The sequence below is a fragment of the Idiomarina seosinensis genome (assembly GCF_003987275.1).
Classification (GTDB): domain Bacteria; phylum Pseudomonadota; class Gammaproteobacteria; order Enterobacterales; family Alteromonadaceae; genus Idiomarina; species Idiomarina seosinensis.
This window is the reverse complement of record NZ_PIQF01000001.1, coordinates 1091851-1321728: the sequence shown is the minus strand read 5'-3', so window position 1 is coordinate 1321728 and position 229878 is coordinate 1091851. Positions and strand designations below refer to the sequence as shown.

General features: G+C 47.3%; 208 protein-coding genes, 14 tRNA genes, 2 rRNA genes, 1 other RNA gene and 3 pseudogenes (1 of these 228 only partly in view). 145 read left to right on the top strand and 83 right to left on the bottom strand.

The features are described from left to right. The 3 genes from CWI81_RS06365 to CWI81_RS06355 form a co-directional block, all read left to right on the top strand. Nucleotides 1–99, top strand: a 23S ribosomal RNA gene (locus tag CWI81_RS06365); the annotation flags it as partial. Between the two features lie 125 nt (nucleotides 100–224). Then, nucleotides 225–340: ribosomal RNA gene (gene rrf, locus CWI81_RS06360) — 5S ribosomal RNA — on the top strand. Nucleotides 341–675: 335 nt separating this feature from the next. After that, the gene (locus tag CWI81_RS06355; protein ID WP_126784418.1) at nucleotides 676–1080 is read left to right on the top strand and encodes a cytidine deaminase; all 405 of its coding nucleotides are present in this window, start codon (nucleotides 676–678) and stop codon (nucleotides 1078–1080) included. Nucleotides 1081–1087: 7 nt separating this feature from the next. Here the strand turns inward: CWI81_RS06355 and CWI81_RS06350 are convergent, their stop codons facing one another. Both CWI81_RS06350 and CWI81_RS06345 read right to left on the bottom strand, forming a co-directional pair. After that, on the bottom strand, nucleotides 1088–4657 hold the full coding sequence (locus CWI81_RS06350; protein ID WP_126784417.1) for a translocation/assembly module TamB domain-containing protein: 3570 nt from the start codon (nucleotides 4655–4657) through the stop codon (nucleotides 1088–1090). Beyond that, complete coding sequence (locus tag CWI81_RS06345; RefSeq protein ID WP_241970358.1) at nucleotides 4654–6417, bottom strand: autotransporter assembly complex protein TamA; 1764 nt, start codon at nucleotides 6415–6417, stop codon at nucleotides 4654–4656. Before CWI81_RS06345 ends, CWI81_RS06350 begins: the two co-directional genes overlap by 4 nt. An 84-nt stretch (nucleotides 6418–6501) precedes the next feature. Here CWI81_RS06345 and CWI81_RS06340 point away from each other — a divergent pair, with 84 nt between their 5' ends. The 9 genes from CWI81_RS06340 (at nucleotide 6502) to CWI81_RS06300 (ending at nucleotide 14178) form a co-directional block, all read left to right on the top strand. Next, a complete protein-coding gene (locus CWI81_RS06340; protein ID WP_126784416.1) occupies nucleotides 6502–7359 on the top strand; it encodes an HDOD domain-containing protein in 858 nt (285 codons plus the stop codon). A 92-nt stretch (nucleotides 7360–7451) separates the two neighbouring features. Then, nucleotides 7452–7527 (top strand) — tRNA-Trp (locus CWI81_RS06335). Between the two features lie 98 nt (nucleotides 7528–7625). Further along, on the top strand, nucleotides 7626–7970 hold the full coding sequence (locus tag CWI81_RS06330) for a hypothetical protein (RefSeq protein ID WP_126784415.1): 345 nt from the start codon (nucleotides 7626–7628) through the stop codon (nucleotides 7968–7970). Then, nucleotides 7934–8398, top strand: coding sequence for a ribosomal protein S18-alanine N-acetyltransferase (rimI, locus tag CWI81_RS06325; RefSeq protein WP_241970357.1), 465 nt, complete (start codon nucleotides 7934–7936; stop codon nucleotides 8396–8398). The genes CWI81_RS06330 and rimI overlap by 37 nt, the downstream gene beginning before the upstream one ends. A 17-nt stretch (nucleotides 8399–8415) precedes the next feature. After that, complete coding sequence (gene deoC, locus CWI81_RS06320; protein WP_126784413.1) at nucleotides 8416–9144, top strand: deoxyribose-phosphate aldolase; 729 nt, start codon at nucleotides 8416–8418, stop codon at nucleotides 9142–9144. A gap of 10 nt (nucleotides 9145–9154) precedes the next feature. Beyond that, the gene (gene deoA / locus CWI81_RS06315) at nucleotides 9155–10492 is read left to right on the top strand and encodes a thymidine phosphorylase (protein ID WP_126784412.1); all 1338 of its coding nucleotides are present in this window, start codon (nucleotides 9155–9157) and stop codon (nucleotides 10490–10492) included. Between the two features lie 7 nt (nucleotides 10493–10499). Continuing rightward, nucleotides 10500–11711, top strand: coding sequence for a phosphopentomutase (locus CWI81_RS06310; protein ID WP_126784411.1), 1212 nt, complete (start codon nucleotides 10500–10502; stop codon nucleotides 11709–11711). Between the two features lie 85 nt (nucleotides 11712–11796). Next, a complete protein-coding gene (prfC, locus tag CWI81_RS06305; RefSeq protein ID WP_126784410.1) occupies nucleotides 11797–13395 on the top strand; it encodes a peptide chain release factor 3 in 1599 nt (532 codons plus the stop codon). Between the two features lie 9 nt (nucleotides 13396–13404). After that, nucleotides 13405–14178, top strand: a complete 774-nt coding sequence (locus CWI81_RS06300; RefSeq protein ID WP_126784409.1) for a TatD family hydrolase — start codon at nucleotides 13405–13407, stop codon at nucleotides 14176–14178. Here the strand turns inward: CWI81_RS06300 and CWI81_RS06295 are convergent. After that, the gene (locus tag CWI81_RS06295; protein ID WP_126784408.1) at nucleotides 14168–14800 is read right to left on the bottom strand and encodes a hypothetical protein; all 633 of its coding nucleotides are present in this window, start codon (nucleotides 14798–14800) and stop codon (nucleotides 14168–14170) included. The genes CWI81_RS06300 and CWI81_RS06295 overlap by 11 nt on opposite strands. Before the next feature lie 24 nt (nucleotides 14801–14824). Between CWI81_RS06295 and serB the strand changes: the two genes are divergently transcribed. Next, nucleotides 14825–15502, top strand: a complete 678-nt coding sequence (serB, locus tag CWI81_RS06290) for a phosphoserine phosphatase SerB (protein WP_126784407.1) — start codon at nucleotides 14825–14827, stop codon at nucleotides 15500–15502. Here the strand turns inward: serB and CWI81_RS06285 are convergent. Continuing rightward, complete coding sequence (locus CWI81_RS06285; protein WP_126784406.1) at nucleotides 15481–17991, bottom strand: PilZ domain-containing protein; 2511 nt, start codon at nucleotides 17989–17991, stop codon at nucleotides 15481–15483. The two genes, serB and CWI81_RS06285, sit on opposite strands and share 22 nt — an antisense overlap. A 65-nt stretch (nucleotides 17992–18056) precedes the next feature. Here CWI81_RS06285 and radA point away from each other — a divergent pair, with 65 nt between their 5' ends. From radA to CWI81_RS12915, 4 genes and pseudogenes are all read left to right on the top strand, one after another. Beyond that, nucleotides 18057–19424, top strand: coding sequence for a DNA repair protein RadA (gene radA / locus CWI81_RS06280; protein ID WP_126784405.1), 1368 nt, complete (start codon nucleotides 18057–18059; stop codon nucleotides 19422–19424). Beyond that, nucleotides 19414–20181, top strand: coding sequence for an ABC transporter substrate-binding protein (locus CWI81_RS06275; RefSeq protein WP_126784404.1), 768 nt, complete (start codon nucleotides 19414–19416; stop codon nucleotides 20179–20181). The genes radA and CWI81_RS06275 overlap by 11 nt, the downstream gene beginning before the upstream one ends. Continuing rightward, the gene (locus tag CWI81_RS06270) at nucleotides 20178–21155 is read left to right on the top strand and encodes a FecCD family ABC transporter permease (RefSeq protein ID WP_126784403.1); all 978 of its coding nucleotides are present in this window, start codon (nucleotides 20178–20180) and stop codon (nucleotides 21153–21155) included. Before CWI81_RS06275 ends, CWI81_RS06270 begins: the two co-directional genes overlap by 4 nt. After that, nucleotides 21152–21650 (top strand): annotated as a pseudogene (locus tag CWI81_RS12915) (ABC transporter ATP-binding protein); the annotation flags it as partial. The gene CWI81_RS06270 and the pseudogene CWI81_RS12915, both read left to right, overlap by 4 nt. Nucleotides 21651–21915: 265 nt before the next feature. On the opposite strand, the gene ettA reads toward CWI81_RS12915, so the two are convergent. Beyond that, nucleotides 21916–23580: an energy-dependent translational throttle protein EttA gene (ettA, locus tag CWI81_RS06260; RefSeq protein ID WP_126784401.1), complete on the bottom strand. Its 1665-nt coding sequence runs from the start codon at nucleotides 23578–23580 to the stop codon at nucleotides 21916–21918. 185 nt (nucleotides 23581–23765) lie between these two features. On the opposite strand from ettA, the gene glyA reads away from it, so the two are divergent. The 4 genes from glyA to ribBA are packed head-to-tail and all read left to right on the top strand — an operon-like array spanning nucleotide 23766 to nucleotide 27756. Then, nucleotides 23766–25022: a serine hydroxymethyltransferase gene (gene glyA, locus CWI81_RS06255; protein ID WP_126784400.1), complete on the top strand. Its 1257-nt coding sequence runs from the start codon at nucleotides 23766–23768 to the stop codon at nucleotides 25020–25022. Nucleotides 25023–25062: 40 nt separating this feature from the next. Further along, on the top strand, nucleotides 25063–25512 hold the full coding sequence (gene nrdR, locus CWI81_RS06250) for a transcriptional regulator NrdR (protein ID WP_126784399.1): 450 nt from the start codon (nucleotides 25063–25065) through the stop codon (nucleotides 25510–25512). After that, entirely contained in the window at nucleotides 25505–26641 is a 1137-nt protein-coding gene (gene ribD, locus CWI81_RS06245; RefSeq protein WP_126784398.1) for a bifunctional diaminohydroxyphosphoribosylaminopyrimidine deaminase/5-amino-6-(5-phosphoribosylamino)uracil reductase RibD, read from the top strand. The genes nrdR and ribD overlap by 8 nt, the downstream gene beginning before the upstream one ends. Nucleotides 26642–26643: 2 nt before the next feature. Further along, nucleotides 26644–27756, top strand: a complete 1113-nt coding sequence (gene ribBA / locus CWI81_RS06240) for a bifunctional 3,4-dihydroxy-2-butanone-4-phosphate synthase/GTP cyclohydrolase II (RefSeq protein ID WP_126784397.1) — start codon at nucleotides 26644–26646, stop codon at nucleotides 27754–27756. A gap of 21 nt (nucleotides 27757–27777) precedes the next feature. Here ribBA and CWI81_RS06235 read toward each other — a convergent pair whose 3' ends face one another. The 4 genes from CWI81_RS06235 to CWI81_RS06220 are packed head-to-tail and all read right to left on the bottom strand — an operon-like array spanning nucleotide 27778 to nucleotide 31157. Beyond that, on the bottom strand, nucleotides 27778–28653 hold the full coding sequence (locus tag CWI81_RS06235) for a ketopantoate reductase family protein (protein WP_241970372.1): 876 nt from the start codon (nucleotides 28651–28653) through the stop codon (nucleotides 27778–27780). Then, the gene (locus tag CWI81_RS06230; protein WP_126784395.1) at nucleotides 28643–29986 is read right to left on the bottom strand and encodes an AmpG family muropeptide MFS transporter; all 1344 of its coding nucleotides are present in this window, start codon (nucleotides 29984–29986) and stop codon (nucleotides 28643–28645) included. Before CWI81_RS06230 ends, CWI81_RS06235 begins: the two co-directional genes overlap by 11 nt. Continuing rightward, nucleotides 29986–30597, bottom strand: coding sequence for a peptidylprolyl isomerase (locus CWI81_RS06225; RefSeq protein ID WP_126784394.1), 612 nt, complete (start codon nucleotides 30595–30597; stop codon nucleotides 29986–29988). The genes CWI81_RS06230 and CWI81_RS06225 overlap by 1 nt, the downstream gene beginning before the upstream one ends. Continuing rightward, nucleotides 30597–31157 (bottom strand): YajG family lipoprotein, encoded by a 561-nt coding sequence (locus CWI81_RS06220; RefSeq protein WP_126784393.1) that lies wholly within the window; start codon nucleotides 31155–31157, stop codon nucleotides 30597–30599. Before CWI81_RS06220 ends, CWI81_RS06225 begins: the two co-directional genes overlap by 1 nt. A gap of 146 nt (nucleotides 31158–31303) precedes the next feature. On the opposite strand from CWI81_RS06220, the gene CWI81_RS06215 reads away from it, so the two are divergent. The 3 genes from CWI81_RS06215 to ffs all read left to right on the top strand — a co-directional run bounded on the left by CWI81_RS06215 (nucleotide 31304) and on the right by ffs (nucleotide 33375). Continuing rightward, nucleotides 31304–32392 (top strand): ketoacyl-ACP synthase III, encoded by a 1089-nt coding sequence (locus CWI81_RS06215; RefSeq protein WP_126784392.1) that lies wholly within the window; start codon nucleotides 31304–31306, stop codon nucleotides 32390–32392. A gap of 58 nt (nucleotides 32393–32450) precedes the next feature. After that, the gene (locus CWI81_RS06210; RefSeq protein WP_126784391.1) at nucleotides 32451–33197 is read left to right on the top strand and encodes an enoyl-CoA hydratase; all 747 of its coding nucleotides are present in this window, start codon (nucleotides 32451–32453) and stop codon (nucleotides 33195–33197) included. 81 nt (nucleotides 33198–33278) lie between these two features. Then, nucleotides 33279–33375: signal recognition particle sRNA small type (gene ffs, locus CWI81_RS06205), an RNA gene on the top strand. 30 nt (nucleotides 33376–33405) lie between these two features. On the opposite strand, the gene CWI81_RS06200 is transcribed toward ffs, so the two are convergent. Together CWI81_RS06200 and priC are read right to left on the bottom strand one after the other, a co-directional pair. Continuing rightward, complete coding sequence (locus CWI81_RS06200) at nucleotides 33406–34311, bottom strand: histone deacetylase family protein (RefSeq protein ID WP_126784390.1); 906 nt, start codon at nucleotides 34309–34311, stop codon at nucleotides 33406–33408. Continuing rightward, entirely contained in the window at nucleotides 34311–34817 is a 507-nt protein-coding gene (gene priC, locus CWI81_RS06195) for a primosomal replication protein PriC (RefSeq protein ID WP_157983296.1), read from the bottom strand. Before priC ends, CWI81_RS06200 begins: the two co-directional genes overlap by 1 nt. A 495-nt stretch (nucleotides 34818–35312) precedes the next feature. Here priC and CWI81_RS06190 point away from each other — a divergent pair, with 495 nt between their 5' ends. The 17 genes from CWI81_RS06190 to CWI81_RS06115 all read left to right on the top strand — a co-directional run bounded on the left by CWI81_RS06190 (nucleotide 35313) and on the right by CWI81_RS06115 (nucleotide 49836). Further along, nucleotides 35313–36101, top strand: coding sequence for a DUF3450 domain-containing protein (locus CWI81_RS06190; RefSeq protein ID WP_126784388.1), 789 nt, complete (start codon nucleotides 35313–35315; stop codon nucleotides 36099–36101). After that, the gene (locus CWI81_RS06185) at nucleotides 36098–37471 is read left to right on the top strand and encodes a MotA/TolQ/ExbB proton channel family protein (RefSeq protein ID WP_126784387.1); all 1374 of its coding nucleotides are present in this window, start codon (nucleotides 36098–36100) and stop codon (nucleotides 37469–37471) included. The genes CWI81_RS06190 and CWI81_RS06185 overlap by 4 nt, the downstream gene beginning before the upstream one ends. A 4-nt stretch (nucleotides 37472–37475) precedes the next feature. Continuing rightward, the gene (locus CWI81_RS06180; RefSeq protein ID WP_126784386.1) at nucleotides 37476–38000 is read left to right on the top strand and encodes a MotA/TolQ/ExbB proton channel family protein; all 525 of its coding nucleotides are present in this window, start codon (nucleotides 37476–37478) and stop codon (nucleotides 37998–38000) included. A 12-nt stretch (nucleotides 38001–38012) separates the two neighbouring features. After that, the gene (locus tag CWI81_RS06175; RefSeq protein ID WP_126784385.1) at nucleotides 38013–38414 is read left to right on the top strand and encodes an ExbD/TolR family protein; all 402 of its coding nucleotides are present in this window, start codon (nucleotides 38013–38015) and stop codon (nucleotides 38412–38414) included. A 1-nt stretch (nucleotide 38415) separates the two neighbouring features. Then, the gene (locus tag CWI81_RS06170; protein ID WP_126784384.1) at nucleotides 38416–39030 is read left to right on the top strand and encodes an energy transducer TonB; all 615 of its coding nucleotides are present in this window, start codon (nucleotides 38416–38418) and stop codon (nucleotides 39028–39030) included. Between the two features lie 3 nt (nucleotides 39031–39033). After that, nucleotides 39034–40329: a tetratricopeptide repeat protein gene (locus tag CWI81_RS06165; RefSeq protein WP_126784383.1), complete on the top strand. Its 1296-nt coding sequence runs from the start codon at nucleotides 39034–39036 to the stop codon at nucleotides 40327–40329. Between the two features lie 136 nt (nucleotides 40330–40465). Beyond that, the gene (locus CWI81_RS12870; protein WP_276567838.1) at nucleotides 40466–40588 is read left to right on the top strand and encodes a hypothetical protein; all 123 of its coding nucleotides are present in this window, start codon (nucleotides 40466–40468) and stop codon (nucleotides 40586–40588) included. A 43-nt stretch (nucleotides 40589–40631) separates the two neighbouring features. Further along, the gene (locus CWI81_RS06160; protein ID WP_126784382.1) at nucleotides 40632–41006 is read left to right on the top strand and encodes a response regulator; all 375 of its coding nucleotides are present in this window, start codon (nucleotides 40632–40634) and stop codon (nucleotides 41004–41006) included. A gap of 29 nt (nucleotides 41007–41035) precedes the next feature. Further along, a complete protein-coding gene (locus tag CWI81_RS06155) occupies nucleotides 41036–41563 on the top strand; it encodes an adenine phosphoribosyltransferase (protein WP_126784381.1) in 528 nt (175 codons plus the stop codon). A 24-nt stretch (nucleotides 41564–41587) separates the two neighbouring features. Beyond that, nucleotides 41588–43432, top strand: a complete 1845-nt coding sequence (dnaX, locus tag CWI81_RS06150; protein WP_126784380.1) for a DNA polymerase III subunit gamma/tau — start codon at nucleotides 41588–41590, stop codon at nucleotides 43430–43432. 15 nt (nucleotides 43433–43447) lie between these two features. Next, nucleotides 43448–43774, top strand: coding sequence for a YbaB/EbfC family nucleoid-associated protein (locus CWI81_RS06145; protein ID WP_126784379.1), 327 nt, complete (start codon nucleotides 43448–43450; stop codon nucleotides 43772–43774). 14 nt (nucleotides 43775–43788) lie between these two features. Continuing rightward, complete coding sequence (gene recR, locus CWI81_RS06140; RefSeq protein ID WP_126784378.1) at nucleotides 43789–44400, top strand: recombination mediator RecR; 612 nt, start codon at nucleotides 43789–43791, stop codon at nucleotides 44398–44400. Nucleotides 44401–44468: 68 nt separating this feature from the next. After that, nucleotides 44469–46382, top strand: coding sequence for a molecular chaperone HtpG (gene htpG / locus CWI81_RS06135; RefSeq protein ID WP_126784377.1), 1914 nt, complete (start codon nucleotides 44469–44471; stop codon nucleotides 46380–46382). Nucleotides 46383–46497: 115 nt separating this feature from the next. Further along, nucleotides 46498–47142: an adenylate kinase gene (gene adk / locus CWI81_RS06130; protein ID WP_126784376.1), complete on the top strand. Its 645-nt coding sequence runs from the start codon at nucleotides 46498–46500 to the stop codon at nucleotides 47140–47142. Between the two features lie 88 nt (nucleotides 47143–47230). Then, nucleotides 47231–47647, top strand: coding sequence for an MAPEG family protein (locus CWI81_RS06125; RefSeq protein WP_126784375.1), 417 nt, complete (start codon nucleotides 47231–47233; stop codon nucleotides 47645–47647). A 10-nt stretch (nucleotides 47648–47657) separates the two neighbouring features. Beyond that, entirely contained in the window at nucleotides 47658–48452 is a 795-nt protein-coding gene (locus CWI81_RS06120; RefSeq protein WP_126784374.1) for an alpha/beta fold hydrolase, read from the top strand. Nucleotides 48453–48456: 4 nt separating this feature from the next. Next, a complete protein-coding gene (locus CWI81_RS06115) occupies nucleotides 48457–49836 on the top strand; it encodes an MATE family efflux transporter (RefSeq protein WP_126784373.1) in 1380 nt (459 codons plus the stop codon). Here the strand turns inward: CWI81_RS06115 and hisIE are convergent. Genes hisIE through hisG form a run of 8 tightly spaced genes read right to left on the bottom strand, consistent with a single transcriptional unit; the run spans nucleotide 49833 to nucleotide 56920 of the window. Then, complete coding sequence (hisIE, locus tag CWI81_RS06110; RefSeq protein ID WP_126784372.1) at nucleotides 49833–50441, bottom strand: bifunctional phosphoribosyl-AMP cyclohydrolase/phosphoribosyl-ATP diphosphatase HisIE; 609 nt, start codon at nucleotides 50439–50441, stop codon at nucleotides 49833–49835. The genes CWI81_RS06115 and hisIE overlap by 4 nt on opposite strands. Before the next feature lie 11 nt (nucleotides 50442–50452). Then, complete coding sequence (hisF, locus tag CWI81_RS06105; RefSeq protein WP_126784371.1) at nucleotides 50453–51244, bottom strand: imidazole glycerol phosphate synthase subunit HisF; 792 nt, start codon at nucleotides 51242–51244, stop codon at nucleotides 50453–50455. Continuing rightward, nucleotides 51226–51963: a 1-(5-phosphoribosyl)-5-[(5-phosphoribosylamino)methylideneamino]imidazole-4-carboxamide isomerase gene (gene hisA / locus CWI81_RS06100; protein WP_126784370.1), complete on the bottom strand. Its 738-nt coding sequence runs from the start codon at nucleotides 51961–51963 to the stop codon at nucleotides 51226–51228. Before hisA ends, hisF begins: the two co-directional genes overlap by 19 nt. Beyond that, complete coding sequence (gene hisH / locus CWI81_RS06095; RefSeq protein ID WP_126784369.1) at nucleotides 51960–52550, bottom strand: imidazole glycerol phosphate synthase subunit HisH; 591 nt, start codon at nucleotides 52548–52550, stop codon at nucleotides 51960–51962. Before hisH ends, hisA begins: the two co-directional genes overlap by 4 nt. Then, on the bottom strand, nucleotides 52547–53638 hold the full coding sequence (gene hisB / locus CWI81_RS06090; protein ID WP_126784368.1) for a bifunctional histidinol-phosphatase/imidazoleglycerol-phosphate dehydratase HisB: 1092 nt from the start codon (nucleotides 53636–53638) through the stop codon (nucleotides 52547–52549). Before hisB ends, hisH begins: the two co-directional genes overlap by 4 nt. Further along, nucleotides 53635–54705: a histidinol-phosphate transaminase gene (gene hisC / locus CWI81_RS06085; protein ID WP_126784367.1), complete on the bottom strand. Its 1071-nt coding sequence runs from the start codon at nucleotides 54703–54705 to the stop codon at nucleotides 53635–53637. The genes hisB and hisC overlap by 4 nt, the downstream gene beginning before the upstream one ends. Then, nucleotides 54702–56015: a histidinol dehydrogenase gene (gene hisD / locus CWI81_RS06080; protein ID WP_126784366.1), complete on the bottom strand. Its 1314-nt coding sequence runs from the start codon at nucleotides 56013–56015 to the stop codon at nucleotides 54702–54704. The genes hisC and hisD overlap by 4 nt, the downstream gene beginning before the upstream one ends. Nucleotides 56016–56026: 11 nt before the next feature. After that, complete coding sequence (hisG, locus tag CWI81_RS06075) at nucleotides 56027–56920, bottom strand: ATP phosphoribosyltransferase (protein ID WP_126784365.1); 894 nt, start codon at nucleotides 56918–56920, stop codon at nucleotides 56027–56029. A gap of 350 nt (nucleotides 56921–57270) precedes the next feature. Between hisG and CWI81_RS06070 the strand changes: the two genes are divergently transcribed. The 11 genes from CWI81_RS06070 to CWI81_RS06020 all read left to right on the top strand — a co-directional run bounded on the left by CWI81_RS06070 (nucleotide 57271) and on the right by CWI81_RS06020 (nucleotide 66769). Then, nucleotides 57271–57522, top strand: coding sequence for a hypothetical protein (locus CWI81_RS06070; protein WP_126784364.1), 252 nt, complete (start codon nucleotides 57271–57273; stop codon nucleotides 57520–57522). Nucleotides 57523–57617: 95 nt separating this feature from the next. Continuing rightward, nucleotides 57618–59537, top strand: coding sequence for a DNA repair helicase YoaA (locus CWI81_RS06065; protein WP_126784363.1), 1920 nt, complete (start codon nucleotides 57618–57620; stop codon nucleotides 59535–59537). Then, nucleotides 59527–60243 (top strand): tRNA (adenosine(37)-N6)-threonylcarbamoyltransferase complex dimerization subunit type 1 TsaB, encoded by a 717-nt coding sequence (gene tsaB, locus CWI81_RS06060; protein WP_241970356.1) that lies wholly within the window; start codon nucleotides 59527–59529, stop codon nucleotides 60241–60243. Before CWI81_RS06065 ends, tsaB begins: the two co-directional genes overlap by 11 nt. Nucleotides 60244–60319: 76 nt before the next feature. After that, the gene (locus CWI81_RS06055; protein WP_126784362.1) at nucleotides 60320–60619 is read left to right on the top strand and encodes a hypothetical protein; all 300 of its coding nucleotides are present in this window, start codon (nucleotides 60320–60322) and stop codon (nucleotides 60617–60619) included. A 20-nt stretch (nucleotides 60620–60639) separates the two neighbouring features. Continuing rightward, nucleotides 60640–61221, top strand: a complete 582-nt coding sequence (locus tag CWI81_RS06050) for a Slp family lipoprotein (protein WP_126784361.1) — start codon at nucleotides 60640–60642, stop codon at nucleotides 61219–61221. Continuing rightward, nucleotides 61221–62102 (top strand): alpha/beta fold hydrolase, encoded by an 882-nt coding sequence (locus CWI81_RS06045; RefSeq protein WP_126784360.1) that lies wholly within the window; start codon nucleotides 61221–61223, stop codon nucleotides 62100–62102. The genes CWI81_RS06050 and CWI81_RS06045 overlap by 1 nt, the downstream gene beginning before the upstream one ends. Nucleotides 62103–62186: 84 nt before the next feature. Next, on the top strand, nucleotides 62187–63857 hold the full coding sequence (gene fadD / locus CWI81_RS06040; RefSeq protein WP_126784359.1) for a long-chain-fatty-acid--CoA ligase FadD: 1671 nt from the start codon (nucleotides 62187–62189) through the stop codon (nucleotides 63855–63857). Beyond that, nucleotides 63854–65017 carry a ribonuclease D gene (gene rnd, locus CWI81_RS06035; protein WP_126784358.1) on the top strand — a complete coding sequence of 388 codons (1164 nt, stop codon included), beginning with the start codon at nucleotides 63854–63856 and terminating at the stop codon, nucleotides 65015–65017. Before fadD ends, rnd begins: the two co-directional genes overlap by 4 nt. Nucleotides 65018–65037: 20 nt before the next feature. Further along, on the top strand, nucleotides 65038–65283 hold the full coding sequence (locus CWI81_RS06030) for a YcgL domain-containing protein (protein ID WP_126784357.1): 246 nt from the start codon (nucleotides 65038–65040) through the stop codon (nucleotides 65281–65283). A 122-nt stretch (nucleotides 65284–65405) separates the two neighbouring features. Continuing rightward, nucleotides 65406–66317, top strand: coding sequence for a lytic murein transglycosylase (locus CWI81_RS06025; RefSeq protein ID WP_241970370.1), 912 nt, complete (start codon nucleotides 65406–65408; stop codon nucleotides 66315–66317). 8 nt (nucleotides 66318–66325) lie between these two features. Then, nucleotides 66326–66769, top strand: a complete 444-nt coding sequence (locus CWI81_RS06020; RefSeq protein ID WP_126784355.1) for a YcgN family cysteine cluster protein — start codon at nucleotides 66326–66328, stop codon at nucleotides 66767–66769. Here CWI81_RS06020 and dsbB read toward each other — a convergent pair. After that, on the bottom strand, nucleotides 66749–67264 hold the full coding sequence (gene dsbB / locus CWI81_RS06015) for a disulfide bond formation protein DsbB (RefSeq protein ID WP_126784483.1): 516 nt from the start codon (nucleotides 67262–67264) through the stop codon (nucleotides 66749–66751). The two genes, CWI81_RS06020 and dsbB, sit on opposite strands and share 21 nt — an antisense overlap. A 157-nt stretch (nucleotides 67265–67421) precedes the next feature. Here dsbB and fadR point away from each other — a divergent pair, with 157 nt between their 5' ends. Both fadR and CWI81_RS06005 read left to right on the top strand, forming a co-directional pair. Continuing rightward, the gene (gene fadR / locus CWI81_RS06010; RefSeq protein WP_126784354.1) at nucleotides 67422–68132 is read left to right on the top strand and encodes a fatty acid metabolism transcriptional regulator FadR; all 711 of its coding nucleotides are present in this window, start codon (nucleotides 67422–67424) and stop codon (nucleotides 68130–68132) included. 15 nt (nucleotides 68133–68147) lie between these two features. Further along, on the top strand, nucleotides 68148–68915 hold the full coding sequence (locus CWI81_RS06005) for a M90 family metallopeptidase (protein WP_126784353.1): 768 nt from the start codon (nucleotides 68148–68150) through the stop codon (nucleotides 68913–68915). Here CWI81_RS06005 and CWI81_RS06000 read toward each other — a convergent pair. Further along, nucleotides 68912–71257, bottom strand: coding sequence for a DUF748 domain-containing protein (locus tag CWI81_RS06000; protein WP_126784352.1), 2346 nt, complete (start codon nucleotides 71255–71257; stop codon nucleotides 68912–68914). The two genes, CWI81_RS06005 and CWI81_RS06000, sit on opposite strands and share 4 nt — an antisense overlap. 149 nt (nucleotides 71258–71406) lie before the next feature. On the opposite strand from CWI81_RS06000, the gene CWI81_RS05995 reads away from it, so the two are divergent. Beyond that, entirely contained in the window at nucleotides 71407–72402 is a 996-nt protein-coding gene (locus CWI81_RS05995) for an alpha/beta fold hydrolase (protein ID WP_126784351.1), read from the top strand. A gap of 50 nt (nucleotides 72403–72452) precedes the next feature. Here CWI81_RS05995 and CWI81_RS05990 read toward each other — a convergent pair whose 3' ends face one another. Continuing rightward, nucleotides 72453–73034, bottom strand: a complete 582-nt coding sequence (locus CWI81_RS05990; protein WP_126784350.1) for a superoxide dismutase — start codon at nucleotides 73032–73034, stop codon at nucleotides 72453–72455. 234 nt (nucleotides 73035–73268) lie between these two features. Here CWI81_RS05990 and grxD point away from each other — a divergent pair, with 234 nt between their 5' ends. Beyond that, a complete protein-coding gene (gene grxD / locus CWI81_RS05985; protein ID WP_126784349.1) occupies nucleotides 73269–73610 on the top strand; it encodes a Grx4 family monothiol glutaredoxin in 342 nt (113 codons plus the stop codon). Nucleotides 73611–73728: 118 nt separating this feature from the next. Continuing rightward, entirely contained in the window at nucleotides 73729–74334 is a 606-nt protein-coding gene (locus CWI81_RS05980) for a peroxiredoxin (protein ID WP_126784348.1), read from the top strand. Between the two features lie 63 nt (nucleotides 74335–74397). Here CWI81_RS05980 and rnt read toward each other — a convergent pair whose 3' ends face one another. Beyond that, on the bottom strand, nucleotides 74398–75027 hold the full coding sequence (rnt, locus tag CWI81_RS05975; RefSeq protein WP_126784347.1) for a ribonuclease T: 630 nt from the start codon (nucleotides 75025–75027) through the stop codon (nucleotides 74398–74400). A gap of 155 nt (nucleotides 75028–75182) precedes the next feature. On the opposite strand from rnt, the gene CWI81_RS05970 reads away from it, so the two are divergent. Beyond that, nucleotides 75183–76109, top strand: a complete 927-nt coding sequence (locus CWI81_RS05970; RefSeq protein WP_126784346.1) for a flagellar protein MotY — start codon at nucleotides 75183–75185, stop codon at nucleotides 76107–76109. On the opposite strand, the gene nth is transcribed toward CWI81_RS05970, so the two are convergent. From nth to rsxA, 7 genes are read right to left on the bottom strand one after another with little or no spacing between them, the layout of a single operon-like run. Further along, nucleotides 76106–76741 (bottom strand): endonuclease III, encoded by a 636-nt coding sequence (nth, locus tag CWI81_RS05965; RefSeq protein ID WP_126784345.1) that lies wholly within the window; start codon nucleotides 76739–76741, stop codon nucleotides 76106–76108. The two genes, CWI81_RS05970 and nth, sit on opposite strands and share 4 nt — an antisense overlap. A 10-nt stretch (nucleotides 76742–76751) precedes the next feature. After that, nucleotides 76752–77444: an electron transport complex subunit E gene (locus tag CWI81_RS05960; RefSeq protein WP_126784482.1), complete on the bottom strand. Its 693-nt coding sequence runs from the start codon at nucleotides 77442–77444 to the stop codon at nucleotides 76752–76754. Further along, a complete protein-coding gene (rsxG, locus tag CWI81_RS05955) occupies nucleotides 77437–78081 on the bottom strand; it encodes an electron transport complex subunit RsxG (protein WP_126784344.1) in 645 nt (214 codons plus the stop codon). The genes CWI81_RS05960 and rsxG overlap by 8 nt, the downstream gene beginning before the upstream one ends. Next, nucleotides 78074–79141: an electron transport complex subunit RsxD gene (gene rsxD, locus CWI81_RS05950; RefSeq protein ID WP_126784343.1), complete on the bottom strand. Its 1068-nt coding sequence runs from the start codon at nucleotides 79139–79141 to the stop codon at nucleotides 78074–78076. Before rsxD ends, rsxG begins: the two co-directional genes overlap by 8 nt. Beyond that, nucleotides 79138–80775 (bottom strand): electron transport complex subunit RsxC, encoded by a 1638-nt coding sequence (rsxC, locus tag CWI81_RS05945; protein ID WP_126784342.1) that lies wholly within the window; start codon nucleotides 80773–80775, stop codon nucleotides 79138–79140. The genes rsxD and rsxC overlap by 4 nt, the downstream gene beginning before the upstream one ends. Nucleotides 80776–80784: 9 nt before the next feature. Then, nucleotides 80785–81369, bottom strand: a complete 585-nt coding sequence (rsxB, locus tag CWI81_RS05940; RefSeq protein WP_126784341.1) for an electron transport complex subunit RsxB — start codon at nucleotides 81367–81369, stop codon at nucleotides 80785–80787. Beyond that, on the bottom strand, nucleotides 81369–81950 hold the full coding sequence (gene rsxA / locus CWI81_RS05935) for an electron transport complex subunit RsxA (RefSeq protein ID WP_126784340.1): 582 nt from the start codon (nucleotides 81948–81950) through the stop codon (nucleotides 81369–81371). Before rsxA ends, rsxB begins: the two co-directional genes overlap by 1 nt. A 196-nt stretch (nucleotides 81951–82146) precedes the next feature. Between rsxA and CWI81_RS12905 the strand changes: the two genes are divergently transcribed. Both CWI81_RS12905 and CWI81_RS05925 read left to right on the top strand, forming a co-directional pair. Next, the gene (locus CWI81_RS12905; protein ID WP_126784339.1) at nucleotides 82147–82671 is read left to right on the top strand and encodes a phosphatase PAP2 family protein; all 525 of its coding nucleotides are present in this window, start codon (nucleotides 82147–82149) and stop codon (nucleotides 82669–82671) included. 14 nt (nucleotides 82672–82685) lie between these two features. After that, a pseudogene (locus tag CWI81_RS05925) lies at nucleotides 82686–83579 on the top strand (glycosyltransferase family protein); the annotation flags it as partial. A 131-nt stretch (nucleotides 83580–83710) separates the two neighbouring features. Here the strand turns inward: CWI81_RS05925 and CWI81_RS05920 are convergent. From CWI81_RS05920 to CWI81_RS05910, 3 genes are all read right to left on the bottom strand, one after another. Then, nucleotides 83711–83787: transfer RNA gene (locus tag CWI81_RS05920), tRNA-Asn, on the bottom strand. Between the two features lie 30 nt (nucleotides 83788–83817). Next, nucleotides 83818–83894, bottom strand: a tRNA-Asn gene (locus tag CWI81_RS05915). A gap of 768 nt (nucleotides 83895–84662) precedes the next feature. Next, the gene (locus CWI81_RS05910; RefSeq protein ID WP_126784338.1) at nucleotides 84663–85856 is read right to left on the bottom strand and encodes a pyridoxal phosphate-dependent aminotransferase; all 1194 of its coding nucleotides are present in this window, start codon (nucleotides 85854–85856) and stop codon (nucleotides 84663–84665) included. Nucleotides 85857–85989: 133 nt separating this feature from the next. On the opposite strand from CWI81_RS05910, the gene CWI81_RS05905 reads away from it, so the two are divergent. The 4 genes from CWI81_RS05905 (at nucleotide 85990) to CWI81_RS05890 (ending at nucleotide 90129) form a co-directional block, all read left to right on the top strand. Then, a complete protein-coding gene (locus CWI81_RS05905) occupies nucleotides 85990–87348 on the top strand; it encodes an MATE family efflux transporter (protein ID WP_126784337.1) in 1359 nt (452 codons plus the stop codon). Beyond that, a complete protein-coding gene (gene uvrB, locus CWI81_RS05900) occupies nucleotides 87341–89374 on the top strand; it encodes an excinuclease ABC subunit UvrB (protein ID WP_126784336.1) in 2034 nt (677 codons plus the stop codon). The genes CWI81_RS05905 and uvrB overlap by 8 nt, the downstream gene beginning before the upstream one ends. Before the next feature lie 109 nt (nucleotides 89375–89483). Beyond that, a complete protein-coding gene (locus tag CWI81_RS05895) occupies nucleotides 89484–89678 on the top strand; it encodes a DUF2061 domain-containing protein (protein ID WP_126784335.1) in 195 nt (64 codons plus the stop codon). Beyond that, on the top strand, nucleotides 89623–90129 hold the full coding sequence (locus tag CWI81_RS05890; protein ID WP_126784334.1) for a DUF2919 family protein: 507 nt from the start codon (nucleotides 89623–89625) through the stop codon (nucleotides 90127–90129). Before CWI81_RS05895 ends, CWI81_RS05890 begins: the two co-directional genes overlap by 56 nt. Here CWI81_RS05890 and fghA read toward each other — a convergent pair. After that, complete coding sequence (fghA, locus tag CWI81_RS05885) at nucleotides 90126–90959, bottom strand: S-formylglutathione hydrolase (protein WP_126784333.1); 834 nt, start codon at nucleotides 90957–90959, stop codon at nucleotides 90126–90128. The genes CWI81_RS05890 and fghA overlap by 4 nt on opposite strands. 11 nt (nucleotides 90960–90970) lie before the next feature. Further along, nucleotides 90971–92089 carry an S-(hydroxymethyl)glutathione dehydrogenase/class III alcohol dehydrogenase gene (locus CWI81_RS05880; protein ID WP_126784332.1) on the bottom strand — a complete coding sequence of 373 codons (1119 nt, stop codon included), beginning with the start codon at nucleotides 92087–92089 and terminating at the stop codon, nucleotides 90971–90973. Between the two features lie 122 nt (nucleotides 92090–92211). Between CWI81_RS05880 and CWI81_RS05875 the strand changes: the two genes are divergently transcribed. Beyond that, entirely contained in the window at nucleotides 92212–93081 is an 870-nt protein-coding gene (locus CWI81_RS05875; protein ID WP_126784331.1) for a LysR family transcriptional regulator, read from the top strand. 5 nt (nucleotides 93082–93086) lie between these two features. Here the strand turns inward: CWI81_RS05875 and CWI81_RS05870 are convergent. Both CWI81_RS05870 and CWI81_RS05865 read right to left on the bottom strand, forming a co-directional pair. Next, nucleotides 93087–93162 (bottom strand) — tRNA-Val (locus tag CWI81_RS05870). A 36-nt stretch (nucleotides 93163–93198) separates the two neighbouring features. Further along, nucleotides 93199–93274 (bottom strand) — tRNA-Val (locus CWI81_RS05865). A 226-nt stretch (nucleotides 93275–93500) separates the two neighbouring features. Between CWI81_RS05865 and gltX the strand changes: the two genes are divergently transcribed. The 6 genes from gltX to CWI81_RS05835 all read left to right on the top strand — a co-directional run bounded on the left by gltX (nucleotide 93501) and on the right by CWI81_RS05835 (nucleotide 96130). Next, nucleotides 93501–94910, top strand: a complete 1410-nt coding sequence (gene gltX / locus CWI81_RS05860; RefSeq protein WP_126784330.1) for a glutamate--tRNA ligase — start codon at nucleotides 93501–93503, stop codon at nucleotides 94908–94910. Between the two features lie 16 nt (nucleotides 94911–94926). Next, entirely contained in the window at nucleotides 94927–95580 is a 654-nt protein-coding gene (gene can, locus CWI81_RS05855; protein WP_126784329.1) for a carbonate dehydratase, read from the top strand. A 138-nt stretch (nucleotides 95581–95718) separates the two neighbouring features. Continuing rightward, nucleotides 95719–95794, top strand: a tRNA-Ala gene (locus tag CWI81_RS05850). 45 nt (nucleotides 95795–95839) lie between these two features. Next, a tRNA-Glu gene (locus tag CWI81_RS05845) sits at nucleotides 95840–95915 on the top strand. A 33-nt stretch (nucleotides 95916–95948) separates the two neighbouring features. Then, nucleotides 95949–96024: transfer RNA gene (locus tag CWI81_RS05840), tRNA-Glu, on the top strand. Nucleotides 96025–96054: 30 nt separating this feature from the next. After that, nucleotides 96055–96130: transfer RNA gene (locus tag CWI81_RS05835), tRNA-Glu, on the top strand. A gap of 458 nt (nucleotides 96131–96588) precedes the next feature. Here the strand turns inward: CWI81_RS05835 and CWI81_RS05830 are convergent. Next, nucleotides 96589–97221 carry an arylesterase gene (locus tag CWI81_RS05830; RefSeq protein WP_241970354.1) on the bottom strand — a complete coding sequence of 211 codons (633 nt, stop codon included), beginning with the start codon at nucleotides 97219–97221 and terminating at the stop codon, nucleotides 96589–96591. Here CWI81_RS05830 and CWI81_RS05825 point away from each other — a divergent pair, their 5' ends adjacent. Genes CWI81_RS05825 through CWI81_RS05815 form a run of 3 tightly spaced genes read left to right on the top strand, consistent with a single transcriptional unit; the run spans nucleotide 97222 to nucleotide 101333 of the window. Beyond that, nucleotides 97222–97902, top strand: a complete 681-nt coding sequence (locus CWI81_RS05825; protein WP_126784328.1) for an ABC transporter ATP-binding protein — start codon at nucleotides 97222–97224, stop codon at nucleotides 97900–97902. Next, nucleotides 97892–100399: an ABC transporter permease gene (locus tag CWI81_RS05820; protein ID WP_126784327.1), complete on the top strand. Its 2508-nt coding sequence runs from the start codon at nucleotides 97892–97894 to the stop codon at nucleotides 100397–100399. The genes CWI81_RS05825 and CWI81_RS05820 overlap by 11 nt, the downstream gene beginning before the upstream one ends. A 43-nt stretch (nucleotides 100400–100442) precedes the next feature. Beyond that, a complete protein-coding gene (locus CWI81_RS05815) occupies nucleotides 100443–101333 on the top strand; it encodes a TIGR01777 family oxidoreductase (protein WP_126784326.1) in 891 nt (296 codons plus the stop codon). 8 nt (nucleotides 101334–101341) lie between these two features. On the opposite strand, the gene CWI81_RS05810 is transcribed toward CWI81_RS05815, so the two are convergent. Beyond that, nucleotides 101342–102469 carry a DSD1 family PLP-dependent enzyme gene (locus CWI81_RS05810; protein WP_126784325.1) on the bottom strand — a complete coding sequence of 376 codons (1128 nt, stop codon included), beginning with the start codon at nucleotides 102467–102469 and terminating at the stop codon, nucleotides 101342–101344. Nucleotides 102470–102474: 5 nt separating this feature from the next. Continuing rightward, a complete protein-coding gene (locus CWI81_RS05805) occupies nucleotides 102475–103455 on the bottom strand; it encodes a threo-3-hydroxy-L-aspartate ammonia-lyase (RefSeq protein ID WP_126784324.1) in 981 nt (326 codons plus the stop codon). A 45-nt stretch (nucleotides 103456–103500) separates the two neighbouring features. Between CWI81_RS05805 and CWI81_RS05800 the strand changes: the two genes are divergently transcribed. Further along, nucleotides 103501–104172 (top strand): class I SAM-dependent methyltransferase, encoded by a 672-nt coding sequence (locus CWI81_RS05800; RefSeq protein ID WP_241970353.1) that lies wholly within the window; start codon nucleotides 103501–103503, stop codon nucleotides 104170–104172. 24 nt (nucleotides 104173–104196) lie between these two features. Continuing rightward, complete coding sequence (locus tag CWI81_RS05795; protein WP_126784323.1) at nucleotides 104197–104706, top strand: macro domain-containing protein; 510 nt, start codon at nucleotides 104197–104199, stop codon at nucleotides 104704–104706. Here CWI81_RS05795 and CWI81_RS05790 read toward each other — a convergent pair. Then, entirely contained in the window at nucleotides 104699–105256 is a 558-nt protein-coding gene (locus CWI81_RS05790; RefSeq protein WP_126784322.1) for an isochorismatase family protein, read from the bottom strand. The genes CWI81_RS05795 and CWI81_RS05790 overlap by 8 nt on opposite strands. Continuing rightward, entirely contained in the window at nucleotides 105253–106605 is a 1353-nt protein-coding gene (locus CWI81_RS05785; protein WP_126784321.1) for a nicotinate phosphoribosyltransferase, read from the bottom strand. Before CWI81_RS05785 ends, CWI81_RS05790 begins: the two co-directional genes overlap by 4 nt. Nucleotides 106606–106678: 73 nt before the next feature. On the opposite strand from CWI81_RS05785, the pseudogene CWI81_RS12910 reads away from it, so the two are divergent. Beyond that, a pseudogene (locus CWI81_RS12910) lies at nucleotides 106679–106744 on the top strand (hypothetical protein); the annotation flags it as partial. Here the strand turns inward: CWI81_RS12910 and CWI81_RS05780 are convergent. The 3 genes from CWI81_RS05780 to CWI81_RS05770 are packed head-to-tail and all read right to left on the bottom strand — an operon-like array spanning nucleotide 106736 to nucleotide 109970. Then, nucleotides 106736–107590 carry a patatin-like phospholipase family protein gene (locus tag CWI81_RS05780; protein WP_276567837.1) on the bottom strand — a complete coding sequence of 285 codons (855 nt, stop codon included), beginning with the start codon at nucleotides 107588–107590 and terminating at the stop codon, nucleotides 106736–106738. The pseudogene CWI81_RS12910 and the gene CWI81_RS05780 overlap by 9 nt on opposite strands. A 10-nt stretch (nucleotides 107591–107600) precedes the next feature. Next, on the bottom strand, nucleotides 107601–108452 hold the full coding sequence (locus CWI81_RS05775) for a universal stress protein (RefSeq protein WP_126784320.1): 852 nt from the start codon (nucleotides 108450–108452) through the stop codon (nucleotides 107601–107603). A gap of 30 nt (nucleotides 108453–108482) precedes the next feature. Next, a complete protein-coding gene (locus tag CWI81_RS05770; protein WP_126784319.1) occupies nucleotides 108483–109970 on the bottom strand; it encodes a SulP family inorganic anion transporter in 1488 nt (495 codons plus the stop codon). Nucleotides 109971–110292: 322 nt separating this feature from the next. On the opposite strand from CWI81_RS05770, the gene CWI81_RS05765 reads away from it, so the two are divergent. The 6 genes from CWI81_RS05765 to arsJ are packed head-to-tail and all read left to right on the top strand — an operon-like array spanning nucleotide 110293 to nucleotide 116274. Beyond that, nucleotides 110293–111501, top strand: coding sequence for an MFS transporter (locus CWI81_RS05765; RefSeq protein WP_126784318.1), 1209 nt, complete (start codon nucleotides 110293–110295; stop codon nucleotides 111499–111501). Between the two features lie 2 nt (nucleotides 111502–111503). After that, nucleotides 111504–112181, top strand: a complete 678-nt coding sequence (locus CWI81_RS05760) for an NADPH-dependent FMN reductase (RefSeq protein ID WP_126784317.1) — start codon at nucleotides 111504–111506, stop codon at nucleotides 112179–112181. 54 nt (nucleotides 112182–112235) lie between these two features. Next, nucleotides 112236–113033, top strand: coding sequence for a metalloregulator ArsR/SmtB family transcription factor (locus tag CWI81_RS05755; RefSeq protein WP_241970352.1), 798 nt, complete (start codon nucleotides 112236–112238; stop codon nucleotides 113031–113033). Then, nucleotides 113020–114060, top strand: a complete 1041-nt coding sequence (gene arsB / locus CWI81_RS05750) for an ACR3 family arsenite efflux transporter (RefSeq protein WP_126784316.1) — start codon at nucleotides 113020–113022, stop codon at nucleotides 114058–114060. The genes CWI81_RS05755 and arsB overlap by 14 nt, the downstream gene beginning before the upstream one ends. A gap of 10 nt (nucleotides 114061–114070) precedes the next feature. Next, entirely contained in the window at nucleotides 114071–115066 is a 996-nt protein-coding gene (locus CWI81_RS05745) for an ArsJ-associated glyceraldehyde-3-phosphate dehydrogenase (protein WP_126784315.1), read from the top strand. Continuing rightward, the gene (arsJ, locus tag CWI81_RS05740; protein WP_126784314.1) at nucleotides 115066–116274 is read left to right on the top strand and encodes an organoarsenical effux MFS transporter ArsJ; all 1209 of its coding nucleotides are present in this window, start codon (nucleotides 115066–115068) and stop codon (nucleotides 116272–116274) included. Before CWI81_RS05745 ends, arsJ begins: the two co-directional genes overlap by 1 nt. A gap of 15 nt (nucleotides 116275–116289) precedes the next feature. Here the strand turns inward: arsJ and CWI81_RS05735 are convergent, their stop codons facing one another. Beyond that, nucleotides 116290–117861 (bottom strand): methyl-accepting chemotaxis protein, encoded by a 1572-nt coding sequence (locus tag CWI81_RS05735; RefSeq protein WP_126784313.1) that lies wholly within the window; start codon nucleotides 117859–117861, stop codon nucleotides 116290–116292. A 202-nt stretch (nucleotides 117862–118063) separates the two neighbouring features. Here CWI81_RS05735 and katG point away from each other — a divergent pair, with 202 nt between their 5' ends. Then, nucleotides 118064–120328 carry a catalase/peroxidase HPI gene (gene katG / locus CWI81_RS05730; protein ID WP_126784312.1) on the top strand — a complete coding sequence of 755 codons (2265 nt, stop codon included), beginning with the start codon at nucleotides 118064–118066 and terminating at the stop codon, nucleotides 120326–120328. A 138-nt stretch (nucleotides 120329–120466) separates the two neighbouring features. On the opposite strand, the gene CWI81_RS05725 is transcribed toward katG, so the two are convergent. From CWI81_RS05725 to CWI81_RS05675, 11 genes are all read right to left on the bottom strand, one after another. Beyond that, the gene (locus CWI81_RS05725; protein WP_126784311.1) at nucleotides 120467–121735 is read right to left on the bottom strand and encodes an MgtC/SapB family protein; all 1269 of its coding nucleotides are present in this window, start codon (nucleotides 121733–121735) and stop codon (nucleotides 120467–120469) included. Nucleotides 121736–121773: 38 nt separating this feature from the next. Further along, the gene (locus CWI81_RS05720; RefSeq protein ID WP_126784310.1) at nucleotides 121774–122622 is read right to left on the bottom strand and encodes an alpha/beta hydrolase family protein; all 849 of its coding nucleotides are present in this window, start codon (nucleotides 122620–122622) and stop codon (nucleotides 121774–121776) included. A 6-nt stretch (nucleotides 122623–122628) separates the two neighbouring features. Next, nucleotides 122629–122928 carry a YciI family protein gene (locus tag CWI81_RS05715; protein WP_126784309.1) on the bottom strand — a complete coding sequence of 100 codons (300 nt, stop codon included), beginning with the start codon at nucleotides 122926–122928 and terminating at the stop codon, nucleotides 122629–122631. Continuing rightward, nucleotides 122928–123470: an inner membrane-spanning protein YciB gene (locus tag CWI81_RS05710; RefSeq protein ID WP_126784308.1), complete on the bottom strand. Its 543-nt coding sequence runs from the start codon at nucleotides 123468–123470 to the stop codon at nucleotides 122928–122930. The genes CWI81_RS05715 and CWI81_RS05710 overlap by 1 nt, the downstream gene beginning before the upstream one ends. A 26-nt stretch (nucleotides 123471–123496) precedes the next feature. Continuing rightward, a complete protein-coding gene (gene trpA / locus CWI81_RS05705) occupies nucleotides 123497–124297 on the bottom strand; it encodes a tryptophan synthase subunit alpha (protein WP_126784307.1) in 801 nt (266 codons plus the stop codon). After that, nucleotides 124294–125499, bottom strand: coding sequence for a tryptophan synthase subunit beta (trpB, locus tag CWI81_RS05700; RefSeq protein WP_126784306.1), 1206 nt, complete (start codon nucleotides 125497–125499; stop codon nucleotides 124294–124296). The genes trpA and trpB overlap by 4 nt, the downstream gene beginning before the upstream one ends. Next, nucleotides 125496–126941 (bottom strand): bifunctional indole-3-glycerol-phosphate synthase TrpC/phosphoribosylanthranilate isomerase TrpF, encoded by a 1446-nt coding sequence (gene trpCF / locus CWI81_RS05695; RefSeq protein ID WP_126784305.1) that lies wholly within the window; start codon nucleotides 126939–126941, stop codon nucleotides 125496–125498. The genes trpB and trpCF overlap by 4 nt, the downstream gene beginning before the upstream one ends. After that, nucleotides 126934–127947 carry an anthranilate phosphoribosyltransferase gene (gene trpD / locus CWI81_RS05690; RefSeq protein ID WP_126784304.1) on the bottom strand — a complete coding sequence of 338 codons (1014 nt, stop codon included), beginning with the start codon at nucleotides 127945–127947 and terminating at the stop codon, nucleotides 126934–126936. The genes trpCF and trpD overlap by 8 nt, the downstream gene beginning before the upstream one ends. Further along, nucleotides 127944–128573, bottom strand: a complete 630-nt coding sequence (locus CWI81_RS05685) for an anthranilate synthase component II (protein WP_126784303.1) — start codon at nucleotides 128571–128573, stop codon at nucleotides 127944–127946. The genes trpD and CWI81_RS05685 overlap by 4 nt, the downstream gene beginning before the upstream one ends. Further along, nucleotides 128570–130219, bottom strand: coding sequence for an anthranilate synthase component 1 (locus CWI81_RS05680; RefSeq protein ID WP_126784302.1), 1650 nt, complete (start codon nucleotides 130217–130219; stop codon nucleotides 128570–128572). Before CWI81_RS05680 ends, CWI81_RS05685 begins: the two co-directional genes overlap by 4 nt. Before the next feature lie 244 nt (nucleotides 130220–130463). Beyond that, nucleotides 130464–131999: a S10 family peptidase gene (locus CWI81_RS05675; protein WP_126784301.1), complete on the bottom strand. Its 1536-nt coding sequence runs from the start codon at nucleotides 131997–131999 to the stop codon at nucleotides 130464–130466. Between the two features lie 172 nt (nucleotides 132000–132171). Between CWI81_RS05675 and CWI81_RS05670 the strand changes: the two genes are divergently transcribed. From CWI81_RS05670 to CWI81_RS05640, 7 genes are read left to right on the top strand one after another with little or no spacing between them, the layout of a single operon-like run. Next, the gene (locus tag CWI81_RS05670) at nucleotides 132172–134196 is read left to right on the top strand and encodes an NADPH-dependent 2,4-dienoyl-CoA reductase (RefSeq protein ID WP_126784300.1); all 2025 of its coding nucleotides are present in this window, start codon (nucleotides 132172–132174) and stop codon (nucleotides 134194–134196) included. Between the two features lies 1 nt (nucleotide 134197). Then, nucleotides 134198–135025, top strand: coding sequence for a PHP domain-containing protein (locus CWI81_RS05665; RefSeq protein WP_126784299.1), 828 nt, complete (start codon nucleotides 134198–134200; stop codon nucleotides 135023–135025). Nucleotides 135026–135039: 14 nt separating this feature from the next. Then, entirely contained in the window at nucleotides 135040–135663 is a 624-nt protein-coding gene (locus CWI81_RS05660) for an L-threonylcarbamoyladenylate synthase (RefSeq protein WP_126784298.1), read from the top strand. A 14-nt stretch (nucleotides 135664–135677) separates the two neighbouring features. Continuing rightward, a complete protein-coding gene (locus CWI81_RS05655) occupies nucleotides 135678–136490 on the top strand; it encodes a segregation and condensation protein A (protein ID WP_126784297.1) in 813 nt (270 codons plus the stop codon). Beyond that, nucleotides 136471–137046 carry an SMC-Scp complex subunit ScpB gene (gene scpB / locus CWI81_RS05650; protein ID WP_126784477.1) on the top strand — a complete coding sequence of 192 codons (576 nt, stop codon included), beginning with the start codon at nucleotides 136471–136473 and terminating at the stop codon, nucleotides 137044–137046. The genes CWI81_RS05655 and scpB overlap by 20 nt, the downstream gene beginning before the upstream one ends. After that, nucleotides 137039–137923, top strand: coding sequence for a 23S rRNA pseudouridine(2605) synthase RluB (gene rluB / locus CWI81_RS05645; protein ID WP_126784296.1), 885 nt, complete (start codon nucleotides 137039–137041; stop codon nucleotides 137921–137923). The genes scpB and rluB overlap by 8 nt, the downstream gene beginning before the upstream one ends. Nucleotide 137924: 1 nt before the next feature. Further along, entirely contained in the window at nucleotides 137925–138938 is a 1014-nt protein-coding gene (locus CWI81_RS05640; protein WP_126784295.1) for an agmatine deiminase family protein, read from the top strand. On the opposite strand, the gene CWI81_RS05635 is transcribed toward CWI81_RS05640, so the two are convergent. Both CWI81_RS05635 and CWI81_RS05630 read right to left on the bottom strand, forming a co-directional pair. After that, nucleotides 138877–140733 (bottom strand): tetratricopeptide repeat-containing diguanylate cyclase, encoded by a 1857-nt coding sequence (locus CWI81_RS05635; RefSeq protein ID WP_126784294.1) that lies wholly within the window; start codon nucleotides 140731–140733, stop codon nucleotides 138877–138879. The two genes, CWI81_RS05640 and CWI81_RS05635, sit on opposite strands and share 62 nt — an antisense overlap. A gap of 71 nt (nucleotides 140734–140804) precedes the next feature. Then, on the bottom strand, nucleotides 140805–141521 hold the full coding sequence (locus tag CWI81_RS05630) for an SIMPL domain-containing protein (protein WP_126784293.1): 717 nt from the start codon (nucleotides 141519–141521) through the stop codon (nucleotides 140805–140807). Nucleotides 141522–141562: 41 nt separating this feature from the next. On the opposite strand from CWI81_RS05630, the gene CWI81_RS05625 reads away from it, so the two are divergent. From CWI81_RS05625 to CWI81_RS05585, 9 genes are all read left to right on the top strand, one after another. Beyond that, on the top strand, nucleotides 141563–142054 hold the full coding sequence (locus CWI81_RS05625) for a regulatory protein RecX (RefSeq protein ID WP_126784292.1): 492 nt from the start codon (nucleotides 141563–141565) through the stop codon (nucleotides 142052–142054). Between the two features lie 72 nt (nucleotides 142055–142126). Further along, nucleotides 142127–144730 carry an alanine--tRNA ligase gene (gene alaS / locus CWI81_RS05620; RefSeq protein WP_126784291.1) on the top strand — a complete coding sequence of 868 codons (2604 nt, stop codon included), beginning with the start codon at nucleotides 142127–142129 and terminating at the stop codon, nucleotides 144728–144730. Nucleotides 144731–144849: 119 nt separating this feature from the next. Further along, complete coding sequence (gene csrA / locus CWI81_RS05615) at nucleotides 144850–145044, top strand: carbon storage regulator CsrA (RefSeq protein ID WP_126784290.1); 195 nt, start codon at nucleotides 144850–144852, stop codon at nucleotides 145042–145044. Nucleotides 145045–145229: 185 nt separating this feature from the next. Continuing rightward, nucleotides 145230–145322 (top strand) — tRNA-Ser (locus tag CWI81_RS05610). Between the two features lie 46 nt (nucleotides 145323–145368). Further along, nucleotides 145369–145445: transfer RNA gene (locus tag CWI81_RS05605), tRNA-Arg, on the top strand. Between the two features lie 24 nt (nucleotides 145446–145469). Further along, nucleotides 145470–145546 (top strand) — tRNA-Arg (locus CWI81_RS05600). 111 nt (nucleotides 145547–145657) lie between these two features. Continuing rightward, nucleotides 145658–145903, top strand: a complete 246-nt coding sequence (locus CWI81_RS05595; RefSeq protein WP_126784289.1) for an oxaloacetate decarboxylase subunit gamma — start codon at nucleotides 145658–145660, stop codon at nucleotides 145901–145903. A 59-nt stretch (nucleotides 145904–145962) separates the two neighbouring features. Next, nucleotides 145963–147774, top strand: a complete 1812-nt coding sequence (oadA, locus tag CWI81_RS05590) for a sodium-extruding oxaloacetate decarboxylase subunit alpha (RefSeq protein ID WP_126784288.1) — start codon at nucleotides 145963–145965, stop codon at nucleotides 147772–147774. Between the two features lie 3 nt (nucleotides 147775–147777). Continuing rightward, the gene (locus CWI81_RS05585; protein WP_126784287.1) at nucleotides 147778–148905 is read left to right on the top strand and encodes a sodium ion-translocating decarboxylase subunit beta; all 1128 of its coding nucleotides are present in this window, start codon (nucleotides 147778–147780) and stop codon (nucleotides 148903–148905) included. A gap of 35 nt (nucleotides 148906–148940) precedes the next feature. Here CWI81_RS05585 and CWI81_RS12780 read toward each other — a convergent pair whose 3' ends face one another. Then, nucleotides 148941–149114: a hypothetical protein gene (locus CWI81_RS12780; protein WP_198678642.1), complete on the bottom strand. Its 174-nt coding sequence runs from the start codon at nucleotides 149112–149114 to the stop codon at nucleotides 148941–148943. A 7-nt stretch (nucleotides 149115–149121) separates the two neighbouring features. Then, nucleotides 149122–151728 (bottom strand): response regulator, encoded by a 2607-nt coding sequence (locus CWI81_RS05580; protein ID WP_126784286.1) that lies wholly within the window; start codon nucleotides 151726–151728, stop codon nucleotides 149122–149124. Between the two features lie 198 nt (nucleotides 151729–151926). Here CWI81_RS05580 and gshA point away from each other — a divergent pair, with 198 nt between their 5' ends. Beyond that, nucleotides 151927–153540 carry a glutamate--cysteine ligase gene (gene gshA / locus CWI81_RS05575; RefSeq protein WP_126784285.1) on the top strand — a complete coding sequence of 538 codons (1614 nt, stop codon included), beginning with the start codon at nucleotides 151927–151929 and terminating at the stop codon, nucleotides 153538–153540. Nucleotides 153541–153647: 107 nt separating this feature from the next. Continuing rightward, entirely contained in the window at nucleotides 153648–154280 is a 633-nt protein-coding gene (locus CWI81_RS05570) for a transglycosylase SLT domain-containing protein (protein ID WP_126784476.1), read from the top strand. Here the strand turns inward: CWI81_RS05570 and CWI81_RS05565 are convergent. Together CWI81_RS05565 and CWI81_RS05560 are read right to left on the bottom strand one after the other, a co-directional pair. Continuing rightward, on the bottom strand, nucleotides 154277–155575 hold the full coding sequence (locus CWI81_RS05565; RefSeq protein ID WP_126784284.1) for an HlyC/CorC family transporter: 1299 nt from the start codon (nucleotides 155573–155575) through the stop codon (nucleotides 154277–154279). The two genes, CWI81_RS05570 and CWI81_RS05565, sit on opposite strands and share 4 nt — an antisense overlap. A gap of 68 nt (nucleotides 155576–155643) precedes the next feature. Then, nucleotides 155644–156438, bottom strand: coding sequence for a cytochrome C assembly family protein (locus tag CWI81_RS05560; protein WP_126784475.1), 795 nt, complete (start codon nucleotides 156436–156438; stop codon nucleotides 155644–155646). A gap of 168 nt (nucleotides 156439–156606) precedes the next feature. Between CWI81_RS05560 and ffh the strand changes: the two genes are divergently transcribed. The 7 genes from ffh to tyrA all read left to right on the top strand — a co-directional run bounded on the left by ffh (nucleotide 156607) and on the right by tyrA (nucleotide 161948). Then, complete coding sequence (ffh, locus tag CWI81_RS05555; protein ID WP_126784283.1) at nucleotides 156607–157971, top strand: signal recognition particle protein; 1365 nt, start codon at nucleotides 156607–156609, stop codon at nucleotides 157969–157971. A 154-nt stretch (nucleotides 157972–158125) separates the two neighbouring features. Further along, complete coding sequence (gene rpsP / locus CWI81_RS05550; RefSeq protein ID WP_126784282.1) at nucleotides 158126–158374, top strand: 30S ribosomal protein S16; 249 nt, start codon at nucleotides 158126–158128, stop codon at nucleotides 158372–158374. A gap of 40 nt (nucleotides 158375–158414) precedes the next feature. Then, nucleotides 158415–158954, top strand: a complete 540-nt coding sequence (gene rimM, locus CWI81_RS05545; RefSeq protein ID WP_126784281.1) for a ribosome maturation factor RimM — start codon at nucleotides 158415–158417, stop codon at nucleotides 158952–158954. An 11-nt stretch (nucleotides 158955–158965) separates the two neighbouring features. Further along, a complete protein-coding gene (trmD, locus tag CWI81_RS05540; RefSeq protein WP_126784280.1) occupies nucleotides 158966–159712 on the top strand; it encodes a tRNA (guanosine(37)-N1)-methyltransferase TrmD in 747 nt (248 codons plus the stop codon). A gap of 31 nt (nucleotides 159713–159743) precedes the next feature. Continuing rightward, complete coding sequence (gene rplS / locus CWI81_RS05535; protein WP_126784279.1) at nucleotides 159744–160109, top strand: 50S ribosomal protein L19; 366 nt, start codon at nucleotides 159744–159746, stop codon at nucleotides 160107–160109. Nucleotides 160110–160169: 60 nt separating this feature from the next. Continuing rightward, entirely contained in the window at nucleotides 160170–160763 is a 594-nt protein-coding gene (locus tag CWI81_RS05530; protein WP_126784278.1) for a DNA-J related domain-containing protein, read from the top strand. 27 nt (nucleotides 160764–160790) lie between these two features. Further along, nucleotides 160791–161948 carry a bifunctional chorismate mutase/prephenate dehydrogenase gene (gene tyrA, locus CWI81_RS05525; protein WP_126784277.1) on the top strand — a complete coding sequence of 386 codons (1158 nt, stop codon included), beginning with the start codon at nucleotides 160791–160793 and terminating at the stop codon, nucleotides 161946–161948. Nucleotides 161949–161956: 8 nt separating this feature from the next. On the opposite strand, the gene CWI81_RS05520 is transcribed toward tyrA, so the two are convergent. Continuing rightward, nucleotides 161957–162331, bottom strand: a complete 375-nt coding sequence (locus tag CWI81_RS05520) for a response regulator (protein ID WP_126784276.1) — start codon at nucleotides 162329–162331, stop codon at nucleotides 161957–161959. Between the two features lie 76 nt (nucleotides 162332–162407). Here CWI81_RS05520 and CWI81_RS05515 point away from each other — a divergent pair, with 76 nt between their 5' ends. Then, a complete protein-coding gene (locus CWI81_RS05515) occupies nucleotides 162408–163055 on the top strand; it encodes a cytochrome b/b6 domain-containing protein (protein WP_126784275.1) in 648 nt (215 codons plus the stop codon). A 4-nt stretch (nucleotides 163056–163059) separates the two neighbouring features. Here the strand turns inward: CWI81_RS05515 and CWI81_RS05510 are convergent, their stop codons facing one another. After that, nucleotides 163060–163527: a c-type cytochrome gene (locus tag CWI81_RS05510; protein WP_126784274.1), complete on the bottom strand. Its 468-nt coding sequence runs from the start codon at nucleotides 163525–163527 to the stop codon at nucleotides 163060–163062. Nucleotides 163528–163675: 148 nt separating this feature from the next. Here CWI81_RS05510 and CWI81_RS05505 point away from each other — a divergent pair, with 148 nt between their 5' ends. Further along, nucleotides 163676–166756, top strand: a complete 3081-nt coding sequence (locus CWI81_RS05505) for an amidohydrolase family protein (RefSeq protein ID WP_126784273.1) — start codon at nucleotides 163676–163678, stop codon at nucleotides 166754–166756. After that, complete coding sequence (locus CWI81_RS05500) at nucleotides 166756–168060, top strand: amidohydrolase family protein (RefSeq protein ID WP_126784272.1); 1305 nt, start codon at nucleotides 166756–166758, stop codon at nucleotides 168058–168060. Before CWI81_RS05505 ends, CWI81_RS05500 begins: the two co-directional genes overlap by 1 nt. Nucleotides 168061–168111: 51 nt before the next feature. Here CWI81_RS05500 and CWI81_RS05495 read toward each other — a convergent pair whose 3' ends face one another. Continuing rightward, a complete protein-coding gene (locus CWI81_RS05495) occupies nucleotides 168112–168906 on the bottom strand; it encodes a response regulator (RefSeq protein WP_126784271.1) in 795 nt (264 codons plus the stop codon). Between the two features lie 108 nt (nucleotides 168907–169014). On the opposite strand from CWI81_RS05495, the gene CWI81_RS05490 reads away from it, so the two are divergent. Next, a complete protein-coding gene (locus tag CWI81_RS05490) occupies nucleotides 169015–169320 on the top strand; it encodes an STAS domain-containing protein (RefSeq protein ID WP_126784270.1) in 306 nt (101 codons plus the stop codon). After that, a complete protein-coding gene (locus tag CWI81_RS05485) occupies nucleotides 169320–171005 on the top strand; it encodes a PP2C family protein-serine/threonine phosphatase (RefSeq protein WP_126784269.1) in 1686 nt (561 codons plus the stop codon). The genes CWI81_RS05490 and CWI81_RS05485 overlap by 1 nt, the downstream gene beginning before the upstream one ends. Here CWI81_RS05485 and yciH read toward each other — a convergent pair. From yciH to CWI81_RS05470, 3 genes are read right to left on the bottom strand one after another with little or no spacing between them, the layout of a single operon-like run. After that, nucleotides 170986–171321, bottom strand: a complete 336-nt coding sequence (yciH, locus tag CWI81_RS05480) for a stress response translation initiation inhibitor YciH (RefSeq protein ID WP_126784268.1) — start codon at nucleotides 171319–171321, stop codon at nucleotides 170986–170988. The two genes, CWI81_RS05485 and yciH, sit on opposite strands and share 20 nt — an antisense overlap. Before the next feature lie 2 nt (nucleotides 171322–171323). After that, a complete protein-coding gene (locus tag CWI81_RS05475; RefSeq protein WP_126784267.1) occupies nucleotides 171324–172079 on the bottom strand; it encodes a hypothetical protein in 756 nt (251 codons plus the stop codon). Between the two features lie 31 nt (nucleotides 172080–172110). Continuing rightward, on the bottom strand, nucleotides 172111–172788 hold the full coding sequence (locus CWI81_RS05470) for a sensor histidine kinase (protein ID WP_126784266.1): 678 nt from the start codon (nucleotides 172786–172788) through the stop codon (nucleotides 172111–172113). 108 nt (nucleotides 172789–172896) lie between these two features. Here CWI81_RS05470 and cysB point away from each other — a divergent pair, with 108 nt between their 5' ends. Continuing rightward, nucleotides 172897–173871 (top strand): HTH-type transcriptional regulator CysB, encoded by a 975-nt coding sequence (cysB, locus tag CWI81_RS05465; RefSeq protein WP_126784265.1) that lies wholly within the window; start codon nucleotides 172897–172899, stop codon nucleotides 173869–173871. Between the two features lie 28 nt (nucleotides 173872–173899). Here the strand turns inward: cysB and CWI81_RS05460 are convergent, their stop codons facing one another. The 3 genes from CWI81_RS05460 to pabB form a co-directional block, all read right to left on the bottom strand. Further along, complete coding sequence (locus CWI81_RS05460; RefSeq protein ID WP_126784264.1) at nucleotides 173900–175273, bottom strand: L-serine ammonia-lyase; 1374 nt, start codon at nucleotides 175271–175273, stop codon at nucleotides 173900–173902. An 83-nt stretch (nucleotides 175274–175356) separates the two neighbouring features. Continuing rightward, on the bottom strand, nucleotides 175357–175971 hold the full coding sequence (locus CWI81_RS05455; protein WP_126784263.1) for a CoA pyrophosphatase: 615 nt from the start codon (nucleotides 175969–175971) through the stop codon (nucleotides 175357–175359). Then, nucleotides 175968–177410 carry an aminodeoxychorismate synthase component I gene (gene pabB / locus CWI81_RS05450; protein ID WP_126784262.1) on the bottom strand — a complete coding sequence of 481 codons (1443 nt, stop codon included), beginning with the start codon at nucleotides 177408–177410 and terminating at the stop codon, nucleotides 175968–175970. Before pabB ends, CWI81_RS05455 begins: the two co-directional genes overlap by 4 nt. Nucleotides 177411–177531: 121 nt before the next feature. On the opposite strand from pabB, the gene CWI81_RS05445 reads away from it, so the two are divergent. Together CWI81_RS05445 and rmuC are read left to right on the top strand one after the other, a co-directional pair. Then, the gene (locus CWI81_RS05445; protein ID WP_126784261.1) at nucleotides 177532–179055 is read left to right on the top strand and encodes a fumarate hydratase; all 1524 of its coding nucleotides are present in this window, start codon (nucleotides 177532–177534) and stop codon (nucleotides 179053–179055) included. Between the two features lie 3 nt (nucleotides 179056–179058). Beyond that, nucleotides 179059–180375: a DNA recombination protein RmuC gene (gene rmuC / locus CWI81_RS05440; RefSeq protein WP_198678641.1), complete on the top strand. Its 1317-nt coding sequence runs from the start codon at nucleotides 179059–179061 to the stop codon at nucleotides 180373–180375. 402 nt (nucleotides 180376–180777) lie between these two features. On the opposite strand, the gene cysZ is transcribed toward rmuC, so the two are convergent. Next, nucleotides 180778–181518: a sulfate transporter CysZ gene (gene cysZ, locus CWI81_RS05435; protein WP_126784260.1), complete on the bottom strand. Its 741-nt coding sequence runs from the start codon at nucleotides 181516–181518 to the stop codon at nucleotides 180778–180780. A 155-nt stretch (nucleotides 181519–181673) separates the two neighbouring features. On the opposite strand from cysZ, the gene smc reads away from it, so the two are divergent. Genes smc through ligA form a run of 3 tightly spaced genes read left to right on the top strand, consistent with a single transcriptional unit; the run spans nucleotide 181674 to nucleotide 188028 of the window. After that, nucleotides 181674–185135 (top strand): chromosome segregation protein SMC, encoded by a 3462-nt coding sequence (gene smc / locus CWI81_RS05430; RefSeq protein WP_126784259.1) that lies wholly within the window; start codon nucleotides 181674–181676, stop codon nucleotides 185133–185135. A 27-nt stretch (nucleotides 185136–185162) separates the two neighbouring features. After that, a complete protein-coding gene (zipA, locus tag CWI81_RS05425; RefSeq protein ID WP_126784258.1) occupies nucleotides 185163–186038 on the top strand; it encodes a cell division protein ZipA in 876 nt (291 codons plus the stop codon). Further along, nucleotides 186019–188028, top strand: coding sequence for an NAD-dependent DNA ligase LigA (gene ligA, locus CWI81_RS05420; protein ID WP_126784257.1), 2010 nt, complete (start codon nucleotides 186019–186021; stop codon nucleotides 188026–188028). Before zipA ends, ligA begins: the two co-directional genes overlap by 20 nt. On the opposite strand, the gene CWI81_RS05415 is transcribed toward ligA, so the two are convergent. The 3 genes from CWI81_RS05415 to gloB are packed head-to-tail and all read right to left on the bottom strand — an operon-like array spanning nucleotide 188025 to nucleotide 191007. After that, nucleotides 188025–188555: a hypothetical protein gene (locus CWI81_RS05415; RefSeq protein WP_126784256.1), complete on the bottom strand. Its 531-nt coding sequence runs from the start codon at nucleotides 188553–188555 to the stop codon at nucleotides 188025–188027. The two genes, ligA and CWI81_RS05415, sit on opposite strands and share 4 nt — an antisense overlap. Nucleotides 188556–188559: 4 nt before the next feature. Next, nucleotides 188560–190197 (bottom strand): LysM peptidoglycan-binding domain-containing protein, encoded by a 1638-nt coding sequence (locus CWI81_RS05410; RefSeq protein ID WP_126784255.1) that lies wholly within the window; start codon nucleotides 190195–190197, stop codon nucleotides 188560–188562. 48 nt (nucleotides 190198–190245) lie between these two features. Next, entirely contained in the window at nucleotides 190246–191007 is a 762-nt protein-coding gene (gene gloB, locus CWI81_RS05405; protein ID WP_126784254.1) for a hydroxyacylglutathione hydrolase, read from the bottom strand. A 62-nt stretch (nucleotides 191008–191069) separates the two neighbouring features. Here gloB and CWI81_RS05400 point away from each other — a divergent pair, with 62 nt between their 5' ends. Together CWI81_RS05400 and CWI81_RS05395 are read left to right on the top strand one after the other, a co-directional pair. Further along, a complete protein-coding gene (locus CWI81_RS05400) occupies nucleotides 191070–191849 on the top strand; it encodes a class I SAM-dependent methyltransferase (RefSeq protein WP_157983295.1) in 780 nt (259 codons plus the stop codon). Next, the gene (locus CWI81_RS05395; RefSeq protein WP_126784252.1) at nucleotides 191842–192234 is read left to right on the top strand and encodes a rhodanese-like domain-containing protein; all 393 of its coding nucleotides are present in this window, start codon (nucleotides 191842–191844) and stop codon (nucleotides 192232–192234) included. Before CWI81_RS05400 ends, CWI81_RS05395 begins: the two co-directional genes overlap by 8 nt. Before the next feature lie 2 nt (nucleotides 192235–192236). Here the strand turns inward: CWI81_RS05395 and rnhA are convergent, their stop codons facing one another. Further along, nucleotides 192237–192710: a ribonuclease HI gene (rnhA, locus tag CWI81_RS05390; protein ID WP_126784251.1), complete on the bottom strand. Its 474-nt coding sequence runs from the start codon at nucleotides 192708–192710 to the stop codon at nucleotides 192237–192239. Nucleotides 192711–192763: 53 nt separating this feature from the next. Here rnhA and dnaQ point away from each other — a divergent pair, with 53 nt between their 5' ends. From dnaQ to tilS, 9 genes are all read left to right on the top strand, one after another. Further along, on the top strand, nucleotides 192764–193474 hold the full coding sequence (dnaQ, locus tag CWI81_RS05385) for a DNA polymerase III subunit epsilon (protein WP_126784250.1): 711 nt from the start codon (nucleotides 192764–192766) through the stop codon (nucleotides 193472–193474). After that, entirely contained in the window at nucleotides 193459–194733 is a 1275-nt protein-coding gene (locus tag CWI81_RS05380) for a TIGR03503 family protein (protein ID WP_241970350.1), read from the top strand. Before dnaQ ends, CWI81_RS05380 begins: the two co-directional genes overlap by 16 nt. Before the next feature lie 138 nt (nucleotides 194734–194871). After that, a tRNA-Asp gene (locus tag CWI81_RS05375) sits at nucleotides 194872–194948 on the top strand. A gap of 52 nt (nucleotides 194949–195000) precedes the next feature. Next, a tRNA-Asp gene (locus tag CWI81_RS05370) sits at nucleotides 195001–195077 on the top strand. A gap of 211 nt (nucleotides 195078–195288) precedes the next feature. Next, nucleotides 195289–197478 (top strand): M3 family metallopeptidase, encoded by a 2190-nt coding sequence (locus CWI81_RS05365; protein WP_126784249.1) that lies wholly within the window; start codon nucleotides 195289–195291, stop codon nucleotides 197476–197478. A 101-nt stretch (nucleotides 197479–197579) separates the two neighbouring features. Further along, nucleotides 197580–198872 carry an NAD(P)/FAD-dependent oxidoreductase gene (locus tag CWI81_RS05360; protein ID WP_126784248.1) on the top strand — a complete coding sequence of 431 codons (1293 nt, stop codon included), beginning with the start codon at nucleotides 197580–197582 and terminating at the stop codon, nucleotides 198870–198872. A gap of 63 nt (nucleotides 198873–198935) precedes the next feature. Further along, nucleotides 198936–202415: a DNA polymerase III subunit alpha gene (gene dnaE, locus CWI81_RS05355; RefSeq protein WP_126784247.1), complete on the top strand. Its 3480-nt coding sequence runs from the start codon at nucleotides 198936–198938 to the stop codon at nucleotides 202413–202415. Between the two features lie 15 nt (nucleotides 202416–202430). After that, complete coding sequence (gene accA, locus CWI81_RS05350) at nucleotides 202431–203387, top strand: acetyl-CoA carboxylase carboxyl transferase subunit alpha (RefSeq protein ID WP_126784246.1); 957 nt, start codon at nucleotides 202431–202433, stop codon at nucleotides 203385–203387. A 9-nt stretch (nucleotides 203388–203396) separates the two neighbouring features. After that, on the top strand, nucleotides 203397–204749 hold the full coding sequence (gene tilS / locus CWI81_RS05345) for a tRNA lysidine(34) synthetase TilS (protein ID WP_126784245.1): 1353 nt from the start codon (nucleotides 203397–203399) through the stop codon (nucleotides 204747–204749). Here tilS and CWI81_RS05340 read toward each other — a convergent pair. Beyond that, on the bottom strand, nucleotides 204732–205649 hold the full coding sequence (locus tag CWI81_RS05340) for a GGDEF domain-containing protein (RefSeq protein WP_126784244.1): 918 nt from the start codon (nucleotides 205647–205649) through the stop codon (nucleotides 204732–204734). The two genes, tilS and CWI81_RS05340, sit on opposite strands and share 18 nt — an antisense overlap. A gap of 190 nt (nucleotides 205650–205839) precedes the next feature. Here CWI81_RS05340 and CWI81_RS05335 point away from each other — a divergent pair, with 190 nt between their 5' ends. The 8 genes from CWI81_RS05335 (at nucleotide 205840) to CWI81_RS05300 (ending at nucleotide 218139) form a co-directional block, all read left to right on the top strand. Continuing rightward, nucleotides 205840–207816, top strand: a complete 1977-nt coding sequence (locus tag CWI81_RS05335; RefSeq protein WP_126784472.1) for a monovalent cation:proton antiporter family protein — start codon at nucleotides 205840–205842, stop codon at nucleotides 207814–207816. A gap of 136 nt (nucleotides 207817–207952) precedes the next feature. Beyond that, the gene (locus CWI81_RS05330; RefSeq protein ID WP_126784243.1) at nucleotides 207953–209179 is read left to right on the top strand and encodes an efflux RND transporter periplasmic adaptor subunit; all 1227 of its coding nucleotides are present in this window, start codon (nucleotides 207953–207955) and stop codon (nucleotides 209177–209179) included. 5 nt (nucleotides 209180–209184) lie between these two features. Next, nucleotides 209185–212361 carry an efflux RND transporter permease subunit gene (locus CWI81_RS05325; RefSeq protein WP_126784242.1) on the top strand — a complete coding sequence of 1059 codons (3177 nt, stop codon included), beginning with the start codon at nucleotides 209185–209187 and terminating at the stop codon, nucleotides 212359–212361. Between the two features lie 118 nt (nucleotides 212362–212479). Continuing rightward, complete coding sequence (locus CWI81_RS05320; protein WP_126784241.1) at nucleotides 212480–213199, top strand: DUF599 domain-containing protein; 720 nt, start codon at nucleotides 212480–212482, stop codon at nucleotides 213197–213199. Nucleotides 213200–213201: 2 nt separating this feature from the next. Next, nucleotides 213202–214233 (top strand): succinylglutamate desuccinylase, encoded by a 1032-nt coding sequence (astE, locus tag CWI81_RS05315; RefSeq protein ID WP_126784240.1) that lies wholly within the window; start codon nucleotides 213202–213204, stop codon nucleotides 214231–214233. A 145-nt stretch (nucleotides 214234–214378) separates the two neighbouring features. Next, nucleotides 214379–215566 carry a thiamine pyrophosphate-dependent dehydrogenase E1 component subunit alpha gene (locus CWI81_RS05310; protein ID WP_126784239.1) on the top strand — a complete coding sequence of 396 codons (1188 nt, stop codon included), beginning with the start codon at nucleotides 214379–214381 and terminating at the stop codon, nucleotides 215564–215566. After that, on the top strand, nucleotides 215566–216543 hold the full coding sequence (locus tag CWI81_RS05305; protein WP_126784238.1) for an alpha-ketoacid dehydrogenase subunit beta: 978 nt from the start codon (nucleotides 215566–215568) through the stop codon (nucleotides 216541–216543). Before CWI81_RS05310 ends, CWI81_RS05305 begins: the two co-directional genes overlap by 1 nt. 12 nt (nucleotides 216544–216555) lie before the next feature. Next, on the top strand, nucleotides 216556–218139 hold the full coding sequence (locus CWI81_RS05300; RefSeq protein WP_126784237.1) for a dihydrolipoyllysine-residue acetyltransferase: 1584 nt from the start codon (nucleotides 216556–216558) through the stop codon (nucleotides 218137–218139). 60 nt (nucleotides 218140–218199) lie between these two features. Here CWI81_RS05300 and CWI81_RS05295 read toward each other — a convergent pair whose 3' ends face one another. Beyond that, nucleotides 218200–219084 (bottom strand): DMT family transporter, encoded by an 885-nt coding sequence (locus tag CWI81_RS05295; RefSeq protein ID WP_241970349.1) that lies wholly within the window; start codon nucleotides 219082–219084, stop codon nucleotides 218200–218202. 111 nt (nucleotides 219085–219195) lie between these two features. On the opposite strand from CWI81_RS05295, the gene CWI81_RS05290 reads away from it, so the two are divergent. Continuing rightward, entirely contained in the window at nucleotides 219196–219603 is a 408-nt protein-coding gene (locus CWI81_RS05290; RefSeq protein ID WP_126784236.1) for a VOC family protein, read from the top strand. Between the two features lie 78 nt (nucleotides 219604–219681). Further along, on the top strand, nucleotides 219682–220977 hold the full coding sequence (locus CWI81_RS12865; protein WP_126784235.1) for a methyl-accepting chemotaxis protein: 1296 nt from the start codon (nucleotides 219682–219684) through the stop codon (nucleotides 220975–220977). Here CWI81_RS12865 and CWI81_RS05280 read toward each other — a convergent pair whose 3' ends face one another. Next, nucleotides 220978–221769, bottom strand: a complete 792-nt coding sequence (locus CWI81_RS05280) for an SDR family oxidoreductase (RefSeq protein ID WP_126784234.1) — start codon at nucleotides 221767–221769, stop codon at nucleotides 220978–220980. A 3-nt stretch (nucleotides 221770–221772) separates the two neighbouring features. Further along, nucleotides 221773–223344: an AbgT family transporter gene (locus CWI81_RS05275; protein WP_126784233.1), complete on the bottom strand. Its 1572-nt coding sequence runs from the start codon at nucleotides 223342–223344 to the stop codon at nucleotides 221773–221775. Nucleotides 223345–223427: 83 nt separating this feature from the next. Between CWI81_RS05275 and rnhB the strand changes: the two genes are divergently transcribed. The 4 genes from rnhB to CWI81_RS05255 all read left to right on the top strand — a co-directional run bounded on the left by rnhB (nucleotide 223428) and on the right by CWI81_RS05255 (nucleotide 228014). Further along, nucleotides 223428–223991, top strand: coding sequence for a ribonuclease HII (rnhB, locus tag CWI81_RS05270; protein ID WP_126784232.1), 564 nt, complete (start codon nucleotides 223428–223430; stop codon nucleotides 223989–223991). 67 nt (nucleotides 223992–224058) lie between these two features. After that, nucleotides 224059–225006 carry an isopenicillin N synthase family dioxygenase gene (locus tag CWI81_RS05265; protein ID WP_126784231.1) on the top strand — a complete coding sequence of 316 codons (948 nt, stop codon included), beginning with the start codon at nucleotides 224059–224061 and terminating at the stop codon, nucleotides 225004–225006. A gap of 21 nt (nucleotides 225007–225027) precedes the next feature. Then, the gene (locus CWI81_RS05260; RefSeq protein WP_126784230.1) at nucleotides 225028–226800 is read left to right on the top strand and encodes a bifunctional metallophosphatase/5'-nucleotidase; all 1773 of its coding nucleotides are present in this window, start codon (nucleotides 225028–225030) and stop codon (nucleotides 226798–226800) included. Beyond that, on the top strand, nucleotides 226800–228014 hold the full coding sequence (locus CWI81_RS05255) for a multidrug effflux MFS transporter (RefSeq protein WP_126784229.1): 1215 nt from the start codon (nucleotides 226800–226802) through the stop codon (nucleotides 228012–228014). Before CWI81_RS05260 ends, CWI81_RS05255 begins: the two co-directional genes overlap by 1 nt. On the opposite strand, the gene CWI81_RS05250 is transcribed toward CWI81_RS05255, so the two are convergent. Further along, complete coding sequence (locus tag CWI81_RS05250) at nucleotides 228011–229582, bottom strand: AbgT family transporter (RefSeq protein ID WP_126784228.1); 1572 nt, start codon at nucleotides 229580–229582, stop codon at nucleotides 228011–228013. The genes CWI81_RS05255 and CWI81_RS05250 overlap by 4 nt on opposite strands. Before the next feature lie 118 nt (nucleotides 229583–229700). Beyond that, a protein-coding gene (gene fadE / locus CWI81_RS05245) for an acyl-CoA dehydrogenase FadE (protein WP_126784227.1) crosses the window boundary here: on the bottom strand, nucleotides 229701–229878 show its end. It continues 2276 nt past the right edge of the window; 178 of the gene's 2454 nt are visible here — the last part of the coding sequence; the start codon falls outside the window, past its right edge; its stop codon occupies nucleotides 229701–229703.

Here is a 229878-nt window from a genome sequence, read left to right as displayed (position 1 = left end):
CTAAAGGGTTGTTGAAGACTACAACGTTGATAGGCGGGGTGTGGAAGCGTAGTAATGCGTTGAGCTAACCCGTACTAATTGCCCGTGAGGCTTAACCATACAACACCCAAGGTGTTTGGAATTGTTAGGACAAGTTTGAACGCTCTACAAAGACATAGGTTGCGCTAAGAGCGACAAAGCGAGTGGCATTAACAATCAGTTTCCCCATGTTGTGACAGTTTTTGTCTGGCGGCCATAGCGGTATGGCACCACCTGGCTCCATCCCGAACCCAGTAGTGAAACATACCAGCGCCGATGGTAGTGTGGGGTCTCCCCATGTGAGAGTAGGACACCGCCAGACTTCAAATTAAGAAGCCCCAAGCTAACGCTTGGGGCTTTTTTTATGCCCGTCGTTAAACCAACGGGTACCCACGATTTGAATAATATCCCGGAGCCCCAACATATCGATTTTTGAACAACGATTGGTGTTAAATGCTCGGATGTCCATGGCTACCGGGTCCTCCTTCATATCGTGGGTAGCCTTCGGCTCGCCGAAGGGCAGGTGGTCATCGGCAACGCCGATGGACGGATCCGTCGCACCGCTATTCGGTATCCTGGATCCGGATAAAGCCCGCCTTGCCGATGGGGTAAATAAACGGGTACAATCATCGACCAATCGAAATAAATAAAGAGAGCATGCAAAAATCACCCCCCAACCTAGAGCCGATAGGCAACGCAGCGAAATTAGCTTCTGAGAAAGCTTATGCGCCTTATAGCGACTTTAAAGTAGGCGCTGCAATGCAACTACATGATGGCAGTATAATTAGCGGTTGTAATGTTGAGAATGTTTCTTACGGGCTATCGAATTGCGCTGAGAGAACGGCAATATTTCGGGCGGTCGCGGAAGGTCATGATCTATCTAAAGTGGAGCACTTAGCACTCTATACTCCTACCGATACAGTGCACTCTCCTTGTGGCGCGTGTCGACAAGTTATGGTTGAGTTCTTCGACGCTAACACTCGAGTTAGTTCTTATAGCAGAGGTGGCAGTGAACATTGGACCGTCGCTGAATTATTGCCGAACAGTTTTAATTTTAAATAACTGGGCTTCACTTCTCGATACTATAAATTAAATCGCCACCCTGACTTTCGGAAGAAGAGTTAGACTCTAACGATAGATGGTCGGTTAACTGGTAACGCAAGAAAAATGACGACGTCGATTCAATTAAACCAATACCGTATTTGATATACAGTCGAGGTGTCAGGTATTTACCAATATACAGCGAGGTATCATTCACATCGTTAGAGGATGAATCTAAAGCGACCTCGTCAAAACCAAAGGTATCTTTTATGTTCTGGGTAACCGACTGGGTGATATCGCCTGTCAACAGCAGAGCTGCCTGTAATTCAAGGTTACTGGATTCAGCGCCCGAGTTAGGGGGACGTCCGAACATCAAATAAGAAAGTATAGACGCATCCGGCATACTGGGATCTGAAAATAAGTTAAGCTCCGGTTCGGTTAGTGTTCCCGTGACTTGTGCGCCGACTTTTTTCGGCGCGTTAACTGCCTCAGATGGCGTGCGCACCACTTGTAGATTGAGCCCGGGGTTGTCGACAGGGCCGCCATTATAAATAAGCTGACCCTTCTCTATGGTTAACTCCTGGCCGTAGATCTCATAAGTACCGGTTTTAACCCCTATCTGACCATTAGCACGAGCAACTGAACCGCTTGATTGAACAATATTCACGCCTCCTGTTAAACGCCCTTCAAAGCCATAGGCCGCAACCTTAACGTCATCTCCAAGCGTGACAGTGACATCGGTATTGCTTGTGCAAGCAGGCTTTGAGTCAGTCTGGCGTTGTTTGACTATAACGTCAGAGGACGGGCTGACCACGTTTGACATTTGCGGTGGAGTAATGAGTGCTTTAGGAACATTTACTGTTCCGCCTACATCGATGTGTCGGTCTTCGATAGACAGTGTTAATTGGGGACTGGCGACAATACTTAACTTAGGGGTATCCATAAGTTGTAAGTCATTCCCGCTTAATTCCACATTTAAGGATTGCGTCGGTATATCTAAAGCGCCTGATAAGGAGAACTTGCCTGTGCCGATTGCCCCGCCGCCAACTAATTTAAATGATTGGCCCGTTTCGCTACCGGGCTGAAGATTCAATTCGGTTGCGGTGATAAACGTACCGGTTTGATTAATTAACAATTGGTCGATACTGGCTGACATCTCGGGTCGGAGTTTCGGGTTAGCTAAGGAGCCGCTAATACCGATATCTAACCGCATACTTCCTTCGGCCTGACTTAGTGCGGGGGTTATTATTTGCAAAAGTCGAATATCCTCAAGCACACCTTCTAGCTGGCCTGAAACCGCGCTATTAGCGGACAATTGTTCAGCTGTGATTGAACCTTCAAGTTGCAAGCCAATATCACTAGCATCCGCGCTAACTCTAACGGTAGTAGCCGTATTTTCCGGCATTATATTAAGGTCTACCTTATCGATCAGCACTGACTCTTCCAATCCGACTAGCTCCGCATTCTCAACGGATACCTGACCACTTATACGGGACGCCGCAAGACTGTTTAAATCTAATTTTGCATTTAATTGAGCAGCGCCCCAGCCTTCAAGTTTGAGACTGCTTGTCGGAAATAAGTAATTAAGGAGCTGTAAGGGAACCTTGGGAGCATGCACATTAATTAGAGCGACGGAAGGCGTATCACGTTGCTTGTCAACGGCAATGCAGACTGGCGCGGCAAAACTCTCTTGCGAAACACAGAAGTCACTAACAGACAAGCTAGGTTGTTGCCACTGATAAACAACTGTGGCTGTGTCATCCAAACTAAATTCGGCGAGACTCGCTGGCTTTATCGACAACCTTTTAATCTTGGCTGTAGCCTCGTTGGTATCTAGCGCATTATCTAATTCGAGCAGAATATCTGCATCGTTAGTGGTTGTCTGCAGGCGCATTGACTGAGAGTTTTTTCCGCCTTCAGCGGTTAAAGAAAAGTCGGTGAATGGTTGCCCCGCAATAGCAAACTGGTCGCTAGTTAACGTTACGTCGGCCCAAGGCGATGTTAAGTCTCCCTCTATTTGGGCTTTTACAGCGATGGCACCGGATGACTTAGCCGGTAGTAACGGCAGGTCCGCCAGCGATGGTATTGTTGCGGCAATATCGAGTTGCCGACCAGGAGCCATCATGCCAGATGCTTGCAGGGAACTGTCCTGCCACTTTAAATTCAATGAGTTAACCTGCAAGTACGGGGCATCGTACCTGACATCAGCAATGAGAGAGGTTGGTTTGCCAAATAGTTGTCCGTCGATGTCAGAATTTATCAGTAATTCGTCAGCCCAGTTTATGCGGGCACTGCCTGAGACAGATCCGTTAAACGCTGACTCATGTATGCGGATGTTGCTAAGGTTTATTCCTGTACTGCTAAGCTGTCCTTGGCTGGTAAACTGTACCTCGTTCAAATCTTCAAGTTGCGCTTTAATATCAGTTTGTAAATTTAGCGCTTCCAGGGAACCTTGCATCACAAGGCTACCCGACCCGGTTATCGCTTGATAACTTAAAGCGTCTGTCGTTAAGGTCAGATCTAAATTGGTTGGCTGTGTCAGCTCAATAATACCTGCAAGCTGCAAGAGACCATTCAGCTCACCGCTTAACTGAGCCGTAAGTGTCTCAATATTAATGACTTGTTGCTGCAGATTTGCTTTTCCGTCTAATACAGCTGTTTGTTCTTTGGTGATTAATTCAAGCGCTGGTTGAAGCTTAACAGAACCTGCTCCATCGCCACTTAAATACATGTTGCCATCAATACTCAGGTCGGGTATACCGGTGACGTTAAATGCGTTTAGCCAAGGCATCGGGGCAGTATCAGCGAATGTGATCTTTGAGTTCCAGCTAAGTTGTTTTAGCGGTTCGTCAATTGCAAAATTACCGTTAATATTGAGTTTCTTGTCGGTTTTGAAGTTACCTTTAGTTTGTTTAATGTTGCCGCTTAGAGCAGCTTCAACTGATGTTTCTGGGTAATCGGGTGAATGCAATTTCAGACTTGTGGTTATTTGATGTTGTAATGGAAAACTCAGAGAGAGGTTACCTGCTACAGACACTGTTACGTATTGGTGCTCCAGTAATAGTTGAGACAATTTAAGTTGGCCATTCTTCGATATTTTCAGCGAACTTGTTATTGCAACCTGCTGTGCAGGCGCATCGTTAACAAATAACCAGCTGTTATCCAGTTTAAACCGTTTAAGCTCTAATTCAATCGGGAGTTCAACCGAAAAATCCTCGATCGAAGTAGCGTCCGCGGAGGTTTCGTGTCCAGCATCGGCAGACCGCAGTCTGACCTCACCTGCCCCAAGGTGAAGCTTACTAATGGTCAATTTTCCCGACAGTAAGTCGCCGGGTGACCAGGTCATTGAAAGGCTCTTAAGTTCGCTGGAAAAACGCTCTGACTGAAAAGAGACATCGGTAAAAGTAAATGAGTCGGCCAATGTACCAGAAAAAGCTTGATAAGCGACTGTGTCAGGGAATAGTGATTGTCCGGCTTTAATGACCCAGGAACTTCCCGTCTCAGTATTAATAAGACTGAACAAAGTAATAGGTAAGACCACGAATATCAATGTCGCCAAAGTTAGCAACGCGTAAGCAAGGCGCCGATAAGTACTCATAAGTCAGGCCCCAAGGTAAAATGCAAACGCCATGGGTTCCCTGGCTCGTCAATAGCTTGCGCGAGGTCTAAGCGGATAGAGCCTACCGGGGATATCCAGCGGATCCCAAAGCCAACACTTTGCTTTAAGGCTTTATTAGGCTCAATCATACTATTACCTACGTCAGTAAATAATGCTACCCGCCAACTCTCTGCAAACCGATAATCAACTTCAGCGCTTGCTACTGCTAAATACTGGCCGCCAATAACGGCTCCGGTATCGTCTTCTGGACCTAGTTGCTCGTAGGCGTAGCCGCGAACACTATTGTCACCACCAGCAAAAAAACGAAGTGACGGTGGAAGTTCTGCAAACCGGTCGGTATAGGTGGCGCCAATTTCTGCCCGCGTTAACAGTCTCCAACGATTGGTTAGAGACCAGACGGATTTTAATTCAGCATATCCACTCAACACATCGACATCGGATAAAAGTTCGTCAGCGGCTCCCTTGAGACCTAAGTTTAAGCGCCAACCATTGGTGATATTGACTCGGTCGTTGGCGCTTATATAACGCCATTCCATACCTGGTATCAGTACCTTGGAAACATCTCGCTGCTCACCAAAAGAATAATCTTCTCTAAGCCAACTCAGGTTGTACTCGCGCTGCCAACTTCGGTAACTGTAAACATCCAGAGCTTTCAATCGGTAGGTGCGAGTATCCAGACTGTCGTTTTCCTTGTTACCAAGTTCAGCTCTCAGTTGGTAATAATCGGTCTGCGGCTTCTCGCCCGGGATATTATAAATTGCCGTAGCACGACTTTCATACTGAGCTAACTGCACGGTCGAGCGAAACTGATGGCCTCGGTCATTTACCCACCGACGATCGATACCGGCGGTAATACGAGCTCCGGTATCAGTACCATAGCCAATGCCATAGCGATAATGGGTTTGCTCGTTCGCTTCGGTTTCAACTCGTACCGGAACTTGATTGTTTTCATCGGCACGCTGCCAGTCGCTGCTAACCTGTACCTGCTCAAAGTACTCGCTGTTGCCTAAGTCCACCTGAAAGCGACTTAACTCAGAGGTTAGGTATGGATCGCCACGATTAAAGCGAGCATAGCGTTCAAGTAAATCCTGATTAAGATGGCTGTCGACTATCGTGAGTTCACCGAAGCGAAACCTCGGTCCACTATCAAACCGCACCTGGATATCCGCTGAGTTATTGTCAGTATCAATAGTAACTTGTGACTGGTCAAAGCTTGCCTGATGATAACCACGCTGTATGGCACGACTCATTAAGGCTGATTTTTGTGACTCGTAATTACTGTGTACAAAAGCATCACCGGCTGTTAAGGCACTCTTTTTAATCAATTGCTTTAGTTGCGGATCATCCCGACCTTCGCCGTCAATCGTCCATTGATTCTCGTTAATCGTAACAGGTTGATTAAGCGTTATATTATAGACGGCCTGCCAGCGGTTGTTAGCAGAGCTTTGCAATTCTGAATTAACGTCAACGTTATAGTAGCCGAAGGGCTCTAACGCTTTCTTTATTTCACGCGGTGCTTGGCGGTGTAGGTAACGTACTTGATAGTTGCGGTAGTTGCGATCGGTTTCTAAATTTGCAATTTGCAGGTAGGCTCTGACATTATTCAAGAGCTTGCCACTAACGCCGTTTACTTGCACACTAACATCCGCCTCGCTATTCGCTTGAACAGATAGCGAAAGACAAAGTAAAAAGGCGACGGTAAGGCTTTTGGCAAAACAGAATTTAGCCAGTTTCATCATTAGGTTTACGTCTCCAGAGCATGTGCTCATAGTCGCACGGCTTTAGTGGAAAAGTAAAATGATAGTTTATACAGGGAGTTGGTCATGGCCATTGTGGTCACTGCAGCAGAAAAACGATTATTACAAGATGTCACTATCCCACCACGTCCTCAGACATTACTTACCGTTAGTGCCGAAGGTAAGAAGGAACACCCGGACGTTGGCGTAATCGCGGATGCGATTGCGAGTGACATGGGGATTGCTGCGGCAGTGCTGCAAGTTGTTAATTCAGCTGCCTATCGTCGCAGCCGACAAATAGACTCTATTCAGCAGGCAGTAATGACGCTTGGTTTTCGACGCGTTTTCCCGATTGTTAGAGCTGTTGCCCTAAAGCGCGCTGTTTCTGGTGGCTACGATTTGTCAGAGTTTTGGCGTTACAACGAATGGGTAGCCGGAGCCTGTGCGCTGGTCGCTGACGCTGTAAAACTCAGTAGTATTAAAGATCATGCTTACATGCTGGGTTTGTTCCAGAGTAGTGGTGTTCCTGTGATGTTAGAGCAGTTTGAAGATTATCAAACATTTATAAAAAAAGCCGACACGACTTCTTGGTATCAATTGCAGCAGCAGGAACAACAGCAGTTTGAAACCACTCATACCACGGTCGGAGCATTGTTAGCGCAACAATGGAAGCTACCAAACCTGTTAGTCGAAGCAATTTACTATCTCTACGATGACAGTTCCATTCTTGGTAGTGATTCAGAATTACACCCAATGGCGGTTAATTTGTTAGCTATTTCGAAACTTGCAAAGTACGCCGTCGATCTCAAAACCCGCAGTTTAGCCGGGAAAGAAGAATGGCAACAGGTCGAAGATGCGATACTCGGGCGTTTTGGGCTGGATGAAGTGGAAGTCGAGTCGCTGGTCGGGGAAGTGCACGAGGTACTTTTTGATAGCGAGTCTTGATGATTGGTTATTTTCTCTTCAGTCAGTTGTTAATTAATCAGTTTCTGCTTGCGCGAATAGTATAGCTCGGTATAATTCGTGGCTTCAGACTTAGGGGCGTAGTTCCAACGGCAGAACAGCGGTCTCCAAAACCGACGGTTGGGGGTTCGAATCCCTCCGCCCCTGCCAGTCTGAATACCCACCTACAGATCTCTGGTACATTTGAGCCTCATTCAGTACACTAAGTCATATCTAAGTAAACTAATATCCAGTCGGTTGGGAAGTCTATGCAAGTACAATGGCGTTCACAGCAACAAGCTGTTTTGCAGGCGATGCAGGTACCACTTTACCAAGCTCGGCAGAAAACGGCACCAACATCAGCGCCTGAAAACGATGACTTTTTTTATCGAATTGGCCCGCTTTATCTAAGTTCAGCACAACCGTTGCCAGTAGCCTTACCTCGTTGGCTGGAGGATTTGTGTATTGTGCTGGATAGTCGTCCGGTAGCGGTAAAAGAGGCGACGACAGAGGCGGGTGTATGGACTCTCCAGCAATGTCACCAACAACTACAAAATGCACAAGGGAAGCGTCAGTTTTGGCAGCAACTCAGCAACGTCTTAATGTCGCGATAATTGATTCAAATCCGTCATCGGCTTTGTATCAGGTCGAGCTGCTCGCTCATGAGTTCCCCTGGTCGGAAGCAATATTCATGCAAAGCAGCGGTAATGGCTACCGTTGGCGGGAATTGATTCACCAGGGTAAAACCTGTGGCTTTACTACCTGCCAGCAGGTGGTCGATGAGCTGACACTGCACAATATAGCAGTTGCACCTGAACACCAGGGGCTTGGCTTAGGCGGCCAGCTACTTGATGACGTATTACGTTATGCTCAGAATGATGATTTAACGGTATTTTTAGAAGTTCGCTTGTCGAACACAAAAGCTCTGCATTTGTATGAGAAGTCAGGTTTTGTCATTGTTGGACGGCGAGCTAATTACTACCGCACAGCAGCAGGCTTTGAAGATGGTTTGGTAATGCGTTGGCAACCCACCGAAAATTAATGGAACAGGAAATAGTTATGCGCGCGAAGTTAGAGCAGATTGCATCGTTTATCGATTTAACCACCTTAAACAATGACGACACCGTAGATAGTATTGCTGCGCTATGCGATAAAGCGACTGTGGGTCAGGCTAAAGTGGCCGCCCTGTGTGTCTTTCCTGAGCTGATAGTGGCGGCTAAGCAACAGCTTGCACAACGGCAGCTCAGCATTCCGGTGGCGACAGTCACAAATTTCCCGGAAGGTAACACCAATATTAATCGCGTGGTAGCAGAAACAGAACGCGCCATTGCTGTTGGTGCCGACGAAATTGATGTTGTAATGCCGTACCAGGCTCTACTGGCGGGAGATGAACAGTTAGCAAAAGACTTGGTGGTGGCGGTAAAGAATACCTGCGAAGGGCGTGCTCGATTAAAAGTTATCATTGAGTCTGGGCAGTTAAGTGATCAGGGATTAATCCGCCAGGCCAGTGAGCTTTCAATCGCAGCAGGGGCTGATTTTATAAAAACATCGACTGGCAAGGTTCCGGTAAATGCGACTCTGGAAGCAGCCGAAATTATGCTGAAAGCTATTTTGGAATCAGGATCGAAATGCGGTTTTAAGGCCGCTGGAGGCATTCGGACAGTCGACGATGCCGATAAATATATCGAGTTAGCCACCCGGATAATGGGCAATGACTGGTTGGTACCAGCAAACTTTCGTATTGGTGCGAGTAGTTTGGTTGACGACCTAAAACAACAATTAACCTAACGGATTTATTATGTTTATTGCACAGGAAGCGATACGCGCTAAGCGAGATGGCAAACAGCTTCAGGATCAGCAAATAAAGCAGTTTGTGGACGGAATAACTCAGCAAAGCATCAGTGAGGGTCAAATTGCTGCTATGGCTATGGCAATTTATTTCCAAGGAATGGACGACCGGGAGAAAGCTACTTTGACATTAGCGATGCGAGACTCGGGAGATGTTCTCGACTGGCGCTCAATGGATCTGGGAGGCCCGGTACTGGATAAGCATTCGACCGGCGGTGTTGGCGATGTTGTCAGTTTGATGCTGGGACCTATCGTAGCGGCTTGTGGCGGTTTTGTGCCAATGATTTCAGGCCGCGGCTTGGGTCATACCGGCGGTACCTTAGATAAATTCGATTCAATCCCTGGATATCAAACAGCCCCTGATAATCAACTCTTTCGAAAAACGGTGAAGCAAGCGGGTGTTGCAATTATTGGGCAAACCGGACAGTTAGCGCCGGCTGACCAACGCTTTTATGCAACTCGCGATATAACTGCAACAGTTGAGTCGGTGCCATTGATAACGGCTTCTATTCTGGCAAAAAAGCTGGCAGAGGGGCTCGATGGACTGGTATTGGACGTAAAAACTGGCAGTGGCGCTTTTATGGCCGAATATGCGCAGGCAAAGGAACTTGCTAACAGTATTACGTCGGTCGCCAATAGTGTTGGTGTAAAAACCACGGCCTTAATTACTGATATGAATGAGCCTTTAGCTTCTGCGGCAGGCAATGCAGTTGAAGTGAAGCTAGCAATTGATTATCTGACCGGTAACCACCGTGATCCTCGTCTGCATGAAGTCACCCAGGCATTAGCGGTGGAAATGCTATTGAGCGGTGGGCTGGCCAGCACTCAGCAACAGGCATCAACCATGGTGGATGATGCTCTTAACTCAGGACGTGCAGCAGAGCGGTTTGCGCGCATGGTGACGGAGCTAGGCGGGCCGGCAGATTTACTCGAGAATCCTGAGCAACATCTGCCCAAGGCAAAAGTTATTCGCCCGCTACTTGTTAAGGATACTGAGTTAGTAGCTGATGGTTATATTCAGGCGATTGATACCCGGGCCCTGGGTATGGCGGTTGTTGGTCTAGGGGGCGGCCGAAGGATGGCGACTGATTCGTTAAATTATGCCGTGGGTTTATCGCAGCTGTCGGGGCTAAACCGACTCGCAACTGGCGATACTGAATTGGCGATGATACACGCCGATAGCGACGAACAATGGCGGCAGGCAGCCACTGCGGTGGCGAATGCTTATACCGTAGGTAGCAAACCGGCGAAAGCACAGCCAGTCATTTATCAGCGAATAGAGGAGTGATCTGAGTATGGCTCGGGCGATAGTAGTAGTTCTGGATTCGTTTGGTATTGGCAGTGCCCCGGATGCTGCCAGTTTTTCTGACGAAGGCGCCGACACTTTCGGCCACATTGCCCGCTTCAGGGCCCAGTCGGGAAGGCCTTTGCAGTTGCCTAACCTAGTAAAAATGGGATTGGCAAAAGCACACAAGGGCGCTACCGGTAATTACGCGGCTGGCTTTGAAACAAGTAACGAGGCTGAGCATAGCTACGCGTGGGCCGCAGAAATATCATCAGGTAAAGATACACCGTCCGGCCATTGGGAGTTGATGGGTGTCCCTGTTCATTTTGAATGGGGGTATTTTGAGAAAACCGAACAGTCATTTCCGCAGCAACTACTGACTGAATTAATCGCTAAAAGTGATATTCCAGGTGTTCTCGGTAATTGCCACGCTTCAGGCACGGAAATTATTAAACAACTTGGCGAAGAGCACATTCGGACTGGCAAACCTATTGTTTATACGTCCGCTGATTCGGTATTTCAAATTGCCGCCCACGAGCGGCATTTTGGCCTCGATAAACTCTATCAAGTGTGTGAGATAACTCGCGACCTATTGGACGATTACAATATCGGCCGCGTCATTGCACGACCTTTTGTCGGAGAGAATGCGAACACTTTCGAGCGTACCCAACAGCGTCGCGATTATGCCGTTGAACCGCCGGCGGCAACAGTCTTAGACAAATTACAAGCTGCCGGTGGCGAGGTAATAGCTATTGGTAAGATCGCTGATATTTTTGCTCACAAAGGTATAACAACCACATTAAAAGCGGCTGGAACCGATGCCTTGCTCGATACAACATTGCAAGCGATGCAAAAGGCGGGTCCACAAAGTTTAATTTTTACCAATCTTGTCGACTTTGACACGCTTTACGGTCACCGCCGTGATATCGATGGCTACGCGGATGAGCTGGAAAAGTTTGACGCCCGTTTGGCAGAATTGCTGGAAGCGATGGAAGCTGACGATATGTTGGTGTTAACGGCTGACCACGGCTGTGACCCAAGTTGGTCAGGCTCTGATCATACCCGCGAGTTTGTACCGCTGCTAATGGCGGGGCAAATGCTTGAAAAAGGCAGTTACGGACAACGTAGTAGCTTTGCTGATTTGGGTCAGACCTTGTGTCAGCTGTTTGCTTTATCTCCAATGGACGAGGGCAAAGCCATGAAAATAGAGCAATCTTCTTAAGCGGCTAGTGTCTATCATTGTTAATCGCTGTCAGATCAGCGAAAATAGGGCGATTGCCAAATTCATTTAGTATTGAGTAGAGTCAATGTCAGACGTCAGTAAACAGAAAAAAATTGCTCAAGAAGTCGCTAAGCGTCGTACCTTTGCGATTATTTCGCATCCGGACGCGGGTAAAACCACGATCACTGAAAAAGTTTTGTTGCACGGGCAACAGATACAAAAAGCAGGCACCATAAAAGGTAAAAAGTCCGGTCAGCATGCAAAGTCAGACTGGATGCAAATGGAGCAGGAGCGTGGCATCTCTGTAACCACCTCGGTAATGCAGTTTCCGTATCACGAGAGTCTTGTAAACTTATTGGATACTCCCGGCCACGAAGACTTTTCGGAAGATACTTATCGTACACTAACGGCGGTTGACTCCTGCCTTATGGTAATTGATGGCGCTAAAGGTGTCGAAGACCGGACCATTAAACTGATGGAAGTCACGCGTTTGCGTGACACACCGATTATCACCTTCATGAACAAGCTGGATCGTGATATCCGCGATCCATTAGAGTTGTTGGATGAAGTTGAGGATGTCCTGAAAATTATGTGCGCTCCCATTACCTGGCCGATAGGTTCTGGTAAAAACTTTAAAGGGGTTTACCACCTACTGCGTGACGAGACGATTTTATATAAAACCGGGCAAGGTCATAAAATTCAGGATGTTGCTACGATAAAAGGTCTAGATAATCCAGACCTAGACGAAGCCATTGGCGTTTGGGCAGAAGATTTGCGAGAGCAAATCGAGCTGGTTAAAGGCGCATCTAATGAGTTTGATAAAGAGCTCTTTTTGGAAGGCGAACTAACGCCGGTGTTTTTTGGTACGGCATTGGGTAACTTTGGTGTCGACCATATGTTGGATGGTCTTGTTGACTGGGCGCCGCAGCCTCAGCCAAGGGAGATTGATGACGGTACTATGGTGGCTGCAGATGAACCTGATTTCTCAGGCTTCATCTTTAAAATCCAGGCCAATATGGATCCTCGCCACAGGGACCGTATTGCATTCTTGCGCATCGTTTCAGGTCAGTATGAAAAAGGTATGAAAATGCGCCAGGCCAGAACCGGTAAAGACGTGCGCATTAGTGATGCCTTAACATTTTTAGCCGGTGACCGTGACCATGTAGAGCAGGCGTATCCGGGAGATATTATCGGGTTACATAACCACGGTACGATTCAAATCGGTGATACCTTTACCGCTGGCACGGAATTCAAATTTAGCGGAATACCTAACTTTGCCCCAGAGCTATTCCGTCGTATCCGCCTGAAAGATCCACTTAAGCAGAAGCAGCTGTTAAAAGGCTTGGTTCAGCTTTCTGAAGAGGGCGCTGTACAGGTATTCCGGCCATTAATTAGTAACGATCTTATTGTTGGTGCCGTTGGTGTATTGCAGTTTGATGTTGTCGTGCATCGGTTAAGAACCGAGTATAAGGTAGATGCTATGTATGAAAATATTAATGTAGCGACTGCTCGCTGGGTTTCAGGAGATGAGCGAAAAGTTGATGAATTCCGGCGAAAAGCGGAAGCGAATCTAGCACTTGATGGTGGTGATAATCTCACTTATATAGCGCCAACGATGGTTAACTTAAATTTAGCACAAGAACGCTATCCGGATATTACCTTCACCCATACCAGAGAGCATTAAGTCGCGCTTATGGCATTGTTTGATACTCATTGCCACCTTGATTTTGATGCGTTTGATAAAGACAGAGCTGAAGTATTAGACCGTGCGCAGGCGACCGGCATCAACTATTTTATGGTGCCGGGCGTAACTATTGATAGCTGCTCCAGATTGCTAGCACTGTCTGAAGAACATTCGAGTTGTTACTTTGGTTTGGGCTTGCACCCTTATTTCATCGAAAAGCACCAATTCTCTTATATACAGCAGCTTGAGCAACAAGTTGATCAGTTGTTGCAGCAAAATAACTGCTGCTTTAAATCCATCGGCGAAATTGGATTAGATGCAACCTGCGCGGATCTGGAATTTCAGCAGCAGCTATTAAGAGAGCAGTTGCAGATTGCTAAACAGCGACACTTGCCGGTAATTCTTCATCACCGCAAGACGCTGGATAAAACACTTAAGTTAGTCCGCGAGTCTGGTCCGGAGACAGGGGTGGTGCATGCCTTTTCGGGCAGTTATGAACAAGGTAAGGCCTGGATTGACGAGGGCTATTTTCTGGGAATTGGTGGTACTATCACTTACCAAAGAGCGGAAAAGACCCGTGATGCAATTGCGCGGTTACCACTTGAGTCGATGGTGTTGGAAACGGACTGCCCAGATATGCCGGTTGTGGGGCATCAGGGAGAGCGCAATGAGCCGGCTAGAATGTTAACGACTTTGGAAAGCCTCGCCCAGCTAAAGAAAATAAGCAAAGAAGTAGTGACTGAAAAGTGCTTCAAAAACAGTCAGCGACTTTTTAACCTTTAGCTTTTTGCTGATTCCAAAAGCGGTCTCGGATACGGTTAAAGCCCAACATCAAAAATACCCCAGCCAGCATAGCCAATAATAACAATACGCGCCCTTGCTGCATTAAACCATCATGAGCGGACTTACTGGTCGCCAGCAATTGCCGACGATCAAAAATAACTTGAACGTAGCCTATAACTGAGCCACTGTCGTTTAATTCTCGAGTCATAATCCACGGCTCTAATTCGGCTTTAGTTGGCCAGTCGATAACGCTTTTTAAAGCGCCGGTACTGACTACTGGTTCTCCGAGTGGATTACGAAACACCACTGATAATACAGTCTGCTGTTGATTCAGTTTATCAGCGCTGCGTTGCAGGCGATCAATATTTTGAGCTTGTAACGCTTCAATGGCATGGAACTCAACTTGGTCTAAAGCAAGGTTGGTTAGTTGACGGGTATGATCGTTAAGTTGCTGTTGCGATTGTAAGCTGGCAATATTCCAGACATTGTAAATGATTAATAACAGGGCGGCCGCAGTCGCTAACCGCAGCAGCCGCTTAGCAATAAAGCGCAGCCAGGCACGAGTCTTGGTGTTCGGGTTAAGTATAGACTGTAACCCTTTGTTAATAATCGTTTTTATCATCACCTTCCAACTTGAGGAATTGTTGTGACGCAAGCCACCGGTCTTATTGTCTTTGATATGGATTCTACCTTAATTCAGATTGAGTGTATCGACGAAATTGCATCTTTAACAGGGGCCGGAGAAAAAGTTGCAGCGATAACCGAACAGGCAATGCAAGGTCAGCTGGATTTCGAACAAAGTCTTAGGCAACGAGTGAAGTGCTTAAACGGCGTTAGTGAAGCTGATTTTGAAGAGTTATTTTCACCAATCCCACTGACTCCAGGGGCCACTGAGTTGGTTAGTCAGCTAGGGCGAATGGGTTGGAAAACGGCTTTAGTATCCGGTGGCTTTAGTTGGTTTGCTGAGCGTGTTACTAAACAATTAAAGCTTGATGACTACAAGGCTAACGAGTTAGCGATTGTGGAGAAAAAGTTAAATGGAGAGCTGCTAGGAGATATTGTCGATGCTCAATATAAGGCAGACCAACTTCGCCGGTTACAGCATCGCTGGTCTATTCCTGCAGGGAAAACCGTCGCGGTAGGGGACGGAGCGAACGATGCGTTGATGTTACAAGCAGCTGATATAGGAATTGCTTTTTGTGCCAAACCTGCGTTGCGTAGCCAAGCAGACTATTGTGTCGATGAACCAGACTTAAGGTTATTAATACCGATTTTGACGAGGGCGGGATTAATCCCGCCTAGTTACATGTTAAGCCAATCGTAGAGCCTTTTTTGTTGTTGTAAACGCTGTTCGTTATCGACATCCGCAAACTTAAGCAGATCACTGGTTATATCCTGGGTATCTGCAATACCATAGACTTGCCAGAGCTCTTCTTCTAATTCGGTTGCGCGGTGTGATGCATACAGCGATAGATAGGTCATCTCCGCTTGCACAAACTGAATATCTGGCCGCCCGGTGCGACATAGTTCTACTTGAATAGCCATAAATACGGCGTTGGGTAAGCATTGATCGATAAAAGCGTTAATCAATGCGGTATCTGCATTAGACACAGCTAACCATTCGGTCTGTAAAATTGATTCGCCTTGCTCACGGTATAATTTAACTAATAATAGCTTACGAACCGGCCGGTCAGAGCGAGATAGCTGTTGCAGTTCTGGTATTAGTTGAGTTTCAAAACTGCTACCCCGCAATACCGGTTGAATGTTTAAACTGGTCTCAGTGCTGCCGGGCAAAGACAGTAAAAACTGGTGCCAGAAGGTAGACCAGTTAGAGTGTCCGGCACGGCGTAGCGTAATGTGCCGTTTATTGTTTTGGTAGAGGAACAGCGGTACAGTTGGCGGCGCCTGACAATACAAATTGCGAAGGCATAACTCTATGCCATTTAACGAGGTATTCTCGTGCAGTAGTCGCAACTGGTCACGGTGCTCTTTAATTAGGTAACGGAAGAACTCTGCACCCTCATGCGGTTCATTACTGTGCGGTACCTTAAGGTTTAAAGTGGTACGGCTCATATCAGCGTTAACCACAAGATAAGGCAGCTCTTTTAGCTGATGCTTCTTGTGATGTTTTTCGAAGCCACTCAGTGTGATTAGTGCCGTTTCGTTGTCATTAATGTTAACCGCGTCATCCAGTTGAACTTTTAGCCCGTTCACCGACAGGTCCAGGATCATCCCTTCACGAATCGACTTGCCGACTCTGACCCGACAGCGGCTGCGGTAGCTAAAGCGCTGCTCTTTACGTAAGTCGACAAACTCCAGCCGCACATCTTTGGTGCGCACTGGCACAGAAGGCGGATGCAGGAAAGCCTTTAGCGCTTTTACTTTGTTTGTGTCGTAACTAGAACCGGCAAAACGACTCATACTGTCGGTAATATCGGTCAGAACGCCTAAGTATTGGATCGGTTCGATAGCTTGTTTTACTCTCGGGCTTGGCGGCTGGAGCCGAAACGGTATTTGTACTTCCAACGGAATGCTTTGTGGTTGCCAGGCATCATCGCTATTAACCTCGCGGAGTCGAAACTGGTAAACCCGAAAGCTGGATTTTTGGGACGCGAAATTAACAAAAGTATCCCAATAGCCATTTTTTATCAGCTCTTCTGCCAGCGCTGAGTAATAATAGATTTTACCGCGCGCCGTCAGACTGAAGGTTAACAGTGTCATCGACGCGGGTGGTTGTTCGGGTAAACGTTTAATAAAATGCTGAGAACGGCGTTGATTAAAAATTGAGCCAATCGACAGTTGATTATTTTCGTTGATCCAATCTTCTAAAATATGTCGGTTATTGTCGGTCGTTAATACGTAATCCGCATGTAATTGCTTATTCCGTAAGGAAAAGTAGATCGGTAAAGACCCCAGCCGGGGCATCAGAAACTGCTCGTGTCCCTTATTGAGTAGGGTTTGGTAAGTGTTGTCGATATTTACCCGGTAACGCTTCTTGTAGCCATTGATAAACTTCCGAAGGAATTCATCAAATTGATCAGACTCGAATTGAGGTTGACGATTTAAGCTTAGATAGGTTTTGTCGCCCTGCTGGTCCACCGTTACTACGGTGTATGGAATCGGCAAGTTAGGATCCAGGGTAAACTCTTTCGCCAACCCCGTGTAATAAACAGACACTTTTTCACCGCGCTGACCTATTTGATTCTTATTAACTCTTAGGCGCAAACCAGTAATTGAAATGTCGCTGGTAACGGCCTTAACCTGCTTCTGACTCGAGTCCTCAATGGTGACTTCTACGGTAAAATTCATGCGCTCTTCGGCACGATAGGGGTACTCACCAAAGTTAAATGTGTCGACCAGATAAGGGGACCGTATCTCTTCATCATTGTCACTCAGCTCTTCGCGGGTCGCTACACGCTCTGCATGTTGCTCCTTGCGGGATAAGGCTAGCTCTCGTTCTTTTTCTTGCATGACCCGATTGTTATTTTCTGCGGTCATGATTTGTTCGTAGGTGTCCTGAGTGAAAACACCGTTATAGGTTTTAAGGCCGCGTTCGAAGATGTCCAGAGCAACCTCATCCAAGTAGTGGCGACGGCCCAAAAACTCATACGGCTGGCACCTGCCAGCCACGCGATTTCTTAAATCAACAACTTGCAAACAGGGGGCTGTGAGACGACGCAACTCCATTTTTAACTGGAATTTTGTCGGCCCATCTTCTCCTTCGGTTAACGAGCGAAATATTTTGTCAAAGTCAGGCTCATTAACGACCGGTTTTAGCTGCTCAATGAGTTGCTCAAAATGGTCATTCGGCATTATGGTATTTTGTTCTTATAATAGATGACTTTATTGTTACGCATAATAGAACGAGTTGACGGCTAATGGCAAAAACAAAAAGCGCGTATGTGTGCTCCGATTGTGGAGCTGACTTTCCAAGGTGGTTGGGGCAGTGCACTGAGTGCAAGGCCTGGAATACTTTGTCAGAGATTCGGTTAAGTAATCCGAAAAGCCACCCGAGGGTGGCCGAGCGCAGTGGTTTTTCGGGGGCTACTCAGGCACGTGTACAAACCCTTAATGAGGTGTCTTTAGATGAACTGCCCCGGTTCAGTACCAGTTTTAAAGAGTTTGACCGGGTGCTTGGTGGTGGCGTAGTGCCAGGTTCGGCAATTTTAATTGGTGGTTCGCCGGGCGCGGGTAAAAGTACTTTGTTATTGCAAACGCTGTGTCGTTTAGCAGAAAACAAAAAAACACTATATGTCACCGGAGAGGAGTCTTTACAGCAAGTTGCCATGCGTGCCCAGCGACTTAACCTGCCAACCGATAAGTTACGGATGCTGGCGGAGACCTCAGTAGAGACTATCTGTCAACTGGCTGATCAGGAAAAACCGCAAGTGATGGTCATCGATTCCATTCAGGTGATGCACCTCAGTGATCTTTCGTCGGCTCCCGGTAGTGTTTCTCAAGTTCGCGAAACGGCCGCTTTTCTGACACGCTATGCCAAACAAAATGGGGTTGCTATTATCATGGTTGGACATGTAACCAAAGATGGTTCCTTGGCAGGCCCAAAGGTTTTAGAGCATTGTATCGATTGCTCGGTGATGCTGGATGGCTCGTCGGATTCCCGTTATCGCACCTTGCGTGGCACCAAAAACCGCTTTGGAGCGGTCAATGAGCTGGGCGTTTTTGCGATGACTGAAGGAGGGCTGAAAGAGGTGTCTAACCCTTCCGCAATATTCTTGCAACGCGGTGAAGAACAGGGTAATGGCTCGGTGGTAATGGTCGTGTGGGAAGGCACTCGACCGCTGTTAGTAGAAATTCAGGCGTTGGTTGATTACTCAGCCTTAGCTAACCCGCGCCGCGTTGCTGTTGGCCTTGAGCCTACCCGGCTGGCACTTTTACTGGCAGTCTTACACCGTCATGGCGGGTTGCAAATTTCTGACCAGGACGTATTCGTCAATGTTGTTGGCGGAGTAAAAGTAACGGAAACCTCGGCTGACCTGGCGTTGCTGTTAGCCATTGTATCTAGCTTTAAAGGCGAGCCACTAGCGCGGGAGCTAATCGTCTTCGGGGAAGTTGGCTTAGCAGGGGAAATACGGCCGGTACCCAATGGCTTAGAACGTCTTAACGAAGCGGCAAAACATGGCTTTCAGCGGGCGATAGTGCCAATAGCTAACAAGCCAAAGCAAGCACCCGAAGGAATGTCGGTTATCGGCGTGAAAAATTTACAGGAAGCGCTGGATGCGATTTAGCCTATTAGGATTGTTGTTGTTATGTCCTTTATCGGTGATGGCAGAACAACGTTGGGTGTCGCTGAATCAATGTGTTGATGAACTTTTGATGCGCTGGGCCCCGGAAAAGCTAAGTGCGGTCACTTATTTAACCAAACTCGATAATCAGCAAAGCTGGCAGCAGCATAACGGTTCGCTGGAAGCTATTTTAGCGTTGCAGCCGACACGGGTGATAGCGACCCGCTTTAGTAATTCAACCCTGGTGTCCAGGTTGCGTGATTACACCGAGGTTACGGTTTTAGAGCAGCCTCAGAACTGGCAGCAGTATCAGCACTGGTTAACACAACTACGGGAACTCGGGCTAGAAAAACAAGTTGAGCAACACCAGCAACAAACCAAACAGCTATTTGAGCAGTTAAAGCAACAGCCAAAACAGGTATTATTTGTGATGCCCAACCAGTGGAGCTGGGGAGGCGACACTTGGGCTGATGAGATCATACAGCGGGCTGGCGCAGATAATCTGGCGGCCGGGCTGGGTCAGGGCCTGGTCGGTCTGGACTTAGAAACCATCTGGAGCTGGCAACCTGAGCAGGTAGTGATGGAGGGTTTTAGTCGATCTGGCGACCAGCATAACGCGTTTGCATTGGCGAATCAGTGGCGGCACCATCCATTATTTAAACAGTGGGTATCAACTCAACAGGTGACATTTATCGATAATCAGACGGCCGCTTGCCCGGTGGTTAATTTAGCCGACTACCTGGAGGCGTTGAAACCATGACTGAAAAATTGTGGGTTACCAGTTTAACGGTATGTTTGATACTGCTACTGAGCGCTTGGCACCTTAGTCAGGGCAGTGCTGATATCGACTGGCTGGCTGTGACCGAGTTGCAGCGAACCATCATTTGGGATATTCGCTTGCCGCGTTGGTTGCTGGCGGTAGTGAATGGTATCGCTCTGGGGCTATCTGGAGCTGCACTGCAGTTATTATTGCGCAACCCGTTGGCAGAGCCTGGTTTAATCGGTGTGTCGTCGATGTCAGCCTTATTCACTGTAACTGTTTTATACTTCGGCTGGGCAGCCGCCAGCTCCTGGTTTTTACCGCTGCTGGCGTTGGTCGGCGGACTTTCCGGTTTGCTGTTAGTGGTCCTCATGGCGGGTCGCACCTACGACATTCACCGCGTCATTTTGGCCGGTGTTGCAGTATCTTCGCTAGCCGCTGCCGCAATGGGTTTAATCTTGTATTTGGCGCCTAATCCGTTCGCTTTTCAGGAATGGAGTTTATGGACACTGGGGTCGCTGGCGAACCGAAGTTGGCCGCAGTTGTATTTAGTGCTGCCAGTCGTAGTTGTTGGTATTGCGTTACTGGCTTTTTGGCGCCAGTTGCTGACCGCGCTGACTTTGTCAGAGAATACCGTGGCAAGCATGGGCTTTAAATTAGTCAGTCAGCGAAACGGTATTTTGTTAGCGGTCGCGACAATGGTGTCTGGTAGCGTGGTGAGCGTTGGGATTATTGGATTTATTGGTCTGCTGGCACCGCATACAGTTCGGTTGTTAGGAGTACAGCACCCACAGAAGGTACTTTGGTATAGCGCACCAGCGGGAGCTTTGCTGCTACTGGCGATGGACATATTAACAAGATTGATCAGTGGGCCGAGAGAATTACCTATCGGTATCGTTAGCGCGTTAGTTGGGGCGCCGTTACTGATTGCTTTACTGTTCAGACAGCAGCACGCCAGGAAGTTAACCGGATGAGTTTAAAGCTAACCGATGTCAGCTTGAGTGGTATAGCGCGAGACCGCCTGCATGAAATAAACCTTGCCTTAACAAAACCTGGCCTGGTGGGCGTTATTGGCGCCAATGGAGCGGGTAAAAGTTCTTTGTTAAAGGTTATTGCGGGGCTTGAAAAAGTGGCGCACGGAGAAGTAGTTGTAGGTGGCAAGCGCCTCTCAGACTTAAATAGTAAGCAGCGAGCGGCTTTACTCTCGTATTTGCCACAAAATGAACAGGCACAATGGGATATTACCGTCACTGAACTGCTAGCAATTGGTTTGTTGCAGCATTCACTGGGTAAACAGCAACGAGCTCAGCGGCTGCAGAAATGGTTAAACTATTGTGACTTAACTGGCTTAGCAGAGCGTCGGTTGTCGACTTTGTCCGGTGGTGAAAGGCAGCGGGCGTTTTTGGCCCGGGCATTAATTTCTGAGCCACAGCTGTTGCTGTGTGATGAGCCTACAGCCGCTTTGGATATTCAGCATCAACTACAAACTCTGAAGTTACTTAAAGAACAAAGTAGGGCGGGCCGCTTAGTGGTTTGTAGTTTACATGACTTGTCGCTTGCCGCGCGTTACTGCGACCGGCTGATATTGATTGAAGAGGGGAAATTGTTAGCGACAGGGGCGCCGGCTAGTGTGTTAACCGATACTAACCTGGCCCGGGCTTTTTCTGTGTCAGCCGAATGGTTTTGCCACTCAAGCGGCGTGGCGTGGATACCACAGCCGCTGAGTGAAGGAGATTAACCGATCGGCTTGTACTTGATACGGTGTGGCTCCATCGCTTGCTCACCGAATTTATCTTTCATGTAGGCCTCGTAATCGCTGTAGTTACCCTCGTAGAAGACGACTTCGCCTTCGTCACGGTAATCCAGGATATGAGTTGCAACACGGTCAAGGAACCAACGGTCGTGCGAGATAACCATTACTGAACCAGGGAATTCTAAAATAGCTTCCTCCAGTGCCCGTAATGTTTCTACGTCGAGGTCGTTGGTCGGCTCATCGAGCAGTAATACGTTGCCGCCTGCTCGCAATAATTTGGCCAGGTGAACACGGTTGCGTTCGCCGCCGGACAAATCACCGATGCGTTTTTGTTGGTCGGTACCGCGAAAGTTAAAGCGACCGACATAGGCACGACCATTCACCTCAAAGTTACCAATTTTTAAAATGTCATTACCGTCAGCGACTTCTTCAAACACGGTTTTACTGTCATCCATGTCGTCACGGAACTGATCAACACTCGCTAATTCGACCGTTTCACCAACCTCGATACTGCCGCTATCCGGTTGCTCTTGCCCGCTAATCATTCGGAACAAGGTGGATTTACCGGCACCATTCGGGCCGATAATGCCGACGATAGCACCCTTAGGAACGCTAAAGCTCAGGTCATCTATAAGCTGACGCCCGTCATAGGCTTTACTGATGCCATTAACGTCGATGACTTTATCACCCAGGCGCGGACCTGGCGGAATAAACAGTTCATTCGTTTCGTTCCGTTTTTGATAGTCGCCACTTTGTAACTCTTCAAACCGGTTAAGACGAGCTTTGCTTTTAGCCTGGCGGCCTTTCGGGTTAGTACGTACCCACTCCAGCTCTTGTTTGATAGTCCGTTGACGAGCTTTCTCCTGGCGTTCTTCGTTTGCCAGACGTTTTTCCTTTTGCTCCAGCCAGCTGGAATAGTTACCTTCCCACGGAATACCATAACCACGGTCTAGCTCAAGGATCCAGCCAGCAACGTTATCGAGGAAGTAACGATCGTGGGTAATAGCAACGACGGTGCCAGTATAGTCGTGCAGGAACCGTTCTAGCCAGGCTACTGACTCAGCGTCCAGGTGGTTGGTTGGCTCGTCCAGTAGCAACATATCTGGTTTGGATAATAACAAACGGCAGATAGCAACACGACGACGTTCACCGCCAGATAACACGCCAATCTTAGAATCCCAGGGTGGAAGACGGAGAGCATCGGCTGCGCGCTCTAGAATATTATCAATATTATGCCCATCTTTGGCTTGCAGTAAGGCTTCTAATTCCCCTTGCTCTTTAGATAATGCATCAAAGTCGGCGTTTTCGTCGGCATAGGCCGCGTAGATTTCGTCGAGTCGGGTCAGGGCTTGTTTTACGTCTTCAACCGCTTCTTCAACAGTTTCTCTGACACTTTTCGCTTCGTCTAGTTGAGGTTCCTGAGGCAGGTAACCAATCTGAATGCCGGCTAATGGCCGAGCTTCACCTTCAAATTCGGTATCGACGCCTGCCATAATTCTTAATAGCGTTGATTTACCGGCGCCATTAAGGCCGAGCACGCCAATCTTAGCGCCCGGAAAAAAGGATAAGGAGATATCTTTTAAAATAGTCTTTTTAGGGGGAACAACTTTGCTCACCCGAGACATGGAATAAATATATTGCGCCATGCGACGAACATTCCTTAGGTTACAGTTAATGATTTGCCGATAGTTTAATCCCAAAAGGGGGTAATGCCCAAACTTGTTAGTAAAATTTGTTTGTGTTTACTAACTAGGCATTGCAAGTGATTTTAAGTTAAAATGCCAGCAATCTGGGCACTTGCCCCAAGTAAAAACGTAAAGTGGGAGCTGTAATGCAAAAATCGCAACACAACATCGCCGAATTTGATGCCGAATTATGGGATGCCATGAGCAAGGAAGTTGAGCGTCAGGAACAGCACATAGAGCTGATTGCCTCAGAAAACTACACCAGCCCTCGGGTACTGGAAGCTCAGGGTTCACAGCTGACCAATAAATATGCAGAGGGCTACCCACACAAACGTTACTATGGCGGCTGTGAATACGTTGATATTGTCGAGGACTTAGCTATTGAACGTGCTAAGGAATTATTTGGTGCTAAGTATGCAAATGTGCAGCCACACTCAGGCTCACAAGCTAACACCGCAGCCTTTATGGCGCTGATGGAAGCTGGCGATACTTTTTTAGGGATGAGTCTTGCTCATGGTGGCCACTTAACTCACGGCGCTAGCGTAAACTTTTCCGGTAAACTATATAAGGCCGTTCAGTATGGCTTGTCGGAAGAAACTGGCGAGATTGATTATGAAGAAGTCGCGCGGTTAGCGAAAGAACATCAGCCAAAAGTAATCGTTGCTGGCTTTTCAGCTTATTCGGGTGTTATCGACTGGCAGCGTTTTCGCGAGATTGCCGACGAAGTAGGTGCTTACTTGATGGTCGATATGGCCCATGTTGCTGGCCTTGTTGCTGCTGGGGTTTATCCAAGCCCAGTTCCATTTGCTGACGTAATCACAACGACCACGCATAAAACTCTGGCAGGTCCACGCAGTGGTTTGATTCTTTCTGGTAAAGACGATGAAAAACTGCATAAAAAGCTAAATAGTGCTGTATTCCCTGGTAATCAGGGTGGCCCGTTGATGCATGTTATCGCGGCTAAAGCGGTGGCATTTAAAGAAGCGTTGCAGCCAGAGTTTAAAGACTATCAAACGCAGGTTTTGAAAAATGCCAACACCATGGTAGAAACGTTGCAGCAGCGTGGTTACAAAATCGTATCTAATGGTACACAGAACCACCTGTTCTTGGTTGATTTAATTGATAAAGATATTACCGGCAAAGATGCTGATGCGGCGCTGGGACGTGCATTTATTACGGTGAATAAAAACGCCGTGCCGAATGACCCACGTTCGCCATTTGTCACGTCAGGACTGCGTTTAGGTACGCCAGCTATCACCCGTCGTGGTTTTAAAGAAACCGAAGCGAAACAGGTGGCTAACTGGATCTGTGACGTACTGGATGATATCAACAATGAACAAACTATCGACAGTGTACGTGAACAGGTTAAAGCGCTTTGCGCAAACTTTCCGGTTTATCAATAAGCTGTTGGCTAAGGTTCTGATTTATTAACGGAGAGCATCGATGCATTGTCCCTTTTGCGGAACGCAAGACACCAAAGTGATAGATTCTCGTTTGGTTGCGGACGGCGCATCGGTTCGCCGGCGTCGTGAGTGCAACCACTGTAAAGAGCGCTTCACCACGTTTGAAACTGCCGAGCTTATTATGCCGCGGGTGATTAAATCTGATGGTAGCCGGGAACCGTTTAACGAAGACAAGTTACGTAACGGCTTGCTACGAGCGTTAGAAAAACGTCCGGTTAGTCTAGAATTAATGGAACAGGCAATAAACAGAATCAAGTCAGCGATTCGAGCTACCGGTGAGCGTGAAATTAGTAGCGATTTTGTTGGTAACCAGGTTATGGATAACTTAAAACAATTGGATAAAGTGGCTTACGTTCGGTTTGCCTCTGTTTATCGTTCGTTCGAAGATATCCGCGAGTTTGGAGAGGAAATTGCCCGCCTCAATGACTAGTTCTGAGCAAGCTAGAATCGATCATTTGATGATGCACCAGGCCTTGCAGTTAGCGCGCAAAGGGGTTCTTACTACTGCGCCAAACCCTGCTGTAGGGTGCGTGCTGACAAAAAATAATCAGATTGTTGGTAGCGGCTGGCATCAGCGTGCTGGCGCTGCTCACGCCGAAGTAAATGCAATAGCCGACGCGGGCGATGCAGCCGTTGGTGCCACAGCTTACGTTACGCTTGAACCCTGTAGCCACTTTGGACGTACTCCTCCCTGTGTTAACGCATTAATTGACGCTAAAATTGCACGAGTTGTAGTGGCGATGCAGGATCCAAACCCACAAGTGGCAGGCAACGGTATTTCCCGTTTGCGGGATGCTGGTATTGAGGTTGATGTTGGGGTATTGGAGTCGGCAGCAGCTAACTTGAATCCTGGCTTTATTCATCGAATGATGACTCAGCTGCCCTGGGTTCGAGTGAAATTAGCCGCTTCTATGGACGCTCGCACGGCCTTAGCGAACGGTCAAAGCCAATGGATAACATCGCCTCAGTCTCGTGCTGATGTTCAATACTGGCGAGCTCACTCAGACGCTATATTGTCCGGGGCTGACACTGTTCTTGCTGATAACCCACGGTTAACAGTTCGGGCGGCTCAATGGCCTGAATCGCGGCCAATACCGACGCAATTAAAACAGCCGGTGCGTATTATTATCGATAGTCAGAATCGTATTCATGACGAGTTATCGTTGTTTGATGAATTAAGCCCAGTTTGGCTAATTCGTACCCAGGAGACTGATGCCAGCCGCCACCCACATTGTCATCAGGTTATCGTAAAAGCCGCTGAAAATGGCAAAGTGGACCTACACGATATGCTGGTGGAGCTGGCGCTCCGCGAAATAAACCTTATCTGGACTGAGTGCGGCGCTACGTTGGCCGGAGTGTTACTGCAGCAGCAGTTGGTTAATGAACTGTATCTTTATCAGTCCAGCCAGTTACTTGGCCATCAGGCGAGAGCTATGCTGGAGTTATCAGAGCTGACAATTTTGCAGCAAGCGCAGCAGATACAAGTGACTGATTGGCGGCAAGTAGGTAATGATCGTCGAATTATTGGTGTACCGATGCCACAACAAATAAAAGGTTAGCTATGGGTTTACATACCACAGAAGAGATTATTGAAGATATCAGTCAGGGGAAAATGGTGATCCTGATGGACGATGAGGATCGCGAGAACGAGGGCGATCTGATTATTGCTGCGGATACCGTGACGCCGGAAGCGATCAACTTCATGGCGCGTTATGGCAGAGGTTTGATTTGTCTAACGCTGACTGAGCAACGTTGTAAGCAGTTAAGTTTACCGCTGATGGTGGATAAGAATAATGCGCCTTACGCGACCAACTTTACCGTATCAATTGAAGCAGCCGAAGGCGTAACAACTGGAATTTCAGCCGCTGACCGTGCAAAAACCGTAAAAGACGCGGTGGCAAAAAATGCAAAGCCAGAAGATTTAGTAATGCCGGGACATATTTTTCCTTTAAAAGCGAAATCGGGTGGTGTTTTAAATCGTGCCGGACACACAGAGGCAGGCTGCGATCTGGCTCGGTTAGCAGGCTTTGAACCCGCAGCGGTGATTGTCGAAATACTTAACGAAGATGGGACTATGGCTCGTCGTCCGGATCTGGAAAAGTTTGCGGCTCAGCATGACATCAAAATAGGCACCATCGCTGATCTTATTGAATACCGTTCAATGAAAGAAAAAACCGTGGTAAGAGTTGCCGAATGTCGATTGCCCACCAGCTTTGGTGAATTTCAGTTAATTACTTATCAGGACTCGATTGACCAACAAGTGCACCATGCACTGGTGCATGGTGATATCGATGAACGTAATGAAACCAATGTTCGGGTACATTTGCAGGATACCTTTCATGACAGCTTGCTAACTGAACGAGCCGCGAAACGCAGTTGGCCAATTTATAAAGCGATGCAGTACTTAGCCAATAACGATGGTGTGTTAGTGCTAATCGGTCGCCAGCAAACTCCCGCTGATATTATTGCGCAAGTTAAAGAGTTTGAAGCAGAGGATCATGGCGAGCATAAACCAACAGCATCGGCATCTAATGTATCAAGGAATGTGGGCGTTGGTTCACAGATACTGGCTGATTTGGGCGTTCATAAAATGAACCTTATGAGCTCACCGAAGCGCTATTCGGCACTTTCCGGGTTTGGTCTGGAAGTGGTTGGTTTTATAGAAGATAAGTGATTGGTATGCGCAGTTAGCTAATTAAGCTAGCTGTTTAACCACCCAGTGGTGCATCGGCACATTAATATTGTGCTGCTGCGCCTGGCGTAAAATAAAGCCATTCATAGCATCAATTTCGGTGGGGCGGTTATTCTCAACGTCGACCAGCATTGAAGAACGATTGTTGGCAGTGGCTGCTATAACCCTCTCTACCGATTGTTGTGCGGATTCAAACTCAAACTGGTGCTCGCAGGCACTGGCCACCTTTATAAACTCCTCAATCAAAGCCTGTTTCTGTTGACCGTATTGCTGCTCTGCAAGTTCTCCGTTGGTTATTCGGTAAATGGCGGTTAGCGGGTTAATAACACAGTTAATCAATAACTTTTGCCAGCGTCGCTGCTCAATATCGGTAACTAAAGTTATCGGTGCAAAGCTATCGTCCATTATTTTTGTGATGTGTTCAGGTAACGCTTTGGGCTGATTGATCGCGGTGCTTGCTAACCAACTTTCGCCCTTACCATTTTGGTCTATATTACGACCGCTGCGATTTGCCGCATGAGTTGTGATGAGCGGAAAAAGCGGTCGCTCAGTGGTTACCGATACAATCCCATTGTGACTAATAATAACCGGACAATCGGTAGCAATAGCCAGCTCATCCAACTGTTTGAGAGCTGCGTTAAGCTGGTACGATTTAACCGCCAAAATAACCGCGTCAGGTTGCCACTGGTGTTGATAGGTGGGGGTTGTGAACCGTTGTTGAACGGCGCTATCGCGCAGCGTCCAATGCACGCTTGACGAAGCGGCCGCCGACATTGTTTTAAAGGCGACCTGTTGCTGTTGGCGTATTAACCCGGCAGCTATTAACCCACTGATAGCACCAGGTCCAAAAACAAGCCATTGATAACTGTTAGTCTGCATCACGTTCAGGGCTGTTTCGCATTGACTCTAAGTCCGTTAGCGGGCGTCGAATAAACCATAAAAATACCAGGCTGGGTATCACCATTAGTGCGGTTAGTAAAAAGAACAGTGCCCAGCTACCGTCCAGGGCATCAACCATAACTCCGCTATAAGAAGATAGCAGGGTACGCCCAAGTGTTCCTAATGATGCCATTAGTGCGTACTGAGATGCGGTAAATGTTCGGTTACAGAGAAGACTAATAAAGGCAACAAAAGCTACGGTTGACCAGGCACTGGTAAATCCGTCAATAATAACAGCACTTAAAAATAATGATTCGCTGGGTCCGACTAACGCGATCCAGGAGAACATTAAATTGGAGGCAGCCATGGCGATACCACCGAATAATAAGCCTTTGACAATACCGACGCGTAAATTGACAGCACTACCCAGTAGCGCGAATAAAATGGTGACCCACCAGGTCACGAGTTTAGAGTAAGTGCCTATTTCTTCGTTGCTGAAACCAATCTCTTTATAAAATACGATCGACATTCGGCCTAAAAACGCTTCACCAATCTTAAACAGGAAAATAAATACCAATACCGATACCGCGAAGCGAACGCCGCTACGGGTAAAAAATTCGCGAATTGGAGCGACAACTATTTCGTTGATTCTTCCAACAATGTTCGTTGTAGCTGAAGCCGGACTGAACTCCTGATGATAGGTTGATTTGCGTACCACCAGAACAATACAGGCAATAGCTAACATCAGTAGTCCCAATACCCAGTATGCGTCCTGCCACAGCCATTCATTGCTATCGACAATAAAAAACGGAATGGCGCCCATGCCGGCATAACCGGTCCACCAGCCGGCAGTGGCCATTGCAGCTCCGGCACTTTGTAAGCGGCCCTCGGAGACGGCAAATGACTCAATCCGATAAGCATCAATGGCAATATCCTGCGTGGCAGAACTGACGGCAATGGCCATTGCCAATAAACCGACGAGGTGGAGATTGTCTATGACGGACAATTGTGACAGTGAAAAGCAGGCCGCAACAATCAGCAGCTGACAGAGTAAAATCCAGCTACGTCTTTGTCCGAGCCAGCGCGTCAAAAGAGGGATTTTGCAGCCATCGATCAGCGGTGACCATAAAAAATTAATCGAGTAGGCACCAAAGACTGCGCCAAAATAGCCAATCACCGAGCGAGTGAGCCCGGCTTCTTGCAACCAGGCGGACAAAGCAGAGCCAATCATTACCCAGGGAAAGCCACTGGCGACCCCTAGAATAAATATCACTAACACTCTGGGCTGGGCATAAACTCGCAGATCTTGCCAAAAGCTGGGGGAATTTGGCATTAGTCGGCGGGAACCACTTCAACGCGCTTTAAAATTGGAGGTTTGGCCGGAACATCGCGCCACCCGGTTTTATCGTCGAACGGCATTGATTCTAGTTTAGCTAGCGCTTCCAGCACCTCTATCCCCTCGACCACTCGACCGAAAACCGTGTAACCCCAGTCGCCATTATCAGGGTTTAGCGATTTGTTGTCGTTCAGGTTGAAGAAAAACTGTCGGGTAGCGGAATGTGGCTCACGTTCCCGGGCCATAGCAATAGTGCCGTACTCGTTGAGTAAACCATTACCGGCCTCGTTCACCACTTTCCCGTAACTAGGCTTTGCTTGAAAATCTTTATCATAGCCGCCCCCTTGAATAACAAAGTCGGGAACCAGGCGGTGAAAAATTGTACCGTTGTATTGGGCTTTCTTAACATAACGAAAAAAATTCTTTACTGTTATCGGTGCCGCTTCGCGATTCAGTTCTACCGTTATATCTCCCTCAGAGGTGACCAATACAACTCGTGGAAAAGGATTGTCTGGCTGAATTTGAGCATGACTAACGGGGCTCAATAAAAAGGGTGTAATAGCAGTCAACAAAAACAAAACTGTCGATTTAATCCAGGCGTTTGCCATTAGTTATTCTCCTGCCGATTTATTCGTAACTTTGGATCGTTGCTAATATCAGATAATACTGACCGCAATAACTGTGTAAACTCTCGTTCAATAACGGCCTCATCAGGCTGGCCAACACCAGTCGACTGCATACGGCCACGGTAACTGTTACTGTAACTTCGATTAGCCTGTTGTGCCTGAACCCTTATTACAATAGTGTGCTCGAGCTGGTATTTTAAACCACTTAATGTTGCTTCTACCAACCCTTGCTCAAGACTGACGTACCATTTAAGCCCCATACCACTCTCTGTTTCGCTAACTAAGTTTTGCAACGATTCGGCAATGATGTCTGTTAGCGGTTGTTGTGGTGAAGCAAACTGTGCTTTGTCTTGGTTGCGCTTTACTCGGTAGAGATAAGCATGAGTCCGCTGATCTTGCACCTTGATATTGGCAACTTTAGCTGATAGCGAATCATCTATCGTCACTGGTGCAATCAGCAACGGATCTGGCGCACTTTGGCAGGCCCCTAAAAGTAGCGTAAAACAGCTTGCCAGCATCACTGACTTAACACATCGGATCATTAGCAATCCTCCAACACGATCATTCAACTAAATAACAATCGTGCTATCATACGGTAAAAGAGGGTTGTGCTTAAACGCTTTAACTTTGTTTTTACCCAAGTTAACGTAACAAGTGCAGATAACTGCAGAAGTAATAAGGTTTAGCCGTGAATAAATACGCAGAAATTACCGGATGGGGCAAATGTTTGCCTCCGGCAGTGATGACAAACGATGATTTAGCCACTTTTTTGGACACGTCCGACGAATGGATTGTTTCCCGAACCGGCATTTCTGAAAGACGAGTTAGTCACGTAGGAACCTCAAAGTTGGCGACTATCGCGGCGAAAAATGCCTTGGCAGCAGCAGATCTTGACCCTGCTAGCATCGACTTAATTATTGTTGGAACCTGTACCCCGGACGAAATAATTCCTAATGTTGCCTCGGCCGTGCAACGTGATATTGGTGCTAAAGATGCGGCGGCGTTTGACTTAAATGCGGCTTGTAGCAGCTTTCTTTATGCCATGCATATGGCAACACAGGCAATTCGTACCGGTGCTCATCAACGCGTGTTGCTGATTGGCGCTGAAAGGTTAACTCGTATTTTAGACTGGACCAAGCGTGAAAGTGCTGTGTTATTCGGCGATGGCGCAGGCGCTATGGTATTACAGGCGTCTGATAAAGAAACCGGCCTACTAGCTAGCCATATTAGTTGTGACGCCGATGCGCGTGACGTATTGAGTCTGGACTTTGGGCTGAGCTTTGACCGTTTTGGATTCGACGGAATTATGCAATTCGACTTCGTTGGTCAGGAAATATTTAAACGAGCGGTTAAAGGTATGAATGCCGCCGTAGAAAATGTATTCCAGCAGACCGGCTTAACCACCGATGATATAGATGCGTTGATACCGCACCAGGCTAATAAACGGTTAATCGATTATCTGGGCAAATTGTGCAAGGTACCCAGTGAAAAAACCGTTATCAATATCCAAAAATATGGCAACACCTCTTCAGCAACCTTGCCGATAGCGTTTGCAGAAGCGGCTGATAACGGCACCATTAAACCGGGCGACAAGATTATGTCGGCGGTGTTTGGTGGTGGACTAACCTGTGGAGCCGGGCTGATCCAGTGGGGTGAGCGAGTAACACCGAAGCAGGATAACCAGTTGCAGCTCGAACCCGGGGATAAATCGGCGCTTGAATTGATCCGGCCATTGCATGAACAAACGGCAGCAGCCTGGCGCAAACGTGAAGTCTGATTAAAAAGCTGATAACCTCGCTTGTAAGGTGGTACAACCAGTTGCAAGCGAGGATTAAATGTCAGAACAACACGTAGAGCTTATCCAACAAGACGGTATTGTTCGTATTCGTCTAAACCGACCTGAGAAGAAAAACGCGTTTACGCAAGCGATGTATGACACTTGCGAGCAAGCGTTGTCAGACGCTGATAAAGACGAATCGGTAGCTGTGGTAATTTTTGAGAGTAGCGGTGATAGCTTTTCTTCAGGGAACGATCTTAATGATTTTCTGGCCGTTGAAAATTTAGATGAAACGGCACCGCCTTTCCGTTTTTTACACACCTTAAATCGTGTCAATGTTCCCATCGTGGCCAAAGTTAATGGCCTTGCTATTGGCATTGGTACTACGCTACTGCTTCACTGTGACTTGGTTTATGCGAGTGAGGAAGCATTATTTGCGTTGCCGTTTGTTAAGCTTGGGTTGCTCCCGGAAGCGGCGTCGAGCCTATTGTTGCCTCGGTTGTGTGGGCATCAGCTCGCTTCCGAGTTGCTACTGTTAGGTGATAATTTCACCGCAGAAAAAGCCCAGCAGTTAGGATTGGTTAATGCGGTTTTACCTGCTGAGCAGCTAACTAAACATGTAGACGGCGTTTTAGAAAAACTCTCGTCGCAGTCACGCCAAGCTTTGCGTACCAGCAAAAAGCTGATAAAAGCACCGCAACAAACGGTAGCTGAGCGAATTAGTCACGAGGCCGGCTACTTTGCTAAAGCACTCAGTTCTGATGCCGCCAGACAGGCTATTGCGGCTAAGCTGAAGAAAAAGTAAGCAGTCATCAGTTAGGTACTTGTAACGCAACGGCGAGTGCGCCATAATGCGCTCGCTTATTCGTAAGCGTTATGGTGACTCTGCGGGTCCCCTCGCAACGCTAACTGGCGAACCCGGTCAGGCCCGGAAGGGAGCAGCCGTAGTCAGGGATGTGTGTGCCGGGGTGTGGCTGGTGGAGTCGCCACCCATCTTTTTACTATCTCTTGTATTAATTCCAGATATGATATGCAGCGCGAAGTAACTGCGCGTGCGCTCTGATCAGCCGCTCTAAATTGCGTTGATAACCGCCCCCAATAACGGCAGCTAAACTGATATTATTGCGTCGGGCAACATTTAGTACTAAATGATCGCGTTTATATAAGCCATTCAAACTGATCGATAAATGGCCCAGTTCATCCTGCCGATAAATATCAACTCCAGCGTCGTATAAAATCAAATCTGGTTGGGATTGCTTTATTGCGCTGTCCAGCGTTTGTTCAACAACCTGTAAGTAATGTTCGTCTGTGGTGCCTTTAGCAAGCTCGATATCTATATCAGAGCGAGATTTCGTAAAGGGAAAGTTTTTTTCGCCGTGAATTGAGCAGGTAGTAACGCGTGGCTGGTTCTCGAACAGCGTGGCAGTGCCGTCACCCTGATGCACATCAGTGTCAAAAATCAGCACCCGGGCGCTACCATTTTCGTCAACTATTTGTTGGGCAGCCAGCGCAAGGTCATTAACGATACAAAAGCCACTTCCCCAGTCATGGTGAGCATGATGGTAGCCCCCGGAAAAATGGATGGCACAACCTTCGGTTAGAGCCAGTTGTGCTGTCTGGCATGTGCCTGCAGCCGAAGTCAGGGTGCGTAACAATAATTGCTCTGACCAGGGAAAGCCGACGCGACGCCAGCGTGACTTTTCGATCCGATTATTCACTAGTTCGTCGATGTAATGTTGCGCATGAACCGACCTGACTTGCTGCCAATTGAGTGGTGAAGGCGTAAACCATTGCGAACTTTTGGCGCCATGCTGGTCTGCCCATTGTTTTAGCATACGATATTTTTGTATTGGATAGCGGTGGCGAGCAGGTAAATCTAGTTGACTGTAGCGAGAATGATAAACAAAAGGTACCGGCATTAACGTCCCTCTTCGTGCCGTTGAATTTTATGTTCAAGGTCGATAATTGCTTGTTGGCATCTATTCAGCCTTTTTTCCTGCTGCTGTGCGGCTTCGGTATCTTGCTGCTGTTGCAGGCTTTCTACCCGCTGCTGTAGGCGGTGCTCATAATCACGGTAAGTGACTAGTTGTTGGTGTAAAGCGGCCAAGTGTGATTGTCGACTTAATCGACGATCTTTACCTTCTACGGGCAATGAACTCCCATTTAGAGCGGTGGTCAAAGCTAACAGCTGTTGACTGATTTGCTCAGCAAGAAAGTCTTTAGCATTGGTGTTTTGCGTACTTTGCAGCTGTTTCCACAAGCTTTGCGTCTCAGCAACGTAGTCAATCGCTAGGCTTGAGCGGCATTTAAACAGTCCGGCAGAAAACCATTGTTCGCTTAACTGTCGCGCGCGACGACGATTTTGCTGATCAAGTTGTTCAGCTTGTTGTGTCAGAGTGGACAAAATGTTGTCAAGTTGTTGCAAAAGGATAACGCCTTGCTAGGTAATGATTGCCAAGAGGTTTTATAGTAACCGTGCTAAGCGGCGAAACAAAGCGATCTTTACAATCGACATAGCAATAACGCAAAGATGTTTAAATTACGTTGAAATTTGTAACAGCCTGTTGTCCGCCGATCAAAAAGTGATACTATGCAGGTAGGAGTAGTATCCCGAAGTAGGCATTCAAAGCTGTCGCCTGAGTCGGGAATGTTACAAAATTAAAATGACAGGATGTCGTTTAATGACTGCTCTTATACTGAGAAAAATGCAATGAAACGACTCGTTTCACGGCTGTTATAACGCAGTTGACTTTGGCGGTAGTCAGGTTGACAGCGTATAGCCATCGTGGGAATATTCGTGAGTTATTGCTTAGTTGTAAGAGACAGGCAAGAGTTGGATTTGATCTTTTCGTCACTCAAAAACTGGTGTTTCGCGCTATTAAGCGTCGGAGCGAAAGTTAATCAAAATTGGTTGGGAACTATGACCAAAGTAATCAAGAGAACCAAACTCGCTGCAGCCCTAATGGGCGTGATGGCGTTTGCTGGCACCAGCGTAGCTGCTGCTCAGCAAGTTGATGTAGCTAAGCTGCAGAACGAAGAACAGAAGATTCTGAATGCTCAAGAGCAATCTCAAGAGAAGATTAATTCTCTGTTTGAGCAAAGTCAGGACCTATTAATCGAGTATCGCTCAGTTGTTGCAGAGTATGAGAACCTAAAGGTCTACAACGACCACGTCGCTAAACTGGTTGCAGACCAGCAAGCAACGATCGACTCTCTGCAAAGACAAATTAATGGTATCGAAGAGACCAAGCAAGGTGTCGTGCCATTGATGTATGAGATGATCGACTCGCTGGAAGAGTTTGTTAAACTCGATTTGCCTATCCATAAAGAGAAGCGTTTAGAACGCGTTGAGCGTCTGCGCACCATTATGGAAAACGCTAACGTTTCCACGTCGGAGAAATTCCGTCAGATCATCGAAGCGTACCAAACTGAAATGGACTACGGGTCAGGCTTGATTTCTTATCAAGGCAACCTGAATGTTGATGGTCAGGAAATGGCAGTTGATTTCTTCCACATGGGCCGTGTGGCTTTCTTAGCTCAGTCTTTGGATCTAAAAAATGCTTGGATCTATAACAACGAGACAAACGAGTGGACAGAATTGGAAGATGAGTTCCTAAATCCTCTAACTACGGCGATTCGTATGTCGCGTAAGCAAACTGCTTACGATCTGGTGAAACTTCCAGTATTCGCAGCGGAGAGTGCAGAATGAAAAATTTAGTTAAATCGTTAATGATTGCAGCAGCAGTCAGCCTTTCTGCAGGTACGACTCTCGCTGCCAATGCGCAAAGCGCAAATGATACCGAAGCAAAAAGCTTGGAAGAGCTGCTGCAGTTGGTAGAACGTAATCGTATCTCGTCTCGTCAGCTGAGCGCTGAACGAGAGCGTGAATTTACCGAAGCTCGTGCTGATAAACAAGCACTGCTGAATCAAGCTAAGCAACAGCTTAGCGATGAGAAAGCACGTGGTAAGCGTTTACAGAACCAGTTTTCTGAGAACGAAATTACCTTAGCGAATAAAGAGCAAGAGCTTGAAAACGCGAAAGGTACGCTGGGTGAAATGTTCGGTGTTGTTCGTGGTGCTGCATCAGAGACTATCGGCCGTATCGGCACGTCGATCATCAGCTCACAGTATCCAGGTCGTGAAGATGTTCTGGAAAGCTTAGCAGAGGCTAAGGAACTACCAACATTGGCCGAACTAGAAGAGCTTTGGATGGCATTGCTGACCGAAATGGTTCAACAAGGCAAAGTTGTTCAGTTTGACGCAGATGTCTATCAGTTAGATGGCGGCGTTGAGAACAAGCAAGTAACTCGAGTGGGTGTCTTTAACCTAATGTCGGGTGGTAACTACTTGATCTACAACGATAGTAGTGAGCAAATCCAGCCGCTTGGCCGTCAGCCAGAAGGCTTTATCACTAGCCAAACTGAAACCTTTACCGAAACTGAAAGCGGCTACGAAGGTGTTTACCTTGATCCGTCGCGTGGCCAAATCTTGGGTCTGTTAACTCAGAAAGCAACGCTTGAAGAGCGTTATCACCAAGGTGGCACAGTTGGTTATGTAATTACTGTTGTATTAATTATTGGTTTGATTATCGCAGTTTATAAGCTGGTTACTCTTACTGCCGTTGGCGGCAAGATGCGTTCACAGCTTAAGAACATTGATAATCCTTCAGACAAAAACCCACTGGGTCGTGTACTGAAAGTTTACCAAGAGAACAAGAACAGCGATGCTGAAAACCTTGAGCTGAAACTGGATGAAGCAATTCTGAAAGAAACGCCTAAGATCGAAAGTGGCATTAACGTTGTGAAAATCTTTGCAGCCATCGCGCCGCTATTGGGTCTATTGGGTACGGTTGTTGGTATGATTGGTACCTTCCAGTCAATTACCTTGTTCGGTACCGGTGATCCGAAGATCATGGCAGGCGATATCTCAATGGCGTTGGTAACAACGGCTATGGGTCTAATTGCAGCTATTCCATTGATTTTGGCTCACAGTATTGTGGCAGGTCGCAGCAAGTCTATCGTTCACCTACTGGATGAACAGGCTGCTGGTATCGTAGCTGCTCACTCGGAGAAGGAGTAATCCCATGCTTTACCTGATGGAACTTTGGGAATCTGTCAGGGATTTTATTGCGACCGGTGGCGATGTTTTATACATCGTCATGGCGGTACTCTTTCTCATGTGGGTACTGATGATTGAGCGTTATTGGTTCCTCTCAGGCGTATTCCCTAAAATTCGTAGTAAAATTATTACGAATTGGGATGCGCGGAAAGATACCACCTCATGGTACGCACATAGAATCCGTGAAGCATGGATTTCCGAAGCTAACGATAAACTGAATGCACGTATTCTGTTGATTAAAACCTGTGTTGCTTTATGCCCACTTGTTGGGTTGTTAGGTACTGTGACCGGTATGATTACGGTATTTGAAATCATGGCAGTGCAGGGTACGGGTAACCCCCGTTTGATGGCGTCCGGTATCTCGATGGCGACTATCCCGACAATGGCGGGAATGGTTGCAGCATTATCGGGAATGTTTTTCGCAACTCGCCTTGAAAGCAAGGTTCGTCGCGCGAAACAAAGCCTGGTCGACAGTCTGCCACATCACTAAGAGAGTAAAATTATGGCACGTAATCGTAATCGTGAAGAGGAAGATGCGGCGATTGACATGACGCCGATGCTAGACATCGTCTTCATAATGTTGATCTTCTTTATCGTGACAACCTCTTTTGTTAAAGAAGCTGGTATTCAGGTGAATAAACCTGAAGCTAACCAAGCTAACAAGGAGCCTTCAGCTAACATCTTTATCGCTATTCGCGATACCGGTGAAGTCTGGATGGATAAACGCCAAGTTGACGTTAAGCGCGTGGCAGCAAACCTTGAACGGATGCTGGCCGAGCAGCCAACTGATTTGGTGGTTATTCAGGCAGATAAAGAAGCTGAGCATGGTCGCGTTGTCGAAGTTATGGACCAGATTAAGGAAGCGGGTATCGATAAGATATCCATAGCAGCGGAGAATAACTAATATGGTGCGCTTTTTAGTATCTTTACTACTAGGTGCGGCCGTTACGTTTGCTCTGTTTGCTTTTATGGCTTACTTAATCGGCGGGGGGGCGAAGAGTAACGAAGCTCCGCCTCCAACGCCGGTCATTGACATCGTAACGTCGCCGCCTGACGCAGATGTTCAGGAACGGCAGAGAACGCCGCCGCCACCACCACCGCCGCCCGAGCAGCCGCCTGAGACGCCACAGTCTGAGCCGGATACAAATGACTCAGGTGGTATGAACATGAACATGGGTTTTGATGTTGATGTTGGTGGAGCGGATACGGGATTATCCGGTCCTGGCAACATGATGAACCAAGATGGCGAGGCTACGCCTATTGTTCGAATTGAACCTCGTTATCCACCAGCAGCTGCCCGTAACGGCACTGAAGGTTGGGTGCAATTAAGGTTTACGATCGATAAGCAAGGTGGCGTAACTGACATCGAAGTAATTGACTCTGAACCTCGTCGAGTATTTGATCGTGAGGCCCGCCGTGCGTTGATGCGGTGGAAGTACAAGCCTAAGATCGTCGATGGTAAGCCTATCCGTCAGGAAGGTATGACCGTTCAGCTCGACTTTAATATGGATGGGCAATAAGAAATGAAAGCAGCAATGAAGACATTTGTTAGTGCCCTTGCCTTTGCCTCTGTGTTGGTAGCTGTTCCAGCTACCGCACAGGATCTCGGTTTCGAGATCCCAAGCAAAGAAACCGTAAAAGCACAGAAGGAAAATCGTGATAACCAGGCCGCCAGTCAAGGTGTGGGTCGGGCGATTATGGATGCCTTTGAGCTGTACGAGCAAGAGCAATTAAAAGAAGCGATCGCGGTATTAGAAGAAGAGTACCCGGAAGTCGATGGTGGCTACGACAAAGCCTACATGGGTCGGTTTTTAGGTACTCTTTATGCTCAGGATGAGCAGCTTGACCGCGCACTTCCGATATTAAAAGCCGCGGCAGATGCTGACGTGCTTGGTTGGAATGACCAAGCTGCATCGCTTAAATTAGCCGGTCAACTGGCGTTGCAAGATGAGCAGTATGAGAACTCAATCGATTATCTTGTGCGTTGGATCAAGTTCACTGGTGAAAAAGATCCGCAGATCTTCATGTTTATTGCTAACGCGTATTATCAGCAGAAAGAGTTTGAAAAAATCGTTCCGTTTGCACGCGCAGCATTAAATAATGCAGATGAACCAAATAAGAACGTCTATACCTTGTTAATGGCCTCTTACTATGAGCGCAAGATGTATTCACAAGCGATAGAGATTCTTGAAGAAGGTTTGAATAGGTTGCCAGAAGTCTCTCAATGGTGGACTCAGTTAGCTCAGTTTTACATGATTGAGGAAAACCTTGAGAAAGCGCTTGCGACGATAGAGATTGCCTATTTGGCGGATTACCTTGATAAAGAAGACCAGTTCAAAATGTTGGTCCAGCTTTATGATAATGAAGGTATTCCCTACAAAGCAGCAGTAACTATGGCCAAGCATATTGATAGCGGTGATATTGAAGCTACCGCTAAAAATATGGCGACCGCGGCTAACAGCTTTCACCGTGCGAAAGAATTCGCAGAAGCGGTAAACTGGTATGAGCGAGCCGCTGCAGCAACTGACGACGCTGAAGACAAAGGTGAGTACCTGCGTAAACAGGGTAGTTTATTGTTGCAGAATGAACAGTACATTGCGGCTGCAACACCGTTGCGAGAAGCGCTCGACTACCTGGAAGGTAACGATCAGGGACGTGTTTACATGTCGCTGGCAGAAGCTTACTTCTACGGTGGAGAATATCGTGAAGCTATGCGTTACGTTAACCGTGCAGCAGAATTTGACGGCCAACGACGCAGTGCACGTAGCTGGAGAGGTTATATCCAGTCAACGGCGAAACGCAAAGGTGTGGATCTCTAAGCTAATAGAGTAAAGCTAACCTGTTTAAAAAGACTCTACCAGCTTGCTGGCAGGGTCTTTTTTTATTTTCATGGGATTTGTTAATTAGTTTTTTATCGAGTATGATCAGCGCCGTGATTTTTACGAGGAGTTAATCATGGCAGTAGAGAACCAAAAAGATCCTTCAGGTTTTCCTTTTCTATTAGTTGGCCTAGTGCTGTTCATAGCAATTAGTTGTTTACCGCTGGTGCTGCGTTTCGTGCAGTTATTTACTGCCTGAAGTCCCAAGTATTTCCCACTTAAATTTAGGGTGAATGACAGGTATGTCAGTCTCGTTGCTCGTTGTCGAGGATAAAGACAAAACCTTACAGCAAGTACTTAACTTACTGGAGCCGTTACAATTTAAAGTAACCACAGCCACAGACGGCTTAGATGGATTGAGTAAAGCTAAAGATAGTTTTTTCGACATGGTTTTAGTCGATCATAAAATGCCGGTTATGGATGGCATTAGTTTGATAAAAAGCCTAAGAGATCTTGTTGACTATCAAGAGCAACCTATATTCTTTATGACGACTCAAGAGCTTACGGAAATAGAACCGAGAGCGCTGAAGGCGGGTGCTACTGCGTGTTTTAGTAAGCCCTTGAATGCAAACGTGGTAGAGACATTACGTTCGTATATGGCTCGTTCGGTTGCATAAAAATTGGCCCTAATTTAAAGGCTCAAAAGATGACTCCAGACCAGTTAAAAAAGACTATCGGTGCCATTCCCGATTATCCAAAGCCTGGCATAACCTTCCGTGATATTACGCCGTTGTTGCAGGATAGAGAGGCTTTTGCCGCTGCAATTGATTTATTTGCTGAACGCTACAGAGACTCAGGAATTACTCAGATTGCAGCGATAGAAGCACGCGGTTTTATCTTTGGCGCGGCTTTAGCAAAACAAATTGGTTGTGGTGTCACTTTGCTTCGTAAACCTGGAAAATTACCAGGCGCAACTGTTTCGCAAAGTTATCAGCTGGAATACGGAGAAGATAGCTTAGAAATGCGGGCCGATTCATTGAACTCTAATGATAACGTTTTGATAGTAGATGATTTGCTGGCAACGGGCGGCACAGCCGAAGCAGCAGCAATACTGATTAAAAAAGCTAAAGCTGTAATCGTAGAGGCAGCCTTTCTAGTTAGCTTAAATGACTTACCCGGCGAACAAAAATTGCAGCAACAGGGTGTTGCATGCTATACCTTGTGTCGTTTTTAATGATTCAGGAATAAGCAAAAGTCCATGAGCTATCAAGTGCTTGCACGCAAGTGGCGGCCATCCCAGTTTTCTCAGGTGGTAGGTCAAACCCATGTACTAAAACCACTCCAGCATGCGTTGGACAGTAATCGCCTACATCATGCGTATTTATTTACCGGTACCCGTGGTGTCGGTAAGACGACTATTGCGCGACTACTGGCTAAAGCACTGAATTGCGTCGAGGGTGTGTCTTCGGCGCCTTGCGGAAAATGTGATACTTGCCAGGCAATTGAGCAAGGCCGATTTGTCGATTTACTCGAGATTGACGCTGCGTCCCGGACCAAAGTAGAAGACACACGGGAATTACTTGACAATGTCCAGTACCGGCCGACTCACGGGCGATACAAGGTCTACTTGATCGACGAAGTGCATATGCTATCAAGGCATAGTTTTAATGCCTTACTGAAAACCCTTGAAGAACCCCCTGAACATGTCAAGTTTCTGTTGGCCACAACTGACCCACAGAAACTGCCGGTAACAGTCATCTCCCGCTGTTTACAATTTAATTTACGTGCACTTACTACAGATTTAATTGCCGGTCAGTTACAACATGTACTCGAGGAAGAGCATGTTACTGCCAATTCGGAAGCTTTAACCATGCTTGCACGTGCCGCTAGAGGCAGTATGCGTGATGGCCTTAGTTTGACCGATCAGGCGATTGCTCAAGGGGATGGCGCGGTAAATCTTGAAAGTGTGCAACAGATGCTTGGCAACGTGCCGAAAGCGGATATCGCCGCCTTACTTAACGCTGTGGCTGACGGCAGTAGTAACCAAGTGTTTACATTGTTAGAGCAAATGGCTGCGGTTGTGCCTGATATGGGAGCCGTATTAACTGAGTTACAAGCCTTACTGCACCGCTTAGCGCTAGTCCAACAGTTGCCGGAATTGGCAACTGCAGAAGAACAGCAAGACAATATTAAACAGTTACTTCGTAAGCTACCGGCTGAGGTCATTCAGCTTTATTATCGTTTGGTTATCGAGGGGCGCAAAGAGCAACCCTATGCAGTCGATGAGCGAGCCGGCGTTGAGATGACCTTATTGCGTTTGTTGGCTTTTGAGCCTATTTCGAACAATAGCGCTGAGCAGGTTACCGAGCAGCCTTCAGAACCCGTCCCAGCATTAAATGAACCGGTATCTGATAACGTTGCTGCAGATGTCGTTGCTGAATCGTTAGAGCAGGAGCCGCCGCTTGCTGAACCGCCGGATTATCATCAAGCTGATGAACCGGAGCCCGCCCCCGAATCCGTAACAGAACCATCCTCAGCGGACATTAGTGATTTGTTGAAAATGCGCGAGCAATTGGTTTCCGGGGACGCCAAGCCAACGACTGCTAACACTGTAGCGGATCAAAAAAAAAACGCTGAAGTAGCGCCTAAAAGCGAGTCTGAAGCGATACCACAGTCGTTTGATGGAGAGTTGCCCGAGCTAAATCCGAATATCCGGTTAGCCGAGGAAGTTGACGAATGGTCAGCAATGATTGCAGCGATGGACGTGAGTGGGCTGGCCCGGCAACTGCTGTTAAATTCCAACTTACACAAGGTGGCGGACCAGAATTGGCAGGTGCGTGTCGCGCCGGCTCAGCAAAGTTTATTAAGTGAAGCGACCGAGCAGGCGGTTACTGAAGCACTTCGGCAGACCTTAAGTCAACAAGGAAAATTTGAGTTTACGGTTGAAGAACCACAACAGCCGACCCCATTAATGATACAGCAACATATTAATTCGTATCGCCATCAACTTGCGGTAGAATGGTTGCAACAAGACCCGGGTGCTAATGAGTTGCAGCAACGCTTTGCGGCGCAGCTTAACGAGTCAACGATTAAAGCAGTTTAATAAGAGGACAAGATAATGTTTAAAGGTGGTATGGGAAACATGATGAAGCAGGCGCAACAAATGCAAGAGCGCATGCAACAGACCCAGGAAGAAATTGCAAACCTTGAAGTAACCGGCGAAGCGGGTGCAGGTTTGGTTAAAGTGACGATGCTGGGTAACCACAACGTAAAAAGAGTCAATATCGACCCGAGTTTGATGGAAGACGATCAGGAAATGCTGGAAGATCTGATTGCAGCGGCAACCAACGATGCGGTGCGTCGTGTTGAAGAAACCAGCAAGGAAAAAATGTCTGAAGTTACCGGTGGTATGGACTTACCGCCTGGCTTTAAAATGCCATTTTAAAGCTGAGGTAATTTATGGCACAGGGTCTCAGCCCGGCAATTGACGCTTTAGTTGACGATCTTAAGCGGTTACCCGGGGTCGGTCAAAAAACGGCCCAGCGAATGGCTTTTCATTTGCTGGAACGTGACCGCGACGGTGCCTCAGCACTGGCTAAGGCGTTGCAACACGCCGTTGACAAAGTCGGCCATTGTCAACAATGCCGCACGTTAACTGAAGAAGCACTGTGCCGCATTTGCATCAACCCTACACGTCGCGATAGCGGCGTGTTATGTGTGGTGGAAACGCCGGCAGATGTATTGGCGATTGAACAAACATCGCAATTTAAAGGCCGCTACTTTGTATTGATGGGGCACCTGTCGCCGTTAGACGGTATTGGCCCGGCCGATATTGGTTTGGATGAGCTAGAGCAACAGTTAAAGCAGGGTCCAATTAGTGAGATTATTCTTGCGACCAATCCCACTGTCGAAGGTGATGCAACGGCACATTTTATTGCTGATATAGCCGAGCAGCTTGGAGTCAACACCACCCGTATTGCACATGGCGTGCCAGTCGGTGGTGAGCTGGGCTACGTTGATCAAACAACTCTTGGCCATGCATTCAGTGGTCGTAAACAATTCTCTCGCTAAACGCTTGAAATTCTCCTGATCATCCCCATCTCTTTTCCAGATTGGTAAATAGATAGGAGATACATACTATGGCGGAAGCCGGCCAAACCGAAAAGCATGGGTTTCAAACAGAAGTAAAACAACTTCTGCATTTAATGATCCATTCTCTTTATTCCAATAAAGAAATATTCCTGCGTGAGCTGGTGTCTAATGCCTCGGACGCTGCTGACAAACTTCGTTTTAAAGCGCTAAGTGATAATTCACTTTACGGTGATGATAGTGAGTTGCACGTTCGCATTTCATTGGATAAGGACGCGCGCACCATTACTATTAGTGACAATGGTGTGGGCATGACCCGTGACGAAGTGATGAATAACCTGGGTACTATCGCGAAGTCGGGTACGGCTGAGTTTTTCGGTCAATTATCAGGTGATCAAGCTAAAGATAGTCAGTTGATCGGTCAGTTTGGTGTGGGTTTTTATTCCTCCTTCATTGTCGCTGACGAAGTGACTGTACGTACTCGTTCTGCTTTTGAAAAAGGCAGTATCGGTGTCGAGTGGCATTCTCAAGGAGAAGGTGAATTCGAGCTGGCTGAAACTGAAAAAGCGCGTCGTGGTACAGACATTATTCTGCATCTTAAAGAGGGTGAAGATGAGTTCTTAGACGAGCACCGGTTGCGCGGTATCATTAATAAATACTCAGAACACCTCAGCATTCCTGTGCAGATGTGGAAAGCACCTGTTGCTGAGCAGGAAAATGAAGACGGTGAAAAAATACCGGCAGAGCCCGGTCAGTGGCAAACCGTCAATTCAGGCCAGGCTCTTTGGACACGGGATAAAGCCGACATCTCTGACGAGGAATATAAGGAATTTTATAAAACCGTAGCCCACGACTTTGATGATCCGTTGCTTTGGAGCCACAACAAAGTAGAAGGAACCACAGAGTACACGAGTCTGCTTTATGTGCCTAAACGGGCGCCCTGGGATCTTTGGAACCGGGAGCAGCAGCATGGCGTCAAGTTGTACGTAAAACGTGTCTTTATTATGGACGATGCTGATCAGTTGATGCCGACCTACCTACGCTTTGTTAAAGGTCTTATCGACACTAACGATTTGCCGCTTAATGTGTCGCGCGAAATATTACAAGACAACAAAATTACTCGGGCAATGCGTAACGGTAGCACCAAAAAAGTGCTGCAAATGCTGAAGAAATTAGCAAAAGACGATACTGAACAATATCAACAGTTCTGGGATACCTTCGGTAATGTCTTAAAAGAGGGCCCTGCTGAAGATAACGGTAATCAAGAGCGTATTGCTGAATTGCTGCGTTTTGCATCAACTCACTCGGAATCCGCAGCGCAAACTGTCAGTCTTGATGATTATCTGCAACGGATGAAAGAAGGTCAGGACAAGATTTACTACATTGTCGCGGACAGCTACGAAGCGGCTAAGAATAATCCTGCACTGGAGATCTTCCGCAAGAAAGGTGTCGAGGTTCTGTTGTTGTCTGACCGTATTGACGAGTGGTTAATGAGCCACCTTACCGAGTTTAAAGACAAACAACTGCAATCAGTAACTCGCGGTGACTTAGATCTGGGTGAACTGGATGACGAGCAAGATAAGGAACAGCAGGAACAAGCTGAAGAAGCCTTTAAAGAACAGCTGAAACGGTTTGAGACAGCTTTAGGTGACCGCGTTAAGAAAGTCCGCGTTACGCATCGTTTGACTGATTCACCGGCCTGTATTATCACCGATGAAAATGACATGAGCACACAAATGGCGAAGCTAATGGAAGCTGCTGGTCAGCAGGTACCGGAAACTAAGTACATTTTTGAGGTAAATCCAAATCATCCTTTAGTCGTAAAGATGACTGAAAAAGATGATACGGCATTTAACCAGTGGGCTGACGTTTTATTGGATCAGGCGACCCTGGCTGAGCGTGGCAGTTTAAAAGACCCCGCGTCATTTGTGACGAAACTTAATAAGCTGATGTTAGACGCTTAATTGGTCATTAAAAACGCCGCAGTTCAGACCACTGCGGCGTTTCTTGTTGCTTGTAATAAAGCCTTCATCGGGGTAAAGTTCCCAACAAACTTTTAAATACAAAATGAGGCTGTATATGCGCATCATTCTACTAGGCGCTCCCGGGGCCGGGAAGGGAACTCAAGCTCAGTTTTTAATGAATACTTTTGGTATTCCACAGATCTCAACGGGCGACATGCTGCGCTCTGCAATTAAATCGGGATCGGAGCTGGGTAAAAAAGCAAAGCAGGTTATGGATGCCGGGCAACTGGTTTCTGATGAAATTATTATTGAGTTGGTAAAAGAACGTATTGCTGAGCCAGACTGTCAGAATGGTTTTTTACTCGACGGCTTTCCGCGCACGATTCCTCAAGCAGATGCAATGCTGGAGCACGGTATCCAGGTGGATTACGTACTCGAATTTGCTGTGCCGGACGAGGTTATTGTGCAGCGTATGAGTGGTCGTCGTGTTCACCCTGGTTCAGGCCGTGTCTATCATGTAGAGCACAACCCGCCAAAAGAAGAAGGCAAGGACGACGAGACTGGCGAAGAACTGGTTATACGCCCAGACGACCAAGAGCAGACTGTGCGCAAACGTCTGGCGGTATATCACGAGCAAACCGAGCCGTTGGTAGAATATTATCAAAAGCTGGCCGAAAAGACTGACACTGAGTATCATAAGATTGATGGTACTAAGCCCGTTGAACAGGTCAGCAAAGAGCTTGGCGAATTGCTACAGTAGTAGCAACTACTTTGACTGCTGTTGAACAACAGGGCTCACCGTGGGTGGGCCTTTTTTATTTTAGCGATAAAATAACAAGGATAAAAAAATGCTAAACAGTCTTCTTATTACCGGTTTTTATGCCGCACTATTAACGTTGGTCTATCTGGTGCTGGCAATCCGTATTATTCGTTTACGCTGGAAGCACCGAGTCGGTATTGGTACCGGCGATGCAGCGGATTTAATGGCTGCTGTCAGAATACATGGAAATTTTATCGAGTACGTTCCGTTGGCCCTCATTCTGCTGGCCGCAATTGAGATGAGTGGCGTCTCAACAGCATTAATTCACGGACTTGGTATTACGTTACTGGTCGCTCGCCTTTGTCATGCTATTGGATTAACCCGGTCGGTTGGGGTGTCATTGCCAAGAACTATTGGTGTGATTGGAACGTTTGCGGTGTTATTGCTGGAAGCAGGAATTCTGATTGGCCGTTATATTGGTGTTGCGGTAACTCTAAATAGTTAAAGGATGGGCTATGAAAGATCTTGCTGACGGTATTCACTATTGGCCCGCTAAATCCGCAGAGGCCGGCGTGGTGGTATTGCTGCACAGCTCACAAAGCGCCAGTTCGCAGTGGCGTGAATTAATTCAGCAGCTGGCCGGTTCGACGCATGTTATTGCAGTTGATTTACTAGGGTACGGCAAAGCGCCGGCGGCTAAATCTAGTGCTCATTTTCGGTTGGAGCAGGAAATCCCGCGAATAAAAGAGTCTCTGGAGAAGCTGGATATTAGTCAACCGGTCACCCTAATTGGGCATTCTTACGGTGGCGCGTTAGCTTTAAAGCTGGCAGCAGAACAATGGCTGGATGTCCACAGTTTGGCGCTATACGAACCTGTATCGTTTCATGTATTACCAGAAGACTCTCCGGGAATGCTGGAGATTCGTGAAGTCAGCGAGGCTATGCATGGTAAGGATGCGACTGAGTGCACTCGGCACTTTGTCGATTATTGGAATCAAGCTGGCTATTTTGACGCGTTACCGGCAAAAATTCAGGGGTTAATGGTAGGGCAAGCGGCGAAGGTCGCTTTAGACTTTGATGCGTTGTTAAATGAACCACTAACTTTAGACGATTACCAACAGGTGCATCAGCCGGTGTTGTTGTTGACCGGTGAATATACTCGGCGTAGCGCTAAAGCAGTGGTTCGGGCGCTAGCAGCGACCCTACCTAAAGTACAAGAACGAGAAGTTGCAGCGGGTCATATGGGGCCTTTAACCCACCCCGTAGAAGTTAATCCGTTAATCACTGACTTTATAAAAGGCGCATTGTAAATAAATGGCGACAACCACACGAGAGATCACAAAGTTAGCTCGCCTAACCGGGCCAATTCTGGTTGCTCAGCTAACTCAGATGTTAATGAGTGTGGTAGATACGGTAATGGCTGGGCGCAAGGGGGCCATTGACTTGGCTGCAGTGTCTGTCGGCGGCAGTATCTTTATACCGGTGACATTACTTATTTTTGGACTGGCCTTAGCATTAGCGCCTGTCATTTCTCATTTTGATGGATCTGGCCGTCACCGCCGTATTGCGAATATTTTGCAACAGGGATTCTACGCTTGCGCTTTGATTGGCGTATTAACGTTGTTGGCAATGAGCGGTTCACCCTATGTGCTGGACGCTATGGAGGTTGAACCGCAGTTCCGACAAACCACTCTGGACTACCTTTACTATATTGCTTTTGGTGTACCTGCCTTTGTTATTTATGCGGTACTCAGAAACTTTTGCGAGGGGCTGTCTAATACCATGCCCTCTCTGGTTATTGGCTTTATTGGGCTATTGATCAATATTCCAGCGAACTACATTTTTATCTATGGTCATTTTGGCGCTCCGGAGCTCGGTGGCGCAGGCTGTGGCCTGGCATCTGCATTGGTATTTTGGGGAATGGCGATATCCATGGCGGTTTATGTGTTTACCACGAAACGCTATAAGCGATTGCGTTTACTCAGGCGTTGGTATCCACCAAACTTTGACGACGTCACCTACATTAGCCGGCTGGGCTTTCCTATTTCCATGTCGCTGTTTTTCGAAGTCAGTTTATTTGCGGCGGTGGCCTTATTGATTTCTCCATTGGGGCCAACGGTCGTATCAGCGCATCAAATTGCGTTAAATATAAGCTCTTTGGTATATATGGTCCCTCTTAGCATTTCCATGGCGGTTACTTTAAGAGTTGGCTTTGCGTTGGGAGCAGGAGATCCGAAAAACGCTATGTTAAGTTTTAAAATGGCGCTGTGGATTGGCGGCGTATTTGCTGCCGTAAACGGTTTGATTATGTGGCTTGGAGGGCAATGGCTGGCGAGTTTATATACCCCTGACCGCGAAATTATTGAATTAGCGGGTACGCTTATGGGGCTGGCCGCTATTTTCACCCTGTCTGATACCTTCCAGGTAGTTGCGATGGGGACGTTGAGAGGCTACAAAGACACCAAATATCCTATGATTATGGCATTTATTGCCTACTGGCCGTTTGGTTTGTCGGTCGGTATTATTTTAGGACGTACCGACTGGGTTGTGCCGGCAATGGGAGCCGCTGGATTTTGGATAGGTTTTATCAGCGGTCTGTCGGTTGCCGCTATTTTAATGAGTATACGCTTAAGGTATGTGGCGAAAAAATATCAGCGCCAACAGTTTCAACAGCAGTTAAACAACGCCGCTTAGCTGCGGCGTTGTTGCAGTACTCTCAATACTGCTTCCAGATTTGTGTCAGAAGCTTGTAGTACAACCAGCAAGTGATAAAGCAGGTCAGCACTTTCATTAACCAATTCTTTTTGATCTCTGACTGCTGCGGCTAATGCTACTTCAACGCCTTCTTCCCCGACCTTTTGAGCGGCACGTTTTACCCCGGCTGCAAACAGCTTAGCGGTGTAACTATGTTCCGGGTCGGCGTCTTTACGTGATGCAAGTAGCTCATCCAGTTGTTGTAACAGTGGCGCTGGAGCTTCTGCAAAACAAGAACGGGTACCTAAATGACAGGTGGGTCCGTGTGGGATAGCCTGCACCAGCAGTGCATCATTATCGCAGTCGGCATAAATGCCGTGTAACTGCAGAACATTGCCGGAGCTCTCCCCTTTGGTCCATAAGCGTTGTTTGCTGCGACTGTAAAATGTCACTTTAGCACTTTCCAAAGAAGCGCTAACGGCATCGCGGTTCATATAGCCTAGCATCAGTACTTCGCCGGTCAGTGGATGTTGTACGGTGCAAGGCAATAATCCGTCCATTTTATCCCAGTCGAGCTGTTCTATCGTCGCTGTCGTTAATTGCATTACATTATTTCCTATTGTTGGCTCGGCTCAATCGGGCGAATAGCGATACCATGCTCGGCAAGCTGTTGTTTCAGCTCAGCCATGCGAATGATATTTTTATGAAATACCGAAGCCGCTAGTGCTCCGTCAACATTCGCTTGTTCAAATACTTGCCGGAAATGCTCAATTGCACCGGCACCGCCAGAAGCAATCAGCGGAATAGTGCATTGCTGCCTAATGCTGGCTAGTTGTTCCACGTCATACCCACTGCGTACGCCGTCCTGGTTCATACAGTTCAGGACAATTTCGCCGGCACCCCGACTAATAACTTCCTTAACCCAGTCTTTGGTTTGCCAGGTCGAGCGCCTTGACTTGCTTTCATCACCGGTAAATTGATGAACCTCGTATTCGCCTGATTGACTGTTATAAAAGCTATCGATACCGATGACCACACATTGTTGACCAAATTCATCAACCAATTGATTAATAAGTTCCGGGTTTTGCAGTGCTGGGGAATTAATTGAAATTTTATCGGCGCCCATTGATAGTAATGTTTGCGCGTGCTCTTTACTGCGGATACCACCGGCAACGGTAAAGGGGATATCAATCACACGAGCGACTCGTTCAACCCAGGATTTGTCGATGGTACGACCATCAGCTGAAGCGGTAATATCGTAAAACACTAGCTCATCGGCACCAATTTCGGCGTACCGGCGTGCCAGCGGTAATATATCGCCAACGATTTCATGGTTACGAAATTGAACGCCTTTGACAACCTGTCCATCACGCACGTCAAGACAGGGGATTATGCGTTTTGCCAGCATTGCAGTGCCTCCGTTAAATCAAACTGTGCGGTTAACAACGATTTACCTAAAATGGCGGAATCGCAATTGGCTTGTTTTAAGTCAACCAGGTCTTGCAACGTGCTGACTCCGCCGGAAGCTTGCCAGATAACTTCTGGATACAATGCCTTGTAACGGCGGTAGAGTTCTACGTTCGAGCCACTGAGAGTGCCGTCTTTACTTATATCAGTGCATAAAACATGACGACAGCCAACATCCAGATAGCGTGTTAACACGTTATCTAAAGTGAGCTGACTGGTTTGCTGCCAGCCATGGGTCGCAACCATGGCCTGACCTTGTTGGTTAATATTAACGTCTAACGCTAATACGATAGCGTCGCCGCCATATTCGGTAAACCAGTGTCTTACTAACTCTGGCGAACTAACCGCAGTGGAGCCGATTACGGCGCGCTCAATGCCCGCTGCGAACAGCTGTTCTAAATCGGTTTGAGAGCGAATGCCACCTCCGGCCTGGCAACGTAACCCAGATTCCTTAGTGATCTTCTGTAGCAGTTGTTGCTGCCGTTTAGCAGGATCCTTCGCGCCGTCTAAATCAACCAGGTGCAGCCATTCAGCTCCTGCCGCGCGATAACTTTTGGCCTGCTCGACAGGGTCAAAGGAATATTCGGTTTTCTGTTCAAAGTCACCTTGATACAAACGAACAACGCGACCATCAATTAAATCAAGCGCCGGAATTATCATAAAGAGCACTCCAAAAACTGTTTTAATAAAGCGCTGCCAGCGCTACCGGAGCGCTCCGGATGAAACTGCGCACCAATAAAGTTATCTTTTTTTATCATCGCCGCAAACGACTGGTGATAGCCGCAACGGGCAATTGTGTGCTGATCTTCAGCAACCGCAAAGCTATGTACAAAATAACAATATGGCTGACTATCGGAGGCAACCAGTGGGTTATTGTTAATTGGTTGAATTTGATTCCAACCCATGTGTGGAGACGGCAGTTTGCCGGTATCCATGCGTTTAGTTTGCGCTGGAATAACGCCCAGGCAGTTTACGTCGCCTTCTTCAGAGTGGGCGGTCAGCAACTGCATGCCTAAGCAGATGCCTAGCACGGGTTGCTGTAGTGACTGTAACGGCTCAATTAATTGCTTGCGACGTAAATTCCGCATAGCAGCTGCAGCGGTACCAACCCCGGGTAATACGACGCGGTCGGCGGCGATAATTTTGTCGGCATTATCTGTGATGGTTGGATTAATTCCCAGCCGCTCAAAGGCAAACCGAACTGAGGTCAGGTTGGCGCATTCTGTATCGACAATAACCACATTCATGCCAGCATTCCTTTACTCGACGGCAGCTGGTTATCACCGGTGCGAGCTATAGCTTGCCGCAAGGCGCGGCCAAACACTTTGAATAAGCTTTCCACTTGATGGTGGCTGTTACCCTCGGTGGTTGATAAATGTAGGCTCATGGCCATGGCGTCGGTTAATGAACGGAAGAAGTGCTCGACCATTTCAGTTGATAATTCTCCGACTCTGTCACGGCTAAAATCAGCTTGCCACTTCAGGTAAGGCCGGCCGGATAAATCGATCAGGCATTCTGCCCGACACTCATCCATGGGCAATGCAAAACCGAAGCGGCCAATGCCGCGCTTATCACCAAGTGCATCGCGTAGTGCCTGACCCAGAGCTAAGGCAGTGTCTTCGACCGTGTGGTGGTCATCGATGTGCAAATCTCCACTTACTTTTACGCTTAAGGCAAAACCGGCGTGAGTAGCAATTTGCTCCAGCATGTGATCGAAAAAACCAATGCCGGTGGCGAACTCGCGTGGACCCTGGGCATCCAGGTCCAGTGAGATGTTAATATCTGTTTCACTGGTTGTGCGAGTAACCTGAGCGGTACGTGGGCGGGTTACTAACTGCTGACAAATAGCGTTCCAGTCCAGCTGCTGGCGATCATAACGCAAACCTCGTATCCCCATACTTTTAGCAAGTTGCATATCGGTCTCACGGTCGCCAATCACATAGCTGTCAGTAAAGTCGATAAGCCCCTGTTGCAGATAGGATTGAACCAAGCCTAATTTAGGCTTTCTGCAGCTGCAATTATCACGTTCAAAGTGCGGGCAGATAAGAACTTCGTTAAAGCGAATGCCTTGCGACTCGAAAACTTGCATCATCAGTTGATGGGGAGCATCAAAATCCTGTTGCGGGAAGCTGTCAGTGCCGAGTCCATCCTGATTAGATATCATCACTAACTGATAACCTGCCTGTTGCAGCTTAAGTAATGCAGGAACAACATTAGGTTCAAATACCAGTTTGTCGAGGCTATCCAGTTGTTTGTCAACCGGTGGCTCTTCGACCAGGGTTCCGTCGCGGTCAATAAATAACCAGCGCTGCTTGTTAACAGACGCGTTACTCATAAGGACTCTCCATAAAAAGAATTTAATGCAGCAATCAGCTGACGATTTTCGGTGTTGTTGCCAACACTGATGCGGACACATTCAGCTAGCCCGACTTGTGCTGATTGATTACGTATTAACACGCCTTGTTGTTTTACGTAATCGATTAATTCCGATGCGTTATCGACTTGCAGCAGGATAAAGTTAGTATCACTGTCGGCAACTATTTGCATTGGTAACGCGCTTAGTTGCTGGAGTAATTGGGCGCGTTGCTCCAGTATTGAGCTTACCTGTTGCTGCAGTCGTTGTAAGCCGGTTCTGCTTAAGGCCTGCACAGCGACCTGCACGGTTAAGTCGGGCAGCGGATAAGGTGCCAATACTTTCTTTAGCACTTCAATGATGTCGCTATTTGCTAATGCAAAACCACAGCGGGCGCCGGCTAAAGCAAAAGCTTTTGACAGGGTTCGCAATATCACTAGATTCGGATAACGCTCTAGCCAAGTCGCCAATGTCGCATCTGGACAAAACTCGATATAGGCTTCGTCAACGACAACGAGAGTATTTTTAGCCGTTTCCAGCACTTGCTGAATGTCGGCTGAGGCTAGGGTATTGCCTAGCGGATTAGAGGGCGAGCATAGGAAAACCAGCTTGGTTTGTTGTAAAGCCGGCAGCAGTGCTTCTAAATCCAGCTGCCAATCCGCTGTTCTTAACGGAATTTGCTTTACCGCAGCGCCGTGGGTCTGTGCCGAAATCGCGTACATGCCATAGGTTGGCGGGCAAACGATTATCTGATCACTACCGGGTTCGCAGAAGGCGCGAATTAATAGCTCGATGGCTTCGTCAGAACCGCGGCAGCTCATCACTTGTTGCTCGTTAACCCCGGCATATTCAGCATAGGACTGATTAAGCTCTGTTGACTGGAAAGCCGGGTAGCGGTTCAGGTTGTCGCTGTTGAGCTGATAGTCATTGCTGTAGGGAGACTCATTAGCGTTCAGCCAAACCGAACCGCCACTCATTGTGCGTCGAGCTGACGCATAAGGGACGACCTCGGCAAGGTGTTCTCTTTGCAATTTTTGGGCGATGCTCATGAACTTGCCTCCAAACGAATGGTAACGGCGCGCTTGTGTGCATCGAGTCCCTCAACATCGCACAATGTGGTTATCGCATCTGCCAATCCAGCCAATCCTTGTGCCGTTGACTCTTGTACCGTGTAGCGGCGATAAAAGTCGAGTAAACCAAGGCTGCTATAGTTACGTGCATAGCCATAAGTTGGCAACACATGATTAGTGCCCGTTGCATAGTCACCACCAGACTCTGGTGTGTAATGTCCAACAAAGATCGAGCCGGCGCGCGTTAACTGTGGCAAGTAGTCACGAGCTTGGTTAAATTGCAGGGATAAGTGCTCTGGGGCGTACTGCTCAGACAGCGAAATAGCCTGATTTAACGAGTCCGTGACAATCAGGCGACTGTTAGCTAAAGCTTCAGCTGCGGTCTCCTGTCTTGACAGCTCGGAGCACTGTTGCTGTAGCTGCCGCTGAACTTGAGTCGCTAGCTGCTCTGATGGCGTTAATAAAATAACTTGAGAGTCGGCGCCATGCTCGGCTTGCGACAGCAAGTCGGATGCAACAAAAGCCGGGTTGGCGGTTTCATCAGCGATAACCAGTAGCTCCGATGGGCCGGCAGGCATATCAATAGCAACGCCACTGGCGTCTTGGCTGACTTGTTGTTTGGCCTCGGTTACAAACGCATTGCCCGGCCCGAAAATTTTATCAACCGCGGATACCGACTCAGTTCCATAAGCAAGGGCAGCGATTGCCTGTGCTCCACCACAAAGGATAATATCATCAATGCCACATAGTTCGGCAACATAGACCACCGCGGCTGGAATCCCGCCGCTTGCCGTTGGAGGTGTAGCCAGAACTTTTCGTGGGCACCCAGCTAGCTGTGCGGGAACACCCAGCATCAGTGCTGTTGAGGGAAGTGTTGCTGAACCTCCAGGGATGTAGAGCCCGACTGACTGCAAGGGCGTATAGCGTTGCTCACAGACGACACCGGGCGCAGTCTCAACTCTAATGTCGCGCGGTTGCTGCTGGCGGTGAAACTCAGTGATAGTGCTGTAAGCCTTATCGATGGCTGCTTTAACAGTGGCAGTTAAGTCTTTTAAAGTCTCTGCCTTTTGTTCAGCGGACATCACTAACTGCGTTGCGCTGGGGTTATCAAATTTTTGTGTCAGTTTAATCACCGCGGCATCACCCTGTTCGCGCACCTGGGACAGAATATCAGTGACTGCCTCACGTAACGACAGCGAGCGGCTCTGCTCAGGCCGCATTAAACGCTCGGTGCGTTTTTGTTCAGAGAGCTCGCTCCAGCGTTCAACACGAATATTCAGGCTTGGCATAAGTTGACTCCTTAGCCCATCATCTTTTCAATGGGTAATACCAAAATCGAACTACAACCAATGGCTTTCAGATCTTCCATGGTCTCCCAGAATAGCTTTTCGGTGCTAACCATGTGGATAGCCACCTGCTGGTCGGTGTGGCTAAGGGGTAACACGGTTGGTGTTTCAGCGCCTGGTAGCAAAGCGATGACTTCATCTAGCACTGATTTCGGCGAGTGCAACATAATATATTTGCTTTCTTTCGCCATTTGTACACCGTCGATACGTGGTAGCAGCTGGTCAATCATGGCTTGCTTATCAGCAGTTAGCTTATCACTGCGCTGAATGAGCTGTGCTTGAGAACGGAAAATGACTTCTTTTTCAACCAAACCGTTTGCCTCAAGAGTAGCTCCGGTTGAAACCAAATCACAAATAGCGTCGGCCAGACCAGCGCGAGGTGCGACTTCAACAGAACCTGTTAAGTTAACGTTTTTAACGTTTATTCCGTTATTTTTTAAGTAGCGCTGCATTAAGTAGGGGTAAGTGCTGGCAATTCTTTTGCCATTTAAATCTTCAAGTTTTTCAAAGTCAGATTCGCGCGGTACCGCAATAGATAAACGACAGCCACCAAAATCGAGCGGGCGTAAAGCTTTGTAGTCAGCAGCCTCGCCGACGGCCTGACGTTCTAAACGAACTTCCTCCAGAACGTTTTCGCCAACCAAACCAAGATCAACTACGCCATCCATAACTAACCCGGGAATATCGTCATCGCGCACTCTTAACAGGTCGATGGGGTGGCTGGTGCTGTGCGCAATTAAGCGCGCTTCATTAAGGCTAAACTTAACGCCGCAGGCATTAAGCAGCGAAATAGACTCTTTACTCAGTCGGCCTGATTTTTGGATTGCGATAGTTAAACGTTCAGTCATGTTAGCTCCTAAATAAAAAACCCTTCGAAAGTTGCCTTTCGAAGGGTTGTATAGTCATGCGAAAGGCTAGCGATAAACAGCTAGCCCAATAACAAACTATCGGCTAGCTCATGTAAAACCAATGATGGTGATGCTGCTGGCGCTGATTAGCTTGCATTGTTGACTCCGCAAAAGTTTAATAACAAATAAGTTGTATAGCATGATACTAAAATCAGCGCAGAAAGCAACCCCTTAAGTTTATTTTAACCGTTGCCGATAACCTGGTTAAAGTTTGTTCAATTAACGTAGAGCGGTATATACTGAGATTGTGGTGAACGAACACTGACTAACTATCATAGTGAGAGATAACAGTGGCTAACTTTGATGCAATGGTGCCTCTTATTCCAAGAGAGACACGAATACCGATAGACCATGACCGTGATCAGTGGCGGATAAATCAGGTCGAAAAGACCGAAGAAATGAAAAAGATAAGTGATGATGAGGGCAATACCATTACGGCCAACGAAGACCGTCAACGGAAACAGCAGCAACAGCAGCAACAGCAACATTCGTCAGCTGATGCGGATGAAGACAACGACGGGCACATTGACACCTATGCGTAAATTGTTGAACAGTCACGGCTAAAGATACACAGTAGCGGTTGGCTGTGTCATAATATTTCGCTTTCACTCTGCAGTTGTTGGATGTCACCTCCGTTATGACCAAAGTCGCCAACGTATTTGAGCCTGAAGGTCCGCTATCTTCAGCCATTAAGGGTTTTCAGCCCCGGCATGCCCAGTTGCAAATGGCGACAGCCATTGAGGCCACCATAAAAAATGGCAAGCAGCTGGTGGTTGAAGCCGAAACGGGAACTGGTAAAACCTTTGCGTATTTGGCGCCAATTTTGCTGGCAAAAGACAAAGCAATTGTGTCGACCGGCACTAAAAATCTGCAAGAGCAGTTATTTCATCGAGATCTTCCCACGCTACGTAAAATTCTGTCGCCGAAAAAGGTCATTGCGTTGCTAAAAGGCCGGGCTAACTACCTATGTTTGTATCGGCTAGAGCAAGCGCAGCAGCAAGCGGGGCAGTTTGCACCCGGAGTGCAAAATCAACTCCTAAAAGTAAAGCGTTGGTCGACGATGACCCGCAGTGGCGATATCGGCGAATTAAACGAGCTGCAGGAAGATGCACAGGTAATGCCGCTGGTCACCAGCACCAAAGATAATTGTCTGGGCAGAGACTGTCCGGTTTATGACGAGTGTCACTTAGTTAAGGCTCGCGAAGAAGCTAAAAAGGCCGATATCGTGGTGGTTAATCATCATTTGTTCTTCGCCGACTTAGCGCTTAAAGATACAGGCTTCGGTGAAATAATCCCCGATAGTGACGTTGTCGTGTTTGATGAAGCACACCAAGTGCCCGATATTGCCAGTCAATATTTTGGTGAAGCAATCTCCAGTCGACAACTAATGGAGATGGCCGAAGAAATTACCCGATTGTGTCTGACCGAATTAAAAGACTTGTCGCAAGCCACTCAGATGGCAAGGATGTTTGAGCAAGTTGTCAAAGACTGGCGTTTACAGTTCCCACGTGAACCGATGCGCGGTAATTGGCGCGACTGGCGTCAGCAAGCTGACATGCCGAGCGCGACTCAACGGCTCGAAGAAAAGCTAGAGTTGTTGGTTGAGGTATTAAAAACTGCTCGTGGACGTCATAAGGAGATGGATAACCTAATTGAACGTGGGGAAGAGTATCTAAGCCTTTGGCAGCAGTTGATGAATACCGAGCAGACAGGTTTCAGTTACTGGTTCGAAACGACGAGTCGGCATGTGGTGCTGCATCAGACGCCGCTTAGCGTAGCAAAAAAGTTTGGTGGCTTAGTTCGGCATAGCCAGCGAGCATGGGTATTTACCTCGGCGACGATTGCCGTTAACGAAAAGTTTGAGCACTTTACCCATCGCTTGGGTCTATTTGATGCGGAAACCCTGCTACTAGCGAGCCCTTTTGATTTTTCGACACAAGCACTGCTGTGCTTGCCGCGCTATTTACCAGAAGCGAATGATTATAATAGACACAGTCATTTAGCTGATATTGCGCAGAAATGCATTAGTCATAATCGCGGTGGTACCTTTTTGTTGTTTACCAGCCATCGAATGTTGCAGCAAATGGCTGACTATTTACGCGATATTTTAGACAGAAAAGTGTTCGTCCAGGGCGATGCTGGTAAAACTGAGTTATTAAAACAATTTACCGAGGCGGGTAATGCGGTATTACTGGGAACTGCTTCCTTTTGGGAAGGGGTAGATGTCCGCGGGGATGCTTTGCGTTGTGTGATTATTGATAAACTACCCTTTGCATCTCCAGACGATCCCTTATTGAATGCGCGGGTGGAAGATGCGCGTCTGCGTGGTGTTGATGCATTCAATACAATTCAACTTCCGCAGGCTATTATCGCTTTAAAACAGGGGGCGGGTCGATTGATTAGGGATAAACATGATCGTGGCGTATTGTTAGTATGTGATAACCGCATGGTTAACCGTTATTATGGCGCACGCTTTTTGAATAGTTTACCGCCGATGGCACGAACCCGCGATTTAAATCAGGCATTGAATTTTTTGCAAGAGACCGATGATGACTAAAAAGCTATTGGCAATCGATACCTCAACTGAGAACTGTTCAGCAGCACTGCAACTGAATGGAAAGCTTTTTACGCGCGTATTAGAAAGTCCCAGAGAACACTCACAGCGACTATTGCCGTTTGTACAGCAGTTGTTGGATGAAGCCGAAGCCTCACTAAAACAGTTGGATGGCTTAGCTGTAGGTTGCGGCCCAGGAAGTTTTACCGGCGTCAGAATTGGTGTTTCAGTAGCGCAAGGTCTTGCTTTTAGTCAACAGCTACCGGTGTATCCGGTCTGTACCTTACAAGCATTAGCGCAGCAGCGTATTCGCCGTAGCAACCCTGCAGTGGTGCTCGCGTGTATTGATGCTCGTATGGCTGAAGTCTATTACGCCCTTTATGAAAACATCAACGGTGTTGCCACGGCACTAACCGAACCAGCTGTCGCAAAACCCGATAGTCAGCTGTTGAAACAGCCGTTGGCCGAATTAAAGGTAACGGACTATGGACGAGTAGCGACGGCAGGCAGCGGTTGGGATAATTATGCAGATATTTTACTGGCTGAGTTGCCGATGATAACGGTTAGTGATCAGCTTTGCCGTTTACCCGAGGCTCAGGATATGCTTGCGTTAGTAACTGCCGGGCAAGTGCAAGCGGTTGACGCGAGCGAACTAGAACCGCTTTATGTTCGTAATGAAGTTACCTGGAAAAAATTACCGGGCAGATAATTTATTATCGGCGGCTTGGCAATCTTAATGGAACCCGCCATAATAAAGACAGTCAAATAAACATGGGTAGTCAACGGTGAGATTAAACGGCTTAGCCATTCAGCCTTATGATCGTTATCCGTCGCAACAGCCTGACAGGGCTAGAGCAACGGATGCTATTGATACGGGACGCAATAATGAAACTGCGTCGCGCGCTGAGGTTGTGCCTGGTGCCGAAAATAGCCGTCAACGAGCTCAACGTTGGCAAAAACTGAATACCTTCTACGATGAGCCGCCGCAATTGTCGCGGCGTGCACTAGAAGCTTATCAGGGCGTGCAGCTGAATGAACGCCGAGAAGAAGTTAAATCCATGTTTGGCGTCGACTTGTACGCCTAAATCGATCAAGGTGGTGAATTATGAAATACGGTATCTTTGTATTAGCTGCGCTCTTGTTAGCCGGCTGTAGTGCGATCCCGGAGCCTATTGCCACAGATGATGAGCAAACCTTAGTTAGCTATCAGGCTGCAGCCAACAACTCTGGACAGGTTATTGGTGAGCAAGCGCGCTGGGGTGGCGTTATCGCCGATGTCCGTAATGGTGAAGAATACACGGTTATCGAAGTGGTCAATTTTCCGTTGAAAAGCTGGGGACGACCATTGGTCAGTGACGATAGTAACGGTCGCTTTTTAGCATTAGTAGATGGTTTTGTTGATCCCGAAGTCTATAAACAAGGTCGCAGCCTGACGGTTCTTGGTACTCTAGAAGAAACGCAAACCGGAAAAATTGATGATTACACTTATACGTATCCGGTGCTTAAAGCTGAAGGCTATTACTTGTGGGAAAAGCAAAAAGAGCGGATTAATACCGAAATAAATTATGCGCCATTGTGGTTTCGTCACAACTTCTATGCGCCTTTCCCATACCACCCCTACCGGTATCCAGTCCGAGTGATAAAATCTGACGATAACTCAGGAACCCCTGACAAAGATCGTCAATAATGGCTGGATTGCACAGTGAAACGCTGGCAGCCGCTACGGCTGTCAGCTATAAGCTCCCATGGGGAACTCTACGCGGACTGTGCTGGGGTAACCCCAAAGATATTGCAGCTGTCGCAACCCATGGTTGGTTAGATAATGCTCACAGCTTTTTACCTCTTGCTAAACACTGGGATACTGCTAACGGCGCTTTATTAGCGTTAGACTGGGCGGGTCATGGTTTGTCCGATCATAGACCTGTTGGTAATCACTATCATTTTATTGATTACGCTTATGATTTGTGGTCGCTGTTTGAGCAACAAGCCTGGCAGGATGTCATTTTAGTTGGACACTCGATGGGTGGTTTTGTTGCCAATGTTGTCGCCAGCTTGTGCCCGGCTCGGGTCAAGCATCTCGTGTTAATTGAGGCGTTCGGCTTGCTAGTCAGTGATGGAGAAGACGCTCACCAACAGCTACTCAATGGCTTTCAGTCCCGACAAAAATTAGTGGGTTCTCGCTGGCGCGATTATGGTGAATTGTCTAGTGCCGTAGAAGCGCGCGCGAAAACTGCCGACTTTTCTCGTCAACTGGTCGAAATATTGGTGCAACGGGGCTGTTTCAGAAACCCTCACGGCCGTTGGCAATGGCGAGCAGATCCTCGTGTCAAATCAACCTCTCCTTATCGTTTGCCAGCTGCCACTGTTGAGCAATTTCTACAGAACATAGATTCGCCTATCACCTTGATTAGAGGGGAAAAAGGTTACGACAAAGTAGAGCCAGCTATTCGCCAATGGCAACACTGCGTTAAACAGCTAAAAGTAGAAACAATGCCTGGCGGTCACCATTTGCATATGGAAACACCGGCACCACTTGCCGCTATTTTGCTAGATATCGCCAGCTCTTAGCGACTAGGATTCACTGGTCGGATATGCGATGATTAGTCGATATACAACACTATAATAAAAAAGCATTTTTATTCGGAGCTCTATATGGACAAAATTTGGCTGAAAAATTACCCGGCCGGGGTGCCAGAAACGATTGATCCAGACCATTTTTCTTCGTTGGTCGACATTCTTGAGATGAGTGTCGAGAAATACGCGGATAAAACGGCGTTCGTGAACATGGACCGCGAAATGAGTTTTAGTGAACTCGGTCAAAAAGTGGAACAATTCGCGGCATATCTTCAAGGCACCGGTCTTAAGAAGGGCGATGCTGTCGCTGTTATGATGCCGAATATTCTACAATATCCTGTTGCTTTATTCGGGATCTTGGCAGCTGGCATGACAGTGGTTAATGTTAACCCGCTATATACTCCGAGAGAACTTAAGCATCAGCTGACCGATTCTCAATCAAAAGGTATCGTCATTCTTGAGAACTTTGCGCATACGCTTGAAAAAGTTAGTGCTGAGGTTCCGGATCTTGAGCTTATCATCACCACCCAAATTGGCGATATGCTGCCAGCCCCCAAACGCTGGGTGGTGAACTTTGTGGTGAAGTACGTTAAACGTATGGTAGAAAGCCATAACTTAAAGAATACGGTTGACTTTAATCACGCGTTGACGAAAGGCAAAGCAAGTACTTACCAGCGGCCTGAATTAAATGGCGACGACTTGGCTTTTTTACAATATACCGGTGGAACCACTGGGGTGGCAAAAGGCGCGATGCTATCGCACCGCAATATGGTGGCCAACCTTGAGCAAGTGTCTTCAGTAATAACGCCAATTATGAGCGATGGTGAAGAGATCATTATCACTGCGTTACCGCTTTACCATATTTTTGCCCTTACGGCGAACTGCTTGACCTTTCTTAAGCATGGTGGCCGCAATATTTTAATTACCAATCCACGCGACATGAATGGATTTGTAAAAGAATTAGAGAAGTATAAGTTTTCAATGATTTCAGGCGTAAATACACTGTTTAATGGACTTCTCAACACCCGCGGCTTCAAAGATCTTGATTTTTCTAATTTGAAGGTAGCTCTGGGTGGCGGTATGGCCGTGCAAAAAGCAGTTGCAGAACATTGGGAAAGAGTGACTAAATCGCGCCTGCTCGAGGGTTACGGTTTGACTGAATGTGCACCTGTTGTCACAGTAAATCCATACGATATCGAACATTACACGGGGAGTATTGGCCTGCCAGTACCGAGTACGGAAATGAAGATATGTGACTCGGAGACTGGCGAAGAAGTACCTCTGGGTGAACCCGGTGAGCTACATGTTAAAGGCCCACAAGTGATGGTGGGTTATTTAAACCGGCCAGACGCTACGGCTGAATCAATGCAAGATGGTTGGTTTGCCACTGGTGATATGGCGACGTGTGATGAACGCGGCTACTTTAAGATTGTTGACCGTAAAAAAGACATGATATTGGTTTCCGGCTTTAACGTTTACCCCAACGAAATCGAAGATGTGTTAGCAGACCATCCGAAGATCCTAGAGTCCGCAGCTGTTGGAGTGCCGCATGAGTCGTCGGGTGAGGTGGTCAAAGTATTTATTGTCGCAAAAGATAAGTCTCTGACTGAGCGTGAAGTTATCGATTTCTCTCGAGAAAACATGACTGGCTACAAGGTTCCGAAGTTAGTTGAATTCAGGGACGAGTTGCCGAAGTCGAATGTTGGCAAAATTCTGCGTAAAGAATTGCGCGACGAGAGCGACGCTTGAGTCTTATTCAAGTTGCCGACTCGGTGCTGTCGTACCGGGTTATCGATACCACGGACGATCTTCAACAGTTTTGTCAATCAGCCCGAACCGCGGGTTGGTTGGCAATTGACACTGAATTTGTGCGGCAACGTACTTATTACGCCAAGTTAGGATTGTTGCAAGCACATGCTAATGGTCAGACCGTTATTATCGATCCGCTAAAAGATGTTGAACTTGAGCCACTCTGGTCGCTGATTTGTGATGCAGAAGTGGTGAAAGTTGTACATGCGGGTGGCGAAGACATTGAACTGTTTTACCACCAGGCGGGACAACATCAACCTCAGGCCATTTTTGATAGCCAAATTGCTGCTGGTTTTTGTGGTTTAGGCTCGTCGATCGGTTATGCAAAATTAGTCGAGCAATTGTGTGGTGGGGTTGAGCTGGATAAAAGCTTATCACGCACAGATTGGTTAAAACGCCCGTTAACACCGGAACAACTGGATTACGCAGCCGCTGATGCGAGTTATCTGTCTGCGATGTATCCCTATCTATTAGAAAAGTGTCAACAGCGTCAGGTACTCGATATTGTGCTGGCAGAGAGTCGCTTACAGGTTGATAAGCGTACCCAGTCGATTGCCGATGATTTGCTCTACCTTTTTGTTGGCAACGCATGGCAATGTAATCAGCAACAACTTGGTGTACTGCGCGAATTGGCAGCCTGGCGTCAGCATAAAGCCCAGCAACGTGATATGCCATTGGGATTTATTTTTAAAGATGGTGTGTTACTAGAGCTAGCACGTCGTCAGCCGACGACTGAAAAACAATTATTCGCAGTCAGTGACTTGCCGCCGTTAACTCGTAAATATTCGGGGACTGAGATTGTTTCCGTTATTCAGCGGGCAGTTCGCCAGGAGCCCGAGCAATTGCCGGCTACGTTACAACGGCTGGATGATATGGAAGGCTATAAAGCGACAGTGAAAACGATTAAAGCCGCTGTTCAGCGTGTCGCGGAGGAACTGGATGTTGATACCGTATTGGTCGCATCGCGCAAACAAATAAATGACTTTCTAAACTTCCACTGGCAATTCTCCGAGCAGCAACAGCAACGTTTGCCAAAGCCCGATTTAAACCAGGGTTGGCGTTGGCAGTTTCTTAAGGCAGAATTACAAACTTTGATGTAAATTGTGGGGAGCCACGTAACATGCTGTGTGACGTTTTTAGCAGCCGGCGCAAAGCCGATACCTACTTATATTTGCCATTAGGCGCCGATTTCAATGAATTACCAGAAGCATTGCAGCAGCACTTTGGTTCACCGACTAAAATAATGACAGTGAATTTAGCGAAGCGTAAGCAGCTTGCTCGAATTTCAGCGGACGAGTTAATCGTACATTTAACAGATCCTGGCTATTACTTACAACTGCCCCCTAAGCAGGAGCCCTTATTGTGAAAAAATTAACCACACTTAGTTCTGTCGTTGCGCTTACCAGCCAACTGCTATTGGCTTTACCGGGCACAGCGATAGCTCATGAAGAAGAGTCCAAAAAAGAACATAGCCATGAACAACAACAAATCGAGCAGAAATTTAACGACTATGTTGAAGCATTAAAAGAAGAGGCAATTGCCAGCGGTTATAAGCCTGAAACCCTGGAGAGGGCATTTGCTGACGTTGAATATTATCAGCGAGCTGTTGAACTTGATAAAAACCAGCCCGAATTTAAATTAACGCTGGACACCTATTTACCCCGTGCAGTACCTGAATGGAAAGCGGACAAAGCGTTAGAAAAGTATCGTGAACACGAGCAATTGTTAGAGAAAATAGGTCAAGAATACGGAGTACAACCGCGCTTTATTGTTGCCTTGTGGGGAATAGAAACTAATTTTGGCTCGTTTACCGGAGGCTTCAAAGTTGTTTCGGCGTTAACGACTTTGGCGTTTGACGGGCGCCGTGAAGCGTTCTTTAAGAAACAGCTTTGGGAAGCTTTAACAATTATCGAAGACGGTCATATTAAGCCTGAACAGATGAAAGGCTCCTGGGCTGGAGCAATGGGACAAACACAGTTTATGCCGAGCTCTTTTATGAGCTATGCCGTTGATTATGATGGCGATGGTCGAAAGGATATCTGGAATAGTCACGGTGACGTTTTTGCCTCAGCGGCTAACTACCTTAAGTCAGTTGGCTGGCGCGATGATGTTACCTGGGGTCGACAGGTACAAATTCCTGCTGAGTTTGATACAACCCTCGCCGATCTAGATGTGAAAAAGACACTACAGGACTGGCAGGCGTTAGGTGTAACTCGTATGGACGGCTCTGACTTACCCAACAGAACCGACATCAAAGCGTCGGTCGTAATTCCTGACGATAAGCAAGGACGCGTTTATTTAGCCTATGCGAATTACGATGCTCTGATGCGCTGGAACCGCTCCCATTATTTTGTTGCGGCGGTAGGCTATTTGTCGGACCGTATTCGTTTTCCACGTTAATGGCGTTAATGGCTTGGTACGATAAACCGATAGAGAGTCTCAACCACGAGCAATGGGAGGCCCTTTGCGATGGCTGCGGGCAATGTTGTCTAAATCAGTTGTTAGATGAGGACGATAACCTATATCAAACTGACGTTGCTTGCTCGCTACTGGATACCGATAAGGCGTTATGCCGGGATTATGCTAACAGGACTCAGCAAGTTCCTGATTGTGTGCGGTTAACTCCGGATAACCTGGAGCAAGTATACTTTATGCCTAAAACCTGTGCCTACCGTGTACGGGCGCAGGGGCAGCCATTGCCTGATTGGCATCCGCTAAGGCACGGTGGCGACAAGTCAGCAATGAAAAAGGCTGGCTATCACGTTGCCGGCCAATGTATCAGCGAAAAAACCTTTCGCGGTGAACTGGAAGAGAGAATAGTAACCTGGCCGTTATCCTCGTCCACGGAATAAATGTAAAATAGTCACCAGTATTCCAATCGCTAGCAGGGTGCCAAAAATAAAAGTCATCCAGCCTGGCATGCCGAGCCCCAGAAATTCCCAGTCGATATCACCACAAAGCCCGGGGGCTGCAAATAAACCCGGTAACCATTGGTGTAGTGGTAGCCAGTCCGGAAAATTCGGGTGACTTTCGCAAACGGCGAAAAAGGCATTCTTCGAGGTTTGTAAATCCCAGTGATCATAGGCTACGCGCAAGCCCTCATAAGCGGCATAAATCCAACCGATAAGTGCAGCCCAGCGCAATGGCCAGAAGCGGCAGCCAAACAAACCAATAATAGCGGCTAACATGATGCCGATCACGGCAGTCCGTTGATAAACGCACTTAACACAAGGTTCTAAGCCCATTTCATATTGAAAATACAGGGCCAGCACATAAAGCAGGGTGCTTCCTGTAAACAGTAACAGCCAGGGGAGCTGTCGGGTCGGCCAACGAGAAATTGGTGTCATCATGTTACCTATAGTCAGTTTGTGCTAGTTATTGGTAAAATTTGCGTGAACAATACCGAAATGCGGTCAACTTGTCGATATAAAGGCGTTTGTTAGCTTGTCCGACCTGATAGAAGGCTGATAGAATTTCGCTATTGTTCAACAGACAGGCATCGGAATGATTATAAAAGCAAAAAGCCCGGCGGGTTTTGCCGAGGAATATATCGTAAAGTCGATTTGGAACGGTCACTTTGCACCCGGCACTATTCTACCGGCAGAGCGGGAGCTGTCTGAATTAATCGGTGTAACGCGCACCACACTGCGCGAAGTGCTGCAACGTCTAGCCCGAGATGGCTGGCTGACGATCCAACATGGAAAGCCAACCAAGGTAAATAATTTCTGGGAAACGTCGGGACTTAATATCCTGGAAACTTTGGCACGGCTGGATGAAGATGGCATGCCCGAGCTCGTTGACCAATTACTGTCTGCGCGAACCAATATCAGTGCTATCTACATCCGTGCGGCAATCCGGCATAACCCGGATAAGGCGTTGGCATTACTGGAGCAGGCCAGTGAGCTGAAAGATGGCGAGCGAGAATTCGCGGAGTTTGACTATCAACTGAATCATGACATGGCGATGGCAGCGGACAACCCGATTTACGTGCTAATTCTAAATGGCTTTAAGGGCTTATACTCGCGCATTGGTCAGTACTATTTTTCATCCCCCGAAGCACGTCAGTTAGCGCGTGACTATTATGCGAATTTAGCAGAAGTAGCGAAAAAGGGGGACTACAACGAGTCCGTTAATTTGGTTCGCCGGTACGGTTACGAGTCTGCAGAAATTTGGCATAGTCTACGCGGTGATATGCCGAATGACCTGGTGGACTAATAGCACCGGCAATTTATGTTAAAGCGACTACGCCGCTGGCTTGAAGACAGGCGCATTAAAAAAATGGGCTTTACCGCAAGCGAGTGGGAGTCAGCTGTCTCAGACTGGCCAGTCATCGCGCGTTATCAAGGTGCGGAACGTGATGCTCTGCGGGCTATGACCTTTCGTTTTCTGGCCCGCAAAAACTTCTCAGCAGGTGGTGATTTTCAGCTGACCGATGCGATGTGTCTTAAAGTTGCAACGATGGCCTGTGTACCTGTGCTGCAGCTCGGACTGGATTGGTACGATAACTTCTATTCCATCATTATTTATGGCGACGACTTTGTGCCCAACCGCGTTTATCGTACCGATGACGGCGTTGTTCATACCAATAACCCGGGATTGAGTGGCGAAGCATGGTTGCGTGGTCCTTTGATTTTGTCGTGGCAGTCAGTATGTCAGACCGGACCGGATGTTCGTCATGGAAAAGCGGGTAATGTGGTGATTCACGAGTTTGCACATAAACTGGATATGTTGCGCGACGGTGCCAATGGCGCACCGCCTATGCATCCGGATATGAAGCCTGGCGAATGGCACGATATTTTTTCGGCTGCCTGGGAGCGTTTGCAGAGTGATTCGAACCATCATCGAGCATTACCTCTTGATGGCTACTCATTGACCAGTCCGGCTGAATTTTTCGCGGTATGCAGCGAAACGTTTTTCGAAGATCCCGATAATATGAAAGCACAGCTGCCCGATGTCTACCGGTTACTTTGTCAGTTTTACCGACAGCAGCCCGCTTAATCAGCACTGATACCCACTTTCATAGCGATGCGTTCGTTGTCGAGCGTGTCAGCTTGTTGAGGCTCGAGAATACGCACGCGGTCAGCGGCGATAGTGCTGTCTGAATGCTCAATCAAGGCAATTTTTACCGCTTCTGCTCTCGCATTGGCCAACGTTTTAAGATCTTCTGCTGCCACCGATTGAGCTTCTACAACCTGCCTTGCCAGATAACTACGGTAAGCGAGCGCATCAAACGTTACTGCACTGTCGAACTCATTTTGATCCTCAGTAAAACGTGCTTGCACGGATTCCAACTCAGTGTCCGGATAATAGCGGGTAAATAAAGCTTCAACAGCGGACTGATTGGCTTCGGCGGTCAGACTTGGCTTGTTGCTAACCTCGCTATCTTTTTCGGCAAGGTGCTGGCGTAAAGCTTCAATGGCTTTTTGCTGTTGCAGCGCCGGACCATCAAAATTCGGGTTGAAAGGGCCCGCCAGTTCAAGCACTAACTTTGGCCGCTGCTTAAGAGCTTCGCGTAGATTCTCGATGCGCTGTCGTTGTGGTGGCAATAGGTCAGCACGTCCATTTATAAATTCAACCTGGGCAAGCTCTTCCGAGTCAGCACCTATTAGGTTTGCTAAAAAGCTAAAAGGAGCGGTGACGATAGATGAAATGGCGTCTCCTATGGCCTGTTGAATAACCTTGCCGAAGTCGAACTGTGGGTTGCCCACATCGCCGCTCACGGGTAGAGTCAGATCAATAACACCGTCATTGTCTTGTAGCAGGGCAATGGCAAGGTCCAGTGGTAGATCCATGGCGTCACTGGAGGCCATTTTTTCGCCAAGCTTCAGGTCATGTAGTAATAGGTTATTTTCTCCATCAAGTTGGTTATTGTCGACCCTATAGTTCAGGTCCAGATCCATGGTGCCGCCGGCAATCTTGCGGCCGGCAAAATTTACGGTATAAGGCGAATATTCCGGAATCTGGAGATTACGGAATCGTAGATGCACATTGGTCTGGCGCATCGGATGCCAGGCGTGCACAGCCCCATCGACTTGCGCCAGGCCGTAGTTTGCTACTTCGCCCTCGAGCTTGATTGTTGCAGGCTCCGAAGAACTAGAGCTCAAGGTCGATAGTTCGCCTTTCAAAGTATGAATGCGGGTCGAAAAGGGCAGCGGCAGAGAATTATCTGCAAACTGCAGAATTCCTTCTGCCAGCTCAATACCTTGAATAGTGATATTAAATGGGTCAGATTTGTCGCCTTGGCTGGTATTGGTCTCAGCTTGCTCAGGAGCTTCAGTCAAAAGCTGGCTGAAATTAGTGGTCTGATCCTCACGAATCACGATTCGCCCGGAAAGCTCCTTAATGGTTATTGGATCAGTCTCTATCTGGTTATCTGCCAGGTTCAAGTCGAGCCGCTCCGTGCTAAGACTTTGCCAGCCAATAAGAGCCTGGTCGTTAGCTCTGTCCCGAAGGCTTAACGAATCGATGATCGCAAGGCCCAGAAATGCAAAAGGCTGCTGTTGATCGATATTAATTTGACCGTTCACAGTTAGCTGTCCACTATCGAGCTGCACATTTGCAAACTGTTGCAGGTAGGGCTCGGCTTGCTTTAGAGCGAGCTTACTAATACTGGCAGTGCCTTCCAGCGCAGGGGCTGGCAGTAGCTTAACTTTGCCATCGAAAGCCAGCCTACCACCGGCTGCGAGTTGGCCGGTGAGATGTAGCGGCGAGCTTGAATCTTGCTGGAGCGCAACATTTTTTAGGGAAATTGAAAGTTGTTGCAGAGCCAGTAATACTTGTTCGGATTCATCAGTATCACTGCCTGTCTGTTGCAGGTTATCAGTAAAGCGCAAGGTACTGTTATTGACAGCTAGTTGTTTGATTTGTAGCGCTGGTGGCGAACCGGCCTGCCCGTCATTCGAAGGTTCAGAAGCGAGCTCTTCGGCCAATAGCGAGAAGCGGGTCGTGCCATCGATAAAGCGCTCCTCTTGAAGAGTCGCGTTATCGAATTGGATGGACTGAAAGGTCCATGCTTTGTTGGTAATACTGTTCCAGTTAAGGTCGACTCGCAGCCGTTCCCACGCAAGCAGTTGATGACTATCACGATCAGCTAGCTGAAGTCCGTTGACCTGAAGCGTCAGCGTGTAAGGGTTAGTTTTTACTGACTCAATCCGAAGTTCTCGACCAAAATCCTCTTTAATGGTATTCACTGCAAAGTATTGGATAATCCACGGCAAGCCAAAAAAGCCCAGCAGGGTATATAGAGTCAGTAACACCAGCAGCCAGAATCGAATTCGGTGGGGGGAGACCCATCGTGTGCGTAGGTAGTTGCCAACTCGTTGTAGTGAACTGCTGGACATAAATCACTCTCCATTAGATTTTGTCATAGTCGACAGTGTAGACGCCTCAGTGCTCAGCGTCACTTCTTAGACGTGGTCTAGAATTAGCTGTTGAATGAGTGAGGGGACCGAGATAATGTCGATCAATAATTAACGTCAAGGAGTTAACTATGCGCCGTTGGATTTATATCCTACTTACAGCCTTCCCTTTCGGAATGACTTACTCAGCTTTTGCGGATGATCACGGTCCGCAATACGATGCACGCCTGAGTAGTTATGATTATCCTTTTGCTGTTCATACCTATGAGTTTGATAGTCAGCGACAAAAACTTGAAATGGCTTATATGCATTTACCAGCAAAAGATAATCGACCAACGGTGTTGCTGCTACATGGAAAAAACTTCGCGGCTGACTATTGGCAGGCAACAGCGAGTTATCTTCATGACAAAGGCTATGGGGTATTGATGCCGGATCAGATCGGCTTTGGCAAGTCGTCGAAACCAGCACATTATCAGTTTTCTTTTGAAGCACTCGCTAATAATACAAAAGCATTGGCGGAGTCGCTGGGAATTGAGCAAATAATTGTTATGGGGCACTCAATGGGCGGTATGCTAGCCACCCGCTATGCGCTGAATCACGCCGATAGAGTTGAGAAATTGGTATTGGTTAATCCGGTTGGCCTGGAAGATTATTTACGCTATGTGCAATATAAGGATCCTGCCTTTTTTTATACGAACGAGCAGGGCAAAACTATTGATCAAATCCGCGCCTATCAGCGCAAAAATTACTATGATGGAAAATGGTCTGAGGAATATGAAGCGCTAATTCAAATTCATGCCGGCTGGATAAATGGAGCGGATTGGGAACAGGTCGCCTGGAACAACGCATTAACCTACGACATGATTTTTACTGGCAATGTATCTAATGAGTTTGACCAATTGACGGTGCCAACTCACTTGATTTTAGGTACTCGCGATACCACAGGCCCCGGCCGTGGTTGGAAAAAAGAAGGTGAGGATTACCCGTTGGGTCGCTATGACCGGCTTGGTGAGACGGTCATTGAGCAAATCCCGGATGGGTATTTGTATGAACTAGAGGGAGTTGGTCACATGCCTCAGTTCGAGGCGTTCGACCGTTATCGTCAGCAGCTAAATAAGATCTTTTAATAAAAAAAGGCGCCAAATGGCGCCTTTTTAAACTAATTTACCAGTTTGCTTTAGGCAAAGTTCTTGTTCACAAAGTCCCAATTCACCAGCTTCCAGAAAGCTTCTAAGTAGTTAGGACGAGAGTTACGATAGTCGATGTAATATGCGTGTTCCCAAACATCTACTGTTAACAGCGGCTCTACACCACCGTGAGCAACAGGAGTGTCTGCGTCATCAGTGTTCATGATCTCAACAGAACCGTCAGACTTCTTAACTAACCAAGTCCAGCCTGAACCGAAGTTGCCAGCAGCGCTTGCGTTAAACTCTTCCTGAAACTTCTCAAAAGAGCCCCACTTATCATTGATAGCTTCGGCTACTGCGCCAGATGCGGCACCGCCGCCATTTGGGCTTAAGCAATTCCAGTAAAAGGTGTGGTTCCAGACTTGAGCCGCGTTGTTAAACAAGCCACCTTTCTCTGACTTAATAATATCTTCAAGCGATTTGCTTTCAAGATCGGTACCTTTTACTGCGTCATTTAGCTTGCTAACGTATGTTGCATGGTGTTTGCCATAATGATACTCAAGGGTCTCTTCTGAGATATGCGGTTCCAGAGCGTTCTTCTCATATGGAAGAGCAGGAAGTTCAAATGCCATGATGTCCTCTCCTTAGTTTTCTTTTTTGCAAAAGCCACTTGCACATAACTTTGTGCAAGTTAATTATAGTTCTACCTACGACATATAGGGGCGACTGGTTCTCTTTTCAAGGGGAACTTTTAATTTTCACTGAATAGATCGACTATTTTAGATGCAGAAAATCTGGCTTGCGTCTGGTATAATACTTGAGTATTTTAATCAACCATTAACTCCGAAGGCAGAGACAGAGGTCCTATGGAAACCATCGATAAAATTAAGCAACAAATCTCTGAAAATCCAATTCTTCTTTATATGAAGGGGTCGCCTAAGCTTCCTAGCTGTGGTTTTTCGTCGCAAGCGTCACAAGCACTTATGGGCTGTGGTCAGCCATTTGCCTATGTCGACATTTTGCAGAACCCAGATATCCGTGCAGAATTACCAGTTTACGCCGACTGGCCAACTTTTCCTCAATTGTGGGTAGAGGGTGAGTTAATCGGTGGCTGTGATATTATTATGGAGATGTTCCAGAATGGCGAGTTACAACAACTGATATCTGAAGTTGCTGAGCGCCACCCGGAGCCGACTGAAAAGGAATAAATTAGAATACTGTCGATGGGTTACCCTTGAAATGAATCCGGCTAACCCCAAAATACGTAGTGTTCTTATTTAAAGCTTTGGTTAAAGCAAATTTCATATCAACAAATGGAGAGAATTAATGTCTGTATTAGTAGGTCGTAAAGCACCCGATTTTACTGCAGCAGCAGTCTTGGGTTCAGGCGAAATCGTTGAAGACTTCAAACTGTCTGACGCTATCAAAGGCAAAAAAGCAGTAATTTTCTTCTACCCACTGGACTTCACTTTTGTATGTCCTTCTGAGCTGATCGCATTTGACAAGCGTCTGGATGAATTCAAAAAACGTGGCGTAGAAGTTATCGGTGTTTCAATCGATTCTCAGTTTACTCACAGCGCGTGGCGTAATACTTCTACTGACGCTGGTGGTATCGGTCAGGTTAAATATCCGCTGGTAGCTGACGTTCGTCACAGCATCTGTAAAGCGTACGACGTAGAGCACCCAGAAGCCGGTGTTGCTTTCCGCGGTTCTTTCTTGATCGACGAAGAAGGCATGGTACGTCACCAGGTCGTCAATGACCTGCCGTTGGGTCGTAACATCGACGAGATGCTGCGTATGGTTGACGCACTGAACTTCCACGAGAAGCACGGCGAAGTATGCCCTGCAGGCTGGGAAGAAGGTAAAGAAGGTATGAAAGAAAACGCAGAAGGCGTTGCATCATACTTATCGAAAAATGCCGACAAACTGTAAGTCTGTCAACGCATTAAAAAAGCCGCTAATATAGCGGCTTTTTTTGTATCTCGACACGATTGTTCAGGTACGTGGCCAACCGCCTAAAGTTTTCCACTCATTCACCATCCAACAAAACAGTTCTGCCGTTCTCTCCGTGTCATATAGCGCTGAATGGGCTTGTTTTTGGTCGAATTCTATACCCGCTGCCTGACAAGCTTTTATTAATACCGTTTGGCCCAAAGTTAACGCGGCTAATGATGTTGTATCAAAGCTGACAAAAGGGTGGAAAGGGTTACGTTTGATGCCGCTCCGCTCCGCTGCTGCCATCATAAAGCTGTGATCAAAGTTTGCATTGTGGCCAACTAATACTGAGCGCTGACAACCCGCTGCTTTTTGCGCTTTGCGAATCGGTTTAAACATCTCTTTAAGGGCAACATCCTCTGAAACAGCGCCTCTCAACGGAGAGTCTGGATCAATACCGTTAAAGTCGATAGCCGCCTGTTCTATATTTGCACCGGAAAATGGTTCCACATGATAATGCAGGCTTTGCACCGGCTTTAGTAAACCATCATCGTCGAAATTAACGATGACTGCAGCAATTTCTAGTAGGGCGTCCTGCTGCGAGTTAAACCCTCCGGTCTCAACGTCGATGACAACCGGTAAGTAACCTCGAAAACGCTGCTTCATTAATGACTCACTGGAGTCTGACATGAACTCTCCTGTTAGCGTCGTGGTAGTTTAAATCGGCCTCTAGTATGCCAAAAATAACTGTCGGTTGTCGCCTATTAAGGTTAAAGCATTATGATTAGCCGCCGATAATAGCTAATAGATTAAAGCTCCAACCGATCGCTACCGCAGGGGATGATATGGCGTTGACAGATTCGTTCGCGTTTAAACGCAAGTTAGTACCGATAGTTGCTGTATCTGTCGCAGCTGCACTGTCTTATGCGCCTATCGCATCAGCTAATGCTATCCGCCATTATAGTGCAAATCTCGATAATTCGATGTGGTACCTGGCCGAAAACTCGCGTTTAGAGTGCGGTTTAGAGCACACCATACCACGTTACGGGAAAGTGGAGTTTAGTAGCGAGGCGGGAAAAAAATTAAATTTGCGCATGCAAATCGATATGCATCAGTTACCGGACGATTATGGTGTTGCAAAAATTGAGTCGGTAGCCCCCCGCTGGCAACCGGGCCAGGCGACCTACGAGCTGGGAGAGATGCCTCTTTACAAACAATTCGACGGTGAACTGCAAAAGCAAATGGCCTGGCAGCTTCTGTCTGAACTGGAGAAAGGTCGTTATCCCACTTTTTACTACCAAGATTGGTATCAACCTAAAGATACTGTCGCTGTAGCCTTGTCATCAGTCAATTTTCGCTCTGCCTATGATGCCTTTAGAGGGTGCATCAACGCGCTATTGCCGTTTAGCTTTAAAGATATAGCCTACACCGTGCTGAACCACGAAAATGATAGTGAGAAGCTAACCAATGCCTCACAAAGCAAACTTGAACAGATTAGTCAGTATCTGGCTGTTGATGATGAGCTCGAGTTAGTCTTAGTTAATGCTTACACCGATGCTCTTGGGGCACGTGGTCCCAATCAGGAGCTGTCGGAACAACGAGCGCAAGAAATAAAAGACTTTTTTGTTGAGCGTGGTATCGAAGAAAACCGCATTGAAACAGTCGGTCATGGTGAAGATCGTCCGGTTGCAGGTAATGCCAACGAACTCGATCGTGCCAAGAACCGTCGAGTCGTGGTGCGTCTATCTAAGCCGTCAGGGTTTCAGCTTTAATCGCTGGTTTTATCTTTAAATTCGCATAGGTCCTCAATGATGCAAGAGCCGCAGCGTGGCTTGCGAGCAATGCAGGTATAGCGGCCGTGCAGGATTAACCAGTGGTGGACATCCACTTTAAACTCTTTTGGCACTACCTTAATGAGTTTCTCTTCGACCTCTTTTACATTTTTTCCAGGCGCCAACTTGGTTCGGTTAGATACCCTAAAAATATGCGTATCAACCGCGATAGTTGGCCAGCCAAACGCGGTATTAAGCACCACGTTTGCGGTTTTTCGACCTACCCCGGGCAAGGCTTCCAGTGCCTCACGACTTTCCGGGACCTCGCCATTATAACGTTCGACCAAAGCCTGACATGTTTTGTAGGCGTTTTCGGCCTTTGAGTTAAATAGACCAATGGTTTTGATGTATTGTTTAATGCCATCAACGCCAAGCGCCACCATTGCTTCTGCGGTCGGAGCCACTGGGAACAATTTGCGGGTGGCTTTGTTAACACCAACATCCGTGGCTTGGGCCGATAAAAGTACTGCTATCAATAACTGGAAAGGAGATTCATATTCCAGCTCCGTGGTTGGCTTTGGATTGTTGTCTCGTAACCGGCTTAAAATTTGATAGCGTTTTTCTTTATTCATAACGTCCCTATTAGGATTCGGCTGTTACTCGTGCTCTGGTGACGGATTTCTCTGCTTTTTCCGCCTTTGCCTCGAGCTTTGCATCGATGAGATTTTTTAAGGCAATGATAAAACCCATGCCAATGAATGCTCCGGGCGGCAAAATAGCCAATAGTAGCGGGTAGTCTACCTGAAACAATTCAAGCCTTAATTGTGCGGCCCAGTCACCCAATAATAATTCGGCGCCATCAAACAACGTACCGTTACCGATAATTTCCCGCATTGCTCCTAGCACAGCTAATACCAGGGCGAAACCAACGCCCATTGCTAAACCGTCAAAGGCTGCTTTTTGAACAGAGTTCTTTGAGGCGTAGGCTTCTGCGCGGCCAATGATTGCGCAGTTAGTGACGATTAGCGGTATAAAAATACCGAGTGACTGGTAAAGCTCAAACACGTAGGCGTTCATCAGTAGCTGAATAATGGTAACGAAAGTGGCAATTACCATGACAAACACGGGAATACGGATTTCCTGCGGCACCCACTGACGAACCAAAGATACGGTAATGTTAGAGCCAATTAAAACAAATAGTGTGGCCAGTCCTAACCCAAGCGCATTGGTAACTGATGCGGTGACAGCCAGTAATGGACACAAACCTAACAGTTGCACCAGCGCTGGATTGTTTTCCCAGAGACCTTGCCGGGTCAGTTGCTTATATTCATTCATCATTACTCTCCAGGCAGCGGGGTAAGTCTGCGTTAAACAAACTACTGCTGTTATTCTTTAAATATAGGGTGGCGCTTTTTACCGCTTGTACAACGGCGCGCGGCGTTATAGTTGCGCCAGTGAACTGATCGAACATACCGCCATCCCGTTGTACAGCCCAACGGTCATCATCCTCATTACGTACCTGCTTACCATTAAACGATAAAATCCAATCGCTCTTTTGCCGTTCTATTTTATCCCCCAGGCCAGGTGTCTCCTGATGAGCCAGCGTGCGTACTCCGAGTATTTCGCCACCGGGGCGCACCGTCAGCAGTAAGCGGATACTCCCTGAATAGCCATTGGGAGCGACTATTTCAGCGGCTAACGCTGTCGGATTACCATTTAACTCGGCACGATAAAGAGCTGTTGGTTCGGTTACCCCTAATGCTTCGTGTTGCAGTTGCCGACAGGACTGATAAAGGTCATTGTCGTGCAATGCTGGCGGCACCAATTCGTTCAAGCTGCGTAGTGTTTGTGCACGCTTTTGCTCGGCGATACGATCAGCAGTAAGTGCCTCAACGGCTAATACTAAAAATGTTGCTACTACGGCGAATAGGGCAAGCAGCAAACCGTTCCTTTGCATACTCTTCTTAGCCATTTTGCCCTCCGGACTGGTGGCCATAAACTTTGGGGCGGGTGTATTGGTCAATCAACGGCACACTCAAGTTTGCAAGCAATACGGCAAATGCAACAGCATCGGGGTATCCGCCCCAACTACGAATGACCCAAACCAGCAAGCCAATCATCAAACCAAAGATAAAGCGGCCTTTGTTAGAAGTTGCAGCCGACACCGGATCTGTTGCTATAAAGAAAGCACCCAGCATAGTGGCACCACTTAGGGCGTGGAAAATAGGCCCGGGCATTATTGACGGCGCAAATAGGTGAGCCAGTAATGCGGGCACTAATAAGCCAGCTAGCAGTCCACCTGGAATGTGCCAGCTGATAATCCGCTGTTGCAACAAAATAAAACCGCCCAGCAGGAAGGCAAGATTAACCCATTGCCAGCCGACGCCTGCCAGTACTGAAAACTGCGGGCGCTGATAGATTTCGCTCAACGTGTAGCTTTGATCCAGCGCTGTCTTGACCGTGTCCAGCGGGGTTGCCATAGTTATCCCATCAATGGTGGTACGCAGTTGTTCTACGCTATAACCGGCTGGGGTGTATTCAAATAAAATTGTGTGTAAGGTTTGCCACAAAGTTAAATCGTATTGACTGATGGTAGTTGGTGGTAGCCAGTTGGTCATTTGCACCGGAAACGAGACTAACAATAAAACATAGCCGGCCATCGCCGGGTTAAATAAATTTTGGCCCATCCCACCGTAGATATGCTTAACCACCACAATAGCAAACGCGGTACCCAATACAATAATCCACCAAGGAGCCAGAGTGGGTATCGAGATAGCCAATAATACTGCGGTTACCAGGGCGGTGTTATCGCGCAGACCGGATCGCGCATCGCGGTTGCGTGCAACCAGACAAAGGCTTTCAGTGACGTAGGCAGTAATGATGGCTAGCATAATTTGCATCCATACCCCGGCACCAAAAAAGTAGCTTTGTACTAATACGCCGGGAATTAATGCATAGCAAACCCAACGCATCATATCGCTCGTGCGGCGCTGACTATGGCCATGGGGTGCGGCGGCAATACGAAAACTCATGATGAAGTATCCTTAGGGTCGTGGTCCTCAGCCGCTTGTTGTGCGGCTTTTTTAGCTTTGGCGCGGGCAATCGCGGCAGCCACCGCACTCGATTTATCCTGAGCCGGTTTTTTGTTAGCTTCCGCTGGCTGAGATTCGTTTTCGTTGGTTGCTTGTTGTTTTTCTTGCTGCATCTTTTTGCGCGCCTCGGCGGCCTTACGGTGGCGTTCCAGGCGCTCTTGTTTTTCGCGCTCTAACCGTTGTTGGCGTTTTTCAAAACGTTGCCGCGCCAGTTCGGCCTTAGCTTTTTCACGCGCGATATTACGGATCTCTGCTTTGGCTTTGCGATAGTAGTGGACCAGTGGGATCTCACTGGGACAAACATAAGCACAGGCGCCGCACTCAATACAGTCGAACAAATTCTGCTGCTCCAGCGCATCGTAATCCCTGGCTTTTGCCAACCATTGCAGTTGCTGAGGCTGAAGGCTAGCAGGACAAACATCGGCACAGGCGCCGCATCGAATGCATGCCATCTCTGGTCCCGCTGCAGGCAGCTCTTGCGAGGTTGGGGTTAAAATGCAGTTGGTTGTTTTAATCACTGGTACCTGGGTGATGGGTAGAGTGAACCCCATCATTGGCCCACCCATAATCACGCGCGGAGACTTAGTGGCTTTAAATCCGCCTTGTTCTAACAGGTGTTCAATTGGTGTGCCTAATAAAGCCCACACGTTACCAGGTTGGGTCATTTGTTCGCCGGTTAATGTCACCACTCGTTCGAGTAATGGCTCACCGTCAATAATGGCTCGCTTAACCGCGTAGGCGGTACCGGTATTTTGCATTAATAAGCCAATATCCAGAGGCAGCTGATGGTGAGGGACTTGTTGGCCGGTTAGCAGCTCAATCAGCTGTTTTTCGCCGCCTGACGGATATTTAGTAGGGATTATGCGTAAGCTGATGTGTTGCTTGCCATCGATAGCCTCTTGCATGGCTGCGATGGCTTCCGGTTTATTGTCTTCAATTGCCAGCAATATGTGCTCGGCGGAACTGATGAATTGCAGAATTTCCATGCCAGCGACAATCTCATCGGCTTTTTCGCGCATTAATCGGTCGTCAGCGCAGATATACGGCTCACATTCAACACCGTTAATAATCAGGTATTGGATAGGCTTTTGCGGTGCCAGTTTTTGCGCAGTCGGGAAACCAGCACCACCGAGGCCGGCGATCCCGGCCGACTGTATACGTTCAATTAATGAGGCTTTGTCTTGTTGCCGGTAGTCCGGTAACGGTTGCGATGTTGACCATCGTTCCTCGCCATCGGGTGTTAATACCACAGCCATTTCGGGAAGCCCGGACGCGTGAGCGGTCGGTCTCTCTTCGATTGCGGTAATCACTCCCGAAGTGGGTGCATGTAGCGGCAGCCCTTGACTCAAATGAGCTTCAGTCAGCTGTTGACCCTTTAATACCTGATCGCCAACTTTAACCAGGCATTCACCGGAAGGTCCAATATGTTGGCGCAGCGGTAATACTAATTCAGCGGGTAGCGGTAACCGTCTTAGCGGTATTGCATTAGCCGGCTGTTTACGTTCAGGCGGATGAATGCCTCCGGGAAACTGACCTATTACACCAGCGTCGACAAACGACTTAATATCTCGCATAGCGCTCTCTTACTCCACCAGTTTGACTGGGATATTATCCGCCGATGACAAATTCTTTTTGACCTCGTCTAAGTCCCACTGCCAGGTCTCAGGTTGTGCCTTCACAGGTACCATATCGATACAATCTACGGGGCATGGTTCGACGCATAGGTCACAACCGGTGCATTCGTGCTCAATGATCGTATGCATTTGCTTGGCAGCACCTAAAATGGCGTCAACAGGACAGGCCTGAATACACTTAGTGCAGCCAATGCATTCGTCTTCGCGAATCACTGCAACCTTTTTGACGTCTTCTTTGCCGTGTGCCGAATCTAATGGCTTGGCCTCGACACCCATAAGATCGGCGAGTTGCTTAATGGTTGCTTCGCCACCAGGAGGGCACTTGTTAATGTCGTCACCATTAGCAATGGCTTCCGCGTATGGCTTGCAACCTGGATAACCACACTGACCGCATTGGGTCTGGGGTAAAATGTTGTCAATTTGCTCGACAATAGGGTCGCTTTCTACTTTAAACTTTACTGCAGCAAAGCCTAAAATAATTCCAAATATCAGTGCCAGGGCACCAATCGCTATTAAACCTGCGACAATACTCATTAGTTCGTCACCAAACCGCTAAAGCCCATAAACGCTAACGACATTAGTCCGGCAGTTACCATTGCTATGGCGGAGCCCTTGAAAACCTGAGGCACATCGGCAGCAGCTAGCCGTTCACGCATGGCAGAAAATAAAATTAATACCAACGAGAAGCCTACGGCGGCGCCAAAACCATAAACAATAGACTGAACGAAATTATGCTGTTCATTGATATTTAACAGTGCCACACCTAATACTGCGCAATTGGTGGTTATTAGAGGCAAGAAAATCCCTAATAGTCGGTAAAGCGTAGGACTAGTTTTATGAACCACCATCTCAGTAAACTGAACCACTACCGCGATCACTAAAATAAAGCTAAGCGTCTGTAGCGCCATCAGATCCAGAGGCTCCAGCAAATAGGCATTGACTAAATAGCTACATACCGACGCCAGGGTTAAGACGAAAGTAGTCGCTGCTGACATTCCAATCGCAGTATCGAGCTTATTCGACACACCCATAAAAGGGCATAAACCAAGAAACTTAACCAGTACAAAGTTGTTGACCAGCACGGTTCCTATCAGTAGCAGCAAGTAGTCGGTCATGGCTGTTTCCGTAGGCTAAAAAAACAGGGGCTATTATCGGTGTTTTGGCGCTGATAAACAACAGACAGAAGCTAAGGGAATTGGCTTTTCCTGTATTTTGTCATGGTTCTGTCAACGAAATGTCGTCGCAATGCAATATATTGCCGACATAGTAGCATCTGGGTGACAAAACGAGCTCAAGAGGAATTAGCGACAGATGCTATCTTTAACGCTTCTGCAGCGTGGTGTTAATAATATTGATCGTTATTGCTACACGCTATGTTCTTCGCTTAGATCGCGTTATCTATTCGCGACGACTGCGCGGTGGGTATCGGCCTCCGGGGACGGATATTGTTACTTAGCCGTCGCGTACTGCTTAGCGTGGGCGAGTGGCAGTTATTGGGATTATATGACAGCGTTAGCGGTAACTTTTGCTGTCGAACGACCAACATACTGGTTGCTTAAGAATAGTTTTCGCCGCGACAGGCCAGCCAATTGCGCGCCAATCCCTTTACTCATTGCACATGATAAATTTAGTTTCCCTTCCGGCCATACGTGTGCAGCTTTTGTTTTCGCAACAGTGACTTCTTCGTACTTCCCTACATTGGCGACTCCATTATTTCTCTGGGCGGCAATGATTGGTGTTTCCCGAATTGTGGTGGGAGTTCATTATCCAACAGACATTATGGCCGGAATGGGTCTGGGTCTTCTGCTTTCGGAGTGGACATTAACTCTTGTTTAGCGAAAGGACGTGCTATGAAAATATTATTTGGAATACAGGGAACCGGGAACGGTCATTTAAGTCGATGTCACCGAATTGCAACTGAGTTAAAAAAGCATGCGGTACAAGTTGATTACTTGATTTCTGGGCGTCGTCCAGAAAGTTTATTCAATGTTGACGTATTCGGTGATTTTGTATGCCGCAGGGGGCTAAGTTTTGTTACGCGGCAGGGCCAGGTTAGCCACCTTAAAACCTTATTGAGTAACTCTTTTTCCGAGTTTGTTAGTGATGTGCGCAGATTAGATGTTAGCTCATATGATCTGGTGGTCTCTGATTTTGAACCAATAACGGCTTGGGCGGCTAAGCGTGCCGGTAAACGATGCATCGGAATAGGGCGACAATATGCGTTTAAAGAAAAACCGTTGTATCAGCATTTAAATCTTTTTCAGCGAACTATTATTGACCATTTTGCCCCTGCTAACGAGTGGCTTGGTATGCATTGGAGTCCACTGGGTGACTGCTTGCCACCCGTTGTCAGAAAATCAGAAGACGATACGCCTAATGTTAGACAGGTACTGGTCTATTTACCCTTTGAAGAACTTTACCATGTCGTCGATTCGCTATTAGCTGTTGAAGATTATACGTTTTCCGTCTTTCATCCGGATATAAAACAGGTAAAGTATTTTGCCAGCGACCATGTCATTGGCTTTCCGGCTTCACGAAAAACTTTTGCTGAGCAACTTTCGGTGTCGACAGCCGTAATCGCCAACGCGGGTTTCGAAACTACCTGCGAAGCTTTAAATAGAGCTAAACATTTAGCCGTTAAACCCGTTAACGGACAATTTGAGCAATATTGGAATGCAAAGCTGTTGCAGCAGAAAGGACTAGCGACAGTATTTAGCGAGTTAAATGAAGAAAGCCTATTAGTCTGGCTTGCTGAAATAAATGGAAAGCCTTGCCCGGCTAAGACTGAATGGGGCAACGTTGCGGCTTCTTTAGGCAACTGGCTGTCAGCAGGGGCGACCCAAGCTAAACAAGAATTAATCGACGAGCTTTGGAGTGGCTCCCCAGGTTGGATTCGAACCAACGACACATGGATTAACAGTCCACCGCTCTAACCAACTGAGCTACTGGGGAATCGTAATTTGGGAGTTATTGAAAGTTGATTGGCTCCCCAGGTTGGATTCGAACCAACGACACATGGATTAACAGTCCACCGCTCTAACCAACTGAGCTACTGGGGAACAACTCTCAACGGCGACGAATATTAAAGAGGTTGCGCAGGGGTGTCAACTATTAGTATTGGTTTTTTGGGCAAATTAGGTTTGATTGGTGAATTATTCTACGTTGGTTAAGTAGAGTTGTGCCTTAAATAAGACTTTTATGGCTTTTTAAAGCGTTTAGCACGAATGGCCTGCTAACTCGACTCTCCGCACATGTCAACTTTTGTTCATGTTTCCGGTTATGCCTTTTGTAATAGTTGCTTTCCAATCTCGATTATCCACAGATCGCTGTATCCGTTATCAGCTAAAGCCTACAGGATCTTATCCACGGATTCTGTGGATAACCCTGTGTTTAAGTCTGTGTAATAGCTTATTTGATGCGTGTTCCAGCCACAATTGTCGGTTGGTCAGAATTTAACTTATAAAAAATAAATATAATAAAAACAATAGGTTAGTAAATTCCGGGGAATTTAGCTATTGACTAAATTAGAATAGCAAATGCGTTGTTTGAAGATTCAACAGGTTGTGTATTTCTTGGCTGCTTTGTGCAAAATATAGGCCTGTTTGTTAATTCATATTGCTTGATTTTCTTTAAGAAAAAGAGTAGCCGCTAATTCGGAATAGGAAGTTGAAAAGCCGTTAATTTTTGTTAAGTTGTAATAAAATTGTCTTTTAAAAATTAACAGGTATCTACGGCAGTTGTTACTGTAACGTTTAATCAAAAATAGGTATTTGAGGACTCTATAAGAAAAATCACTCAAATACCTTATTTTAGGATGTTTAGCAGAGCTATTTGACGCTGGAGGCAGAAAATTCAGCAATTCTCTTTACTGCTTCGCGCAGCACATCCAGGCTGGTAGCGAAGGATAGGCGACAATAACCATCAGTTCCGAAGGCTGATCCTGGCACCAATGCAACTTTGGCATCTGTTAGCAATTTTTCACATAGTTCGACATCAGTTGCAGCGCCTACTTTTTGCATGAGTTCCTCAATATGGGCGAACACATAGAACGTTCCGTCGCCAGCAACGCAGTTGATACCGTCAATTTTATTTAGGGCGTCGATTAAATAGTCGTGTCGATGTCTAAATTCATTCACCATGGTGTCGATACAGGATTGATCGCCAGAAAGAGCGGCTACGGCTGCATGTTGACTGATGCTTGCGGGGTTCGACGTGCTTTGCGATTGAATCTTTTTCATTGCCGCGACTATTTTTTTCGGCCCTGCGGCATAACCAATACGCCAGCCTGTCATCGCGTATGCTTTTGAAACCCCAGATAATATAACGGTGCGCTCCTTCAAGTCAGGGGCCACCATCGGCAGGTTGGCGAAGGGCTCTTGTGACCAGAGAATCTTTTCGTACATATCGTCGGTCGCGATGAGTACATTAGGATAATCACGCAGAACTTCGGCTAATGCGCGTAACTCATCTGCCGAATAAGCGGTGCCGCTTGGATTAGACGGACTGTTAATGAACATTAAGCGGGTTTTATCGGTTATCGCAGCGCGCAATTGTTGCGGAGTAATTTTAAAACGCTGTTCGATACCAGCTTGAACAATTACAGGTTTAGCACCGACCAATTTCGTCATGTCAGGATATGAAACCCAGTAGGGTGCAGGAATAATTACCTCGTCACCTGGGTTGAGCCAGGCACTAAGCAAATTAAAGATACTGTGTTTACCGCCAGCCGAGACGATGATTTCATCGGCCTGATAATCAAGTTTGTTATCACGTTTAAACTTGTCAATAACAGCTTGTTTTAACTCGGCAATACCATCAACTGCTGTATATTTTGTTTTGCCATCGTGAATCGCTTGAATTGCAGCCTGTTTGATGAATTCGGGAGTATCAAAGTCGGGTTCACCGACTCCCAGACCAATTACATCGTGACCTTGTTGTTTTAATTCATTGGCTTTTTGAGTGACCGCTAACGTCGGTGATGGCTGAATCGAGTTGACGCGATCGGACAGTTGATATTCCACGGCATATCCTTTCATCAAAATGAGTTTGTTATAACGCAGTATGATACGTAGGCTGCCAGGGAAAGTCTATCAACATAGCCAAAGCAAGCCCATTTAAGGTACACTACACGGCCTATTTCCAGAGGAGGTATTCATGTCTACAGCCGACGCTTCACGAAGTCTTATTCATGCGCCGGTTGGCAAAACCCTGTGGGAAATGACATGGCCAGTAATCTTTGGCGTAGCCACCTTAATTAGCTTTAATGTGGTTGATACTTTCTTTATCAGTTTGCTCGGCACCGATCCTCTGGCCGCGGTTAGTTTTACCTTTCCCGTCACCTTTACGGTAGTTAGTCTGACCATTGGCCTCGGCATTGGTACCTCTGCGGTGATTGCCAGAAAGTATGGCAGTGTTCGACCTCAGGAAGCGCACTTTGACGCCTTTGGTGCACTATCAGTATCAGCTATATTGGTACTGGTATTAGCGCTGGTTGGTTACTTATTGATGGAGCCGATTTTTTCGTTATTGCAAGCGCATGAGCGCTTAATGCCACTGATTAGAGAGTACATGACACTGTGGTACGCCGGTTGTGTGATGTTGGTAACACCGATGGTGGGAAATGCAGTTTTGCGTGCTTCCGGGGACACCAGAACACCTTCCGTTATCATGGCCTCAGGCGGTCTGGCGAATGCCATTTTCGATCCAATCTTTATTTTTGGCTTGGGCCCGATACCGGCAATGGGGGTACAGGGAGCTGCATTGGCCAGTGTCATCTCGTGGGCCAGCGGCTTAATACTTATTTTCTGGCTACTGAATCGCAAAAAGCTAGTATCGATGAAACCGGCCAACGAGCTGCTATTTATCACCGCCTGGATAAAATCAGCACGGGAAATATTGAAAATAGGTTTACCCGCGGCGGGAGCTAATATTCTTACGCCTTTGGCGATGGCGGTAATGACTGCCATTATAGCGGCTTACGGTGCGCCCGCGGTAGCAGCATTTGGTGTAGGAACACGACTCGAGTCGTTGGCAAGTATCGTGATTTTGGCGTTATCTATGTCGCTGCCACCGTTAATCAGTCAAAATTTCGGTGCCGATAAAATCAAGCGAGTGCGCTATGCCTACGCGACCGCGTTAAAAGCTGTAATGATTATCCAGGCAGTTATTTATGTGCTGATGGCCCTGACCGCACACTGGATTGCAGCGGCGTTCGCAGAAGAGCAGGAAGTTGCCGAAATTGTCCAACTATTTATCTATATCATGCCTCTCGGCTATGGCTTGCAAGGCTGGATTATTCTGACCAACTCAAGTTTTAATGCGATTCATAGGCCGATGAACGCTTTATGGTTAAGCGTCATCCGCTTATTTGTGTTTTTCGTACCTTTATCCTACTTGGGTAGCTTACTCGCCGATATTACCGGTCTATTTATTGGTGGTGTAGTGGCTAATTTAATTACAGCAACCCTCGCGTACTTCTGGTTTTCGCGCGAATTGAGGAGGTTTGGTGAGTAAATCTTTTGAACTAGTTTCCAAATACCAGCCTGCCGGTGATCAGCCTAAGGCTATCCAGCAGTTACTGGATAATCTCGATGCCGGGTTGGCCCACCAAACGTTGCTTGGAGTTACGGGGTCTGGCAAAACTTTTACTATGGCCAACGTTATTTCCAAGTCACAACGGCCGACATTGATTCTGGCGCACAACAAAACATTAGCTGCACAGTTGTATGGTGAAATGAAAGAGTACTTCCCGAATAACTCGGTTGAGTATTTTGTGTCTTATTACGACTACTATCAGCCCGAAGCTTATGTGCCAACTACCGATACCTTTATTGAGAAAGACGCATCAATTAACGACCATATTGAGCAAATGCGGTTGTCAGCAACCAAGGCTCTAATGGAACGGCGTGATGTCGTGTTGGTCGCATCAGTGTCTGCCATCTATGGTCTTGGTGATCCTGAATCATACATGAAAATGATGTTACATCTGCGTCGCGGCGATATTATCGATCAACGTGATATTTTGCGACGCCTGGCCCAGTTGCAATACAAACGTAACGATGCTGCATTTGAACGGGCCACTTATCGGGTTCGTGGTGAAGTTATCGATATTTTCCCGGCGGAATCAGAAGAGATGGCGGTACGGGTTGAACTGTTTGATAACGAGATCGATAGAATTAGCTATTTTGAACCGTTAACCGGTAAAGTGACTGACGCTGATGTGGCTCGTACGACTATTTACCCCAAAACACACTATGTAACGCCGCGCGAAGTATTGGTCGAGGCGATCGAACATATTAAAGAAGAACTAAAAGATCGTCGCGAAATTCTACTGAAACAGAATAAACTGATAGAAGAGCAACGCATCGCGCAGCGTACTCAGTTTGATATTGAAATGATGCTGGAACTTGGCTATTGCTCAGGGATAGAGAACTACTCACGCTACCTGTCGCGTCGTGCTACCGGCGAGCCACCACCGACCTTGATGGATTATCTGCCCGATGACGCTTTACTGATTATCGATGAGTCGCACGTTACTGTTTCGCAGGTTGGAGCTATGTATAAGGGCGACAGGTCACGCAAAGAAAACCTGGTGGAGTATGGGTTTAGACTACCGTCAGCACTGGATAACCGGCCGTTAAAATTTGACGAGTTCGAAGCAATTTCTCCGCAGACACTGTATGTTTCTGCAACTCCGGGAAAATACGAGTTAGAGCGCTGCAGTGGTGAAGTTATCGAGCAAGTAGTAAGGCCAACAGGGTTAGTCGATCCCACTATTGAAGTGCGGCCTGTTGCTACGCAAGTAGACGACCTAATGTCGGAAGTTCGGTTACGGGTGGAACAGGGAGAACGGGTACTTGCAACTACGCTAACTAAGCGTATGGCTGAGGATCTGAGTGACTACCTGGATGAACATGGAATTAAGGTGCGCTATTTACACTCGGATATTGATACCGTGGAGCGCATGGAAATTATACGAGACTTACGCCTAGGTGAGTTCGATGTCATCGTTGGAATTAATTTGCTTCGCGAAGGACTGGATATGCCGGAAGTCTCTTTGGTGGCCATTTTGGATGCTGATAAAGAAGGGTTCCTGCGCTCAGACCGTTCTCTTATTCAGACCATCGGTCGGGCAGCGCGTAACGTTAACGGCAAAGCGATTCTTTACGGCGATCGAATTACCGGCTCGATGCAACGGGCTATTGATGAAACGGAGCGTCGCCGGGAAAAGCAGATTGCCTACAATAAAGAACACGGAATTACACCAAAAGGATTGAACAAGTCGATTACTGACGTGATGGATCTGGGGCAGGGACCCGGCAAGCAACGCAAGTCAAAATCCTCGGAAGCTCTCGCCGAAGTCGCTGCCGGTTACGATCCGCGAGTTACCGTGGTTAAAGATGCCAAAGCGCTAATGAAGGAAATAGAGAGTAAAGAGAAAGCAATGTACGAAGCTGCTCAGAACCTTGAATTTGAGCAAGCTGGGCAGTTGCGTGATGAAATTGGTAAATTACGAGAACAGTTGAAGCGAGCTGTTTAAGCCGGTAAGCCGAACACGGCCATCGGTTTTTACAATTAGATTAGAAAGGTTTAATCGATAATAATTATCCTCATAGACGAGTCCTGATAACAAGGACTAGGGGATTATTATGAAAAAGACCGCTTCATTTGCGCTGATGCACTTTACCATTGCTTTTGGTATTGTCTGGATTATGACGGGTGATGTGCTGCTTGGCGGTGCCATCGCATTGATTGAGCCGTTAGCAAACACAATAGGTTACTATTTTCATGAAAAGCTCTGGCAGCGCAACAACATTCGTCGAGAAGGTGCGTTATCTGGATAAAGAAGGGCGGGCTAAAATCCCGCTCTCTTTACTCGTTATTTTCTTATACCAAATGCGTGGCTACGTGGCCGGTATCATTTCATTAACCTTTTCTGAAGATCGAACTCGCCTACTTAATCTTTTTTATAATTCGACGGAGCAGTTCGGTCTCATGCTGTTGGTCGGTTTACCCTCATTCCTGGTGCTACTCGCAACGACCTTCGCCGCTGAAGATGACCGCAATTGGGCGAACCGACTGATGGGCTTGGCTCAGCCGTTATTGTTGCTGTCGTTAGCGTTCGACGGGGTTTTAATTGGTTGGCTGTTTGTGGAGCAGCACGGACATTTTTCGTTCGTCCGTGCTGCTATTATCATGGGTTGGTTAGTAACGCTCTGGTATTTGCTAAAGTCACGGCAGTGGCGTTTTTACCGACGCCATATTGCCAGCCGTGAGGCTCAGTCTAGTCATTAAAGCAAATGTTTAGCATGAAACCGCAGCTGTGCTTCAATAAACGATGCAATAAAGTAATAACTATGGTCATAGCCTTCGTGTAAATGCACTGACCCATCACCATTAGCCTCAGCAATAGCTTGTTTTAACCGCTCGGGTTTCAGCTGTTCTTCGAGAAAGCCATCGTCAAGACCTTGATCAACTCGTATTGGTAACGTCTGACCATTTTTATTAATGAGTTCAACTGCATCGTACGGCTTCCATTGTTCGCGATCATTGCCTAAGTAGTTCGAAAATGCTTTTTCTCCCCAAGGGCAACTTGTCGGGTTAGTTACCGGCGAAAAGGCTGAAATACTAGTGTAACGGTCGCTGTTACGTAATCCGATAACTAATGCGCCATGTCCGCCCATTGAATGTCCGGCAATCGCCCGCTTGTCGGTCAGTGGCAGTTGTTGTTCCACTAATGCAGGTAACTCAGAGACGATGTAGTTATACATCTGATAATGCTTAGCCCAGGGTGTTTCGGTCGCGTTAAGATAAAATCCAGCTCCTTTACCAAAATCATAAGCCTGCTCTGCATCATCCGGTACCTGGTCACCGCGTGGGCTGGTGTCGGGTATAATGAGCGCTAAACCGAGCTCATTAGCAACTCGCTGAGCGCCGGACTTACTGGAAAAGTTTTCGTCGGTGCAGGTAAGTCCGGATAAAAAATAAAGAGCAGGTACTTTGGTTTTCTCTGCTCGTATCGGTAGGAAAACACTGAACTGCATACGACAGTTCAGGCTATCAGAGTCGTGCTCGAAGCGAATTTGACGCCCGCCAAAGCAGCGGGCTTCAGTGACTTTTTCCATCGTTAGCTCCATTAATAATGAATCACGGAACGAATTGATTTGCCTTCATGCATCAAATCGAATGCTTCGTTAATGTCTTCTAACGGCATAGTGTGAGTAATAAACGTGTCTAAATCGAACTTACCGTGCATGTATTGTTGAACATAATCTGGCAATTCAGAACGGCCTTTTACTCCGCCAAAGGCGCTACCACGCCAGACACGGCCGGTAACAAGCTGGAACGGGCGCGTTGAGATTTCTTCGCCGGCACCGGCAACACCGATAATCACGGATTCGCCCCAGCCTTTATGGCAGCACTCAAGTGCAGCACGCATTACATCGACATTACCTATACACTCGAAGGAGAAGTCCACCCCACCATCGGTCATGTCTACAATGACTTCCTGAATGGGTTTATCGTGCTTGCTGGGATTGACAAAATCGGTGGCGCCCAGTTGTTTGGCGATGTCGAATTTGTCGTCGTTCACGTCAATGGCAATAATGCGTGAGGCTTTTGCTTGTACTGCGCCGATGATAACAGCCAGGCCAATGCCGCCGAGACCAAAGACAGCGACCGTATCGCCTTCCTGAACGTCCGCAGTATTTTTTACCGCACCCATTCCGGTAGTAACACCACAGCCCAACAAGCAGACTTTTTCGAGCGGCGCTTGCTTAGGGATCTTGGCCAATGAGATTTCCGGCAATACGGTATACTCGGAAAAAGTCGAGGTTCCCATGTAGTGATAAATGGTCTCGCCGTTCTTGGAAAAACGACTAGTGCCGTCAGGCATCAGGCCTTTGCCTTGGGTCGCGCGTACTGCCTGACATAAATTAGTTTTACCAGAAGTACAGAACTTACATTCTCCGCACTCAGCGGTATATAGGGGAATAACGTGATCACCAACTGTAACAGAAGTGACGCCTTCTCCAACCGCTTCTACAATACCGCCACCTTCGTGGCCTAGTACCGAAGGAAAGATGCCTTCAGGGTCTTTACCCGACAATGTATAGGCATCGGTATGGCAAACACCGGTGGCTACAATACGCACTCGAACTTCGCCTTTCTTCGGTGGTGCGACATCAATGGTTTCTTCTTTTAGCGGCTCGCCCGGACCCCAGGCGACCATGGCGCGAGACTTAATTGTTTCCATGATGATTCCCTTTTGCTGATGAATGGTTAGTAGTACGTATAACTATAGCTAAAGTTTAACTTTTTCTGATTTAAAGGTAATCTAGGTTTTATACAAATAACTTTTGCATAAATGAAATTATAATGAAAGATTGGCAAGGTATTAGTGAGTTTGTCGCAACCGCCGAAACACAAAGCTTTACTGCTGCTGCGCGGCGACTTAATTTATCAATCGCGCAGGTGAGCAGAAATATTGCGGCGTTAGAGCAGCGGCTGCAAATGCAGTTGTTGTATCGTTCCACCCGCAGCACTCGATTAACCGAGGAGGGCAAACTCTACCTGCCACATTGCCAGCATTTAGTGGCTTCGTTGCGGGAGGCCAACCAATTAATTCAGCAGCGTAACGAGCAGCCGCAGGGATTAATTCGGGTGACTGCCCCAGTGTATTACGGGGAGCAAGTAGCGGCACCGTTATTAAATGATTTTTTACAACAATACCCGGATTGCCGGCTGGAGCTGAACCTAACCAATGACACCCTGGATTTGGTAGAAGGCAGCTATGATCTTGCAATTCGGCTCGGGCATTTAGGTAACCCGCGCTTGAGAGCACGCCGATTGAGTACCAGACGCCATTATGTGGTTGGTTCTGCCGCTTACTTTTCGACTTTTGGCGTTCCTCAGTCTATCGAACAGCTGGAGCAACATCGTTGTTTTACCGGCACCGTCAAACACTGGCGCTTTCAGGTTGAGGGAAAACCACAGTCAATTGTGCCGCAAAGCTATTTGCATTGTAATAACGGACTGACTTTACGAGACGCAGCAGTAAAGGGGCTAGGTTTAGCGATGTTGCCTGATTACTATGTGCAGCAGGATCTGCAGCAAGGAGTTTTACAAGAAGTATTGGCAGCCTATCGACAGCCGGATGATGGTATTTGGGCGTTGTATCCTGAGAGTCGGCAGCAAATTCCCCGGGTTCGGGTTTTACTGGACTTTTTAATTGATGCGCTGAAATAAAAAAATGGTGGTTGCTACTGGGCTCGAACCAGTGACCCTCGCCTTGTAAGGGCGATGCTCTCCCAACTGAGCTAAGCAACCACTCTAAAGGGTCGACAACGAAGGGGAAAGAAGAAGTGGTGGTTGCTACTGGGCTCGAACCAGTGACCCTCGCCTTGTAAGGGCGATGCTCTCCCAACTGAGCTAAGCAACCATCTTCACTGTGACACTTCTGCGTCGTTGCGAGGTGGCATTATAGGGCGCAGATAGAAACTGTCAAATAAAAATTTAAAAGATTGGTTCGTTTGCTGACAATTTAATCGTTTTTGCTTTTCTTTCGTCCTATTTCATAGCATTGCTGATGCGCAACAGGCTTAGTCTTGATAAACTCGCTACTCATACAATTAGGTTTTACATCGAACGAATGAAAGGATAACAGCATGAGTGTGGTTACGCGTTTCGCGCCCAGTCCAACAGGGTATTTACACGTTGGTGGTGCCCGTACGGCATTATATTCTTGGTTAGTTGCCAAGGCGCAGGGTGGAGAGTTTGTTCTGCGAATTGAAGACACCGACCGTGAACGCTCAACTCAGCCTGCAATCGATGCGATTTTGGAAGGGATGAACTGGTTGGGTTTGAACTGGGATCAGGGACCTTTTTACCAGACTCAGCGGTTTGACCGCTATCAGCAGTTGATTGATAAGCTACTGGAAGAAGATAAAGCTTATAAGTGTTATTGCTCTGCAGAACGTTTAGAAGCAATGCGTGAAGAACAGATGGCTGCCGGCGAAAAACCTCGTTACGACGGCCACTGTCGTGATAATCCTGACGTCGGTGGTGATAAATACGTCGTGCGTTTTCGCAATCCGCAACAGGGCAGTGTGGTATTTGATGACCATATTCGTGGTCGTATTGAGTTTTCCAACCAGGAACTTGATGACCTGATTATTGCCCGTACTGACGGTACCCCAACCTATAACTTTTGCGTGGTGGTAGATGACTGGGATATGAATATCACCCACGTCGTACGTGGCGAAGATCATATCAATAACACCCCGCGTCAGATTAACATCTTAAAAGCATTGGGAGCTCCGGTACCTGACTATGCTCATGTATCGATGATCTTAGGCGATGATGGGAAAAAACTGTCGAAGCGTCATGGTGCTGTAAGTGTTATGCAATATCGTGATGATGGTTATGTTCCCGAAGCGGTGATTAATTATTTAGCGCGGCTGGGTTGGTCGCACGGTGATCAGGAAATCTTTAGCGTCGACGAGCTGATTGAATACTTTAAACTGGATGATGTTAATAAGGCTGCATCTGCTTTTAATACCGATAAGTTAAATTGGCTGAATCAACATTACATGAAAACATTACCGGTCGAGCAAGTTGCACCACAACTGCAATGGCAGTTTGATCAGGTAGATGTTGATACCAGCTCAGGTCCAAGTTTAGAAAAAATTGTTGGCTTGCAGGCGGATCGGGTAAAAACCTTAAAAGAAATGGCTGACATTAGCCGTTACTTTTTCGAACCGGTTACTGAATTTGACGAAAAAGCGGCGAAAAAGCATTTACGGCCTGTGGCCAAAGAACCCCTGCAAAAAGCTAAGCAACTGCTCGGAGCAATAACCGACTGGAATGCTGCTAATATCCAAGCCGCGATTAATCAGACAGCAGAAGTGCTAGAAGTTGGTATGGGCAAAGTAGGTATGCCGTTGCGGGTAGCTGCAACCGGAGGAGGTAACTCTCCATCGCTAGATGTTACCCTGGAATTAATACCTCAACAGAGTGTATTGCAGCGTATTGACCTTGCGCTAGAATTTATAGCCGAGCGTGAAGCGAATAGCTGATGGACAACGAGGCCTTATGCCAGACATAAAACATTTAATCGAAAACAACCGTGAATGGGCGAAGCAACAAGTTGAGCGAGATCCAGAGTTTTTTAAACGATTGGTCGGGCAGCAGTCGCCGGAATATTTGTGGATTGGTTGTTCTGATAGCCGGGTGCCAGCCAACCAGATAGTTGGGATGGACCCGGGAGAACTGTTTGTACATCGAAACGTTGCAAATCAGGTGATACAAACTGATTTTAATTGTTTGTCCGTTATTCAGTTTGCTATCGAAGCGCTTAAAGTAAAACATGTGCTGGTTGTTGGGCATTATGGCTGCGGTGGGGTAAAAGCTGCGATTGAATCAAAACCGCATGGCTTGGTTGATCACTGGTTGTATCCGATTCGGGACGTTTATCGCGAACACGCTGTCGAGCTCGAGCAGTTAGCGGATAGTGAACAAGTCGATCGCCTGTGCGAATTGAATGTTATTGAGCAAGTGAAAAACCTAGCCAAAACAAACGTTGTGCAGGAAGCCTGGGATCGAGAGCAGCCATTGCAGATTCATGGCTGGGTTTATCGTCTGGATAACGGTTTGGTTAACGATATGAATGTATCGGTGTCTAGTCGCGAAGGGTTGGAGAAGGTGTATCACGTATACCACCAAAACCTGCCAAAAGGCGTTCGTTAGTGCCGGTTGAGCGTTAATTGTGCAGATTGCCATATTTTTCATCAAACAGATGATTTTTTTCAAAAAACAGTTGACACATTAACGCTGCTCACAATAGAATGCGCCCCGCTGTCAGGGCAGTTTTACTGCCAAGGTAGAGGGGCTATAGCTCAGCTGGGAGAGCGCTTGCATGGCATGCAAGAGGTCAGCGGTTCGATCCCGCTTAGCTCCACCAAACAAGCTTTGGTTACCTTTCTGATAGTTTGTAATAAGTAATTGCGTCCCCTTCGTCTAGAGGCCTAGGACACTGCCCTTTCACGGCAGTAACAGGGGTTCGAATCCCCTAGGGGACGCCAACTTACTAATTACACGATGCAACACGATATTGCGTCCCCTTCGTCTAGAGGCCTAGGACACTGCCCTTTCACGGCAGTAACAGGGGTTCGAATCCCCTAGGGGACGCCACTTCGTATCGCATCAACCAATTCAGTCCGGGTCCCCTTCGTCTAGAGGCCTAGGACACTGCCCTTTCACGGCAGTAACAGGGGTTCGAATCCCCTAGGGGACGCCATACTGCACTAACCGCCATCCGGCGGTTTTTTTATGCCCGCATTTTGTCCATTCGCCGGCAACAGCCTACCCCGCTTATTTGTAATACGACCCACTGCCCTGAGGGGGACGCGTTAGAGCAATGGCTGGTGCTTGACACCCCTCTTTCGAAAGACGCCCGTAAACCCATCCCTGGGGGGCTTGGGTGGCGCCATCCTTGGCGCCACACACTTTCGAAAAAGGGGCTGTTCAAGCACTTGGCGCCATTGCTCCAACGCGACCCCGTTAATTCCGGGGAGGGCTGATATGCGTTTGGAATATGACTGGTTCCGTAGAGGGGGTGTCGAAGGCCATGGATGGCCTGACTCAAGCCCACACGGATGTGCTTGTGGCGTCCCCCTCTACGGAATCGGTCGTATTCCAAGAGGGCCTATAAGCCTTCCCCGGAACGGAACCCAAAGCTCGCGTCGGGGACGCGAGTTACTTGGCTTTTTGCATTAGGTCGAGTAGGTAGGGTTCGAGGAAGTCGGCGATTTTGGGTTGTGCTTCGGCGGTGGGGTGGATGCCGTCGTCCTGGACGTAGTCAGAACTTTCCTCAATTAATGGCTCCATGAAAAATGGAATTAAACGTACGTCTTCTTGTTCCGCGACTTCTTTATACAAATCGGTGAACTGTTGGGCAAAACGCTGGCCATAGTTTGGAGGCACCATTACCTGGCTTAATGCCACTTCAACGTTTTCAGCACGAGCTTTATCGATAATTTGTTTTAGGTTGGAACGGACTGTGTTGAGGTTGAAGCCACGTAAACCGTCATTGCCACCCAGCTCGATGAATAACGCATCCGGTTGATGCCGCTGGAGTATTCCTTCCAGCCGGCGTAAACCACCAGTGGTGGTCTCGCCACTGATACTGGCGTTAATAATATTAAAATTAGGGTGTGTTTTTTGCCAGCGATTATCCAGTTCAGCTACCCAGGTTTGTTCACTGGAAAGCCCATAACCTGCGCTTAAACTATCTCCTAATACAACAAGTGAAACATTTGCCGAAACTGTACGTATAGATAACAACAAAACGACAATAAGACTTAATTTCAAAAGGAAGTTTTTCATCATATGCTCATTCAAGCCCAAAAACTGGAAAAAATCGTCGATACCTCGGAAGGCCCATTACAGATTCTGCAACCGGTAGAGGTTGCGATCAATGCAGGAGAGACAGTTGCCGTTGTCGGCGCGTCAGGCTCCGGTAAATCAACGTTGCTGTCCTTGCTTGCCGGATTAGACCTTGCAACCAAGGGTGAAGTTCTTATAGATAACGAAAAACTGAGTGATTTGGATGAAGAGCAGCGTGCAAAAGTTCGCGCTGACAAAATTGGCTTCATCTTCCAACAATTTTTGTTAGTGCCCAGTTTAACAGCTTTGGAGAACGTCATGTTACCGGCCGAGTTGGCGGGTCACAAAGGCGCCGAAAAAGAAGCTCGGGAACTGCTTGCCAAAGTAGGTTTGGACGATCGCTGGCACCACTACCCGAATCAGTTATCGGGCGGCGAGCAGCAACGCGTAGCGATTGCTCGTGCGTTTGTGGGACAGCCAAAAATCTTATTTGCCGATGAGCCGACCGGAAATCTTGACTCAAAAACAGGCGGTAAGGTTGAACAGCTGCTGTTCGATTTGAACAAAGATTATGGTACGACACTGATTATGGTGACGCATGATAATCAGCTGGCGGAACGTTGCCAACGCGTGTTGCGCATGGATGCAGGTAAGCTAGAGGAGGCAACACAAGATGTGGCATAAAATTTCGTTTCGGTTGTTAAAGCAGGAGCTGAAACGAGGCGAACTAACGATTATGGCGTTAGCCATAATTCTGTCGGTAACAGCGGTACTGTCGTTATCGCTGTTCAGTGAACGCTTGCAATCCGGCTTGCTGGAACGCAGTAGTGAGTTTTTGGCGGCCGACAGAGTATTAAGTTCGCGGCGGGACATTCCGACAGACTGGCTAGAACGAGCAGAACAGGAAAATTTAAAGACGGCCTGGCGGGTTGTTTTCAACTCGATGGCATTTGCTAATGATAAGTTGCAGCTTATCGATGTTAAGGCGGTATCCGATGGCTACCCATTACGTGGTGAGCTAAAAGTTGCTGATACTCCTTTTGTCGAAGGCGAAGTTGCTGAGGGGCTGCCGGCAGCCGGTGAGGCTTGGGTTGCCTCATCGCTTTTTCAGGCTTTGCAGATCGATTTAGGTGATAGCATAGAGGTTGGTAATAGCGAATTTAAAGTCACTAAAGTAGTGACGTATGAACCAGATGTCGGGTTCTCAGTCTTTACCGATAGCCCCAATGTCATTATTCCTTATTCGCAACTCGATGAGACAGGCCTGATTCAACCGGGCAGTCGGGTGCGCTATAACGTGCTCATGGCAGGCAGTCAGGATGACCTGAATCGCTATGAGGAATGGCTTTTACCACGATTGAATGATGATACTCACAGCTGGCGCAGTATCGAAGACGGCGATAGCCCTCTGGCTCGCTCATTGAACCGCGCTGAGCGCTTTATGATGCTAGCCAGCTTGCTCGGTGTGGTGTTGGCAGCAACAGCAGTAGCGGTCGCGGCACAAAGGTACTGTCAACGCAATTATGATGTCGTTGCCATTTTTAAAACGCTGGGTGCAAGCCGACAGCAGATTCGCCGAATTTTCATCCTGCACTTACTCTTTTTAACCGCAATAAGTGTTGCGATAGGCATGGTCTTGGGCTGGCTGATTCAGTTATTTGTTATTGATTGGGTTGCTCAACAGCTAGATGCGACCTTACCAGGGGCTACCTGGAAGCCTTATGTATTAGCGGCTGCAACAGGTATTATTAGTGCGGTCATGTTTACTCTGTACCCATTATTTAGGCTAGTTTCGATTCCGCCGTTACGAGTGCTGCACCGGCAGCTGGTGGGTGCACAGGCGATTCGCTGGTTACAGTGGGTGCTGAGCGGCGGAACCATTTATGCCTTGCTGGTTTTATATTCGCAGCAGTGGTGGTTGTCCACTGCATTATTTGCCGGCGGGGCCTTCGCCGCCATTCTATTATTGGGTATTGGCCGGTTATTGATTGGCGCTAGCCGCAAAGCGGGCATGCAGGCAGGTAGTGCGTGGCGGCTAGCAATGGCCGGGTTGCAAAGGCGTGCCGCGGCTAACAGTGTGCAGATGCTATCGTTCTCAACGGCTATCATGTTGTTGCTGTTGGTCATTGTGTTGCGTAATGATTTGTTGGCTGATTGGCAACGACAGCTTCCGGACGACGCACCTAATTACTTCGCTCTTAATATTTCAGAGGAAAAAGTCTCTGACCTTAAATCGATGTTTGAGGGTGAAGATATTCGTTCCACCGATCAGTACCCGATTGTTCCCGGGCGGGTGACCTACCATAATGGCGAAAAGCTGTTAGCTGAGGTGACAAAAGAAGATCGGGATGATGAAGAGCAGCAAGAAGGGCGCGAAGGTTTCGGCCGCGAACTGTCGATGACCTGGCGTGATACGGTTCCTCCCAACAATGAAATTGTGGAAGGCAGCTGGTGGGGCGAAGACGCGAAACCTCAGGTTTCAGTGGAACTTAATGCTGCGGAACGACTAGATATTCAGGTTGGTGATGAGCTCACCTTTAATATCGGTGGAGAAGAGTTTACCGCTCCTGTGACCAGTTTGCGCGAGGCTGACTGGAGTTCATTACAGCCTAATTTTTATATGGTCTTCAATCCGAGTACCCTATCGGACTTTCCGGCAACCTATATTACTAGCTTTCACCTGGATACTGATCGCAAAGACGAGTTGTATCAGTTGTTTAGCGATTTTCCAGAAGTCTCGTTGATTGACTTGGACGCGATTATGGATCAAATTCGAGAGGTTATCTCGCAGGTGAGCCTGGCTATATTGTTCGTGTTGGTGCTTGTTATTATCGCTGGTTCCCTGGTGCTGATTGCGCAAGTTCAGGCGAGTATGGAAGAGCGCCAAAAAGAGCTGGTTATTCTGAGAACCTTAGGAGCTCCCGGTAAACTATTGAGTCGTAGTATTACCTATGAGTTTTTGGTGCTGGGGGCCATTAGCGGATTTATTGCGACCATCGCAATGGATATCGCGTTGCTGATTTTACAAACTCAGGCCTTTAATATGGATGCGACCTGGCACTGGCGACTGTGGTTAGTAGGACCTCTCTCAGGTGCTATAGTTGTTGGTATTTTAGGGCGTTTATCGTGCTCTCGACTTATTAGGCGCAACACCGCTCAGTTAATCCGGAAGTTAGCTTAATCAGTCTTAAAAGTGCAGGTTGGATAATCGACAGGAGGTGACTATGAAAATTTTGATGACAGGTGGGACCGGTCTTATTGGCTCACACTTTATCGCTAAATATCGCGATAAATATGAGTTTACGGTCACCTCCCGCACGCCGAAAATGGCGCAGGCAAAACTCGGCGAGGATGTCACTGTTATTGGTTCGGTGGACGATATCGGTGACATTGGTCAGTTTGATGCCGTTATTAACCTGCAGGGTGCTGGTATTGCCGACAAGCGATGGACAGCTCAGCGCAAACAGGAATTGCAGAATAGTCGTTGGCAAGTAACCGAAAAACTCGCCAGCAAAATTAATTCGACTGAAAAGCCCCCCAAGGTGTTCGTCAGTGGTTCGGCAATTGGTGTTTATGGTCCCCGGGACAGCGAGCCGGTTAACGAAGAGGGCAATGCAAAAACCGTCGATTTTGCGGTTGACCTGTGTCGGCAATGGGAGCACCGCGCCTTAGACGCCGAAGCAAATACCCGAGTTGTGCTATTGCGTACCGGAGTAGTCTTAGCGGAAGGGCAGGGTGCTCTGGCTAAAATGGTTTTACCCTATAAGATTGGCCTCGGCGGACCCATGGGATCGGGCGAACAAATGATGTCGTGGATACACATCGAAGATATGATCCGGGGCATTGATTATGTGCTTGAGCAGCCTGATTTAGCCGGGCCGGTTAATATGACCGCTCCTGGTCCTGTAGCTAATAAAGCGTTTAGTCGCACTTTAGCTTCGGTACTCAACCGACCGCATATTTTCAAGGTGCCGGCGTTCGTACTGAAGCTGGCGATGGGAGAAATGTCCAGTATGCTGTTAGAAGGGCAAGCGGTGGTGCCTGATAAACTTCGTCAGCATGGTTTTGAATTTAACTACCCGACAGTGCGTGAAGCACTATCGGATGTGACTTAAGGTAATAGTTACCAACCTTGAATTCGCTCCCATGTGTTGTGTGAGCCGTCACTCATCAGCACATGGTATCCTTGGTGCATAGCAGCAGTGGCACAGGCATGGTTGGGGAAAATCCGTAATTTAAGACCTACTGGAAAGTCCTTTAACTCGGCGTGGCCGGGTAATTCAATAATGCCGTGCTCTTGTGATGTGCTGCTGACGTAAATATCTGTCAAGGGCTCGCCGGCTATTGTGCAAACCTGGCCGTAGCCAAAATCTTGTTGTTGGTTGGCTGTGCCGCGATCCCGGGATAGAGCCATCCAGCCACTATCGACTAACACCCAATTCTTTTCCTGATTATAACCAATGACAGTGGTTACCACTGACATGGCAATGTCTTTAAAGTCGCAGACACCAATATTTTTCATGACCAGGTCAAAGGTGGTGTAAACGCCGGCTCTAACCTCGCTAATACCGTTAAAATCTTCACCAAAGTGAGCGGTAGGGGTAGAACCAACACTGGTTTTAGGGCACTTAATACCCGCTTTGTTAAGTTGCTGCTTGGCTTTCAACACGGCGTTACATTCTGTTGCCGCAAATTCACGTAGTGCCAGGTCTGTTGTGCAGCCATATGAGCCTCCGGCGTGAGTCATTAAGCCGTTAAAGTGAACGCCTAATTTACGAGCGATGTCTATTAACCGTGGGTCAGCTGGCTCAATGCCGCCGCGATGACCGTCACTATCTATCTCGATAAATACCGAAAAAGTCTGCTGTTGCTTGTCCGCATAGCTTATAACTGCGTTAGCTTGTTCCAGGTTATCCAGCAGAATATGCAAATTAATCCCTTGCTGGCGAAGCTTTGCAACACGGCTTAGTTTTGATGGAGCAATGCCTACTGCGTAAAGCAGGTCAGTATAACCGGCTTCTGCATAGGCTTCTGCTTCAGCTAAAGTCGAAACTGTGGCAGGAGAGGTTTTACTATCCAGTAAGTAGTCTGCCGCAGCCAGCGTGCGCAGCGTTTTAAGGTGAGGCCGCAACCGACTCCCACGGGCTTCCACACGTTGCTTAAGGTAGCCTATGTTTTGCTTCAATCGTGTCTCATCAATCAGCAAATAAGGCGTATCAAGTTCTGTTAACCAAGTTGGGTTTATCGTCATCGTTGTTAGCCTTGATCGTTAATCTGTAACAATAACCGGGCGTAGCGTTGGATATCCACATTACCACCACTAATGATGATGCCAACACGTTTGCCATGCAGTTCAGGAATTAGCTGGCGCGCAGCAGCAAATCCAAGGCAGCCTGTTGGTTCGACCACGGTTTTCATCCGTTCGGCAAAAAAGTGCATAGCATCGATTAGCTGATTATCAGCTACAGTCAAAACGTCATCGACGTTATCGCGGATTATAGGAAATGTATACTGGCCGAGAAATTGGGTTTGTGCCCCGTCAGCGATAGTTTTAGGGGTCTCAATACGAACGATCTTGCCTTGCCGGAGTGATTGTTGACCGTCATTACCCGCTTCAGGCTCAACTCCATAAATTTTGCAGGCTGGTGAGTAATGTCGGGCGGCGAGGGCGCAACCAGACAGTAGACCGCCACCCCCTAAACAGACAAATAGCGCATCAAGCTCGCTGACTTCTTCAAATAACTCTTTGGCTGCAGTACCTTGTCCGGCCAATACATGGGGATGATCGTAGGGTGGAATTAATGTATAGCCATATTGTTCCGCAAGATCACGTCCAATTTTTTCGCGATCTTCACTGTAGCGGTCGTAGCTTACCACGGTGGCGCCGTAGCCTTGAGTTGCCTCTACTTTTGCTCTGGGGGCATCCTCAGGCATAATAATAGTGGCTTTGATACCGAGTATTTGGGCTGCCAGTGCGATTGCCTGTGCATGATTGCCGGAAGAAAAAGCGATAACGCCTGCCGCTTTTTGTGGCTCGCTAAATTGCAGTAACGAGTTCATGGCACCGCGAAACTTAAATGCGCCCATGCGTTGCAAATTTTCAGCCTTAAAGAAAACTTCCCCACCAAAGGATTCATTGACCGTCTGCGAGGTAAGCACGGGGGTTTTATGAACGTAGGGTTTGATTCGATGAGCAGCGGCTTCGACATCTTTATAAGTAGGCAAACACAGGGTCATGACGCATCCATTGGTTGGTGATATAAAGGAGACAGTATAACGTGAATGGCAAAGGAATATTTAGTGTCAAAGGCTATTAAATGCACATTGTGCGCCTCTGAATCGCAATTTTTTTGTAGCGATCGCAGACGTCGATATTACCGCTGTGGTAATTGCGATCTGATCATTGCTGACCCGGAGAGTCAGCTGAGTGCAGCGGAAGAAAAAAAGTTGTACGACTTTCACGAAAATGGTCCTGATGACCAAGGTTACCGGAAATTTTTAGCGCAATTAAGTGAACCCTTAGTAGCCCGGCTTAAGCCAGGAATGGAGGGGCTGGACTACGGCTGTGGTCCCGGGCCAACTTTAAGTTTAATGTTAGAGCAGCAGGGTATGGCAGTGTCGTTGTACGATATTTACTATGCTAATGATAAACAGGCATTGCAGCGCAAGTATGATTTCGTGACCTGCACTGAGGTGGTTGAGCACTTTAGACAGCCATCACAGAGCTGGCCGGAGTTGGTTAGTCTGTTACAACCTGGAGGATGGCTTGGTATTATGACGGGACTGTTTAGCAAAACGACAGAAGAGGATTTTTGTCGCTGGAGTTACATTGGCGACCCCACGCATATCAGCTTTTATACATCGACAACGATGGAATGGATTGCTAAGCAATTTAATTTACAGTTCGAAAAACTGTCTGATCGGGTTGTCTTGTTTAAAAAGCAAATGTCTTAAATGTCTGGTTGAATGGGAGGAGCCATGAATTACGAATGTATACAGGGCGATATCAGTCAACAAAATAATATTGATGCGGTAGTCAATGCCGCCAATGCCGAGTTACAAACCGGTGGCGGTGTTGCCGGGGCTATCCATCGTGCAGCCGGCCCCGAGCTAACTGAAGCAACCAGGCCATTAGCACCGATCGAACCGGGGCAAGCGGTCATCACGGAAGCCTTTAATTTGCCGAACGACTACGTCATCCATTGCCTGGGACCTGTCTATGGTAAAGATGAGCCCAGCGATGAGCTATTAGCAGACTGCTACCGAAATGCTCTGGAGTTAACTGAAAAATATAAAATAAAGTCGATTGCTTTTCCGGCTATTTCAACCGGCGCTTTTGGCTTCCCGTTTGAGCAAGCGACTAAAATTGCGCTTGATACTTTAGCCGGGCACGTTAGTACGCTGAGTCACCTGAAGACAATTCGTTTTGTCTTGTTTAGTGACAAAGATTATCAGCGTTACCAACATGCGCTAGAGCAATTTAGTTAAATGTAACGCCAGCTGCTTCCAGCTCGGAGTAGGCTTTTTCGGCATCGGCTTTATCGATAAAGCGGGTGCCGTCTTTAACCAGTATCGTTTCGTAATTGTTATTAGCTGCGTCCAGAGCAGTGGCTTTTACGCACACCTCCAGCGCCAGACCAACCACCCAGACTCGTCTTATGTCTAAATGCACCAGCTCTGAAGTGAGCCCCGTTTTATCGAAGGCGGAGTACTGATCCACGTCAAAACGAGCGCCTTTTGAAATGAGCCGGGTTTCACTGGGCAAACTTAACTCAGGATGAAATTCTGCACCTTCTGTATCTTGTACACAATGTTCTGGCCAGGGGCCTCCTCGTTCATCAAAGCTCACGTGGTGGCGTGGGTGCCAGTCACGAGAAGCAAAGATAGGAATATCCGCTTGCCGGGCTTGTGCCATCATTGCATTAATAACAGGAACCACTTCGTCCCCCTCATCTAGCGCTAATTTTCCCCCGGGGCAGAAGTCATTCTGTACGTCGACAACAATAAGAGCATCACCTTGTTCAAATGTAAGATTCATGATGTTCCTCCTTTTTTAACTTGCTCCGTGACTTGTTGCTGGTAGTCAGAGAGTCTGTCGCTAATATGGACTTGGTAAGAGTCGCTTTTTTCAATGGTTCGGATTGACGGTGGCAGTTGCTGCAATTGCTGTTGGGCATGTTCGCAGATTTTTTCAAAGTCGCGTTGATGAGAGGGCAGACGCTTACCTTTGGTCATCACTTTTTGTAGCAATGGATGGCCGGGTAACTGCTCGTCGTAACGGGCAATGGTATCCTGACTGAATTGGCCGTCTTTAGTTTCGCGGAAAACTTGTTTCTCGCCCGGTAACACAGGTTTGCCACTGGATAGTTTTAAGCGACCTTTGCCAGCATACTCAACCAATTTATAGGCGATATCCAGTGCCGGTGCATCATCTGAAACGCCCATTCCGGTGCCTACTCCGAAGCTGTCTATGGGCGCTTTATTATTTTCAAGCTCACTAATCTTGTATTCGTCCAGACCGCCGCTGGCGACAATATCCAGATGCTCCAGGCCGTTGTCATCCAATAGCTTTCGCGATTGCTTGGCAAGCTCACCAAGATCGCCCGAATCCAACCGTATACCTTTTACTTTAAACTCATCGCCCAGCTGCTTAGCCAGTTTAATTACTTTCTTAACGCCCTCTATGGTATCGATAGTATCAACCAGTAGAATGGTGTCCGGAAAACGCTCAGTAAATCGCTTAAAGGCATCAAATTCTGAGTCGTGAGCCTGAATGTAGCTATGTGCCATGGTCCCGGCAACCGGTAAGGAATAGTGATGGCCGGCCAGCATATTGGACGTGGCCCTAATGCCACCGAGGAGCATGGCGCGGCTGCCTTTAACCCCAGCATCGATACCATGCACCCGGCGTGCGCCAAAATCTAAAATGGGTTTGTCGCCGGCAGCAAGCGCGATACGAGCAGCCTTCGAGGCTAGTAGGGTTTGTAGATGCAGTTGGTTCATCACCAGCGTTTCGATCAACTGCGCTTGTGGTAACGGTGCTCTAACTTCAACCATGGGCTCGTTTTCGAAAAAAACCGTCCCCTCAGGGAGGGCGCGAACCTGACCGCTAAATTCAAACTCCCGGAGGTAGTTGATCAACTGATCAGAAAAGCCCTGGTCAGCAAGGTAATCAAACTGCTTTTCACTGAAACTTAAATTTTCTAATAACTCTAACAATGGATCGAGTCCAGCCGCGAGCAAAAACTTACGGTTGTCAGGCAATCGTCGGACAAACAAGGTAAACACAGCTTCTTCATGCATATCTTCGTTAAGATATGCATCAAGCATAGTGAGCTGATATAAGTCGGTAAATAATCCTAGATCGTCCTGCTCCGTTCCAGTCATGCTGTTCCCCTTTTACCGTGTCTAACTTATAGTCTAGAAAACGTATAACAATTTTGTAGTCTAAACATTTATAGTGATTTTATTGGAGAACAGACCAATAGTTTCAGGACAACCAATAGCGTTAAAACGTTTACAGTTCGATCCCACCCAGACCCGCTGCATTGATTGCAGTGAGGCGACCGATGGATAATCCCTGTTGATACCCTGCCTCTAGGCGCTCGCGGTCGCGGGTAAAACGACCCACTTTAAAGTCATCGGGAGGCGCTATGACATGTATTTGGCAGTCAGCGGGTGGGTTATTAATAAACTCCAGCGCCTGATTGTAATTTTCGTTACGGCCAATAATAGCGTCTTGTAACTCGGGCAACTCTTTAAATAGCTGTCGTACTAACACACTATTTTTACTAACTTTCTTTTTATAACCTAAGGCCCGGGAGAGTACTACGGTAATATCCCGCGCACCTTGTTGGTAGGCTTTGATAACGGGAATCGAGTCGCCAACACCGCCATCGGTCATGGGCTCGCCGTTAACTTTTGGAAAATCGCGATAAGCCAACGGGATTGCGCACGAAGCCGGGAACAGTTGATGCATATTGTCCGGTGTGACTTTGAGGTAGCATGGCTTGCCAGTCGTGACACTGGTGGTAACCACGTACAATGGGATACCGAGCTGTTGGTAGTGCTCTACATCTAACCAGATATCATCGAATGACTGACGCCATAACCAGTCTACGTCACAAAAATGGCCACCGCGCAGCCAACGCACCATATCAATAAAGTCCGCACTGGTAGCAAACTCAGTGATGATTTTATGACTACGCCCTAGTTGTCCGCATAGGTAGCCAATGCCATTGGTTGAACCTGCAGAAACACCAATAACAAAATCAAATGGATTGTACTGCTGCTCTAAAAAACCATCCAGTACGCCCGCGGTAAAAATACCGCGCATGGCGCCACCTTCAAGGACCAGGGCTCTTTTAGGCACTGACTAACTCCTAACGTAAAATCAATAGTGGCGTTTTGCTGGCTTCGAGCATGTTGGTGGTGGTACTGCCAACCAAAAATTGACGAATCTTCGAATGCCCGTAAGCTCCCATGATCATTACACCAATATCGTGTTGATCTTGATACTGATGCAATGCGGGTTCGACATCACCAGCAACAATGGCTGTTTCAACATCATGGCCGCCTTGTTCCAGTGTTTTACGCGCCCAGTCCAGTTCTGCCTGATTGGTTTCAGAATCCGCTCCTACCATGACGACATGCACTGGCATTCTGGAAAATAGCGGACTGTTAGCCAACAACTCGACACTTTTTTTAGTGCTGTTACTGGCATCATAAGCCAACATAGCCGATTGCGGTGCTTTAAACTGATCCGGGCACAACATAATCGGCTTATGCACACGGCGTAGAACCGTTTCTAGCTGGCTACCAATGTGAGAGCCATCACTGTGATCCTCGCCGTGCAGCCCCAGCACCAACAACCGTGTCTCAGGTTCAAGCTTTAGCAGGGACTCGACTAACTCGCCGTGGCGTTGACGCATAGAGACATCGGTGACATTGTCTTGTTGCAAGGCTTTTTGTTTCGCCTGCTCCAGCAGCTGGTGGCCGTGTTCTAGCAGAAGTTTACTCTTCCGGGCATCCAGTTCGGCCAACTCATCCAATAGTTTCTCACGGCTACCAAGGCCGATATTACCGGTCATATCCTGACGAGCTGCTGCGTGACCTTCTTCGATCACGTGCAGCAAGGTGAGTGGGGCGGACATTTGTGAGGCCGCCCAGGCAGCGGATTCAACCACACCGTTTGCGGCGCTAGAGCCATCAATACAAGCAATGACATTACTCATGGTTATTCTCCTTTATTGTGGTTGCCCACATTAGTGTCCGCCTAAGATATCTTCGGCATTGGCTTTGTCATGGACACCAAACCGGTCAACGATAGTGGCACTGGCTTCGTTCAATCCAATCACTTCAACTTCGGCACCTTCACGACGGAATTTAACCACAATTCTGTCCAGCGCGTTGACCGCGGTAATGTCCCAGAAGTGCGCATGGGTAAGGTCAATGACTACCTTATCAACCGCTTCTTTCAAGTCAAAGGAAGCAATGAACTTTTCCGAGGAGCTGAAGAACACCTGACCAATGACCTGATAACGACGGGTTGTTCCTTCATTATCAATTGACGAGCGTACATGCATATAATGTCCAACCTTGTTGGCAAAGAACAAGGCGGCCAATAGCACACCAACCGCAACACCAATCGCCAGGTTATGGGTTGCGACTACTACAACCACGGTAGCGACCATCACGATATTGGTCGAAAGCGGATGCTTTTTCAGGTCGCGGATTGAGCCCCAGCTAAAGGTACCAATTGATACCATAATCATGACAGCAACTAATGCGGCCATTGGAATGACTTTCAGCCATTCATCTAATACCAAAATCATAATCAGCAAGAATACGCCCGCAGTTAGAGTTGATAAACGCCCACGCCCGCCTGATTTTACATTAATAATTGACTGTCCAATCATGGCGCAACCTGCCATACCACCCAGCAAACCGGAACCAATGTTAGCAATACCCTGGCCACGGCATTCTTTGTTGCGGTCACTACTGGTGTCCGTTAAGTCATCAACAATAGTGGCAGTCATCATAGACTCCAATAAACCAACTACTGTCAGGCCAATCGCGTAAGGCAAAATGATCCACAATGTCTCCAGGTTTAATGGCACATCAGGCCATAAAAATACCGGTAAGGTGTCTGGTAACTGACCCATATCGCCGACGGTGCGAATATCCAGACCTAATGCGACAGCAATGACGGTTAATGTAATAATACAAACCAACGGTGACGGAATTGCCTTACCGATGTAGGGAACATAAGGAAAGCCATAAATAATAGCTAAGCCGGCTGCCGTCATTGCGTAGACGTGCCAGGTAACGTCCGTTAATTCCGGTAGCTGTGCCATAAAAATAAGAATGGCCAGAGCGTTAACAAAGCCGGTAACGACAGAGCGGGAAACGAAACGCATCAGCTCGCCTAAACGCAGATAACCGGCGACGATTTGTAGCACACCAGTAAGTAGGGTAGCCGCTAACAAGTATTCGAGGCCATGCTCTTTGACCAGTGTCACCATTAGCAATGCCATGGCACCAGTGGCGGCACTGATCATACCCGGACGACCACCGACGAAGGCAATAACAACAGCGATACAAAATGAGGCGTATAATCCTACTTTAGGGTCAACGCCGGCGATAATTGAGAAGGCGATGGCTTCAGGAATTAGGGCTAGTGCCACCACAATACCTGATAGCAGATCGCCTTTTAGGTTAAAGAACCAGTGTTCTTTTAGATACTTAATCATAGGGAAATAAGTCCAGTTAATTAACGATTCAGTAAAATTCAACTGCCGTGTTGGCAGTTAAAAAAGTATTGGAATTATAGAAGGCATGCAGTGAGTGGACCATGACGATTGCCCACAACTATGCGCCAAAACTCTCCAGGGGATGGAGCGTCTAGGGTGGCGTAATCAAATTGTTGTTAGCAATTTGGGGGCTCATAAGATCCAGGAAATAGGTTAAAATAGAAATTCGCGCGGATAATACATTGATATACCTCATAAGTAAAACTTTTCGGTTAGATGACAGCCTATTACGGGGTATAGAATCTAGAAAGGGTAACAATTAATGCAGTACTTTCGGTTGTTAAAAGCCTACCCCGGCTTTTTAATGTTTGGCTTTATAGCGACCTTTGCTTCAAGTTTCGGCCAAACCTTTTTTATCTCGCTATTTGTGGATGACATTGTTGCTGCTAATCAGTTGAGTTATGGCGACTTTGGTAGTTTGTATGCAATTACCACCGCGGTCGGTGGTTTATTTTTGATGCGCGTGGGTAAACGACTGGACGTCGTCCCACTCAAATATTTCGTCCATTTTGTGGTACTGGGTCTGGCCGTTTCTGCTGCGGTAATGGCGTTAAGTATGCAAGCCTCCTCCTGGTTGTTATTGATTGCTGCCCTGTTTGGATTGCGGCTATTTGGGCAGGGTTTGATGGGCCATATGGCAGTGACCAGCATGGGTCGTTATTTTGATGAGCTGCGCGGTCGCGCTGTCGCCTTTTCCGGGACCGGCTTTCCGGCAGGCGAAATACTGTTACCCAGCCTAATATTATTGTTGCTGGCTCAGTTGGGCTATATTAACACTTGGTGGGTAATTACTGCGGCTATCATATTGCTGCTTTGGCCAACCTTGATACTTTTGCATAGCCGCCATCCGGCGGTGTCAGTTGCCGATAGTCAAGACTCAGTAGAACAACCGTTGGCATTACTACGACAACGTGACTTAATTCGGGATCGTCGGTTTATTGGCGTATTGCCGGCGATGTTGGCACTGCCGTTTGTAATGACCGGTATTTTGATCAATCAGACCTGGTTTGCTGACCAAAACGGTTGGTCGGCAGCAGTTATTGCCGGAGGCATTGCGCTGTTTTCGGTGAGCCGGGTTATTACTTCTATCGCCGCAGGTAGCCTGATCGACAAGGTGGGCTCTTATAAGCTTATTGGGGTCAATGTCTTGCCAGTCGCCATTGGCTTAGTTTTCCTGAGCTTTATCGATGCGGCCTGGGGCTGGTTTGTGTTTATGGCATTATCTGGATTAAGTGCCGGTTTTAATTCGGCGATTTCCGGTACCTTATGGCCGGAACTTTTTGGGGTTCGTAGCTTAGCAACGGTTCGCGCTTTGTATCACGCGCTGATGGTTTTCAGTACCGCCTTGGCACCGCTAATTTACGGCTACTTGATCGATTTCGAATTAACTCGGAGTATCTGGCTGAGTAGCACCGCTGTGCTACTCATTTTGACATGGTTAATAGCCTGGCTTAGCTTAAAAAGGAATTAATAATGAAATACTTAGTATTTTTAGGAACGGTGCGAGACAGCACTCCACCAAAACCCCCTCGGGTGGGTGAGCGAGTGGCTAAAGCTTGTGTGCACTATCTTGAAAAAACATTTGAGGACGCAGACGTTGAGTTGATTGATCCCCTGGATTACGAGTTAGATCGAGTGTTCAAGCCCCACTTTTCGTACCATCAGAATAAGGTTCCGGAAGCACTTCAAACGTTGGCTGAGAAAATTGAACAGGCCGATGCTTATGTGATGGTCAGCCCGGAGTATAATCATTCCATGAGCCCGGCTCTCGCCAACTTACTCAATCATTTTGGGGCGTCACTTTACTCTTATAAACCCAGCGCAATAGTTACCTACTCTGCCGGACAGTGGGGCGGTACTCGGGCCGCAGTTAATATGCGGACCTTTTTAAGTGAACTGGGCTGTTTGCCTGTGTCAGCCATGATTCATGTGCCCAAAGCTCAGGAAGTCTTTGAGGAAAGCGGCAAGTTTGCAGCTCATGTAAAAGATGTTGAGCGTTGGGTGGGGTATTTCGGCCGTACTTTAAATCAGCTCTGCTGGTGGGGTCAGGCAGCGAAAGAGCAGCGCCAGGCGTATGACCCCAGAAAACTGGTAAAAGACTTTAAACGTGATCCGTCGCAGCGCAATGCTCCAAATGGAGATAGTGATTAACCGTATGACGAATTAAACTCTTTGATTAAATAATATATTCGGATTACCATATATATGGATAGGCATATATATGGTGTTTCGATGGAAACTCAGCAAAAATTCAAAATCCTTTTTCTATGTACCGCCAATTCGGCTCGTTCGCTAATGGCTGAAGCTATCTTTCGACAGTTTGCCGATGATAGCTTTGAAGTTACTAGTGCCGGGACTGAACCAACCCAGCCGGAACCGGAAGCTCTAAAGGCCTTGTCGGCTATTGGTGTTACAACTGATGGACTGCGCTCTAAAAGTTTAACCGAAATTGATCTGCCGGCTTACGACTACATTATCAGTTTGTGCGATAGAGCTCGCACTGAATGTCAGTTACTGTGTAGCGACGATCAGTTTATCGCCTGGGACTTTCCCGATCCGGTCACTAGCAAAAAAACTGATGCATTTCGAAAGACGGCTCACGAATTGTCAGAGCGGATAAAAATGTTGTTATTGATCCTGCGCAAACGCAGTGATCGTCCACAATTGTTTGATGCGCCCAACGAATTTTTCAAAATTCTCTCAGATCCGTTACGTCTGCAAATGATTTTGATGCTGCATAAACATGGTGAGTTGTGTGTTTGTCAGTTTGTCGACGCAACCGGTAAGTCGCAGCCAAAAGTGTCGCAGCCAAAAGTGTCGCGGCACTTGGCGCAGTTGCGCGAATATGGGCTGCTGAGTGATCGCAAAGATCAACGTTGGGTTTATTACCGAATTAACCCGGCTTTACCCGACTGGATGGCGGCAGTGATAGCTACGACTGCAGAGTATCATCCTCAACAAACCTCGCAACCAATTAAGGATATCAATAATGGGTGTGTTTGAGCGCTACTTATCAATTTGGGTTGCTGTTGCAATTATCGCGGGCACTCTTCTGGGGAATATCTTCCCACCGGTGTTTGAGTGGTTGTCCTCGTTTGAGTTTGCTCAAGTGAACTTAATTATTGCGGTGTTGGTTTGGTTAATGATCTACCCGGTGATGGTACAGGTAAACTTTGAATCAATCACCCAAATAGCGAGAGAACCAAAGGGATTGGTATTAACGGTAATTATTAATTGGTTAGTAAAACCCTTTACCATGGCATTGGTTGGTTGGCTATTCTTTAAAGGAATTTTTGCCGATTTTATTCAGCCCGAAACGGCCAACGAGTATTTAGCAGGGGTTATTTTACTCGGGGTTGCACCCTGCACAGCAATGGTTTTTATCTGGAGCCAGCTGACTAAAGGCGATGCCAACTACACTCTGGTGCAAGTTTCCGTGAACGACGTCATTATGATTTTTGCGTTTGCTCCGATAGCGGCTTTGTTGCTGGGAGTCACGGATATTGTGGTGCCATGGCAAACGTTGCTACTGAGTGTCGGCTTATATGTGGTCGCTCCGTTAATTGCCGGACTGCTGACGCGCAGAGTCATTATTAATAACGCACGGAAAGATCCTACGGCCAGCGACCGCTCGTTGCAGAATTTTGATCAGCGCATGAAGCCCTGGTCAATCCTGGGTTTACTGATGACGGTATTGCTATTGTTTGGATTTCAGGCAGAAGTACTGCTGACCCGACCGCTCGATATAGCCATGATTGCAACTCCTTTACTGGTGCAGACTTATGGCATCTTTGCGATAACTTTTATCATTGCGCTGCTGATCAAGCTACCTTACCGGATTGCTGCTCCCGCTTGTCTCATCGGCACCTCTAACTTTTTTGAGCTGGCGGTAGCCGTCGCTATTTCGCTATTTGGTTTAAAGTCCGGGGCCGCATTAGCAACGGTTGTCGGGGTGCTAGTCGAAGTACCAGTGATGTTGTCGCTGGTATGGTTTGCTAATCGCACACAGCATTGGTTTAAAACTAAGTAAGGGGAAAGTTATGACGATAAAAGTCGGTATTAACGGATTAGGCCGTATTGGCCGTTTAGCGCTGCGCATTGCGTGGGAAAATCCAGAGCTGCAAATTGTAAAGGTTAATGACCCTGGTGCCGATGCTGCAACCTTTGCGCATCTGCTTAATTTTGATTCTGTCCATGGTCGCTGGGGCTACGAAGCGACTGGTAAAGAAAAGCAACTGACTATTGGCGATGAGGTCATTGAGTTCAGCCAAGCTAAAACTATTGCTGAAAATGACTGGAGCGGCTGCGACGTTGTGTTAGAAGCTTCGGGTAAGATGAAAACAGTGGATGTGTTGAATGACTACCTGAAGCAGGGTGTTAAACGAGTGGTGGTTTCGGCGCCAGTAAAAGAAACCGGAGCGTTGAACATTGTTATGGGCGTTAACGACCACTTGTATGATCCTGAACAGCATCAAATTGTAACGGCTGCCTCTTGCACCACAAACTGTCTGGCACCGGTTGTTAAAGTATTGCAGGAAAAGATTGGCATTAAGCATGCATCAATTACCACTATCCATGACCTGACTAATACGCAAAGCATTTTGGATGCGCCGCACAAAGATTTACGTCGTGCCAGAGCTTGTGGCATGAACCTGATTCCAACCTCAACGGGTTCGGCCACGGCAATCGTCGAAATCTTTCCAGAATTAAAAGACAAAATTGATGGTCACGCCGTGCGTGTGCCGTTAGCTAACGCTTCATTAACTGATTGTGTATTTGAAGTTGAAAAACCGACATCGGTGGAGGAAGTTAACGGTTGGATGGAGCAGGCTGCGGCTAATGAGCTTAACGGCATTTTAGGTTATGAAGAGCGACCATTAGTCTCTATCGATTATAAAACGGATCCCCGTTCGAGTATCGTCGACGCGTTATCGACTAAGGTTATTAACGGCACTCACGTTAAAATTTATGCCTGGTATGACAATGAGTGGGGCTATGCCAACCGGGCCGTTGAATTGGTCGAGAAGGTGGGTTAATGCTGGCGCAGTTATCACCCGCTATTCGTCAGTACCTGCTGGTTACTGGTAACTATTGGGCTTTTACCTTAACAGACGGCGCGCTGAGGATGCTGGTGGTGCTGCATTTTCACCAGCTTGGCTATAGCGCGCTGGAAGTTGCCATGTTGTTCTTGTTTTACGAATTTTTTGGCGTGGTGACCAACTTATTCGGCGGCTGGTTAGGCGCACGTTGGGGCCTTAACCGAACCATGAATATTGGTTTGGGAATACAAATAGTAGCACTGGCAATGTTACTGGTGCCGGCGTCAATGTTGACGGTACTTTGGGTGATGGCAGCGCAGGCGCTGTCCGGTATCGCCAAAGACTTAAACAAAATGAGTGCAAAAAGCACGATTAAACTGCTGGTACCCGACGAGCAACAAAGTCAGCTTTATAAATGGGTGGCTATTCTAACTGGCTCTAAAAACACCCTGAAAGGCGTTGGCTTTTTCCTCGGCGGTTTGCTGCTAACGCTGATTGGTTTTCAGGGAGCCGTATTGGCGATGTCAGTGATGCTGACATTGGTGTGGATAGCTAGCCTGATATTTCTGGGTAAGGAGTCGGGCAAAGCTAAGTTCAAACCAAAGTTTAAGGAAATTCTGTCAAAGAGTCGGCCAATCAATATCCTGTCGGTTGCCCGGTTTTTGTTATTTGGAGCGCGCGACGTATGGTTTGTAGTGGCATTACCGGTATTTTTGGCCAGTCAGCTCGACTGGAATCACTGGCAGGTTGGTAGTTTTCTCGCGCTTTGGGTTATTGGTTACGGCGTGGTACAAAGCGTGGCTCCGCGTTTTACCCGCAGTCAGAAAATAGCACCGAATCGGCAGGCTGTTATTTGGGGAGCATTATTAACACTGAGCCCATTAATTCTGGCTATATCGCTATGGCAGCAATTGCCGGTTGCGGCGAGTATTATGCTTGGGCTGGGCGTGTTTGGGGTACTGTTTGCGATTAACTCTTCATTACACAGTTATCTTATTGTGTCCTATTCACGCGCCGATGGCGTATCCCTGGACGTTGGTTTTTATTACATGGCGAATGCAGCAGGGCGTTTGTTGGGAACCATACTGTCAGGTTGGATCTATCAGCAGTATGGACTGGCTGCCTGCTTGCTGATCTCCTGCGCACTGGTGTTGGCCTCGACGGTTGCTATTAATCGTTTACCAGCAAGGAGTGGCCGGGCATAAGCCCGGCTAGTCTTGCTAGTGTTTGCTGCTAAAACGTTGGATTAATTTGTAAAGCTCGTCAGTGGTGTTTTGCAAACGCTCACTGGCTTGCATTGTTTCCTGTGCGTTTTCTGCGGCCACTTTAGAACCATCAGCAATACTTGTTACCTGCTCATTAATATGCTCAGCGACATTACTTTGCTGCTCTACGGCTGAGGACATTTGAACCGTCATATCGTTAATCGACTGGACAGCAGCACGTATTTCTTCCAGTGCATGTTCTGTCTTGCCAACCATAGTGACACCGACCTTCGCAGCCTCCTCACCTTGCTGAGACACATGTACAGCATTCTGAGCTTTATTCACTAAGTTCTCGACGATACGATGAATACTTTCAGTGGAATCGCGAGTGCGGGTTGCTAAAGTGCGAACCTCGTCAGCGACGACACTAAAACCGCGGCCATGTTCACCGGCCCGCGCAGCTTCAATTGCAGCGTTAAGTGCCAGCAAATTGGTTTGTTCGGCGATAGCGGTAATGAGGTCGGCAGCCTTACCGATTTCGTCGGTTGAGGTTGATAGTTCGTCTACGGTGGCAGCAATGGCTGCTACCGATTCGCTTAACTGGTTAATCGCCTGTAATGCCTCGCCGGCAACCTGAGCACCAGTATTTACATTGTTTGTGGCTAAGTCCGATTTCTCCGCGTTACTCTCGACACTGTCAGATACCTCCTGGATCGAGGTCGACATTTCGTTAATCGCCGAGGCAACATCTTGCGTCGCTGAGTTTTGTTCTTCGATCAGAGCACTACTAGAGTTGGCTTGCTCACGCGTGGCATGGACAATCGCGCCAAGACTGGCAACCGAGTCTTCGACCCGGGTGATTGCTGTTCGGGCGCGAGCGGCTTCGCTGCGAATCATCATTTCTAACTGTGCCTTGCTGCCCCCATCTTTAGAGTAGGTGTAGGCCACTAATCGATTAGTGAATGCATCGGGACGTAACTGCATCAGCTCTTTAAACTCTCGCTCCTGCTGCCAGCAATTCCAGCTACAGGTGACAACACCGACAGCGACTATTATGGCGCTAGTGGGCCAGCCGATTAACAATAAACTAATGATGGCAGCAACTAATGCCGGTAACCAAATCGGGAGTAGCTTTTTGCTGTAGTAGTGAGCGAGTTGTGTCACAGAAAATGGAGTTTTACCGTCACGAATGCGGCGATAGACTTTTTCTGCGCGTTGCTTTTGCTGCTCTTCCGGAACCACCCGAACCGACTCGTATCCGACAATAGTGTCACTTTCAAAAATCGGAGTGACGTAGGCGCTGACCCAGTAATGGTCACCGTCTTTACGACGATTTTTAACCAGCCCCATCCATGGATGACCCTGACTGATGGTCTTCCACATATTCTGGTAAACCGCCGGTGGCATATCGGGGTGACGTACAATATTGTGCGGCGCACCTAACAGTTCATCCCTAGAAAATCCACTAACTTCCAGAAAGGCGTCGTTAAAATACTCTATCTTTCCCGATTTGTCGGTTGATGAGATCAGTCGTTGCTGTTCAGAAAAACGATACTCTTGTTGCGTGACCGGCTGATTATTTCGCATCCAAACCTCTGACGGAAAATGACCTATATCAATATAGTAACTATATCGTCAGATTAACAGTTTGTTTTAAATGCATTTTTTATGCATCAAAAGACTCCGATTAAGTCAATCTGTTTTTCTAATTGATTCTCAGCCCCCAAAAAACCGGGCATGTTCTATAGTAACAGGGCACTTGTAACCATTTAATAATAAAGGTCAGAAAATGTTAAACACAAAGTTACCTATTATATCCGCGGTAGCCGTTGCGGTTTCGATGGCAATGTCAGCTGGCGCTGCACAAGCGCAGGAACGCCCTTCGTATCATGTCAATAAGCCTGCGGAAGAGGCTAAAGAGAACAGTTTCTGGTGGCCGAATATGCTGAATTTGGAACCACTACGTCAGCATAGCCCGGAATCTAATCCGTTAGATGATGATTTTGATTATGCAAAAGCGTTTTCTCAGCTAGATCTGGATCAAGTTAAAAAAGATATTGAGCAACTCATGACTTCCGATCAGGATTGGTGGCCTGCTGATTACGGCCACTATGGTCCATTTTTTATTCGTATGGCCTGGCACGGAGCCGGAACCTACCGGGTACAGGACGGCCGTGGTGGCGGTGCAGGTGCACAGCAACGGTTTGAACCGTTGAATAGCTGGCCGGATAATGTCAGCCTGGATAAAGCTCGTCGTTTATTGTGGCCCGTTAAGCAGAAGTATGGTCGTAGCTTATCCTGGGGAGACTTAATGGCGCTAACCGGTAATGTTGCGCTGGAGAGTATGGGTTTTGAAACATATGGTTTTGCAGGCGGTCGAGAAGATGCCTGGGAGCCGGATATTGTTTACTGGGGCCCAGAGTCTGAATGGCTGGGTGATAAACGCTACGAGGGTGATCGAAAGCTTGAAAACCCATTAGCCGCTGTACAAATGGGTCTTATTTACGTTAACCCGGAAGGTCCTAACGGCAAGCCCGATCCGGTGTTAGCTGCCAAAGACATACGTGATACCTTTGCTCGCATGGCAATGAACGATGAGGAAACTGTCGCCTTGATCGCCGGCGGACATACGTTCGGAAAGGCCCACGGTGCGCATGATCCAGAAGAATGTTTAGAGGCAGAACCAGCAGCAGCACCGGTTGAACAGCAGGGTCTGGGCTGGAAAAATAATTGTGGTAAAGGCAATGCCGAAGACACCATAACCAGTGGCCTGGAAGGCGCCTGGACGGTAACACCAACACAATGGACGAGCCAGTACCTGGACAACCTGTTCGGTTTTGAATGGGAACAAACTCAAAGTCCGGCCGGTGCTATCCAGTGGATTCCAAAAGATGGTCAGGCGTCTAATATGGTACCGGATGCGCATGTGGAAGGTAAGCGTCACGCGCCGATCATGTTTACCACGGATTTGTCACTTAAATTTGATCCTGACTACCGAAAAATTGCGAAACGCTTCCAGCAAAACCCGGAGGAGTTCGAATTAGCCTTTGCCAAAGCCTGGTTTAAATTGACTCACCGCGATATGGGTCCAAAATCACGTTATTTAGGTGATATGGCGCCTAAAGAAGACTTAGCGTGGCAAGATCCGATTCCTGAGATTGATTACCAGCTAATTGATGATAACGACGTTAGTGAGTTAAAAGCCCGTATTCTGGATTCGGACTTAACCATACCAGAGCTGGTTCGCACCGCCTGGGCGGCAGCTTCTAGTTTCCGTGCCACTGATATGCGTGGGGGGGCCAATGGTGCGAGGGTTGCATTAGAGCCTCAAGTTAACTGGGAGGCCAATAATCCGGAAGAACTGAAGCGTGTGTTGGGTGTGTTAAAAGACATTCGTACCGACTTTAACGACGACTTGTCGGGCGATAAGCAAGTTTCATTGGCTGATACTATTGTGCTGGCGGGCGCTGCAGCGATTGAACAAGCCGCAGCGGATGCGGGCCACGAGGTAAATGTCGCCTTTGTTCCGGGTCGCAACGATGCGACGCAGGAGATGACTGACGTGCAGTCATTTTCATTCCTTGAGCCCACTGCAGATGCATTCCGTAACTATTACAGTGAAGAGAGTCGTCTAAATCCGGCACAGATGATGGTCGATAAAGCTGATTTATTGGATCTAACCGTGCCTGAAATGACCGTATTACTGGGCGGTATGCGCTCACTGGATGCGAATTATCAAGGGCTCGATCATGGCGTATTTACTGACCAGCCAGGAACATTGAATAATGACTTCTTTGTAAACCTGATGAGTATGGATACTGAGTGGTCTAAGTCAGCCGATGATGAAGCTATCTTTATAGGAAAAGATCGTGAAACGGGCGAACAGAAGTACACTGCCACAACAGTAGACCTTATCTTTGGCTCTAATTCAGAGTTACGAGCAGTCGCTGAAATATACGCGTTGAGCGATTCACAAGATAAGTTTGTTGATGACTTTGTTAAAGCCTGGACTAAAGTGATGCAGCTTGATCATTTTGATCTTGAGAAGTCATAGTCGTTCTAGCAAAAAAAAGCCCCTCACATTGGTGAGGGGCAATAGGTCTAATCCAGGGAGTGGATTGTCCGTTCAGGCAATATAATGCCTGTCGTTTATTACAGAAAAACGACAACCCAGTCACTTATTGAATACTTTTTAAGCAAAGAGTTGGATCACCGCGTAAAATAATCCGGGAGCTATTCCTAGTAACATATAAAAGGCATAACGCATGTTCGTTTTAACCCCCGCAATTCCTGCAAACAGCAAACCCTTTAGTAGAGTGTTACTGGCACAAGCCAGCACAATTCCTAGCGCTGCCACCGTACTTGCTAAGTCACCCTGGGCTGATTTAGCCAACGATAAAGTTATTGCATCTACGTCCATTAAACCGGAAATAATAGCTAATGCATAAACACCGGTATCACCAAACCAGTCTTTCATCGCTTCGGACAGTAACAAAATAAGTGCTAAAAAAAGGCCGAATTTTAAAGCGGTAGCTAATTGCAGAGGATTAGTTAGTTCCAGTTGATTCGCTGTGTGTTGACCATTTTTATATTGCTCCCTATGTAACAGTAGCAACACGATAATCATCCCCAGTAGCATTAGGCAAACAGGCAGCCACACTAATTCTAATAGGCCGCGATTGACAATGAATACTTCGACCAACACGCGGGGGAACATAATGCTGGAAGCCAGTAGCATAGCCGCCGCGTATAAGGTAGTTGCGGGCTGTTTTTTGGCAAACCGGGCCATGGTAATAGTAACTGCTGTCGAAGACGCCAGGCCACCAGCAATGGCGGTAATTAAGGTGCCACGTTTTTGTCCGAGCAATTGAGTAAACAAATAACCAATAAAGGACAGCCCTGAAATTAGTACCACCATCCACCACGTCCAGTAAGGATTGAGTGCTTGCCAGGGACCGTAACCTTTATCAGGTAATAGTGGCAAAATGACGACTGAAATAAGCAGTAGTGTAATAGCCGAGTAGAAGGTCTGCGGTGAAATCTTTTTAAGTAGGCTATGCAGTCGTTGCTTATGACCTAACAAGGCGACCACTACAGCGGCGACGCTTAATGCGGGTAAGGGATCTCCGGAAGCAGCCCAAACAGCCAGGCTGAAGGTTAGTAGCATAGAAAATTCAGTGGTAATTCCTGAATCTTGGGACAGGCGCGAATGACCCACATAGGAAACCCCGATAAGCGCGGTGGTGACGATAAAGCCGGTAATGACAACTGCCTGGCCAAACTGTTGTCCCAGTATTGCAAAGGTACCACCGGACAGACCTATCAAACTAAAGGTTCTGACTCCGGCGACCCGTTCGCCGTCATCACTTTCGCGACCGCTCCAGCCTCGCTCTATACCAATCATCAAGCCAATAGTCAGGGCTGCTAAAAGTGATAATGCCAATTCCATTTGGTAGTCCATGAGATCAAGCCTTGCGAATAAGAGGAGTAATGATGAATCTAATCGATTTGCAGGGCCTCAAGCAAATGCTTTTGCCATAAGCTATGCTTAAATTGACTGCGAAAGAAATTGAAGTGACCGATGCGGTTACTGTCGGTCATATCTGCCGCTAAATCATTAAGCTGGTGTGGGGCATTAGGATAATGAGCGAGTAAGTTTTGAATGTTCTCGCGCTTTAATAGCTCATCATCGGTGATATTAAAAGCTCTAATAGGAGCTCTAAATCGTTGATATTTGGCCTGCTGTTCCGCGCTTAGGTGATCAAATAAATAATCTTTACTACGGCACCATTGGCTCCATTGACGCATTGCTTTAGCCGGCATATCACCAACCATATTTAATCGCTTGCCCGGGAAGTAACCGGCAATAGGAGTCGCCAAAGGCACGGCAAAATACCACAAGAGCCAGGAGGTTCGTTGCACCTGCTTACTGGCATTACGCCAATAACCGGTACCGCTTGCAACAGTGACCATCTTATCAATAGCCGTTGCGTTTTCCGCGAGCGCCACAATTTGCCCACCGAGGCTATGAGCTAACCAGATAAGAGGCTCATCTTGTTGGCAGCTTTGTGCGTGCTGGAGGACAGTACTAATGTCTTTTTCGGCCCAGTCGATGATGCTGCTGTCTATTTGCTTAAGTGGCTTATCTTGTGACTGACCGATGCCGTAGTAATCAAAGGTGAAAACTCGATAACCTTGTTCACTAAGCCATTTAGCAATAGGTTGGTAAAACCGTTGTTTTACGCCCAAAGCGGCGGCAATCACTATGGTTGCCCGGGCTGTTTCGTTGGGTTCAAAACGAACGCAGTGAAGGTAACGTTGGTTTTCCGTTAATTCAATACTTTGCATAGGTGGCTAAGGAAGTACTGCGTTAAAGGGTTTAACCGTTACTTTAGCGTATACTCCAGCATCCCAGTAAGGGTCATCGTTTGCCCATTGCTCTGCTTGTTGCTGAGAGTCAAATTCGGCAATAACGACAGAGCCGGTAAAACCAAGCAGCCCCGGATCCTGCTCCGCAATAGCAGGACAAGGACCCGCGACCAAAAGCCTACCATCAGCTTGTAATGACTTTAACCGGTTTAAATGAGCAGGGCGGGCTTGTCTGCGAGCCTCTAAAGACCCCTCATGGTCCTCAGCTATAATAACAAACCACATTAGTCTGCAGTTCCTTCTTTTTCGGCGTGTCGATACATGTAAACGCCGGTACCGATAGTGAATATTAAAGTAATCCCGAGTATGCCGAAAACTTTAAAATTAACCCAGGCTTCCTGAGTCCAGTATTTGGCAATGTACAAATTAACCGCTGCCAGTGCACCACAGAAAATAACCCAAGCATAAGTTAACCGGCTCCAGACCGGTTCCGGTAACTTGATATCCTGTCCCATCATTGATTGCAACGGGCTTCGTTTTTTCCAGATTAAGCCACCTAATAATAAGCCGGCAATTGCCAGGTATACGATTGACACCTTTAGCTTAATAAACCAATCATCGCGCAGTAATATGGTGACCGCACCAAATACCATCACGACGGCTAATATTACCCAGTGACGATTAGTGATGGGTTGCTTCAATAACTTTAAACCGAGCAGCTGAATAACAGTACCGGCCATTAAGACGCCAGTAGCGACATAAATATCTGCCAGTTTATAAAACACAAAAAAAGCAATAATTGGCAAATATTCCAACACTAGCGCCATTATATTCTCCGTTACATCTGCTGGATTTAGGTGGCGGCTTTCATCGAAGCCACAAACTCAGTTAGCTGGTTAACTTGTTGCTGTTCATTGTCGAGGTTTTTCTCAATAATGGCAACTACTGCAGAGCCACTGATAGCTCCGTCAGCACCAGCAGTAAATGCGGCCTGTACGTGTTCTGGTTTAGAGATTCCAAAGCCGAGCAAAACGGGTGGAGCGCCATGTTGCTTAAGCTTGTCGATTAAGGCAGATGCCGGGAGCTGCATCTGTGTTTCAGCACCAGTAACACCGGCTCGACTCAGCAGATAAACATAACCTGAACAATTTTTTGCAACTCGTTCAATTAACTCGTCACTGCCATCTGGCGGACAAATAAAGACGGCATCAATAGAGTGTTGTTTGGCAATGTCGGCAAATCTAGCGGCTTCCTTAGTTGGCACGTCTGCAATAAGTACGGAGTCGACCCCTGCTTCATGCATTTGCCGATAAAAACTATCCGCTCCCTTGGCATAAATAAGGTTGGCATAAACTAACAGCCCGATCGGAATTTCCGGTGCATAGGCACGAACTTCTCGTAGAATTCGCAAAATATCATTAAAAGAAGTGCCAGCCTGCAAGGCTCGTAAATTGGCTCGCTGGATAACCGGTCCGTCTGCGACCGGATCAGAAAATGGCAAACCGAGTTCTAACGCATCAGCACCGCCATCAATAAGGGCTTTAATAACATTCAGGCTCTGTTCAGGGGAGGGGTCGCCCAGTGTAACAAAGGGCACGAATGCGCCTTTATTATTGCTTGATAATCCCTTGAATAGCGCTTCATAACGACTCATGACTGAGACTCCTTCTCTTCAGCGGCAAAAATGCGGCGCACATGATCAATGTCTTTATCGCCCCGACCTGATAAATTAATTAATAAAACTTTTGGCGCATCGGGTTCGGCAGCACGTTTTAGTGCGTAGGCGAGTGCATGAGCAGACTCCAGTGCCGGGATAATTCCCTCGTGCCGTGATAGCAGCTTAAATGCCTCCAATGCTTCCTCGTCAGTGACCGATTCGTAGCGCGCCCGGCCAATCGATTTTAGGTGAGCATGCTGTGGTCCAACACCCGGGTAATCGAGTCCCGCTGATACCGAATAGGATTCTTCTATTTGCCCCTCGTCGGTTTGCATCAGGTAGGATAAACAGCCGTGCAAAATCCCCGGTTTACCAGCGGTTAAAGTCGCACCGTGATGGAGTGTATTAACGCCTTTACCTGCAGGCTCTACACCGACCAGTTGCACGTCTTTCTCATCGATAAAGTCGGCAAACATACCAATGGCATTGGAGCCGCCGCCGACGCAGGCAATAACCTCGTCGGGCATGCAGCCAGCCTGATCCATAATCTGCGCTTTAGACTCCTCACCAATCATCCGGTGAAACTCTCTCACAATAGTCGGGAATGGGTGGGCTCCGGCAGCTGTTCCTAGTAGGTAATGCGTGGTCGGATAGCTGGCGGTCCAGTCGCGCAATGCCTCATTAACTGCATCTTTCAAGGTACCACTGCCGGTATCGACCGGGACCACTTTTGCGCCCATCAGCTCCATCCGGAACACGTTAGGTTGCTGTCTTTCGACGTCTTTCTTGCCCATGTAGATAATGCATTCCAGGTCGAGCAAGGCGCAGGCCAGCGCTGTGGCAGTTCCGTGTTGACCGGCACCTGTTTCGGCGATAATCCGATGTTTGCCCATGCGCTTAGCAAGCAGTGCCTGACCCAAAACTTGATTTGTTTTGTGTGCACCACCGTGCAGTAAATCTTCTCTTTTTAAGTATATTTTGGTTCCGTTCGGCGATTTTAAAGGAAGATTACGGCATAAACTAAGCGGCGTTGGCCGCCCCAAGTAGTTTTTTAACAAACCGCGAAACTCGCTCTGAAATTCTTCGTCACTTTGTGCATCAATAAATGCTTGTTCGAGTTGCTCCAGTGCGGGCAACAGAATTTCAGGCACAAACTGACCACCAAAATCGCCAAAATAGGCTGAAAGGTTACGGCTCATATGGCCTCCTGATAATTACTTTTCGAAGAAGTTACAGGTTTTTTGCGCCCATAACTGCGAATATTTACGAATAACTGTTGAATTTTATGGGTATCTTTAACACCCGCACTAACTTCCAGCTGTGAACTGCTGTCAATGCCGGATAATCGCTGTTGTGCAGCGCCGCTCACATTTTCGACGCTAATACCACCAGCCAATAAACATCGGCTGCGTTGTTGCTCAGTGAGTGCGCTCAATAGCGACCAGTCAAACCGAGCACCAGTTCCGCCAGCTCCATTATCTAATACGATACGATCGATTAAATCGGTTGTTGGCAATAGTTCGATGTCGCCAATCGAGTCGACTCTGATAGCTCGCCATATCTGTGTGCGTTCGGCTCCAGCGTGCTTCAACTTGGTTTTAAGCTGACTGATAAAATCAATGTCTTCGTGGCCATGCAATTGAATCGCGAACAGCTGTAAATCCAACGCAGTACGCACCACATCCTCCAGTGGTTGATCCGCAAATACACCAACCCAGCGTAATGTGGGTACTGCAGTGATAACTTGCTGGGCTTGTGTTAGCTCAACCTTGCGCGGCGAGTGAGGCGCAAAAATAAGTCCACCAAAAACGGCACCGGCAGCTTCGGCATTTATTGCGTCTTCGGCGCGGGTTAAACCGCAAATTTTATTCTCGCCATAAAGTAAGGATCGGCAGGCGTAGTCGACATCATTTTGTGCGCTTAATGCGCTGCCGATTAGAAAGCCATTCACATGAGGTGCTACGCGGCGGATTTCCTGATGGTTTGAAAAGCCTGACTCGGCCACCAGCAGCGCATCTTTGGCAGCCAGCGGGGCAAGTTCCGCACTGCGATTCGGGTTGATGGTTAAATTGGTTAAATCGCGATGGTTAATACCAATTATTTTTGCCCCAAGTGCGTTCGCACGGTGCATTTCTTCCTCATTGGCCACTTCCGTAAGAACGTCCATGTGCAGCTTATTGGCGATATTGGCGAGTCGTGTGTAAGTGTCATCATCAAGTACAGACAACATCAATAAAATAGCATCAGCACCAAAATAACGGGCGCGGTACACTTGTTGCTCTTCAACAAAAAAGTCTTTGCACAGCACCGGTTGATGCACTTTAGCCCTCACTGCACTGAGGTACTCCAGCCGGCCCTGAAAATAGTCGGGCTCAGTCAGCACTGAGATAGCCGCGGCATAAGGTTGATAGTCACGAGCCAATTTGACCGGGTCAAAATTGCTGCGAATCAGCCCTTTAGAAGGCGACGCTTTTTTGCATTCCAGGATAAACCCCGCTGCGGTTTGATTCAGCGCCTCATACAAGCTGCGATCGCTCAGTTGCAAGGAACTCTTTATCTGCTCAAGCGGGTACTGTTGTGCCTGCTGTTCATTCTGCGCTGCTTTGTCGTCAACAATTCGGGCTAAAATATTATCAGACATGATACGTCTCCTGTGCCTGCTGAACCTGTTGTAGGTGTTGTAGTGCCTGACCACTGGAAATGTGATCCAGAGCCGCCTCAGTAGCCTCTCGTAACTGACCAAACTGGCCACTCATATAGAGTAGCGCAGCAACGTTCATAGCGACGGCTTGCTGTTGTGCAGGCTCGCCTTTACCCGCTAGGGTTTGTTGCAAAATACGTGCGTTAAAGTCCGCATCACCGCCTTTAAGATCACTGAGCGGCATGGTTTGTAAGCCGAAGTCGGCTACGGATAGTTGATATTCGGTTAGTTCCCCATCTTCCAATTCAATCACCTGACTCGGCCCATGCAACGCTAATTCATCAAGGCCACTACCGTGTACGACCATAGCTCGTTTCACCCCTAGCCGTTGTAATGTTTCGGCCATTGGACGCAGCCATTCTGGACTGTATACACCAAGTAACTGCACATCGGGGCGGGCGGGGTTAACCAGCGGCCCGATGAGATTGAACAAAGTACGCGTTTTTAACGTTTGCCGAACTGGCATGGCGTATTTTACACCTGGGTGATAGTGCGGAGCGAATAAAAAGCAAAATCTATTTTCTTGCAATTGAAGAGCCGCATCACGTGGGTCAAGGTTGGTTCTTAGTTTTAATGACTCGAGAACGTCGGCGGAGCCCGAGCGAGATGACACACTGCGATTACCGTGCTTAGCAACACATAACCCCATCGATGCGGCAATTAGTGCCGCAGTGGTGGATATATTAATGGTATTGCTGCCATCACCCCCAGTTCCACAACTATCAAATACCAGTTGTTGCGGCCGTTGAAAGGGTTTACAGACATCAAGCACCGCCTGCGCCGCGCCAGCGAGTTCAGCAGAGGTCTCGCCGCGCATTTTCATAGCCACTAAAGCAGCACTAATTTGGGTGTCGTTTAACTCGCCTTTAACCAGATGCTGGAAAAATAACTTACTTTCCTGTTGCGATAGCCGTTCGCCGTCGAGTAACTTCTTTAACTTATTCATGGCCGATTTCCTGCAAGTTCTTGTGTCTGTGATAAAAGCAAACTAACGCTGTTTGCGAGTATTTGCTTTCCTTTTGGTGTTAGTAAAGATTCTGGATGGAACTGGAAGCCTAATGCTGCCGCCTGTTTAAATTCAGCCGCCATTGGTATGCCGTTAACGTCGCCAATGACAGAGACTGAAGCGGGCAAATCATAGCCGCTTAGAGAATGATAGCGCGCTACGACACATTGGTTGTTGACGGCAATGTCATTGAATAACGGGTGTTCGGTGACATTCATCACCGCTGTTTTACCGTGAACTACTTCGCCGCAACGGGCGACTCGACCTCCGGAAAACTCGATCAAAGCCTGGAAACCAAGACAAATACCGAGCATGGGATAGCGGCCGCTGGCGAACTCAATAATTGCCATTAGATTACCGGCTGCGTTGGGGTGGCCCGGTCCTGGAGAAAGGCATACGACCTGAGGCCCCTGGTAGCTTTGCAAATCGTTGATAACGGTGTCGGCGGGAACCTGATTGCGGTACACCACCAGCTCAAAATTTAGTTGGCGTAATTCGTCGACTAAGTTATAAGAAAACGAATCGACGTTGTCTATTAACACGATTCTTGCCGGGCTAATACTCATACGGATACCCCTTTAGCACTTTGCTGAATCGCCAGTATTACGGCTTTTGCTTTATTTTCAGTCTCAGCAACTTCGGCAGCAGGGTCAGAATCATAAACGACGCCTGCACCTGCCTGAACAATGGCTTGCTGGTTGCTGACATAAGCAGAGCGGATAACGATACAGGTATCCATGTCACCGTTACCGGCTAAATAACCAACGGCTCCGCCGTAGCTGCCACGGCCTTGCTGTTCAACTTGCCGGATTAAGCTGGCGGCACTGACTTTGGGGGCGCCAGTTAAGGTGCCCATATTCATACAGGCGCGGTAGGCATGCAACGCATCGCAATCCTTACGTAGTTGACCTACCACTCGTGACACGAGGTGCATAACCTGCGAGTAGCGGTCAACTTTCAACAGGTCAGCTACATAACGACTGCCGGGCTGACAAATTCGTGCTAAATCATTACGCGCCAGATCCACCAACATCAAATGCTCTGATAGCTCTTTTTCGTCTAACCTCAGCTCTAACTCTAAGCGTCCATCGATATCCAGGTTGATACTACCATCAGCATTACGTCCGCGCGGTCTTGTTCCGGCTATCGGGTAAAGCTCAACCTGATTGGTCTCGGTTTGGTACTTAAGCGCTGACTCAGGCGATGCGCCAAACAAGCAAAAATCTGGGTGGCTAAAGTAAAACATATAAGGTGATGGGTTATTACGTTTTAGCTGCTGATAGGCTGCCAGCGAGTCGGGGCAAGGCAATTTAAACTGTCTGGAGGGCACCACCTGAAAAATATCGCCGTCCAGAATGTGTTCTTTAAGGGACTCTACTGTGGTAGCAAAATCGTTGGCCGAAGGGGTTGCTATTACATTAGCAAAAACATCGTCGATTAGTGCAGCCGCTGGAGTTTGTTGACTTGTTCGGCCAGGTAGTTGGCAGCGAGCGGCAAGCTCGCCAATGCGCTGAGTGAGCTGATGATAGCGAGCGTTTTCGTTTTCACCACTAAAAAGACTACCTAATAGCTCGCACGACTGCTTTTCATGATCGATAAGTAATAGCGTTTCAGCAAGGTAAAAGACATAGTCGGGACAAGCATTGTCGCCTTTAGCAACTTCGGGTAATTGCTCGTAGCTAGCAACAAAATCATAACCAAAAACACCACCGAGGAAGACAGAAAACGGATTTTTTTTAGCTTCGTCACTAGCCTTAAACAGCTGTTGCTGTAACAACCGCAGGGGCTCCATATTACTTAGCGACTTTAATCTTGAGTCTTCGTCCTGGTGAATTCCGCTGCGACTGAAATCGGCCACTAAAACAGTCGCTGACTGTTGTTGAAAGAGTGGCTGGGGAAGCTGGTCGGCGATAAATGCGATCAGCTGCTGACCATTGTCGGTAAGTGCTTCTATCGTAACTTGTTGGCCTTCGCAAGTGAGCTTTACTGCAGCATCGACTAATAGCAGGCTTTTTACGGCACGTTTAGTACCTATATCAGCTGAATCCAGCAACAGATGGTGGCCAGAATCCTGGCATAAGGCCTGAAAGACACTGAGCGTATCTGGTTGATAGGGAATTTCAACTTTCAGGCTTTCTAGCTGTCCCCGCACGACTGATGTTTGCACAATTACTACTCCAAAGTTTAACTGACAGCTCCACCGGCGGGGCATAAAAAAACCCGCTCGATGGAGCGGGTTCTAGTTGACTGGTTACGAAAAAATCACACGCACACTGCCACTACCCGCTCTTGCGAGAAGTTCCACCACCAATGTTGTACTGTCGTGCGTAATGTAAGTGTCATCGTTTATCCAGTCACTCGTTGTATCATGGTTAGTTGTATAATCAACAAAAGGCGCTTCAGGGCCTGCAATAGGTGACAAGCTAACGACTTACCGCCAGCTTGTCAAGCACTGTTTATTGATATTCGGCCGGAACTCCGCGCTCGGGTAATGCCTTGATAATAAAGTCGCGAACATCGTCATTAGCCGTTTCAAGATCGGCACGACGTAGGTACATCATGTGGCCACTGCGATAACCTTTAAAGTCGATGCGATTTTTCATCAAGGTGCTGCGGTCTAAATGCCAGGTTGTGTATTTAGCATCAAAATAATTGGTAGCACCGTCGAAATACCCTGACTGTACCAGCACATTCAAATAGGGGTTAGCGGCCATCGCTTCGCGTAGCTGCTCGCCGGTATTATTATTGCTGCGATCCCATGGGTGAACCGGACCAAACATGTTGTATTTCACATCGGTGACAAAGTCGAGTTCTTCGCGCAAATAGTAATTAATGGCTGGGGTAAAAGAGTGCAACCAAGACGTCAGTTCAGCGTTGTAGTCTGGGCGGTCACCGGCACGACGACCGTCAATACCGAGGTAACGCGAGTCTAAGCGACCAACCGTGCGATCTTTATCACGTAATAATTCTTTCCAGAAATACCAAGTGCCCGGCGCCAGGTTATTAGAAAGTACCGCTTCCTTAGATAAACCCGAATAGCGCGACACTGTTTCGGCCACTTGTTGGCGCTCACTGTCGCTCAACATGGCTCCTTTTGCTAATGCCGGCAGGTAGTTATCTAACGTATACTGTTCTACTTCGGCCAAAACTTCTAATAAGTCTTTACTTTGTAGGTCCTGTGGCAACGCGTCATGATACCAGGCAGCCGCTGCATAGTAAGGCAACTGATTGGCTTCCTTTACCGGGCCTTCTCGGTCAATGCCAATATCTGTCGGTGACACCAATACTACCCCGTTAATGTACATCCATTCGCGGTTTTGCAGCGCATGAGCAAGACCCGAAACACGGGTGGTGCCGTAACTCTCACCAATTAAAAACTTGGGTGACCGCCAGCGGTTATAGCGGCTGGTGAATGTGGTCATCCATTCTGCCAGGTATTGAACGTCAGAGTTAACGCCAAAGAACATTTCCTGCTGTTTCTTTTTTGAAGGCATTTCGCCGTCTGCATTCGGTAAAACGCGGGAGTAGCCGGTGTTTACTGGGTTAACGAAGACAATATCTGCCACGTCTAAAATTGAATGAGGGTTATCCTGCACACCGTAAGGCTGCACCGGGTAGCCCTCATCGCTCAGGTTAAGCACCTTGGGGCCTGTATAAGCAAGGTGCATCCAAACGGATGCTGAGCCGGGTCCGCCGTTAAAAGAGAACACGACGGGACGTTCGGCACGATTATCGACATCTTCTCGCTGGTAATAGGTATAAAACAAGGTGGCTGTTGGGTGTCCTTCGTCATTCCAGACCGGTAATGTGCCTGCAGTTGCTGAGTAATCAACGCTTTCACCGTTTATTTCAACACTGTGTTCAGTAACCGAAGTGGTTTCTATAGGAATTTGACGTAAGTGTTCGCTAGGGTCCTGCTGTGCGTATGCGGCACTAGAGGCAACCGAGCCTAACAATGACAACCCAGCGACTAACGCGACTGACTGTTTCATGAGTTTCTCCTTTGTTTTGTTGCTCAAGATTAACAAACTTTTTTAACTGATAGTCAAAGAATATGCGATTATTACCCGAGCATTTACGATACTTGACGGAGAACTTGAGCTATCGCTGCTTAACGAGTAAAGTGAGAAAGAAATCAAACACCCGTTTAAAAAAGAGGCTGTTGTGACCCAATCATCGTATCCAAAGTTATTAGAGCCACTGGATCTTGGTTTTACCCAGTTAAAAAATCGAGTGCTGATGGGCTCAATGCATACTGGGCTGGAAGAAGAAAAAGGTGGTTTTGACAAGTTAGCGGCGTTTTATGAAGAACGTGCAAAAGGTGGTGTTGGGCTTATCGTTACGGGTGGGATCAGCCCAAACTTTCGCGGACGACTAGCTCCTTTTGGCAGTGAGATGTCAAAGCCATGGCATGTTAGCAAACACCGTAAAGTGACCGACCGGGTTCATCAATACGGTGCTAAAATTTGCATGCAAATTCTTCATGCCGGACGTTATAGCTACCATCCATTCAGTTTGGCCCCAAGTGCGATAAAAGCGCCTATTAATCCGTTTAAACCTAAAGTCATGAGCGAACGGCAGATTAAAACAACCATCAAGCACTATGCTCGCTCGGCAAGGTTGGCGCAGAAAGCTGGTTATGACGGAGTCGAAATTATGGGCTCTGAAGGCTATTTAATTAATCAGTTTTTATGTCCCCGGACCAATGAAAGAACCGACCAATGGGGTGGCAGTTTTGAGAACCGGATGCGGCTGCCGTTGGAAATAATGAAGCAGGTACGGCAGCGCGTTGGTGACAAGTTTATTATTATTTTCCGGTTGTCGATGCTGGACTTAGTGGATGACGGACATACTTTGGATGAAGTGCTGCAGCTGGGTAAAGCATTAGAGCAAGCCGGAGTTACAATCATTAATACTGGTATTGGTTGGCATGAAGCACGAGTGCCAACTATCGTAACATCGGTGCCGCGGGCGGCATTTAGTTGGATTACAGAACGGGTAAGACGCGAATTAAGTGTACCGGTTGTTGCCGTTAATCGTATTAACACACCGGACATAGCCGAGCATATTCTGGCCTCAAATCAAGCCGATATGGTATCGATGGCACGGCCTTTATTAGCGGATGCGGAGCTGGTCAATAAAGCAGCCCAAAATCAACCAGAAAAAATTAATACCTGCATTGCCTGCAATCAGGCCTGTCTGGATCATGTTTTTGCCAACAAACGGGCAAGTTGTCTGGTTAATCCCAGAGCCTGTTATGAGACTGAACTAGTTGTGACGCCAGCCACTGATAAAAAACGTGTGGCAGTTATTGGCGCAGGTCCGGCAGGGTTGGCATTTGCCTGTACCGCTGCGGAACGTGGTCACCATGTTGATCTCTACGATAAAGCCAACGAAATTGGTGGTCAGTTTAATTATGCTAAGCAAATTCCGGGCAAAGAAGAATTTCATGAGACGCTGCGTTACTTTGCGGAGCGTATTAAAGATACCGGGGTTAACGTCAAGTTAGGTCAAGCTCAATCAGCGGACGGCTTAGCGGCAGGTAACTATGACGAAATCGTGCTGGCGACAGGGGTAAAACCGCGGCAAGTAGACATTCCAGGAATTGAGTTACCCCATGTGTTGGGCTATCTGGATGTGTTAAGAGACCACAAACCAGTTGGTAATAAAGTCGCCGTTATCGGCGCTGGGGGTATTGGCTTTGATGTCTCTGAATATCTGACCACCGAAAAATCGTTAACGATTGATGAACCAGAATGGTCTGAGCGCTGGGGAATTGATAAATCGTATCAAGAACGGGGTGGTTTAAAACAACCACAGCCGGAATCGAGTCCACGTCAGGTCTGGTTATTACAGCGCAAGCCGACAAAAGTTGGCAAAGGTTTGGGTAAAACTTCGGGCTGGGTGCATCGGGCTGAGCTTAAGAGCAAGTCGGTACACATGTGGAATTCGGTTACTTATCACCAGATTGTGCCGGAGGGTATCGAAATAGAGCGCGATGGTAAACGCGAGCTGTTACAGGTCGATAATATTGTCATATGTGCGGGTCAGCTTCCGCTAAAAGATCTACAGCAGCAGCTAATTGATGCCGGGCAGTCTGTGCACTTAATAGGCGGTGCCGATGTAGCGGCCGAGCTCGATGCTAAGAGAGCCATCCGCCAAGGCACCGAGCTGGCAGCTAAGATTTAATATGAGAGTTGATTTGCATTGCCACACACGTCACTCGGACGGCGAACTCGCCGTCCCTGACTTATTGCATCGAGCCGTTGCTAATCAGGTCGATATGTTAGCGATTACGGATCATGACACCATCGCCGGTAGCATTGAGGCTGCAGAATATCTTGACCAGAATAAGTTGCCATTGCAACTTATTAGTGGTGTTGAGATAAGCTGCCAGTGGCATGCCTTCGAAATTCATATTGTTGGGTTAAATGTGGACGTAAACGACAGCGCATTAGCTCAATTACTCCAGCAACAATTGGCAGCCCGCGAGCAACGCTTTGAACGAATGCTGGAAAAGTTGTTTCAGCGTGGCGTACATGTGACCCGCGAAGAATGTTTGATTACCGGGATGCCTACCCGTAAACACATCGCCGACGCAATGGTGGCAAAAGGCGTGGTCGAACATCCACAGCAAGCATTTGACCGGTATATCGGTAAAGGTAATAGCGCCTACGTTAAAGCTCAATGGTGTGATATCGAAGCTGCAATAACGGCAATTCAGGCTGCGGGCGGGGTCGCAGTACTGGCCCATCCGCATGCTTATAAATTGTCGAATAAGTGGTTACGTAAGCTGTGTGTTGAAGCTAAACAATGGGGGCTTGACGCGATCGAGGTGAGTCTAAGCCAGCAACCGATTGGACAGCGTAAGGCACTTGCCGAGTTTGCAAGCGATTATGAGCTTAAAGCTTCGCAAGGGTCAGACTTTCATCATCCTCACGGTTGGCGTGATTTAGGCAAAAACCTTTGTCTGCCAGAGCAGTGTGTGCCAATATGGAGTGCATGGTCGCCCACCTGAAGCAGGAGGCTTAAATGAGCCAGTACTTTGAGATACATCCAGAAAATCCGCAAAAAAGATTAATACAGCAAGCTACCGAAATTATTCGTCGTGGCGGTGTTGTAGTATACCCGACCGACTCTGGCTATGCTATAGGCTGTCAGCTCGGGAATAAACAAGGCGTTGATCGCATTTGCCAGATTAGGGATATTGATAAAGAGCATAATTTCACCCTAATGTGCCGTGACTTGTCAGAGCTTTCAATATACGCACGGGTTGATAATGATGCCTTTCGGTTGTTAAAAAATAATACCCCGGGGCCTTATACTTTTATCCTTAAAGGGACTAAGGAAGTGCCTAAGCGGTTATTGAATCCGAAACGTAAAACCATTGGTATTCGTGTTCCGACCAACAAAGTCGCGTTAGCTTTACTTGAGGATATGAACGAGCCATTGATGTCGACCAGCCTTATCCTGGGTAAGAATGAGCTTGCAGAGTCTGATCCCAATGACATACGCGAACAATTGGAAAAGCGCGTTGAGTTAATCATTGATGGCGGTAATCAGCCAGAACACCCAACAACGGTGGTTGATTTGTCCGAAGGAGCGCCGGTCGTGCGTCGCGAGGGGGCTGGCAATACAGATCCCTTTGATTTTTAGGCGTTTAACCTTCTATGGCTGAGCAAAAATCGTTAGCTCTGGGATTTGTTCGTGGCGAACCGGTGGTCGAGAAACCGGAGGATTTATACATCCCCCCAGACGCGCTGGAAGTTATACTGGAGACCTTTTCCGGGCCGATGGATTTGCTGTTGTACTTGATCCGTCGACAAAAGCTCGAGATGGTTGATATTCCGGTGCTAACCATTACCCGGCAGTACGTTGAGTACGTCGACATGATGAAAGAATTAAAGCTAGAACTGGCCGCTGATTACCTGGTCATGGCAGCGATGCTGGCGGAAATAAAAAGCCGATTACTGCTGCCTAAACCGCCGCAGGAAGATGATGAAGAAGAAGATCCGCGTGCGGAGCTAGTGCGACGCCTGCAAGAATACGAGGCAATTCGTCATGGTGCAGAATACATTGAACAACAACCGCAGGTCGGTCGAGATACCTGGCTAAGCGAAGTTGCAACAGATGCCCGGGATTATGTCACTATACCGCCACCAGCAGTGACACTCGAAGATTTGACCCTTGCCTTTAGCCGGGTATTAAAGAATGTGGAGTTGCAGGCTCACCACCAAATAAAACGAGAACAACTCTCAACCCGGGCTAGAATGAGTCATGTGCTCGAATTGCTGCAGCATCAAACTTATATTAGCTTTAGTCGGCTATTCGTTCGCAGTGAAGGACGAGCGGGAGCAGTGGTTAGTTTTTTAGCAATTTTGGAACTTGTGAAGGAATCAATGATAGAATTGTCACAGATGGAACCGATGAGTGACATTCATATTCGTTTAAAAAGACAACATGATGAATTCGACCCAGCTTAAACAGCTCCTGGAGGCCGCGTTATTTGCGCATCCTCAGCCGTTATCGGCAGAGCAACTACAGCAGCTACTGCTAACTGAATCGGATGCGTCGCTGGCGGCTGTGAAAGCGGCACTTACTAATTTGCAGCAGGACTATAGCGAACGCGGTGTCGAGTTGGTTAAAGTTGCTTCGGGTTATCGTTTTCAAACACGCGCTGAGTTGGGTCAACGACTAGCCGGTTTATGGCAGGAAAAACCCCCGCGTTACTCGCAGGCATTGTTAGAAACGCTGGCGCTAATCGTTTATCGGCAGCCGATAACCCGGGGTGAGATTGAGCAAGTTCGGGGCGTTAGCGTTAGCAGTAATATTATTAAGACACTGCAAGAACGTAACTGGATAAAGGTTATTGGTGTTAAAGAAGTGCCGGGCAGGCCTCAACTTTATGCAACAACGGCCGAATTTTTAGATGATTTTAATTTGAATAACCTGGAACAATTGCCGGATATTGATAGTCAACCGGCAGCAGACCGTACCGCTGAGACAGCGACTAACGAGAGAGACACATTGAATGACTGAGAAGTTACAAAAGGTATTAGCCCGTTCAGGACACGGTTCACGCCGTGAGATCGAGGCGAAAATTTCCGCTGGCCGTATCCGTGTTAATGGCAAAGTAGCGCGTTTAGGGGAGCGTATTGATGCGGATGCTCAGGTTCGTATCGATGGCCATGAGGCTCAGATAAAGCCTGAAGAAGCGGTGATTTGTCGAGTTTTAATGTACCACAAACCCGAAGGCGAACTTTGCACCCGCAAAGACCCAGAAGGGCGGCCGACCGTTTACGACCGCTTACCACGTATGTCCGGGGCGCGTTGGGTTGCGGTTGGAAGACTCGATGTTAATACTTCGGGTTTGTTGTTATTTACTACCGATGGCGAATTAGCTAATCGGTTAATGCACCCAAGCCAACAAATTGAACGTGAATATGCCGTGCGAATTTTCGGCGAAGTTGACGAAGCCATGCTGCAACGTTTGCAAAAAGGTGTGCAGTTAGAAGATGGTCCGGCAAAATTTAACGCGATTAAAGTTGCTGGCGGCGACGGCATGAATCGCTGGTTCCATGTTACTTTAAGCGAAGGCAGGAACCGCGAAGTTCGTCGTTTGTGGGAGTCGCAGGAAGTTCAGGTCAGCCGGTTGATTCGTGTACGTTATGGTGACATTCCACTAGAGTCTGGTTTGCCCCAGGGGGGCTGGGCTGAGTTGTCTTTAGAAGAAGTAAACTATTTACGTAAGGAAGTAAAACTGCCGCCGGAAAAGCGTTCCTTTGTCGACCCCAGGCATCAGGAGTCCAAACAACGTCGGTTTGGTAAAATCAGAAAAGCGACCGCCAGAAGAAAACAGGATATCAAACAAAGACCTCGTTCTTCGGCCAAAAAGTCGCCACCTAACAAAAAGTAGCATGCGGCGATGGTTTAAAGAATACTCGGCCGGGCAAGTATGTTTGCTGGCCGAGCCCTACCGTAGCGACGTCTGGCGTAAGAATGGCGAACCCGCTCAAGCCCGAATTAAACAGTTACAACAATCTATATCGCAGTTCCAACCCTGCAGTATTTTGCCCTCGACTATTGGTTACGACGATATTTGGCTACGCGATACTTTACCGTTATGGCACACCATCGAAACCTGTCCTGAAGCTGCTGATTGGCGCGGCTGGCAACCTCGTTTTAATGGTTGGGGTGGAGTGCAGTCAGCTTATGATAAAGACGCAACGTTAGCCACGCGGTTATTTAAAGAAAGAGTTATTTCCCAGAGTTTCTGGGTTGCTGAAAATGGTACTTTTAGTCACAACGGGGAATGGCTATTAATTGGCTTTAACAGTATTAAGTCGCGCAATCCTCAGCTCAACGAAAGCCAACTCAAAAGACTGTTGGCGGATACTTTTGAGCCACTTAAACCTATTTTTATCGAAACCCAGTTAGTGGCAGATGAAACGGGGGGGCATATTGATAATCTGGTCTTATTTGTAAATGATAATACCGTGATTTATAGCGCCACTAATGAGCCGCAACACCCCGACTTTGTTGCCTGCCAACAGTTAGAAAAGCAATTGCAGGAATTACCCGACAGCATCAACAAAATTGCTTTACCGCTGCCGTCCCCGCAGCCAAGCCGATATTTTGAGCGTTGCAATATTACACATTCTTCCGGCTCGTTAGCTAGAACGACCGAGCTACCATTGTTATGCAGCTATGTGAATTGCATCGTATTAAATCAGGCACTGATTGTGCCGCAGTATGACTTGCCTGAAGATCAACAAGTGCTGGAGCGACTACAAAAGGCTGTGCCTGACACCCGGATGATCCCGTTTAATGCTCGGGAGCTGGTGCTTGGCGGTGGCGGCTTACATTGTGTTAGCTATCAGCTACCATTGGCTCTGGCGCCACTTGTAAACGCTGACGTCCCTTGTGCTTAGCATCGTATAGGACATCATCAGCACGTTTATAGAGAGATTCGAAGTCGTCTTGCTGGGTGGCAGCAGCAAACCCCATACTAAAGGTTACACGATAATCTTGTGGTAACCCCTGAATAGGTTTTTTATTAATCATCTCCAATAGCCGACCAAATATTAATTCGGCGTCGTTTTCATCGGCGTCGAAAAATACCAGTAGCCATTCTTCGCCACCCATTCGGCCAAATTTATCGTTGCTGCGTAAACAGTTTTGCGTGACTTCGGCAAACCTTTGTAATACATGATCGCCGACGTCATGACCAAAATTATCATTAATCTGTTTAAAGTAATCAAAATCAATAATGGCTAAGGCTAAACGACGCTGATTCTGTTTAACTTGTGCTAATCCCTGTTTACAGAATCGCACGATAGCACGGCGGTTAGGAGCTCCCGTTAAATCATCTTTAAGAGCCAGTTCCGCGTATCGCTTACGGGATTTCATTTGTTGGAACAAAAAGTAACTGATTAATAGAAAGATGGCAGCGCCTGAGAGCAGCAACCAGACCATCAAATAGTTAGACGTTTGTTGTTCTTTTAATTGCAGTTGCTGTACTTGATTTTCTTTTTTCAGAAGTTCGTTAGTGGCTTCTTGTTCACGAATTTCCAGCCGCACCATAATTTCCTGAATTTGTTTTTGCTGTATTGCTCGTTGATGCTCTAAAAGAAACTGTACTGATTGTTTATAGTCTGTTAGCGCTCGCTCAAAGTTACCTGTCTGTTGATGATACTCAGACAATAATTCATGCAGCGACTGTTTTAACTCAGGGTCACTTAGTGTATTAATCAGTGATTCAGCCGCAGTCAACGATGCCTTAAGCTTAGTTAACTCTTTATTCACCAAGTGAATTCTACTGATGCCAAGCCTGATTTCGGCCTCCATCGGGTGGGCACCAACTTTTTTGAATACCGGTAATGCTTGCTGCATAAGTTCAAGCGCTGGTCGAGTTCTTCCTTCGATTTGTTCGATTTCGGCGAGTCGGTATAAAGCATAAGCGATACCTAAATCATCGTTAATCGAACGGCTTAGCGATAATGCAGTTTTTAGGTGTTGACTGGCTTGCTGGTATTCTTGATTGGATAGGTAAGCTCGGCCCATGTTGTACTCCAGTACCGAAACGTCCCACTTGCCGAGCTTATCTCTGGCTATTTGCAGTGCGTTTAACATGTGGTCAAGAGCAATGTTAGTAGCCCCAACATCAAGGTAAATAGCGCCAATCAAGCTGTGGTATTCAACTTGTAGCCGGGCCATATCAGAGTACTGTTGTTGCTCTAAAGACTCTAAAATTTCCAGTGCCCTGCTGATATCTCCAGACTTGTGAAAAACTTGGGCGTGAAGCATATCAGCTTCTATCAGCAAATTATCATTGTTGGTTTTTTTTGCCGCTTCGGCAGCATACACAGCACTGGTTGCTGCCTGACCAAGCAATCCTCGTTGCAGGTAATACCAAGTCTGGTTAATTCGCAACAAACTTTTTGCTACCGGGGACTCCGATAGCTCGGCAAAGCGAAGTCCTTCTTCAATAGTCTCCTGTGCTTGGTTTTCGTTGCCAACATAACGCAGAGCTTCAGAACGAATGGCATAGGCCATCGCCAACTCGCTATATTGACGTTGGTTATTATAAGTTTCTATCCATTCGCTGGTTGTTTGTAACCAGCGCTCGGGTGAGCTACTGGCATCCACGCGCCACTGCTGCCATGGTTCGGCGGCACTGGCAGTGTAACTGGCAAGAATAATTAATAGAAATGCGACGTAGCGCAATGGCTAACCCCAGGCTAAAACTGTTTATTAATGTTAATTAATTGTATGACAAACTACGGTTCAAGTCTTTATTAATCTTTGGATAAAAGTTCAAACTGAACCTGCAGTCTTGCATCAATGGACTGCTCGCCTGGCAAAGAAGGTGATTGGCTGCGAGAGCTCATTTCTGCCATTTGAAAGGCGACCGGTCGCGACATTGACTGTTCATCGATGCGCAGGGTTGCGCCAATCTCGAGCTGCGCCGTGGTAGCAAGGAACTGTGCTTTTTCAAAAGCGCTTTGATAGGCTTTTTGTAAGGCTTGCTGATACAACGCGTCTTGATCGGAAACTTCGAAGCGAATTTGTCCGACTCGAGTCACGCCTTGAGCTAACGCTAAATCGATAATCTGGTCATAACTTTCTAGAGAAGGCAGGGTGATATCGATAGAACGCATTACGACAAAGCCACTTTGGCGTTGCTTACCGTTGTCCGCGTTTTCATAACGTGGATAAACATGAAGTTGAAATGAGCGAATATTTTTTTCTGCGATATCAAGGCCCAACAAATCGTCGATAAGTCGACGGCTGGCCTGATCAACTTGTGTTTTAAGTGAACTTAGCTTGTTGCCTCGTTGTTCTATAGTAAACGACAGCGATGCGCGGTCGGGAACCGCAGATACCGTAGCAGAGCCAGAAACAGTAATCGAATTAGTAGGAGAAGATTGCGCCTGTGATGTAAACGATATGAGTATTAACAAGCAAGCTGTTAAAATAAGTGTAGGCTTCCAGAATGGATCCGAGTGTTTCATACGTTATCCTGTGCAATGACTTTCATCTTTGGAGTGAACCAATGAGTAAAAGTTCCGGAGTGTCGCAAGATGCGAGCCAAAATAGCGACAAGCAAACGTTGAAAGATGCAGCGTTTCGGTTACTAACCCGACGTGAACATAGCCAGTTTGAACTGCGCCATAAATTAACCCAAAAAGGCTGGCCTGACGCTGACGTTGATGAATTAATACAGGAGTTAGCAACCAAGGGGTGGCAGAGTGACGAGCGCTTTATTGGTAGTTTTATTCGGGAAAAACTAATGCAAGGTCAGGGACGTATTAAGATAGTAGCCCAGGCCACCCAGCAACGCGGTGTTGATCGGCAGCTGGTCGAAGCGGCACTGGCCGAACATTCGGTTGACTGGCAGCAGCGCTGTCGCGAGCTGCATCAACGTAAGTTTGGAGAACGACCACCAGTAGACCGGAAGGAGTGGTCAAAGAGAGTTCGCTACCTTCAACAAAGAGGCTTTAGCGGCGATCAAATTTTTGCGGTGCTGGGCGAGCTGGAAAGCTAGGCGAGCCAAACGCTTCGTGATAATCTAGACAGTTATATTCGGTAAAAAAACAGAAGTTCAATAGGATGTTAAATGAGCATGAATAGCGCCCAAATTCGTGAGAAGTTTTTACAGTTCTTTGCGGACCGTGGTCATCAACGCGTTCCATCCGCGTCAATGATTCCGGGGAATGACCCAACCTTGCTGTTTACTAATGCCGGTATGGTGCCGTTCAAAGATGTCTTTTTAGGGACTGACAAGCGGCGTTATACACGCGCTACCTCCGCCCAGCGCTGTTTGCGTGCTGGTGGCAAGCATAACGATTTAGAAAACGTCGGATATACAGCGCGGCATCACACCTTTTTCGAAATGTTAGGTAACTTTAGCTTCGGCGACTACTTTAAGCGCGAAGCGATTCAGTATGCCTGGCACTTCCTAACCGAGGAACTTCAGCTACCTGCAGAAAAATTATGGGTAACCGTTTTTACCGAAGATGATGAAGCTTACGACATTTGGGTGAAAGAAATCGGTATTCCGGAGAGTCGTATATCTCGTATCGGTGAGTCCGATAACTTTTGGTCGATGGGCGATACCGGGCCGTGTGGTCCGTGCTCTGAGGTATTCTATGATCATGGCCCCGAAGTTTGGGGAGGACCTCCTGGCACTCCAGAAGAGGACGGAGACCGTTATATTGAGATCTGGAACCTGGTCTTTATGCAATACAACCGTCAGGCAGACGGGAGTTTTGAGCCACTGCCGGATCCATCGATTGATACCGGTATGGGGCTTGAGCGCATTGCGGCAATTCTGCAAGGCGTCCACAGCAACTACGAAACGGATACTTTTCAGGCTCTAATTCATGCAGCAGCGAAAGCGGTTGGTGTCACCGACACGGAGAGCAAGTCGTTGCGAGTGATTGCCGATCATATTCGCTCGTGTTCATTCCTGATAGTCGATGGTGTAATGCCGTCTAACGAGGGGCGTGGTTATGTGCTGCGTCGAATTATTCGTCGGGCAGTACGGCATGGTCACTTGCTAGGTGCAAAGGGGGCTTTCTTTTACCAACTCGTCGACGAGCTTATTCAGCAAATGGGTGATGCATATCCAGAGTTGGAGCAGAAGCGCCAGGTTATTGAAGACGCTCTGCAGCGAGAAGAACAACAGTTTGCCAGAACCTTAGAACGTGGATTGGCGATACTGAACGAAGAAATTAAGACACTGCAGGATACGGTGATACCCGGCGATGTAGTCTTCAAGCTCTATGATACTTATGGATTTCCGGTTGACTTAACCGCTGATATTGCCCGTGAGCAAGAGTTGACCATTGACGAACCAGGTTTCCAGCAAGCAATGGATCAACAGCGGCAACGCGCTCAGCAGTCGTCGCAGTTTGGTGTTGATTACAACAGTCAGCTGAAGTCGTCGCAACAAAGTAAATTTTTGGGCTACAGCGATGATCAGGGGCAGGCAGCCATTGTTGAATTATTTAAAGAAGGGCAACCAGTAGAGCAATTAGCCACTGGTGAGGAGGGGATTGTAGTTCTTTCCGAAACTCCTTTTTATGCTGAAAGTGGCGGTCAAGTTGGAGATACCGGCAAATTAGTTGCTAATGGCGGAGAGTTTTTTGTAACCGATACTCAATATATTGGTAAGGCAATCGCGCACCATGGTAAAGCAACGACCACTTTAACGCTGAACGATACGGTTGAGGCATTGGTTGATGCTGAGCGGCGTAATAACATTCGTCGTAATCACTCTGCTACCCATCTACTTCATGCTGCACTGAGGAACCTTTTAGGAGACCATGTTAACCAGAAAGGTTCACTGGTCGAAGCAGACAGAATGCGGTTTGATTTCTCTCACTTCGAGCCATTAACTCAGCAACAAATTACTCAGTTAGAACAAGAAGTTAACACGCAGATTCGAGCTAACATTGTATTAGATACCGAGCTGATGAGCATTGACCAAGCTAAAGCAGCCGGCGCTATGGCTTTGTTTGGTGAAAAATATGATGAACAGGTACGAGTGGTCACCATGGGCGACTTTTCAATGGAGCTCTGTGGTGGTACTCACGTTCGTGAAACCGGCGATATAGGCTTGTTCCGTATTATCAACGAGACCGGTATTGCTTCTGGCGTTCGTCGGCTGGAGGTTATGACTGGTGCTGCTGCGATAAATTATACTCAGACTCAACAACAGTTGCTGAACCAGCTGGCTGCTGAGTTCAAAACCGATACGGAATCAGTGCCGGAAAAAGTGGCTCAACTGCAGGCAAAAAATAAAGAATTAGAACGGCAAAAAGAACAGTTACAGCAAAAGCTTGCGCAACAGGCTGGTGGCGGCTTAATCAGCCAAGCTACTGAAATTAATGGGGTTAAAGCGATTATTGCTGAGTTAGAGGATGCTGATCCAAAAGCTCTGCGTGGTTTAGTTGATGACTTAAAGAACCAATTGAGCTCGGGCATCGTATTATTAGCGACGTCACAAGCAAATAAAGTCAGTTTAATTGCTGGAGTGACAAAAGATTTAACCGCTCGTGTAAAAGCGGGTGACCTGGTCAATCAAGCCGCAAACGTGGTTGGTGGAAAAGGTGGCGGGCGTCCGGATATGGCTCAGGCCGGTGGCTCTAATCCAGAACACCTAAGTGAGGCTTTGGCGACGGCAACAACATGGCTGGAACAAACGCTGAATAGTTAACGAGAGGTTATTAGGTTCGTTATAGTGTATTTGTTGCGGATATTGTTAGACTGCCAGTTACTGACTTAGGGAAATGTTCTTAATTGTGGTTAAGCGGAACAGTATTGAAGGAGCAACTTATGTTAATTTTAACGCGCCGTGTCGGTGAGACACTCATGATCGGTGATGATGTATCTGTAACAGTGCTGGGTGTCAAAGGCAACCAGGTACGAATTGGCGTCAACGCACCAAAAGAAGTCTCGGTTCACAGAGAAGAAATTTATATGCGTATTCAGTCTGAACAAGATGACGAGGGAAATCCTCCGAACGAATAACATATAAGTAATACCGTTCCGCGACAGGTTAAGACAAAAGCCAGCTTATGCTGGCTTTTGTCTTTTTTAGGGTTTTTGCGGGAAAATTGGTCGAGATGGTCAAATATCCCACACTTAACCACAGAAAAAGAAAAAAGCGATTGACATTATTGCCAACATCGCTAGAATTCACGCCACAACGTTAAGGAGAGGTGGCCGAGTGGCTGAAGGCGCTCCCCTGCTAAGGGAGTATAGGGTTTGTAGCCCTATCGAGGGTTCGAATCCCTCCCTCTCCGCCATGTTTTTTCGGCATCTGCTGTAGAGAACAAACGTTAGAAATGCAACGCGCTCGTAGCTCAACTGGATAGAGTACCTGGCTACGAACCAGGCGGTTGGAGGTTCGAGTCCTCCCGAGCGCGCCATGTTTCTGCCCATCAAAATGCAACGCGCTCGTAGCTCAACTGGATAGAGTACCTGGCTACGAACCAGGCGGTTGGAGGTTCGAGTCCTCCCGAGCGCGCCATTTCATCTATTTATACCGATTATATTCCCCTTTATATCTGCTTGCTAACCCTGCTACCATAGTATTTAATATTTTTATAACAATCTATTGGCTGCAACAGCAGGAGATGTCGTGTCAGAGTTATTTGCGAATGCCGCTGAAATCATGTTGGTAGGAATGGCTGCCGTACTGGCTTTTCTGTTACTGCTTATTTTAGCGATGACCGTTATGGGTCGTTTAATTCCGACTCCAAAACCTGTACCTCAAGCTACGCCCTCAGCGCCACAAGGATCCAGTGGTAGTGATGACCAAGTACCCAGTTCAGTCATTGCTGCAATCAGTGCCGCTGTACACCGCTACCGTCAGTCGAAAGATTGATGGTCTGAGTGCCAATTCGGTAGTGGCAGCCTGCCGCATTTAGATAAAGGAGAATCCCAATGAGTAACCCGCTTAAATTGACGGAGTTGGTGTTGCGTGATGCACACCAGTCATTGCTTGCGACACGAATGCGTATCGACGATATGTTGCCGATAGCAGAAAAACTGGATGAAGTTGGCTACTGGTCAATGGAATCCTGGGGCGGAGCAACCTTTGATTCATGTATCCGCTATCTCGGGGAAGATCCATGGGAGCGTATCCGTGAATTAAGTAAAGCGATGCCAAACACTCGCCAACAGATGTTATTGCGTGGACAAAATTTATTAGGCTACAGGCATTACGCGGATGATGTAGTTAAGCGTTTTGTAGAGCGCGCTAAGGATAATGGCGTTGATGTTTTTCGTATTTTTGATGCGATGAACGATGTTCGTAATTTAAAAACTGCGATAAAAGCGACGAAAGACGTCGAAGGGCATGCACAAGGCACATTAGCCTATACCGTGAGTCCTGTTCATACGCTGGAAAAGTGGGTCGAAATGGCTCAGGAGCTTGAAGACTTGGGTTGCGACTCGCTTTGTATTAAAGACATGGCTGGATTACTGCGACCTGAGCATGCCTATGAACTAGTATCAGCGTTAAAGAAAAAGACTGACTTGCCAATAGCGATGCAATGTCATGCGACTACCGGCTTGAGCGTAGCGACCTACCAAAAATCGATTGATGCCGGTATTGATATGCTGGATACCGCAATCTCCTCAATGAGTATGACCTATGGCCATTCGCCGACTGAAACGCTGGTAGCTATGACCGAGGATACTGAGCGTGACACAGGCCTTAAGCTGCCATTGCTGGCGGAGATTGCGAGCTATTTCCGTGATGTTCGTAAAAAATACGCCCAGTTCGAAGGTTCGTTGAAAGGTGTCGATGCGCGCATTCTGTTGGCACAGGTCCCGGGCGGTATGTTAACTAACATGGAGAGTCAGCTTAAAGAGCAGGGAGCTATCGAGAAGTTCGATGAGGTACTAGAAGAAATACCAAAGGTCAGAGAAGATCTGGGTTATATTCCTTTAGTTACGCCAACCTCACAAATTGTTGGGACCCAGGCTGTGCTTAATGTCCTCAGTGGTGAACGTTATGCCAATATCTCGAAAGAAACGGCAGCAGTTCTGAAAGGCGAATACGGAGCCACGGCAGCACCGGTTAACGAAGAGCTGCAGAAAAAAGTGTTGGATGGCGATAAACCTATCACTCAACGTCCCGCCGACTTGCTCGACAATGAGCTGGAAAAGCTGACTGATGAGCTAAAACAAAAAGCCAAAGATGAAGACATCCGGCTGGCTGACGATGTGGTTGATGATGTTTTGACTTATGCGTTGTTCCCGCAAATTGGTCTTAAGTTTCTTAAGAACCGCGATAATCCAGATGCTTTTGAACCTGAGCCGCAAGCAGAGACAAACCAATCCGGCAAAGATAGTAAAAAGCCGACCGGCAAATCGTCAGCCAGCGGCCCTGAACAATACGATGTAGATGTCGATGGTAAGCGCTACCGTGTTACTGTTGGTGCTGCAGGTGAACTGGAAAACGTGGAGCCGCAAAAGCAATCTGCTGAGTCAGACCAGCAAGCTGATACCGCTAAGCAAAGCAACGACAACGGTGATGGTGACGTGATTAAAGCGCCATTAGCTGGCAACATTTTTAAAATTGTTGCTAAACAGGGCAGCGAGGTTAAAGCCGGTGATGTAGTTATTGTGCTGGAAGCGATGAAAATGGAAACCGATATAAAAGCCGAGTCCGACGGCACCATAAAGGAATTTCACGTAAAAGAAGGCGATGCAGTAACGGTCGGCGATGACTTGGTAACTGTGGGTTAATTTATGGATAGATTACTGACTTTATGGGAAACCACGGGGATTTCGGCGATGACCTTGGGTCAAGCCGGGATGATCGTGGTCGGCGGTTTGTTGTTGTATCTAGCCATTGCTAAAAAGTTTGAGCCACTGCTGCTGTTACCGATTGGTTTTGGCGCGATCCTTGCCAATATTCCGCTAGGGGGCTTTAACGAGCCCGGCGGCGTGCTCTACTACGTTTACAACGTCGGCATAGACACAGGCATGTTCCCCCTGTTGATTTTTATGGGGGTCGGCGCGTTAACTGACTTTGGTCCGTTATTAGCTAACCCGAAGATGATGTTACTGGGTGGAGCAGCTCAATTTGGTATTTTCGCTACTTTATTTGGCGCCATTGGGCTTAATTTAATACCCGGTATTGAGTTCACTCTTGCTGATGCTGCTGCTATCTCAATAATTGGCGGAGCAGATGGGCCAACAGCTATTTTCCTGGCCTCAAGACTTGCGCCTGACTTGCTGGGGGCAATTGCTGTTGCCGCTTATTCGTACATGGCACTGGTGCCTATTATTCAGCCACCAATCATGAAATTGTTGACCAGCGAAAAAGAGCGGCAGATTAAGATGGAGCAGTTGCGTCCAGTAGCTGGTCGAGAGAAGCTGTTCTTTCCGTTGGCCGTGATCCTGCTCACGCTATTACTGTTACCTAGTGCGACACCATTAGTTGGTATGTTCTGCCTCGGTAACCTGATGCGCGAATCCGGCGTAGTAGAGCGGCTAACTAAGACCACCCAAAATGAATTGATTAACATTGTTACTATCTTTCTGGGATTGGCTGTTGGCTCAAAATTGCAGGCTGAGCAGTTCTTAAGTTTTACTACCCTAGGGATTTTAGTATTGGGCGCGGTCGCATTTTCAATAGGTACTGCGAGCGGCATTCTAATGGCTAAAGTCATGGGCCGTTTCAGTAGTAGTCCGATAAATCCGCTGATTGGAGCCGCTGGCGTTTCGGCAGTACCAATGGCTGCGCGGGTTGTTAATAAAGTCGGTTTAGATGCTAACCAGAGTAATTTCTTGCTGATGCATGCGATGGGACCTAATGTAGCAGGCGTTTTGGGCTCGGCCGTAGCGGCAGGCGTATTATTGGCGTTGGTTTAGCAGCGACGATCGTAGCAATAATAAACGGGGGCCGGTTAGCGACCGGTCACCCACATCATTAGGGTATAGAATATCGCTATCGCTGTACTAAAAATAGCGATATAGCCAAATCCTTTCAACCCCTGCCTGATGGTCCAGCCATTAAGGTGTAAATATGCCAGCCAAATTAAGCTCAGTAGTAACGGAATTAAGAATAAAAAACGAGTCATAGTCGTCCTAGGATTGATGGTGCTGAATAGCGTCTAAGTCGCTGGCAGCCTGATAGGCGTGTTGCAAACGCTTTTCTAACACAGTTATCTGATCTGCTACCTTATCAATATTACCGGCTGCCATAAACTGTTCAAGCTCGCCTGCTTTGTGCTGCAACGATTCCAGCCCCAGATTGCCTGCTGCCCCCTTCAACGAGTGAAAGTAACGGCGCGCACTGTCATGCTGACCGCGGGTGATGAAGTCGGATACTTTCATGGCACTGTTTTGATATTGCTCATGCAGCTGCTCGACTAGTTTTAAATAAAGTGGCACATTGTTGCCCAACCGTGACAGCGCTGCATCAAAATTAACGCCTTTGGCCTGCGGATATTTAAGCTTTGTAGTTTGAGGTTCAGATTGCTGAGACTGTTCCGGCACGTTGTTAACATTGTCCGCATTCTCTGAATAGTTGCCGGGAACGCACCATTTGATGATTGCTTTCAATAGCTGCTGTTCATCTATCGGTTTCGATATATGGCCTTGCATACCCGCAGCGAGAGAGCGTTCCTCATCACCACTCATTGCATTAGCAGTCATCGCCAGCACAGGTAACTGCTGATAGTTGTAATGAGCCCTAATCTGGCGTGTCGCTGTCAGTCCGTCCATGACCGGCATCTGGATATCCATGAGTACCATGGCATAATTTTTACGTTCAATAGCCTCTAATGCGCTCTGTCCATGCTCGGCAATATCAACATTAAACTGATGGCTGCTGAGTAACTCTTTGGCAACTTGCTGATTAATTTCATTATCTTCTACAACCAATATCGGAGCGTAGAGAATGCTATCCGGAATGTTGATGGCCTGACCGGAGTTAGCAGTTGCACTCTCGCTGGACGGGAATAGCGTGGAGCTCAGGCTGCGGCCCAGGCTTGAAGCCGTGTAAGGTTTAGAAAGGATATCTGCTACTCCCGCTTGGCGGGCTTTTTCGTTAAGTTCTTCGATATAGTAGCCAGTTGCCAACACCAGTTTGGGCGAATGTTGTTCTCCGTATGTGGTACGAATTTTGTGGCAGAATTCCAGTCCATCCATACCTGGCAGTCGCCAGTCTACCAAGATTAATTGATAAGGCTCGTGTTGCTCGACAGACTGTTGGTAGAGTTCGAGCGCCTGTTCGGCTGTTCGGCAAACGCGCACATCAACTCGGTAGCTCTTTAACATCTCCTGAATCATTTCGCGGGTACTTAAGTTATCGTCGATAGCCAGTACCTTGACGCCCTCAAGCTTCTGCATCAAATATTGATGGTGAGAATCATCTTGTTCGTCCTGTAAAGGCAAGGTCAGCTCAATGTAAAAGGTTGAGCCCTGGCCAACACCACTGGTTACCCCGATATCACCTTGCATTAAATGAATTAAGCGCCTTGATATGGCCAGACCAAGGCCTGTGCCACCGTATTTCCGCGTGGTTGAAGTGTCAGCTTGGGTAAATGCCTGGAATAGGTTGGCTCTTTGTTCTTCGTCCATACCGATGCCTGTATCGGTAACAGAGATTCTTAACCAAACTTTGCTGGAAGACTTTTCGAGCAAGGTAACTGCAACGTTTATTTCACCTTCGTCGGTAAATTTTATCGCATTGCTGACTAAGTTCACCAAAACTTGATTTAAGCGCAGAGGATCACCTAACAGTCGCGATGGAATATTCGCCGGAAGGTTGATGATAAACTCCAGATCCTTGTCATAAGCTTTATAGGCAAACATGTCGGCCAGTGACGTCAGCACATCCTGCAAATCAAATGGAATGCGTTCAATGGTTAATTTACCCGCGTCAATTTTTGAAAAGTCGAGAATGTCGTTTATAACACCGAGCAACGCTTGCGAGGACGAATCGATAACTTTTAGATAGCGCTTTTGTTTTTGATTAAGTTCGGTTTTTAAACACAAATTTGCCATCCCTACAATGGCATTAATTGGTGTACGAATCTCGTGACTCATATTGGCCAGAAACTCACCTTTTGCCAGATTGGCCTGCTCAGCGGTTTCTTTTGCCTTTTCCATTTGTTCAGCCACCGACTTGATACTGGATATGTCGTAATAGCTTCCTAAAATACCAATCACATTACGGTCTTCGTCGTACAGAGGGACGCTAGAGTGCTCTACCCAACGATTGCCGTTGGTCAATTGCAGTTCAATCTCGTCATTGCATGAGGCGCACTGATTCTGAAAGGTTTGTTGATCTCTTTCTAGTAAAGTTTCGTTGTTAGCGAGGACAGTTATCTGCTCATCTGATTTTCCGCTAATATCGTCGTCAGCGACGCCCATATCAGTGCAGAAAGCATGGTTACCACCCAATAGCTTTAGGTTGTTGTCTCGCCAATAAACTCGAGTCGGCAGGTCATTAAAAACCTGCTCGAACAGATGCAACGAGTCGGATGATAAAAAAGGCTGTTGCAACGGTGACGTTAACGAAGTACGGCGTGTCCAAAACCAGACTGTTACGGCGACTATCAGGCCAAGCGCGACAGTAACTAGCAAAGCTGAAGCGTTCCATGGGGCGGGTAGCAAAAAATAGAGAATGAGACTTATCGATTGCAGCGCGATAAAAGCGAACTGCAGGAACGTCCAAAATGAAGTCATTATATAGCGCCAACGTCTGTATTAATTATTGCTGGGTAGCTAGCGATAGCTGCGTATTATTTCTTCGCGTAGTTTGCCACGTTGTTCGATATTCGCCAAGTTATTGCGAAAAGCAGGTAGAGCAGGCATGGACGTTTTTACTAATTCCCAGTAAGCTTTGGGGTTAGCCAGATTACACAGGTTTGATGGAGTTGTACTTTGCAAAAATCATTAGAAGCGCTCGTACAGGCACTTAACCAGTCGCAACAAGGAGTTGCCTGGTCAGGAATTCAACGCGGTATCGAACGGGAAACGCTTCGCATAAAAGAAGATGGAACTCTCGCCACCAGCGATCACCCAGAAGTGTTGGGTAAAACTTTAACGCACCCAACAATCACTACCGATTATTCGGAAAACCTGCTGGAATTTATTACTCCGGTGGCAACTCAAGTTAATGATACCCTGGCGCAGCTTCGTGATATCCATCGTGTAACTTACCGGGCTATTGGCGAAGAGTTATTATGGCCGTTGAGTATGCCTTGTTACATTGGATCAGATCAGGACATTCGTATCGCAAAATATGGAGACTCTCATTCTGGCCGGATGAAAAGCTTGTATCGTAAAGGGTTAACCAATCGCTACGGTGCAACCATGCAGGTTATTGCTGGCGTACACTACAACTTTTCGGTGTCCGAAGCGATGTGGAAGCAGCTGGCTGAGCAATTGCAACGAGATGATAATGCTGAATTCCGCTCGGAAAAATACTTTGCTCTTATTCGAAACTTTAAACGTGTGGCCTGGGTGATTCCATATTTGTTCGGTGCATCGCCGGCGTTATGTCAGTCTTTTTTCCAACAAACCGGTACTGAGCATAAAGACGTCGACTGGAACTTTCAGAAAATAGCCAAGGGAACTAAGTTCTTACCTTATGCAACGTCATTGCGTATGAGCGACCTTGGTTATACCAACAAAGAACAGGCAAGTCTGGGAATTACGTATAACTCGCTGGGAGAATACGTTACCGGGTTACGAAAAGCGATAACTACTCCGTCGCGGCAGTTTGCCAAAATTGGCGTTAAGGTAGCTGGTGAGTACCAGCAGCTTAATGACAATATTTTACAAATAGAAAATGAGTTTTATTCTCCAATTCGGCCGAAAAGAACCGCCGAGAATGGAGAAACACCGAGTCAAGCGCTTGAACGTGGTGGAGTGGAATACATCGAGATAAGAGCGCTCGACGTAAATCCCTTTAGCGACGTAGGAATTACTGAACAGCAAATTTATTTTCTTGATATGTTATTGATATATTGTTTGCTGAATGACAGTCCGGATATGTCCTGGGAAGCTCAGCAGCAGTACGATAAGAACTTTACCAAAGTGGTTTTAGAAGGCCGCAATCCAAGCCTTGAACTGTGGCAAGATGGGCAGCCAAGATTAATGGCTGATTGGTTAGAAGAACTATTCGCGGACTTTGCTACGCTGAGCCGCTCGCTCGATCTTTACTCAGATAATCCAGCAAGCTACCAAAATCACTTAAATGAACTGTATCAGGGGGTGCTAAACCCAGAACTGACGTTATCCGGGCAAATTATGTCTATTTTAAAAGAGAACCAGTGGGACTTTAGTGCTTTAGGTATGGATTTGGCTCATAAGTATCGTAGTCGAATGGTTGCTGAACCGTTAGAATTTTATCAGGATAGTGACTTTGAACGATGGCGTTCTGACTCGCAACAAGCGTTTAATGCTCGTAAAGAAGCTGATAATTCTGTTGATTTCGATACGTTTTTGGACAACTATTTTAGTCAAGCAGCCAGATCAGGTAAGACGGCATAAAAAAACGCAGCCATCGCTGGCTGCGTTAAAAAACAATATTCAGGGGATGAACACAACATCTCTGCTCATCTACTAAGAGTAGAGGTCGTGTTAAAAGTTCAATAATGATGAAAAAAAAATCAAAAAATCGTGTTTTATACGGTGCGGCAACGGTTATAGCGTTGTCGCTCTCCGGTTGTGCCAGCCCGCCTCCGAAGTCTCCCGATAATATTTGTCATATTTTTGAAGAAAAAGAAGATTGGTATCACGCTGCTGCAGATGTCAGAGATAAATGGGGGGTGCCAATTCATGTGCCAATGGCCATGATGTATCAAGAAAGTTCGTTCAAGCATGATGCGTTGCCCCCCAGAGATTACATTCTTGGGATTATCCCTTGGGGAAGGGTCAGCAGTGCTTATGGCTATTCACAAGCCAAAACCATGACTTGGGAAGATTATCAGCGCGAAACAGGTAATGGTTGGGCGAGCCGCAGCGATTTTGAAGATGCGATAGACTTTATGGGATGGTTTATTAATAAAACCTATAAGGTAAATGGCGTTTCCAAATGGGATGCTTATGGTCAGTACCTGAACTACCATGAGGGGTGGGGAGGTTACCAACAGAAGAGCTATTTAAAGAAGCCTTGGCTGGTACGCGTATCTAAAATAGTCAAACGTCGCTCGATGACCTATGCGGCACAACTTAATAAATGCGAAGAAGATCTTCAGCATGGCTGGTTCTGGAATCTGTTTTTCGGCTAATCTTCGTGGTTTTCATTTGGAGCCCGGAAGAATTTAGGTAGCACACGAACTTGTTTAATCATAGTGTCGCCAACCTCAATTAATTCGACCGGGTAGCCACCTAAACGCAGCCCCATTCGGGCCGAAGGAATATCCCCATACTGCTCTATGATTAACCCGCTTAACGTTTTTGGTCCGTCAGTTGGGAACACCCAATTCATCTCTTTGTTTAACTCTCGAAGGTTGGCACCGCCCTCGACCAGATAGCTGCCGTCCGGTTGTACTGTTACCGTTTCACTAGGTGGTGGAGCCATCGAGGTGGTAAAGTCACCAACAATTTCTTCCAGTATATCCTCTAGTGTTACCAATCCCTGGATATCACCATATTCATCAACAACCAGACCAATGCGTTGTTTACTGCGCTGAAATTTAAGCAGTTGAACATTTAGCGGAGTACCTTCAGGAATGTAATAAATATCCCGAACAGCTCGGACTAACAACGACTTATCCGCTTCAAATTGGTTTTTAGTCATTAGTCGCATGATATCGCGGGCATGTAAAAAGCCAACAGCATCATCAATGTCGTTGCGAAATAGCAGAACTCGGGTGTGTTGGGCATGTTCAATTTGCTTGATAATTTTCGACCAGTCATCGTTGATATCAATGCCAATGATCTCATTGCGAGGAATCATCACATCTTCAACGGTAACTTTTTCCAGATCGAGAATACTAATTAGCATCTCTTGGTGCGACGTTGGAATTAAGTTGCCGGCGTCATTGACCACGGTGCGCAACTCGTCAGAATTCAAAGCATCGCCGACATGAGCTCGTTTTGGATCCACGCCTAATAAACGCATAAACGAGTTAGTAATAAAGTTAACGCTACTAACAACGGGGTAGAGCACAGTCAGTAGTGGTCTTAAAATAAAAGAGCTGGGAAATGCCACCCGTTCTGGATGTAAAGCAGCGATAGTCTTAGGTGTTACTTCCGCAAAAATTAAGATAATTAAAGTTAAGCCAAATGTGGCAATGACAATACCGGCATCTCCAAACCAGCGCATGCATAATATAGTTGCTATCGCAGATGCAGCGATATTGACCAGGTTATTACCAATCAGGATAAGACCAATAAGCCGATCGGGGCGATCAAGCAAGTACTGAACGCGGTTTGCGCCTTTATGTTGGTTTTGGACAAGGTGCCGCAGTCGATACCGGTTTATCGACATCATTCCAGTCTCAGAACCGGAGAAATAGGCAGATAGAGTGATAAGTACAACCAAAATAACGAGCAACATGCTCGTCGAGATCTCGTCCAAGATTAATTTCCTTTGATTAAAACCGAATGTGACAATTTAGAGGGCCTATAAATTTAGTCAAGTAGCGATTAGCTCAACAGAATGTCTTTGACAAAACGACTGCCAAAGTAACCCAACGTCAACAGGATACTGCCAATGATGGTTAAAGAGATCATAAGCTTGCCACGCGAGCCGGTAACCCGGTGGGTAACATTGGCGGTGATATAAGCTGCCGCCGCGGCTAAACTGAGAAACGTCTTATGGGCAACATTTTGCGCGAACATATTGTCAAGAAACGCAAACCCCGAAATTAAGGACAATATTAGCAACAATGTGCCTGTCATCAATAACCGGAAAAAGTAACGTTCTACCGTCATTAACGGCGGCAACCGACTAAATAGCGCATTGTTCTTGCGTTGTTTTAAAACTTTGCTGACATAAGCAGCCTGAATTGCATAGAGAGTTGCCAGGATCAGCACTCCATAAGCAACTAATGATAAAACAATATGTATTAGCAGGCCGACATTCATTGAGATGTACGCGCCCCAGCTTGCAGGAGCAAAAGCGAGCAGTACACAGGTAAGGGCGGAAAACAAATAAATGACTGGTTTTAACAGCAAATTGCCAGATTGAGGACCACGGAAAAAAGAAAACAGTGCTATAAGCCAGGCAACTGAGGCGAGGCTAGAGGCGATATTGATATGATGAAAACTGTCGCCGGATAATTCGCCAAACAGCAATAAACCATGGCTAATGATAGCCAGCGCTGCAGGGATCATACTGAAAGCTGGGTGTGTCAGCTGATTTTTCACTACATGCTGTATAATTACAACCGCACTAGAGATGTACCCAACCAGAGCTATGATCAACAAAAATGTGAGCATCACGGGCTCGCAATCCTCAATTGAAATGATAATTTAAAGCGAGTATACGATCATGATGCAACAAACCCAAGCGCCAAAGGGCGAAAGTTGCTTGCAAATCAGATATAATAGCCCCATTACATTAGGCAACTAACAAGCTAAGAGCTGAGATAACGAGAGATCGCCCCTATGTTTGAGAATTTAAGCGAACGACTGTCGCAATCGTTACGTAATATCGGCGGCCGTGGTCGATTAACTGACGACAATATTAAAGAGACTTTACGAGAAGTCCGAATGGCACTGTTGGAAGCCGATGTGGCATTGCCGGTAGTGAAGGAGTTCATTGCTAAAGTTAAGCAACGGGCTGTTGGCACAGAAGTTAACAAAAGTCTGACCCCTGGCCAGGTTTTCGTCAAAATAGTTCAGTCTGAACTAGAAGCAGCCATGGGTGAGGCAAATGTACCGCTAAACCTTAATACCCAACCTCCGGCGGTTATCTTGATGGCTGGCCTGCAAGGTGCGGGTAAAACCACCAGTGTCGGTAAGTTAGCGAAGTATTTAAAAGAACGGCATAAAAAGAAAGTAATGGTGGTGAGTGCCGACGTATACCGTCCGGCTGCCATTAAACAGCTGGAGACATTGGCACAACAAACCGAAGTTGAATTCTTCCCCTCGGATACCTCACAAAAACCTGTCGATATTGCTCAGGCGGCAATAGCTCAGGCGAAAAAGCAGTTCGTTGACGTGGTATTAGTGGATACTGCCGGTCGTTTGTCGATTGATGAAGACATGATGCAGGAAATTCAACAACTGCACGCTTCTATTAAGCCCATTGAAACGCTATTTGTGGTTGATTCGATGACCGGCCAGGATGCCGCTAATACCGCGAAAGCCTTTAACGATGCATTGCCATTAACCGGTGTCGTTCTTACTAAAACGGATGGTGACGCGCGCGGTGGTGCGGCTCTGTCAATTCGTCATATTACCGGTAAGCCGATTAAGTTTCTTGGTGTCGGCGAAAAGAACGATGCGTTAGAACCTTTCCACCCCGACCGTGTTGCCTCACGGATCCTGGGCATGGGCGATGTGCTGTCGCTGGTGGAAGAAGTCGAACGTAAGGTGGATAAGGATAAGGCCGAAAAAGTTGCCCGCAAGGTGATGAAAAAAGGTCAGTTCTCGCTGGAGGATTTCCGTGACCAGCTAGCGCAAATGCGTGATATGGGCGGCATGATGGGGCTTATGGATAAGTTGCCAGGCATGGGCAAGATGTCGGATCAAATAAAAGGTCAGATGGACGATAAAATGACTTCTCGAATGGAAGCTATCATTAACTCCATGACCGCGCAGGAGCGCCATCACCCTGACGTCATTAAAGGTTCTCGTAAACGTCGTATTGCGGCTGGTTCAGGGGTTCAGGTGCAGGACGTGAATAAACTGCTAAAACAGTTTCAGCAAATGCAAAAAATGATGAAAAAAATGAAAGGCGGCGGCATGAAAAAAATGATGCGCGGCATGGGCGGGAAATTACCACCAGGGAGCTTTCCGGGGGGTTAATAAATAAGCGAACTGAAAAGCGCTTAAAACGCCTTCAATACTTGCATTTGAGGAAAAAATCAGTAGAATTGCCGAGCCTTCCGACTCTGTCGGAGGGCTTTGCTGTTTTTACAGATACGTTTTACATTTACACAATTGAAAATTGAGGAACGCAATGGTAACCATTCGTTTACAACGCAGCGGCGCTAAAAAACGCCCCTTCTACCAAATGGTAGTTGCTGACAGTCGCAATGCCCGCGACGGTCGCTTTATCGAAAATGTTGGCTTCTTTAACCCGGTTGCTCGTGGTCAAGAAGAAAAACTTCGCATCGACCTAGATCGCATTGAACACTGGGTAGGTCATGGCGCAACTCTGTCTGATCGCGTCTCGAAGTTAGTAAAAGATGCTCGCGCTGTAGCGTAAGCATTAAGACTTGTTAAATAAGTCATAGGGTCGTCGGAATATGGCACAGTCGGATAAAGTCGTCATTGGTTGCATTGGTGCTGTCTATGGCGTGAAAGGCTGGTTGAAAATTCAGTCATACACCGAAAGCCCGGAAGATATTTTTGAATACAGCCCCTGGTACCTGCAGTCTTCTGCAGCGCGTCAGCAAAGCGAGCAAACTGTGAAGGTCGTTGAATGGCGGCATCACAATAAAGGTTTAATTGCACACATCGACGGTATTAATGATCGCGATCAAGCAAGCCGCTTAACTGGCATGGAAATCAGTATTAGTACTGAGGAGTTACCAGCGTTAGCCGAAGATGAGTTTTATTGGCGTGACTTAATTGGTCTGCGCGTGAAAAACCAGCAAGGCTACGATATGGGTGTGGTTGAACAGATTATGCCAACGCCAGCTAATGATGTGCTGGTAGTGAAAGCAAACACTAACGATGCATTTGGAAAGTCTGAGCGACTGATTCCGTTTATTCAGAGTCAATATATTATTGATGTGGATAACGACAATCAGCTGATTCAGGTGGACTGGCCATCGGACTTTTGACGAGCTCACCGATGCAGGTAGGCGTCATTAGTTTATTTCCTGAAATGTTTGCGGCGATCACCGATTACGGTGTCACCCGTCGGGCAATTAAGGAAGGTTTGCTGGACATAAAGGTGTGGAATCCGCGTGAGTTTACTCATGATAAGCACCGTACGGTTGATGATAGACCTTATGGTGGTGGGCCTGGAATGCTGATGATGGTGCAGCCGTTAGTGGATGCAATACAGGCAGCAAAACAGGAGCTCGGCGAGCAAACACCGGTTATTTATCTGTCACCCCAAGGGCAAAAACTCGATCATCAAGGGGTAACTCAGTTAGCCCGGCATGAACGATTAATTTTGATTGCTGGTCGGTACGAAGGCATCGACGAACGTGTCATTCAACAACACGTTGATGCGGAATGGTCGATAGGGGACTTTGTCCTAAGCGGTGGGGAACTGCCGGCAATGGTGGTTATTGACGCTGTTGCCAGATTGGTTCCAGGCGTTCTAGGTCATCAAGACTCGGCGGCAGAAGATTCTTTTGCGGACGGGTTATTGGATTGTCCTCATTATACGAGGCCGGAGTTTTACAACGAGCAGCAGGTTCCCTCAGTATTGCTGAGTGGAGACCACGAAAAAATACGTCGCTGGCGGTTGCAACAGTCACTGGGTAAAACCTGGTTGCAACGCCGAGATTTAATTAATGGCCTAGCTCTGACTGACGAGCAGCAATTGTTGTTGGATGAGTTTATCGCTCAGCAGCAAGCCGAGAAATAACGTACAGTTTATCTAGGATAGGAGAATAACCATGGCAAAAGTTAGCCAAAATATCATTAAGGCTCTTGAAGAAGAGCAAATGAAACAAGATTTACCGGAATTCGCTCCAGGCGATACGGTTAGTGTAAATGTAAAAGTAAAAGAAGGTAACCGTGAGCGTCTTCAGGCATTTGAAGGTGTGGTTATCCGCGTACGTAACCGCGGCTTGCACTCTGCATTCACGGTTCGTAAAGTATCAAATGGTGAAGGCGTTGAGCGTACCTTCCAAACGCACAGCCCATTGATCGACAGCATTAACGTTAAGCGTCGCGGTGCCGTCCGTCGCGCGAAACTGTACTACTTGCGTGAGCGTTCAGGTAAATCTGCACGTATCCGCGAGAAACTTACCAGCAAATAAGCTGGCAGGTTTACAGAAAAACCCGGCTCCGGCCGGGTTTTTTTATGCTAAGCTGCTGCCATGGACGAAGATATACAGATACTGTGCGCGGCCCTTTCCGAGTTACTAAAGAGCCAGCCACAGTGGACTGAACACCAACTTATTGAACAACTGAAACAACCCCCGTATCAACTTTTTGATGAGCAGGCGTTGCGTGATCCGCTGTCACTTTTTCGAACTCACTTTTTAATCTTTCACTGCCTCTACCGATTGCAGGCCGAGTGGCGCAATCAACAGATCGCAGAGCTTGAAATCCATACTCTTGCGATTAAAAAGCTGACGTGGCAGCCGGGTATAGAAGGTTTGCAGGCGAGAGACCCTTTAGCCAGCTATTATTTGGATTTAACGCAGCTAACGGACACCTCAAAAGTCGACGTAGAGCAACTATTGAACGATTTTTGGGATTCTATGGGACAAACGAATGCTGTAAAAAAAACGGCAATGCCTTATCAGCAAGCCTGTCAAACAATGCAGCTGACACCTCCAGTGTCTAAACACTCTCTTAAGCGTCAGTACCGGCGTTTGATCCATAAGCATCATCCGGATAAAGGGGGTAGTCTGAGGAAAATGCAGACCGTTAAAGCCGCCTATCAGGTATTAGTCAACCATCTTTAAAGTTTTTGTAGTGAGCGAGTTGTAGTCATGCCATCAGATAAAAAAGTAACAGATAACCCTCAGCAACAATTGGAACATTTACGTGATGCGATTGATGCAGTCGATACGCAGTTGGTCGAACTTATTGCACAACGCGCTCAAATAACGGCGAAAGTGGGTGAGGTAAAGCGCGCGTTAAAGCAACCGCTTTACGTGCCGGCGAGAGAACAACAACTTATTGAGGCTCGTCGTCAATTTGCCCAACAGTGTGGTCTCGAACCTGAATTGATAGAAGATGTGTTACGACGGATTATTAGAGAGTCTTATAAAACTCAATCGACACAGGCAACGGCGACTTCCAGCGATTTATCACGGCCAGTCGTTATAGTTGGTGGCAATGGTCGCCTTGGTCAGCTTTTAACAAGGTTTTTTAGCAATACTGGATATCCCGTCACTATCATTGAAAAGGGTGATAAATTTGATCGACAACTAGCACAGCGAGCGCAGCTAGTGTTAATTGTGGTGCCGGTTAATAGCACTGTTGCAGTGATTGAGCAATTGCCTGAGCTCGCCGCTGATTGTGTGCTGGCGGATGTCACCAGTATTAAACAACCACCGCTGGCAGCGATGTTGAAGAAGCATGCGGGACCTGTGGTAGGCTTACATCCAATGTTTGGGCCGTCAGTTCACAACCTGGCAAAACAGTTGGTTGTAGTGACGCCGGGCCGGGCCGCTGACAATTGCCAGTGGGTCATTGACCAATTTGTTAACTGGGGTGCGCATGTAGAGACCATCCGCGCAGAACAACACGATGATGCGATGGGATGGATCCAGGCGATGCGGCATTTGAGCACCTTCACTTACGGTCTACATATGGCTGAAGAAAACGCTGACATTGAATCATTACTCCAGCTTAGTTCACCGATTTATCGAATGGAGTTAATGATGGTTGGCCGATTATTTGCTCAAAATGCGGAGCTTTACGCGGACATTATAACGGCTAATCAGCGTCAGTTTGGCACTATCAGCCGCTATTTAAATCGGTTCGCCGAGGCTATTCAATTATTAGAGCAAGGTAAAAAAGAGGCGTTCGTCGAGCAATTTGAGCAGGTTAAAAACTATTTTGGTGAATATGCCTCACAATTCCTAGAGGAGAGTGAAGCGTTGGTGCAATTGGCGGATGATCAACGCTTCCGCCAACAGTAACTCAATAATCAATTACTAAACTGTTGAATTAACTCACTCAAAGCATCGGGTGCAACCGGTTTGTGCAAGGTCGCGTTCATACCTGCCGCGCGGCACGCGTCCATTTCAGTTGCACTTTGATGGCTGGTTACAGCTATTACAGGAACCGTTGCGAATTGCTCATATTGGCGTATCTGACGACAAACATCAGCACCCGACATATCAGGCATTTCATAGTCAAGAAATATTAGCTGGGGCTGTTGTCGCAAAGCCGCTAATGCCTGCTCGCCAGTTTCAGCAGTCACTACATCGACTTGATGTTGACTTAGCATTGCTTTAAAAACTTCCAGGCTGATAACGTCATCATCAGCCACTAATACCGTTATTCGGTTATTATCACTCATACAACTACCGTTTTTCTTACAATACCTTTACCCTAGCATTGTCGGTTTTATTTGCCTAGTACGGAGGAGAGTGGTGATGAGCAGTAGCAGACCAAGGATTAAGGTGTGGGATAGCTTTATTCGCTTGTATCATTGGGTCATGGTTGGGCTGTTTGGAGCTCTTTGGTGGAGTGGAAAAAATGGCGAAATGTCTTTGCATATTGAGTTTGCCATAGTCTTAGCCGCTTTATTAATTGTCAGAATTGGTTGGGGGTTGTTCGGCAGTGAAAATGCCCGGTTTAGTTACTTTGTCCAGAACCCGGCTAAAATTCCAGCGCATTTTTCAAGCTTATTCCGGCGTCGTTATCAAAACGGGAATACGCACAGCAGCGCCGGCAGCTGGGCAATCGTGGCTATGCTGACGTTGTTAGTTGCGCAAATTATTACTGGACTATTCAGTACTGATGGAATTTTATTTTCCGGACCACTCAACCCATATGTTAGTTCAGATACCGCTGCTTGGCTGACAGACTGGCATAAAGCTCAATTTGACTACATCCTGGCCATTGTTGGATTGCATGTTCTGGCAGTTGTTGTGTATCGCTTGATGGGCGTGCCGTTACTGAGTGCTATGATTACGGGTTATCGTAACAGTAAGGCCCGACAACCGTCACTAAAGTCCGGTTGGCAGGCGATACTGCTGACAGTTGCAGTCTGGTTTATTTTAACCTTAGTGCTTAAGTAACCAACTAATCTTTATAGTTATCATGGCAGCCTTTACAGTTTTTGGCTGCCTCTTTAAAGGCGGGTGCAATATCGCTCATTGAGCCGGTGGAGGCGACAGTCGCTAATTGCTCAGCGCCCTGGATAAAGTCTTCACTGCGCTGTTTAAAATCATCCCAGTTGTCCCATATTTCAGGTAATGCATCGGTGTTTTCACCGGGCATTGCACCTTCTACGGAAAAGCCATCCCAGGGAATGTGACTCAAACGAGCAAAGTCATCGGCGCGCTGGCTAAAAATCGCAGCGTCATACTCCACTTCGCCTTTTACCATTTCTGCCATTGCGACAAAATTATCGCGCATTATAGACAGTGCATTTTGGCGATAATCGACAGCAGATTCTGCGTCATTAAAGGCGTGTTTGTCAGCATTAGCACTGGCAGTTAAGCCAACACTTATTAAAGCCGCAGTAGTAGCAATAATCAGGTTTCTCATAATAACTTCCTTAAGTTGTTATTGTTGGTGAAACTTAACGATAATTTCACACTATCTATCGGTTAACACTTGTTACTTTACATCAATACGAATAGTTTGGGGAAGTGGGTTAAAACCCTACTAATTAATAACAAACGGGGAACCAAGAATGAAAACTAAGCATCAGTTGAGTGCTTTGGCGTTAGCGTTTACCACCGCGTTTTCGGCCTCGGCAGTAGCTGATCAGACTTCTCGCACAAACGGTATGCGAGATAATACGCCGAGTCTGATCGCAGTGCAAAATGCGACGGTGGTTACGGAACCAGGAAAGCAGGTTAGTAACGCCACCCTAGTAATAAGAGACGGTAAAGTAGTATCGGTGCAGCAAAATAATCGTGCTCCTGAGGGTGCCCGCATTATCGACGCTACCGGCTACACCTTGTATCCGGGATTTATTGACGCCTATGCAAATTATGGTGTGCCGCAAGCTGAGAAAACATCGCGTCCCGATGCTCCAATTTATAATAATGAACGGGAAGGTGGTAACGCGGCCAATGACGCTATTCATGCCGAACAAAATTGGTACAGTCAGTTTAAAACGGATAGCGAAGCTGCTCGTTCCTATATTGACGCGGGCTTCACTAGCGTCCAGTCGGCTCGGCTAGATGGCATTTTTCAGGGGCGTGCGTTAACGGTCTCTTTAGCAGACAAAATACCCAACGATGTTATTTATCAGTCGAAGAGCCGGCATTTTGGTTCGTTTGACAAAGGCGAATCACAGCAGCAGTACCCGAGTTCATTAATGGGTAGTATTGCATTGGTCAGGCAAACTCTGTCAGACGCGAATTGGTACCAGCAGGCGCAAGGTAAGCAAGCGCAGAATGGTCCGGTGGAGTTTAATGCCGCGCTCGAATCGCTGACTGATATAGAACAGACCGGCATCGTATTTAAAGTTCAGGATGAAAAATCCTTGCTACGTGCCGACTCTGTGTTTGACCAGTTTGAAGTACCGACGGTATATGTTGGCTCGGGTTATGAGTATGCACGGCTAAATGATGTGAAAAACGCCGGCAGTCGCTTAATTTTACCATTAAATTTCCCAGCGGCGCCTGATGTCTCTGGGGTAGATGCACACTTGGACGTCGACTTGGCTAAGTTACGTCACTGGGAACGAGCACCGGCTAACCCTGCAATGCTGGCACAAGCCGGAGTTGATTTTGCGTTAACAATGCATGGCCTCGATAAAGCAGATTCGTTCTGGCCGAATGTTAAAAAAGCTATCCGTCACGGCTTAACCAAAGAGCAGGCGCTAGCAGCCTTAACCACTATTCCGGCAACCATTGCCGGGGTTGAGGAAAAAGTTGGCAAGCTGAGTAGTGGCTATATGGCTGACTTTGTCATGGTAAAAGGTGACGTGTTTGAAGACGGTGTTATTCAATCTGTCTGGACGCAGGGGCAAGAGCAGGAGTTATTGCCGCGCCATGAGGTCAATTTTGCCGGTGATTATCAAATTGACTGGCAGGGCACTGCTGTCGCATTAAACATAACCGCAGAGCCTACCGCTGGTGGTGAATTCACCTGGGGTGAAGAGAACATTAAGTTACGTCATGTTGCCAGCGAACACGATGAGATGCAGTTTGTTGCTGATTTGCCACAGGCTGAACCTGCCGGCACCTGGCGATTCAAATTAGCTCCCAGCGCACAGCAACAATTCACTCTGACCGCCAAAGCACCAAACGGTCAGGAACAGCAACTTACCGCTGAATACTCGGCCGCCGAATCAAACGACCAGAAATTGACGGAAACAGAGGTTGATTATGTCGGTGACTTGACCTTCCCAAATGTTGCTTATGGAGTTAATGGTTTACCGGAACGTCAGGATGTGTTGATTCGAAACACGACGGTATGGACTGCAACAAGCGACGGCATTTTAGAGGGTGCCGATGTACTCATTCGCAATGGCGAATTTGCCGAAGTTGGTAAAAACATCAACGCCGGCAATGTTGATTTAATCATCGACGGGTCCGGTATGCATCTGACCCCCGGCATTATCGATGAACACTCGCATATTGCTATTGATCGCGGTGTCAACGAAGGCTCCGAAGCAATTACTTCAGAGGTCCGCATTGGTGATGTTGTTAATTCCGATGATATCCATATTTACCGTTCATTAGCGGGTGGCGCGACGATGGCACAGTTGCTACATGGTTCGGCTAACCCAATCGGTGGACAAGCGCAGGTGATAAAGCTGCGGTGGGGTGCTAATGCCGACTTGATGAAATTTGACGCAGCGCCGGAAAGCATCAAATTTGCTTTAGGCGAAAACGTCAAACAAAGCAACTGGGGTGACGATATGACAATTCGTTATCCGCAGACTCGTATGGGTGTCGAGACAATCATGCGTGATGGCTTTCAGGCAGCACTGGAATATCAACAGCAACAACGGGCCTATGAACGGTTAAGCCGCTCAGAAAAATCAAAGCAGGCAGCTCCGCGACCCGATAAGCGCCTGGATGCGTTAATCGAGATTCTAAATAGTGATCGTTTCGTACACGCTCATTCTTACGTTGCTTCAGAAATTTTGATGTTGATGGAAGTGGCGGAAGACTTTGGCTTTACCCTGGATACCTTTACCCACATTTTAGAGGGTTATAAGGTCGCTGACGAAATGGCAGCACATGGCGCTAGTGGTTCTACGTTTGCCGACTGGTGGGCTTATAAGTTTGAGGTGTACGATGCAATTCCGCACAACGCCTGCTTAATGAATGAGCGCGGCGTATTGACCAGTATTAATTCGGACAGTAATGACCTGCAACGGCGACTGAATACAGAAGCGGCAAAATCGGTTCGCTATTGTGGTATGGATCCACACGAAGCGTTAAAAATGGTCACCATTAATCCTGCTAAACAACTCAAAGTTGAACAGTACGTAGGGAGCATCGAGGAAGGTAAACACGCCGACTTTGTGCTTTGGAATAATTATCCATTAAGTGCCTATGCTCGGGCGCAACAAACCTGGATTAACGGTCGTAAATACTTCGATCGTCAGTTGGACGAACAACTTCAACAACAGGTTCAGGCTGAGAAAAATGCACTGATTCAGAAGGTTCTGGCCGCTGGCGATAAAGCTATGATCGGCGCTGATGACGTGTATAAAGAAGACCAGCCAACTTGGCATTGCAATACCGATCACGATGTCTGGCTTGATCATTTTGCAGCAGGCGCGCATAGCCACGGAGGAAAACACTAATGAAATACTTGACTCATACATTAGCTGCTGCTGTGCTCAGTACACTGGTGGCGGCGCCAACGGCTTTAGCGAATGACCAGGTACCTGGTGAAAAGCAACAACAGCCGATAGTGCTGCAGGGTGGAACCTTGCACACGGTGGCAAACGGTACCTTAACGGATACCGATTTGGTCTTCAGCGACGGTAAAATTACCGCCATTGGTAAGGATGTTGATGTTCCGGCACAAGCCCAGGTTGTCGATATCTCAGGGCAACATGTCTATCCAGGCGTTATTGCAATGGATACTACGTTAGGGCTTAACGAAATAGAGGCAGTGCGGGCTACTCGCGATGCTCGAGAGGTCGGCGAAGTTACTCCAGAAGTGGCGGGGCATATTGCCTATAACGCCGATTCGGAAATTATTCCGACCGTTCGCTATCATGGTATTACCCACGCACAAGTGGTGCCGGAGGGTTCTCTAGTAACTGGCCAATCTTCGTTGATGCAGTTGGATGCCTGGAACTGGGAAGATGGCTTAGTGAGTGCTGAGTTGGGCGTCCATGTCAGTTGGCCTCGCACCTATATTGTGGATACCTGGTGGGAACGGCGTTCGCCAAAAGAACAACGAGAAGCAAACGCTAAAGCGCTGAAACACTTAAAGCAAGTGTTTATTGATGCGAAAGCATACTACGATGCGAAGCAGGCAGACTTAAACATTGAACAGGACCAGCGTTGGGAAGCTATGTTGGGCTTATTCGATGGAAGTAAAAAGCTGTTTGTGCAGGCCGAAGACAAGCGGCAGCTGGAACAGGCGTTAGATCTCGCACAAGAGTATGGTTTTAAATTGGTGCTCATGGGGGCTCGTGATTCATGGCGCATTGCAGAGCGTTTAGCTGAAACACAAACACCAGTTGTGTTCGGCTCTCCATATGGTCTGCCAGCGCGTGATGATGAAGGTTACGATCAAGCTTTCTCCACGCCAGCGAAGCTTGCTGAAGCCGGAGTTAATTTTGCAATCGCCTATCCGGGTTATTGGGATGTTCGTAATTTACCCTTTGCTGCAGGCCAGTCAGTTGCATTTGGACTTGGAGTCGACGAGGCAATAAAGGCCATCACCCTGAAACCAGCAGAGTTTCTTGGTGTGGCAGATCGGTTAGGCTCCATTGAAGTTGGTAAGAGCGCATCTTTCAGCGTTTCGAAAGGGGACTTGCTGGACCCAATTAGTCAGGATCTAACCCATTTATTTATTGATGGGCGTAAAGTAGAGCTGGAAAGCCGGCATACTGAACTGTATGAAAAATATCAGCAGAAGCCGGCGAAATAGTCGTTAGTAATAATTAATAAAAACCGCTCTTGATGGGCGGTTTTTTTATCTTTAACGATCGAGCAGCTTACTTAAAATCGCTTTCAATGTCGCCGGTTCAAATGGCTTATCAGTTAGTGCATCAACACCACTCTGTTTGACATTTGCCAATTGCGGCTCGTTAGCCCGTGCGGTTACCATTAATAGTGGCGTGTGTGAATGAGCCGAGCTATTACGGACATATTGTGCCAACTCACTGCCATTAATCTGTGGCATGTGAAAATCGGTTACAATAAGATCGAATTGCTGTTCATTTAGAATATCAATCGCTTGCTGACCATTTTCTGCTTCGACACAATGCTCAACGCCCATGTTCTCCAGCACTCGTCGTAGTACGTGACGCGAAGTGATACTGTCATCAACAATCAGTACCCGTAAGTCCTCAACGTCGTACAAGTCGAGCTGCAAGTAGTCGGGTTCGAGCAGATCGACGGTTGCAGTAATAGCCCGCTGCAGCTGTTCGGGTGAGAAAGGCTTTGGTAAAATGGCGACAATGCCTGCTTGTTTAAACTGCTCGAGCTGATCAGCACGATGCTCACTCGATACCAGCATAAAATGCACCGTGTCTTGCAGCTGATGCTCATGTACATAATCGATAAGTTGGTGCGCGGTACCGTCTTCGAAATACATGGCACTGGTAATGATGTCTGGTTGCCAGCTTTGCATTAATGCTTTAGCTTGGTCCAGAGTCGATGCCCCCTGGGTTTGCTTAAGCCCCGCTTGGTTAAGGTGTTGAGTAATGACCTTGCGTTGCACATCGGAGGGTTCTACCAACAAAATTCTTAGTTGGTCTAGCGCTACAGACATAATTGAGTGAAAGTTAATTAATGATGCGAAAAGATTATGGGATTTAGCAGACAAACTCAATCAAAAAAATATATGCTAAAACAAATAAACGTAAAGTAAGGGGTTGTCATGGGCGTAACAAGAGAGTTTTCCACTGATCAGAAGCAATTAGTGATAGCTATTAAAGGCAAGTTTGACTTTAGCCTGGTGCAGGAATTCCGGCAGGCCTATAGTCACATTGGTGAGACTCAGCCAACGGTAATTATAGATTTACGCGAAACCGAATACTTAGATAGCTCTGCGCTGGGTATGTTACTGAATATGCGAAAATCTTTGGGCAGCAGTGTGCGCGGGATCCAATTAATTAATGCCCGACCAGAGGTTAAGCGGATATTAGATATTTCTCGATTCGATAAGATGTTTACGATTAGCTGATGAAAATACTGGTTGTAGATGATCAAAAAGCCAATCAAATTATGCTTGAGGGGTTATTAACCGGCATTGGCCATGAGGTTTGTTGCGTTGATAACGGACAGCTGGCGCTTGATGTATTTGAACAGTTTCAGCCCCAAATTGTTCTGCTCGATGTCATGATGCCGCACATGAATGGTTTTGAGACCGCTCCTAAGTTGAAACAATTGAGCGGTAATGTTCACCTTCCTATTATTTTTATTACGGCACTGGATGCAAAAGATACATTGCTGAAATGTTTGCAGGTAGGTGGCGATGATTTCTTAAGCATTCCTTTTGAGCCGGTTGTATTGCAAGCAAAAATTAATGCGCATGCGCGGGTGCGAGAGTTAAGTTACTCGCTGGCAGAAAAAAATAGAACATTAAATTGGCATTCCAATCGCATGGAGCGTGAGCAAAACATCGTCCAGCACATGTTGCGCAATGCATTGCGTGAAAACGAGCTGGAGCAACCCTTTATTCAAACGTTTTTGCGCTCCGCCTCCACCTTTAATGGTGATCTCTGTTTGGGCAAACAAGGTCCGTTTGGCAACTATTATTTATTTTTAGGCGACTTTACAGGTCATGGTCTAGCGCCGGCCACCGGTACTTTACCTATATCGCAGGCATTTTTTGGTATGGCAGCGCGCGGCTTATCGGTTAGCGATATGGCGACTGAGTTTAATCGGCGGCTGATTAACTTGCTACCGGACGATATGTTCTGCGCTGGTTTGATCGTTGAAATTTCGCCCGGCGGTGAACGACTGACTTGCTGGAATGGCGGTATTCCAGACGCCGTGGTGATGAATAAAGAAGGTCATATTGAGCATTATTTACAGCCGCGGCACATGGCGTTGGGGATTTTACCAATGCAGCAGTTCGACAGTCAGGTAGAGCATATATTTGTGCGGCCGGATGATTTCTTAGTCGCGTTTACGGACGGCGTGGTTGAGATGGAAGTGCAACCCGGCAAACTGTTAGGCGAAAAAGGCTTTTTATCGATGCTCTCGCAAGCCTGGCAGTCAAACGGCAAGCAGGGCTTTGATTCGGTCCGTGAGCAGTTGCAGGATCTGGCCTTTCGACAGCAGGACCAAGACGATATTTCATTGATTGCAATGCAGTTTAGTAACGAGTCGGCGCCAAAGCTGCAGGAACAGGTAGCGCATAACCACCTGCCATTTACGTTGCAGATAGATATTGGTAAAGCTGAGATGGATCGTCTAGATCCGGTGCAGCAGCTGGTTGACTCATTGGGTAAACTCGATGCTCTAAAACCACACAAAACAACGTTGTATTTGTTGTTTGCAGAGTGTTTTAACAATATCTTAGACCATAATGTATTGCAGCTGGATTCGGGCTTAAAAGAGCAGTTGGGGTTCGAGCGTTACTATCAGGAACGTGAGCAGCGGCTGAATAAATACGCTGACTTTAAAATCGAACTAGTGATTCGTTATGACCCAACTTCAAAAATGGTTAACTTTGAAATTGGATCAAACGGAAAGCGACCCTATATGACCACCGGTAACGCGGATGGGCCCCCAAAAAGCTGTGAGGAACAACTGTTTGGTCGTGGTTTACAGTTGGTTGAGACATTTGCGGATAAGGTCGAGTGGCGGCGACAGGGTCAGCGCTTATTTGTTCAGTACGACGTTAGCCGCCCGCCCGTTTAACGCGGTAACCTTGTTTGCTGAGCCATTGTTCGGCGGCGTCACGCTGGTCGCCTTGCAGTTCAATCTCATAGTCTTTGACCGCGCCGCCAACACCGCAAAACTGTTTAAGCTTTTTAGCAATCGTTTTTAACTCCTGTTGAGGTTTCGCAATACCAGAGACAATGGTTACGCCTTTACCTTTACGGCCCTTTGTTTGTCGTTGAAGGCGGACCACTCCATCTCCTTCAGGGATCTCCTCAGGTTCGGGCTCAGGGTCTATTTTGCCTTGTTCGGTCGAATAGACGACCTGGCTTAATTGGTCTTTCCAGTCACTCATTCCTACCACTTCTTTTTCGGCTGAAATAATTCTTCTAATTCATCTTGCTTGCGGTTGGCAGCATCACGCGAATTAACGTCTTTCAGTTCACTGGTAATTTGTTCTAATGCCTGACTGACGCTTTGTTGCCGTTCATCTATATATTCGTCGCTGTAATTTTGGTCCTCAAGCGAACGTAAGGCTTTTTCATAGTATTGCCGCGCAGAACCCAGCATTTGACCCTGATAGGCATTCTGGCCACGACGTATCAGTGTTTCTACGCTAATTTTCAGTTGTAGTTTTTGTAAGCGCGCGTCTTCAGTGGTGTAAACGTGGCTATCAACTTTGCCGCGAGCGTGTTCTGAACGTAATGCGCTGCGCAGTCTTTTAAGCGCATTGATCATGGCAATAATTTGTTTGTCGTTATGAGGTAATTCAAACTCTTCTGTAATCAGTGAGGTGTCAGAACGATCCATTTGCTGTAACCGCTGATCATAATCATTGATGCGTTCTTTATAATCGTTGCTTGGACTAACGTCGTTCATATTTGCCAGTAACTCACGCGCACGCGAATTCAGTACGGCCAGCATCGACTTACCGATTGGAAAGTAACTGGCCATATTTAACAAGTCTTCAACTTGCTCCAGTGCCGCGCGAAACTTTGCGAGCTTCTGACGGCGGGCGATATCCTGCTTTTGTTTGTGCTGCTGAACAGCGCCAATCATTATCGCCAAAATCGCTAGTAAAATTATCAGCGAAATGATGATGGTGTATAACATGCGTTTTCCGGTTGTCTCATATTTTTTATTTTTAAGGCAAAGTTAATTTAAACACACTGCCACCTAAGTGTCCGCCATTTTCCAGTTCAATGAAACCCTTTTTCCCCGCGCGTTGGTGTGCCGCTGCTATTTGCTGAGCAAAATAAATGCCCAGTCCTGTTCTGGAGCTTTCATTAGGCTCGATTAAAGCGGTTGTCACTGCGGCAAGCATTTGTTCTGGGTAACCCGGTCCATTATCGGCTATTTCGACAGTAACCTGGCCGTCATCTCGATGCACTGCTGTAATAACTAACTTATCGGCGGTATATCGCATGGCATTAATGACAATGTCATTCAGCAGGTTAATGATAAGATCCCGGTCGCAATAAACGTAACAGTCCTCGCTAATGTTAACTTCAAGAGTTATCGCTTTTTGTTCCAGGTAGAGCTGGTTATTCATTACCAACTCTTCGACAATTTCATCAACATAATGACAGTCGACGTTAAGCGAGCTATTTTGTTGTTGATAACGATATAAGTGTAATAGGTGAACCAAATTTGAATTGATTCGCTGCGCCTCGTAGTAAAGCTGAGCCACCTTGGGCCCAACCGTTAAATCCTGGGTTTCTTCTGCAACGTTCTCTAACTGTTGTAGTACTAGCGCCAGCGAGTTCTTCATATCGTGCACAGAACTGGCCAGTACGGTAGAAAAGTCAATTTCACGGTTCATAATTGTCGAACTATATTTAGTTATTGGCATAGATAATTAAATTACTATACTATTTTGGCATAAACCAGTTTGGTATAAACCAATGCGGCAACATCAGGTAGCTTAGGTATGAAATTACAGCAACTACGGTACATTGTCGAAGTGATGAATCACAACCTAAATGTATCTTCGACGGCAGAGAGTTTGTTTACATCGCAGCCCGGTATCAGCAAACAAGTCCGAATGTTGGAAGACGAATTGGGTATCCAGATATTTGGCCGTACTGGCAAGCATTTAACGCATATTACTGCTGCCGGGCAAGAAGTTATCGATATTGCTCAGAATGTATTAGAGCAGGTTAACGCTATTAAAGCGGTAGCGTCAGAACATAACCAACCAGATTGTGGCAAGCTCAATATCGCGACCACCCATACTCAGGCTCGTTATGCGCTGCCTTCGATAATCAAAGGTTTTATTCAACAGTATCCAAAAGTCTCTTTGCATATGCACCAGGGGTCCCCCCAGCAAATTAGCGAAGCGGCTGCAAAGGGGCGAGCCGATTTTGCAATTGCAACTGAGGCTCTGCACTTGTACCAGGATTTGATCATGCTGCCGTGTTATCACTGGAATCGCTCTATTATTGTCCCAAAAGATCATCCTTTAGCGCAGGTTAGCAAATTGGCTATTGCTGATATTGCAGATTATCCGTTGGTAACATACGTTCATGGTTTTACCGGTCGTTCCGAGCTCGATAAAGCGTTCGCAGGGGCGGGCAAGGAGCCACGAATTGTATTTACTGCAACCGACGCTGATGTAATCAAAACCTATGTGCGTATGGGAATAGGTATTGGTGTGGTCGCCAGTATGGCTTATAACGCGGATGAAGATAAAGATTTAGTGGCGATTCCTGCACATCACTTGTTTGATCCAAGTACCACCAAAATCGGGTTTCGTCGCGGCACCTTTTTGCGAACGTATATGTACGACTTTATCGAGAACTTCGCACCGCATTTGACCAAGTCTAAAGTAGAAGAAGCAATGCGCTTAAAGACTCACGAGGAAATTGAGCAGTTGTTTGCTCATCAACAATTACCGACGCTTTAAAGCGTCGGTAATCTGCCGACTAAATTCATTAGCATTCGATAATATTAACCGCAAGACCGCCACGGGCGGTTTCTTTGTATTTGGTTTTCATATCATTGCCAGTATCCCACATTGTTTTTATAACTTTATCCAGAGATACTTTGTGGTTGCCATCGCCACGCATGGCCAGACGCGCCGCATTAATTGCTTTTATTGCGCCCATTGCGTTGCGTTCAATGCATGGTACCTGCACCAGGCCCCCGACGGGGTCACAGGTCAGTCCTAAATTGTGCTCCATACCAATTTCCGCGGCATTTTCAACGGTCGATGGTGGTCCTCCGGTAAACTCTGCTAATGCTCCAGCTGCCATTGAACAGGCTACGCCGACTTCGCCTTGGCAGCCAACTTCGGCGCCCGAAATTGATGCGTTTTTCTTGTAAAGAATACCGATCGCTGCTGAGGTTAGCAGGAACCGAACCACAGCATCATCATCGAGTTTTTCGATAAACTTGTCGGCATAACTCATTACTGCTGGAATAATGCCTGCTGCACCGTTCGTTGGCGCAGTTACAATTCTGCCGCCGGCTGCATTTTCTTCATTAACAGCAAGTGCAAACAAATCGACCCAGTCCATAAATTGCATCGGTTCACTGGTTTTTTCTTTTTTCAGGCGCTGATAGAGTGCTGATGCGCGACGTCTTACTTTTAAGCCGCCGGGTAAAATGCCCTCGGTGGTGATGCCGTTATCGATGCTTTGCTGCATGGTTTTCCAGATTTTCAGCAAACCTTCGCGTATTTCAGACTCTGATCGAAATACCTTCTCGTTAGCCATCATTAACGAGCTAATGCGAAGTCCATGCTCATCGCAGTGTTGCAGTAATTCTGCAGCGGTATCAAATGGGTAGGGAATGGGTTTGCTGGACTGCTCGATAGCTTCTTCTAAAGTTTCATCAAAGTCTTCGTCGCGAACGATAAAGCCACCGCCAATCGAGTAGTAAAGATCTTTGTACACCACCTCATTATTCTTCAGCAAACGTAATTCCATCGCATTGGCATGTTTTGGCATTGTTTTGCGGCGATGAAATATAATAGCCCCTTCGCGAGGAAAATTAACTTCATATTCACCCAGCAAATTGAGTTTTTGGGTGTCGTTAGTTTTGGCTAAGAAATTTTCGACGTTGTCGGTGTCGACAGTCTCCGGTAACTCGCCAGCTAAACCTAAAATAACGGCCTTGCCGGTGCCGTGACCTTTACCGGTCTGGCCAAGAGAACCAAACAGTTCAACCTCTACCGCGTCCGCCTGTTCAATATGGCCAGCCTGTTGGGCTGCTCGCAGAAATTCGTAGGCTGCGCGCATAGGTCCAACGGTATGAGAGCTGGAAGGACCGATACCAATTTTATAAATATCAAAAACACTGATCATTAGTGGGACCTGTCTTTATATAAAATGTATTTACAAGCTATTGTCGCATGGAGAGCCAGGGTTTTGGCAAGATTTCTGCGTAATTAATTTAGCGGTCTGACCTGCTGTCGGTATTCTGGTTGTAGTTGTTCGGCCAGCTCTCTCAGTATACCTGCGGTTGCGCCCCAGATATTGCGGTGTTGCCAGGGAATAAAATAAACCCGGTCGTAAATAAACTTGCGGATTCGATAGGCATAATGATTGTTCATATTAAGAATATCCGCCAGTGGTACTTCAAAAATTTCAGCAACTTCGCCAGCCTCAGGAACTAATGGTTGTCGGGGAGTTACGAAGCCTACGTAGGGGCGAATCATAAAATTACTCAATACCGGATAGTCTTGCAGGCGTCCGATAACTTCGACCTGGTCACGCGGCAGTCCGATTTCCTCCTCGGTCTCGCGTAAGGCTGTGGTTAAAAGGTGTTTATCCTGTTGCTCGTAGCGGCCACCCGGAAAACTAATCTGCCCAGCGTGCTGTCGTAATTTCGCTGAACGTTGAGTTAAGATAAGTGATAACCCATGCTCCCGTTCGACAAGAGGAATGAGCACAGCCGCCGGTCGCAGTCGTTTGCGCAGAGGCTCATCGACTCGCCGCGATACTGGCGCGTGTGGGTGTAAGTTAAAACGGCGAATAAAGTCGGCACGGCTTCTAATGCTCATACTGACTCCAGTACCGGCAGAATTCGGGCTACTTTGTCTAATGTTTCTTGATATTCTGCAGGCTCTTCAGAGTCTATCACTAAGCCGCCGCCAGCCCAGCAGTATAGATGTTGGCGCTCTGCTAATACGGTGCGAATAGTAATACTGCTGTCACAATTTCCGTCTATTGAGAAGTAGGCCATAGAACCGCAGTAAACAGAGCGCCGGTTGGGTTCAAGCTCTTCGATAATTTCCATGGCTCGTATTTTGGGAGCGCCTGTTATCGAACCACCGGGAAAAGCAGCCCGGACAAGATCTATTGCGGTCTTATCCGGGTTAAGTTGACCAATCACCGTCGAAACCAAATGATGTACCGCGGGAAAGCTCTCGATGGCGAACAACTGAGGGACATCAATAGTACCGGGTTGGCAGCTTCGCGATAAATCATTACGCAGTAAATCAACGATCATAAGATTTTCCGCGCGATCTTTTTCTGATGCCTGCAGTTGCTCACGTTGTGCTGCATCTTGTTCGGTATCGCTAGCGCGGGGGCGAGTTCCTTTTATTGGTTTGGTCTGTACTTGCCCGCTACTGTCAACGGCTAAAAAACGTTCTGGCGAAACGCTTAAAATACAGCCTTCCGGCAGTCGCATAAACGCCGAAAAAGGGGCATCATTAACCGTACGTAATTGCTGGTAGGCATGCCACTCGTTGCCTTGATACTGTGCGCGAAATCGTTGCGCCAGATTGATTTGATAACAATCGCCAGCGAGTAAATAGTTTCTGACTTGTTGAAAGCATCGCTGATAGTAGCTGCGTGTCATATTGCTCTGCCAGTTCGAGGTTAACCTGAACGGTTCAGTATGACGGGTGGAGTTGCTTAACCAGCTTTCAATTAAATCTGAGTGCCTGCCCTCAGCTGCCAGCACCCATAACTGAGCGGTGTGCTTATCAATCATAAGGGCTTCGGTATAAAAGCCCAGACAGGCATCCGGTATCTGATATTCTGCTAAATTATCAGCTGGCAGCGTTTCTAATTGGCGACCCAAATCGTAGCCCAGTATACCGGCAAAGCCGCCGCTAAATGGCAGTTCCTGCGGGTTACTAATTACAATGTTTGGCTGGCACTGTCGCATAATTTGAGAGGCCGCTTCCAACATCGATGTTTGCTCAATGCTTGACGGCTCCGGTAATAATTCTGACCAGCGCTGGCGTGCTTGGGTTAAATGGGTTCCGTGTGAGTCGGCAGATAATACAAACTCAGGCGCCTTCAGGAGGATATGGTAGCGGCTATCAGAGTGCGCCGCAGCCGCCGAATCAAGCCATAGTGAGTAGTTTTCGTGTTGATGCTTAGCAAAGCAGTGACTAACCCAGAGGTCTAACTCTAATGATTCGCTGCGCGCACGATCGGGTAATCGTGAGGAAAATTCCTGCCATGACAACTGTAAACGCTTGGGCACCGTTAAATCATCCTTATCTGATTATTCTGCTTAGTGTATCACAGCCCTTGGTGGCTGGTCATAAGGGCATTAAAACGCTATCATGAGCAGGTTATGTTTCCAATTCTCGAGGTGTTGTTGGATGGCCACCATTCGTCAAAGTGATTTTATCGAAAGCATCGCTGATGCGCTGCAATATATTTCTTATTACCACCCGCTAGACTTTATCCAGGCACTCGATCAAGCCTATCAGCGCGAGCAGAGTGAAGCAGCAAAAAATGCGATTGCGCAAGTGCTGACCAACTCCAGGATGTCTGCTCAGGGACACCGTCCTATTTGTCAGGATACGGGAATAGTAACCTGCTTTGTAAAAGTGGGTATGGCGGTGCAATGGGACAAAGTCGACCTGACTGTCCAACAAATGGTTGATGAAGGAACGCGCAGGGCTTATACCAACCCAGATAACCCGCTACGCGCATCAATCGTTGCAGATCCTGCTGGCGCCCGTAGAAATACCGGTGATAATACGCCGGCTGTGGTGCACTTAGATATGGTGCCAGGTGATCAGGTTGAGGTGATGATTGCAGCCAAAGGCGGTGGTTCTGAGAACAAATCGAAAATGGCTATGTTAAATCCCAGTGATTCAATTGCCGACTGGGTAGTCGAAACATTACCTAAAATGGGGGCTGGCTGGTGCCCACCGGGAATGCTGGGTATTGGTGTTGGTGGTACCGCAGAAAAGTCAGCCGTATTGGCGAAGGAATCGTTAATGGATCCCGTTGATATTCATGAGCTTGTCGAACGTGGACCGCAAAATGCAGAGGAAGAGCTGCGTTTAGAAATTTTTAATCGGGTTAACGATTTGGGGATTGGTGCGCAAGGACTCGGCGGGTTAACAACGGTACTGGACGTTAAAATCAAATCGCTTCCTACGCATGCCGCCTCTAAACCGGTGACATTAATTCCTAACTGTGCGGCAACCCGGCATGTGCATTTCACTCTGGATGGCAGCGGTGTTGCTGATTTGACACCACCAAAATTAGAAGACTGGCCGGATGTGACCTTCGAACTTGGTGATGACGCACGTCGAGTAAACCTGGATGAAGTGACTAAAGAAGACATTCAGGACTGGAAAATGGGCGAAACAGTATTGTTGTCGGGGAAATTATTAACCGGGCGTGATGCGGCTCATAAGCGTATTAAAGATATGCTGGAGAAGGGCGAAGAGCTTCCTGTTGATTTTAATAATCGATTTATCTATTACGTTGGGCCTGTTGACCCGGTTGGTGACGAAGTTGTTGGGCCTGCGGGGCCGACGACCTCAACGCGGATGGATAAGTTTACCGATATGATGCTAGAACAGGCTGGTATTACTGGCATGATAGGCAAGGCGGAGCGTGGCCCTGCTGCAGTCGAGAGTATTCGTCAGCATAAGGCGGTTTACTTAATGGCTGTCGGTGGTGCGGCATATTTAGTCGCCAAGGCAATTAAGCAAGCCAAGGTTGTAGCATTTGAAGATTTGGGCATGGAAGCTATCTACGAATTTGAAGTAGAAGACATGCCGGTAACTGTCGCAGTGGATAGTGATGGTAATAATGCTCACACCGAAGGGCCTGCCATCTGGAAAGTAAAAATAGCCGATATGCACGAAAAAGCAGGAGCTTAATTAGTGGGGGCTATTAGCTTAAACGAGGGTATCACCGCTTGGGTGATACCCTTATTTTTTGCATTGTTGCTGGTTTTTGCCGGGGTTGCGGTTTGGTTGTTATTACGTCAGCAAGTAAAGCAATTAAGGCAAGAGTTGCAGCAACAGCAGCAACAAAACCAAGCATTACTAGAACGCGCTCAATACGCTGAATCGCAATTACAGACGCAGCGTGCCACAGCCTTGCATGAACGCCGTAGTGCCGAGGAAAAAGTACGATTGTTGCAGGCCTCAGAAGAACGGCTTACTCAGCAGTTTGAAAATTTAGCGAATAAGATTTTTGAACAAAAATCACAAGGCTTTCAGCAGCAAAATCAACAGACATTAGCTGCCACCCTGGAACCTTTTAAACAACAGTTAGATGCATTTAAACGTCAGGTGCAACAACAGTATACCGACGAAACTAAAGAGCGCAGTGCGTTAAAAACTGAATTGGTGTCGTTGCGAGAGTTAAACCGACAGATGGCACAGGAAGCTGAAGCGCTGACCAAGGCTTTAAAAGGAGATACGAAACAGCAGGGTAACTGGGGGGAGTTGGTGTTGGAACGTATTCTGGAGCAATCCGGACTACGAGAGGGGCATGAGTACAATACCCAAAGTCATCATCGTGATGACCAGGGCCGCGCCTTTAAACCTGATGTTTTGGTGCATTTGCCCAACCAAAAAGATGTGGTGATCGATTCTAAAGTCAGTCTATCCGCTTATGAACGTTATTTTAACTCTGATGATCAAGCTCAGAAAGAGCAACTATTGCAAGAACATGTGCAGTCATTGAAACAGCATATAAAGCAGTTAGGAAAAAAGAACTATCAAAACCTCGAAGGTATTCGCACGCTCGATTATGTATTGATGTTTATTCCTGTGGAACCCGCTTTTTTGTTGGCGGTAGATCGTGAGCCGCAATTAATTAGGCTGGCATTGGATCATCAAATAATGCTGGTCAGCCCAACTAATTTATTGGTTGCTTTACGGACTATTCACAATATTTGGCAATACGAATATCAGAACCGAAATGCCGAAAAAATTGCGATCGAGGCCGCCAAGCTCTATGACAAGTTTGTCGGCTTTATCGATGATTTAGAAAAGGTTGGTAGTAGTCTGCAAACTCTGGATAACCGCTATCAAGATGCCATGAAAAAGCTGAGCAGCGGGCGTGGTAATCTGGTTAGCCGCATTGAGAAGTTCCGCGAAATGGGAGTGCAGACGAGTAAGCGGATTGGCGATAACTGGCTGGATGACGAGTCGGAGGATTCGAAATCGGATTCACTCGACCGCAAATAAACCGCACCGAATTAATCAACACCACGCATAACTGATGCTCTACCGGGCGTTGTGCTCCCTGACGGCTGAAGCTATTGAGTCTTAGTGACAGTTGTAATTGGTTATTTTTATTGGCCAGCAATAGCGCGTTAAAGGCTTGCTTTAAGCGGCTTTGGTCGAGCGATGAGTAACAATTTAACCAGCGCCGGGGTGGGCATAGGCGTTGGTTTTGCGGTAACGAATATAATGCCTGCAGGGCGTCGCTGAGCAATAGTATCCCGCTGTCCGCCTGATATAAATAAACATAGGGAGTGTGAGCTTCTGTCATGTCGCTGTTCCTTAGCCAAAGTTTTAATCACTAACTATCTGTAGTTTAAAAACAGCGACATGAATTACTACGCTTGGAGAGCCTATCTGCTTGTATTATTGCAGCGCTTTATTGCGGTAGTGATCAACCCATAATGAGGTGGCACCGGCAATTGCGACAGGCATAACGATTAAGTTAACGAGTGGGATCATAGTAAGCACGATGACACCAAAGCCAAAGCTTAACGACTTCCCTTTTTGTGCTCGTAATTCAAAGCGCATGCGGGTGAATGGCAGTTTATGGTTATCAAAGGGATAGTCCAGGTATTGAATTGACATCATCCAACAGACCCAAATAAACCAGATAACCTGACCGATTACGGGAACTACTAGTGACAATAAGAAAAAGCCCAGAGCTCGTGGCAGGTAGTACCACATTTTTTGAAACTCGCGTCCCAGAGTTCGCGGAATGTCTTTGACTAGACCGGCTAAGCCCTCGTCGCTTATGGTTTGGCCACTCTCATATTGCTCTACTTTTTCAGCCAGTAAGCCGTTAAACGGGGCTGCGATCAAGTTAGTAATGGAAGTAAATAAAAAATAAAACATGGCCAGAATAAACAGCACTAAAATCGGGTATACCAGATATTCAAGCCACTGAAAGTAAGAGGGTAACCACTCGGTTAGCCGCTCGGTTAGCTGCTGTGTGGTCGCGGTTAGCCAATAGACTGCACCACTAAAAAGAACCAAATTAACTAAGATAGGGATAATAACGAAGCGCTTTAGGCCTTTGCTCTGAATTAATTTAAAGCCACGCGCTAGATAGGCAAGACCATTGTCACTGTAGAGGTGCTGCTGCATTTTATCGGTTCCTTATTAGAAACAACTTTTCATTGCTAAAGTGTATCGCGTGTCAGTCTGTTCTGCAGCTTTGAAATTGTTACAAAAACCTAATGAATCTGCTACAGTCAAAGCTCTATAATAGCAGCCGTGTTTATGCCCTAACTACAATTATAATGCGCTTAAAACATATAAAACTGGTTGGCTTTAAATCCTTTGTCGACCCTACAAAAGTTCCCTTCCCAGACCAAATGACTTGTGTCGTTGGGCCGAACGGCTGTGGCAAATCGAATGTTATTGACGCGGTGCGCTGGGTGTTGGGAGAAAGCTCTGCCAAAAACCTGCGTGGCGATGCCATGAGCGACGTTATTTTTAATGGTTCAGCATCGCGTAAGCCAGTGTCACAGGCTAGTGTGGAGCTGGTTTTTGATAATGAGAGTGGGCGGATTCAGGGTGAATATGCGGCTTTCAAAGAAATATCCGTTAAGCGTCAGGTGAGTCGTGATGGCCAGTCCAATTATTTTTTAAACAATAGCAAATGTCGCCGCCGTGATATTACCGATTTATTTTTAGGCACGGGGTTAGGGCCACGCAGCTACGCCATCATAGAGCAGGGCATGATCTCGCGTTTAATCGAGTCAAAGCCTCAGGAACTAAGAGTTTTTATCGAAGAGGCGGCAGGCATTTCTAAATATAAAGAGCGTCGCCGGGAAACTGAAAGCCGTATTAAACACACCCGCGAAAACCTGGAGCGGATAGCGGATGTTCGTGAGGAGCTGGGACAACAGCTCGAAAAGTTGCAACGCCAGGCTTCTGCGGCAAAGCGTTTTAAAGAACTAAAAGCGCAGGAACGGCAATTAAAGGGTGAGCTTTATGCGTTACGTTGGCAGCAATTGGAACAAAAACGGCAACAACTGCAAACAGAGCTTGAACAGCAGCGGACGGAATTGGAGCGTTGGCAGGCCGAACAGACGGGAGACGAGCGTGGTGTTATTGAACGCCGTGAGCTGGCGCAACAGCTAAAACAAACGGTTGACGACCATCAGCAGCAACTCTTTAAGATATCGAATCAGGTCACCAGACTAGAACAGTCCATCCAGCATCAGCAACAACTGACAGAACAACGCAAGCTTCGTCATCAGCAATTACAACAAGAGCTTGAGGAATTGCAGCAGCAGGGTGAAGAAGATAGCCAGCAGCAGCAACGCCTAGAGCAACAACAACAAGCGTTAGAACCGCAAGCAGAGCAGCTTGAGGAGCAATTGTTATTGGTCGAGGATCAGTTGCAGGACGCGGACGAGCAATGGCAACAATATCAGCAGCAACAACGTGAACATCAGCAACAGCAACGACATGTACAACAGCAATTGCAACAGACTGAATTGCAACATCAGCGCTTGCAGCAGCAACTAAGCTATTTGCAGGAACAACAACAGCAACTGGCTGAACAACAATCTGAACTTGATCTGGCGACGGCGAAAAGTGAACAGCAGCAACATAAGCAACTGTTGCAAGAATGTGAGAATAAAGTCACAGAAACTGAGCAACAACAGCAGCAACATCGGTCACAGTTACTGCAATTACAGCAACAATTGGAGCAAGCCCGACAGCAGCAACTGGAATGTCAGCAGCGCAGTCAGCAACAGCAGACACGCTTGCAGACATTGCAGCAGTTGTTGCAAAACCAACAGTCAGAACTATCTGCCGCTGCAGAGAATTGGCTGGAGCAGCAGGCTGCTCAGCCGCTGCGTGAAGTGTTAAAGGTTGAACCAGAATGGCGACGTGCTTTAGAAAAAGTTTTAAAGCCTTGGTTAGATAGCTATTGGTTATCAAAGTCAGTAAGCGCTAGTGAACTTCCTAAGGGCATTAGTGTGTTGTGGGCAGAGGACAGTGCGCCTGGTGCGGATGACAACACTGCTGCAGCGGTTGTTTCTGGCCCGGCCCGGCAATGGTCGTTACTGCGCTACTGCATACTGGTCGACGCGTTAGAGCAGGCACCACGATTGTTCGCACAGTTACCGCAAACTATATTGGCGCTAACCAAAGAAGGTCACTGGTGTACTCCTCAATCGTTGGCTGTGGACGGCTTGAGTGAGGGTGACAGTATTCTTGAAATTCAGCAGCAAGTACGAGAGTTAGAACAGCAATTGGTGCCGTTACAATCAGATTATGATGATGCTTGTAAACAAGTTATTGCTGCTGAACAGAAATTTCAGCAGGCAGAAAGTGACCAACAGCAGTTACAGCAAGCGCTGCAGGTACAGCAAACTGAGCTGACTAAGCAACAGCAACGTTATAGCTACAGCCAGCAGCACTATCAACAGCGACAACAGCAGCAGCAAAAATTAGTCGAACAACAACAGCAATTAGAGCAACAACAAGCCCTCGCAGAAGAACAGTTAGAACAGCTGCAACAGCAGCAGGATGAGTGGCAGCAACGACTTGATCAGTTTCCGGAGCTGCAGCCAGAGCAGCAAGCCGAGTTAGAGCAGCAATTACGGCAAGCGCAACAGCAGCAACAACAATTGAGTAGTCGGCAACAGCAAGTACAGTTAGAGCGACAGCATTTACTCACCCAGCGACAACAGCTGGAAAAATTAAATGAGCGTCATCAACAGCGTATTCAAGCTTTGCAGGATGAGTTGCAAACAGTGTCTGAGCAGGAGCTGACAGAGCAGCAGGAGAGTGATCGAGAGCAGTTGCAGCAATTGCTTGAGCAGCGTGAGCAGGCAAGTGAACAGTTGCAACAGCAACGTGAGCAACTTGCAGAGGTCGAAAACGAACTGCATGAATTGACTCAGGGAAGTTCTGCGTTGCGCGAGAAAATAGCGCAGATCCAGCAGCAGATGCAGTCGACAGAAATAGAATTGGCCAAGTTGCAAGAGCGCACCCAAGCAGTACTAGAGTCGTTGGCTGAAACCCGGCTTAGCTTAAAACAGCTGCTGCAAGAAATCGATGAACAAGCGGATGAAAAACGTTGGGAACAACAGCTGGAGCGAGTGCAGAGTCAGATTAAACGGCTGGGCGCGATAAACTTAGCCGCGATTGACGAGGCTGAAACGCAAAAACAGCGTAAAGATTATCTTGATCAGCAGTACGATGACTTATTCTCGGCACTTGAAACGCTGGAAGAAGCAATACGCAAAATTGATAAAGAGACGCGTCAGCGATTCAAAACAACCTTTGAAGCGGTTAACCGCGATCTGCAGTTATTGTTTCCTAAGGTGTTCGGCGGCGGCAGTGCGCAGTTGCAGTTGACCGATGATGACTTACTGGAAACCGGGGTCGCTATTATGGCTCAACCTCCGGGAAAGAAAAACAGTACGATCCACTTGTTAAGTGGTGGAGAAAAGGCGCTAACCGCTTTATCATTGGTGTTTGCTATATTTCGTCTGAACCCCGCACCATTTTGCTTACTGGATGAAGTGGATGCACCTTTGGATGATGCCAATGTTGGACGGTTTTGTCGCCTGGTTAACGAAATGTCAGAATCGGTTCAGTTTATTTATATTAGTCACAATAAGGTAGCAATGGAAATGGCATCACACTTAGCCGGTGTTACTATGCAAGAGGCAGGCGTATCACGACTGGTTGCAGTCGATGTTGAACAAGCGGTCGCTATGACCGAAGGCGAATAACTATAACCACAAAGGGTTGGCAACTGAATGAGCAATCTACAGATAACCTTAAGTATCGTCGGTGTACTGCTAATTATCGCCATTGTTGCACACGGCTTATGGACCATGCGAAAAAATAATCAGCAAGTCGACCAGCAAAAGCAGCGTGTGGCAGAACAACGTCAGCAATCGTCACAACCGGAAAGCTTTGATGACGATGATATCGGCGAAGTTCGGGTGGTGAAGCGTGCCGCCCAAGAAAAGACCGATAATGCTGATGCTGAGGTCGAACAAATGTCCATGAATCTGGATTTGGATAACGATGATAATACGCCGCTTCCCTCTATGCGAGTTGATAAAGACGACGAGGAATCCTTACAGCAGGCTGAACTAGAATTAAGCGAAGAAAAAGAACCAGAACCACAGACCCAGCAAGACACTGACAGTGAGTCGGCTCCGGCTAAACAGGAGAAGCCTGGGCAGCCAATCAATTCGGATAAGCCGCTACCGCCGAAGCAACAAGTTATTTCATTGTTTGTGAAAGGCTCAGTGCAGGGCTCGGTGTTATTACAAATGATGACTGAGTTAGGCTGTAAATTTGGCGATATGGGAATTTTTCATCGTTATGAGCAAACATCGGGTAATGGCCCAATGATTTTCAGTGTCGCCAATATGTTTAACCCAGGTACTTTCGATCTTGATAATATAGAAAACTTTGAAACCGAGGGTGTTGCATTATTTATGGCATTGCCGCTCGATTATGATGGTCAGCAGGCATTTAATATGATGCTGAATGCCGCTAAGAAGTTAGCAATGGAAATCCCGCAGGGCCAGGTTTTAGACGGCAATAGACAGCTGTTATCGCGCCAATCAATCCAACAAGCTCATCAAACTATCCGAGAATATGAAAAAGCGTATACGTGAACTAGAAGACTTGCTGACCCGATATAACCGGGAATATTACGAATTAGATGAACCTTCGGTACCTGACAGCGAATACGATCGCTTATTTCGCGAATTGCAAGCGCTGGAGCAACAACATCCCGAATTAGCATCGCCGCATTCACCCACGCAAAAAGTGGGTAGCAAACCTTTGGATAAATTTGAGCCGGTAAAGCACGAAGTGCCGATGTTGTCGTTGGACAATGCTTTTTCTGAGGACGAATTTGAAGCCTTTAGTCAGCGAGTGCAACAACGGTTAGATAGCAGCGCGACTATTGTTTATTGCTGTGAGCCTAAACTGGATGGTCTGGCGGTTAGTATTTTGTATGAGCAAGGCCAACTAGTGCGGGCCGCGACTCGAGGTGATGGTTATACCGGGGAAAATATTACCGAAAATGTTAAGACTATTCGTAATGTTCCCCTCAAACTGGCAGACGGTGCTCCGCAAAAGCTGGAGGTTCGGGGTGAAGTCTTTATGCCCACCGCGGCATTTGATGCGCTTAACGAACGGGCCCGTCAACAAGACGGAAAAGTGTTTGCGAACCCAAGAAATGCAGCTGCAGGTAGTTTGCGACAGCTGGACTCTAGAGTCACTGCTAAACGGCCGCTACATTTTTATGCCTATAGCCTGGGCTTGATTGATGCCGACGCAGAGCAGCAGTTGCCGGCTAGTCACTACCAACGTTTGCAGCAATTAAAGCAATGGGGGTTGCCGGTTAGCGATGAAGTGAAACAAGCGAATTCTGTTACTGCTTGTGAAGCTTTCTTTGATGATATTTTAGCGCGGCGGGAGCAACTCAAATACGAGATTGACGGCATTGTCTATAAAGTCGACTCGATCGCTTTGCAGCAGGATTTAGGCTTTGTCGCGCGGGCACCGCGCTGGGCTATTGCCCGTAAATTCCCTGCTCAGGAACAACTGACCACTATTACCGGTGTTGACTTTCAAGTGGGCCGCACGGGTGCGATAACGCCGGTGGCTAGGCTAGAGCCAGTCACGGTTGGTGGGGTAACTGTATCTAACGCAACGCTACACAACGCTGACGAAATCCATCGGCTCGGGGTTCGGATTGGCGACAGGGTAAGTGTTCGTCGCGCCGGCGATGTTATCCCGCAAGTGGTCAGTGTGATTGAGGAGCAGCGGCCCGAGCAAACACAGCCAATTGAGTTCCCGCAGCATTGTCCGGTATGTGATTCTGATATTGAAAAAATAGCTGGAGAGGCGGTTGCTCGCTGTACTGGTGGGTTATTTTGCGCTGCACAGCGAAAAGAGGCGATAAAGCACTTCGCCTCTCGCAAGGCCATGGACATAGATGGTATGGGCGATAAGATCGTTGAACAGCTAATTGAGCGCGATTGGGTGAAGTCCCCAGCGGATCTATATCGGCTGACTGAACCTATGCTTGCGTCATTGCCGAGGATGGGACAAAAATCAGCGAAAAATTTAGTCAACGCCATTACGAATACGCGAGAGACCACCTTGGCGAAATTTATTTACGCGCTAGGTATCAGAGAAGTGGGTGAAGCGACTGCTGCTGGCCTGGCAAGTTATTTCCAGCAATTTGAGCGTATTATTGAAGCTTCTGTTGAGCAGTTGCAGGAAGTTGACGATATCGGCGCTGTGGTAGCGCAACATGTCCATAGCTTTTTCGCTGAACCACATAATCAAAAAGTAGTTGCAGAACTACGCGAATTTATTGCTTGGCCCGAAGGTGAAGCGATAGCCGTAAAAGACGACCGCTTAGCGGGCAATACCTACGTGCTAACGGGTACTTTATCGTCAATGACTCGAGATGATGCAAAGCAGGCTTTAGAGGCATTAGGGGCTAAAGTCACGGGCTCGGTGTCAAAGAAAACAACTGCAGTAATTGCCGGTGAAAGTGCTGGCTCAAAACTGACTAAAGCCGAAAAGCTGGGTGTTACTGTTGTTACCGAAGATGAGCTGCAACAACTGCTCGCCGGCGCCAATTAGCGCCGGTGAGAACTTAAGTCCCGAATCAGACCTTTGCCGTTGATTTTTTCTATACCAGATTCGTTAAAGTGAAACTTGAGCGATGGGTGAGTCGTGTCCAGTAAATAGCTGGTGTCGTCGATAAAAACGACTAAGTGTTTATAAGGTTCTTCTTCATTAAAGTCTTTACGCGGCTTTATAGCCACATAATGACCGCCGATATTCAATTCAAACGATTGAAAATAGCCATCAGCGAACTCACCGATATAAATCAGGCCTTCTTTATTAATAATTGTATTAAGAATATAGTTAGGCGGCATTTCGTCGGTACGCATCTTAGCCTTTCCGGCTTTAAACTGATAAGTATCAAATGTTTTCTCGTAGCCGAATCCAAAGCTAAGTGCTTCGCTGCGGCCGCTAGGATATATAACCTTGCCGTTACCTTCAGCTGTCCACTCTTGTGCTTGCGCTCCAGTCGTTGTTATTAACAGTAAGAAGGCGAGTGAGTTAAGCAACCCACTTTTAACTTGTTTTATTATTTTTTTCATACCACTAACCACTGACGTTGGTGACGTCTACTTTTAAAGTAAGACGTTGCCCTGGTTGTAAATAACGGTTTCGACTAATATCGTTCCATTGCTCTATGTCACGGATGGATACATTAAATTTATTAGCGATACGTGCGAGTGAGTCGCCGTTCCTTACTTGATAAATAACAGTCCTTATCAAGCCCACCTGACGGCGTTCAGGTTGTTTACCCTCTTGCCAGATTACCAGTTTTTGACCTGGACGCAAGAAGTCACCGGGAGCCATCCCATTCCACTTGGCCAGTTCCCGCGTGCCTACCTGGTAGGTGCGGCTAATGTCCCATAAAGTGTCACCTGTTTGCACAATATAGTCGATCTTCTTACCATCCCGTTTACGTTGTTGAGTTGACTGTAAACGTTGGCCCTTGGATAAGGAGTAGTCACTCAGTTCAGCTGTAGCAACCGGAATTAATAAATGCTCGCCAGCACGAATCACGTGGCTGCTAATGTCATTTGCCTGCTGAATCACATCAACAGAACTATGATACTTTTTAGCGATGGTGAGCAGGCTCTCACCAGAGCGCACTTGGTGCCGCTTCCAGCTCAGCCATTGCTTGGGATCAGAGTTTTCTATAGCTTCCAAAAAGAGTTTGGCATTGTGTTCGGGTAATAATAAACGATGTGGCCCCTCAGGCGCTGTCGACCAACGGTTATAAGCAGCGTTATAGGTATGTAAAGTATCGAGCGGCAAGTCTGCCATTTCTGCTGCTTTGGCTAAATCAATTTGCGCTGGGACTTCGACTACGTTCAACTTGGGTTGGTTTTCGATCGGGTACCAAACAATACCGTAGGTTTCAGCGTTCGCCAAAATATCAGATAGAGCGAGTAATTTAGGCACATAAGCGCGTGTTTCCCGGGGCAGGTCCAGTGACCAAAAGTCGGTTGATTTGCCAGCCCGCTTGTTTTTCCGGATCGCAGCACCTACTCGGCCTTGCCCGGAGTTGTATGCTGCCAACGCGTGCAACCAGTTGCCATCAAAGTAATCGTATAAATCTTCCAGATAATCCAATGCTGCATGGGTTGCTGCATAGACATCACGACGTCCGTCGTACCACCAGTTAATATCCAGACCATAGTAGCGGGCAGTGCCGGGAATGAATTGCCAAACACCGGAAGCGCTGCCATGACTGTAAGCAAATGGGTCGAACGCACTTTCTACGATGGGCAGTAGCACTAAATCCATTGGCAAGTCGCGCTTTTCGATCTCTTCAACGATGAGATGCAAAAACGGTTCGGAGCGCTTACCGACCCTGTTTAAGTATTCGGGATGACTAACATACCAATTGCGTTGGGCGCGTAAGCGAGGATTATCGGGTGCCTTAAACTCGAGTTTTTGTCGAATACGTTGCCATAAATCCTTTGGTGGTAACGGTTCATCTGCGGTGTCACCGGAGTTAAACTCTGTGCCTAACGCCAGTTCTGGGACGGCGTCGAATGTCTCAGGCGAGTTCTGCTGCTCAGCTACTGGCTGCTCAGCACTAGTCTCCGGTTCCGCTACGCTACTGGTGTCGGTAAGCCAGGAGTTGTCTAAAGTGCTCTTGCAACCACTGATTACCACAGTGGCTAATGCCGCGACGGCGAAACGTTGTATTATCAGGTTCATGCGGCCTGGAATTCTCTATTGTTTAAAATTCGCACCGAGTTTAAAGAATTATGCGTCATCTTTCCACTGTCTAATCACTGCAAATACCTCAATTTTGTTACTTAATTCACGTTTAGCGTGGTTTTCGGCAGCGTCTGTGACGGGAGGTTGGTCAAATCGTAAAAAGGGATTAATCGCAAGCTCTAACTGCAGACTGCTTGGCAGGGTTATCTGATCCTGTTGCCGCATAAGCTTTACTTTTTCTAAGTAGCTTTTTAGCACTGCGTTATCTGGTTCGACTAACGACGCAAATGTCAGGTTTGCCTGGGTGTATTCGTGAGCACAAAATACTCGAGTGTCGCCGGGCAATTGACGTAATTTTGATAGGGAATCGACAAATTGCTCAGGAGTGCCTTCGAACATGCGGCCGCAGCCGCCAGAAAATAAAGTATCGCCGCAGAACAAATGGCCGGGCGTATAAAAACTAATATGGTCTAGCGTATGACCAGGTGTCTCTAACACCTCAAAGCTTAGACCTAAGCGGTTGAATTTATCGAATTCTTGCAGCGGCTGCGATATTTGTGAAATTTTACTGTCTTTGGGTCCATAAACTGGGGCAGGGAAGTCATCTAAGAGCGGTTGCAGGCCGTCGGTATGGTCCCAGTGATGGTGAGTAATTAGGTAGCTGTCAACACTGGCATCGTGCTCCTTTAACCACGCTTTTACCGGGCCGGAATCACCAGGATCTACAACAATAACTTGTTTTTCTGCTGTTGGTTGAATAAGCCAGATGTAGTTATCTGAATAGGCTTTAATCGGATGCACTCGCATAGTGACCTCTTTACCGCTAGGATAGAATTAGTTTATTTAACCCTAACATAAAGGATGTCTCCGTGCTGTTAAAGCCCGCGTATAGTCCCTCACGTATCCCGGCTCCCATCGGTTGGCAGGAGCTGGCATGCGGCGACTATATTAGAACGCAAACGCAACTGCTGATAAATGATTATGGGCGGCGGCTACGCTGTGGGACTACCGTTTTGTTGGGACCATTGAGTGCGCAGCTTAATTGCCAGCGATTCAGTGTAAGACAGCCACTTACTATTTCTCCGAATAAGGGAACGGCCAATGTTCGGGCTCAGCTTGAACATTTGCCACTTAAAAATGGCTCGGTCGATCAAATTATTTTACCGTTTGTCCTTGAATTTGGCCGCGACCCACATCAGATATTAAGGGAAGTGAATCGAGTTTTAGCCGATGACGGTTACTTATTATTGACCGGTTTTAATCCATTAAGTCCCGCTTTAATAAGTGGTTGGAATCCGAAACAGAAGAAAGCGTTTCCATGGGCCGGACGTTACTTTACCGCGTTGCGGGTTAAAGATTGGTTATCACTGCTTGGCTACGAGATAGTGCAACACGACTATTTTATCGGGCGTTTCCTGAACAGCGAGGATAATCAGTCTCATCTTGGTTCAGAGATGACGTGGACTGAAAAATTATGTCGTAAGGCGCCATTGTTGAATGCCAGTTATGCGATATTAGCTCGTAAGTGTGTTTACCATAAAGTATCAAAATTAAGAGCCGGTCAGCCTTCAACGGTTATGCAAAGACCGGTTGCGGCGGCTCGGATAGAATCAACGCTAGAACAAAACAAAGAGGTATTGCATGATTGATGCTATGAAACTTTGCCAGATGGCAAAAAATAACGTTAACGAAGTAACCACAGAACAGCTTCAGCAAGCAATCCGAGATGGTGCTCGGGTAATCGATGTACGCGAACCGGCAGAATACACCCAAAGCCATATTCGTGAAGCAGTCAATATGCCACGTGGTGTGTTAGAAATGCAGTTGAGCCAACACCCAGATGTTGCCGGTTACGATGATGCCCTGCAACGTATCGCGGATAAACCGCTGTATTTGATCTGTAAAACTGGTGGGCGCTCAGCATTAGCTGCCGAGAGCCTCGAGCGTATGGGGTTAGACAAAGTATACAGTGTTGCCGGGGGGATGAGTGCCTGGGCCGAAGAAAAACGTCCGGTGGCGGCCGGAGAAAGTTAATTTTAACCGGTGATGTAGCCTTTATCCTCCGATAACGATGAACCGCTTGCCGCCTGGCGGGCGAGTTCATCACAGCGCTCATTTTCGGCATGACCTGAATGACCTTTAACCCAGTCCCAGCGGACTTTATGGCGTTGTATTTCGCTATCTAGCTGCTGCCAGAGGTCTTTATTTTTAACCGGTTTTTTAGCGGATGTCTTCCAACCATTGCGCTTCCAGCCCGTTATCCATTGTTCGATACCATGTTTAACGTACTGACTGTCGGTGGTGATAACCACCGCACAATCGCGCTTGAGTGCTTTTAGCCCTTTAATACAGGCTAGCATCTCCATACGGTTATTAGTGGTCGAGCGAAAACCTCCGCTTAGTTCTTTTTCATGTCCATTATATTTTAGTACGACTCCGTAGCCGCCTGGACCTGGATTTCCAAGACAGGAACCGTCGGTGTATAAATGAACTACTTTTGTATTGGTCATAATTATTGCTACTATTGGCGTTACTTCAGAACAGAGTATATCAGGAATTTAGCATGCGTCAGGTGGTATTAGATACGGAAACAACCGGTATTAACCCAGCTGAGGGCCACCGAATTATTGAAATTGGTTGTGTTGAGTTAATCGATCGAAAATTAACCGGTAACCATTACCATGTTTACATTAATCCTCAGCGAGTGGTTGAAGACGAAGCGATTGCCGTGCATGGCATCACCAATGACTTTCTTGCTGACAAGCCGGTATATGCCCAGATAGTCGATCAATTTATTGATTTTATCAGAGATTCGCAACTGGTAATTCATAATGCACCGTTTGATGTTGGTCATATGGATGCAGAGTTTGAACGACTGCGAGCGGGGTATGGCGCGACTGAAGATTACTGCACTGTACTCGACTCGTTAAAATTAGCGCGTGAAATGCGCCCAGGCCAGCGTAATAGCTTAGACGCCTTGTGCAAAGCATACGGCGTTGATAATTCCGCGCGTGATTTACACGGCGCTTTATTAGATGCGGAAATTTTAGCTGACGTATACCTGACCATGACGGGTGGTCAAACGGACCTCAACTTATACAATCAGCAGCAACGTGGGCAGCAGGCAGGCCCGGGTCAAATACAACACCAACCAATAAAAAACCGTCCCGCGCTTAAGGTTTTAGCCGCATCGGCCGATGAATTAGAACAACATCAACAACGGTTAGAGCTTGTAAAAAGCGAGGGTGGTAAGTGCCTGTGGCTCGAACACTAGCGGTTCTTTTTGGCTTTTGCCTAATAGCTGTAAATTCTGCAGCTTGGGGGCAGCAACAGAGCCAGAATAATGATTCGGCAATGGAATTGCTGGATAGCTCAATGGATAACCTGTTGCCGATCAAAGGCCAGCGTTTTCGAATTGATCCAAATGTGGACGAAATTACTCTGCTATTTTTTCGCGAGCCGGAAAGTGCGCCACTGATTATTATAAAGCCCGACGGCAGCAAATGGTACGACAGTGATTACCCAGTAGACAAGGTTACCTGGTACACCGACCCCAATTTTGACATGGTGAAAATTGTAAATCCCGATGCTGGCCCCTGGCAGGTCGCGGGGCGGGTTGATGAGAACAATAAAGCGGTAGTTGTATCGGAAATCCGGTTTGAGGCAGAGCCATTACCCTCACAGTTATTCGAAAACGAGCAACTGAAGGTAGAAGGTGTGCTCTATAACGGTGAAGAGCGAGTCGATACTGCGCGCTTCCGCGAAACAGTATTACTTGATGTATTGTTTGTAAGCAGCAATAACCCCGACTTTGATAATTTTGGGGCATCGGCGACCCGGGTCGCCGAATTTGCTGATAACGGCCGTGCTTACGATGAACAGCAAGGTGATGGTGTGTTTACCGGACGTTTTTCGCTAGAGGTCGTGCCGGGTGAATATATTCCTACGTATCAGTTGCAAACACCACTGTATGAACGTTCCTTCGAAGATAAAGCAGTAGTTGTCGAGCATCAACCAATTACCTTTGACTTTGCTCTGGCAGAGGAACGTGGTCAGGATAATACGCTTGAAGTGAGTGTTGACCAGTCGTTGGTAAAACCAGAAACCGTTGCGGTAAATGGTCAAGTGAGTTACCCCAATGGCGAGGAACGCCGATTTTCGGTTACTCAAATGGAGTCATTCCCTCATGACATTCCGTTGGTTAACCTCGCTTATGGCAAGCACTTAGTCGAGCTGACTGTGTTCGCAACGTCTCAGCAGGGACGTGAGTTTGAAATGAAACTTGATGATCTTAGCTTTATCTCAGTGGAACCGGTTGTAGAGCCGACGGCTGAAGAACTGGCAGAACAGGCTCGGCAGGAAGCTGAGCGTAAGGCCGAATTAGAGCGTCAGCGGCAACAAGCGGAAGAGCGGCAACTAATGATCAACTTGGTGGTTGTGGTTGTTATCAATCTTATTTTAGTGGCTGGCGCTGTTTTTTTAGTCTGGTGGAAGCGCCGTCAAAAAACATCTAAAACCAAGAAAGCTGATTAAAAAAGCACTAATCTGCATATTATTCAGCCAAACGGTCATAATGATTTAAAAATTATGAAAAAAAGGGTTGACTGTAGTGCCCCTCGCTCGTAATATTCACGCCGCGTTGAGGGGACAAGCCTTAACGTTGGTTAAAGTGGAGCGGTAGTTCAGTTGGTTAGAATGCCGGCCTGTCACGCCGGAGGTCGCGGGTTCGAGTCCCGTCCGCTCCGCCACTTAACCAAGACCTATTATTCGAAAGAATAAAGGTCGACACATCTTTGATGTGGAGCGGTAGTTCAGTTGGTTAGAATGCCGGCCTGTCACGCCGGAGGTCGCGGGTTCGAGTCCCGTCCGCTCCGCCATCTAAGAAAACACGCCATCGAGCGTGTTTTTTTGTTTTATTCCCCAAGAAAGTACCAGCACAGCTCTGTGTTACATTCATTTACCGTTTATTTAGGCATTTTTGCCGAGTAGCTCTTGAGCCTTTCCCTCAGCAGGTCTAGAGTAATACCCACCGTAACTTCTTACAACAAAGTGTCATTAATTAAATAATAATCTAGCGGGAGCTTAGCAATGCGTAAAACTATAGTCGCTGTTGCCATTGGCGCAGCCTTATCACTGAGCGCGTGTAGTGATAATGAACAACAGGGAACTGCTAATCAGGCAGAGTCTGAAGCATCAACAGAACAAGCACAACAACAAGCAGCAGAGCAACAGAATCCTTTCTTTGAAGCAAGTTCTCTGCAGTATCAAGCCCCTGACTTTAATGCGATCGAGTTTGCACACTTTAAGCCGGCGTTTGAGCGAGGCATGGAAGAACATTTAGCAGAAATTGGCGAGATTGCATCAAACTCGGCACAACCCACGTTTGAAAATACGATTGTAGCAATGGAAAAAGCCGGTGCTATCTTAGGTCGTGTCAGTTCGGTTTTCTATAACTTATCTTCGTCTCACTCAAACGATCAGATTCGTGAATTGCAGGCGGAACTAGCTCCAAAAATGGCGGCCCACCAAGACAATATTCGTTTGAATCCTGAGCTATTTGCCCGTATTGAGGCTTTATATGAACAGCGTGACGCAATTGAATTAGATGCTGAAGAAGTACGTTTGGTCGAGGAATACTACAAAGACTTCGTACGAGCTGGTGCGCGTTTAACTGATGCTGAGAAAGAACAGATTCGCGAAATTAATGAACAGTTATCCAGCCTGACCAATGAATTCCGTGATGGCTTAATGTCGCTAACACAGGAAACTGTTATTTTCGTGGAAGATGAAGAACAGCTTGCTGGACTTAGCGACAGCCGCATTAAGAGTTTAGCCAATGCAGCAGAAAGTCGTGATAAAGAAGGACAGTACGCGATTGTGTTGACCAACACTACTCGTCAATCAATTTTGGCTGAGCTGGAAAATCGCGAATTGCGTGAGCGTATCTGGAAAGCGTCCTCTGAACGCGGTACCGGCAATACGGAAACCGATCAGCGCCCATTGGTACAGCAGTTGGTGCAACTGCGCGCGGACAAAGCACAATTGCTTGGCTATAACTCATGGGGTGACTATGTGTTAGAAACCAACATGGCAGGAAATCCAGAAGCCGCTAAAAAAATGCTGACCGACTTGGTACCAGCAGTGGTCTCTAATGTAGAAAAAGAAGCAGAAGCTATTCAAGCTGCAATTGACGCCGATGGCAAAGACTTCGAACTGGAGCCGTGGGACTGGTTCTACTACGCAGAAAAAGTGCGTGCTGAAAAATATGCTATCGATTCAGACGAAGTTAAAAAGTACTTTGAATTTGATCGTGTACTAAAAGATGGCGTGTTCTATGCCATGGGTGAACTGTTCGGTATTACCTTCGAAGAGCGCAATGATATTCCGATTTATCAGGAAGATGTCGAAGTCTACGAAGTATTTGACGTTGACGGTACTAGCATTGGCTTATTCTATGCGGACTATTTTGCGCGTGACAGTAAGCGTGGTGGTGCATGGATGAGTTCATTCCGTTCACAGTCTGAACTGATGGAACAAAAGCCGGTTATTTTGAATAACATGAACATCACTAAAGCGCCGGAAGGTGAGCCGACCTTATTGAGCTTTGGTGAAGTATCTACCATGTTCCACGAAATGGGTCATGCGTTGCACGGTATGTTCTCTGATGTCACTTATCCGTCGTTGGCAGGTACGTCAGTATCTCGCGACTACGTAGAGTTTCCATCGACTTTCCAGGAAGACTGGATGTTAAACGAGAAGGTCATTGCCAGCTTTGCAAAGCACCATGAGACTGGTGAGCAGATCCCTGACGAGCTGCTGAGCAAAGTTCTTGATGCGCGTAACTTTAACCAAGGTTTTGATACGTTAGAGTATGTGTCAGCAGCGTTGCTTGACCTTGAATATCATACCGTTGAGGCAGGTACTGAAATCGATGATGTTGAAGCGTTTGAGAAAGACGCGCTGGAACGCAATGGAGTTTTAGTCGAAGCGGTACCACCGCGCTATCGTTCAACTTACTTTGCCCACGTATTTGCCGGAGGCTACTCTGCTGGCTACTACGCTTACATGTGGAGTGAAGTGTTGGCAGCTGATGCGTTCAAACACATGAACAATAATGGCGGCTTAACCTTAGAAAATGGACAAGCGTTCCGTAAAGAGATTTTGTCTCAAGGTAACAGCAAAGATCCAATGCAACAGTACATCGACTGGCGTGGACAAGAGCCAACCGTTGAAGCGTTGCTAGAACGCCGTGGTTTGACAGACCCTGCTATCGATTAATACCGATAAGCATAGTCCGAAAAGTTGGATGCAGAATAAAGCCACTGGCGTTACTATCGTCAGTGGCTTTTTTATTTTTAACAGAGTGCTAAGGAACAGTGATGCCGGAACGTATTGTGATTGTCGGGGGCGGCGCCGGAGGCCTTGAGCTGGCGACAAAACTTGGTAAAAAGCTTGGTCGTAAGAATAAAGCGGAAATTATTTTAATCGACCGCGACAGTACTCATGTCTGGAAACCGCTGTTGCATGAAGTCGCGTCTGGGGCCTTAGATTCACGCCTGGCTGAGGTCGATTACCGTGGACAGGGAGCGCGTTCTGGATTTCGTTTCCTGGTTGGGACTCTTAGCTCGATTGACCGTGATACTAAACAGCTAACACTGGCGCCGATTGAAGAAGATGGTGATGTTGTGTTGGCGTCACGTAAAGTATCTTACGATAAACTCATATTAGCTGTTGGTAGTGTTACCGCAGACTTTGGTATCGAAGGCGTTGCCGAGCATTGCTACTTTTTGGACTCCACTGAGCAAGCTGATCGCTTTCACCATGAATTATTAAATGAATTTTTGAGAGTAAACCAAGCACTTGAAGAAGGAACCGACGAAAATCTTAATATTACTATTGTTGGCGGTGGCGCCACCGGTGTTGAGCTAGCGGCTGAGCTGGTTCACTCGGTGTCATTACTGAATATTTATGGCTTAAGCCATTTAAGTCGTAACCACTTAAAAGTGACTTTAATTGAAGCCGGCGGTCGGTTGTTGCCGGCTTTACCCGAAACTCTAGCGAATAAGGTTCAGAAGAAGCTGGAGTCGCTGGGGATTAAAGTGATGGTCGGTAATCCAGCGGTAAAAGCTGAACATCGTCAGCTAACACTAAAAGATGATAGTAAAATCCCCGCCAATTTAATGGTCTGGGCAGCGGGAGTTCGTGGGCCTAATTTCCTTTCAGAGCTTGGCCTGGAAACGCGTAAGAATAACCAAATATTGGTTAATGACTATTTGCAGTCAACGGATGATGAATCAATTTACGCACTGGGTGATTGCGCTGGCTCGCGTATTGACGAACAACGTTGGGTGCCTCCGCGGGCTCAGTCGGCTCATCAAATGTCCGAATGTCTCTATAAAAACATGGTTAGGGCTACGAAAGGAAAATCTCCCAAGTGTTTTACCTACAAAGATCGCGGTTCATTGGTATCACTTAGCCGTTTTAGTGCAGTTGGCAATTTAATGCAAAGTAAGAGTCTGTCGATGTCGATTGAGGGCACTATCGCGCGTTATGCGTACGCTAGTCTCTACCGGATGCATCAACGCGCCCTGCACGGTTGGTGGAAGATGCTACTAGTTATCGCCATCGACAAGTTAAATCATGCGGTTAAGCCGCGGTTAAAGCTGCATTAGCACTTAAGTTTTAGCAAGCCTTCAGGCACAATAAGCAGCAACGATAAAAAATAAAAGTGGCTCATGACTAGCGAAACGAACTTCGTTCACCTGCGTATCCACAGTGACTTCTCGATGGTAGATGGGCTGGCAAAAGTCGGCCCTGTCTGCGAAGCCGTTGCGGATGCCGGTATGCCGGCTATGGCGCTAACCGACCAAATGAATTTTTGTGGGTTGGTACAGTACTACGGCGCTGCCCATCAGCAAGGCTTAAAGCCCATTGTGGGGGTTGATCTTTGGGTGCGTGCCGACTACCCAAAAGATGAAACCTTCCGGTTAACAGCACTGGCGTTAAACAATGATGGCTATCAACAGCTTATTCAATTGATCTCTAAGGCCTATCTGCGAGGTCATGTTGACGGTAAACCGGTGATTGATAAGCAGTGGTTAGCGGAGCATAACGAGGGCGTCCTGTTGTTGTCAGGTGCTCGCGAAGGGGACGTCGGACGAGCATTACTAAAGCAGCACAGCCAGGCACTGGACGAGTGTTTGTTATTTTATCAGCAGTATTTTCCTAATCGCTATTATTTGGAGCTCATTCGAACCGGACGTCCCGATGAAGAGGATTATCTGCATAAAGCAGTGGCGCTAGCGGGTGAGCGACAACTGCCAGTAGTCGCAACCAACGAAGTGGTGTTTTTAAAAGAGGAAAATTTTGACGCACACGATATCCGGGTCTCAATCAATGACGGTTATCAACTGGGCGACAAGCGGCGGCCGAAAAAGTATTCGGCGCAGCAGTATCTGCGGACACCGGAACAGATGCAGGAGTTATTTCAGGATATTCCGGAGGCGCTTGAGAACACCGTAGAGATCGCCAAACGTTGCAACGTCACAGTGCGATTGGGTGAGTATTTCCTACCTGAGTTTCCAACCGGAGACTTAACCACGGCTGAATTCCTGATTAAGAAGTCACGTGAGGGACTGGAGCAACGACTAGAATTTTTGTTTACCGATCCGGAGCAACGTCAACAGCAGCGCAAGCCTTATGACGAACGCTTGCAAATCGAGCTGGATGTTATTAACCAAATGGGATTCCCAGGCTACTTTCTAATCGTCATGGAGTTTATCCAGTGGAGTAAGGATAATAATATCCCGGTCGGTCCGGGCCGTGGTTCAGGTGCGGGTTCATTAGTTGCCTATGCGTTAAAGATAACGGATCTTGATCCGCTAGAGTTTGATTTACTATTTGAACGCTTTTTGAACCCCGAACGTGTCTCTATGCCGGACTTCGACGTCGACTTTTGCATGGATCGTCGTGATGAAGTTATCGACCACGTCGCAGATTTATACGGTCGTAATGCGGTATCGCAGATTATTACCTTTGGTACCATGGCCGCGAAAGCATCGATTCGCGACGTCGGTCGAGTATTGGGGCATCCATACGGTTTTGTTGATGGCATCTCGAAGCTAGTTCCCGGCGATCCCGGGATGACGCTAAAAAAGGCATTCGCTCAGGTTCCTGAACTGCAGGAGCGTTACGATCAGGACGAAGAAGTTGAAGAGCTGATTAACTTTGCCCGAATTCTGGAAGGCGTTACCCGCAATGCGGGTAAGCACGCCGGCGGTGTCGTTATTTCGCCGACTAAGATAACCGATTTTGCCGCACTGTATTGCGATGATGAAGGCCAGAACCCAGTCACTCAGTTTGATAAAAACGATGTTGAGTCCGCGGGTTTAGTTAAGTTCGACTTTCTGGGACTGCGCACGTTAACCATTATCCAATGGGCTGTTGATATGGTGAATCACCGGCATCGCCAGCAGGACAAACCGTTAATCGACATCAATGCCATCCCACTAAATGATCCGGAATGTTTTAAAATTCTTAAGCGGGCAGAAACCACCGCCGTATTTCAGCTTGAGTCGGCTGGTATGAAGAAGTTGATTTTACGACTATTACCGGACAGCTTCGAGGATATTATCGCATTAGTGGCATTGTTCCGGCCGGGCCCACTCGAATCAGGCATGGTCGATAACTTTATCGACCGAAAACACGGCCGTGAAGAAGTTTCCTATCCGGATGCGACTTATCAACACGATTGCTTAGAACCTATTCTGGAACCGACTTACGGGGTTATTCTGTATCAAGAGCAGGTCATGCAGGTAGCCCAGGTTATGGCGGGCTATTCATTGGGAGCTGCTGACTTATTGCGCCGTGCTATGGGTAAAAAGAAACCCGAGGAAATGGCAAAACAGCGCGAGTTTTTCCGGGAAGGCGCTGCGGCTAATAATATTGATCCTGAACTGGCGATGAAGATCTTTGACTTAGTGGAAAAGTTCGCTGGTTATGGCTTTAACAAATCGCATTCAGCCGCCTATGCATTGGTGTCTTACCAAACGCTGTGGATGAAAACACACTATCCGTCCGAGTTTATGGCCGCGGTAATGTCGGCGGATATGGACAATACCGATAAGATTGTAACGCTGGCGGATGAATGTGAGCGTATGGGTCTAACCTTATTGCCGCCGGACGTTAATAAGGGTCTGTATAAGTTTACCGTTGATGATGAAGGGCGGGTTGTCTACGGCATTGGTGCGATAAAAGGTGTGGGTGAAGCCCCCATCGAAGCAATAATCGAAGCACGCAGCAAAGGCGGTGCTTTCACCGATTTATTCGACTTTTGTTGTAGAGTTGATCTTAAGCGGTTGAATAAACGCGTTATGGAACGACTTATTCGCGGCGGTGCGCTTGATGCACTCGGGCCACACCGGGCAACCTTAATGGCGTCGTTAGAAAAGGCTATGCGTCAGGCCGAGCAGCATCGGCAAGCAGAAAGTATTGGTCAAAGCGATATGTTCGGTGTGTTGACCACTGAGCCCGAAGCCGTAGAGCATGAGTTTGTTAATGTGCGTCCCTGGGCAGAAGCTGTTTGGCTAGAAGGAGAACGCGAGACGCTGGGGCTATACTTAACCGGGCATCCGATTAATCGCTTTCGTAAAGAATTACGGCATTATGTGGTTGGCTTTTTATCCGAAGTTAACGAAACCAAAAAGAACGAACTGGTTGCTATTGCTGGTCTGGTGATTGATGTTCGGGTTATTGTCAACAAACGAGGCCAGCGTTTTGCGGTGGTTACTCTCGACGATAAGAGCGCACGAATGGACGTAATGCTCTATAGTGGTGAGTACGACAACTATCAACACTTGCTCGAAAAAGACCGAATTTTGTGGGCAAAAGGAGAGGTACGATTTGATAACTTCTCTGGTGGTAATAGAATGATAGCGCGAGAGGTAATGACCATTGAACAGGCACGCGAAAGTTTTCTGCGGAACGTGTCGATTACCTTAACCAGCGAACAGCTGCAAAACGGACTGGCAGAAAAGCTGCAACAAGAGTTGCAGCCATACGCAGAAGGAACCTGCCCACTGCTGATACATTACCGCGGTGACAAAGCAAATGCGACGTTTAAAGTAGGGCCGCAGTGGTATCTGCGTCCCTCAGACGAATTGATACATCATTTACAGGATCTGCTGGGTGAACAGTGGGTGACTCTCGAGTTTTAAAGGAATGGGTAGCGAATGAGCCTTAGATTTTTGGATTTTGAACAGCCAATCGCCGAATTAGAAGCACAAATCGACGAACTTAAAAGTGTTGGCGAGCGCGGTGAGCTGGATATCAATATTGAAGAAGAAATCCAGCGTTTAACCAATAAAAGTCATGAACTGACAGAAAAAATATTTTCTGATTTAGGGGCATGGCAGGTGGCACAATTAGCTCGTCATCCGCTGCGACCTTATACACTGGATTACATTCCGCGTGTGTTTACCGAGTTTGACGAATTGGCAGGCGACAGAACTTACGCCAATGACGAGGCGATAGTTGGCGGCATTGCGCGACTTAATGATAAGCCGGTGATGGTGATTGGTCAGCAAAAAGGGCGCGAAACCAAAGACAAGATACGCCGTAATTTTGGTATGCCGAAGCCCGAGGGATATCGTAAAGCGTTGCGGCTAATGGAAACGGCTGAGCGGTTTAAAATGCCGATTGTTACTTTTATCGATACTCCGGGTGCTTATCCTGGGATCGGTGCCGAGGAACGTGGCCAAAGCGAGGCTATTGCGCGCAACTTAAAAGTGATGTCGCGGCTAGGCGTGCCGATTGTCTGTACTGTTATTGGTGAAGGTGGCTCTGGTGGTGCTCTGGCCATTGGTGTCGGTGACCGGGTTAATATGCTTCAATACAGTACCTACTCGGTAATTTCACCGGAAGGTTGTGCATCTATTTTATGGAAAAGTGCCAGTAAAGCGCCGTTGGCGGCAGAAGCCATGGGGGTTACCGCTCAGCGCAGTAAAGAGTTAGGGTTAATCGACACCATTATTAAGGAGCCGTTAGGTGGCGCTCATCGTAACATGGATGAAATGGCTGCTGCTTTAAAACAACGTTTGCAGTCCGACTTGGATGAGTTGAGTGGTCTTGACCGCAGCGAACTATTGGACCGTCGCTATCAAAAGTTGATGTCATTCGGCTATTGTTAAGCAGAGCCAATGAGTGACTCTCTCTACCAGCGCTTTAAGGAGGTCTTAAAGCGCTTGTCGTTGGCCCCCAACCAACAAATTGTGATTGCTCTCGGCGGCGGTGCTGACTCGCAAACGCTACTTGATTGCACCATGCGCTTTCGTCAGGATAACCCCACCTACCGCTATCTGGCGGTGCATCTTGATCACAGCTTTCACCCTGATTCAGCAGTCTGGTCAAGCTCCATTGAAAATGCGGTGAAAAAGTATTCAGTGGATACCATCTTTGAGCCATTAACAGTTAAGGTAGAACCGCGTCAGTCTAAAGAAGCTGCTGGCCGGGAGCGGCGCTACCAACGGCTTTATGAACTATCCGACGATGACGCCGTTATATTATTAGGTCAGCATCGCAATGATCAAATTGAAACATTTTTGTTGCAATTAAACCGGGGTAGTGGACCCAAAGGACTCTCTGCAATGGCTGAGGTGCACGGTTGGCATCAGCAACGACGGCTTGTGCGGCCACTGTTAACGGTGAGTAAAACAGAGATCTATCAATACGCAAAGCAACACCAGCTGCATTGGATAGAAGACGATACTAATTATGACACTCGCATTGAGCGTAACTTTTTGCGTCACAATGTTATTCCTTTACTAGAGCAGCGTTGGCCGCAGTTTGGCGACAGTGTGTTACGTTCCGCCAACCTTTGTGCGGAACAGCAACAGGTGCTAGAGCAATTAATCGACGACAAGTTAAAACAACAACTTATAACACATCGGTTGTTGGGGTTGGGATTACCCGTTGATGCGCTACGTAATAACGACGACGCTATGCAAAGAGCGTTAATAAGACGCTGGATTGAACGCACAAGTGATGGTGTGGTTAGTTTGCCAAGTTATCAACAGCTGGAGCAGATTAGGCAGCAGGCGATCGCAGCCAGGGCAGATACCAAGATGCAAGTTCAGTGCGCGGAATATACGGTGCATTGCTATCAAATGGCGCTGTGGGTTAGTGCGGTGGTAAGTCTGCAGATTAGCGACTCAGTTAGAGTTAATGAACCAGGCTACGTTCAATTACCATCGCCATGGGGATGTTTATTGGTTACTCAGTCGTTGTTGTCATTGGGGCCGGTAGCGATCCTCGCGAACAAGCCTGTAGGTAAGTTCGCTCATCCGCGGCGAAAAGGGCGTAAAACTCTTAATGACTGGCTTAAACAAGCTCAGGTTCCGTCGTGGTTAAGACAATCAGCTCCTTTACTACAGGTGGGTGACGAATGGCTATGGAACCCGCTGGTTGGCTGGCTATGCAATACCGGCGAGCCAAAAATTGAGGCTGCTCAGCTTGAACAGTCCGAACCAACCTGGCTAAGCGCAGCCGATTGAACCGCAATGGCGATTTTTTCCGCCATGTTTTGCCTGATAAAGTCGTTGATCTGCTTCTTCGATGGTTTGCTCTATGGTTAAGAACGACTCGAGCTGGGCAGTGCCTGCGCTGGTGCTTAAGTTAAAGCTAGACATGATCTTAGACTTAGCTAATGCGTTTCTAATACGAATATAAACGTCCTGGGCCTGGAACAGGTTGGTGTCTTCCATAACAACGACGAATTCATCACCACCAAACCGAAACACCTGATCGCTATCACGGACAGTTTCTTTTAACAAGCTAGCAAAGGCGCAAAGGATGTCATCGCCCTGATTATGACCGTATTCGTCATTAACTGCTTTAAAGCCATCCAGGTCGAGCACCATGATAGAATGACTTCGGTCGGTTTCTCGTTGTAATTTAACGTGCAAATGGTCCAGAACCTCGTCTAAAAGCGCGCGATTTCCAAGGCCTGTTAAATGATCGCGAACCGCCATTCTGTGCAGTTTGGAAAACTTTAATGCATTGCGCAGAGGGAAAGTAAGTTCACGGTGATACTGTTCTAAACGCATTTTTTGAGGCATCGTTAACGGACGGATTAAGTCGTAAACCAGCTGGCCTAGGTAGTCTTGATCAGCATAGAGCATGACGACATGTTGGTAATCGCTTGCGGTGTAGTCGCCAATCAGATTAAATATTTGATCGTCGGACACGAATTGTAGTGAGTCCACTGGTAATCGCGCGGCGATAAATTCTGCATAAACGGAAAGTAGCTGGTGCGTATCCAGCGTGGTTTGTAATACTTCAGTCAATGCTTCTGAGCGCGATAAGTCACGGCTACTGGTCAGTTGACTGACTTGCGACTGCGAACGAACGGCGCTCTGACTTTTTGTTTTCCCGAATGCGACTTTACTTAACATGTCATGTTCCTAAACAGGTTGGCTCGACAATTTTTAGAATTAATAACACGCAAGAGCTATACAAAATTTATGCCAACCCTATTATTTCGATTAAAAACAATGGGTTAATTATTTAATGTTATCGTCACAGTCTGAGTGTTATTATTTTGACGGTAAACTTTTGCCACCCGAATGAACCAGGGAGAGGATGATGTACGGTACTTTTACTAGCTTGCTTTTATTGCTAGGAGTCGCGGTTATCTTAGTGTGGGCGTTTCGCCGAATAAAACTACCGGCAATTTTGGCGTATCTATGTGCTGGTATTATCGCCGGGCCTCATGTGATGGCATGGATTCCCGATCCTGACGAATACCACCTGATTGCTGAACTGGGCATCGTACTACTGCTGTTTTCGCTTGGGCTGGAGTTTTCATTACCAAAGATGATTGCGATGCGGCGCTGGGTATTTGGTCTTGGTGCTGCGCAAGTGCTTGGTTGTCTACTGATCTTCCTGTTGGTTGGTTTTCTAATACTCGGTAACTGGGGCTCGGCGTTAGCCATTGCCGGTGCGCTGGCGCTGTCGTCGACAGCGGTGGTTATTAAACAGCTTACAGAGAGCTCACAGACAGCCACCCGTCGCGGTCAAATGACGGTTGCTGTGTTGCTGTTTCAGGACATCGCCGTCGTTCCATTATTGATTGTAATTCCTCTATTGGCGGGCAGTGGCGATGGCAATATTGGCTACCTACTACTGATGGCTATGGTCAAAGGTGCGGCTGTTATAGCGGTACTAATGGGAGTTGGTAAGTGGATACTGCCTTTTGTTTTTCGTGAGATCGCTAACCAGCGCACCGATGAGCTGTTTGTATTAGCGACACTTCTAGTTGCCTTAGTAGCCGGTGGCGTTACTCATTTGTTTGGTTTGTCGATGGCACTGGGTGCCTTTTTAGCTGGTATGATGCTGGGCGAAAGCAAGTATAAACATCAGTTAGAAGCCGATATTCGCCCGTTTCGAGATATTTTGATGGGGTTGTTTTTTACCACCGTGGGCATGCAACTTGCGCTTAACTCGTTTATTCAGTCAATCCACTGGATTCTGTTAATCATGCTGGCGATGACGTTGACTAAATTAGTTATTATTCGGTATGTCGCTAAAGCAATGGGGGAACGCGATAAAGATGCCTGGGGTAGCGCGATATCGCTATTTCAAATGGGTGAGTTTGGCTTTGTTATTGTATCGTTAGCCGGAACTCATGGACTGTTGGATAGCGAAATGGCAACCACCCTAGTGGGTATTGGTGTGTTCAGTATGGCCCTCACGCCAATCGTTATTCAGAAGTTACAGCCACTGGTATCAATAATGGTTAAGGAAGACAGTGGATCATCGGCCAATATTGAGCAACATTTCAATCAACATCAATCAGAAGAAAAAGATCACCCGGTGCTTATCTGCGGTTTTGGACGGGTCGGGCAAACGATAAGCCGCTTCCTGAATGCAGAGGGAATTCGTCATATTGCTGTCGATAATGATCCAATGCGGGTTCAGGAAGCCGTTGCCGGTGGGGCTCCCGTTTACTTTGGTGATTCCGCCAAACGCGATATTCTGCGCGCTGTTGGCGCTGCCAAAACGCCGTTGGTGATTATTAGTTTTGCTGATGACATTCGAGCTACTGAGGTATTAAAAGGCATTCGCGAAATGAATGAGGATGCCTATATTATTGTCCGTAGTCGCGATGATCTTAATCTGGATGTGCTACAAAATGCGGGCGCTTCACAGGTGGTGCCGGATACTTTAGAAGCAAGCTTGATGCTAATTTCTCACGTAATGAGCCGCAGCGGCATACCTATTCGTCGAATATTATCGAGACTTGATCAAGAGCGACGCAACCATTACGGCGATATGCATGGGTTTTATCCGGGCTCGCAAACATCGTTAGACTCAGAAACCGCCGACAAACTGGAGTTTTTACACGCGGTTAACTTGCCCGAAGGTGCCTGGGCGGTGGGTAAAGCGATTGATGCACTCGACTGGGAACGGCATCACGTAAAATTAAAAGCATTACGTCGCGACGATGTTGAAGTTTCTGAGCCAGAAAGTCATTTCGAGCTGCGCTCTGACGATGTTGTGTTGTTAAGCGGAAGGCCCCGGCATGTGGAGGCTGCAGAGCGGTGGCTGCTAGAAGGCTAATGCTTTTGTAATAGTCAGTTACAACTTATCCGTAAAAAAACACAGTTCGCAATAGTTAAGGTCTAACAATTTACATTTGATAAGACGATAATACACGGTATTAGAACTAGGATTCCTTAACTTTGAGCGAACTGTGATGAAAATAAAAAAACGCGCTTTTATACCACCACTTATTATCATTGTTGCAATCGCATTAGCGGTCGTTGCCAGTATGTCGGCAAAGCCGCCCGAGCAGAAACAGCAACAAAAACCCGGTGCTATGGTCGAAGTGAAAGAAGTGTCGCCTCGCGACATGACTTTTTTAGTCGACTCGCAAGGCACTGCAGTGCCGAAGTACTCCACCACACTACTAGCAGAAGTCAGTGGTCAAATTATTGAGGTCTCGGATAAGTATAACGCCGGTGGCTTCTTTAAAAAGGGTGAGATGCTATTGCAAATTGACCCGTCCGACTACCAAGTTGCGGTGCAACAGGCTCGTGCTCAGCTGTTGCAAGCTCAGGCGTCACTAGAAGAAGAAAGGGCCCGCTCTAAGGTAGCGGAAGAAGAATGGTCGCAGTTTACCGACGGTGAAGCGCCGGCGCTGGGCCTGCGTAAACCGCAGTTAGCCAGTGCATTGGCCTCGTTAGAGTCGGCCGAAGCTAATCTGGCGATGGCCCAACGTAACCTGGAGCGAACTACTATTAAAGCGCCTTATGACAGTGTGCTGCGTTCTAAACAAGCTGGATTAGGTCAGTTTGTCGGTGCTGGTGCTCAGATTGCAACACTGTTTGGTACTGAAGTCGCCGAGGTAAGACTGCCGCTAAGTGACTTAGATGTGACTTATCTAAACTTGCCCGAAGAAGGCTCAGAACATCCCAAAGTACTACTTGAATCGCAAGTTTCAGGGGTTGATACCGAATGGCTTGGGAGCTTGGTGCGCACTGAGGGTGTTTTGGACGAAAACAGTCGGGTTATTTATGGTGTGGTCGAAGTACAAGACCCCTATAACCTAAGTGCCGATAGTCATGAGCAACCGTTGCGTTTTGGTCGGTTTGTGCAGGCACAAGTTAAAGGGCAGCAGGTTAGCGATGTGATGGAAGTGCCCACTTATGCGATTAATCCTGATGACACGGTATGGGTCGTCGGCGACGAACGGCAATTAAATAAAAAGCCAGTAGAGGTTATTCGTACTCAGCAAAATACCAGCATTGTCGGTTCCGGCTTAGAAAAAGGCGATAAAGTCGTATTAACGCAGCTGAAAAATGCGTTGACGGGTATGAAAGTGCGCTTGCCCGGAGACCCATTGCCGGAGCAGATGGAGTCGAGCGAAGTGGCAGAGAAATCTAATCAAGTGGCTGAAAATGCCAATAGTGAAAGCGAGTAATAACCATGACAATAGATACCAATAAAGGAATCATTGCCTGGTTCGCACGCAACACTGTTGCCGCTAACCTGTTAATGATTCTAATTCTGGTGGCAGGCGTTATGTCGGTATTTTCCGTCCGTAAGCAAATGTTCCCGGAAATAGAACTTAATATTATCAGTATTCAGGTGCCATTCCCGGGCGCCGCTCCGCAAGAAGTTGAACAAGGCGTCATCATGCTCATCGAAGATGCCATCGAGGATGTTGATGGCATCGAAGAGATGACCTCGCGCTCTCGCGAGGGCGGAGGTAGTGTCACTCTTGAAGTCGAACCGGACTATGACGTTCAGGTGGTGATGGATGAAGTTAAAATGCTGGTTGATGCTATTCCTAACTTCCCGCAACAAATTGAAAAGCCCAATATTTATCGGGTTCGGCCAAACCGTGAAGTGATCTGGATGACCGTTTACGGTGATGTTAACGAGCGAACCCGCAAGGAGCTCGCGAAAAGCTTTCGCGATGAATTAAAATCGGTAGGCGGCATTACTAAGGTTGACGTGATTGGTGACCGCAACTATGAGATCGCTATTGAAATATCGCAACAGGATCTAGAACGCTACGGATTAACCTTTCAAGAGATTGTCAATGCGGTTCGCGGAACCTCGATTGATGTGGCCGGCGGTTCCATAAAAACACCGAACGGCGATATTTTGCTGCGTGCTAATAACCAGGCCTACGAAGGCGATGAGTTCGAGAAAATTGTTTTAGTAAGCCGTCCTGACGGCACGCGGTTAACGCTGGGTGATATTGCAACTGTTAACGATGGGTTTGTCGAGACGGAAGCATTTACCCGCTTTGATGGAAAGCCGGCAACCTTTATCCGGGTTAACTCAGTCGGTGATCAAAACGATTTAAAAATTGCCGAATACGTTAAGAACTTTGTCGAGCGTAAGCAAAAAGAGCTACCTAACGATGTTCAGCTCGCTCAGTGGGGCGACTCTTCCTATTATTTACAGGGCCGGCTGGATCTGATGTTGAATAACATGTGGATCGGTGGTCTGTTAGTGTTCCTGATGCTGTCGCTTTTCTTGCAGTTACGACTAGCATTTTGGGTAATGTTGGGGATTCCGGTCTGTTTCCTGGGTACCATCGCCTTGATGCCGCTACCAATGTTCGACATATCAATAAATATGATTTCGCTGTTTGGTTTCATATTGGTACTGGGGATAGTGGTGGATGACGCCATTGTTATTGGTGAAAGTGCTTATACTGAAATCGAAGAAAAGGGCAAAAGCGTCGATAACGTCGTCGCAGGCGCCAAACGCGTGGCTATGCCAGCAACCTTTGGAGTGCTGACAACCATGGTCGCTTTTATCCCGATGTTAATGGTAGAAGGCGGGATGGGAGCTATATGGCAGTCAATCGCGTGGGTCGTCATTTTATGTTTGGGTTTCTCTTTGGTTGAATCCAAGCTGATTTTGCCAGCCCACATTGCCAACATGAAATACTCAAAAAGCCAGGGCGAAAAAGAAAACAGGTTCCAGCGTTTTCGTAATGGCTTTGCCAAGGCGGTACAACACTTTGTAAATACTAAGTACCGCCCGTTCCTGAAAAAATGTCTGCATTATCGTTACACCACCTTGGCTAGTTTTGTTGGCCTACTAATACTAATGATTGGACTGATTAGTGGTGGCATTGTGCGTTGGGTACTTTTCCCCGATATCCCGAGTGATTTTATCCGCGCCAACGTCGAAATGCAGCCAGGTAGCTCTGAAGAACGTACGATAGAAGTTGTATCGCGGGTATCAGAAGCACTGACTGCGGTTAATAACAAAATCAAGGACGAGGAAGGTGACGGCGTTGTTCGCCACACCAATATTTGGTTAAACGGTACTGAACAAGGGACTATTTTTGCTGAGTTGAAAAAAGGCGAAGACCGCAACATTGACGGTTATGAAATCGTTAATCAGTGGCGTGAATCAGTGCCTGAGTTGGCGGGTGTGCGGGCTATCAACTTTCAGGGCGGAATCGGAGGAGGCAGTGGCTTTGATCTCGAGTTCCGTCTGACCGGTGATAATCTGGACGCTTTAAAGGCGGCCGCTGACGAATTGAAATCGGTATTAGGTGATTACGATGGGGTATTCGATATAGAAGATACCTTTGGAGATGGTAAGGATGAAATCCTGTTGACCACCAAACCGTTAGCCGAGGCGATGGGGATAAATCTGGCCGAACTTGCAACTCAGGTACGCTACGCGTTTTATGGCGCCGAAGCACAAAGGATTCAGCGTGGTGACGAAGAAATTAAAGTGATGGTCCGTTACCCAGAATCGCAGCGTCAGTCGGTCGGCAACTTGCAGGATATGAAGCTGCGCACTGCCGATGGCTCTGAGATTCCATTCACAGAACTGGCTGACATTGAGTTTGCCGAAGGGTATGACACCATTACCCGGATTGACCGTGAACGCTCAGTGAATGTCAGAGCTCGGGTGGATAAAGAGTCGGTCGAACCGTTCCGTATTGTAAAAGAAGTGCGCGAACAGAAAATTCAGGAAATTCTGGACCAGTATCCGAGCGTTGGCTTCCAGCTACAGGGCGCGACTCAGGACGAAGCAGAAGCGACCGGTTCGTTAGCTTTAGGCGGTCTGCTGGCGATGTTTGCAGTGTACGCCTTGATGGCTATTCCGCTGCGCTCATACAGTCAGCCGTTAATCATTATGTCGGTTATTCCGTTTGGTATGATCGGTGCCATTATTGGGCACTGGATCATCGGGATGCCAGTCAGCATATTGAGCTTATTCGGCATTATCGCGTTGGCCGGGGTGGTCGTTAATGACAGTCTGGTTATGGTTGACTATGTCAACAAAGCGCGGGCGGTCGGAACCGATTTACGCCACGCTGTGCTAGACGCAGGTTGTCGCCGTTTCCGCGCGATTACGTTAACCTCGTTAACGACTTTCTTTGGTCTGTTACCGATAGTGTTAGAAAAGAGCTTACAAGCAAAAATTGTTATTCCAATGGCAATTTCGCTGGCTTTCGGTATCGTGTTTGCCACGGTAATAACACTGCTACTAATTCCATGTTTGTATCTTATTTTGGCGGATGCAAAACGTGGCATGCAGAGCTTTTTATCCTGGTATGGGCTGGCTAAACCGCCCGAGCCTAAAGACATGAGTACAAAAGAAGCGTTGGAAGACTACTAGTCAACCAGCTATAAACTGCACTGTAAAAAAGCCGCTTTGCGGCTTTTTTACCTTTCGTCCGTCATATTTTGTTAATATAGCACTATTAGACTGTGCAAAAGCTCAAGGAAATGATGGCATGCTGCTCTCACTGCTCGATTTTATCGCGTTAGTCTTTTTCTTTTTTTGCTGGATCGGCTATTCGCTATTTGCTCATAAACGAGCAAAAACTACGCATAGCCTATCAAGTATCCTCTGTACTCTTCGTATTGACTGGATGCAGACGGTGATGCACAAAGACAATCAAATCGCGGATGCTTCGCTGATTGGAAACGTCGAGCGCACGGTGACCTTTTTTGCCTCCTCAACTGTATTAGTGCTAGCTGGTGTGATTACCGTTCTCGCTAATTCTGAGGAAGTGGTGCAAGTACTTAATGAACTTCCGCTAACGCCAGCCACCAGTGCCATCATGGTACAGTTTCAATTGGCGGTATTGGCACTTATTTTCATTTATGCCTTCTTTAAGTTTACCTGGTCAATTCGTCAGTTTGGCTTTGTTTCTGTGTTATTGGGCGCGTCTGTAAAGTATCAACAGCAGAATCGCGGCGAAGAAGAACGCGTGAGATTTGCTCACCACGCGGCCAAAGTTCTTGATCAGTCAGGTCACGAATACAATAAAGGTCTACGTACGTACTATTTTGCATTAGCGTATTTAACCTGGTTTTTGCATCCAGCATTATTAATTGTTGCCAGCAGCCTGGTGGTGTTTATTCTTTACCGGCGTGAATATAACTCTCGAGTTTTGCGAGAATTACTGGCAACCCATGGATTTACACCCGGTAAAAAGAACAGGAGTTAGTTTTGGAAACGGTATTCAACGACTTTCTCGGTTGGACTCGTGAGCACCAGTGGGGCTATAACGGCCGCTTTGATAAAACATTGGACAATGGCACAGAATTAACGGTTTGGGATAGCGGTGTGCTGCTGGTTGAACCTAAGTCATCCAGCGACAAAGATATTGTTATTTCCTGTGCGGTGCATGGTAACGAAACGGCTCCCATTGAAATATGCCGCGATATTATTCAGGATATTATTGAACAACGACAACCGGTTCAGCATCGTAGCTTATTCTTAATCGCCAATCCGGCTTCGATTAATGTTGGTCGCCGGTTTGTTGAAGAAAATATGAACCGTTTATTCAGCGGAGCTCATAGCCGCGGCGAAGTTATTAATCCAGAGCGGGAACGGGCGGCAAAGATAGAACAATACGTCGAGCGTTTTTTTAATGAGGCGCCGACGGGTAAGCGGCGTCGTTATCATTATGATTTACACACGGCTATCAGAGACTCAAAACGCGAAAAGTTTGCGGTCTATCCCTATACTCATGGTAAGCCGTACAATAAGCAACAACTGCAGTTTCTGTTAGCCTGTGGCGTTGATACAGTATTGCTCAATCAGGCACCAACGACAACTTTTTCGTACTTTAGCGCACATCAGTTTAACGCTCATGCATTTACCGTAGAGTTGGGCAAAGTACGCCCCTTTGGCGACAATAAACGCGATGATTTTGCTGCTGCGGAAAATGCATTTAGACAGCTTATAGGGCAGCCGGAACCCGATCTAGAGCCTTTTAAACCGGAACAACATTATGTCTTCGCAGAAGCGCAGACAATTAATCGTCAGAACCAAAATTTCGAACTTAACTTTGATGATAACACCGCTAATTTTACTGCCTTTGATAAAGGCGAGGTATTAGCCGTCGATGGCGGTAAAGAGGTGCGAGCTATACATGATAACGAGCATATTATCTTTCCTAACGCTAAGGTCGCGCTGGGGCAACGAGCGTTACTTACCGTTGTGCGGGTGCCGACTGAGTCGCTGGAACTGGTCTAATTTGCGTCGATAGATTGTTAAAACTGTTCGTTTCTATTTACACTTAGCGCACTGATTAAACAGCAGTGCGCTATTTGCATAGCACTTTACGTAAAGGTAAAGTAGCGGCAATTTTCCACCCTGCTGACAACCGAAAGAGAAGGTTATGGCCAAGGATAAAAAACACAATACAGAGATTGTGACCAAGCCGAAATGGTTTGATAAAGATTCTGTCACAATTCCGATGCTGCAAATTTTAAAAGAAGATGGCAGCTTTCATAAAGATGCCGATATGCCGGAATATGATAAAGAGCTGATCGTGAAGATTCACGACACCATGCAATTTATTCGTATTCTTGATGAGCGCATGATTGCGGCACAACGTCAGGGGCGTATTAGCTTTTACCTCGCTTCCCGTGGTGAGGAAGCAGAGAGCGTTGCTTCTGCGGCAGCACTTGATGCCGGCGACATGATCATGGGTCAATATCGTGAGCAAGGCGCGTTGGCCTATCGGGGCTTTACCGTTGAACAATTTATGAATCAACTGTTCTCTAACGAGAAAGACCTAGGTAAAGGTCGTCAGATGCCAGTTCACTACGGCTGTGCTGACTTGAACTTTATGACCATCTCTTCGCCATTGGGTACGCAGATACCGCAAGCTACCGGCTATGCGTTTGGCCAGAAGATGGACAAAACCGGCAAGTGCACTATTTGCTACTTTGGTGAAGGCGCGGCCTCGGAAGGTGACTTCCACGCGGCGTTGAATATGGCCTCGGTTTACAAAGTACCTGTTATCTTTTTCTGTCGTAATAATGGCTACGCCATTTCGACGCCTGCAGAAGGTGAACAGTACGCCGGTGACGGTATCGCGCCACGCGGCATTGGCTACGGTATGAAAACCATCCGCATCGACGGCAATGATGTGTTTGCAGTACTCAAGGCGACCCAGGAAGCGCGGCGTCTGGCGGTAGAAGAAGACGAGCCAGTTCTTATCGAGGCTATGTCCTATCGTATGTCTGGCCACTCAACCTCGGATGATCCAACCGGTTATCGTACGCGTGATGAAGAATCTGAATGGCAGGCGAAAGATCCGCTTGATCGTTTACAAAAGTGGATGATGAACGAAGGCTGGTTGGATAAAGACCATGTTGAAGAGCATCATGCTGAAGTAAAAGCCAAAGTTCTGGCGGCGTTAAAAGAATCAGAAAAAGTGCCGGTACCTCACATCGATGAGCTGATCAACGATGTTTATGACCAACCGACTGAGCTGTTAAAAGAACAGTTAGAAGAGCTAAAAGAACACATTCGTAAGTATCCGGATGCCTACAGCAAAACGTCAGGGAGAATGGACTAATGGCTAAAATGAATTTACTACAAGCCATCAACAGCGCATTAGACCTGGCGATGGCCAAGCATGACAACGTATATAGCTTTGGTGAAGACACCGGTGGTTTTGGTGGTGTATTCCGTGCAACTTCTGGTCTTACCGAGAAATACGGTAAGCACCGTAATTTTAATACACCATTGGTTGAGCAGGGCATTATTGGTTTTGCCAATGGCCTTGCGTCTCAGGGAAGCTACGCCATTGCCGAAATTCAATTTGGCGATTATATCTTTCCGGCGTTTGACCAAATAGTTAACGAAACGGCTAAGTTCCGCTACCGTTCAGGTAACGAATTTAACGTAGGCGGTTTAACCATCCGTACACCATACGGCGGTGGTATCGCCGGCGGTCATTATCATTCACAGTCACCAGAAGCGTATTTTGCCCATACTCCGGGAATTAAAATTGTCACGCCGCGTAATCCTTATGAAGCAAAAGGATTATTGCTCAGCGCTATTTTTGATAAAAACCCGGTATTGTTCATGGAGCCGAAGCGCTTATACCGTGCTTCGACCGGCGAAGTTCCCGAAGAAGAATACACCATTCCATTAGGCAAAGCCGAAGTGGTTAAAGAAGGTAATGACATTACCGTTCTGGGCTGGGGTGCGCAGATGGAAATGACTGAGAAAGCAGTCGAACAAGCCGAAAAAGATGGTGTTTCGTGTGAAGTTATTGACCTGCGCACTATCTCTCCGTGGGACGTTGAAACGGTAACTCAATCGGTATTAAAAACTGGACGTTTGGTGATCAGCCAGGAAGCTCCGATTACTGGTGGTTTTGCCAGTGAAATCGCGGCAACGGTCCAGGATAAATGCTTTTTATACCTAGAGTCGCCGATTGCCCGAGTCAGTGGCATCGACGTACCTTATCCGTTATGTCATGAGAAAGAATACATGGCGGATCATTTAAAAATTTATGAAGCGATCAAACGCTCAATGAATTACTAAGGACCCATCGACATGAGTAAAGACTTTATTCTGCCCGATATCGGCGAAGGGATCGTAGAGTGCGAAATCGTTGAGTGGCTGGTTGCCGAGGGTGACGAGGTAAAAGAAGACCAACCTGTGGTTGAAGTCATGACTGATAAGGCCATGGTTGAAATTCCTGCTAAAGACGACGGCGTTGTGGAGAAGCTTTATTATTCAAAAGGGGATATCGCCAAGGTTCACGAACCCTTGTTTGCTATTAACCCAGCTGATGGCTCTTCTGATAACGATGTAGCTCGCGCCTCTGACGCAAGTGAAGACGCACCAGAAAAGACCACAGGTTCCGCCGACAGCACCAACGGTGATAACAGCGCCGGTACCACCGACTTTATTCTACCTGATATTGGTGAAGGGATTGTCGAGTGCGAAATCGTTGAATGGTTAGTGTCTGAAGGTGATGAAGTAAAAGAAGATCAGCCGGTGGTCGAAGTGATGACCGATAAAGCAACGGTTGAGATTCCGGCGAAAGACGACGGTACCGTGGTTAAGCTGTATCACAAGAAGGGTGATATTGCCGAAGTCCACAAGCCGTTGTTTGCCTTGAAGCCTGCGGGCGGCGTTCAAGAATCGGGTTCAAATGCCCCTCAGAGTCATGTTGAACCTGAGTCTAAGACTCCGTCATCTGACTCCAAAGCAGAAGCTGAACCACCGGCGAAAGCGCGTCAGGGTAAAGCGATTGCCAGCCCTGCTGTGCGCCGTTTAGCACGCGAAAACGATATCAATATTGCGGACGTCGATGGCTCCGGCAAAAAGGGCCGGGTATTAAAGCAAGATATCAAAGACTTTGTTGCTGGCGATTCAGCTGAAAAACCGGAAACAGCAGCAGCTCCTGCAGCAGCTCAGACAACCGGTGGCACTCGTACCGAAGCAATTCGTGGCGTTAAAGCTGCAATGGCGAAGCAGATGATGAAGTCGGTTAGTACTATTCCGCACTTTACTTATGCGGATGAATTTGACGTTACCGACTTGATTGCCTTGCGTGAAAAGCTGAAAGAACAATATAAAGAGAAAGGCATTCGTTTAACCGTTATGCCGTTCTTTATAAAAGCTCTGTCGCTGGCGCTTAAAGAGTTTCCGATAATGAATGCTCAGGTTAACGAAGACTGCACTGAAATTACCTATTTTGACGACCACAACATTGGAATGGCTGTGGATACTAAGATAGGTCTGCTAGTGCCGAATGTTAAACAGGTGCAAAATAAGAGCATTATTGATGTGGCCAACGAAGTGACACGTCTGACCCAGGCGTCGCGCGAGGGTAAATTGCCACAGGCGGATATGAAGCAGGGCACCATCAGTATCTCCAATATTGGAGTTATTGGCGGCACTGTCGCAACGCCGATTATCAATAAGCCAGAAGCGGCGATTGTTGCCTTAGGTAAGGTGCAGGAACTGCCTCGCTTTGATGCCAATGGCAATGTGGTTGCACGTAAGATCATGACAGTAAGCTGGTCAGGTGACCACCGCATTATTGATGGCGGTACCATAGCTCGCTTTAACAAACGCTGGCAGGAATTCCTGGAAGATCCCACCAGTATGTTAGTCAATATGGTGTAGGTGGCGTCTTTGACGCAACTTTTACCGTAGCTCGGCTCTCACCGGGCTACGGTAAAGTACTTACGAACGTAGACGCTGGAAGATTAAACCGCTGATGATCAGCACTAAGCCTAAGATAGTGCTTAGATGGATTGTTTCACCGATAATCTGGTTTAACAGTAATAGCGAGATAAACGGCGATAAGAAGATTAAATTACTGATCAGTGATGTATTGCTGGCGGTTTTCATCGCCGTCATCCAGAGCAGGAAAGTAACCCCCATTTCGAATAACCCAACATAACTAACCGCTAACCAGCCTTGCCAGGGAATCCCGCTCCAGTCAGTGGTCATTAAACTTAACACGATTAAAAAAGGCAGTGCCAGACCAAAGGCTAAGACCAGTTGTACGATCGATTCGGCATTGCGCTTTGTATTGATAATCCAGTAACTGGCCCACAAAAAGGTCGACAGTAGCGCCCAGAAAACGCCCCAGGGGTTAGAAAAGCTTAATCCCAGAATATCTCCGCGCGTCGCTATTATTAATACGCCTAAATAACCAAAAGCACTGGCAATCCAGTCGCGTTTGCGAATCTTTTGCTTCAAAAAAAATGCGGCCATAAAGGTTAAGGCAATAGCCCAGGTATAATTTAATGGCTGAGCTTCTGAAGCCGGCAGTAACTGATACGCCTGAAACAGCACCAAATAGTAGAGAGTTGGATTGAGCAGCCCAATCAACAGGTAATACAGCGGCATGCGACGTAGCTCAAGCAGCAATAACTGTTGTTTACCACGCGATAGTGCAATAGCTAGCAAAATAAAAAAGGATACCGTGCTGGCGGCGGTGACCATTTGCAGCGGTGTTAAGTAGTTGAGGGTTATTTTAAAAGCAGTGGCGACGGTGGACCACAGTAATACTGCAGCCAACGCAAATATCATTGCCCGTTTGTCGTTTGCGGTTAATGCCACTGAACCTCCGTGCGAACTTCTACCCCTGCTGATTATCCGCGAGGATAGCGTAAATTGCGTCTTAATGCGTATTTAAAATCGTTATACTGTGTGCTGAAACAAGGAGTCGATATGCAACCATCTATTTCGGTGATCACCCTCGCGGTTGATGACTTAGCAAAAGCAGTAGCGTTTTATCAAGAAGGTCTTGGATTACCCACAAAAGGCATTGTTGGTAATGCGGAGCGGGACACTCAGGTCGCTTTTTTTAAGCTCAATAACAATCTTAAACTGGCCTTATGGCCGCGGCAAAGCCTGCAGCGTCAAACCGGCTGTTCGGTAACAGGACACGGCGTTTTACTCAGCCACAATGTAGCCACACGCGCTGACGTGGAGTTGATATTAAACACGGTCTCAGCAGCCGGAGGTGTTATTAATAAACCCGCCCATGAACAGCCATGGGGTTGTTTTGGCGGGTATTTCACTGATCCTGAAGGATACACTTGGGAGGTAACGTTTAATCCGAAAACAGTGGGGTAAGCTGATCATATGATCCTTCTCTATATATTGAATGTATAATCAAAAAGATTTTTAGGATTCGATATAAGGTTATACTTAATGCTTTGTGGAAAGGTTAAAACCCAGCTTAATAGTGCACGCGAAGAACTTACCCAATATCAGCAGTTATTGAGCGCTATTGATGCCAATGTTGCTCGTATAGATTTTTCTCCCGACGGGCATATTATTAATGCAAACACTATTTTTTTGGCGACTATGGGTTATGACCTTGAGCAAGTTGTAGCACAACATCACCGGATATTTTGTGATACGGAGCATGTGAACAGCCAGACCTATAAAGAGTTTTGGCAAGACTTAGCGGCAGGTGACTCGCACCATGGGCGGTTTAAAAGACGCCGTAAAAATGGTGAAGAGATCTGGCTAGAGGCGACCTACTTTCCAATTAAAGATGAGCAGGGTCGGGTAAAGTCAGTAACTAAAATTGCAACTGATGTCACTTCCGAGACCAAAGAGCTTGAGCACCAAAGGGCGTTGAGCGTTGCTATTAAGCGATCTATGGCTACCATCGAATTTACTCCTGAAGGAGAAATTATCTGGGCTAACGATCATTTTTTAAATGCGGTTGGCTATGCTTTGGAGGAAGTACGAGGGCAGCATCACCAGATATTTTGCGACGAAAAGTTTTATGCCGATAATCCTCACTTTTGGCAGCAACTCGCTGCTGGTGAATATAAAACCGGGCAATTTAAACGGCTTACACAGGACGCGCAAGTTATCTGGTTAGAAGCGACTTACAATCCAATTTTTGATGATACAGGCAAAGTAGAAAAAGTGGTTAAATTTGCTACTGATGTGACTGAGCGGGTGGAGCAGGCCGATAATGCGGCTAAAGCGGCCGAGATTGCTCATAGCACATCGACGCAAACGGCTTCTATTGTAAAAGATGGATTGGAGAATATCGCGATATCAGTAGATACATCGTCGGTAATAGCCGATAAGAGTAGTGAAGCCGACGAAGTTATTGAACGCTTAAAAGGCCAGTCTGAAAATATTGAAGCGATTGTAAAAACCATTAATGGGTTGGCGGATCAAACTAATTTATTAGCATTAAATGCGGCTATCGAAGCCGCACGCGCCGGTGAACACGGACGTGGCTTTGCGGTTGTCGCCGAAGAAGTTCGTGATCTGGCCAGCCGTACAACAGAGGCAACGTCCGGCATATCCAAGGTTATGGAACAAAGTTCGGAAGTCTCTAACGCGGTCTCTGATCAGATCGATGATATCCAGCAACAGGCGTTGTTAAGTAAACAGCAAATTGAGAAAGCCAAGTTGATTATGGATGAAATTGATCAAGGTGCGACTGACGTGGTTAATGCTGTCAGTCGCTTAACTTGATTAAGCTTTCCGTTTAGCAGTAATACGTCGTACCAGAGTCGGGAAAAAACGCTGTAAAGTAGGGGCTAAAGCACTCAACCCTTTGCCGATAATGGCTTCTGCTTTATTTCTTTCTATCGCGTTGATAATTCCCTCAGCACAAGTGTTCGCGCTAATACCTGATTCAATTTCTGGGTCGTTATGGCCTTGCTGATTACCGTCGGCTTGTAACGCGTTAATGGCAATTTGAGTGTTTACGAATCCAGGTAAAATACTGGTTACCTGAACATTATGCTCTGCCATCTCTGCACGTAAACAGTCCATATAGCCGACTACCGCAAATTTAGCCCCAGAGTAGCCACTCCGGAGCTTACTGCCCACTTTGCCAGCAACACTAGCAACGGTAACAATATGACCTTGCTGACGCTTCACCATTTGCGGCAGAGCAACCTGATTGAGTGCGATCACGCCAAAATAATCAATTTCCATCAATCGCCGGTAAACAGCCAAATCTGTTTCCAGCGCTTCGCTACGCTGAGAAATGCCTGCGTTGTTAATCAGCACATCGATAGTTTGCCCAGATAAGGCTGTTTGCGCATCGGTTTTTGCCTGTTCCGGGTTAGATAGGTCAAGTGCCAAAACCTGATGTGACTCGGAGTTGGCCAGCGATTGTCTCAACTCTTCTAATTGCACTGGTCGGCGTGAGGTTAGAATAAGCCTTGCGCCGCGCTCGGCAAGTTGTTGAGCAAGAGCAAGACCGATGCCTGAGGAGGCACCGGTTAGCCAAATCGTTTTGTCTTTAATGGCTGTCATTGCTTAACCCGCTGGGTACACGTAATTTGCCTGAATTCCCAAAGGCAAGCCAATAGTCCAGTAAAGGATTAAGAACGCTGACCATAATATCAACAGTGCGATGGTATACGGCAGCATCATCGCGACCAGAGTACCGATCCCGGTTCCTTTAACGTAGCGTTGACAATAAAGCACGACTAACGGGAAATAGGGCAGCAGTGGCGTAATAATATTACTGCTCGAATCGCCGACACGATAGGCCGCCTGGGTTAAATCGGGTGAGTATCCTAGTTGCATCAACATCGGCACAAAAATCGGCGATATCAGCGCCCATTTAGCCGAAGCAGAACCGACAAATAGGTTAATAAAGGCCACCAGGTAAACAATACCGACCATCGTTACGCCGCCGGATAGCTCCAGACTGGCCAGGAAGTTTGCGCCTTTAACCGAGATTAAGGTTCCCAGTTGTGAGTCGCCAAAGGCCTTAATGAACAGCGCACAGAAGAAGGCCATAACCATATAGTAGGCCATGTCTTCCATCGACTTGCTCATTGCGCCAATAACGTCCTGCGAATTGGTGAAGTTACCGGATATATAACCGTGAACGATGCCAGGAATAATAAACAGCAGGAAAATAAGCGGCACAATCATACCCATTAGCGGGGCTGAATACGAGGCCAGTTCGCCCGTTGCAGGATCGGCAAGCGGCGTATTGTCTGCACTCGCCCAAAAGTACAATCCAGCCAGGCCTATCACCATGGTAATGACACCTGCGTAAAAGGCTTTCCGGTCTTTCGGTGATACATCATCCAGTGCTGGCATATCTTCGGCGTCGCCATCAATTTCAGCACCGCGTAAACGTGGCTCAACAACTTTATCGGTTAAAAACCAACCGATGGCAATGACTATAATTGAAGAGGCTGCGGTAAAGTAATAGTTATTCAGCGGATTTAATTGCATATCTGCATCGATTATTTGCGCTGCACTCTCGGTAAAGCCCTGCAGTAACGGGTCAATGGCTGACGGCACAAAGTTAGCACTAAACCCACCGGAAACACCGGCAAAGGCAGCTGCAATACCCGCTAATGGGTGTCGACCTGCGGCATAGAAAATAACTCCGCCGAGCGGAATAACCAGCACGTAACCGGCGTCGACCGCAGTATGGCTAACAATAGCCACTAAAATAAGCACCGGTGTCAGCAATGCCTGTGGTGTTACGTTTAGCATTAACTTAATGGCGACGTTGATAAACCCGGAGCGCTCAGCGACCCCCACACCCAACATCGCAACCAATACCACACCCAGCGGCGCAAAGCCCATGAAGGTATCGACCAGATTGGCTAAAAAGCTGGCCATTTCCGGGCCGCTTAGCAGATTGGTGACATTAATCGCTTCGCCGGTCAGCGGATGTTTTTCGTCGAAAGACACGCCGGAAAAGAGCCACGACATAATCCAGACGATAACCAACAAACCAAAGAACATAACCGCGGGATCGGGTAATTTATTACCTACTCGCTCGACGCCGTCAAGCAGGCGATTAAGCAAACCACCCGGTTTTTCCATTGACTCGCGATCGGGTTGTGGAGTTTCAGCCATGAGAACCTCTAATTGTTATTATATAATGTTCGCTTAGGCGGTTATCATAACCATTATTTATACAAGTAACCAAGAGAGAATCGATGATTTGTGGTACCGATGAAGCTGGGCGCGGACCAATTGCCGGTCCGGTTGTTGCAGCAGCCGTTATTCTAGACCCGGAAAACCTGATCGAAGGGCTTAATGACTCAAAAAAGTTAAGTGAAAAAAAACGCAATGCGCTGAGTCTGGAAATCAAAGAAAAAGCCCTGTTTTGGGCGATTGCTCAGGCCGACGTTGATGAAATTGATCAAATTAATATTCTGTGGGCATCGATGAATGCAATGACCCGAGCTGTAGAGGCGCTGCCGGTGGCGCCATCGAAGGTTTTGGTGGACGGTAACCGTGTACCGAAGTTGCAAGTTCCGGCCGAAGCCATTATCGGCGGGGATGCCAGCCAACCCTGTATTGCAGCCGCTTCAATTCTGGCCAAGGTAGAGCGGGATCGACAGATGTTGGAATGGCACCAACACTACCCTCAATATGAATTTGATAAACATAAGGCGTACGGCACCAGCAAACATCTTGAATTGCTTAAATTGCACGGGCCGTGTCCGATTCACCGGAAAAGTTTTCGGCCGGTTAAGGAAATGCTGGCTAACTTGTGAAAACACGGCAATCGGCTTAAAATACGCATCTATTTTACTTCAAAATTACCAACTGATGGACAATCGCATGCAGTCTGCTTCTCATTCTATCCCTCACGTCGATATGCGTCGCTATGACGAAAACTTTGATGCATTTACCCAGGAAGTGGGTAATGGGTATGACAAATATGGTTTTATTGCATTAACGCATCACGGTATCGACACCGCGCTTATTGAACGGGCGCTGGATACCTGTCGGGAGCTATTTGCGCTGCCAGAAGAGGTTAAGATGCAGTACCATCGCCCTGGTCAGGGCGGGGCGCGAGGTTATACCCCGTTCGGCACCGAAATTGCGAAAGATGCTAAGCATGTTGACCTTAAAGAGTTCTGGCATGTCGGCCGGGAAGTTGAGGGTGAACCTGAATACCCGCAGTTGTTGCCTAATGTTTGGCCGCAGGAATTGCCAAAGTTTAAAGATGACATGATCGCGATATACCGCGAACTGGATAAGCTGGGTAATAAAGTGCTGGAAGCTTTGGCCGTATTCCTGGAACAGCCGCAAGACTTCTTCCGCGACAAAGTCAACAACGGTAACTCTATTTTACGGCCGCTGCACTATCCGCCGATTATAGACGAGGGAACGCCGTCGGTGCGGGCTGGTGCGCATGAAGACATTAATGTGTTGACGCTACTGGTGGGCTCACGCGAACCCGGACTCGAAGTGTTAGCAAAAGACGGTAGTTGGGTACCGGTAACGATTATTGAGGGCGCTATCATTTGTAATGTCGGTGATATGCTGCAACGTCTGACCAATCATGTGTTGCCGTCAACCACACACCGTGTGGTTAATCCGCCGGCACCGTATAATGCAAAGTCGCGTTATTCGATTCCTTTTTTCCTGCATTTTAATCCAGATGTCATGATAACGCCGTTGTCTTCCTGTATTAGTGATGACAATCCACAACGTGATCCGGCAATTACCGCAGATGATTACTTAATGGAACGGTTACGTGAAATTGGTTTGGTTAAAGACTAACAAACGGCTCAGGAAGCAAACATGACTTTACGTCGACTATCAGTTTTATGGGTGGGTTCATTGCTTTTGGCGGGTTGCGCTTCGCAACAGCCACAAGCACCGCAGGACTTCTCGCTGACGGTGTTACATATTAATGATCACCACTCTAATTTGGCGGCAAAACAACGTGAGCTAAGTTGGGATGGCCAGCAGTGGCAGCTCGAAAGTGGCGGCTTCGCCCGGGTTGCTCAGCAAATCTCACTGCTCCGCGAACAACATGACAATGTACTTACATTGCATGCCGGCGATGCCATTACTGGTAGTCTTTTCTTTACTCTGTTTGGTAGCGAAGTCGACGCTGCAGTAATGAACGAAGTCTGCTTTGATGCGTTTACTATTGGTAATCATGAGTTTGATAAAGGTGATGCTGGACTAAAAGAGTTTTTAGATAAGCTAGGAACACCAGCATGTCCGACCGCGAAACTGTCTGCCAATGTTAAACCGGAGTTAGGTGTGTCGCCGCTAACGCCCACGACCATGACTGATTCCTTTTCTCCGTACGCGGTGTTTCAGCGCGGCGGCAATTCCATTGGTGTGGTCGGGCTGACCATCGGGACGAAAACTAAGAAATCATCTCAACCCGATGAAACTACCGAGTTTGAAGATGAACTTGTGGCTACCCGCCGGGCAATTACCGAGCTGCGGTCAAAAGGTATCGAGAAAATCGTTTTATTGAGTCATATTCAATACTTACGCGACCTGGAACTGATCCAGCAGTTACCGGCGGTAGATGTTGTGATTGGTGGTGATTCACATACATTACTAGGTGACTTTTCTGAGTTTGGAATGGAGCCAGTAGGTCCGTACCCGACAGTTGTTAGTAATGCAGACGGCGACACGGTTTGTTTAGCCCATGCTTATCAATACAGCCAGGTAGTGGGTGAGTTACAGGTTCAGTTTATCGGTGACCGGGTTGCGAACTGCGGTGGACGCCCCCACTTTCTTTTGGGTGAAGATATTCAACCTGCCGAAGGTGCCGTGACAACGTTAGAGCCTCTAAAAACAGCGCTAAAGCAAAGCGGTGTGTACAGTTTTGTGGAGCCGGACGGCAACGTTCAGCGCCTGTTAGATCGTTACCAGGACAAGGTAAGAGAGTTTTCTGTGGAGGTGTTAGCAGAGGTTCCTGAAACCATATGTAGTCAGGAAATTGATCAGCCGAGACGTTCTGGTTGCGCCGATGTTATCAGTTCTGGTGCGCATCGGCTGACGGCTGAAGCCTTTTTACATGCGGTACCGCAGGCCGACTTTGCACTGCAAAATGGTGGTGGAGTGCGTGGTGACATTGAGGCTGGTGAATTCACCATTGGCGATGCGTTTAACGTACTACCTTTCGCCAATAGCTTAGTCTCGATTGAAATTAGTGGCTCTGAACTTAAGCAGGTCATGGAAGAAGCACTGGCATACTCAGTATCCGATGGTGGCTCGAAAAGCGCTTATCCGTACGGCGCTGGTATCCGTTACCGGGTTGACTTGAGTCAGGGGTTTGGCGATCGGGTGTCAGCTATTCAGGTATGGGATAAAGCAACTGAGAGTTGGCAACCGGTGCGACCGCGAGAAACTTATACCGTGGTGACAAACAGCTTTATCGCCGGTGGGCAGGACGGCTACGAGACGTTCTATAACCTGACAGAGCGAGGGCGCGCTAAAAATACTGGAATCGACTATGCCAAAGCACTGGCCGATTACGCGCGGGAGCAGGGCACATTGCAGCGTCCCGACGAATTTGCCACCCAAGCCTACCAAGGCAATAAATAGTGGCTCGTGTTAACGAGTCACACCCCGTCTCTGATAAAGCCAGATTTGACATAACCGTTGTCGTACTGGCGTTGCTTACAGCATTCGCGCCACTCTCCATTGACATGTATTTGCCGGCATTCACGGCGATTGCTAAAGACTATGCGACTGACACCCACCGGGTAGAGCTGTCGTTAACCGCGTTTTTCTTTGGTTTGTTTATTGGCCAGCTGCTCTATGGCACAGCAACTGATAAATTTGGTCGTAAAAAACCGCTGTACATAGGTTTGGCAATTTACGTAGTGACTTCGGTTGCTTGCGCCTGGGCGCCTACCATTGAATGGCTAATTACAATGCGCTTTTTTCAGGCGATTGGTGCCTGTGCCGGCATCGTCATTGCTCGAGCGGTTGTACGCGATTTGTATACGCCGCAAGCTTCTGCCCGGGTGTTTTCCTTTCTTATTTTAGTGATGGGCGTGGCGCCTATCTTAGCGCCTCTATTTGGTGCTTATGTAACGAGCTTCCTGGGCTGGCGCGCGCTATTCTGGATCGTTGCCGCGCTGGGAATAGCCTGCGCGCTGACTATTCATTTAGTGTTACCGGAAACTCGCGGGCGTCGCTACGACGTGCGCATGCGGCACAGTGGTAAAACTTACTGGAGTGTTTTAAAAGATCCGGACTTTCTGCGCTATTCGTTGACCGGTGGTATCGCCCAATCCGGGCTATTTGCCTATATTACCGGTTCGCCACTATTGTTTATCGAAGTATTTGGGCTCAGCCCGACCAGCTACAGTTGGCTGTTTGGCGCTAACGCGATTGGTATTATTGGCTTTGCACAGCTCAACGGTTGGTTATTGAAGCGGTTTGCATCGCGTAAAATTTTGAATTTCTCGTTACCCGTATTAGCCACTGTGTCGGTTGGTATGGCGGTAGCTGCCTATAGTCAGGCGCCACTGTGGGGCGTGCTTATTCCATTATTTGCCTATATCTCGACTCTGGGGTTGGTGTTTCCTAATGCTATGGCTGGCGCTTTAGCGAATCAACAGGAGCGGGCAGGTTCAGCATCGGCAGTTACCGGTAGCTTACAGTTTTTAATTGCCGGATTAGTTTCTATGGGGGTTAATTATGTGAGTGTGGTCAGTGACTACGCGATGGCCTGGGTGATAAGCGGGGCAGGCATATTGGCTGTTGCCTGCTACCGCTTAATGAGAAAACCGGAATTAACTTCCGCTTAACCCCCGTAGTAGGTTGGAGCGCTGGGGCCTACAGGTAGACCAAAACCGAACACCCAGATAAAGAACAAAATAGTCCAGCCAATAAAGAAGATCATCGAGTAAGGCAACATCATGGCAATTAGTGTGCCTATTCCCAGGTCCTTCTTATATTTAGCGGCGACCGCAAGTATCAGGCCAAAGTAACTCATCATTGGGGTAATGACGTTAGTGACGGAATCACCAATACGATAAGCTGCCTGAATCACTTCCGGAGAGTAGCCAACCAACATTAGCATTGGCACAAATATTGGAGCCGTAATTGCCCACTGAGCGGAGGCAGAGCCCAGCATCAGATTAACGAAGCCGCAGATCATAATGAAGAATACGAACAACAAGGGGCCGGTTAACCCCATATTGGTCAGAAACTCGGCACCGTTAATGGCGAAAATAGTACCGAAGTTGGTCCATTTAAAAAAGTTAACGAACTGCGCTGCAAAAAACACCAGCACAATGTACATTCCCATAGTACTCATGCTGTGCGACATTGCGTCGATAACGTCGCGGTCGTTCTTCATAGTCTCTACTGTACGGCCATAAACAAAGCCAGGGATAGCAAAGGCAAAAAAGATGTAAACCACGACCCCTTTTAAAAATGGCGAGCCTTTAACATCACCGGTCTCGGGATGACGTAAAATGCCCCACTCCGGAACCACTGTCAGCGCTAAAATTGCGGCAATAACGACAACACTCAATCCGGCGTAAACTAGCCCACGCTTTTCCAGAGCATTCAACGGCTCCATCGAGGACTGATCGCTTAAATCAACCGATGCTTCGTCGTTATTGTATTTACCCAGTTTCGGTTCGACAATTTTGTCGGTAATTAACGCACCAAGAATAGCGATCATAAAGGTACTAACCATCATAAAGTACCAGTTAGCTTCAGCGCCAACGGTGTATTCAGGGTCGATAATTTTAGCGGCTTCGGCGGTGATACCCGACAGCAAAGGGTCCACAGTACCAATTAATAGGTTGGCGCTATAACCCGCAGATACACCAGCAAAGGCGGCGGCCAGGCCTGCCAACGGATGACGGCCAAGACCGTAAAAGATCATCGCGGCTAATGGCACCAATACCACATAACCCAGCTCTGAAGCGGTATTCGAAATAACCCCGGCAAACACGACAGTTACGGTAATCAATTGCGGTGGCGCTTTCATGACCAGGCCGCGCATTGCAGCAGAAATAAGTCCCGAACGCTCGGCAACACCAACCCCCAACAAAGCAACCAACACCGTTCCTAACGGTGTAAAGCCGGTAAAGTTAGTGACCAGGTTGGTCACCATGCGTTGCACGCCTTCAGCAGTCATTAAACTGACGGCAGGGATGACCGTTTCGCCATCACGCGGGTCAATAGCACTAACGTCAAAAAACGCAGCTACACCGCTAGCAACGATAATGAACACACAAAAGATAGCAAACAGGGTAATCGGGTGGGGCAACAAGTTGCCTAGCCATTCAACGCTATCAAGAAAGCGGGTAAACCAACCGCGCTTGCTGGTAGCGTCATAGCTATTATTGGGAGACTGCATAAAAGGGACTCTGTTTATAATGTTTTAATTAGGCGCTTGATTCTACCCAATTTTAGGACATAAAAAAACGGCACTGTAATAAGTGCCGTTTTTCAAACTTGATTAAACGCTGATAGCTTTAAGCAGCTTCGCCTTTAGCTAAGTTTTTTAAAGCATAGTCAAAGGCTGCTTTGCCAGCCAATAGGTCGGCAGGGTCAAAGTCATCAACATTGATGGTGCGCAGGCGACCTTCTTCAGTACGACGCATTAAGTCTGCCTCGTCTTCACTGATAACACCCAGTTCCAAGCCTTTGTCG

Excerpts from the sequence above, each read along its gene's own strand:
- CWI81_RS05415 (WP_126784256.1), bottom strand. The coding sequence starts at position 188,555 with ATGAAAAAAATAATAAAACAAGTTAAAAGTGGGTTGCTTAACTCACTC.
- CWI81_RS05475 (WP_126784267.1), bottom strand. The coding sequence starts at position 172,079 with ATGTTATACACCATCATCATTTCGCTGATAATTTTACTAGCGATTTTG.
- nth (WP_126784345.1), bottom strand. The coding sequence starts at position 76,741 with ATGAATAAAGAAAAACGCTATCAAATTTTAAGCCGGTTACGAGACAAC.
- hisG (WP_126784365.1), bottom strand. The coding sequence starts at position 56,920 with ATGACTGAACGTTTAACTATCGCAATCCAAAAATCAGGCCGACTGAGT.
- CWI81_RS05560 (WP_126784475.1), bottom strand. The coding sequence starts at position 156,438 with ATGCTCACATTTTTGTTGATCATAGCTCTGGTTGGGTACATCTCTAGT.
- tsaB (WP_241970356.1), top strand. The coding sequence starts at position 59,527 with ATGATGACTAAAAAGCTATTGGCAATCGATACCTCAACTGAGAACTGT.
- CWI81_RS05895 (WP_126784335.1), top strand. The coding sequence starts at position 89,484 with ATGAAAAAGACCGCTTCATTTGCGCTGATGCACTTTACCATTGCTTTT.
- CWI81_RS05490 (WP_126784270.1), top strand. The coding sequence starts at position 169,015 with ATGGGCGTAACAAGAGAGTTTTCCACTGATCAGAAGCAATTAGTGATA.
- trpD (WP_126784304.1), bottom strand. The coding sequence starts at position 127,947 with ATGAATAAGTTAAAGAAGTTACTCGACGGCGAACGGCTATCGCAACAG.
- trpCF (WP_126784305.1), bottom strand. The coding sequence starts at position 126,941 with ATGTCTGATAATATTTTAGCCCGAATTGTTGACGACAAAGCAGCGCAG.
- ribBA (WP_126784397.1), top strand. The coding sequence starts at position 26,644 with ATGGGTTTACATACCACAGAAGAGATTATTGAAGATATCAGTCAGGGG.
- CWI81_RS06170 (WP_126784384.1), top strand. The coding sequence starts at position 38,416 with ATGGTGCGCTTTTTAGTATCTTTACTACTAGGTGCGGCCGTTACGTTT.
- CWI81_RS05290 (WP_126784236.1), top strand. The coding sequence starts at position 219,196 with ATGCAACCATCTATTTCGGTGATCACCCTCGCGGTTGATGACTTAGCA.
- CWI81_RS05830 (WP_241970354.1), bottom strand. The coding sequence starts at position 97,221 with ATGATGAAAAACTTCCTTTTGAAATTAAGTCTTATTGTCGTTTTGTTG.
- CWI81_RS06000 (WP_126784352.1), bottom strand. The coding sequence starts at position 71,257 with ATGTCCAGCAGTTCACTACAACGAGTTGGCAACTACCTACGCACACGA.
- CWI81_RS05990 (WP_126784350.1), bottom strand. The coding sequence starts at position 73,034 with ATGGCATTTGAACTTCCTGCTCTTCCATATGAGAAGAACGCTCTGGAA.
- smc (WP_126784259.1), top strand. The coding sequence starts at position 181,674 with ATGCGCTTAAAACATATAAAACTGGTTGGCTTTAAATCCTTTGTCGAC.
- tyrA (WP_126784277.1), top strand. The coding sequence starts at position 160,791 with ATGCCATCAGATAAAAAAGTAACAGATAACCCTCAGCAACAATTGGAA.
- CWI81_RS06115 (WP_126784373.1), top strand. The coding sequence starts at position 48,457 with ATGGCGACAACCACACGAGAGATCACAAAGTTAGCTCGCCTAACCGGG.
- CWI81_RS05455 (WP_126784263.1), bottom strand. The coding sequence starts at position 175,971 with ATGAGCATTAGAAGCCGTGCCGACTTTATTCGCCGTTTTAACTTACAC.
- CWI81_RS06300 (WP_126784409.1), top strand. The coding sequence starts at position 13,405 with ATGGCATTGTTTGATACTCATTGCCACCTTGATTTTGATGCGTTTGAT.
- CWI81_RS06275 (WP_126784404.1), top strand. The coding sequence starts at position 19,414 with ATGCGATTTAGCCTATTAGGATTGTTGTTGTTATGTCCTTTATCGGTG.
- recR (WP_126784378.1), top strand. The coding sequence starts at position 43,789 with ATGGCACAGGGTCTCAGCCCGGCAATTGACGCTTTAGTTGACGATCTT.
- CWI81_RS05905 (WP_126784337.1), top strand. The coding sequence starts at position 85,990 with ATGTCTACAGCCGACGCTTCACGAAGTCTTATTCATGCGCCGGTTGGC.
- fadD (WP_126784359.1), top strand. The coding sequence starts at position 62,187 with ATGGACAAAATTTGGCTGAAAAATTACCCGGCCGGGGTGCCAGAAACG.
- adk (WP_126784376.1), top strand. The coding sequence starts at position 46,498 with ATGCGCATCATTCTACTAGGCGCTCCCGGGGCCGGGAAGGGAACTCAA.
- CWI81_RS05800 (WP_241970353.1), top strand. The coding sequence starts at position 103,501 with ATGGCAAAGGAATATTTAGTGTCAAAGGCTATTAAATGCACATTGTGC.
- CWI81_RS06125 (WP_126784375.1), top strand. The coding sequence starts at position 47,231 with ATGCTAAACAGTCTTCTTATTACCGGTTTTTATGCCGCACTATTAACG.
- grxD (WP_126784349.1), top strand. The coding sequence starts at position 73,269 with ATGGAAACCATCGATAAAATTAAGCAACAAATCTCTGAAAATCCAATT.
- CWI81_RS05280 (WP_126784234.1), bottom strand. The coding sequence starts at position 221,769 with ATGACAGCCATTAAAGACAAAACGATTTGGCTAACCGGTGCCTCCTCA.
- can (WP_126784329.1), top strand. The coding sequence starts at position 94,927 with ATGCCAGACATAAAACATTTAATCGAAAACAACCGTGAATGGGCGAAG.
- cysB (WP_126784265.1), top strand. The coding sequence starts at position 172,897 with ATGAAATTACAGCAACTACGGTACATTGTCGAAGTGATGAATCACAAC.
- CWI81_RS05470 (WP_126784266.1), bottom strand. The coding sequence starts at position 172,788 with ATGAACCGTGAAATTGACTTTTCTACCGTACTGGCCAGTTCTGTGCAC.
- katG (WP_126784312.1), top strand. The coding sequence starts at position 118,064 with ATGTTAAACACAAAGTTACCTATTATATCCGCGGTAGCCGTTGCGGTT.
- CWI81_RS05735 (WP_126784313.1), bottom strand. The coding sequence starts at position 117,861 with ATGCGAAATAATCAGCCGGTCACGCAACAAGAGTATCGTTTTTCTGAA.
- CWI81_RS05625 (WP_126784292.1), top strand. The coding sequence starts at position 141,563 with ATGAGTAAAAGTTCCGGAGTGTCGCAAGATGCGAGCCAAAATAGCGAC.
- hisC (WP_126784367.1), bottom strand. The coding sequence starts at position 54,705 with ATGAGCATCGCCCAAAAATTGCAAAGAGAACACCTTGCCGAGGTCGTC.
- CWI81_RS05325 (WP_126784242.1), top strand. The coding sequence starts at position 209,185 with ATGACAATAGATACCAATAAAGGAATCATTGCCTGGTTCGCACGCAAC.
- hisIE (WP_126784372.1), bottom strand. The coding sequence starts at position 50,441 with ATGCAATTAACGACAGCGACGATAGAACAGCTCGACTGGGATAAAATG.
- trmD (WP_126784280.1), top strand. The coding sequence starts at position 158,966 with ATGCAGGTAGGCGTCATTAGTTTATTTCCTGAAATGTTTGCGGCGATC.
- CWI81_RS05570 (WP_126784476.1), top strand. The coding sequence starts at position 153,648 with ATGAAAAAAAAATCAAAAAATCGTGTTTTATACGGTGCGGCAACGGTT.
- CWI81_RS05500 (WP_126784272.1), top strand. The coding sequence starts at position 166,756 with ATGAAATACTTGACTCATACATTAGCTGCTGCTGTGCTCAGTACACTG.
- rsxA (WP_126784340.1), bottom strand. The coding sequence starts at position 81,950 with ATGACCGACTACTTGCTGCTACTGATAGGAACCGTGCTGGTCAACAAC.
- CWI81_RS05710 (WP_126784308.1), bottom strand. The coding sequence starts at position 123,470 with ATGGCGCTAGTGTTGGAATATTTGCCAATTATTGCTTTTTTTGTGTTT.
- CWI81_RS05460 (WP_126784264.1), bottom strand. The coding sequence starts at position 175,273 with ATGATCAGTGTTTTTGATATTTATAAAATTGGTATCGGTCCTTCCAGC.
- CWI81_RS05640 (WP_126784295.1), top strand. The coding sequence starts at position 137,925 with ATGCGGCGATGGTTTAAAGAATACTCGGCCGGGCAAGTATGTTTGCTG.
- CWI81_RS06030 (WP_126784357.1), top strand. The coding sequence starts at position 65,038 with ATGCTGTGTGACGTTTTTAGCAGCCGGCGCAAAGCCGATACCTACTTA.
- CWI81_RS06225 (WP_126784394.1), bottom strand. The coding sequence starts at position 30,597 with ATGGCAAACGCCTGGATTAAATCGACAGTTTTGTTTTTGTTGACTGCT.
- CWI81_RS05365 (WP_126784249.1), top strand. The coding sequence starts at position 195,289 with ATGCGTAAAACTATAGTCGCTGTTGCCATTGGCGCAGCCTTATCACTG.
- CWI81_RS06330 (WP_126784415.1), top strand. The coding sequence starts at position 7,626 with ATGCAAGTACAATGGCGTTCACAGCAACAAGCTGTTTTGCAGGCGATG.
- CWI81_RS05795 (WP_126784323.1), top strand. The coding sequence starts at position 104,197 with ATGAATTACGAATGTATACAGGGCGATATCAGTCAACAAAATAATATT.
- CWI81_RS05680 (WP_126784302.1), bottom strand. The coding sequence starts at position 130,219 with ATGCCCCGCCGGTGGAGCTGTCAGTTAAACTTTGGAGTAGTAATTGTG.
- CWI81_RS05580 (WP_126784286.1), bottom strand. The coding sequence starts at position 151,728 with ATGACTTCATTTTGGACGTTCCTGCAGTTCGCTTTTATCGCGCTGCAA.
- CWI81_RS05725 (WP_126784311.1), bottom strand. The coding sequence starts at position 121,735 with ATGGACTACCAAATGGAATTGGCATTATCACTTTTAGCAGCCCTGACT.
- glyA (WP_126784400.1), top strand. The coding sequence starts at position 23,766 with ATGCAAAAATCGCAACACAACATCGCCGAATTTGATGCCGAATTATGG.
- CWI81_RS06175 (WP_126784385.1), top strand. The coding sequence starts at position 38,013 with ATGGCACGTAATCGTAATCGTGAAGAGGAAGATGCGGCGATTGACATG.
- rluB (WP_126784296.1), top strand. The coding sequence starts at position 137,039 with ATGACTGAGAAGTTACAAAAGGTATTAGCCCGTTCAGGACACGGTTCA.
- CWI81_RS06310 (WP_126784411.1), top strand. The coding sequence starts at position 10,500 with ATGGCTCGGGCGATAGTAGTAGTTCTGGATTCGTTTGGTATTGGCAGT.
- CWI81_RS06005 (WP_126784353.1), top strand. The coding sequence starts at position 68,148 with ATGTTAAAGCGACTACGCCGCTGGCTTGAAGACAGGCGCATTAAAAAA.
- CWI81_RS05785 (WP_126784321.1), bottom strand. The coding sequence starts at position 106,605 with ATGACTGGAACGGAGCAGGACGATCTAGGATTATTTACCGACTTATAT.
- tilS (WP_126784245.1), top strand. The coding sequence starts at position 203,397 with ATGAGTGACTCTCTCTACCAGCGCTTTAAGGAGGTCTTAAAGCGCTTG.
- CWI81_RS06165 (WP_126784383.1), top strand. The coding sequence starts at position 39,034 with ATGAAAGCAGCAATGAAGACATTTGTTAGTGCCCTTGCCTTTGCCTCT.
- CWI81_RS12780 (WP_198678642.1), bottom strand. The coding sequence starts at position 149,114 with ATGACTCGTTTTTTATTCTTAATTCCGTTACTACTGAGCTTAATTTGG.
- CWI81_RS06200 (WP_126784390.1), bottom strand. The coding sequence starts at position 34,311 with ATGCCGGTACCTTTTGTTTATCATTCTCGCTACAGTCAACTAGATTTA.
- CWI81_RS05360 (WP_126784248.1), top strand. The coding sequence starts at position 197,580 with ATGCCGGAACGTATTGTGATTGTCGGGGGCGGCGCCGGAGGCCTTGAG.
- CWI81_RS05715 (WP_126784309.1), bottom strand. The coding sequence starts at position 122,928 with ATGTGGTTTGTTATTATAGCTGAGGACCATGAGGGGTCTTTAGAGGCT.
- deoA (WP_126784412.1), top strand. The coding sequence starts at position 9,155 with ATGTTTATTGCACAGGAAGCGATACGCGCTAAGCGAGATGGCAAACAG.
- CWI81_RS05485 (WP_126784269.1), top strand. The coding sequence starts at position 169,320 with ATGAAAATACTGGTTGTAGATGATCAAAAAGCCAATCAAATTATGCTT.
- CWI81_RS05665 (WP_126784299.1), top strand. The coding sequence starts at position 134,198 with ATGAGAGTTGATTTGCATTGCCACACACGTCACTCGGACGGCGAACTC.
- CWI81_RS05305 (WP_126784238.1), top strand. The coding sequence starts at position 215,566 with ATGGCTAAAATGAATTTACTACAAGCCATCAACAGCGCATTAGACCTG.
- CWI81_RS06295 (WP_126784408.1), bottom strand. The coding sequence starts at position 14,800 with ATGATAAAAACGATTATTAACAAAGGGTTACAGTCTATACTTAACCCG.
- CWI81_RS05980 (WP_126784348.1), top strand. The coding sequence starts at position 73,729 with ATGTCTGTATTAGTAGGTCGTAAAGCACCCGATTTTACTGCAGCAGCA.
- rsxD (WP_126784343.1), bottom strand. The coding sequence starts at position 79,141 with ATGAGTTTTCGTATTGCCGCCGCACCCCATGGCCATAGTCAGCGCCGC.
- oadA (WP_126784288.1), top strand. The coding sequence starts at position 145,963 with ATGAGTAACCCGCTTAAATTGACGGAGTTGGTGTTGCGTGATGCACAC.
- CWI81_RS06160 (WP_126784382.1), top strand. The coding sequence starts at position 40,632 with ATGTCAGTCTCGTTGCTCGTTGTCGAGGATAAAGACAAAACCTTACAG.
- CWI81_RS05765 (WP_126784318.1), top strand. The coding sequence starts at position 110,293 with ATGCAGTACTTTCGGTTGTTAAAAGCCTACCCCGGCTTTTTAATGTTT.
- CWI81_RS05960 (WP_126784482.1), bottom strand. The coding sequence starts at position 77,444 with ATGAATGAATATAAGCAACTGACCCGGCAAGGTCTCTGGGAAAACAAT.
- CWI81_RS06350 (WP_126784417.1), bottom strand. The coding sequence starts at position 4,657 with ATGAGTACTTATCGGCGCCTTGCTTACGCGTTGCTAACTTTGGCGACA.
- zipA (WP_126784258.1), top strand. The coding sequence starts at position 185,163 with ATGAGCAATCTACAGATAACCTTAAGTATCGTCGGTGTACTGCTAATT.
- CWI81_RS06185 (WP_126784387.1), top strand. The coding sequence starts at position 36,098 with ATGAAAAATTTAGTTAAATCGTTAATGATTGCAGCAGCAGTCAGCCTT.
- CWI81_RS06285 (WP_126784406.1), bottom strand. The coding sequence starts at position 17,991 with ATGCCGAATGACCATTTTGAGCAACTCATTGAGCAGCTAAAACCGGTC.
- deoC (WP_126784413.1), top strand. The coding sequence starts at position 8,416 with ATGCGCGCGAAGTTAGAGCAGATTGCATCGTTTATCGATTTAACCACC.
- dnaQ (WP_126784250.1), top strand. The coding sequence starts at position 192,764 with ATGCGTCAGGTGGTATTAGATACGGAAACAACCGGTATTAACCCAGCT.
- rnhB (WP_126784232.1), top strand. The coding sequence starts at position 223,428 with ATGATTTGTGGTACCGATGAAGCTGGGCGCGGACCAATTGCCGGTCCG.
- CWI81_RS05810 (WP_126784325.1), bottom strand. The coding sequence starts at position 102,469 with ATGACGATAAACCCAACTTGGTTAACAGAACTTGATACGCCTTATTTG.
- gltX (WP_126784330.1), top strand. The coding sequence starts at position 93,501 with ATGAGTGTGGTTACGCGTTTCGCGCCCAGTCCAACAGGGTATTTACAC.
- CWI81_RS05720 (WP_126784310.1), bottom strand. The coding sequence starts at position 122,622 with ATGCAAAGTATTGAATTAACGGAAAACCAACGTTACCTTCACTGCGTT.
- dnaE (WP_126784247.1), top strand. The coding sequence starts at position 198,936 with ATGACTAGCGAAACGAACTTCGTTCACCTGCGTATCCACAGTGACTTC.
- rplS (WP_126784279.1), top strand. The coding sequence starts at position 159,744 with ATGGCAAAAGTTAGCCAAAATATCATTAAGGCTCTTGAAGAAGAGCAA.
- CWI81_RS05410 (WP_126784255.1), bottom strand. The coding sequence starts at position 190,197 with ATGAACCTGATAATACAACGTTTCGCCGTCGCGGCATTAGCCACTGTG.
- CWI81_RS05745 (WP_126784315.1), top strand. The coding sequence starts at position 114,071 with ATGACGATAAAAGTCGGTATTAACGGATTAGGCCGTATTGGCCGTTTA.
- hisA (WP_126784370.1), bottom strand. The coding sequence starts at position 51,963 with ATGATAATTCCGGCGCTTGATTTAATTGATGGTCGCGTTGTTCGTTTG.
- prfC (WP_126784410.1), top strand. The coding sequence starts at position 11,797 with ATGTCAGACGTCAGTAAACAGAAAAAAATTGCTCAAGAAGTCGCTAAG.
- rimM (WP_126784281.1), top strand. The coding sequence starts at position 158,415 with ATGGCACAGTCGGATAAAGTCGTCATTGGTTGCATTGGTGCTGTCTAT.
- csrA (WP_126784290.1), top strand. The coding sequence starts at position 144,850 with ATGTTAATTTTAACGCGCCGTGTCGGTGAGACACTCATGATCGGTGAT.
- CWI81_RS05970 (WP_126784346.1), top strand. The coding sequence starts at position 75,183 with ATGGCGTTGACAGATTCGTTCGCGTTTAAACGCAAGTTAGTACCGATA.
- accA (WP_126784246.1), top strand. The coding sequence starts at position 202,431 with ATGAGCCTTAGATTTTTGGATTTTGAACAGCCAATCGCCGAATTAGAA.
- CWI81_RS05805 (WP_126784324.1), bottom strand. The coding sequence starts at position 103,455 with ATGACCCTGTGTTTGCCTACTTATAAAGATGTCGAAGCCGCTGCTCAT.
- CWI81_RS05265 (WP_126784231.1), top strand. The coding sequence starts at position 224,059 with ATGCAGTCTGCTTCTCATTCTATCCCTCACGTCGATATGCGTCGCTAT.
- yciH (WP_126784268.1), bottom strand. The coding sequence starts at position 171,321 with ATGAGTGACTGGAAAGACCAATTAAGCCAGGTCGTCTATTCGACCGAA.
- CWI81_RS05655 (WP_126784297.1), top strand. The coding sequence starts at position 135,678 with ATGGCTGAGCAAAAATCGTTAGCTCTGGGATTTGTTCGTGGCGAACCG.
- CWI81_RS06340 (WP_126784416.1), top strand. The coding sequence starts at position 6,502 with ATGGCCATTGTGGTCACTGCAGCAGAAAAACGATTATTACAAGATGTC.
- CWI81_RS05815 (WP_126784326.1), top strand. The coding sequence starts at position 100,443 with ATGAAAATTTTGATGACAGGTGGGACCGGTCTTATTGGCTCACACTTT.
- CWI81_RS05760 (WP_126784317.1), top strand. The coding sequence starts at position 111,504 with ATGAAATACTTAGTATTTTTAGGAACGGTGCGAGACAGCACTCCACCA.
- hisH (WP_126784369.1), bottom strand. The coding sequence starts at position 52,550 with ATGAATGTGGTTATTGTCGATACAGAATGCGCCAACCTGACCTCAGTT.
- CWI81_RS06230 (WP_126784395.1), bottom strand. The coding sequence starts at position 29,986 with ATGCCAAATTCCCCCAGCTTTTGGCAAGATCTGCGAGTTTATGCCCAG.
- arsB (WP_126784316.1), top strand. The coding sequence starts at position 113,020 with ATGGGTGTGTTTGAGCGCTACTTATCAATTTGGGTTGCTGTTGCAATT.
- dnaX (WP_126784380.1), top strand. The coding sequence starts at position 41,588 with ATGAGCTATCAAGTGCTTGCACGCAAGTGGCGGCCATCCCAGTTTTCT.
- CWI81_RS12865 (WP_126784235.1), top strand. The coding sequence starts at position 219,682 with ATGCTTTGTGGAAAGGTTAAAACCCAGCTTAATAGTGCACGCGAAGAA.
- ligA (WP_126784257.1), top strand. The coding sequence starts at position 186,019 with ATGAAAAAGCGTATACGTGAACTAGAAGACTTGCTGACCCGATATAAC.
- CWI81_RS05660 (WP_126784298.1), top strand. The coding sequence starts at position 135,040 with ATGAGCCAGTACTTTGAGATACATCCAGAAAATCCGCAAAAAAGATTA.
- CWI81_RS12905 (WP_126784339.1), top strand. The coding sequence starts at position 82,147 with ATGCTATCTTTAACGCTTCTGCAGCGTGGTGTTAATAATATTGATCGT.
- alaS (WP_126784291.1), top strand. The coding sequence starts at position 142,127 with ATGAGCATGAATAGCGCCCAAATTCGTGAGAAGTTTTTACAGTTCTTT.
- CWI81_RS05820 (WP_126784327.1), top strand. The coding sequence starts at position 97,892 with ATGTGGCATAAAATTTCGTTTCGGTTGTTAAAGCAGGAGCTGAAACGA.
- ettA (WP_126784401.1), bottom strand. The coding sequence starts at position 23,580 with ATGGCGCAATATATTTATTCCATGTCTCGGGTGAGCAAAGTTGTTCCC.
- fadR (WP_126784354.1), top strand. The coding sequence starts at position 67,422 with ATGATTATAAAAGCAAAAAGCCCGGCGGGTTTTGCCGAGGAATATATC.
- CWI81_RS05825 (WP_126784328.1), top strand. The coding sequence starts at position 97,222 with ATGCTCATTCAAGCCCAAAAACTGGAAAAAATCGTCGATACCTCGGAA.
- CWI81_RS05310 (WP_126784239.1), top strand. The coding sequence starts at position 214,379 with ATGGCCAAGGATAAAAAACACAATACAGAGATTGTGACCAAGCCGAAA.
- CWI81_RS05685 (WP_126784303.1), bottom strand. The coding sequence starts at position 128,573 with ATGAGTATTAGCCCGGCAAGAATCGTGTTAATAGACAACGTCGATTCG.
- CWI81_RS05445 (WP_126784261.1), top strand. The coding sequence starts at position 177,532 with ATGGCCACCATTCGTCAAAGTGATTTTATCGAAAGCATCGCTGATGCG.
- CWI81_RS05520 (WP_126784276.1), bottom strand. The coding sequence starts at position 162,331 with ATGAGTGATAATAACCGAATAACGGTATTAGTGGCTGATGATGACGTT.
- CWI81_RS05300 (WP_126784237.1), top strand. The coding sequence starts at position 216,556 with ATGAGTAAAGACTTTATTCTGCCCGATATCGGCGAAGGGATCGTAGAG.
- rpsP (WP_126784282.1), top strand. The coding sequence starts at position 158,126 with ATGGTAACCATTCGTTTACAACGCAGCGGCGCTAAAAAACGCCCCTTC.
- CWI81_RS06045 (WP_126784360.1), top strand. The coding sequence starts at position 61,221 with ATGGCTGGATTGCACAGTGAAACGCTGGCAGCCGCTACGGCTGTCAGC.
- hisF (WP_126784371.1), bottom strand. The coding sequence starts at position 51,244 with ATGCTGGCAAAACGCATAATCCCCTGTCTTGACGTGCGTGATGGACAG.
- rsxB (WP_126784341.1), bottom strand. The coding sequence starts at position 81,369 with ATGAGTATTGTCGCAGGTTTAATAGCGATTGGTGCCCTGGCACTGATA.
- CWI81_RS05250 (WP_126784228.1), bottom strand. The coding sequence starts at position 229,582 with ATGCAGTCTCCCAATAATAGCTATGACGCTACCAGCAAGCGCGGTTGG.
- ribD (WP_126784398.1), top strand. The coding sequence starts at position 25,505 with ATGACTAGTTCTGAGCAAGCTAGAATCGATCATTTGATGATGCACCAG.
- nrdR (WP_126784399.1), top strand. The coding sequence starts at position 25,063 with ATGCATTGTCCCTTTTGCGGAACGCAAGACACCAAAGTGATAGATTCT.
- CWI81_RS05320 (WP_126784241.1), top strand. The coding sequence starts at position 212,480 with ATGCTGCTCTCACTGCTCGATTTTATCGCGTTAGTCTTTTTCTTTTTT.
- arsJ (WP_126784314.1), top strand. The coding sequence starts at position 115,066 with ATGCTGGCGCAGTTATCACCCGCTATTCGTCAGTACCTGCTGGTTACT.
- rnhA (WP_126784251.1), bottom strand. The coding sequence starts at position 192,710 with ATGACCAATACAAAAGTAGTTCATTTATACACCGACGGTTCCTGTCTT.
- gloB (WP_126784254.1), bottom strand. The coding sequence starts at position 191,007 with ATGCGAGTGCATCCGATTAAAGCCTATTCAGATAACTACATCTGGCTT.
- CWI81_RS05510 (WP_126784274.1), bottom strand. The coding sequence starts at position 163,527 with ATGAGAAACCTGATTATTGCTACTACTGCGGCTTTAATAAGTGTTGGC.
- CWI81_RS05630 (WP_126784293.1), bottom strand. The coding sequence starts at position 141,521 with ATGAAACACTCGGATCCATTCTGGAAGCCTACACTTATTTTAACAGCT.
- scpB (WP_126784477.1), top strand. The coding sequence starts at position 136,471 with ATGAATTCGACCCAGCTTAAACAGCTCCTGGAGGCCGCGTTATTTGCG.
- CWI81_RS12870 (WP_276567838.1), top strand. The coding sequence starts at position 40,466 with ATGGCAGTAGAGAACCAAAAAGATCCTTCAGGTTTTCCTTTTCTATTA.
- ffh (WP_126784283.1), top strand. The coding sequence starts at position 156,607 with ATGTTTGAGAATTTAAGCGAACGACTGTCGCAATCGTTACGTAATATC.
- rsxC (WP_126784342.1), bottom strand. The coding sequence starts at position 80,775 with ATGCGAGATATTAAGTCGTTTGTCGACGCTGGTGTAATAGGTCAGTTT.
- CWI81_RS05495 (WP_126784271.1), bottom strand. The coding sequence starts at position 168,906 with ATGTCTGTAGCGCTAGACCAACTAAGAATTTTGTTGGTAGAACCCTCC.
- CWI81_RS06345 (WP_241970358.1), bottom strand. The coding sequence starts at position 6,417 with ATGATGAAACTGGCTAAATTCTGTTTTGCCAAAAGCCTTACCGTCGCC.
- CWI81_RS05585 (WP_126784287.1), top strand. The coding sequence starts at position 147,778 with ATGGATAGATTACTGACTTTATGGGAAACCACGGGGATTTCGGCGATG.
- hisB (WP_126784368.1), bottom strand. The coding sequence starts at position 53,638 with ATGAGTAACGCGTCTGTTAACAAGCAGCGCTGGTTATTTATTGACCGC.
- trpA (WP_126784307.1), bottom strand. The coding sequence starts at position 124,297 with ATGAGTCGTTATGAAGCGCTATTCAAGGGATTATCAAGCAATAATAAA.
- CWI81_RS06145 (WP_126784379.1), top strand. The coding sequence starts at position 43,448 with ATGTTTAAAGGTGGTATGGGAAACATGATGAAGCAGGCGCAACAAATG.
- CWI81_RS05790 (WP_126784322.1), bottom strand. The coding sequence starts at position 105,256 with ATGAATCTTACATTTGAACAAGGTGATGCTCTTATTGTTGTCGACGTA.
- CWI81_RS05755 (WP_241970352.1), top strand. The coding sequence starts at position 112,236 with ATGGATAGGCATATATATGGTGTTTCGATGGAAACTCAGCAAAAATTC.
- CWI81_RS05260 (WP_126784230.1), top strand. The coding sequence starts at position 225,028 with ATGACTTTACGTCGACTATCAGTTTTATGGGTGGGTTCATTGCTTTTG.
- CWI81_RS05395 (WP_126784252.1), top strand. The coding sequence starts at position 191,842 with ATGATTGATGCTATGAAACTTTGCCAGATGGCAAAAAATAACGTTAAC.
- CWI81_RS05875 (WP_126784331.1), top strand. The coding sequence starts at position 92,212 with ATGAAAGATTGGCAAGGTATTAGTGAGTTTGTCGCAACCGCCGAAACA.
- CWI81_RS06155 (WP_126784381.1), top strand. The coding sequence starts at position 41,036 with ATGACTCCAGACCAGTTAAAAAAGACTATCGGTGCCATTCCCGATTAT.
- CWI81_RS05340 (WP_126784244.1), bottom strand. The coding sequence starts at position 205,649 with ATGTTAAGTAAAGTCGCATTCGGGAAAACAAAAAGTCAGAGCGCCGTT.
- CWI81_RS06190 (WP_126784388.1), top strand. The coding sequence starts at position 35,313 with ATGACCAAAGTAATCAAGAGAACCAAACTCGCTGCAGCCCTAATGGGC.
- CWI81_RS06220 (WP_126784393.1), bottom strand. The coding sequence starts at position 31,157 with ATGATCCGATGTGTTAAGTCAGTGATGCTGGCAAGCTGTTTTACGCTA.
- CWI81_RS05275 (WP_126784233.1), bottom strand. The coding sequence starts at position 223,344 with ATGGCTGAAACTCCACAACCCGATCGCGAGTCAATGGAAAAACCGGGT.
- CWI81_RS05505 (WP_126784273.1), top strand. The coding sequence starts at position 163,676 with ATGAAAACTAAGCATCAGTTGAGTGCTTTGGCGTTAGCGTTTACCACC.
- fghA (WP_126784333.1), bottom strand. The coding sequence starts at position 90,959 with ATGGAAAAAGTCACTGAAGCCCGCTGCTTTGGCGGGCGTCAAATTCGC.
- CWI81_RS06270 (WP_126784403.1), top strand. The coding sequence starts at position 20,178 with ATGACTGAAAAATTGTGGGTTACCAGTTTAACGGTATGTTTGATACTG.
- CWI81_RS05515 (WP_126784275.1), top strand. The coding sequence starts at position 162,408 with ATGAGCAGTAGCAGACCAAGGATTAAGGTGTGGGATAGCTTTATTCGC.
- hisD (WP_126784366.1), bottom strand. The coding sequence starts at position 56,015 with ATGCCAAGCCTGAATATTCGTGTTGAACGCTGGAGCGAGCTCTCTGAA.
- trpB (WP_126784306.1), bottom strand. The coding sequence starts at position 125,499 with ATGAGCCGTAACCTTTCAGCCTATTTTGGCGATTTTGGTGGTCAGTTT.
- cysZ (WP_126784260.1), bottom strand. The coding sequence starts at position 181,518 with ATGCAGCAGCACCTCTACAGTGACAATGGTCTTGCCTATCTAGCGCGT.
- CWI81_RS06210 (WP_126784391.1), top strand. The coding sequence starts at position 32,451 with ATGTCAGAACAACACGTAGAGCTTATCCAACAAGACGGTATTGTTCGT.
- rnt (WP_126784347.1), bottom strand. The coding sequence starts at position 75,027 with ATGTCAGACTCCAGTGAGTCATTAATGAAGCAGCGTTTTCGAGGTTAC.
- rsxG (WP_126784344.1), bottom strand. The coding sequence starts at position 78,081 with ATGGCTAAGAAGAGTATGCAAAGGAACGGTTTGCTGCTTGCCCTATTC.
- dsbB (WP_126784483.1), bottom strand. The coding sequence starts at position 67,264 with ATGACACCAATTTCTCGTTGGCCGACCCGACAGCTCCCCTGGCTGTTA.
- CWI81_RS05675 (WP_126784301.1), bottom strand. The coding sequence starts at position 131,999 with ATGAAACAGTCAGTCGCGTTAGTCGCTGGGTTGTCATTGTTAGGCTCG.
- htpG (WP_126784377.1), top strand. The coding sequence starts at position 44,469 with ATGGCGGAAGCCGGCCAAACCGAAAAGCATGGGTTTCAAACAGAAGTA.
- CWI81_RS06065 (WP_126784363.1), top strand. The coding sequence starts at position 57,618 with ATGACCAAAGTCGCCAACGTATTTGAGCCTGAAGGTCCGCTATCTTCA.
- CWI81_RS05995 (WP_126784351.1), top strand. The coding sequence starts at position 71,407 with ATGCGCCGTTGGATTTATATCCTACTTACAGCCTTCCCTTTCGGAATG.
- CWI81_RS06120 (WP_126784374.1), top strand. The coding sequence starts at position 47,658 with ATGAAAGATCTTGCTGACGGTATTCACTATTGGCCCGCTAAATCCGCA.
- CWI81_RS06020 (WP_126784355.1), top strand. The coding sequence starts at position 66,326 with ATGGCTTGGTACGATAAACCGATAGAGAGTCTCAACCACGAGCAATGG.
- CWI81_RS05770 (WP_126784319.1), bottom strand. The coding sequence starts at position 109,970 with ATGATTAAGTATCTAAAAGAACACTGGTTCTTTAACCTAAAAGGCGAT.
- CWI81_RS06180 (WP_126784386.1), top strand. The coding sequence starts at position 37,476 with ATGCTTTACCTGATGGAACTTTGGGAATCTGTCAGGGATTTTATTGCG.
- CWI81_RS06355 (WP_126784418.1), top strand. The coding sequence starts at position 676 with ATGCAAAAATCACCCCCCAACCTAGAGCCGATAGGCAACGCAGCGAAA.
- CWI81_RS06050 (WP_126784361.1), top strand. The coding sequence starts at position 60,640 with ATGAAATACGGTATCTTTGTATTAGCTGCGCTCTTGTTAGCCGGCTGT.
- radA (WP_126784405.1), top strand. The coding sequence starts at position 18,057 with ATGGCAAAAACAAAAAGCGCGTATGTGTGCTCCGATTGTGGAGCTGAC.
- CWI81_RS05890 (WP_126784334.1), top strand. The coding sequence starts at position 89,623 with ATGAAAAGCTCTGGCAGCGCAACAACATTCGTCGAGAAGGTGCGTTAT.
- CWI81_RS06235 (WP_241970372.1), bottom strand. The coding sequence starts at position 28,653 with ATGCAGACTAACAGTTATCAATGGCTTGTTTTTGGACCTGGTGCTATC.
- CWI81_RS05775 (WP_126784320.1), bottom strand. The coding sequence starts at position 108,452 with ATGAGTAATGTCATTGCTTGTATTGATGGCTCTAGCGCCGCAAACGGT.
- CWI81_RS05335 (WP_126784472.1), top strand. The coding sequence starts at position 205,840 with ATGTACGGTACTTTTACTAGCTTGCTTTTATTGCTAGGAGTCGCGGTT.
- CWI81_RS05880 (WP_126784332.1), bottom strand. The coding sequence starts at position 92,089 with ATGGAAACAATTAAGTCTCGCGCCATGGTCGCCTGGGGTCCGGGCGAG.
- CWI81_RS05330 (WP_126784243.1), top strand. The coding sequence starts at position 207,953 with ATGAAAATAAAAAAACGCGCTTTTATACCACCACTTATTATCATTGTT.
- CWI81_RS05530 (WP_126784278.1), top strand. The coding sequence starts at position 160,170 with ATGGACGAAGATATACAGATACTGTGCGCGGCCCTTTCCGAGTTACTA.